The organism is Veillonella parvula (genome assembly GCF_048309325.1).
Classification (GTDB): Bacteria; Bacillota; Negativicutes; order Veillonellales; family Veillonellaceae; genus Veillonella; species Veillonella parvula_T.
The window spans coordinates 2,501-233,186 of sequence record NZ_DBFBTX010000005.1; the positions used below are offsets into that span (position 1 = coordinate 2,501).

The following is a 230,686-nucleotide window of genomic DNA, read 5'->3' on the forward strand; positions in this document are numbered from 1 at the left end:
TGGTAAGCAGGGCAGTAAAAGTAGGGCAGTAGAAGATGGAGGAGCAACGCGACGACAGATTCACTGCATCACTTTCTTCCGAACGTAAGATTTACCGAACTGCGAAGCAGTGAAGGGAAATCCACAGTAAGGAAGCAAGTAGGGCAAGTTAAAGGTAATAAGAATTAAACGACGACAGATTCACTGCATCGCTTAGTTCATTATTTTTTAATTATATTATCAATTAATTGATAATATAATTAATGAAGGTCTAATTATAAATTTTAATAATTACTATTTATTACATATTCTATTCATGCATAGAATTATCACTTTTTTATATAGGTCCCTATCTAGCCTAGTAAATACGTGCTTTATAGCTATCTTTCTGATATTTAATAATATACCAAAATGTACCAAAAATTACTCGTTTTAATTATATTTCATATCACTTTCACTATGTTTTCACGAACTATCTATATACTAGCTATAGTTGATTGAGATCAACTAAGGAAATGGAGGTCTACTACTAATAACTTTTACCTGTCCCTTTTACAAATAATACAAACAACACAAAACAATACAACACATAAAACAACACTTAAATACACAACAATACTCTCCCTGTGTATAAACAAAACAATACATATACAAAACTCTCTAATTATATATACCATCTCCCGTATATATAAAGGTAAAAGTTAGGTAGACATAAGAGCCCTTGAAAGAGGGCTCTTTTCCTTTAATATTTCTTATTATTTATTGATTAATAAGCCTATATTTCTTGACATAGTATGTAATATTTGTTAAACTAATCAAGTATCAAGCAAAGCTTGATGAATATAGGGGTATAGCTCAATTGGTAGAGTAGCGGTCTCCAAAACCGTTGGTTGTGGGTTCAAGTCCTACTGCCCCTGCCAAAATTTGGATGGCGGTCTTCGGGCCGCATGTCCATAAAATTACTCAAAAAATATTAAAAAATGCTTGCGTAGCCGCAATCATTATGTTAATATAAGTGAGTACCTTGTACATGACTCAGTAGCTCAGCTGGATAGAGCGTTTGACTACGAATCAAAAGGCCAGGGGTTCGAATCCCTTCTGGGTCACCAAATTAAAGCATCACAGTAATGTGGTGCTTTTTTATTTTGCTTTTTATATGTATATAAAGGACCCTACATATTTATGTAGGGTCCTTTTATGAGCTAATGATCTTTATTTAATTAACTAAGTTTTATTATTTCGCATGTGGCTGATCTGATTCAGCTACTACGTTAACGACAATTTCTTGATCTGCAGAAATAAGATTCATAATGATGGGGATTGGCTGTTCGATGGCTTCAGCTATACTTTTAATTTGTCGCATTGCAACAGGATAAGGTGTTGTTCCATCGCTTTGAAATAATTCTTCCAATTGGGTGATTTCTGCTTGACTTAGATTCGATTTATTTGCGAATTCTTCAACTGTCATATTATGTTGTTCGCGATAGCTTTTAATGATTTCACCGATATACATAATCGCCTCCACTTGAATTATATTAATACATTTTTATTTTATGTGAAAGTTCGATAAAACTCAAGTTAGATTGAAATGATACTTCATATTATTGATACATAATGGTTTTATATTATAAGATGAACATATAATGATACTGATATATATGGAAATGAAAAGAGGTTTGCTATGAAGACGAATAGAAAACAACTTTTAATTGTTTATATATGTTTAGCATTAGGGGCTTGGAGTGCTAGCGCTGGCATCAGCTTTAGTCAATCAAATAGAGATACGAATCAAACGCGTCGAGATAATACGATAATACAGCATAAGTCTGAAAAAACTGTTGACGATTCTGACCAAGGCAGTCCTGTTATTGCATCGTATTACAAAGATGGCAAAAAAAAGAAGAAAAAGAGTACTGCTGCTGATGAGACTAAGCTTTCAGAGAAACAAAAAGCAACTAAAGAATTGAATGAACATTCTTGGGTAGAAGAAGCGGGAAAACATCCCTTACCGTATGCGGTTGTGGAAGGGAACGCGGTCAGTGAAGAAGAGTTAGCCCACTGGTGGAAGGTTTTTAATGATCCCGTATTGGATCAATTAATTGATTTGACCCTCAAAAATAATCGGCAGTTAGAGGTAGCTCGTTCTCGAGTTAGACAAGGACGGTTACAGTTGGGTATTGCTGAAGCACAGCGATTACCTTGGCTAGATGCTTCCGGTTCATGGTCGGCTAATAGAGGTCAGGGTGAATGGGATTCAGACCGAGAAGCGATAAAGAATTTACCTATATCTGATAAGATGACGAGAAATGTAGAAACCGGTAAATTGGGAATTGATGCGCGATGGGAAATTGATATATTCGGAAGACAAAAAGCAAAATCACGTGCTGCATCGAATTCGTTACAAGCATCACAGGCGGATTTATATTCCACCTGGGTATCTTTGAGCGCGGAAACCGCATTACAGTATATGTCGTTAAGAACTTTACAGGAGCAATTGCGCATAACAGAAGATGATGTGAAGCGTCAACAGGAAGCGTTGGAACTGATTAAGATAAATAATCAGTCTGGTATTATTAATGAATTACCTGTGCAACAGGCTACATATGCATTATCTCAGACTCAAGCGGAGATTCCTTCATTAAAGAAAAATATAGCTTCCACAATGGCTGCTCTTTCTATATTGACAGGAACAGTTCCAGGCGAGATTGACGGGTTATTGATGGAAAATACTTCATTACCTACGGTGAATCCACACATATTTATCGGCATACCGGCGGAAGCTTTACGACAACGGCCTGATATTCAGGCGGCGGAACGACGTATTGCGGCGCAACAACAGAAAACCAAGGCTGCAAAGGCTGACCTTAAGCCTAGGTTTTCACTAAATGGCAGTATAGGCTTGGAGTCGTTTTCATCGGGAGGTCTTATTTCGGCTATCGGTAAAATGATAGGAATAGGACCATCTATCACTATGCCTATTTTCAATGCCGGTGCTATTCGTAAGAATATAAAAGTACAAACGGAAAAGGAACAGGAATACTTGGCACTTTACGAAGAGACTGTTTTGAAAGCTGTAGGAGAGGTCCGAAATGCGGTAACGGATGCATCTCAGGATCATATTAAGTCTGAGGAATTGAAATCTGCTGTAGAATCTGCACAGCAAGCGGAATCTTTGGCGCAAACCAATTTTGACTCTGGTCTTAGCGATTACTTAAGTGTTCTTGATGCACGAAGAAATGTATTGTCTGCAAGGCGGCAATATATCATGAGTCGGGGGCAAGAGTTTGCTGATACCGTTCGTTTATTCAAATCCTTAGGCGGTGGTTGGGAAGCCATGGACATGGATCAGGAGGCAGAGGCGGACTCGCATGCTAAGAAATAGTGTGAGAAACGGGGAATGATTATGAAAGAGAAACTTGATGTCCTTAAAGGGTGGATGGCGAATAATAGAAAAAAGTGCGCAGGTATAATGATTGCCTTTCTAATAATTTTGGGTGGAGTAAGTTATTATGCTTATAATCAATACGAAGCGTACATTGCCTCTCATCATATTGTGTTGCAAGGCAATGTGAATCTGCGTGAAGTTAATGTTGCATTTCGAGGAAGTGACCGGATTGCCAGCCTTTTGGTGGATGAAGGTGCGGTGGTGAGCCAAGGGCAGATTTTGGGGTATTTACATTCTGATGAATTGAATCTTGCTGTACAGCAGGCTAAGGCTACCATTGCAGCACAGGACGCTATAGTGGCCAAGTTGCAGGCCGGCAGTAGACCAGAAGAAATCGCTCAAGCATCGGCACGAGTTACATCTGCAGAAGCTGCGTTAGCTCAATCGAAACAGGAAGCAGAGAAGTTACAAAAATCCTATAATGCTTCAAATGGTAAGGCCGTTAGTCGACAGTCTGTAGATGATATACAGGCGAAGGTGAAAGTATCGGAAGCCAAATTAAACGAGGCTCAGCAAGCATACAATTTAGCTGTCGCAGGGCCAAGACAGGAAGATATAGCACAGGCCCAAGCCCAATTGGATGCGATGAAAAGCGAACTGGCCCGTCAGGAGTTTTTGTTAAACCAAACCGTATTAACAGCTCCTATAGACGGTGTTATAACGGCCCGATTATTACAGGTCGGTGATATGGCTTCACCGAATACACCTGTATTTAAATTGGCTGAGAATACTAAGAAATGGGTACGTGTATATGTGAACGAACGGGATTTAGGAAAAATTTATAACGGTATGGATGCAAATGTAACAACGGATACATATAAGAACGAACCGATTCACGGTACAATCGGATATATATCCTCCGTAGCGGAATTTACACCTAAATCGGTAGAAACGAAGGATGTGCGTACTACACTTGTATATGAAGTGCGGGTATATGTAGATGATCCTGATAATCGTCTCCGTTTAGGAATGCCTGCCACTGTTTCCATTGATATATAGAGGTGTGCGGTGAATGATGTATATGCAATCGAAGGGTCACAATTATATAAAGAATTTCCCCTTGTCGGAGATGATCCTATAATAGCATTGGACCATTTGGATTTTAAAATTCGAAAAGGCTGTTTAACTGCGTTGGTCGGGCCAGATGGGGCGGGGAAAACGACTTTGATTCGTTTGATAGCCGGTTTATTGGATGCCACGTCTGGTTCTTTAGATGTCCTCGGAATGGATGTGAAAGCACATTCACAGGCAGTTCAAGATAGACTCAGTTATATGCCTCAGAAATTTGGGCTTTATGAGGAATTATCCGTCAGCGAAAACATGAATCTCTATGCAGATTTACACGGTATTCCTTTGCATGTGAGAACGAAGCGGTTTGAAAAATTACTGCATATGACAGGGCTAGCCAAATTTACTAAGCGTCAAGCCGGTAAATTGTCAGGCGGTATGAAGCAAAAGCTTAGCCTAGCTTGTACATTGGTTCGTTCTCCGGAGCTATTACTGCTCGATGAGCCTACCGTAGGGGTCGATCCATTTTCAAGGCGGGAGTTATGGGAAATCTTAGAGTCGTTAGTACGTACAGATGGAATCAGCGTACTTGTTAGCACTGCATACTTAGATGAGGCGGAGCGTTGTAAAGATGTTTTCGTCCTCAATAAGGGGCGCTTTTTAGCAACCGGGACACCGCATGAGTTGACTCAAATGTCTGAGGAACGATGCTTTCAGGTAAAGATTCCGAAGTCATTGAGCATGCGAAATGTACAGGCCGCATTGATGGATGACAGGAAATGCGTGGCGGATGCAGTTCCGGAGGCCGGTGCTGTGAGGTACATAAAAACAAAAGAAATGCTTTCGATTCCATGGCTTAATGAGTACGGTATGGAGGAAGAACCAGTTCAGAGCCGTTTGGAAGATACCTTTATGATGCTGTTAAAAGAGGATGAAATTGCCTCAAAACAAGGGGCTAAGCCTTTAGATAGTATCGATATGGATTTGGATGAAAGTGCGATAGAGAAAGAACGAAAGCATTTGTTGGCCCCCAATGAAATGGTTGAGCGTCCAGTAGAAATTTCCGTATCTCATTTGGTGAGGACATTCGGTGATTTTACGGCGGTGGCTAATACATCATTTACGGTGCAGCGCGGAGAAGTATTCGGGTTACTCGGACCAAACGGAGCAGGGAAGACGACGACATTTCGTATGTTGTGTGGATTATTGCCTGTAACGAGCGGGGATTTGCGCGTGGCCGGCATTGATGTCGTTAAATCCCGTACGGCGGCAAGAAGCAATTTCGGATATGTAGCGCAAAAGTTTTCTTTGTACGGTAATCTGTCTGTTATGGAAAACTTGAATTTTTTTGCCGGTGTGTACGGCCTTCACGGACAGAAGAAGCCTGATCGTATAGAAGCCGTTATCAGTGAGTTTCGTCTGAATGACGTGAGAGATATGATAGCCGGTGATTTGCCTGGTGGTTATAAACAGCGCTTGTCCATGGCGGCTGCCTTAATGCATGAGCCTAAAATTCTTTTTTTGGATGAGCCCACAAGTGGTATTGATCCTCTTACACGGCGTAATTTCTGGCGACAGATTACTTCTTTATCAAAGCGAGGAACAACGATTATTATTACGACTCATTTTATGGATGAATCGGAATATTGTGACCGTATTATGATTCAGGATGCAGGAAAACTCGTTGTACTGGGAACACCTGATGAAGTTAGACGGATTGCCGGCGATGAGAATTGTACTATGGATGAAGCGTTTATCTCCGTCATACTAAAAAAACGGGAACAGGAGGATGACGTATGAACGGATTTATAAGACGGTTTTCCTCATTGGTATACAAGGAGACCTTACAAGTATTGCGCGACCCTAGCACTATTTTGTTGGGTGTTGTGCTACCTATACTACTTATTATCCTCATCGGCTCAGGGGTTACTTTGGATGTTAAACACGTGCCGATAGCAGTGGTTATGGAACGGCAAGATTCTATGACCCAGAGTGTGTATGACTCCTTATACGGCTCTGAGTACTTTCAACCTATAGCGGTTCGCGATAGAAAAACGGCGGAACTATTGATGGAAAAACGAAAGGTAGATGCCATATTGGTGATTCCACAGGACTTTTCTGCTCAAGTTATGCGTGGACAAGGGAAAGTGCAGGGGATTTACTATGGTGTCGATACTTCGGTAGCGATGAGCATAGAAAGTTATGTAAACTCAGATATTAACTTATGGGCCGTTAAGAACATTCCGTTTATGCTACGTGGTGGATATATAACAATGAACCCTCGCATGTGGTTTAATGAGGCAAATACAAGTACCTGGTTTTTGATTCCTGGGCTCATCATGATTATCATGACGATTGTATCCGTTTTTCTTACGGCTGTCGTTATGGCTAGAGAATGGGAACGTGGTACTTTTGAGTCTTTATTCGTTACACCAGTTAAGCCTATTGAAATTATTTTGGCTAAGGTAGTGCCTTATTATGTATTGGCCATGTTGGGGCTGTTGTTTTGCCTCGGTGTTTCGTATTTCTTTTATGAAGTACCTATGCGTGGTTCCTTATGGATCATCTGCATCGTGTCCACATTGTATTTGATTGTTTCCTTAAATATGGGACTACTTATATCTGCGTTTACGAAGAAACAGTTCTTAGCTTGTCAAATGGCGTTACTTACCAGTTTTTTACCGGCGTTGATATTGACGGGGTTTTTATTTGATCCACATTCACAACCTGTGGTGATTCAATATATTTCACGGCTTTTACCTCCTACATATTTTTTAGAATTACTGAAATCATTGTTCCTAGGTGGAAATAACTGGTATTTGATTATTAAAAATAGTGCCGTATTATCGGGGTTTGCTATTTGCTTTACAATATTGACAATTTATATTACGCGGAAGAAGGTGGAATAATGAATTGGCGACTGTATTGGAATCAAATTGTCTCCATCATATGGAAAGAGCTATTAGCCACCTTTAAAGATCCGAAAACTCGTATAATCTTACTGTTACCAGTTATTATTCAAGGGTTCCTCTTCGGTTACGCCGCAACCTATAATCTCAACAAGGTTCCCTATGTATTGATTGATGAAAGTCATACGCAGACCGCAGCTGCATTAGAATCGACTATTAATTCATCCGGTGTTTTTGAACTGTATCAATCTGCAAACTCTCCGGATATAATCGCACCACTAATAGACTCCAACAAGGTTATTATGGCGGTTATCATACCTCAGGATTTTGAAGAAAACTTAAAGCATAAACAACCTACATCTATTACTGTTATTGTAAATGGAACGAATACAATGACTTCAGGTCTTGCCACAGCCTATATGGGGCAAATCATTTCTCAATTCAATCAGACTTGGTTAGGTGTTGAGCATAAGGGAATCACGATTGAATCTCGTACCTGGTACAATGAAAATCAGCAGTCTTCCTGGACTTTCTTGACAGGTCTCGTTATATTGATCAGTATGACACAAGTTATCATGTTGGGGGGCTTATCTGTGGCGAGAGAACGAGAGCAGGGGACCTTTGATCAATTATTGGTGACGCCCGTATCATCTATGCAAATTTTGATTGCAAAGTCTATACCACCCATGATAATAGGACTGTTTCAAAGTACTGTATTGTTATTAATAGCCATGTTTTGGTTTAAAGTTCCATTTCGGGGCAACATATTTCTTGTGTATGCGGTGTTGTTTACATTTATAAGTAGTAGTATTGGATTGGGGTTATCTATTTCGGCTATTGCAAAAAATATGCAGCAAGTTCTCGTATATGTTTTTGTCTTTCTTTTTCCACTAGCATTATTGTCCGGATTAATCACACCTGTACATAACATGCCGAAAATATTGCAATATCTTACATATGGAAATCCTATGCGGTTTTCTGTTGATGCAATGCGCAGGATTTATTTAGAAGGTGCAGGATTGACGGATATTTGGTTTAATTTTATTCCTATGATTATCCTAATCATTATAAGCATGTCCATAGCAGGATGGCTATTTAGAAATCGCGTTGGATAAAGCTAATGATTAGATTGTTAAACTTTTTATATTTTGTTATAACAATACGGCAGACCTATATAGCATTTTTTTATTAATAAATATGCTACTGCCGTATTGACTAAATGAATGTAGACTGTTAGAATAAAGGCATAGAAAATATCATATTTGGGAATAGGTGCTGAAAAGCATAATAGAGAAGCCGGTTAAAGGCCGGCACGGTCCCGCCACTGTATGGTCGAGCGAGTCTAAATTAAGTCACTGGGAAACTGGGAAGGCTAGATGAGCGATGACGCCGAGTCAGGAGAACTGCCTATTCAACATTCACCATTTGACCTACGAGAGATAGGGAGGAGAAGTTAATAGCTCCTTTTTACGTATTCGTAAAAAGGATTTTTTAGTTCTATTGGATCTAAATTGCATTATATTTGATTTAGATTTTAGTTCTATACGACCTAAATGTCGTGCTATGGTCATGGTGGATTACCTTTTTGGTATTACCAGCATGACATATGTTATGACTGTTAATATATTTTATGGTAAATGTAGGGCATGCATTTATTCATCATCATCCTAAAAAAGAGGCTGACCCAGGGTTCTAGTAGTTCGGATTCTGGGTCAGTCTCTTTTTATTTTGCAAATATTAATTATCGGTAAGATCTTTTAGATAGAGGTCTGTAGCGTTAAGCTTTAGATGAAGTGTAAATAGATATAGAATCGTAGAATAATTAAGAGCTTTTAGATTTAGAATTTGCTTTGGGTTTACATAAATAGTAAGGTGTAATTAGATAGTTGTTTTTCTTGGAATTTATTTTTAGATATATGGATTTTAAGTCATTTATAAAAAAATGATTGACGATGAATTCCATACATGATATTATTATTTCAGTTGAGACGCGGGAGTGGCGGAATTGGCAGACGCACCAGACTTAGGATCTGGCGCCTTAGGGCGTGGGGGTTCAAGTCCCTTCTCCCGCACCAACTTTATTGCACCTTTAGAGGTGTATTTTTTTTGCCTAAAATTAAGTAGTTAATGTGGATATTTATATCGATAAACACTTGTAATTTAATAGTAGGGTAGGTACAGAATTAACTACTACATTATATGTTATAATAAATGAGTTAGAACTATTTAATTAATACAATCATAGTAATACTATATGGTGCAGTATGAATAATACATTAACAAAACTGCTTTCACAGAACCCATCCTTTGTGGATGGGCTAAACGCATTTCAGCGTAAGGGAAAGTCAGTCATATATGGTCTTAGTGGATCTCAAAAAAGTTTCCTCTTAAGCCAAGCTTTTTCTGCAGGTCTTAAAAAGCCTGTAGTCATCGTAGTCCATGATAAGGATCATAAGGAGATGTGGGAGCGAGATTTAGCTTTCTTTTGGCCTAATGTGCCAGTCCAATCATTTCCTATAACAGATCATGTAGACTTTACAACTGTAGCACGTAGTCTTGAAAATCAAGGTGCACAAATGCGAGCATTAGCATTATTAGCATGGCAAGAGCCGGCAGTAGTCATTGCCAATGCTGAAGAGGTTACACAATATGTTGTATCCCCTCATTATTTAAAGGGGCAATCGTTGCATTTTGCTTTGAATGATGCAATTGAACGTGATGTAGCCCTTGAACAGCTCGTAACAATTGGATATGAACGCGTAGACCAGGTGGAACAACGTGGTCATTTTGCCGTGCGTGGAGATATTTTGGATATTTATCCTGTAAATAGTGATCATCCGATTCGCATTGAGTTTTTTGGTGATGAAATCGATACATTGCGTTTCTTCTCTGTTGAGAATCAACGTTCTATTGAACAAATCGAATCCTATACGGTGACGCCTTTCTTTCTTGGTAAAAGTGATGCAGATAGTACTTTACTATCATATGTGAAAGAGGGCACTCTGATTTATGACGAGCCAGGTCGTATTCAAGAGGCGTTAAAGAAATTCTTAAAAGAAGATCCTACACATCGGAAAAATCATTGTGATTGGAATGAACTACAACGCACTGTAGATGCTACGAATCAAGTGGCTTTCACATTTATGCAACAACGTTCTATTGGACTTGCAGGATTTAATCCTATTGGCATTCAAGGGAAGACAATGACGAGCTTTGAGCGTCAAATTCCCCTATTAACAGATGAAATTAAACAATGGCATCGTTTAAATCATCAAGTGGTACTAGTACTAAATAATCAGCAACGACGAGAAGGTATTGAGCGCGCCCTTGAAGGAGAGAATATTGCATTTATTCATAGTGATACATGGATAGCAAAGCCGAACACTGTCGTTATTTTAAAGGGGTTATTAACAGATGGGTTTGAATTGCCCAATAGCCATCTCGTGGTTGTTGTAGAAGGTAATATTTACGGACAGCAAAAGCGCAAGCTTCGTAATAAGCCTAAAAAGGGCCAAGAAATCAATTATTTTACAGATTTAACGCCTGGTGACTATGTAGTACATAATATGCATGGTATCGGCAAGTATATTGGTCTTAAAACAATTGAGACGGAAGGCATTCACCGCGATTATATTGAGATTGCTTATGCTGGAACGGACAAACTGTTCTTACCAGCTAATAATTTAGATCAACTGCAAAAATATATTGGTAACGAAGGTGATGTGCCACGTATTAATAAGATGGGTGGTCGTGACTGGAGCAAGGTTGTTACAAAGGCAAAAAAATCTATTGATGATTTAGCAGATAAACTCGTTGAGATATATGCACAACGAGAAATCACAGAAGGTTTTGCATTCTTGCCAGACCAACCATGGCAGCAAGAGTTTGAAGATGCATTCCCCTATGAGGAAACGGAAGACCAATTACAGGCTACCGCAGAGATTAAAGAATCCATGGAAAGACCTGTTCCTATGGATCGCCTACTCGCTGGTGATGTAGGATTTGGTAAAACGGAAGTGGCTATGCGCGCCATTTTCAAGGCCGTTATGAGCGGAAAACAAGTGGCAGTACTTGTACCAACTACGGTTTTAGCACAGCAACATTTCCAAACTTTTTTGAATCGCTTTGCTCCATTTGGGGTGAAAGTAGATGTGCTTAATCGATTCCGAACTACATCAGAGAAAAAACAAATTCTTAAAGGCGTAGAGGATGGATCTATTGATGTTCTTATTGGAACTCATTCATTACTTAACAAAAAGGTAGTATTCAAAGACTTAGGAATGCTTGTTGTAGATGAGGAGCAACGTTTTGGGGTAGCACAAAAAGAAAAATGGAAAGAGTGGGCTAGCAATATTGATGTACTCACTTTGAGTGCTACACCGATTCCGCGGACTTTACATATGTCCCTTGTTGGCGTTCGAGAAATGTCTGTTATCAATACTCCGCCAGAGGAGCGATTGCCTGTTCAAACCTATGTGGTGGAATACGATATGAATCTCATAGCAGATGCTATCAAACGAGAACTTGCAAGAGGTGGACAGGTCTATTTCGTATATAACCGTGTCGCGTCCATTAATCACATGGGAGAACTATTAGAATCCGCATTGCCTGGCTTGCGTTATGCTGTTGCTCATGGACAGATGACAGGCCGTCAAATTGAGGAGATTATGACCGATTTCTATGAAGGTCATTATGATGTACTCTTGTCCACGAGTATCATTGAAACTGGCTTAGATATTCCTAATGCCAATACTATCATTATTTATGATGCAGACCGTTTAGGGTTATCTCAGCTATACCAAATGCGAGGCCGTGTAGGACGTTCTCGTAGACGTGCTTATGCATACTTTATGTATCGGCCAGATAAAATACTTTCAGAGGCGGCTGAAAAGCGTTTAAAAGCTATTGAAGAGTTCACAGAGCTCGGTGCAGGATTTAAGTTAGCCATGCGAGATTTAGAGATTCGCGGTGCTGGTAATCTCTTAGGTTCACAGCAACATGGTAATATCGCATCTGTCGGCTTTGGTATGTACGTGAGCATGTTAGAAGAAGCGATTGCAAAGGCTCAAAATAAAGAAGTTGAGCGAGATGTATCCATTGATCCGGCCATCGATTTAGAGGTAGATGCGTTTATTGACGATGCATATATCAAAGATAGTGCTCGTAAGATTTCTGTATACCAACGATTGTTACATATTAAATCTAAAGAGCAACTCGATGATATGACGGATGAGCTCATTGATCGCTTCGGTACACCAACCGATCCAGTAGATCGTTTGTTGCGCATTGCTCAAATTAAAGAGCAAGCGCGCATACTGGGCATTAAAAGTATCGTCCGTAGAGATAAGAAGCTCACCATCCATTGGTATGACGATTCTAAAATGGCCGATTGGGACATGGGGGCTGTACGAGAAGATTTATGGAAAAAAATGAAGTTTATGGACACCAAGCCAGCCACATTATATGTGAATCTTAATGGCATGAAAGGTTCTGTTTTGACCATTACGGAAGCGGTGATAAAGGCTCTTAGCCACAAGTCACCGACTAAGGAGGGCCTATGAATCGATTTTTAAAAGGAGCCATGATTTTAACCTTAGCCGGTATTATCGTGAAGGTCATCGGTGCGTTTAGTAAGGTTCTTATCGCACGGATCTTAGGTGGTGAAGGAATTGGCTTATATATGATGGCCTATCCAATCTATCAAATTATCGTTAGTATTTCTGCGGCAGGTATTCCTGTAGCCATATCTATTATGATTGCAGAGAAACTTGCTAATGATGATATGCGAGGTGTACAACAAGTATTTTCCGTATCTTTAAGGGTACTCGCTATATTAGGGCTGGTATTTAGTTTGGCCTTATATGGTAGTGCGCAATGGCTCGTAGACAATCAAATCATCACCGATCCACGTGCTTTAATTGCTATTCAGTTATTATCTCCAGCCATTTTTGTAGTGACCATCCTGAGTTGTTTTAGAGGGTATTTCCAAGGTTTCCAGTATATGGTGCCTACTGGTACGAGTCAAGTATTTGAACAAATCTTTCGCGTGTCTTCTATGGTAGGTTTGGCATACTACTTCATTGATCGTGGACTCCATTTGGCGGCAGGTGGTGCGACCTTTGCTACATTCCCAGGCGTATTGGCAGGGTTACTGGTATTAATTTATTTTTACTACCGACAACGCAATGTTCGAGAGAAGATGCTTTCACAACAGAATCCTAATGCTATTTGTGAAAGTAATGGCACCGTAGTTAAACGATTGTTTAGCCTTGCTATACCTGTTTCTATGGCGAATATTATGCTTCCTATGGTATCACTCATTGATACATTTATCGTTCCAAAACGATTGATGGATATTGGATACTATCTCAATGAAGCAACCACACAATTTGGCTATTTAACGGGTATGGCAACATCTCTGATTGGGTTGCCAATTATTCTAACTACGTCCTTAGCCGCTAGTCTTGTACCAGCTGTATCTGAGGCCCATACTCAAGGTGATGTACATCGCATCGTGAAACGAGCGGAAACGGCGATTAAAATTGCTAATATGTTTACGATTCCAGCCTGTATTGGTCTCTGTGTACTAGCTACGCCAATATCGCAATTAATATATGCAACACCCCACGCAGGGCCTGTTATTGCTGTTATTAGCTTGAGTATTGTGTTCCTCGGTTGGCAGCAGGTTACTGCAGGTGTTTTACAAGGGTTAGGAAGGACAGTAATTCCTATGGTGTCGATTTTTATCGGCTTATTAGTGAAGACATTCTTAGATTATGAATTGACAGGCAGTGTTGAGTTGGGCATTAATGGTGCGGCTTGGGCGACGAATTTAAACTTTGCTATTGCAGCGCTTATTAATTATATTTTTGTAAAAAGATATGTAGGTTCGGTACTGAATACATTAGAGTTATTAAAAATAATAGTATCTGCCATGGCCATGGGCGGTGCTACACAAGTCATCTATGTGAGCACTGTTGATTTATTAGGCAATGGTGGCGCTGTGGCTGCAGCAATTGTAGTGGCTATTTTTGTATATGGTTTATCGTTATGGCTTACTAAAGCTGTCGTAAAAGATGATATATACCATTTCCCAATCATAGGCAAGCGCTTACAAGCTCGACGCAATAGGGAGGAAGCAAAGCTATATGAAGAACAATATTGATATTCAACCTTTAGTCGATGTAGTGAAAACTTTGCGTGCACCAAATGGCTGTCCTTGGGATCAAAAGCAAACGCATGAATCTTTACGTCGCTATTTTATAGAGGAAACTTACGAAGTGGTAGATGCCATTGATAATAAAGATATGCCGAATCTTCGTGAAGAGTTAGGTGATGTATTATTGCAAGTTGTCTTTCACAGTCAATTGGCAGAGGAGGCTGGTCATTTTACACTTCAAGACGTAATTAATGATGTCGCTGAAAAAATGATTCGTCGTCATCCTCGTGTTTTTAGCCCAGAAAATGATGAAAAATCATACACTTGGGATGAATTAAAGGCACAAGAAAAGAAAAATATTCAAAATTCTGTATTGGATGGTGTATCGAAAAGTTTACCTGCTTTAATGGCGGCTTATAAGCTCCAAGAAAAGGCTGCAAAGCTAGGATTTGACTGGGATGAGCTTGATCCTGTTTGGGCTAAAGTTTCCGAAGAAATGGGGGAATTTAAGGAGGCTATTGACCAAAATGATAGAGAAAATATGGAAAAAGAAGCAGGAGATGTGCTTTTTTCCTTGATTAATCTATTCAGATGGTATAAAATAAGCGGTGAAAATGCACTAAATCGCACAAACACAAAGTTCCGACAGCGTTTTTTACATGTAGAAGCTTGTGTTAACCAAAGCGATCGCTCATGGGAAGACTTTTCATTAGCTGAGCTCGATGCTTTTTGGGAGGAGGCTAAAGTGCAGGAAAAGTAACCTAGAGGTTTATACACTTCTAAGGTATTGTAATTTTAAGGAGGTTCTGTCATGAACAAAACAGAATTAATCGCAAGTGTTGCACAAAAAACTGAATTAACTAAAAAAGATGCTGAAAAAGCAGTAAAAGCTGTATTTGACACAGTAGCTCAAGAATTAGCAGCTGGTGGCAAAGTACAAGTTATCGGCTTCGGTACTTTCGAAGTTCGTGAACGCGCAGCTCGTGAAGGCCGTAACCCACAAAACGGTAAAACTATCACAATTGCAGCTTCCAAATCCCCTGCATTCAAAGCTGGTAAAGGTTTGAAAGAACAAGTTAACGCTGCAAAAGCTAAAAAACGCAAAAAATAATCCATATTGGATGTGAAAGAGACCTTTCGAGGTCTCTTTTTTTTATCTATTTATGGTATAATGCACAGAGAAAGGGTGCATTATGAATAACGAAACATCAAGGAAGGTTCTCATCGTGTCTGCCTCAATCGGCACTGGACATATGCAAGCCGCAAGAGCCATAGAAGAATATTGGAAAGAAAAAGAGCCACAAGCATCAATTACCCATGTTGATTTTCTTGATACAGAAACTATGTCTGTAGAGCATTTAATTAAGGGTACCTATATCAAGATGATTGACGTATTCCCCATGCTCTATGATATGATTTATCGCGTATCGAAAGGGGAAAAACGAGGTACCATTATGCAAACCGCATTGTCGTACCTACTTAAAAGCCGCATGCTTAAACTAGTACAACAAGAAGAGCCAGATGTAATGGTCTTTACACATCCATTTCCTTGTGGGGCGGCATCGATTTTAAAGCGTCAAGGTCATATAGATGTACCACTAGTGGCTATTATGACAGACTTTAGTAGTCATCAGTTTTGGCTTTATCCACAGATTGATGTTTACTATGTTGCAACAGAATCTATGGTACCTGAAATGGTAGCTTCAGGTATCGATGAATCTCGTATTCATGTATCTGGCATTCCAGTGCGGCGATCTTTTTTCCGTGATGCTATTGAAGAGTATAGCTTAGAGGAACCTGTGAAAGTTCTTGTTATGGGTGGTGGCCTGGGTTTAGGCTCTCTTGAGACGGCTTTAAAACATCTAGATGAAGTAAATGGTATTGGTGAAATTACCGTTGTAGCGGGACAAAATACGTCTCTTTACGAATCGTTAGTTGTCCTTAGTGAATCTATGAAGACGAAGACCACCGTATATGGTTATACTACCAATATTTCTGAGCTCATGAAATCATCGTCTTTGCTCGTTACAAAACCTGGTGCATTGACCTGTATGGAGGCTGTTACAATCGGATTGCCAATGGTATTCTTTAATGCTATCCCAGGGCAGGAAGAGGCAAATGCAGAACTGTTAGAGCAACGGGGCTGTGCTCGTTGGGCTCGCGACATTCACAACTTAGAAGATGTGGTAACTGCACTGTTAATTAATTCTCCGCGACTTCAACAAATGTCTGAACGTGCTCGCGAATGGCATGTGGATGGGGCTGCTGATATCGTAAATAGTCTCATTGAAATTTTAGATGCTAGTGCACAAGATGAGCTTGTGAAAGCTCAAGAGGCAATTAGCTAACCAATATAGAAAAAGCGATGACCTAAAGGGCCATCGCTTTTTTCTATTGATACTGTTCAATATGTTCTTTTCGAAGTTTTTGTAATGTGACTAAGAAAGCATCCGTACTTTCTGCACCATCCAATAAATCTTTTAATTGGTAAGAGTCATCAAGGGTAACACTCCATTGGAAGGAGTCGTTATCGTCGTACACATTGAATACGACTGGTGTCTCTAAGTCCTCTGGCATATAGCCGTCATCATCGGACACAGTTGCATACGTGCCATCCTCTAAGAGCTCGGTAAATAATGTGTCATACCCATCAATGTCGATAAGTTCAAAGTTGATACTTTCATAAAAGTCTAAAACCATATCCGTCGCCATGTGGACCTCCTCATGAATATATATGTTACGTTTATTCTACTGAGGGCGCCTGTTACTGTCAATGGTAATGTGTAGTATAATAAATAACAGAATCACAAAATAGGAGCGGAATATGAACGTTATTAGTTTACAAAATATAGAGAAATCATATGGTACAAGGCTGCTGTTTAAAGAAGTGAGTATGATTTTTACCACGGAAAAACGATTAGGTCTTGTGGGCATCAATGGAACGGGTAAGTCTACATTTCTAAAAATATTAGCAGGACAAATGGAAGCTGATAAAGGCACCATTGAGCGTAATGGTAAGGCTAGCATTTATTACTTAGCGCAGACACCTGATTTTGATGCGGAAGCTACTTTGCTTGAGGCCGTTCTTGATGGAAATCATCCTCGGTTGCAAATGGTAAAAGCTTTTGAACGTATTAGTCGTGAGTATCGCCAAATGCAAGAGTCTGGTAAAGACGATGCTAAAATATCTCGCAACTATATGAATGCATTGGAGCAAATGGATCAACAAGACGGGTGGCAGGTAGAGCAAGAGGCGCGCATTATTTTATCTAAATTGGGCTTTCCTGATGTGGAGCAAAAGGTAGCTATGTTATCAGGAGGGCAAAAGCGTCGTCTTGCATTGGGGCAAGCATTGCTATATCCATGTGATCTTTTATTACTAGATGAGCCGACTAACCATTTGGATGAAGATAGTATTGATTGGCTAGAGTCGTATTTGAGTGTACGTCAAGGAGGATTATTAATCAGTACCCATGATAGATATTTCCTCGATTCCGTATGTAATGGTATTTTAGAGCTATCAAATCGTCATATGTATCAATACGATGGCAATTATGAAGAATTTATTGCCTTGAAAGCTGATCGAGAGGCTCGTGAAGCTGCTACGGAAGAAAAACGACGTCAATTTTTAAAACGAGAAATCGAATGGGTACGTCGTGGTGCTCTGGCTAGAACTACAAAACAAAAGGCTCGTCTTGACCGTTACGAAAAATTAAAGAATATGGAGAAAACCCGTCGTCCGGATCAAATGGATCCTATTGCGCTGAAGACACGTTTAGGAAAAACCATCTTTGATATTGAGCATTTAGAGTTTTATTTTGATGAACGTCCTATGATTAAAGATTTTACCTATCACGTGGTACGCCATGATCGTATCGGTATAGTAGGACCCAATGGTGTTGGTAAGTCTACCTTTATGAATATCCTTGATGGCACCTACGAAGCGACGAGAGGCACTATTGGTAAAGGAGAGACCGTTCGCATCGCTCACTTTAAACAAGAGCTACCTGAATTTGATGAAGATATGCGCGTTCTCGATTATATTCGTGAGGGCCACTCTTATATGGTACTCGGTGATGGATCTACATTGAGCGCAGGACAAATCCTTGAGCGATTCCTTTTTACCCCAGAATTACACGGTGTACCGATTCGAAAACTCTCTGGCGGGGAACGTCGTCGTTTATACCTCTTAAAATTGTTGATGAGCGCCCCTAACGTATTATTGCTGGACGAACCGACGAATGATCTTGATATTCCAACATTGGAGGTATTAGAGGATTTCCTTGACTCCTTTAGTGGCGTCATCATCACCGTTTGCCACGATCGGTACTTCCTAGACCGCGTAGTGGATAAACTGTTTGTCTTTACCGGCGATGGGCATATTGAAATCGTTCATGGCTCGTATTCTGACTACAAAGATGCTCTTGATGAAAGTAGTGGCAGCAAGCGCCCATTCTATATGCCAAATGATAATATACCGGCTAATTCCAAAGCGGTACGAGTTGTAGAAGGTGGAGAGGCTGATAGCGATGACTCTGTTGATAATCAATCTAATAGGGTAGATACCCTTGGAAATGATAATGTTGTAGCTGGTGATGAAACAGATACTTTCAAAGAAATACCAAAGAAGGGTCTCAATAAAGCAGAAGAAGCGGAGTATGCCAAAATTATGGATGAATTGCCTAAGCTAGAACATTTAGTGAAGGGCCTCGATGTTATGATAAGCCAAGTGGCTACTGATTATGAAAAAATGCAGTCACTGATGGAGGAACGAGAAGAAACACAGACTCAAATAGATGCGCTCACTGAACGGTGGATGGAATTAGAGGAACGCCTATAACTCCTTTTATCATGCTATTTTTTAATATCTGCTATGCAAAGGAATTACGTGTAAGTTTATTGATAAAACTCACAATGTATAGTATAATTTCTACGATTAACGATAACAACGTTACCTAAGTAGGAGGAACTCATGAGTAAGTACCAATTTTTAGACCGTCGTGTGCCAATTGAAGACGGAAATATTGCATTAGTACAAGATTTAACTAAATGTAAAAACTGCTCCTTATGTCGTAAAGCTTGTGCTGTAGACATGGGTGTATTTGATTATTATGATTTAACAACAAATGGGGATCATCCAATTTGTATTCATTGTGGTCAATGTGCATCTATTTGCCCATTCGATTCCATTAATGAACGTTCTGAAATTGATGAAGTAAAAGCAGCTATTGCTGATCCTAATAAAATCGTCATTTTCCAAACTGCGCCTGCCGTACGTGTTGGTTTAGGCGAGGAATTTGGCCTTGAGGCTGGTACGTTTGTAGAAGGTAAAATGGTGGCTGCTCTTCGTAAATTGGGTGGCGACTATATTCTCGATACAAACTTTGGTGCGGACATGACTATCATGGAAGAAGCATCTGAGTTATTAGAACGCGTTATTAATAGTGATGCAGTATTGCCTCAATTCACATCTTGTTGTCCTGCTTGGGTTAAGTTTGCGGAAACATTCTATCCAGAATTCTTGCCAAACCTATCTACGGCTAAGAGCCCGATTGCTATGCAAGCGCCTACACAAAAAACATATTTTGCTGAAAAAATGGGCCTTGATGCAAAACAAATTGTTGCTGTTGCAGTAACACCATGTACAGCTAAGAAGTTTGAAATTCGTCGCGATGAAATGAATTCCTCTGCGGAATACTGGGATACACCAGAAATGCGCGATACAGACTACTGTATTACTACACGGGAACTTGCAAAATGGTTGCGCGCAGAAGAAATCAACTTTGATGATCTTGAAGATTCTGCTTTTGACCCATTGATGGGTGAAGCTTCTGGTGGTGGTATCATTTTCGGTAACACTGGTGGTGTTATGGAAGCGGCTATGCGTGCGGCTTACAAGATGGCGACAGGTGAAGATGCACCTCAAACATTGATTCCATTTGAAGCTATTCGTGGCATGGATGGTGCTCGCGAAGCAGACGTAGTGATTGGAGATAAAACATTACACGTAGCGGCAGTTCATGGTACAGGTAATTTGCGTAAGTTCATCGAACGCATGCGTGCAGAAAATATCCATTATGACTTTATCGAAGTAATGGCTTGTCGTGGTGGCTGTATCGGTGGTGGTGGACAACCACGCGTTAAATTGCCGATGGCTGACAAAGCTCGTGAAGCTCGCATTGCTTCCTTGTATACTCGCGATGCAGAAGTAACTGTAAAAGCTGCTTGTGATAATCCAGATATCCAAAAATTGTATGCTGAGTTTTTTGATGGCAAACCTATGAGCCACAAAGCACATCATATGTTACATACTACCTTTGTAAATCGTTCTGAAGATTTAGGCCCTAATGGCGCTTGTACGCCTGCTACATGCCCTACATCCGTACCTAATTTAAAAAAGGCGGCAGAGGCGGCTAAAGCGGCGGCGGAAGCTAATAGCTAAGAGTTGATGGTTATTAGTTAATAAAAAACACAAAGATAGCTAAGAAATATATAGCAGATAGTTGATATGTTAGTCAGCTATCTGCTTTTTATCTATTTTATATAGTGGAAATATGGTCAATAAAAGCTTTCACAGATGTAGATTCTATATATGCCATATACGCATAGGGGTTAAAATATAGAGATTGGTAAATTGGTTTAGGAATTACCTGTAGTATGCTATAATTAAATTGTTATTATAGAAGCAATCAATACTGGTTCGGGAGGATCTTCATGGCTTTTAAATTAAAAGGAAAAGAAGAAAAATTTTTCAGTATTTTGGAAAAGCATGCTGCACTAACTTATGAAAGTGCGGAAATGATGGAACGCGTGTTTAAGGGGGATATCTCTAAGGAAGAGGCATTTCTTGAAATTGATACAAAGGAAAAAGCTGCCGATGAATTAGTAAATGAAACTGTAGAGCGTTTGCGCAAAACATTTATCACTCCAATGGATCGTGAGGATATTCAGCTTTTGATTGACCAACTGGATACTACATTGGATAATATCAAAGAAATCATGGATAAAATGGTTATGTATCACGTTGGCAAACCAAGTGATGGTGCTATTCGCATGAGTGAAATTGTTGTTAAATGCGTTAAGCATATCAACAAATCCATTGGTTATATGGGTAGTCTTAAAAAGGATCATGTGAAGGTAGAGGGGCGTGTTCACCAAGTATTGAAACTTGAGTCTGAAGCGGATAATATTTATCATGAAGAAATGGCTAAGCTCTTTACAGAGTGTACAGATCCAATTGAAATTATCAAATGGAAGGAAATCCTTAGCGCTATGGAAGATGTAATCGATGGCTGCGAAGATTTGGTTGGTACATTCCGCCGGGTAGTATTGAAGTATGCTTGATGCCCATTATTTAGTATGGCTAGTTGTATTTTTAGCATTAGCCTTTGACTATATCAATGGCTTTCATGATACGGCGAATGCCATTGCCACATCCGTTTCTACACGAGCTATTGAGCCTAAAAAGGCAATTATGATGACCGCTGCTCTAAATTTTTTGGGTGCAATGGTTAGTACAGGTGTTGCAAAGACTATCGGTGGTGATATAGTAATGTCGCCATCTCTTATCGATAGTGGTATTATTTCTGCAGCCCTTATCGGTGCCATTACATGGAATCTTTTAACCTGGTATTGGGGAATCCCAAGTTCCTCATCCCATGCTTTGATTGGTGGTATCATCGGTGCTGTGGGCTGGTCTGTAGGATTTGACGCGTTGAATGAGGCGGGGATTTTAAAAATCTTTTTGTCTCTTATTTTATCTCCGATTGTAGCCATGATTGGTGGCTATATTGTGATGAAAGTATTGTTGCTTATTTTCGGTAGATTTTCTCCGATTGCTTTAAATGATCGATTTAGATCCATGCAAATTGTATCAGCAATTATGATGGCATTTTCTCATGGCTCTAATGATGCACAAAAAGCGATGGGGATAATCACATTAACCTTACTTAGCGGTGGTTTCATCGATACATTAGATGTACCGATTTGGGTAAAACTTTGTTGTGCTACTGCAATGGCTATGGGTACTGCTGTAGGCGGTTGGAAAATTATCTCTACAATGGGTACCAAGATTTTCAAACTAGAAACTATTAATGGGTTCGCTGCTGATTTAAACTCGGCGATTACTATTTTTACAGCTACATTCTTACATTTGCCTGTAAGTACTACACATGTAGTAAGTGGTTCTTTACTAGGTGTAGGCTCTTCTAAACGTATTAAAGCCGTTAACTGGGGGGTAGCAAGATCTATGGTTATGGCTTGGTTTGTAACGATTCCATTATCTGGCATCGTTGCCGCTATTGCTTATGAAGTAGGTCACTTACTATTTGGCTAATTCATATACTTTTTATTATAGTAAAAAAGACTGCAAACGCAGTCTTTTTTGTTTATCAAAATATTCTTCCTATATTGTCATATTTATAAATAATTTGCTTTTCTATTTTAAAATTCTATTTACTATATGTGTACGTGATAGTATCTAAATAGTCTAAAAATATAGAAATAAACTGGTTTGTAAATACTATATTCTATAAAAGAGATTTATCTATATTTGGCAACATTAATGTTACAATTCAAGTTGAATAGGGGAAAATACTTATAAATATGTGTTTTGTTGATTATGCATTTTACTAATAAATGAAGTTTATTACTAATTTATAAGCTGTTAAGAGGTTGTTTAAAGTGAATGGCTATTGCATACTTATGTATCCGAGGTTATACTATCGGTAGAAGGAGTATTTCAAGTGAAAAGTGAGGTATGTATATGGCATGGGGTGGATCTAGACGCGGTGCCGGGCGCCCACGTAATCCTATTAAACGTATTGGTAGAACCTTTCGACTCAGTGATGAAGAGTTTCTTTCGCTAAAGCCATTGATCATGGCTATTAAGGCAAATAATGATAAACGATATAGGCAACAATATAGTCGAGAAGTATAAATAATCAGGCATTGTCACAGCATATACAATTTAATACATTTTAAATCTATTTTACAATAATTCATTATTTCTAAATCTTTCAACTACAACACATCTTTACTCTCTAAACAATATGCTGTGTGCAATACAAGTAGTACGAAAAGGTCCCAATTCATTTGAATTGGGACCTTCTTCGTTATATATAATATACAAAACATATTACATATATTACTCTATATCTTGTTATATTAAATTAGTCTACTTTGATGCCGTGAATTTCTTCGGCTAAACGTTTTAAAGCATCGACGGTACGTACACCAGGTGTGATTTCAGAAAGTTTTACACGAATGAAGTGACCTTCTTTAACGGCTGTGATGTCTTGAAGTTGAGGGTTAGCCTTGATTTTTTCAATTTTTTGTTGGAAATCATCGTCGTTGCGGATAGAATTGCCATAGTCAGCGATAATAATATAATCAGGGTTTTGTGCAATTACTGTTTCCCAAGAACCTTTAGCCCATGTTTTATCAACGCCTAAGCCGCTCATTACATTATCAGCACCGATAAGTTTTAAGATGTTAGTAGTATAACCTTCGAATGCTGTGAATGGTTGACCGTCTTCAGAGTCATAAATGAAAATGCGTTTACGAGGTAAGTCTTTTAGTTTATCCTGGATAGCTGCCAATGTTTTACGTTGACCTGAAACCCATTCTTCAGCTTTAGGTTTTACGCCGAAAATCTCACCCAATTTAATCATGTCGCTGAAGTTGGTTTCTAGGTCAGCCTTAGTAGATAACATGGATTCAGGGATCCAAATATTAACCTTTTGGGAAATCATTTTATCTGCAGGAATGGCTCGTTTGCTGAAAGAATCAGGCCATCCCGTAGCAAAGTCAGGCTTTACGGACATGAATACTTCATAGGAAGGCCATTTATCAGATAATACTTTTACTTTGTCGTAAGCCGCTTGTAAAGGTGGGTAGATTTCTTCTTCTTTGAAAGCCGTCCCAGCCATTTTGTCTTCAAGGCCTAATTGTAACATCATTTCCGTTGTTGCTTGGGACATGGACACTGCATGAGTTGGGGCAGATTTTACGGCAAAGTCTGTTTTTGTACCGTCAAATGTTTCACTCCATGTTACAGAGGTCCCGTTATCACCTGTAGTTTTTGTAGTATCAGAACCACAACCAGCAATAGCGAATGTAGCACATGTCATTGCGATTAATAATAATTTTTTTGACTTTCTTAAATTCTGAAACATAGTAAGTCCTTTCTTTACTAATTAATAATATAAATGATAGCGCCCTTCATCCCAAGAGGTTTTGAAAGGAACTTCAAAAATTGGTTCAAGAATTTCAGGTGTGAGCACTTCGGTAGGGGAACCTTCTTTTAGGATAGTTCCGTTATTCATGATGACTATATGATCGCAATATTGAGCCGCTAGATTCAAGTCGTGAAGGACTACAATCGTAGTGCCTTTAAAAGCCCGTAATTGTTCCATTAGCGCCACTTTGTACTTCATATCTAAATGATTAGTAGGTTCATCTAAAAGAAGTATTTGAGGTTTCTGGGTTAAGGCTTTAGCAATGAATACGCGTTGCTTCTCACCACCTGATAAATGATGAATTTCTTCATTTGATAAATGGGTGATGCCTACTTCATTCATATAATGCTCTGCAATTTTAACATCCTCAGAACTATAGGTGCCAAAGTGTTGTTTGTACGGATACCGGCCCATGAGAACGATATCTTTTACGAGAAAATCATCGATCATAGCGTCTCTAGATTGTGTTAAGACTGCTACCAATTGAGCAAACTCGCGACCTTTATAAGACTCTAAAGGTTTTTCGTTTAATGTGATTTTGTTTTTTGATGGATGAAGTCGATATAGATGGCTAAGTAGCGTAGACTTACCACATCCATTTGGTCCAATTATGGCTGTTATTTTATTGGTAGGAAATGTTACAGAAATATTCTTTAACACTTCTTTGGTTTCATAAGAAAAAGACAGCTGATTAATTTGATACATAGTATCTCCTATAGATATGATATACACTAACCATTGTGTTTATAACGATTCATGATAATCCAAATGAAGAGTGGAGCCCCCAATAAAGATGTAAGCACACCAATAGGGATTTCTTCTGGACTGTAGAGTGCTCTCGATAATACGTCTGACCAGATCATAACGATGCTACCTATGAGTGCACTAAATAGTAATGTATGTTTATGTTTAGGTCCGCCTATAATCCGAGCAAGGTGAGGGATGATAAGGCCGATAAAGCCAACTACACCAACCTTTGATACTAGTGTGGCAATCACAATAGAGGATATGATAACGATGCTTAATTGTAACTGCTTAACGGAAAGCCCCATTTGTGCTGCTTCATGATTACCGAGTAGCAACACATCAAGGTCTTGATTGAACATATAGATATATAGCATAAATAAGATTACGATGATTGCTGTTAATGGTAAATCACCCCATTGTATGCCCGCAAAGCTGCCAAGTAGCCAAAACATGGCACTTCGCACTTGAGCTTCGTGTTTGGCTCCGTAAATAATCATCATCGTTAAGGCTGAGAATACACCAGTCATACCCATACCTATGAGGATAAGTTTTACGGGGCTGTTGCTTTTACCAACACATAAGAGGACTAATATAATTGAAAGTGCTGCGCCTAGGGCCGCAAAAATAGGCGTATTGTACTGACCTAAGAATGGTAGCCCACCCATGATAATAGCGAAAACGGCACCTGTGCTTGCGCCAGAAGAAACACCTAATACATAGGGATCTGCGAGGGCATTGCGTGTGACAGTTTGCATTAATAGACCTACAAGTGATAGACCTATACCTGTTAGAACAGAGTAAATAAGTCGTGGTAAGCGGATATCTGTAATAATCGTATCAGTCATAGATGCTGTAGTATTTGCATCAATCATAGACATAAGTGCTGAAATAATTTGGTCTAGAGAAATGAATTTAGCGCCAAACTGTAAAGCTGTTACTAATGAAATACAGAGGATTAGACATAGTACAAATACTTTTACCGAAGTCTGCATAAAATCTCCTTATTCTATTTTTTATTTAGGTAGTCTAATTCTTATCTAAGTATAGAGAATTTTCAATATATATACAATATTAATACCTGTATAGGTATTATAAGTATTATAAGTATTATAAGTATGAGGATTCATTAAATTATAAATAGCAAAATCTTATGTTAGTTTTATTCATTTTTATAAGTTCATTGTTATTTTGATATATGAAAAATTTATTATAATAGCTATAATAGAACTATATGTACAGAAGTACGTTTAGGAGGTGTTAGTTTGATACAAGATTTATTATCTGAGGATAATGTATCCTTTCATTATCCCGCTGAGACGTGGGAGGATGTTATTCGTCATGGTGGTCAACTGATGGTTGATGCGGGTTTTACGGATCCATCTTATACAGAGGCTATGGTTGAAGTAGTTCGCGAAATGGGCCCATATATCGTATTGGCTCCAGGTCTTGCTATGCCACATGCTCGCCCAGAACATGGTGCAAAGCGTGTAGGAACGGCTTTGGTGACATTGGAAAAACCATTGAATTTTGGCAGTCCTGATAATGACCCTGTATCTGTCGCATTATTCTTATGTGCTCCCAATAAAGATGAGCATATTCAATTGTTAACAGATATTGCTACTTTATTTGAGGATGAAGAATTCTTAGATGCGGCTGTTGACTTTGAAAGTATCGATGATGTTCAAGCATTCCTGGCAGAGCATTTAGACGAGCAATAAACATTTAGAAGGAGGCAAGTATGATTTCTGTATTAACTGTATGTGGTAATGGTATTGGTTCTAGCTTGATGTTAAAAATGAAAATTGAAGAAATTTGTGCTGAAAATGGTATCGATGCACAAGTTGAATCTATCGATTTTAACGCGGCTCAAGGTCGTAAGGCAGATCTCATCGTAACTGTAAAAGAGTTGGCTGAACAATTTGACGATAAAAATGTTGCTATTGTTCGTAGCTATATTAATAAAAAGAAGATTACAGAAGATGTCCTTGAAGCATTAAAACAAGCTGCTCAATAATATGTAACAATTATATATAGGAGGTAGTGCCATGGAAATGGTATTAGAGTTCTTGCGTGATGTGCTGTCTCAACCGGCACTTTTGATTGGTATTATGTCATGTATAGGCTTGATCGCCTTGAAACGTCCGTTTCATAAAATAATGACAGGCACATTAAAGCCTATTCTTGGGTATTTAATGTTAGCTGCAGGTGCAGGTGTTATCGTTAGCAATCTTGACCCATTGGGGAAGATGATTGAACACGGATTCCATATTACTGGTGTAGTGCCAAATAATGAAGCTATCGTAGCTGTTGCGCAAAAGGTACTTGGTGTTGAAACAATGTCTATTCTTGTTGTAGGCTTATTGATGAACTTATGTATTGCACGTTTCACCAAGTTTAAATATGTCTTTTTAACAGGTCATCACAGCTTATTTATGGCATGCCTTATGTCTGCCGTACTTGGTACAGCAGGTTTATCTGGTATGGAACTCATACTTGTAGGTGGTTTCTTAATGGGGGCATGGTCTGCTATTTCTCCGGCTATTGGTCAAAGTTATACATCCAAAGTGACAGATGGTGATGAAATTGCCATTGGTCATTTTGGTAGTTTAGGCTACTATTTATCGGCTTGGGTTGCTAAATATGTTGGAAAAGCTGAAGATAGTACAGAAGATATTGAAATACCTGAAAAATGGGGTTTTTTACGTGACTCAACATTATCTACCGCATTGACTATGATTGTATTCTACTTAATTGCAGCTTTTGCGGCTGGTTCCGAGTTTGTAGCCACTTTATCTGGAGATATGAGCCCATATTTATACGCTGTTATGAGTGCTATGAACTTTGCTGTTGGTGTAACAATCGTATACTCTGGTGTGCGTATGATCCTAGGTGATTTAATCCCTGCATTCCAAGGCATTGCTACAAAAATTATCCCTAATGCAATTCCAGCTGTAGATTGTGCCGTATTCTTCACCTATGCTCCAACTGCAGTGGTATTAGGCTTCCTTAGCTCCTTTATTGGTGGTATTATCGGTATGCTTATCCTTGGTGCTGTAGGTGGCGTATTAATCATTCCTGGTCTTGTGCCACACTTCTTCTGTGGTGCTACAGCAGGTATTTATGGCAATGCTACTGGTGGCCGTCGTGGTGCAGCAGTAGGCGCTTTCCTAAATGGTTTGGCTATTACATTCTTGCCAGCTTTGGCGTTGCCAGTTCTTGGTCAATTAGGCTTCCAAAATACAACCTTTGGTGATGCGGACTTTGCCGTAATGGGTCTAGTATTAGGTAATGCTTATGAATGGGTAGGTATGGCAGGTATTTATGGCATTGTAGCTATTGCCGCTTTAGTACTCATTGTTCCTAACTTTATTAAAACAAAGGGTAAAGTTATTAACTACGTAGAAGAGGATTAATGAAAACAACTGAGCAACATCGTAATCTAGTTGTTCGATATGTATTCCTGACTATTGGGGCCATAAGTTTTGCCCTTGGTACAGCAGGTATCGTACTACCACTATTGCCAACGGTTCCTTTTTATATGCTAACGTTGTTTTGTTTGGCTCGTGGATCTGAACGACTCCATAAAATGTTTTTGGCGTCTAGTTTATATCAAAAGACTGTTGCTGCTTATGAGCGCGATAAAGCGTTAACGTTGCGGACAAAGTTGTCCATTCTCGTATCTGTTAGTGCCATAATGGCCATTGGTGCCTATTTCAGTCAAGATATGCCTATTGCCCTTGTGGTTATGGGCATTGTATGGGTCGCTCATGTCATAGCATTAGCTTTTATTATAGAAACAAAAAAATAGTAATTTATATCCGTAGTTCTGAATATAGCCTCATGAATTAAATTCTTCTAGTTTAATTCATGAGGCTTATTTTATAGTAACTTAGCATAATTCCTAGCGATGATGGTAATTGCTTTATATTACTAAAATGAGCTAACTCATATTTTTGAATCTAAAATGAATTATTACTATTTTAAATTTGACAATGACTATCAATAAGTATACTATAATATAATATTATTAAAATTTATGTTTATAGTATTTGTGTATATGGTGATAGTATGAATCCACATAATCATGCGGTTTCACATGCTGGAACATCTATGTCAAGGCATACGGTATTTGACGGTATCGAGCTAATGTTCCTAGATGTGAAACAAGAGACGATTCAATTTTATGCCAAATCACATACCAAGACGTTTGCTATAAATCACTGTGAAGAGGGGCGCATAGAGTGCAAGTTTTCATCTGGTGAGTATTTATATATGGGGCCAGGGGATATGTCGTTAGGTTGGCATATACGATCTGATTATCAACACGAAAATTACTTTCCTACAAAATTATTTAAAGGAATTGTATTATTAGTGGATGTTGAGAAAGCTCAACCCGTATTAGATGCACTTGTTAGTGATTCTCGAATTGATTTGACTGAGCTGGCCAATCGGTTTTGTGAGCATTCTGATTTTGGTATGATGATGGAAGAAACGGAAACTGTTCGTCATATTTTTTCCAGTTTATATAATGTGCCAGATCAAATAAAAGAGCACTATTTTAAATTAAAAGTGATTGAAATCTTTTTATTATTATCTGTTATCTCTACAGCCAATCCTGAAAAGAGAAGTACCTATAGAAAGCAACAGGTAGATATTGTAAAAGCTGTAAGTGAATATGTATCGACACAGTTTATGAAGCGTATTACTATTGACTCCTTGTCTGAACAGTTTGATATTCCTACATCTACCCTGAAACGTTGCTTTAAAGGTGTATTTGGTACAACTATACATCAGTATTTAAAAGAATGTCGTATTAATGCGGCAAAGCGATTGCTTCAAGACTCAGATCAGTCTATTTTAGAAATCGCTAATGCGGTAGGGTATGAGAATGGTAGTAAGTTTACTAGTGCATTCAAAGAGGCTACTGGTGTAACGCCAAGTGCCTATCGTAAGGTCTAAATAATTTGGACCTTATATTATCCTAGCTAAAAATTTTTGTGCTTTAGGCTAGGTTTGATAGTCTATGAAAATTAAATATTGTCCTAAACGTATATTTTTGGTCTATTCGGAGTAGATATGTATAATACACTTTGCTACTATTAAACCTGTAAATGATTTTCAATGTCATTTGGTTGTAGTGGTAAAGTGTATTTTTATATGCATAGTTAAATATATGTGTGGAGGAAATTTAATGAATAGGAGTTGGGTGCGGGCAAGGAGATATGTCATACTATCCTGTGCAGTAGCGTGCTGGTTGCAAATGCCGGTGGTTATGGCGGACAATGCGACTGTAACAACCGATGTGGTTCATGTTCGCGGTACATGGGCTGAAGAGCAGGCAAAACAAGAGTCTCAGCAGACGACGATTATCACGAAGAAGGATATTGTCAAAAAGCAGGCAAAATCCGTAGAAGATATTGTGTTTTCCGAAACTGGCGTATCTAGAACCGTCGATTCGATGGGGCGCGTCGGCGTATCTATCCGTGGAGCGGATCCTCGTCATACCTTGATTCTTGTGGATGGACAGCCTGTGATGGGCGACCTTGCCAAATATCAAGGTGCTGGTGATGAATTACAACGTCTCGGTACAGAAAATGTGGAACGCATAGAAATTATCCAAGGTGCGGCTAGTGCTAAATACGGATCCGATGCCATCGGTGGTGTTATTAATGTTATTACCAATAAACCGCGTAAGACCGCTGGCCTTCAGTTTAATGCGGAAGGTCGTAGAACTAAAGGCGACGGTGATATCGTACCGTTTTCCAATTTCTTTATGCGCGCTGATTCTGGCTCATTAGGTAAGTTAAAAGTTAATATTCACGGTAGTAAACGTGACATTATGCCTATTTATGCCAGCGAGCAGCGTCGTATCAGCGCTATGACCAATGATGAAGACCACGGTTTTTTAAAGAATTCCCTACGGTATTACGGTACAAATTCTAATATAGGTTTGGCCGCTACGTATGATATTAATGATAAGCAGTCTTTGGGAATTCGCATCGATCGGTATAATGAGGACTTAGAACGGTATGTAAAGCGCAGTACTTCTTATTTGGAACCTCAGGTTCATTACAAACGGGATTTAGACAGGAATAATCTTAATTTGACATATACTGGTCAGGACAATAAGAGTTCTTGGAAAGCGGAACTGAATTATACGCGGACCAAAGAAGATGATGTAACATTAACCAGTGACTATGGGAACAGTACCTATGAAGGGAAAAATACATTAAACTATGTGGATAATGTAGATCATCGTCAATGGAGCGTAACACTCGGGGCAGACACACAAGTCAATAAGAAACATCTCTTGTCTTATGGTATTGGGTTTATACGGGAGACAGGCGAAGGTAGCAGACTTAAAAATGCGCCTCATACCTATAAACGGCATATCGATCCCTGGGATTACGATAAAAGTCTAGCTGTAAAAAACGGTGTTCCTTCATCCACAATTTATGACCATTCTTTCAGAAAAAACGACGCTGGTGTAGAGCAGTGGAATAAGGAGAAAGAATGGTATAACGGGGATAAAAGTAAGCCAAATACATTGCCGGAATTTACTTACGAAGAATATCTTCAATATTTGGATCCCCAGGCGGGAATTGATTCGGCGGCCGTAATGGGGCTTGTGGATGGCCCCGTGACGGAGAGTACGCTGAAAAAACGGAATCCTGAAGCTTATGCGCGATATCAGCAGTTTGCTAAACGTTTATTAGCGGAGAATAAAGAATTTATTGAAGACTATCATTTTAATAAGGAGGGCCGAAAAGATGAAAATGGTAAGTATTATCCAGCACTTTATGATGCCTATTTACCGAGCTTTTACTATGGCGCCGTACCGGATTTTGATTCTACGAAGTTGAAATTAAACGGAGCTTATTTTAAAGAAGAATATTTAAAACGCGTTAATCAACAGACCGCAGGACGTGCGGAGATCAAGAAACAGAATTTCTTTATTCAGGATACGTGGCAGGTTAATAAAAATACTACTTTATCACCAATTATAAGACTGGATCATAGTGATTTATTCGGCTCTAACTGGTCTTTTAATTTCGGCATGACTCACAATGTACATGGAAATGTACACCGCAGATTAAAGGCTAATGTGGGTACCAGCTATACGGAACCCGGTATGGGCGAGCTGTATTATAACTGGGAAATGTATGGCCCGAATATTACAAATGCCACAATCGGTGGCGGTGAAGCCCGATTAGGTTGGTATTGGGTTGGAAATCCGAACCTTAAACCAGAGAAATCCATGAATTTCGATCTTTCTTTGGAAGGGGAAAATAAAAATACCTATGGTAAAGTAACCGTATTCCACAATAATATTCGGAATTATATGTCGATTTACAATACGGGATATTTGATGGATTTTTATCCTCAATATGATGAATCTACCACATATGGAGCGGCGAAATTTGCGCATGCGCCGGATATGATTTACAGTTTCCGTAATATCGGCAAGGCCCAAATCACAGGTCTTCAATTTGAAGTGAAACAGACTTTGAATAAGCACTGGAAAGCCCGTTTGGGATATACGTATTTACGAGCGCTTAATAAGAGCGATAAAGATATGCCTCGTGAATTACTGGATAAACCTCGTCATAAAGTGGATATCGGTGTAGATTTTGAGGATAAGGCTAGCGGATGGAGCGGTAGCCTGTGGGGCGATTATTATATTCATATGCTGGATAGTAACTCCTTGTCTGGTGGCGGTAATTATATGGTATCTTATATTGATCCTAATAATTCCGATCGTTCCGTTATCAGATATAATTTGAATAATAGAAGAACCGCCGATATGTATGAACATAAAACTTACGGCATATGGAATTTGATGATTCAAAAGAAGATTGATAAGGATTCACGAATCTATTTCGGTATTGATAATCTCTTTAACCATCGTGATGATGATCGGGCTCTATCGGCTCGAGTATATCGTATTGGATTAAATATGAAATTCGGTTTCGGTTCAGGTGAAAGTAAAACGAAACTTACGAAGGAGCAGTTTGAATCGTTACCTCCGGTTATGCTGCAAGATTTTATTACGCGTCCTTTCGATACAGACAGAAAACGAGGTACGGAACTGGTAGGTGACTATCGTGTACGTAATGACAGTCATCTTGGATCCGATCGTCCTGCTACGCGGGTGACGACTACTAGTTACGTATCCGACAAGGCGGCAAAGAATCTGGCGGATCGGAAGGAACACGGCTTGAATCAACGTATACGTGTCGGTGTCGATGCTCGCATTAACGATAATACGAATATACGTGTTGTAGGCAGTGCTTCTGGCCAAGCTGGTGTAGATAGCAGTCATGAAACAGAGGGGGCTAAAGGGTTTAATCATCAGAGACTCGATGAATTGGATGTAACTCATCATGAATCTAAGTGGGATTATAGTATTGGACGTATCACGGAATCCATGGGGATTACTGGGTACTGGTTTAATAAGGAATATGACGGTCTTCGTAGTGTTTGGACGAATAAGAATACTCAAGTCCGTATCGGTGTGGGGACCTTTAAACATAGTACGGGAATTAGCGACAGTGCTTATACTCATGCTATTTATACGCATTTTAAACGGGTTCCAACGGTAGAGGAATTCTTAGGTGTTACTATGGATTCGGACGGTGCTAATAAGGAACTCATCGTACCAAATGCAGGGAATACTATTAATTTCTACCAGCAATTAAAAGCCTTGCGCGATAAGGAAGGCGCTTTAGATGCGGAGGTAGGTACATTAAAGAAGAAAATCGATGATATGACTTCCGATATCTGGTCTAAAGAATTTATTGACGGCATGTCTGCGGATCAACTGGCTCCATTAAAAGCGGAGCTGGCAAAGTTGGAAGCATCATTGCCGGATGTGGAAGCTCGTGTGGCGAAAGAACGGGAACCGTTGCGAGCTGCGCAGTTTGATGTGTTGCGCCGGATGCAGGAAATCGCGGTGAAAGCTTATGGTGCAGATGCGGCTAAACAGACTGTATCGATTAAGATGCCGGATGTGTCGGTAACGTATTCTTATAAATCACGATACTATGATGAAGATGATGAACAATGGTATGAAGATGAACGTACTTTCACTCAGAAAATCGCACCGGGAACTATTGGGCTTGATAAGAAAAACCCATTGTTTGAAATGAAGTTGAGTGATACCTCTGTTCTTGCTAATGGCGGAAAACCGTTTATTTCAAATTGGTACAATCAGAATAAGGCGGCTATCCTAGAGGCGTATCGTGCCAAGGCGAAAGATATAGCAACCTATAGTTTCGGTAATAATCCATATACGATGAAATTTGAAGATAATGCCTTTGACGGGCTGGACGAGTCTATTTATAAGGCAAATGTCGTTGATATTAACGACTCCGGCACGTCCGGTCTTATTAACGTAAAAGGAAGTGCCTATTATCCTTCTATGATAGCTTCGTATTTTAATAGCTTGGCTCGAATGCTTGAAAAAGCGGACGGCAACAGTCGTTTGCCGAGAGAGGCGCTAGGCAAATATACAGGTGCTGTTATTCCTTCAATAGGTGTCGTATTGGAGCGGGATACAATTCCACCAATTGAAAAGGCTGCCTATGTTCAAGTTAAACATATGGTAACACCTCGACTTGGCTTAGCTGCGTGGTACTTGCGCTCCTTTGGCGGTAGTGACTATCGCTTCTACACGGCGAATGGTAATGCTACAGAAGCGCATGAATTCAACAATATGGCTAATATTTTCGGCGTTGGAGCTAAGTATCAATTAAATCATAATGTAAGTATTTCCTTCGACTATGGACAAAACCGTAGTGACTTTGGCCGCTTCATGAATGGCAATACTCATTATGACCATAAGGCTGGATCTGCTCAATTCGATATCAAGGGTCGTGATATAGGTGGTGTACCTCATTTCTGGGCATTGCGCTTTGATGTTGGCCATGCCGATATGAATAAACCTGGCTCTTGGAATGCCTATGTGGACTATAAATACTTTGCTCATGGCTCCTTCTTCGGCGGCAATGGCACAGAGGCTGTACCTGACCGTTACTTGGATGGTATTAAGAGCTTTACCTTTGGTGGTGGCTATGTGCCAACTAAAGATCTTCTTTTACAAGCATTCTATACATTTGATGCTAAAGGGATTAATAAACGAGATACCTTATATGGATCTGAAAACTTTAAACTTGGGAATTATACTCGTTTCCAAATGACGTATAAATTCTAAAAATTATGTCCGATTTGTCCGAAACGTATATTTTTGGTCTATTCGGAGTAGATATGCAAGATACACTTTGCTAACATTAAAATGTGAATGATATTCAATGTCATTATATGTTAGTGAAGTGTATCTTTTTATGTTTGTGTGTAAGATACAAGATATATGTTTAGTTATAAGTTTAGGAGGGCACAATGAACCGGTGGGGACATACAAAGCGTACCATAATCCTGTCTAGTGCAGTTGCCTTGTGGCTTAGCGCGCCTCTAGTGGTTTGGGCAGATAATGCGACTGTCACTACAGATGTTGTTCATGTGAAAGGCACATGGGCAGAAGAAGAAGCAAAATTGAACTCACAGCAAGTGCAAATCATTACCAAGAAAGAGATTGAAAAGAAACAGGCGAAGTCCGTCGAAGATATTATTTTTACACAAACAGGTGTATCTAGAACAGTTGATGCTATGGGACGTGTTGGCGTGTCCATTCGCGGTGCAGAAGCGCGTCACACTCTCATCCTCGTAGATGGTCAACCAGTGCTAGGTGATTTTGATAAGTACTCTGGTGCGGCAGATGAAGTACAACGTTTGGGTACAGAGAACGTAGAGAGAATTGAAGTTATTCAAGGTGCGGCTAGTGCTAAATACGGATCTGATGCAGTAGGTGGTGTAGTTAATATCATCACTAAAAAAGCACAAAAGAAACCATCCGTACAATTTAATGCTGAAGGCTTGCGTCGCAAGAGCGATGGCGATGTATTTCCGTTCCAAAACTTCTTCATTCGTGCCGATTCTGGTCAAATGGGCAAGTTAAAGGTTGGTTTATCAGGTAGTAAACGAGATCTTATGCCTGTTCTAGCATCTGTTAAACGTCGTGCCTCTGGGATGGCCTTTGATTATGCAAAACATAACTTCAAGCCAAATGTACTTCGTTACTATGGTGATGCGGCAGATATCGGTCTTGTAGCGACCTACGAGGCAAATGATAAAAATAAGGTGGAATTGCGACTTAATCGTTACACGGAAGATCTTGTGCGCGATGTTAAGCACTCCGACTCCGATTTAGAGCCACAGCAACACTTCAAACGTACGGCAGATCGTAATACAGCTAATCTGCAATGGTCCTCTAGAGCTGGAAAGAGTGACTGGACTGTAGAAACTAATTACTCTCGTATTAAAGAAAATGACGTAGCGCTCATTAACTATACAGGTCGTTCCGCTTATGAAGGCTCTAATGAGTTGCGTTATATTGATAACATCGATCATCGTCAATTAGATATTCGAGTAAATGCTAATACGCAAGTCAATAAAAATCATTTGCTAAGCTATGGTGTTAGCTATGCTCGTGAAGAAGGTTCTGGTAGTCGCTTAAAGAGTTCTCCTAATACAAGTACGATGTACATTGATCCATGGGATTACGATAAAAGCTTGTTAGTAGACCGCCTCGATCGTCTCGTGCGACGTAAAGGCGATAATAGTGTTAAAGTTTACTCTCACATCCATGACTATAAATTCATTAATTCCGGTGGCGGCATGCCGCAATGGGATATGGATTATGAATACTATGGGGCTGAAACAAAGGCACAAAAGCCGGGCATTACGTACGATGATTATGTGAATTATGGTTTATCGGAAAGCAGACTCAGTGAATGGTCAAGCACATCACCGAATAATCAGCCCGTAACGGATGAATTTAAGAAGCGATATTATGCTTTAGAAAATCGGTTGAAATCGGAAAATCCTGAAATGGCGGCGCATCGTGCAAATATCGTAGGCGACTATTTTAAATATGGTGAGTCTAACGATCCAGAAATGCGTAAGAAAGCGCCTAAGCTAAATGGTAAGGCTTTCTTGGAAGAGTACCGTAATCGCGACCAACGCTTGACTACTGGTAGTGGTACGATTCGTAAAATAAACGCTTACATTTCTGATACATGGCAAGTCAATAAGAATTTAACATTGTCTCCAATTGTGCGTTTTGATAATAGTAGCTTGTTTGGTTCTAACGTATCTGCATCCTTGGGTATGACATATAACGTTAACGGTAATACACATCGCAGATTTAAAGCCAATGTAGGTACTGGTTATACAGAACCTGGTATGGGCGAATTGTGGTATAACTGGGAAATGTATGCTTCTAACCCTGTAGGGATTGGGGTAGCAAAACTCGGTTGGTATTGGGCTGGCAATCCTAATTTGAAACCAGAAAAATCAGTCAATTTCGACATGAGCTTGGAAGGTGAAAATAAAAATACATATGCACGCGTAGGTGTATTCCATAACCGTATTAAGAACTATATGTCTGTATACTTCACTGGTGATTTTATGGACTTCGCACCATATCTCAAAGGTGATGCGAAATACCAACGTGCACCGGATATGATTTACAGCTTTAAAAATATTGGTAAAGCTGAAATTACAGGGTTGCAAGCGGAAGTACAACAAAAATTCGGCAAATATTGGTCTGGTAAATTAGGTTATACATATTTACACGCCATCAACAAAAGCGATCCATCCATGCCACGTCAATTATTGGATAAACCAATGCACAAAGTTGATATTGGCATTACTTATGATAACCCTAAATCCGGTTGGAATGGCTCCATCTGGGGTGATTACTATATCAATATGCTTGATAGTAATACTCTTAATAACGGTGGTAACTACTGGCCAGATATCTTGTCTGGTGATGCAGGCGTTTATAAGAAACAAATGTATGAAAAGAAAACATTTGGCATTTGGAATGTAATGATTCAAAAACGTTTCAATAAAAATGCCATGATGTATTTCGGTATCAACAATATCTTTAACCATCGCGATGATGATCGTGCTACACAAGAACGCGTATACCGCATGGGTGTTAACCTTAAATTTGGTGGTGGCGATAGTAGTAAAACTACGGCCATCGGCAAAACTAAGGATGGTTCAAAAGTTAATGCTACAGGGGTTAATGTAGCTAATGGTGAAGTGGTAAATTCTGAATCTGGTGTACAAAATGTAGCTGATGTAGTTCGTTTAACTGACTTTATTCGTTCTGATTTTGATACTACTAAAGAACGTGGTATTACAATGGTTGGCGACTATAGAGCGCGTTGGATGGCACATGATGGTTCTAATAGACCGCAATCTCCATTTAGAGCAAACTCTGCTATCGGTTCTGCAAAAGCCAATATGTACGATGCTAATCGTCATAGTTTTGAACAACGCTTACGTCTTGGCTTTGATGCTCGACTCAATGAGTTCACAAACCTCAAGGTTATTGGTAGCATGAGTGGTATGAGTGGAGTAGATACAAGCTGGACAAAATCTGATTCCAAAGGTCTCAACCATCAACGACTCGATACAGTTGATCTTACAAGACGCGTTAAGAAATGGGACGTATCCGTAGGGCGTTTAACTGAGCCTATGGGCGCTAGTGGCTACTGGTTTGGTCAATCTTATGATGGCGTTCGTGCTGTTTGGAATGGTCATGATTCTCAAGTTCGTATTGGTGTTGGTACTTTCAAACATAGTACAGGTATCACTGATTCTGCATATACACATGCAGTGCATAAAGTTATCTTTAGACCACCAACAGCAGCTGAATTGATTGGTATTAATCGTGATGATTATCCATATGATATTGAGAGTGCTACTAAAACTGGTTCTGATGGTGAGAAGAAGACCACAACAGATCCGGCAGCTCCAGATAGTCCAACTGGTATTTATAATTCCACCTATAAAGGTAAAACAGATAGCCTCTATTTCTATCAACAGCTCAAAGACTTGCAAGCTGAATACGAAGCTTATAAAGAAAGCTTAGACTTAAGATGGAGTAATCCGAACCGTGATCAAGAAATTGAAAAGGCTAATGCTAAATTAGCTGAAACTCAGAAAAAACAAGCTCAAATTATGGGTCGATTACAAGATATTCTTACAAAAGCATATCCTACAGATATGGCAGGGACTAAATTCTCCCTTGATATCCCATCTGGTGGGTATGCAATGTATGAAATCACCAATAAGAAAACAGGGGAAAAACTGTATAAAACAGGCGACATTATGTATAACGTAAATTCCCCATTGTACCCTGAATCTATGAAAGAAAAGGCAAAAGGTCTTATCGTATCCTCTGATAATAAAGAAGCCTTGCTAAATCCTAAAGAGTATGTTGATAAACATGCAGCTGAGATTAATCAATCGATTACAGAAATTGCCAAATATAATGCAAAAGATAACTGGAGTAATTATAACAATAGTGGGCTTGACGAAGTTTGGGTGAAACAAGCTGATGGTACATTTAAGAAATCTTATGATTACTATGGTCAACCGTCAAGTGATTATGAATTCACTGGCTTCTTAGGTGCAAAGACTTACAAATACGATAGTGGTAAATACGTATTTAGTGATTATGATGCTAAAGATGCCATTTACAAAAAGAACTTCACCATGTCCTCTGGTGATTATGGCGAAGGTGGTTCTTACTATGGTTGGGGTATGCCTAATGCATTGTTTAACTATATGTATAATCTTGAAAAAGTTGTACATGACGCAGAGTCTGAAAATAAATTACCACGCGAAGCAATCGGTAAGGTCATTGGTAACTTGATCAGAACAGAAGGTGTAGTTCTTGAAAAAGATACTGTACCAGCCATCGATAAGGCCGCATTTATTCAATACAAGAAACAAATTGGTGCTCGTCTTGGTTTACAAGCTTGGTACTTACGTTCCTTTGGTGGTAAAACACATACATATTTAAATGCTAATGGAAACAGTAATGATGAATACAGCTTCTCCAATGTAGCTCATGTATTTGGTATTGGTGCTAAGTATCAACTTGGTGCTAATGCAGCTGTTACGGTTGATTACGGTCAAAATCGTTCTAACTTAGGACGTTACCTCAATGGTAATACCGTATATCAACATGAACGTGGCACAGCAGACTTTACTCTAAAAGGTCATCAAATGGGCGGCACACCACACTTCTGGATGGCTCGTCTAGATATTGGGCGTGCTGATTTAGATGTTCCGAAATCTTGGAATGCGTTCATCGATTACAAATACTTTGAACATGGCTCCTTCTTCGGTGGTAATGGTACGGGTGCAGTACCTGATCGTTACTTAGATGGTGTTCGTAGCTTTACATTTGGTGCCGGCTATGTACCGCGCAAGGACTTGCTCCTTGAAGCATTCTATACTTTCGATGCGAAGGGCACTAATAAACGAGACACTTTATATGGTAGTGAAAGCTTTAAGTTAGGCGATTATACACGAATTCAAGGAACCTATAGGTTCTAATGCTCAGTCTGTAAACAGGCAGAAAGGTTACTAATATGGAAAATTTAAATTATGTCATTCACTTATTTCATAGTGGCGGGTATGTAATGTATCCATTGTTACTCTTGTCTTTCATGGTTATCGCTATAGCTGCAGAACGTGCTTTCTTCTATCGTAAGTATGCAGGTAAAACATTTGTTGTAACTCATGCCGTAAATGAATTCGCAAAATTACAATGTTGGGATGAAATTGATAAAGTAATTAAAGAGAACCCTTCTATTGCAAGTCGTATTGCGGAAGCAGGTTTAAATAATGATTCTAGCGAAGAAGCAATGAAGACCGCTTTTGCTGATCAAATGGGGGTTGATGCAGTTGGTTTCCGAAAATATATGGACTACTTAAGTGCAACAGTTACAATTTCTCCATTATTGGGCTTGCTTGGTACAGTAACAGGTATGATTGGCTCTTTCAGTATCCTTGACTCCGGTGCGGGTGCATCTGCCATTACTGGTGGTGTAGGTGAGGCGCTTATCGCGACAGCATCTGGCTTATGTGTGGCCATAATGGCATTTATCGTTTACACAATTTTTAGTCATCGTTTGGACTCCATTATTAACCAAATTGAAAATATGTGTGTAAATATAGTTACAGCTAAACGAGAAGGGTGGAAATAGTTATGAACTTGCAAAGCTTTCGTATGAAAACTAAGCCGGAATTCATGATCATTCCAATGATTGATATCATTTTCTTCTTGTTGGTATTCTTCATGATGAACAGCTTGCAAACAGTGGCTCAAAAAGCCTTGTCTGTACAATTACCACAGGCTACTAGTGCTTCTGCACCAGCTCAATTACCAGTGGTTTTAACATTAGATGCGGAGGGTCATATTACGATTGATAACAAGCCAATGAGCATTGACGATGCTGAGGCAATGGTAAAACAACGTATCCAAGAAAACCCTAATGCTAGTGTTATCTTACAAGCCGATAAACGAGCGGCTCATGGTCAAGTAGTAGCGATTATGGACATGTTAAAACAATCTGGCGTTAAACGCTTAGCTATTGCAGCTGAACAGAAAGGATAACTATGGGACTAGGCATATCATGGAAAAAAGCAGCCATTATATCCGCCGTAGTTCATCTTATTGCTCTCTTTATTGCTGTAATCTTTTTTGTAGTGGTTCCAGCCATTCAAGAAATGGATACCTATGAAATCGACCTCACACAAAGTGTGCTCGATGATGGTGGCAGTGGACATGCTGGTGGTGGCGGAGGTAACAGAGCCGATCTGTTCCCAAAACCATTGTCAGCAGATGAAGTAGCGGCAAGAACAAAGGCTGTTGTAGCAAATGTTGAACCATCTACAGCAACAGATATCCCTGATGCAGTAGATGTGGCAGCTAAAGCAAGCGAAAATAAAGGCAATACATCCGGTGATAATTCCGCTGTTGGTGGCACCGGCCCTGGATCTGGTGGCGGATCTGGCGGTGGTCATGGTACCGGTGAAGGCACTGGAGTTGGTGATGGTAGAGGCCATGGTACTGGTACAGGTGATGGTACTGGTGAAGGTGATGGTCATGGTACAGGTAAAGCAGCGTTCAATGTAGAGGGGTTTTATGCAGCTGTAGATAGCCAAAAACAAATTCCTTATGCGGCTATTAAACGTAAAATGAACGTAGATGTTACAATTAATGTAATGGCTAAATTAGATACTAATGGTAATTTAATAGATGTATATCCAACTAGTGGTGGGGATGAGATATTTGTAGAAGCGGCTCTTGATGCAGTGCGACGAGCGACTCCGTATCCAAATGAAACAGGGGATATACAACCAGTAGAAGTTCCTGTACACTTTGTAGTACAGGCCGATGGCGAAGATGAAGAAGAATAAATATATCTAAGTAATAAAGGAGATAATTATGAAATCTATTATTTTATATTCTTCCCTTACGGGAAATACTAAAAGTGTAGCGGAAGCAATGGCTTCCGTTATGCCTGAAGGTACACCTTGCGTCCCTGTAAAAGATGCACCTGAAAATTTAGCTGATTATGATACTGTGTTCGTAGGTTTCTGGGTAGACCGCGGTACAGCTAACAAAGAAGCGGCTCAGTTGATTGAAACTTTGACAAATCCTAACATCGTATTCTTTGCTACGTTGGGTATGTATGCTGATTCTGATCACGCTCGTGAAAGTATCGATAAAGCATCTACATTGTTGCAAAACAAAGAATCCCTTGTAGATGGGTTTGTATGCCAAGGTAAAATCGATCCTAAAGTAATCGAAATGATGTACAAAATGTTCCCACCTGGATCTGCACATGGTCAAAGCCCAGAACGCGATGCGTTACATAAAGCTGCAGAAACTCATCCAGACGAACAAGACTTTGCAAATGCAAAAGAATTCACAAAATCTGTACTTGCAAAGTTGCAAGCCTAATTTCTGAAAGGGGATTGGAGTATGAGTTTAGCAAGTTTCTTTGAGTCCATTCCGGAGAAGCAGCGAAACCTACAACTAGGTTTAGAATGCGATAATCCGATGAGTGGTGCATTTCCTCATAAACGTGTTGTTCATGCAGGTCTCAATGGTACGCTCGTTTCTCCAAAAGAAACGCAAGCCGTTTGGGATGCATTAATGAATGGGGCTCCTAAAAAGGGCGAAATGCAATGCGCTTACATTCATATTCCGTTTTGTAAGACAAAATGCACATATTGTGGATTCTTCCAAAACGGTACGAGTCAAAGTGTTGAAGACCAATATATTGATGGTCTTATCAGTGAATTAAAGCTCGCTAGTGAGCGTCCGAGATTAAAAGATGGCTTAATCCATGCCTTGTTTATCGGAGGTGGCACACCAACATCTTTATCTCCTACAAACTCTGAAAGACTGCTCAAAGCAATTAAAGCGTACTTGCCATTGGCAAATGATTACGAACTTACCTTAGAAGGTCGTATTCACGATTTAATTCCTGAAAATCTTGAAGTTTGGATGGCAAACGGTGTTAACCGTATGTCCATCGGTGTACAATCTTTCAATACAGAAGTACGTCAAATGGTAGGACGTTTAGATACGAAAGAAACCGTATTAGAACGTTTATCTGCCTTGAAAGCTTATGGTCAATGCTCTGTTGTTATTGACTTGATCTATGGTTTGCCTGGTCAAACTATGGAGGTTTGGGAACAAGACTTAGCAGATTTGGTAAGCTCTGGCGTAGATGGTGCGGATCTATATCAATTAAATGTATTTGATGGTAGTGATCTCAATAAAGACATTGCAAACGGCAAAGTTCCAGCTGCAGCCACAACTGCGATGCAAGGTGAGATGTTTGAATTCGGTCGTAAATACCTTGATGAACGCTCCTATCGTCGATTGAGTGCCGCTCACTGGAGTGCTAATAATCGTGAACGTAGCTTGTATAACACTTTAGCTAAATCGGGCGTTTCAATGTTCCCATTTGGCAGTGGTGCAGGTGGTAACGTCGACGGTTATGGTATGATGTTACATCGTGCATTAAAACCATACGAAGATATGGTTACCCGCGGTGAAAAACCATTTATGGCCCTTATGAAACAAAGTGATTTACAACCTATCGTAAACCAAGTAGTAAGTCAATTAGAACAAGGGTTCCTCAATATTATGAGTTTAGTAAAACTGGATTCAAGACTAGATGAATTGAACTGGCTCTATAAATTATGGGAAAAACGCGGTCTTGTTGCCTATAATGGTTTACTTTATAAATTGACTGCAGCAGGTGAATTCTGGACTGTAAATCTTACACAAAGTACATTAGAAGCAGTTGAATATATCCTGACTGGTAAGAATTCCTTTGCTGTAGAAGCAGTAGCTGCACAAGATACAAAAACAACTTCTAAAGACAATCCTAATCAAGAGGTACGTGGCATTGGTCAAGGTAAAGCTAATATTTCTGTGCCAACTGATGAAGATTCTGAAGCCCAACGTAAAGAAGCTCTCATTGCTAAGGCGAAAGCTGAAATTGCAAAGAGTGGTGCTTCTGGGGAAGCAGCAGAACGAATGGTACTAGCTATGTACAATTTGAGTGCTGATGAGATTGAATATATGATGGAGCGTATGATGTCCTAAACTATTATGTTACACCTCAATTCTAACAACCTTTTCCAATAATCAACATATAATATACAAGACATATTACGTGACATATACGTGCTCTCTGTAGTACAAAGTAGCCCCAGACTTCGGTCTGGGGTTTACTTTTTATAGAGCGAAAGGTATTCTGTAGGTATAAGACTTACATGACTTTAAAAAGTATAACAATAGATGTATAAGTCTATAAGGACAATAAAAAACAAATTGTTGTTAAAGTCATAAACCCATAAGTAAGATAGTGAATCTATAAGACGTGAAGTGATATGGCTTGTATAGCTAATAAAAGGTTTAGGAGGTTAGTATGAGTATATTTCCTCAAAAAAATATAGATATCGTAGGCATCGGTGCTAGTACATTAGACCGTTTTATAGTGGTGGATCATTATCCAACGGGTCGTGAGGTACAGCAAGTCGTATCGTCTACTACCGATGGTGGTGGGCCAGTGGCTACAGCACTAGCGGTGGCCGGAAAATATGGTGTTCGTACGGCTATGATTGATAGCATTGGCGATGATATGGTAGGCCGTCACATACTAGCTGACTTTGAAAAATATAATGTTAATACAGATGCAATTCAAGTTGAAAGAGGTGCTAAGAGTGGTGTTGCCACAATTCTTGTAAAACAAAGCACTGGTGAGCGCGCTGTATTCTTTGAACGATCTACAGCAACTGATCCCCATTTTTTAGAGGTTCATAAGCAATTGATAGAGGATGCTTATATTTTGCATATTAATGGTCGACATCGCCAACTCATGCGTTCTGCTATTGCTGTAGCGAAAGAAGCAGGGACTATCATTTCTTTAGATGGTGGTGCTCAGCGTTACGATGAAGATATGAAGGCTATTACAGAAGATAGTCATATTGTTATCGTAGCTCGCGACTATGCTGAAAAATATACGGGCGCAACTAATTTAGAAGATGCTTGTCGTATCATTCATGACCGTGGTGCTTTAATTGCAGGTGTTACGGATGGGGCTAATGGTAGCTATTTTGTATGGCCTGATGGTACAGCGTATCGTTGTGAGCCATTCCCGCAGAAAAGTATAGTAGATACTACGGGGGCAGGGGATAGCTTTCATGGTGCTTTTTTAGCTAATTTAGCACATATAATTAATCATATGAAGGGGCAAGAAACGATTTCAACGAGTAAGTCTCACGGTGCATCTATACGTGCTGTAGAGTTGATCAAACATTGTGCGCACTCCGATTTAGAGAAGGCCGCTATTTTTGCATCTGCGGTAGCTTCTTTAAATACACAAGGCATAGGCGGGCGAAGTCCACTACCAACGTTACAGTCAGTGCAGGAACTTATAGGATAGGACTACGGTTATGTGGCAAAATATTTCAAAAAATCAAGTTCAGCAATATATGCAACAAAATCCTTATCGTCTATTAGCCCTTAGCTTTTTGGCTGCCATGACTATAGGGACGATATTACTTATGTTGCCCATATCAAATGCTCAAAGCAATAGTACAACGCTTGTGGATGCAGCTTTTACCGCAGTATCTTGTGTTTCTGTAACAGGCTTGACGACAGTAGATACCTATTATCATTGGTCCTTGTTTGGCAAAATCGTCATGGTAATCCTTATCCAATTAGGTGGATTGGGGATTGTTTCGTTTACCACTATTATTGCTCTAGTATTAGGGCGACGGGTAGGTCTAAAAAATCGCGTGCTTTTGTCAGAGGATGTAGGGCAAGATGGCATGAAAGGGCTTCTACATATTACGAAGAAACTAACTATTTATACCTTCTGTGTTGAAATTATTGGTGGTATTATCTATACTATTCAGCTATATCCCTATATTGGTGATGCTGCTTTATATACGGGGATTATGCAATCTATTTCCAGCTTTTGTAACGCAGGATTTATATTCTTTGATAATGATCTACCTTATGCCATGGTGGGCGATGTATTATTTAATATAAATACAATGGCCCTTATTGTAATAGGTGGTTTCGGATATCTCGCAACCTTTGATATTTGGTCGCATCGCAAGCTACGACGTTTTGTAGATTTAAAACTACACACAAAAATAATGTTAGTTGGCACAACGGCGCTCATCCTTTTAGGGACTATTATTTTCTTGGGAGTTGAGTGGGCGAATCCCAAAACTTTTGGTCCTTTACCTATATGGAATAAGGTCATGGCTGCTCTATTTCAATCGATTACCCCTCGTACGGCAGGTCTTGCAACTGTAGATTATAATGATTTGCATCCAATTACTCTGTTTATTACCATCATTTTTATGTTTATTGGGGCAGGCCCTAACTCCACAGGAGGCGGTGTTAAAATTAGTACTATTGCTGTCGCTTTTCTAGCATCGCGTACATTATTTAATAACCGTCCTGATACAGAGATTTTTGAACGTCGTATTTCGTTGCTTACTGTCCTTAAGGCAAATGGGATAATCTTTTTATCTATCCTTCTTGTTTTGCTTGCTACTTGTTATTTGGCTTGGGATGAGCCGTATAACTTTATTCGACTACTTTTTGAGGTAACCTCTGCCTTTGGGACCGTAGGTCTTACAACGGGTATTACACCTGATTTATCTGAAAGTAGTAAATGGGTGTTGATGCTTGTCATGTTTACGGGTCGTGTAGGGGTTATGACTGTTATTGGTACTTGGGCGTTAAGAACGGCACCGACTAAACCAATTAGCTATGCAGAAGAGCGTGTATTGTTATAAAAACAGATTAGATTGAATATAAAAGGGGGCATATATGAAACATAAAACGATAGCAGTAATAGGTCTTGGTCAATTTGGTGGCACTGTTGCCAAGATGTTAGCTTCCATGGATCATGAGGTATTAGGTGTAGATATTGATCCAGAAGTTGTACAGAAAATTTCACCATTTATAACACATGCTATAGTTGCAGATACAACCGATGAAGAGGCAATCAAAGCATTGGCGCTAAGCCAGTTTGATATGGTTGTTGTGGCTATAGGTGGCAATCTTCAAGCTAATTTAATGACAGCTATGCTTCTTAAAGAGTTAGATGCACCTAAAATTGTGGCCAAGGCTGAAAATAATATACAAGGTAAAATGCTTCATAAAATAGGTGTAGATCAAGTGATTTACCCTGAATATGATATGGCATTACGCCTTGTACAATTTTTAACTAGAGATCATGTAATGGATTATTTGCAACTATCTAAAAATATTAGTCTCATAGAAGTTAAAGTACCGTCATTCTTGGTGGGGGCTAATTTAAAGGACTCCAATCTGCGTGAGAAATATAATCTTAATGCAGTAGGCATAAGACGCGGTGAGGATTTAGAAGTTCCACCAAACCCGATTACCATTCTCGGTGAAGATGATAAATTATTAGTCATTGGGAATAATTCTGATTTAGATGCATTAACGGAGTAGTATGTATACGAAAGATATATAACTACATCGAAAAAATATGATATAATAAGAATAGAATTCAGTATAGGCCATACGTATTCGTATGGCCTTTTTATATAGAAATGAAGGTTATTATGACAGAGGAACAATATATAGCGGCGCTGATCAATAACCCACATGGGATTCGAAATATTCCAAATCCTACAGAAGCTATGCAACTTACATGTGTGGGACAAAACGGCATGCTGTTACAATATATTAAAGAACCTACTCAAAAGGTTATTGAAACGGCGCTTTCACAAGCACCACGAGCTATACAATTCGTTGAAAATCCTACAGAAGAATTGTTAAAAGCCTTAGTGGAAAAAGATTGGGCGGTTTTAGAATATATCGACAATCCGTCTGATACATTAATAAAAAGTGCGTTAGCTCAATCAGGTTGGGCTATTCGCTATATTGCAAACCCATCTGAAGAATTGCAATTAGAAGCGGTGAAGGCGAATTATGATGCCTTACAATATATCAATGCTCCAAGCGAAGCTGTGCAGTTACAAGCCGTGCAAGAGAGTTACTTAGCCTTGCGCTACATTGATGAGCCTAGCGTAGCTGTACTAGAAGCAGCAGTAAAGCAAGATCCACAGGCAATGCGTCAGATTACAAATCTCACTAAGGACTTGGCTTTGCATTTATTTAAGGTAAGTGCGGCTATCGTCGGTTATATACCTAATACATTGGGCGTTACGGTAGACGAAATCAAAGATATAATTCTAGATGCCATTTCTAGCGATACCGTTGATGAAGACTATGTACGCGAGTTAATCAACAATAAAGCTATCGGTGGACGTCAATCCAAATGGCCTATTGATATATTGTCACTTATTGATAGGTATGGTACTAGAACTGTTAAGAAAATTGCAGTAGGCGAATATTTGAGATATTAGAACGGAGATACAATGAACTTTATAGATACAATGGCAAGCGTTGAGTTAGTGCTTGCTGCTAATCAAGTACCCTTGCTCGTCGGTGAGACGGGTATAGGTAAAACCTCTCTCGCAGCGCGCGTTGCAGAGGTACATAATTGGGAATTAGTAACTATTGACGGAAACCTTTTAAAAGAAGGTGAAATTGGTGGCTTGCCTACAGTAGAAACGGTGACTCATACGGATGGTCATGGCAATACACGGGATGTGAAAACTACAGTATACGCTGTGCATCATACATTGGAACATGTGGCACAAGCCGTAGATAAAGGGCGCCAAGTATTATTGTTTATCGACGAAATTAACCGCGCAGAACATGCAGTTCAACAAGAATTGATGAACCTTATTCTAAACCGTGAAATTAATGGCTTTTCTTTAAGTGATCAAGTGCGCATCATCGCCGCTATGAACCCTGAGGATTCCTTTGATTACCAAACGATTGACATGGACCCGGCACAGCAAAACCGTTTTGTATGGCTTTATATGAATGCTGATTATATGCAATGGATTGACTGGGCTATTGGTGCTGGTATTGAAGAAAAGGTTATTGAATTTATTTCTTCCTATCCAGAATATTTAAATCAACGTCACGAAGACGATATCGATGCCACACCTCGTTCCTTTGAACGCGTGTCCGGTCTATATAGAATTTATAAGAATCAAGAGGGCACAAGTTATAGTCGCGACGTATTTATGAATGTTATTCGTGGTAACGTAGGTAAACTCATTGCGGAGGCTTTTGTAAACTTTATCGAGTCCGATCAAGAACCTCTTATTACCTTTGATGATGTATTGGCAGCGGTTCAAAAACCAGGTGCTATTATGTCTATGGCTGAGCAGGTTAAAGGTGAAAGCCCAACTCGCCTTTATGTAGCAGCAAAAAATATGTTGCATCGTTTAAATCGCAATAGCAATGCGCAGGAAGTACATCATTTTGTGGAGTTTTTAACCTTGTATCCAGGCGATTTGCGCGTAGCGGTTATGAAAGATCTTCGTAACACGTATGAGCGCGTTTACGCTTATGCTATTGAAAATGACCTTTTTGTAGATACTTTCTTTGACGCGCAAAAATAATTTTATGTGCGTAGTTAACCAAATCGAAGCTATCTATATAGATAATCAACTGTAGTAAATTATTAGTTATGAGGTTAATTGATATATAGCATGTGACATATATTAAATTTGTTTTCTAAAGAAACGGGGGTGTAAATATGCAACGAAACTTAGATAAGGATGATATACGTGATGCTTCGGATTTGCTGACTCATATCGATGGTTGGGAAAAGACGGGTTCTTATGATGCGGAAGCTATCGAGGCTCTTGATCGATGGCATGCGAAACGAGAGCGCATACATCGCGAAGCAGAGGCTTTGTATACGCAAATATACGCATCCTATGAGGCCTATGTAGATAGCTATGAAGAACAACATCATAGCATGGCGCCTGAACGTATAGCGGCTGATCTTATGAACCATAATATGTCGGATAGCCATATAGGTACTATCGGTCGTGCTCTTGAAGACGTACAAGTGGAGGGGACAGACCTTTCCGTTATGCAGCAAGCGATAATGACACCTGCCTATGAGCAACGGTTGTGGAACATATTGCATGATGTAAACAGTTTGCTCCTTGAAGAGGACCAATTCTTTGGTTACTTTTACTTACAAATGACTCATCGCATTCGCTTTGATATGGCCAGTGCTTTTGGTATTAATCTTAAACAGGGCGGATATGTATTATATGTAAATCCCTTTATCTTGTTACGCCAATCACCTGATGTGATGAAGGATGGTATTAAGCGTGAAGTTCTTCATATCATTTCTGCTCATTTGATGCGGGTAAAAGCACTGAGCCAAGGCTTTCACAAAACAGCAGTCCATATGGCTATGGACATGGTCGTAAATGATTACCTTGAACATGTAGACCGTGATGCAGTAACGGTAGCCAATGTAAATGCGCGCTTTGGTTTGTTATTAAAGCGTTTTCGTACCATTGAATACTATGCGAAGGCTATTGATAAGGTCATGAAAGAAAAACCAGATCTCTTTGTGCCCATCGATAATGCAGATACAGCGGTTGCTATGGAGTTTGACCCTCAAACTAGCCATGATATTTGGGATGAATCTGATTCTATTGATATAGATACGATGGACCAAATCACGGAGCGCTATATCAATGAAGCATCAAAGGGGGATATGGAAGGCTATGTGAAAAGTCTTATCGATACATTCCAAAAAACGCGACGCGCGTTGCCGTGGTATTTTTATCTCAAAAAGCTGATGGGCAAGATAGCGAGTGGATACAAAAAAACGACGATGCGTCGTAATCGTCGTCAGCCTGAGCGTTTGGAATTGTCTGGTACATTGCGCCAACATAAGGCAAATGTATGGCTAGCTCTTGACATGAGTGGTAGTATAACTGATGTAGAGTTTACGAATGCCTTAGAGCAAGTGTTACAAATCGTGCATGCCTACAACCATCGTATTACAGTTGTAGAATGTGATAATGAGGTGCGCCGCACCTATACGATGGAATCTGTAAAAGATGTAAAACCTCGCCTCGATGTGCGTGGTGCAACAGCCTTTACCCCTGTATTCTCTCTGGCTAATCAAAACCGTGTAGATTTACTTGTATATTTTACGGATGGCAAAGGGGAAGAGCGACTTCGAGAGGCGCCAAGGGGCTATAAGGTGCTGTGGGTGTTGACCGGTGAGAACCCTCAATTATCTTTGCATACCCCATACGGCCTAGTTCGTGAACTCGGCTATGTTGGTGTTGATGAAACTCAAGATATTGATGAGTTTGTACGCATGGCTAACCGTGGGGGCTTTTCTATGGCTAATCAAGAGATTTAGTATATTAGGTTTACGATGTCATTTAATAGTTTTGATTTTGAACTATGATGGGATATAAAAATGACGCAATCCAACGGATTGCGTCATTTTTAGGTCTGTGGATTTTTATTAGCTGTTAAGCTCAATAGAAGAACCTGGATCGATAATGAGTGCTGTTTGGTTATACTTACCTTCTACAAGACTTGTAAATACACCTGGTTCACGGTCGATAACGGGCCATGTTTTGTAGTGAATTGGAATGGAAATACGCGCTTTTACATAAGAAGCAGCAAGAGCTGCATCTTCAACCCCCATTGTGTAATTATCACCGATAGGAAGAAGGGCGTAATCAATTTCACCAAAACGATTTAATAATTTCATATCGCTAAAGAGTGCTGTATCACCAGCGAAGTATAGGATATCTCCGTAGAAATCTACGATACAACCTGCAGCGTGACCGCCAGGGATGCCAGAGCCGTGGAAGGCAGGAACCATTCGAACAGAACCGAATTCAAAGTCGAACTTGCCACCTAAATGCATGGCGTGTGTACGACAACCGGCAGCTGCTGCTTTACCCGCTACTTCAGCAGTAGAGATAACGAGTGCATCATTTGCTTTGGCAATAAAATCTGTGTCGCCATAGTGATCATCATGACCATGACTGACAAAGATATATTGGCATTTGATGTCTTCTTTTTTAGCGATATCCCATGTATTACCAGTCAAGAATGGGTCGAAAATCATGGATACATCGCCACGTGTGAGCATAAAGCAAGCGTGACCAAAATAAGTTAGTTTTGTTTTCATAGGAACACTTCCTTCCTTGTACATACAATTCTTAATTCTATTGTATAATATAATAAATGAAAATAAAACTATTGGTGATAATTTATACATAATTAGTAAGGATGTATTATGGATTTAACACATTTTGATCAAGATGGAAATGCTTGGATGGTAGATGTATCAGATAAGGATATTACAACTCGTACTGCCGTGGCAGAAGGTTTTATTGCTATTAATGATGCTATTTATGAGCGCATCGGGGCGGGAACAATAAAAAAAGGGGATGTTCTTAGTGTGGCCCAATTAGCAGCTATTATGGGGGCGAAACAGACGAGTAACCTTATTCCCCTTTGTCATCCGTTAGCATTAACGAAGGTTGAGGTGCATTGTACTCTTGTTGATGGTGAAAGTCCTGCCTGTACAGATGCTACACATAATCGTGCTGTTAAGGTTCGGGCTACCGTAAAAACGACAGGAAAGACAGGCGTTGAAATGGAAGCACTTACAGCGGTTCAAGTAGGACTTTTAACAGTCTACGATATGTGTAAAGCTATTGATAAAGGGATGATTATAGGCCCTACATATCTTGTAGAAAAAGAAGGCGGGAAAAGTGGACATTTTGTCCGTTCCTTTGTAGAATAATATAGATATAAAGAATAGGGGATTGAAAATGGAAATAGTACTTTATGAGCCTGAAATTCCAGGTAATACAGGAAATATAGCGCGTTTATGCGCCGCCAATCATATGACCTTACATCTGATCAAACCCCTTGGCTTTTCTATTGATGACAAGCATGTAAAACGTGCTGGCCTTGATTACTGGCACTTGGTAGATGTACAGGTACATGAAAATATTCAAGAATTATATGAGAAATATCCTAATCGTAGATATTTCTATGCCACTACCAAAGCAAAGCATACTCATTCCGAGGTGAAATATGAAATTGGTGATATGCTCGTTTTTGGCCCTGAAACAAGAGGATTGCCTGAAAGTTTATTAGATGGTAAAGAGGATACATGCATTCGTATACCCATGGTAGATGAAGCACGCTCTCTGAACCTATCTAATGCGGTGGCAATCATAGCTTATGAAGGTATGCGCCAACTTGATTATCCAGACCTTAAGGCTGAAGGCAATTGGATTCAATCAAAATAAATAGACTTTTACAATTGAGGAATATATTATACTTATGTGTTAGGAGACCTACCAAATCTATATGACCGGTAGCGATTTTAACGGTGTTGTTTGGAGGAGGATATTATGAACTACGATAAAGCTCATGATTTAGCTCACGCAATGCGTGAATCCGAAGAGTACAAAGAATTAATGGCTGCTCAGGAAGCAGTGAAAGCAGATGCAGTAGCAACGGATTTGGTTCGCACATTTATGGCACAACAAATGCAGTGGGAATATGCTAAGTTGTCTGGTGCTCCAGAAGCAGATGAGTTGCAGAAGAAACAAGAGGAATTGATGCCTCAAATTCAAGAAAATGCTGCAGCGACTGCTTATTTGCAAGCGCAAATGCGTTGGAGCCAGATTTCTAATGATATTTACAAAATCATTAGCGAACCAATCACTGAGGGGATGAAAGTGTTAGATCATGGCGAACAACAACCACAACATTAAGGTATTACAAACCGCTTTATTAGAAAAATTACCAAGTACACGTGTACGAGAGCAGGAGCTTCTTTGTCATCATACGACATTCAAAATTGGAGGACCTGCGGACTTATTTATTGAGCCTACTACGATGGCAGAACTTAGTTTTACACTTCGTACCATTCACGAATTAGATGTGCCTGTAACTATTATTGGTTGTGGCTCTAATATTTTGGTGAAAGACGGGGGTATTCGTGGTGCTGTCGTATCAGTTCGACATATGACCCAAATCATGGATTGTAACGAAAACACATTGTGCATTGGTTCTGGGTATATGTTAAAAGATGCTTCTGAATTTGCTTGGGAGAATAGTTTATCTGGACTTGAATTTGCCATTGGTATTCCAGGCACACTTGGTGGTGCCGTATTTATGAATGCAGGTGCTTATGACGGTGAAATGAGCCACGTAGTTACTGCAGTGAGAGCTGTAGATTTCCAAGGTAATATCAAAGAATATGATGCATCTCACTTGGACTTTGCTTATCGTCATAGTGTATTCCACGATAATCATGAGGTTATTGGGGAAGTTATTATGACACTCAAACCAGGCGACAAGGATGCCATCAAGGCGCGTATGGATGAGTTAACAGAAAAACGTGAATCCAAGCAACCTTTGGAATATGCCAGTGCAGGTTCAACCTTTAAACGTCCACCAGGGTACTTTGCAGGTACATTGATTGAACAAACAGGCCTAAAGGGGTTGTCTGTAGGTGATGCGCAAGTGTCCCACAAACATGCAGGCTTTGTCATCAATACAGGTAGTGCTAGTGCAAAGGACGTACTTGATTTGATTGCAGAAGTACAGCGTCGTGTGTACGATAGACATGGCGTACACCTTGAGCCCGAAGTACGTATGATTGGTGAAGACTAATATCAACTAAATACTAATATAAGATTTCTTATGTAACGTTACTCTTTTTAGGGATGATGGATTCATAAGAAATCTTTTTTTATGTCCATTATAAGCGTATGATATTTATATAGTTAGTCTATATTTGGGAGGCGATGATATGAATACTTTGTTGGCCCAAGAGATTCATGATAAAGCACTAGCATGTGGGTATGACGATTGTGGTATAGTACCTCTTGATGCACTTGATTTTTATAAAGAACGAATGATAAAGCGTTTAGAAGATGTACCTCAAAGTAAAAAGGTATATGCACATAGTAATGCCTTTTTAACATTGAAAGAAAACTATCCTTGGGCACAATCTATAGTGGTTTGTACTGAATATTTTGGAGCGTATAAGTTTCCTGCTTCGCTTCAAAAGCGATATGCAAAAGGCTTACTACTATCGTTAGCTAATATCCCTGATGGGGTCGAAGTCAAACAAAGGCGATCTTTTGAAACATGGTTCAATGATAAGAACATCCAATTTATTGGTGGTGAAACAGCAAAGCCTACTGGTGTTGTTCCTTTGCGCCCTGCTTCTGTAGCGGCAGGACTTGGAATTTATAGAAAAAACAATTTCTTTTATGGACCTAAAGGCTCTAATTATGAATTGGTAGCCTATTTAATTGATCAGCCTTGTGAGTATATTCGTCATCTAGAGATACCACCATGTCCAGAGACTTGCGATTTATGTCAGCAAAAGTGTAAAACGAAGTCTCTATCTGCACCTTTTACAATGAATCCATTAACCTGTGTATCTTATATCAATACCTTTGGTGATGGTAAATTGCCAGAAGGTGTGACAGAGGATATGTTGGAAGAGTGGATATTAGGTTGTGATAATTGCCAAGACTGCTGTCCGTTTAATAAAAATCATGATTGGAGTATAGGTAAAGATTATCCTGGGCTTGATGCATTAGAACTTATACTACAGCCAGAATATATTTTGAAAGCCTCTGATAAGGAGATTATAGAAAAGTTGATTCCTAAATTCTGTTTCCATTTAACAGATAAACAAATTCCGTTGTTGCGTAAATCTGCTAAGCGGGCGATAGAGCATAAATAGGTTGTGTCCTAAGATGAGTCAAAAGTATAATCGAATGTTGAAATTGCCATGATTAGAATAGGTGTACTGTTTTGACTTTTTTCTATAGACTGCGTTATAATTAACTGTTGCCAATTTTGGGGAATATACCTGCATAGCCCGTTTTATCGAGGCTATGTGATATAGAATATACTGAAAGAATTAAAGGGAGGATCTTATGATTCGCGAAAATCTTCGTAATGTAGCGATTATCGCCCACGTTGACCATGGTAAAACTACTTTGGTGGACGCGTTATTAAAACAAAGCCATGTGTTCCGTGAAAATGAAAAGGTAGCAGAACGCGTAATGGACTCCAACGACTTGGAACGTGAACGCGGTATTACTATTTTGTCTAAAAACACTGCTGTAATGCATGATGGTATTAAAATCAACATCGTTGATACTCCAGGCCATGCTGACTTCGGCGGCGAAGTGGAACGCGTACTTAACATGGTTGACGGCGTATTGCTTCTCGTAGATGCTTACGAAGGTCCAATGCCTCAAACTAAATACGTTTTGCGTAAAGCCTTAGAACAAAAATTGAAACCAATCGTAGTTATCAATAAAATCGACCGTCCTGACCAACGCGTTAAAGAGGTTGAAGATGAAGTTCTTGAATTATTCATGGAACTTGAAGCTGATGATGATCAACTCGACTTCCCTGTAGTATACGCATCTGCTCGTTCAGGTGTGTCCAAAACTAATTGGGATGATGAAGCTGTAAACATGGAGCCGTTATTCAAAACATTGATCGATGAAATTCCTGCACCACAAGGTGATATGGAAGGTCCTCTTCAATTTATGGTAACTACACTTGATTACGATAACTTCATCGGTAAAATCGCCGTAGGTCGTATCGTTCGCGGTAAAATGAAAACCAACCAACAAGTGGCTATCATGAATGGTGAAAGTACTCGTAAAGCGAAAATCGGTCGTGTGTACACATACAATGGCTTAAACCGTGTTGAAACTGATGAAGCTGAAATGGGTGATATCATTGCATTTGCTGGTATTGACGATATCAACATCGGCGAAACAGTAGCAGATGCTGAAAATCCTGAAGCATTACCATCCATCTCCATCGACGAACCAACATTGTCCATGGTATTCTCCGTAAATAACTCTCCATTCGCAGGCCGTGAAGGTGAATTTGTTACATCCCGTCACTTGCGTGATCGTTTGTTCCGCGAAGTAGAAACTAACGTATCCATGAAAGTAGAAGAAACTGATTCTGCAGATGCGTTCAAAGTATCTGGTCGTGGCGAATTGCATTTGGCAGTATTGATTGAAACTATGCGTCGTGAAGGCTACGAATTACAAGTAGGTAAACCTCGCGTAATCTTCAAAACTATTAACGACCAATTGTGTGAACCACTTGAAGCATTGACTATCGACGTGCCTCAAGAATTCATGGGAACCGTAATGGAAAACCTTGGTCAACGTAAAGCTGAGTTGACTAATATGGTTGAATTAGCCGGTTACCTTCGCATGGAATTCGTAGTTCCGGCTCGTGGCTTGATCGGTTTCCGTGCCCAATTCTTAACAGCTACAAAAGGTAATGGTATTATGAACCATGTATTCCATGGTTATGCACCATATAAAGGTGAAATTCCTTCCCGTACACGTGGTGCTTTGGTAGCATTCGAAAATGGCGAAACTACTCCATATGGTTTGAACTCTGTTCAAGACCGTGGTACATTGTTCGTTGGCCCTAACCAAGACGTGTATGCAGGCCAAGTTATCGGTGAAAATACACGTGAACTTGATATGGATGTTAACCCATGTAAGAAAAAACATGTTACCAACATGCGTTCCAGCTCCTCTGATGAAGCGGTACGCTTGACTCCACCTCGTATCTTCTCCTTGGAACAAGCTCTTGAGTGGATCAACGATGACGAACTTGTTGAAGTAACACCTGAAAGCATTCGTATGCGTAAAACAATCCTTGATCGCAACGCACGTGCGAAAGCAGCAAAGAATAAAAAATAATATATCATGCAGATATATAAAGGCGCTCCTTAGGGGGCGCCTTTTTTATCTAATCTATAAGTTGTTATCTAACATATTCCTGTGGATTATATCTCCATGAAAATAGATGATAATTTTATCATTTATGATTAATGGGTATAAAAATGCGTTAATATACTAAATACGCATAATAACTTGCTGATAGGGGTATTGGTATATACGAAATATTTGTAACGCTGTATAATAATATCAAGTTTGTTGAAATAAGTTATTGATTATGGAGGTTCTTATGAATAAGAAAATCTTAGCTTCTTTATTTGCAGTAGGTTTGGCTGCAGGTTGTGTGTGCTCTTCCGTTGATGCGCATGGCGTATTCTTTGCTAACCGCTTAGATGAAAAAGCGCTAGTACTTGGCGAAGGCCCTGTTGATGATGCATATAGCCCAGAAATGGTAAAAAGTATCATTGGTTTAGATAACAATGGCATGGTAATTCCTGTACAAGTTATTAAACATGAAAAAAATGTAGTAGTTGTACCAAATGATAAATTGGGTATTACAGTAACTGACTTTGACTATGGCTACTGGACAAAAGACAAAGATGGTAAAACTGTTCATAAACCAATCTCTGAAGTACCAGGTGCTCAAAAAAGTACACATGCCATTAAATATGACGTTCACTACTGGAATGCAGAAGCAAAACCTTTCAATAATAAAGATGCTTTCATTCAAATCATTCCATCTGTTAACCCATTAACTCTTAGAAAAGGTGATACATATGAAATCCAAGTTTTGAAAGACGGTAAACCATATGCAAATGCACCTCTTATTAAAGACGTAATTAATGATCTTACTAACGAAAGCAAAGCTGATGAAAACGGTAAAGCAACTGTTGCAGTAAGTGCTAACGGCCTTAACGTAGTAGGCGTTGAAGTGGGCTTCCCAACTCAAACTAAAGGTGAGCAAAATAAATACTTCAGTGCATTGTCCTTCATCATCAATCCTGAATAATATAGGATATACTATTTACTAAGTGTGTGAAATAAACAAGACCTCCTAAGTTGGATTTAGGGGGTCTTTTTATAATTTTAGGGTGTACGTATAAATGCGTTCTGTGAGAGCCTCGTATTAAGCGAGGTAAGAAAGAGAGATTTTTATGAAATTACAACGAAATGTATCAGCTGTGATGGCTGCATTGGTATTAACTGGAATGACCTGCTCTGCATTTGCTACAGAAATTAATGCCACAAGCGATAAAGCGGAGGAATTGCTTGGCTTAACAATGGGGTCACCGGTACAAACACAACCAGAAGTTAAGCATATAGAAGATACCTTGACGGTTAATGTGCATGGTAAAAGCTTAACAGATACAGGTAAAACTAAAAATGTATCAGGTATTTATAATGGATTTGGATCACAATTGACGGTGGATAAAGATTTGATTGTACGCCTTAAAAATGATGCACCAGCCTCAAAAAGGGAACTCGGTCATTACTATATGAGCGCTGTGTATGCTGGTTACGGTGGTAAAGTGCCAAGACTCAGCAAGGACAATCCTGATAGAGATTATGGAGATACTAATATTTACGTCAAAGGCAATGTAGATATCGATGCTATCGGTGTCGGTTTACAAGCTAATCAACGTGGTCATATTATTGTTGATGGTGGTGGACGTATCATCACGCATCCTTTAGAAACTTCTGATACTTACTCTGTGGTGGCAGAAGAGGGAGATGTATACGTTAATACTGGTTCTGACGGAAAACATCCGGGTTCTAAGGAATTGGTCGCTGTTGGCAATGTAGGGTTAATTAATAAGGATTATGGACGTGATCCAAATCATAACGAAATGCCAACGAATATAGCATTAGCTTTTATAACACCTAATTCTAAACTTACGGGTGCTGTATTAAATGAATATGCTGAAAGCAATAAGAACCCTCATAATTCTGGTGCTGATATTTACTTACAAAATGGAGGGACTTGGAATAATGAATGGATTGGTATGGAGCGGCCTACCCCTAAAAGAGAACGTCCATCTGGGGATAATGCAGCATATCTATACAAGGGCAGTAAGGTTCGTAATCTCGTAGGTGGATCAAATCCAACGGCAGCTGGTAATATTCATCCTATTGATGCACGTCCTATTACGATTCAGAACTATAGCGGCTATGTGAATGCTATTTATAAATCTGGCGTACCTGCTAGTGAAGCTGGAAAAGGGCAAATTGTAGTTGAACATGCAGCAGACAATAGCCATATTACCGTTCAAGGTGAACATTCCGGTAATACCATTGATGAGGCAAGTTATAAAAAGGAAATACAAGCCTTAGCTGATAAATTACAATATACTGGCAATGATAAGAAACTGAGTACAACAGTTCAAATTAATGAAGGTATTACTAGTCCTGGTGCTGTTGCAGAACTAGGTGCAGATCATTTTGACTCACAGGGGCGTCTTGTTGTAAATGATACAACAAAGATTAATCGTGCTAGTGAATCATCCTTAGTGAGTGGTTCAAAATCTGCTCTTACATCGACCGCTATGGCATGGAAGAGTAATACCAATGATTTACAACGCCGTTTAGGAGATCTTCGTTTAGCTAATACAAATCAAGGTGTATGGGCGAAATATATAGGCGGTAAATCTAAAATCACAGACGGTGCTAATGCACATATGACGTATAATGGCGTACAAGTTGGCTACGATCATAAGGCTTCTAATGGTTGGATTTTTGGCGGCGCTATTGATTACAGTACATCTAGTAATTCATATGCCAACGGTAGTGGTGATGGCAAACTTGGCGGCATCGCCTTGTATGGCACAAAACAACATGATGATGGTCGTTATTTAGATATCATTGCACGTGGTAATAGATTATCCAATGATTATAAGCTCTACTCCGTAGGTGGACAACGTATGAACGGTGATTACCATACATATGGCACATCCTTAAGCGCTGAATATGGTAAACGTATTAAGAAGGAAAATGGCTTCTACATCGAGCCTAGTGTAGAATTTATTGTAGGTCGTTTGAATGGTGTATCCTATGATGCTTCTGTTGTCGGTGGTGGTTCTATGCATGTGAAAGCTGATGCTGTGAACTCTGCTGTAGGCAGACTTGGTATTGGCATTGGGAAAGAAACAGAAAAATCCAATATCTTCGCTAAATTAGCATTAGCGCATGAATTCTCTGGTAAGGTAAATACAACATATTCCGCACCAGGCAATTCAACAGTACAAACAACAGTAGATTTGAAGGATACATGGCTCGATGCTGAAATTGGTGGGTCTTGGAGCGTCCGTCCTAGTACATATCTATATGGTACATTCACTAAAAACTTTGGTGCTACTGTAGAAAATACATGGCGCATTGACGCTGGGATACGGCATAATTTTTAATTGAATATTGCATTAATGGTCCTTATAGCGTATGCTGTAAGGACCATTAGTATATAAGGAGTTTTTTATGATTAAGTTTCTATTCATTAGGAGTTATAATGGTTAATATTTTATTCATCTGTCATGGCAATATTTGCCGTTCTACGATGGCAGAGTTTTATATGAAGCATATCGTTGAGCAGACTGGACTAAGTGATTCTATTTATATTGAGTCTGCAGCTACATCTCGTGAGGAGATAGGGAACGACACTCATTATGGGACTAAAGAGAAATTAGATGAAATGGGTATTCCCTATACTCGTCGCAAGGCACGACAAGTGACGATGGAAGATTATTACAACTTTGATTATCTCATCATTATGGATGAAAATAATGCGCGTAATTTAAAGCGTATTATTGGGGATGACGTAGATGCTAAGGTTTACAAGGCAATGTCTTTTGTTGGTGAAAGCCGTGATGTGAAGGATCCTTGGTATACGGGAAACTTTGATGAAACCTATGATGATGTCAGTCGTAGCTGTGATGCTCTACTAGCAGTGCTTAAAGAGAAATTTTAAGCGAAATATATAGACTGATGGGTCCTCAATGGTAGCTGAAATTTTAATCTACATTGAGGGCTTTTCTATAAGCCTATCTGCCTCATATACTTTATACTATCGAACCATAGCGTAATATGGTATAATTTTTAGGTATTCATGCGCCTATAGCTCAGGGGATAGAGCGCCGGTCTCCGGAACCGGGTGCGCAGGTTCGAATCCTGCTAGGCGCACCAAATAAAAGGCTTCTCGAAATTTCGAGAGGCCTTTTTTGTATGTATTAATGGGAGAGAAATACATGGCGATATATGCATGAATTAGTTAGAGATAGATAAATACATGAGCTGAGGTGCTGATAAGATTTCGATATAGAGTTTTATATTTAATAATATCGAAATAACATAATAAATGTGATTTGGGTAACACATTTTGTTTTGAGAATGATGTACAATAAGGATAGCTATATGAAAATCTGAACATCCTAGCCGGAACACTAGGACATATAGGGGAGCGTTAAATTACGTAGTGAATTTAACTAAGTGAATATTACTTATATATGTATCAATAGCCCATCCATTTAGGTATGGGGCTATTTAGAGGGGATAATATGACAAATAAAATACAAGAGCTTACCGTCAACGAAGTTTGGCGTGATGAGCAAGACGCATGGGACCATCGTTCTGAGTACTTTGTAGAAATGCACAATCGCGAGGATCGCAAGGCACAGGTCACTGATTTTTTAGCCTTCTTAAAGGATGAGAATTTATTACCTGCAGCGAATGGTCGTACGCTTGATGTAGGCTGTGGTGTTTGTGATTATGCATTGGGCTTAGCTCGTGAAGGATATAAAGCGACTGGTATTGATTTATCTGATGGTATGATTCGTGGTGCTAAACAATTGGCAGAGTCAGAAGGTTTAGACCTTAGCTTATATATCGGCCCTTGGTCTGATGAAACTCGTCGAGAACTCGGTTGGGATAAAAGCTTTGACTTAGCATATAGTATCTTCTGCCCAATTATGTTTGATGTAGAAAATATTCGCGCTATGAATGATGCAAGTAAGGATAAATGCTTGTGGATTGCTTTCAGCGAACGCAGTGACGAAATGGTAGATATGCTATCTGAACATTTCTTTGGTCGTGATTCTTTCCCATGGGATGGCAAGATGAAAGAGTGTTTAGATGCAATCCATGAGATGGGGCATAATGTGAAAGTAATTTATAAAACAGTTCCTGAAACAGAGATTATGTCTCTTGAAAAGGCAGTTAATTATTTTACCATGCGACTTCATAATAATGGATGGGGAGACATGGAAGACATGAAAGAAGAGATTAGAAATCTCATTGAACCACTAGCTATTGATGGAGAAATCCATAATAAGACCGTTGATAAGGTGGCATGGGTTTCTTGGTCTGTGAAATAGGAGATTAGCATGACAGTTGATGAGAAACGTAAGTTAGAACTAAAAACTATGTACCAAATTATTGGCATCTATTGTCATAATAAGCACCACACTCCTAAAGGGCAACTTTGTGAGGAGTGTCAGAAAGTTTGGCAATATGCAGAACATCGTATAGATGTATGTCCTCATATGGAAAGCAAAACCTTCTGTAGCGTATGTAAAACGCATTGCTATGCTCCTACGTATCGTGAGAAAATACGTGAAATCATGCGCTATGGTGGACCTAGAATGTTATTTGTATCACCCATTCAAGTTGTTCGTCATATGTATTTAGAGTGGAAGGATAGAAAAAGGAACCGTACATCTTATGAAAACTGATATGATTGTAAAGACAGGCGTATTTGTAGCCTTGACGGTCTTACTATCTTATATATTTGCTATTCATACTACATTTATACATATTACCTTTGGATTTTTATCAACCGCTATATTTGGCATTCTTTATGGGCCTATGGCAGCAGGTATAATGGCTGCTATTGCCTGTTTTATAGGTATGTCCCTATTTGGGCAAGGGGTATTCTTTCCCGGCTTTATCGTATCTGAATTTCTTGTAGGCTATGTGTATGGATATTTTTTACACGGTCGTAATGTTACATTTAAACAATTACTTTTACCGGAAACGATTGTTACTGTATGCATACATCTGATATTGAATACAATGTGGCTTACAATATTTTATAACAAAGCAGTATCTGCTATATTTATTGGACGTCTTATTAAAAATATCATTTGTTTCCCTTTAGAAATTGCACTGATTTTAATTGTGTATAAAGCAGTCAGCAAGTTTATGGTACAAAAAAAGCTATAATCTTACAGTATACTAAAATGCACCCCTAACATTAGATTATATGTTAGGGGTGCATTTTTATTTGTAAATATAGCCTTTTACGCGAGTGCTTTGTCCAATACAGCTTTGATTAAAGATTTTGTTTGGTCATAGCTTTCACCAGGTTGCGCCTCGTATTGTTTGTCGAGGTCGAACCACAAGTTTGGATAGTATTCATATGGGTGAGTTTTGAAGAGCTCATGAGCATCTTGATCTTCAACCCAGTTGATGTGAATATCTGCGTATGCAGGATTTTCTGCAACGAGTTCATCGATAGCACGGAATGCATTGGCGCAATAAGGGCAACCGTTTAAATGGAAACCTAAGATTTCTTTCATGATATTCAGTCCTTTCAAAATAGAATCTACATATATTTCTATAATTTGAGATTTTATACATATTCATGTACCACAACATATGGTACACTACTGAGTATAACATATCTAGATAAGATATTCAATTTTTTAGATATATCTGATGTCAATATTGAGAATTCGATATGCATGCATTATATAAATAAGGAGATACCTATGATTTCAGGCGCACAGTATTTGGTAAAAGCCCTTCAAGAGGAGCAGGTAGAGTTTTTATTTAACTATCTTGGGGCCGCAACCATCGATATCATGGATGAATTATATAAACAAGATCAAGTAAAGGTTATTTTGCCTCGTCATGAACAAGCCTTAGCTCATGCTGCAGATGGCTATGCTCGGAGTACTGGTAAAGTAGGGGTGTGTATGGTAACCTCCGGTCCAGGTGCTACAAATCTTGTGACTGGTATTGCCACAGCGTATGCAGATAGTGTGCCCCTCGTTTGTATTACTGGACAAGTTGATTTAGGCCTCATGGGCAATGATGCTTTTCAAGAGGTAGATACTGTTGGCATCGTCCGCAATATTTGTAAATATGCCGTTACTGTTCGTGACCGTAAAGATTTAGGTCGTATTTTGAAAGAGGCCTTTTACATTGCTCGCACAGGTCGTCCAGGCCCTGTTGTAGTAGATATTCCTAAGAATATTCAGAAGGCTATGGGGTCAGATGAATATCCAACAGAGATTAATATTCGCGGTTACAAACCAAATACCACTGTTCACGTAGGTCAAGTTAAAAAGGCCTGTTCTATTATTAGTAAAGCTAAAAGGCCTCTATTCCTATTAGGCGGTGGGGTAAGTATTAGTGGGGCCAATGACCTTATGATGGAGTTGGTTGAAAAAACAGGGATTCCTGTTGTAACAACCTTGATGGGAAAAGGTGCTATTGATAGCCGTCATCCATTGTATCTTGGTAATGTAGGGATTCATGGTGGCTATGCCCCTAATGTGGCTATAACTGACTGTGACGTGATGATTTCTATTGGTACGCGCTTTAATGATCGTATTACCGGTAAACTAAGTACCTTTGCACAAAATTGTAAGATTATCCATATTGATGTAGATGCGGCATCTATTTCTAAAAATATTAAGGTTGATATTCCAATCGTAGCAGATGCTAAATTGGCTATTGAAAAAATCTTAGAATATATTGAACCTCACGACCTTGGCGAATGGCCAAAACAATTACAGCAACTTAAGGCAGAGCGTCCTGTCACTCAAGCTGACGAAGAGGGGTTAACACCTCAAACTGTTATCGAGTACATCAATCATCACTATGAACATCCTATCGTTACAACCGATGTGGGTCAAAATCAATTGTGGACTACCCAGTTCCTTGATGTGAAAGGTCAATATCAAATGTTGACATCCGGTGGTCTAGGTACGATGGGTTATGGGTTCCCTGCTGCATTAGGTGCTCAAATCGGCAACCCTGATAAACGTGTATTTGCCATCTGCGGCGATGGTGGTGTGCAAATGAATATTCAAGAATTTGCTACTGCTATGCATTATCGCTTGCCTATAACGCTTATTGTATTAAACAATGGATTCCTTGGTAATGTACGTCAATGGCAACAATTATTCTACGATAAACGTTACGCTTGTACGAACTTGATGATGGATGAAAGTGCTATTGTTACGCGAGACATAATCGACAATGATGAGTTTGAATATGTACCGGATTTTGTGAAATTGGCAGAAGCTTATGGTGCTAAGGCTATGCGCATTACTAAAGTAGAGGACATAGAAAAAGGGTTCCAATTGGCAGATACTTTCAAAAATGGTCCAACCCTACTCGAGTTCATCATTCCAACGGAACTCAATGTGTTGCCAATGGTACCAGCAGGTAAGTCTTTAAGTGATATGTTGTTGAAGGATAAAAAATAGGAGGGGTTATGGAAGTACAAATGAAAAAACGCTGTATTTCAGCGTATGTAGAAAACCAAATCGGTGTACTAGCTAAGATTTCAGGCCTCTTCGCAGGCAAAAATTATAATCTTGATACATTGACGGTAGGGGAAACTGAAGACCCTACCATGTCTCGCATGACTATTGATCTTACTTGTGATGATTTGACGTATGAACAAATTATTAAGCAACTAAATCGCAGTGTGGAGGTTATTAAAGTTATCGACTTTACTGACATGCGAATTACGAAAAAAGAGTTACTATTTATCAAGGTCAATAGCTGTAAAGAAGCGGATAAACAAGAAATTTTCCGCATTGCCAAAACCTTTGATTTGTTAGTTGTGGATTATAATCGTAAATCTGTACTTGTTCAATGTGTAAAAACTGTATCTAAAAATAATGATATGATTGCCTTGTTTAAAGATATGTTCGTGAACCGCATTGAAGTCGTGCGCGGTGGTAGCGTTGCTATCGAAGCCTTATCCACACCTGATAGATAAGGTGTGTACTCTAAATGTACTTTATAGGCGTTTTAGGTCTATTCAAATATATAATACATGTATTTGAATAGACCTATTTTTTGTGGCTTAAAGCGTGTACAACTCGATATGATATAATATGTATATCGACCATTATTGATATAGAGAGCTTGGTTGTATGCCGAGACCTTTAACTATAGGAGGTATTATGAGTTTATTAGATGATATTTTAGCCCATAATAGAGAATACGTAGAAGATCAAAATACAGGTTATGTAGATACAGATACAAAGTGTAGTAAAATGCCTAGCCGTGAAATGGCTATTGTTACATGCATGGATACGCGCCTCGTAAATTTTTTAGAGGATTCAATGGATATTGGGCGAGGTGAGGCAAAGATTGTTAAAACGGCAGGCAATTGTATTACAGGCCCTTTTGATGGTATTGTACGGAGCTTGCTCGTATGTATTTATGAGTTAGGTGTTAACGAAATCTTTATCATTGGTCATCACGAATGTGGCATGGCTAAAACTACAGCAAAAGATTTAACAGAAAAAATGTTAGCTCGTGGCATTTCTCCAGAAGCGATTCACATGGTGCGAAAAGAAATGGAGCGTTGGGCTGATGGTTTTACCCATCCTGCAGAGAATGTAGAAGAAACAGTAGACGAATTGCGTATGAACCCTTTGATTTCTAAAGATGTGCCTATTCACGGTCTTATCTTCCATCCTAGAACGGGTGAAATCGAAGTCATCGTTAATGGCTATACACAAATGAAACAATATTACGAAAAGAATTAGAATTATATGAACAAAAAAAGATTAATTATATCCGTGCTAGCCATTATTTCCTTGGTCTGTGTTACTATAGGTGGATATGTCCATAAGGATGCTATACAGAGTTGTATAGCTAGAACAGCGGCTGTGGTGAGTGGCCAAGAGATAAAACCACTCCTCGATTCTGAAAGTCGTTATATTCGGCAAATTGTAGCTCAAGATAACAGCACGAGTCGTACTATTATGTGGCAATCAGATAGCAGCGAAGCTGATGCGGTAATAGAGTATCGTCTTGTTGGATCCGATACGACTCAAACGATAAGAGCTACAGACAAAGCTTTTACCGATGATGGCAGTACCACCTATATCCATGAGGGTACAGTAACTGGTTTGACGCCTAATACTAAATACGAATATCGCGTTGGTTATGGCGATGATTGTCGCAGTGATTGGTATTCGTTGGAAACTGCTGGTTCCAGTGTGTATGATGTTCTTATCTATCCAGATTCTCAATCTGGCGATTATTCCGGATGGGAGCAGCTTGTTAAGGATTCCGCACATCGCAATTCAAGGACAGCCCTGTATATTAGCATGGGGGACCTTGTAGATAATGGGGAACAAGACTATCAATGGCGCACTTGGTTGAATTCCATCAGACCCTTGAGTGCTAATGTGCCGTTAGCAACGACCTTAGGCAACCATGAGATGTATACATTAGATTGGAAAATGCGCGAGCCTTATGCGTATTTGAATTACTTTGCATTACCACCTAATGGGAATGAAACATTTAATCGCCGTTATTATTCCTATGATTTTGGCGATGTGCATTACGTTGTATTAGATACGATGTTGTATGAAAGTAATCATGAGGATAATCATGATACTCATCATCCTGATTTGTACGATGTAGAGGTTCAGTGGCTACGTCAAGATTTAGCAGCTAATACTAAAAAGTGGACTGTAGTCCTCATGCATCGTGATCCATTCCAATATGCCTTTGATCGACCAGGCGCAAGTCGCGATGTAGGTTTCGATGATGAGGGCGTATTATTTATGCCTATTTTCGATGAGTTTAATGTAGACTTAGTTTTATCTGCTCATTTACATACATATCGCAATCGTGGCCATGTACGAAACTTTGATCGAGATCCATCTGGTCCACTATATATCCTTACAGGGATAGCTGGTGATGCACGACGTCCTAAGTGGAAGCAACATCCTCTAGATGTATATGTAGCACCTCAGCCTGAAACGAATAATTATATGTCTATGACAGTGACACCGAATAAGCTGATTGTAAAATCATTTTTACCTGATGGTACTCAGCTTGACGAATCAGTCATTGAAAAATAAGAAAAAGACACCTCCTTTGGGAGGTGTCTTTTTTTGTCTATTTTTCTCTAATCAAAGGTTGCAAGAATCTATGAGTAAAATTGATTTACAATATAACAAATAAAAATACAGTGGATTTGTATAAATACTTGCTAATTATGGTGTGTAGTATTATAATACGTGTATGGGTTATAAAAATACACAAAATATGTATAAAATATACATACAGTGTATAAAGGAGATAGAGTAATGAACACATTACAAGATTTAATTAAGAAATATGCCTCCCAATATAAAGAACAAGTTGTGGAATGGCGTCGACATATTCATAGCCATCCAGAGTTATCTGGTGAAGAAAAAGATACATCTTTATTTATTCAAAAGGTGCTTGGTGAACTAGGAATTCCCTTTGTAAATGATGTGTCTGATTATGCTGTTATCGGTAAGATAGAAGGTGCTCATACAGGCCCTATTATTGCATTGCGTGCCGATATGGATGCATTACCCATACATGAAATAACAGGAGTGCCCTTTGCTTCACAAAATGAAGGCGTTATGCATGCCTGTGGTCATGATAGCCACATAGCAATTTTGCTTGGTGCAGCGGCGATTCTACAATCCATTAAAGATCAATTACATGGGACCGTGAAACTTGTATTCCAACCTTCCGAAGAAGAAGCTTTATTCCCAGGGGCCCAAGGCATTGTCGATAGTGGTATCCTCGATGATGTAGACGAGATATATGGTCTCCATGTATGGCCTCAACTTCCAGTTGGTGCGGTAGGCCTAAAAAAAGGTAATTTGATGGCTGCATCAGACCACTTCCTTGTACATATTAAGGGCAAATCAACCCATGGTGCGGAGCCTCACAATGGGGTTGATGCTATTGTGGCCGCAGCGAACTGGATTGTAAATGTGGAGTCCATGGTCGCTCGTGAAACTAACCCGATGGAAAATCTTGTATGCACAATTGGAGTGATTAATGGTGGTGACCGATACAATGTGGGCTGTGGCGATGTGTATCTTGAAGGTACTTGTCGTACCTATGAACCAGAGAAACGTGATTATATTGAACGACGATTAGGTGAAAGTTTACAGGCCCTCGATGTGTTGTTTAAAACGGAAAGTACTTTGGATTATAAAAGGGGACATGGTGCAACTATCAATAATCCAGAGGCCATTGATTATGCCACATCCATTGTAGAGAAATATCTTGGTAAAGACGCAGTGGTACATCCTGAGTTCCCATCTATGGCAGCAGAAGACTTCTCCGCCTATCTTCATAAAATCAAAGGTGCGTTCCTTTGGTTAGGCACTGGCTTTGAAGGCAATCCGGCTTTGCATAATGCAGCTTTCACCATCGATGAAAGTATCCTTGAACCTGGTATCACAATGATGGCAGCGTTGGCCGCCGAATATTTACAAGAAAAGTAGTTAAACACATAGTTTGAAATAAGAGGTTATCATGAAAAGTTTACAACATACATCATTTAAAACAATGCTTCAATATACACCAGAGGAAATTAAATACTTCTTGGAGTTAGCAAAAAAATTAAAAGCTGATAAAAAAGCAGGTAAAGAAATCAAAACATTGGTGGGTAAAAACTTTGCATTAATTTTTGAAAAGGATTCCACACGGACACGTTGTGCCTTTGAAGTCGGGGCTGCTGATCAAGGGGCTTTTACAACATATCTTGGTCCTACAGGTTCTCAAATGAATAAGAAAGAATCCTTAAAGGATACGGCTCGTGTTCTTGGCTCCATGTACGATGCCATCGAGTTTAGAGGCTTTGACCAAGAGGATGTAGATACATTGGCGGAATACTCTGGTGTACCAGTTTGGAATGGACTTACCGATATGGATCATCCGACACAAACATTAGCTAATTTCTTAACACTTCAAGAAAATATCGACAAACCGTTGAATGAAATTTCCTTTGCCTATGTTGGACATGGTCAATCAAATATGTGCAATGCTTTGATGAGTGGTGCCGTTAAAATGGGCATGGATTTCAGACTCATTGGTCCTAAACAATACTGGCCAGCTGGTCCGTTCTACGAAGAGTGCTTAAAAGTGGCCAAAGAAACGGGTGCTACTATTACTTGCACAGATGATGTAGCTGAAGGCGTTAAAGGCTTAGATGTTATTTACACTGGTGTGTGGGTAACGATGGGCGATACATATGATATGTGGGAGGAACGTATCAATACCTTTAAACCATTCCAAGTAAATGCAGAAATGATGGCATTAACTGGCAATCCAAATACTAAGTTCTGCCATTGTTTACCTGCGTTCCACAACACAGAAACACAAGTAGGTAAAGATATTTATGAACGGTTTGGCATGAATGGCATTGAGGTAACCGAAGAGGTATTCGAAGGGTCAAACTCTTTAGCGTTCCAAGAAGCAGAAAATCGTCTTCATACTATTAAGGCGGTTATGGTTGCCACATTTAGTGACTATCCATTGAAGTAAGTTCATCTCCCTAGAAGGTGATGTATGGTATAGTTGGTTTTCTATTTATACTGGTTCAAGGGATGTATAAATAGGTGTGAGTCACCAATAGGTGAGAATTGAGGTTTATTATGACACCCCACAGAGTATTTATTGTTGGTCATGAAGGCACAACGGGTCTTAGAATTCATGAACGATTATCCGATCGAAAAGATATAGAACTCTTAGCGACTGCTGATGAGGATCGCAAAAATGTAGAGGCCATTAAAGTGGTTGCAAAAAAGGCAGACATCGTATTTCTTTGTTTACCTGATGCGGTATCTAAAGATATTATGGCGGTTATCGGTGACTTGCCGTGCAAGGTAATTGATACATCTACCGCTTTTAGAACTGATTCTGATTGGGCCTATGGTTTTCCAGAACTTGGTATTAATTATAAGACAGCTATTGCTACTAAAAAACATATTGCAAATCCTGGCTGTCATGCGAGTGGTATGATAGCTTGTATAGCGCCTCTTGTAAAAGCAGGGCTCGTGCCAGTGGATTATCCTTTCACTATTACATCCTTAACAGGCTATAGCGGTGGTGGTAAGAAGATGATTGGTCAATATGAAAGTAGTCCTAAGGACTATTTCCTTTATGCTCCACGTCAATATGGGCTTGGTCAAGAACATAAACATTTACCCGAAGTACAACATGTATGCGGCCTTAGTGAAGCACCAATTTTTATGCCAATCGTTGATGATTACTATTCTGGGATGGAGGTTACAGTAGGTATTCATAGTCGTTTATGTCATAAACCTGTTTGTATTGATAAGGTACAACAAACGTTAGAATACTTTTACAAAGATAGTACAATCGTTACGGTTGCACCATTTACTGAAAATAGCAATAGCGGTATGTTAAACGCTAATCAATTGAGCAATACGGACAGTATGAAAATCTATGTCACTGGTAACGATGAACGCATCATGGTTCACGCCATTTTCGATAATTTAGGTAAAGGTGCATCGGGTGCCGCCGTTCAATGTATGAATATTGCATTGGGTTTACCAGAGAATACTGGTTTAGTATTAGGTTAGAGAGGAATCTATGAAGAATGTAACAAATGCAATGCGGGCGCAGATACTAACGGCGGCCGTTCCATATATAAAACAATATACCGATCAGTATGTTGTCGTTAAATACGGTGGCAATGCTATGACCGATGAAAAATTAAAAAAATCTGTTATGAAGGACTTACTGCTACTCCAATTGGTAGGTGTAAAAGTTGTGCTCGTTCATGGTGGAGGACCAGCTATCAATAGTACCTTAGAGGCGATGCAAATTGAATCACATTTTGCTAATGGATTACGTGTTACCGATGAAGCAACGATGGATGTTGTACAAATGGTGCTAACCGGCAAGGTGAATAAAGGGCTCGTGGCGGATTTAACGGATCTTGGTGGCAAAGCTGTTGGCCTTTGTGGCGTAGATGGCAACATGATTCAAGTTCATAAACAAAACGAAGAACTTGGTTACGTAGGTTATATTGATACCATTGATACGAGTATTATCCATGACGTAATTAGCCATGGCTATATTCCGGTTATTTCTTCTATTGGCATGGGAGCCGATGGCAAGACATATAATATTAATGCGGATACGGTAGCCGCGAAAATTGCAGGTGCCCTCAAGGCGGAAACCATGGTGACTATGACCAATATTGATGGTGTACTGCGAGATGTGCATGATCCAGATTCTTTAATTTCTAAAATTACGATGGCCGAGGCCGCTCAGTTAAAAGCGGATGGTGTCATTGCAGGCGGTATGATTCCAAAGGTAGATTGCTGCTTAGAGGCCATAGAAGCTGGGGCACAAAAGGTATTTATCATCAATGGTGAAATTCCACATGCCATTCTTATCGAGTTATTAACCGATGAAGGCCTTGGCACCATGTTTGTTGCTTAATATAGTAAACATAATACTGGTAATCATCTATTGGGTATCTTTTACATAGATAGACGACGGCATGACCGTACATTTGGAGGATATAATGAGTAATGCAATCGATTTTGAACAACAAGATAAAGAATATATAGCCAATACGTATGGTCGGTTCAACGTATGCTTTGAAAAAGGAAAAGGTTCTCTCTTGTGGGATGTAGATGGTAAAGAGTACATCGACCTTGGTTCTGGTATTGGCGTAACCGCTTTTGGCGTTGATGATGATGAGTGGACTGATGCTGTTACTAAGCAGTCTCATGCGTTGAATCATATTTCTAATTTATACTATTCCTTGCCACAAATTGAGCTAGCGAAACAGCTCTGTGCGAAAACGGGGATGAAAAAGGTATTTTTTTCTAACTCTGGTGCGGAGTCTAACGAATGTGCGATTAAGGCAGCGCGTAAATATAGCCATGACAAATATGGCGAAGGGCGTCATATAATTGTTACCTTAGTTAATAGTTTCCACGGTCGTACTATTACCACCTTGTCTGCGACAGGACAAGATGTATTCCATCAACATTTCTTCCCATTTACGGAAGGCTTTATTCATACCCCAGCCAATGATATTGATGCGGCTTTGAAAGTCCTTGCAAATCCAGCTGTTTGTGCCATCATGATGGAACCTATCCAAGGTGAAGGTGGTGTTATGCCATTAGATAAGGAGTTTGTCCAAGCGGTAGCAAAATATGCGCATGAACACGATCAACTGGTACTCATCGATGAGGTACAAACTGGTAATGGTCGTACCGGTAGTTTATATGCATACCAACAATTTGGCATTGAACCAGATGTGGTATCTACTGCAAAAGGCTTGGCCGGAGGGCTACCAATGGGTGCAACCTTATTCAATGAAAAAATGCAATATGTATTAAATGCTGGCGCCCACGCTACTACTTTTGGAGGTAATCCAGTCTGCGCGGCTGCAGGTAATACCATCATTAGTCGTTTAACTCCTGAATTTCTTGATTCTGTAAAAGCAAAAGGGGAATATGTAAAGGCCATCTTAACTGGTAAACCTGGTGTCATTGGTGTTAGCGGTATGGGCCTCATGCTCGGCATTGAAACTACAGTTGATGCTAAAGCCGTTATAGCTAAATGTCTTGAAAAAGGCGTAGTATGCTTATCTGCTAAAAATAAGGTGCGTCTTTTACCAGCTCTTAATATTCGACAAGAACAATTAGAAAAAGCTATTGCTATTTTGGCTGATGTGATTGAAGAATTAGCGGCACAGTAAGAAGTAAGATTTTGTTTAACTTTCATAAATATTGTTTACTATAGTTATGTAACATTGAACTATGGAAATAAACCGATGATTGTATAGACTTTACTCCGTATTCGTGTTACCCTAAAAGAAACAGTCTATATTGGAGGAGTAAATATGAATACAGAATCCTTACGTAATGAAGTATTGGTTCCAGCGGTAGCAAAAACGTTGGACATTGCTGCTAAAGCAAAACCTACAAAAGAAGAAATTATCACAACGGCGAAAATCACCGCTGCTGTGACAGTTGCAACAGCTGTTGTATCCTTAGCGGTACAAGCAGTATTACGCAACCGATAAGAAACTGAGAAAACGACATGGCGTTGCCTGTCGTTTTCTTTTACATTTACCCTGTTATTCCCCTAAACAAAGGGTTTTTCTTGGCACAGTAGGTTTTGTAATTATAAATTGGTAAACTGTTTAATCAATATATATTAGAGATGCATATTGATATGCGATTGATATACTGAAATTAGAGAATATTAGAGGAGGCGATATGATGCATAGTCGCGATTTAATAAAGCGATATAAAGGCTACGTTCAAGATTGGCGTAGATATTTTCATAAACATCCTGAGCTCAGCAATGAAGAGTTTGAGACGACAAAGATTTTGGCTAAAGAATTAGAATCAATGGGCGTAGAGGTTCATGTAGACACAGAGCGTGGTATCGGTTTAATCGGCATTATCCATGGTGCTAAGCCTGGAAAGGCTATCGCATTGCGCGCCGACATCGATGCACTGCCAGTTCATGAACATAATACAGTGGATTATAAATCTGAAGTAGAAGGTAAAATGCATGCTTGTGGTCATGATGGACATATGGCTATTTTGCTTGGTGCGGCTAAGATGCTAATGTCTATGAAAGACCGTATTGAAGGCGATGTGTATTTAGCATTCCAACCTGCGGAAGAAACTGGAGCAGGGGCTCCGGATTTTATTAAGTTTGGTGATTGGTATGATAAGGTAGATGCTATCTTTGGTGGGCATGTGTGGATCGATTTGCCAGCAGGTCTCATATCTGTTGAGGAAGGCCCTCGTATGGCTGCGAGTAGCCAGATTACTATTAATGTAAAGGGTAAACAAGGTCATGGTGCACAGCCTCATCAAGCGATTGATGCAATCGTGGTGGCTAGTGCCATCGTTATGAACTTACAAACTGTAGTTTCTCGCAATGTGAGTGCCCTTGATTCCGTCGTTGTTACGATTGGTAATATTCATTCTGGCTCAGAATGGAATGTCATCCCTGGGGAAGCTTCCCTGGGCGGTACAGTTCGCTTCTTTGATCCAAATCAAGAACAATATATTGTCGATACTATTCGCCGCATTGTAGAACACACTGCAGAAGCCTATGGAGCGACTGCTACATTAGAATATATAAAAAAAGTGCCCCCTACTATTAATGATCCTAAAGCCAGTGAACTGGCAGAACGTGTCGTTATTGATACATTAGGTAAGGACAAGCTTTCTAAGATGCGTAAAGTCATGCCTGGAGAAGATTTTGCTTGGTATTTACAAGATAAACCAGGATGCTTTGCCTTTATTGGTATTCAAAACCCTGAAGTAGAAGCTACATACGATCATCATAATAATAGATTTAATATGGATGATACTGTATTATCTGCAGCATCTGCGGTATATGCTGAATATGCAATTCAGTGGTTAAAAGAACATAACTAAAATTCTATGTAAGAGGTACTTATGAATATAGTTATATGTCTCATTATTATTGCTATAACAGGTATATTATTGATGAAGCGCTATCAACCACAGCCTATTTTGATTGGTATGGGAATCCTCATGATGTTCATCGCTTATGAGGGAAAATGGATTGATGCCATATTAGTTGATGGTCAATCTACAGGGGTTCTTATATTTGATGCCATGGATATCGTAAGGATAACGACATCTAATAATATAGTTAATCTGGGCCTTATGATTATGACTTGTGCAGGCTATGCAAAATATATGGAATATATTGGGGCAGGAACGCGACTCGCAGATACTTTTATCCGCCCTTTATATCGCCTTAATCGACCATATATTGTGTTAGCCCTTATGTTTTTACTCAATATGGGATTAGCTATTTGTGTTCCCAATCCGTTGAGTCTTGCTCTCCTCATGATGGTCACAATGTATCCTGTTTTAATTCGATTAGGTGTAAGTCCTATAGGGGCGGCTGCAGTTATTGCTACGGGACACCTTGTGGATGTAGGACCTGGGGCGGTGTCTACTTTATTGATTGCAAAGGTATTAAATATTCCTGTGCCAAACTATTTTGTAGGTTATCAGTTGAGGATTTATTTCTTAGTTGCTATTGTGACTGCAATAGCGCACTTCTGGTGGCAGAGATATCGAGATCGAATTGATGGTCCTATGGATGTAAATGATCTTGAAAGTATTCCTAAAGCGCCTATTGGTCCCAAGCTATATATGATATTTCCATTATTACCATTGTGTTTTATCTTAGGCTTTAGCCAGTATGGTTTTTCTGGTGTAAAGATGAATGTTACTCTTGCCATGATGCTTGCCTTTGGCATTGCTCTAATGGCAGAATTAATTCGTCATCGAAATCTGAGAACTGTACTTAAGAGTACCACAGTTTTCTTTGAAGGTATGGGGAATCAGTTCTCTTATGCAGTGACTCTTATTATAGGGGGGCAAATCTTTGCGCAAGGTTTGGTTAGCCTAGGCCTTATTGATTCGTTAGTTAGTGCACTTCAAACACTATCTTTAAACTCTATTGGACTTACCTCTGTTCTTGGAGGGGGTATGCTAGGACTTAGTATGGTTACAGGTAGTAACGTAGCACCATTATTTACGTTAGTTCCACTAGTACCTAATATTGTATCTAATCTTAGCCTAGATCCAATTACAACCATGTCAGGGATGCAAAATGGTGCAAGCTTAGGTTTGTTTCTTAGCCCTATTAGTCCAGTAATGGTTGGCGTAGCTGGTGTAGCTCATATTAAATCAGTAGACCTACTTAAACGAACTGCAGTACCTGTTCTTGTGGCATTACTTACAAGCTGTGTGGGAATATGGGTACTTTTTTAATTTTAATTTAAATTTACAAAACCCTCTTTACATGTTTTGTAAAGAGGGTTATTATATTTCAAGATTAATACATATGTAATTAAAATGGTTTCCTGTAATAGCGCATATTTTAGCGCTTTGCGGATAAAAAGGACCTTTCTTTGCCGGACGGTTCTAGAAGCCAGAAAGGATGTAATGAACGATCAAGTTTCTATTTCAACAGCAAATATTCGTGGTGCTTTTGGGGCATTTTTTATCCCCGGTATGTACACAGCTTTATGGGCTGGTTTCGTGCCATATTTAAAAGCAAAGCTTAGTATTGGTGAAGATGTATTAGGTTCCATGATTTTGTTGCTCGGTGTAGGTTCTTGTTTATCCATGGCTATAGCAGGTAAGCTTGTAGAAAGCTTTGGGTGTAAGAGAGTCGTTTTGTTAGCTAGCTTTATTGGTATGGTATCTCTTGCCATCGTTACTATGTGTCCTACTATTGCTACAACAACAGTAGCCCTATTCTTTTTTGGTATTGGTGTAGGCCTTAGTGGTGCTTCTGCTAATTTACAAGCTATCCTAACGGAAAAGGTGAGCAAAAAACATTTGATGGGTGCCTATCACGGAGGCTGGAGCTTAGGTGGTTTTGCTGGTGCCGGTGTTTTACTTGTGTTTTTAAAAATCTTATCTTTTTCTGTTAATGAAAGTATTTGGGGGCTACTCATCGTATTATTTATTGCGATGGTCATAGTTAGCCAATTTATGTTGACCTTTGGTAGTGATCCAAATGCAAAGATTACTAAAAAGTCTAAAAGCCCATTGTCCTTCCATCCAATCGCTCTTATTTTTGGTTTATTGTCCTTTGTGTCTTACTTGGTAGAAGGTGCTGTAGGGGACTGGAGTGCATTATATTTATTTGAAGATAAAGGGATTGTTATCGAAGAGGCTGTTATGGGTGTAATGCTCTTTAATGGTACTATGTGTATAGGCCGGTTGCTTGGCAATAGATTAGGTAAACACTTAACATCTAAGCAAGTTGTTGTTGGTGGCTACTTACTTGGCTCTATTGCGATGGGGCTGATCGTATTCTTACCAGGACATGCCTCCATGTATACTTACTTATTATTGGGTATTTCATTAGCTATGATAGTACCAAACTTATTCTCTGCGATGGGGGAACAAAATGTCATTCCTATGACACAAGCGGTCGCTACATCCACAATGCTCGGTTATATGGGGATTCTGATGGGGCCTGCCTTGATTGGCTTCATTGCGCACGGTACAAGTCTTACAGTAGCATTTATTGTATTGACTACATTGCTTGTTGTAAGTGCAGGTATTGGTAAATACGCATACCATTTAATGAGTAAAGACTGTGGTCTTAGTGAAGAACAGATTTAATAGTCTATAATTAAGGAGCTACGATTTTCGTATCGTAGCTCCTTTTTCATATTTTTATATTTTATGTATTTCTCGCATTAAAAAGACACAGGTTTTGAACCTGTGTCTTTTAGCGTTATTATATATTGATTAGATTAGCGATCGCCATTGAAGATAGAGTTTTTAACAAGTACATAGTCTACTTTGCGAATGGCTTGTAGAGTTGTACCGCCAGCGTAAGAGATAGCGGATTGTAAATCTTGCTCCATTTCAGTTAATGTATCAAAGATAGAACCTTTGGAGTCGATGAAGATTTTTTTGCCTTCTACGTTTTTGCGCTCACCTTTTTGGAACTCAGAAGCGGAACCAAAGTATTCTTTTACAGCTTTGCCGTCAACGATTTTTTCTTCCCCTGGGGATTCTTCATGACCAGCAAATAGGGAGCCAATCATAACCATAGTAGCGCCAAAGCGAATAGATTTGGCGATGTCACCATGGTCACGGATACCACCGTCAGCTATGATAGGCTTAGTAGCTGCTTTTGCACACCAACGAACTGCAGCCAATTGCCAACCGCCAGTACCGAAGCCAGTTTTTAATTTAGTGATACATACTTTACCAGGACCGATACCTACTTTCGTAGCATCAGCACCAGCATTTTCAAGTTCACGAACTGCTTCTGGAGTACCAACATTACCAGCGATAATGAAAGTTTCAGGCAAGTTCTTTTTAATGTATTGAATCATTTCGATGACTGCATTGGAATGACCATGTGCAATATCAATAGTGATATATTCTGGGGTTAAGTTTGCTTTCTTGAATTCATCAACTAAGGCAAATTCTTCAGCTTTTACGCCGATAGAAATAGAAGAATATAAGTTAAGGTCGTGCATGCGTTTTACAAAGTCCATACGACGTTCTGGTTGGAAACGATGCATGATATAGAAATACCCTTCACGAGCTAATTTTTCAGCCAACTCTTCGTCGATGATAGTTTGCATATTAGCAGGTACTACTGGCAAGCGGAATGTGCGTTTACCTAATTTTACATGTGTATCACATTCGCTACGACTGGAGACAATACATTTATTAGGAATTAATTGCACGTCTTCATAATCAAAGATGTTAGTTGTATTAATCATAGTTTCTATATCTCCTTCGAGTATTACATATTGAACCTGTACCATTATACAAGAGACTCATAAAATTTTCAATACGTTCCGAATATTTTGTTTGGTGTAAGGGATAAACTGTAGTACAATACAAGTAGATTGTGTAAATAATATATTCATTTATAGATATATGGTAAAAGGAGGTTGATTAATGTGGAACAGTCTAAAATCCGTATGCTTGCTGAAGCTGGCGTAGCAATTGCCATTGCTCAAGTGTTGTCATTTATTACGATTTTCCATATGCCACAGGGGGGCTCTATTAAGGCGGCAGCATTGGTACCACTCATGATTTACGCGTATCGTTGGGGCGGAACACGAGGTATCTTCGCAGGTGTTGTATATGGTATATTACACTTTATTTTAGGCTTTAAATCATCTGTTCATTATTTAAGTATTATATTAGACTACCTGGTTGCTTACGGTGCTATTGGCGTTTGTGGTTATTTTAAAGATTCTCTTTCTGGTCTTATCACTGGATCCATCGTAGGTATTGTATTGCGTTGGGGAGCATCTGTTACGAGCGGTGCTGTAGTCTTTGCTAGCTATGCTCCACAAGGGCAGAATCCTTGGGTTTATTCCATGATTTATAATGCATCCTATATGGTGCCAGATGGTCTTTTAAATATTGCAGTTTTACTATTCATCTACCAAGGTGTTAAACGAGGTTTACAACGTCGTGGATAAATTAGGTTTAATTATTTTGGCTGGAGGACTCAGTACTAGAATGGGGCAACCTAAAGCTTTGTTGCCTTGGATTAATGGTGAAAGTCTTATATCTCATGCACTTCGTAAGGGATTAGATGCAGATGTTCAAGATATTCTTATCTCTATCGGTGATGACGAGCAATTAGGACTTGCTATCCAAACTCATATTATAGATACATTATCGAACGATGAGAAAAATAAGGTTTCTATTGTTCGGGATTCTGTTGGGCGATGCGGACCTTTAGGGGGGCTGTATAGTACTCTAGCTGTTGGTACTAGCTCTGCTTATGCAGTAATGGCAGTAGATATGCCATTCATGGAAATGGATTTGTATTATGATTGGCTCTATCAAGTAGAGCATAATGATTGGAATGCCATCGTCCCATATAGTGAAAGTGGTAAATCTGAGCCAATGGCCGGTATTTATAGACCACATATTGCATCCTTAATTCAATCTATTCTTGTTAGTGAAAATGTATCGTTGCATCATGCCCTCGATGTTATTGGTCATGTAGAATCTATTGATGCTACTGATTTTAGTTGGGAGCTAAGCAATATTAATCGATTTGAAGACTATCAATGGGCGCGAGCTTTAGCGGAAAATGAATTCTGCCGTGTACCTTTAATTAGTGTGGTCGCATCGAAACGTAAAACAGGTAAGACTACTGTTGTAACGCGCCTTGTGTATGAGTTACAAAAAATCGGTTTATCCGTTGGTGTTGTCAAAAGCGATAAGCATGGCTTTCAGATGGATCATGAAGGAACAGATACAGACCTTGTCTATAAAGCTGGAGCTGATGCGGTTGCAATTGCAGGGCCTACTGAAACAGCGATTCGCATACGCACGAAAGAACAATCCAACTTGTATGAAATATCACAGTTTATGCCTGTAGATATAGTTATACTAGAAACGAGAGCCCAAGGGATTGCCCCAATTATAGAGGTTACTCAAGAGGGATATACGGAAGAGCTAATCTCGGATCCGATGGACCGAGTGGCGACGATAGAAATTGGCAAATTGGATCAAGACGTACCTGAATTGGTACGCCACATACAGGAAATGATGAGGAGTTTAAATGGCCGTCGTTACTGTTGAGAAGGCACTCCAATTGTGGGATGAAGCCTTACAAACGCAAGTTCATAAAGTTGAAACGATTGCAGTTAAGACTGCGAAGGGATATGTACTAGCAGAGGATATTATTGCGCCAACGGATGTACCTGCTTTTTCAAAATCTGCAATGGATGGATATGCCATCGCCTATGAAGAAGGCCGTAATGAATATATCGTTGACGGTATCATTGGTGCTGGTGTTATATGGGAACATCCCGTAGAAGTTGGTCATGCGGTGCGTATTATGACTGGTGCACCGGTACCAGACACATGTGATACTGTCATCATGCAAGAACAAGTGGTTGGCACTGGTGAACCACAAACTACAATTACGATTCAAGGCAAATATCGTTGTGGTGATCATATTATTCCACAAGGTGAGGAGTGTGTTGCCGGCACCATTGTGATCCCACGTGGTACAGAGGTAACATCTACAGTACAAACCATTTTGACGGGGCTAGGTATGACGGAAATATCTGTTAATGCCATGCCTCGTGTATTAGTTCTTACCTCTGGCCATGAGGTTATTGAACCTGGTGAAAGTTTAACACCTGGTAAAATCTACAACTCTAATCGAGCTATGATCTGTGGGCTCTTGGAGGATTTAGGTTTTCATAAGATAACACATTATCATGTAAGTGATGCTCCGGAGGAGTTAGACTCTGAAATCAACCATGTGTTGAAGCTTAGTGAAGAAGCAGATGTTATTATCAGTTCTGGTGGTGTGTCGGTAGGCCTTTTCGATACGATGCCTCTTATTTATGAAAAACTAGGAGCAAAATCTATCTATGCCCGTATTCAAATGCGACCTGGTGCAGCATCTTATGGTGCGGTTACCCCAAAAGGTCAGATTATCTTTGGTTTGTCCGGTAATCCAGGGGCTGCCTTTAATGGGTGGCATTTAATCGTAGCACCTACCTTGAAGCGTTATAAAGGGTTGGCTAATTGGACGACTCCAGTGGTGGCTTGTGTAATGGATACAGAAATCTTCAAACGTAATGCTTTTGATCGTTATGTACAAGGGAAAGTCATATTTTGCGGTGGAGCGCCACGTTTTGTGGCTAATCGTCACTTTAATAGTAGTAGTATGTTAGGGCTATATACTGTGAATGCATTGGCATGTATTCCACGAGGAACTCATGAAGTACATCCTGGTGATACATTTAATGTGTATCTATTAGGCTTGCTGCCTGCAGTTTAGACCCTTTTGATTTTTAGACTCTTACTCTAAGGCATTAGATTTTTTAGAGTTATAGCGTTTTAGAGTTTTAGATACAAATATACTAGTTAAAAAACTATAATATTTATAGCTAACCATAATGTAAAAAAGACGAGGTTTCTTAGGAGGCCTCGTCTTTGCGTTTATTCAAAACATTTCGTTTATTGAAAAATAATTTTAATTTTGTTACCAAAGATACTGAAATTAAATCTCAATTAAATTATAATAAAATTAAGGGAAGGATATTTTTTAGTTATATCAATTGGTTTTGATAAAATTGTTGTAATCTACTTTTTATTTACTTTTACTATTATATAGCTATATAAGGAGTGATTTCTATGAGTAAGACTTTCACAAAAAATATCCCGGTAAACGAAATTTTACATCTAGGCGAACACCTAGAGTATAAAGAGGGGCAAGTGATTAGTATTACAATTGCTCAAAATGAGCGACTCAGCATTACACTATTTGCGCTGCCTAAGGGGGAAGAAATCTCTACGCATGTAACAGTAGGCGATGCGATTGTTCAAATTCTCGATGGAGAAGCGCACATCGTTGTCGGTGATACGGAGCACAATGTGAAGACTGGTGAAACCTTGATTATGCCATCTGAAGTGCCTCATAGCCTCGACGCACGAGAAAGCTTTAAGATGCTGTTGACCGTAGTTAAATAAATATATCATAATAAATGCATCCCTTGGATTAGGAAGGGATGCATTTTTATATGCTTTGAAAAATGAAATCGTTAAGATGTGCCTCATAATTAGTTGTACTCGGGAGAATGCTAGATGGATTACTTTCATTATACATATAAACACAATCATATAGATTTCAATAGTGATATATATAAGGTTAGTACATATCATTACAACTGGCACAGTGGCGTTGAAGTCTTGATCTTGTTAAAGGGCAGAATCGACATGAGTTGTAATAGTGAGGTTTTTACAATGGAACCTCTTGATACCATTATTATTTCCCCTCAAGTGGGTCATGCTACGTTGGCGTTGGAAGAAGATACGACAGCTCTTGTTATTCATGTCGGAAAGGATTTCTTTCAGCAGTTTGATCCAAACTTTGGAATGTATCAATTTGTATTACGTTCTGATGAAAGTAATCGGTACGACTCTTTCTTTACCACATTGCGTCATCATGCGGCTATGATGATGTTATTGATGGTGAATGGTGAAAGTCCTACTAATCGATTAGATGTGGAGTATCATTATTTATCTTTAGTTAGCGATATATATAAAGAAATTAATAAGGTTAAATCTATTCATGTACATACAAAGCCTGTCGATATAACAGTAGCCACCTTCGATAAAATGATTGCTTATATAGATGAGAATTATCAGCAAAAAATTGAATTAGAAAATCTTGCAAAAATAGGTGGCTATAATGTGAACTATACATCACAATTTTTTAAACGCCAATTAGGGGTTTCCTTTTTAGAGTATTTGTTGCGGTTGAGATTACGAGAGGCTACAGTTCGTTTAGTTAATTCTAATGATGCAGTTGCACATATTGCAAGTAGCTGTGGTTTTGCGGATATTAAAGCTTTTAATGTAGCTTTTAAAAAACATTTCCATACCACGCCATCTGAATATCGTAAGCAAGCAAACGAAATAGGACGTAAAACAAAATTACATGATTGGAAGGAAATTATATCAACACAAGAACAGGATATTATAGAGATACTACAATCTTGTTTACCATATCAAGATGATTCTACTAATAAGATTAGATTAGAAGTGGCTAATCAAAAGTTAAATGACGTTAGAGAACAACTTGAGATGGTTGTAAAAAAATTACAAGATTAACTGGTATTGTTATATACCATTGTAACTGATTATAGTTGCATATTTTTGAGATTAAATTTGAGCGGATATACAATCATTAGGTTTAGGTGATTTTGTATATTTGTTAATCCTATTAAAATATATGGTGAAAGAGCACTACGTTCTGATGGTAGTGCTCTTTTTTTTATAATCATATAGGTGAAATTGTATATTTTTAATGGGTTAAAAGAAAATAATTAAGGAAATTTTGTATGTGTTTGACAGACTTTCACCAATAAAAATCAACTTGTAAATTGGATAGTTATATACTGAAAAAAGAGTAGAATAGAATCATCGAAAGGAGCTAAGGTTCCGAAACAGAAATAATCACGTCTTAAATATTGAAGTCTTTTTGGAGGTTTGCGATGAGTACGAAGGAACAACAAGTACAAGAAATGACAAATAAGATAGCTAATTTCATTTCTTATATGGCAAAGGTATTGCCTGATGATGTACAAGAAAAAATTCATGAATTGGCACAGGATGAAAAAAATCCTATGGCCAAATCTATTTATGAAACAATGCAACATAATATGGATTTAGCAGCTCAGCTTAATCGTCCTTCTTGTCAAGATACTGGTGTATTACAATTTTGGGTAAAGGTTGGATCTAATTATCCCTTACTAGGAGAATTAGAAGATATTCTAAGAGAAGCAACTTATAAGGCTACACAAGAGGCTCCATTACGATTGAACTGTGTAGAAACTTTTGATGAGTTTAATACTGGTAAAAATATTGGCCTCACTGCACCTTATATTCACTGGGATATCATTCCTGGTTGCGATGATGTAGAAATCTTCCCTTATATGGCTGGTGGCGGGTGTTCCTTGCCAGGGTCAGGTAAAACATTGATGCCAGGCGAAGGCTATGAAGGTGTTGCTAAGTTTGTTCTTGATTTGATGACAAGTTATGGATTGAATGCGTGTCCTCCACTATTGGTAGGTGTAGGGATTGCTACAACTATTGATACCGCTGCTGGATTATCTAAAAAAGCATTAATGCGCCCTGTATCTTCAAAAGCACCTAATGAAAAAGCGGCTTATATGGAACAATTGTTAGAAGATGGAATTAATAAGATTGGTATTGGACCTCAAGGTATGGGTGGGGATAAAACTGTTTTAGGTGTGAATATTGAACATGGTACACGTCATCCATCTGTTATTTCTTGTGCTGTTAGTGTAGGTTGTTGGAATCATCGTCGCGGCGATCTCGTATTTGACAAGGATGGTAATTGCACAGTTAAATCTCATAAAGGAGTGACATTATAATGGCTAAGAAAATATTAACTACACCTATTCAACAATCTGATTTAGCAGGCATTAAGCCAGGCGATATGATTTATTTGACTGGGCATATTACAACCTGTCGTGATATGGGGCATCGTCGTGTGGTAGAAGAAGGTAAAACGTTACCGGTTGATGTTAAAGATGGGGCTATACTTCATGCAGGTCCAATTATTCGTACTATAAGCGATAATGAATTTGAAGTTGTATCTGTAGGACCTACTACATCTATGAGGATGGAAAAATTCGAATATGAATTTGTTAAAAAGACAGGTGTACGTCTCATTGTAGGTAAAGGTGGCATGGGGCCTGAAACAGCACGTGCCTGCAAAGACTTTGGTGCACTACACTGTGTATTCCCTGCAGGTAATGCCGTACTTGCTGCTACAGAAGTCGAAAAAGTAGAATCTGCTAATTGGCGTGAATTAGGTATGTGTGAGACTTTGTGGACTTTTAAGGTTAAAGAATTTGGTCCGCTCATCGTATCTATTGATGCAGACGGTAATAACTACTTTGAAAATAAAAAAGTAGAATACAATGCGAAGAAAGAAGAAGTGTTAGAAGCGATTTATAAACACGTAAACTTCATTAAATAATCTCATTGTGAGCTTAACTTAATAGGGGGATTATACGGATTTTGTACAATCCTCCTTTTTTGTACCCTTTTTTAGGTATATTACACGTATTGGGAGGTATATATGGATACGAGTGTAATGATAACTCTTGGCTTCTTGATATTTGCCATCGTCATGTTTGCGTGGGAGAAAATCCCTTTGTCTATTACCGCTATGGTTGTAGCGGTAGGCCTACACTTAAGTGGGGTATTATCCGCTAGAGAAGCATTCGTAGGTTTTGTGGATCCAAACGTCTTACTATTTATGGGCATGTTTGTTATTGGTGAAGCTTTTTTTTGCAACAGGTGTCGCAGTAGGTGTAGGTAATGTAGTTCATAAGTTTGCTAAAACTGAAACATCTTTGCTCGTTGCTGTTATGATGATTACAGATATTTTATCTGGTTTCTTATCTAATACTGGTACAGCTGCTGTACTGATTCCTGTAATTATCGGTATTTGTAAAAAGAGTGGTTTTAAACAAACTAAGTTATTGATGCCTCTCGTATTTGCGGCAGCCATGGGTGGTAATCTCTCACTTATCGGTGCTCCTGGTAACATGATTGCTCAAGCAGGATTACAACAAGCAGGCTTAGGTTCTTTTAATTTCTTTGATTATGGTTTAGTAGGCTTACCAATCCTTATCGTAGGTACTATATTCTATGCTACAATTGGTAAACGTTTCTTACCAGATGCTCCAAGTCATCAACCAGATGGTGCTTTTGAAGGTAATGATGATTATAGTCATGTGCCATCTTGGAAGAAATGGACTGCTGCGATTGTATTGATTCTGACAGTCGTTGCTATGATTTTTGAAAAACAATTAGGTGTAAAACTTTATGTAAGTGCTTGGATAGGTGCGCTTGTTTTAGTAGCTACTAATGTTATTAGCGAAACGGCAGCTGTTAAATCGATCGACATGAAAACAATTATGCTATTTGCTGGTTCTATGGCTCTCGGTGATGCAATGGTAAAAACTGGTACTGGTAGTGTAATTGCTGACATTATTGTTAATAGTCTTGGAGCAAGCCCATCTCCAATCGTTGTGTTAGTAGTAATCTTTGTGCTTGGTGTGTTTATGACAAACTTTATGTCTAATACAGCTACTTGTGCTTTACTAGTTCCTATCGGTCTTAGCCTAGCATCTCAACTTGGCTTCGATCCTAAAGCAGTTCTTGCAGCTATCGTAATTGCAAGCTCCTTGGCATATGCAACACCAATTGGTATGCCTGCCAACACTATGGTATACAATATAGCTGGCTATAGCTTCATGGATTATGTGAAAGCTGGTTTACCACTTATCGTTGTATCTAGTATCGTAGCACTTATTTTACTTCCAATCCTATTCCCATTCTAATAAGATAAGTATTTGGTATATATTGAAAGCTCTGATGTATATTTACGTCAGGGCCTTTTCTTGCTTACCTGCATATATTGTGCTTGTTTTATTATATATTAGATAGATTACTAAATTTGTTAGACATAAGTATTAGACATTAGAGAAACTTTCACATATAATAGAGTAATGTAAGTGTACAAATATACATTCACAGTAGACATATATTACAAAACGTATACGTCTATCTAATAGTTGTTATATAGGTTTATGTGGCCATGGTGCCGAGGAGGCTTTATGTTAAGCGATATTGAGATTGCCCAACAGAATACAATGGAGAAGATTCAGGTTATTGCTGATAAATGTGGGTTAACACCTGATGATATTGAACAATATGGTCATTATAAAGCGAAAATTTCCTTTGATGCCATTCGCCGATTTGAATCTAAACCAGATGGTAAGTTGGTGCTAGTCACAGCGATTACGCCAACACCAGCCGGGGAAGGTAAGTCTACAACGAGCATTGGTCTCGTACAAGGCTTACAAAAAATTGGTAAAAATGCTATCGCTACATTACGTGAGCCATCCTTAGGACCTGTTTTTGGGATTAAGGGTGGTGCAGCAGGTGGTGGTTATGCTCAAGTTGTACCTATGGATGACATCAATCTTCACTTTACAGGTGATATGCATGCTATTACAGCGGCTAATAATTTATTATCCGCTATGATCGATAATCACATCCATCAAGGCAATGAATTGCAAATCGATTTGCGTCAACTTTCTTGGACACGTGTTTTAGATATGAATGATCGTGCTCTTCGCAATGTGACAGTTGCACTCGGTGGTAAAGTATGTGGGTTCCCTAGAGAAGATCACTTCATGATTACTGTAGCTTCTGAAATCATGGCTATTCTTTGCTTAGCTAAGGACTTAGAAGATTTGAAAGAACGTTTTGGTCGCATCGTTATCGGTTGTAACTTAGCAGGTAATCCTGTTTATGTTCATCAACTTGGTTGCCAAGGTGCGATGGCTCTCCTTATGAAAGATGCTATCAAGCCGAATCTTGTACAGACATTGGAACATACACCAGCTATTGTTCATGGTGGTCCATTCGCCAATATTGCTCATGGTTGTAACTCCATTGTAGCTACAAAACTAGGGCTTAAACTTGGTGATATCGTAGTTACTGAAGCCGGCTTTGGCGCTGACTTGGGTGCTGAAAAGTTCCTTGATATTAAATGCCGATACGGCGATATTTTCCCTGATGCAATCGTTATCGTAGCTACATTACGAGCTCTTAAAATGCATGGTGGTGTACCAAAACAAGAGTTGAATACAGAAAATGTTGAAGCCGTAACTAAAGGTTTCAGCAACTTACAAAAAGCAATTGAAAACATGCGTTATTTCAATGTGCCTGTATTAGTGGCAATCAATAAATTTGCTAGCGATACAGATGCAGAAATTGCTGAGTTGACTCGCCTATGTGATGAGTTTGGCGTGCCTGTAGAGCTTAATGAATGTTGGGAAAAGGGCGGCGAAGGCGGCACTGATATGGCGAAAAAAGTTGTAGAGTTACTTGAAGGCCCTAAGCCAACACCTAAATTCGTATATGATTTGGAAGATAGTTTAGAGGATAAAGTTAATAAAATCGTTAAAACTATTTATGGTGGCGATGGAGTTATCTTTACGGACAAAGCCAAAAAGCAAATTAAACAATTAGCAGATTGGGGACTGGATCGTTTGCCTGTATGTATGGCGAAAACGCAATATTCCTTATCTGATAATCCAGCATTATTAGGGGCTCCAACAGGATTCACTATTACTGTATCCGATATTCGTGTTGCCAATGGGGCAGGCTTTATTGTATGTCGTACAGGTGATGTAATGGTAATGCCAGGCCTTCCTAAACGTCCTGCTGCTCTTAATATGGATATTGAAGCAGACGGCACAATTAAAGGCTTATTTTAATAGATATTGTTTATAGTAGAACGTTTCTTAACTGGAGATTTATAGTGTCTGCTATAATTAGTTATATTTTTTATTGTGTTCAATATTTGTAGATTTTATAGTAATTACAAAGCGATAACAAGACATATCTTGTTATCGCTTTTACATGAGGTCTTGTTATGAAATTAGTAGAACAACGAGTAATAGATTTTGTGGCTGTTACTGCATCGAAAGAGCCAACACCAGGTGGTGGTGCTATTGCAGCACTAACTGCCGCAACAGGTGCGGCTTTAGCAGAAATGGTGGCAAACCTTACATTTGGTAAAAAAGGCTATGAAGCGGTTCAGACTGAAATGGAAGTGCTCCAAGCTAAAGCAGAAGAGATTCGCAATCGTATGCTCGAATTATCTCAAGCTGATGCGGATGTATTTAACATCTTTATGAAGGCATTAGGTTTGCCAAAGAACACAAATGAGGAAAAAGCTATACGTACAGCGGCTATTCAGCAAGCTTACAAAGATGCGGCTATGGTACCTTTTGAGATTGGAGAATTAGCGAATCAAATATTTGATTTAGCAGAATTAGCCTCTCGTAAGGGGAATCAAAACCTTATTACAGATGGTATTATTGCGGCTATTAATGCGCGTGCTGCGGTGAAATCGGCTTTTTTGAATGTGCGTATTAATTTATCTGGTATTAAAGATGAAAGTTTTGTAGAAGAACTAACATCTAAGATGTATGCCATTGAAAAAGATCTTGATGTTAAAGAGTCGGCTATCATAGGGTTATATAAATAATAAAAAATTATAATATAAATCGAATAATATAACCGAGCAAGCTATAAAAGTTCGGGAAATAATATAAAGAGAGCCTATTAATACATATAAAATAATAGACTCTCTTTTTTCTATTGTTATAATCCGAACGATAGTGTAAAATAAATGGGTGATATTTCGAGGTTTTATGTAGGAGACATTATGACAGATCAGAACCAAATAAATACAGTCGATAGTATGTTGCCCATACCACAGCTCTTTGCCTTTGGTTTACAGCATGTACTTGCCATGTATGCTGGAGCTGTTGCGGTACCGATTATCGTGGCACAGGCGATGAATTTACCTGTGGAGGACTTGATTCGTCTTATTACTGCAGACTTGTTTACTTGTGGCATTGCGACCTTAATTCAAACATTAGGCTTCGGTAATATAGGTGGGCGTATCCCTATGATCCAAGGTGTTACCTTTGCATCTGTCGGACCTATGACTATGATTGGGGCACAGCATGGTATGACTGCCATTTACGGCGCCATTATTGTAGCAGGTTTATTTACCTTTCTAGTAGCTCCATTCTTTAGTCGTCTAATTCGACTGTTCCCCCCTGTTGTAACGGGAACCATAATTACTCTTATTGGGATTAACTTAATGCCAGTTGCCATTAATTGGATGGGGGGCGGCGTAGGAAATCCAGAATTTGGAAGCTATACAAACATAGGCCTTGGGTTTCTTACGTTCTTAATTGTTGTATTTGTATATAAGTTTGCTAAAGGTTTTTTAAGTAATCTTTCTGTATTAATCGGTTTGATCGCAGGCACAGCAATTGCCTTTGCAATGGGCGTTGCTAATTTTGACGAAGTTGGTCGTTCGCAATGGGTTGCTTTCATTGAACCATTTTATTTTGGTTTGCCAACCTTTGACTGGGCTTCTGTACTATCTATGATTATCGTCATGCTCGTTGTTATGGTAGAGACTACAGGTGATAGTATTGCTATTGGTGAAATTGTGGATAAGCCAATAGGTCGAAAAGAATTGGCTTCTGTTATTCGTGCCGATGGTATTTCCACTTTAATAGGGGGAATCCTCAATAGCTTTCCATATACAGCCTTTGCTCAAAATGTAGGACTTATAGCCGTTACAGGTGTTAAAAGTCGCTTTGTGGTAGCTGCATCTGGAGTAATCTTAATTTTGTTAGGTTTATTTCCTAAACTAGCTGCTATAGTTGCTAGTATTCCAAATGCAGTACTTGGTGGTGCTGGTATTGCTATGTTTGGTATGATTGTTGCCAGTGGTATCCGCGCTCTTGGCAAGGTTAGTTTTGATGGTAATCATAACTTGATGCTTGTGGCGATTAGTATTGGAGTGGCTATGATCCCTATTGCGGCGCCGAACTTTTATGCTAATTTCCCTGATTGGGCACAAATTATATTAAAATCTGGCATTACCTTTGGTAGTATTATGGCAATCTTGCTTAATTTATTACTAAATGGTGTTAATAAAGGTGACGAAATTAAAGAAATGGGTCGCCGATAATAATAACTATATGAGAACTCTACCTCTTTCGGTAGAGTTTTTTTAGTGAATAAAATCACAGGAAAAACATTAGAATATTATGCTATAATATATAGATAATTGTAGAACTATTTTGTGATGCTTTCATAAAATAGAAATATTAATTTGTATTTACAATTAAGTGTTTATAAAAGTTATGTATATGGAATGTTCCCATAAGAAGGGAAGGACTACGTGGCAGACGGAAAAATTATTGCTATCTCCATAAGTGAGAGAAAAGGGCAAAAAAAACATAATATTGAATCCGCCAATCTCATTGTTGATCATGGGATGGAGGGAGATGCTCATGCAGGAAATTGGCATCGCCAAATCAGCTTGCTTGGTATTGCGAGTATTGATCACATGAGGGCACAAGGTGCAGATGTCAAACCTGGTGATTTCGCTGAAAACATTACAGTAGAAGGCATGGTTCTTTATGAATTAGCTGTAGGGACTCACTTACAAGTAGGTGATGATGTGATTCTTGAAATTACTCAAATTGGCAAAGAATGTCATCAAGGTTGTGAAATTATGAAACAAGTTGGTTCCTGCATTATGCCTACACAAGGTATCTTTGGTAAGGTTCTTAAAACTGGTACGATTCATGTAGGTGATGAAGTATCTATTATTAAGTAATTTTGTATTAGTAAATGAGGTGTGTTATGAAAGACGCATGGGGTCGTACAATTGAATATGTACGTCTGTCGTTGACAGATGCGTGTAATTTTTGTTGTCCCTACTGCCGACCTGCAGAAATTACTCCTCAAAGTCAAACACAACTATTATCTGTTGATGAATGGATGAATATATTAGGGGCCTTCCATCATATTGGTGTGAAGGCAGTACGCCTCACAGGCGGTGAGCCTTTGCTCTATCCACATATCGAAGAGTTACTAGGTCGCATTAAAGAAACAGGTTGGTTTGAAGATATTTCTATGACTACCAATGGTAGTTTATTAGCCTCACGAGCGCAACGGTTAAAAAAACTTGGCTTGAATCGTGTGAATATTAGTTTGGACTCTCTTGAAACTGAAGCTTTTGCCACCTGTGTTGGTAAAGAGGGGCAGTTGGAGTCTGTTCTCGACGGTATACGTAGCGCTATTAATGCTAACTTTAAATCCGTTAAGATTAATACGGTTTTATCTCGTTATTGGTCCGATGATGAAGTTAAATCTTTATTACAATATGTTGAAAAATGGCCTGTTGTTTGGCGGTTTATTGAATACATGCCGTTCCAAGGTGATGCCTTTCATGGACCTACCTTTGATGAATGGAAGGAACAATTAGAACGCGTTAGTGGCGGATCTCTCACAGAGGTTCATTCTGTTTATGGCTTTGGTCCTGCTACATATTTGGCACTACCTAGTGGTAAGGCTGTAGGCTTTATATTCTCTATGTCTCATAGCTATTGTGACACTTGCAATCGTGTACGTCTTACATCTGACGGTCAAATGCGATTGTGCTTGTTGCGAGATGATGAGGCTGATCTCGTATCACTCGTACGCAAAGGTGTATCTATAAAGGACTTAGCTAATCATATTGAACGTGCTTTGCAACGAAAACAAGAACGACATGATGGTATAGGTATGGATCAACCTGAGCGTCCAATGTGGCGAATCGGAGGGTAGTATGGGATTTTTTGATTTTTTAAAGCCTAGATCAAAGGAGAATGTTGAATCCTGCTGGCCTGGAGGCAAGATGCTTCAAGTCCATATAGAATACAATACACAAGAAACCGTATTTACTTATTTTGGTCGTTATGGGTTACAGTTTAGCGTTCCTAAGTCTAATTTGACGAATGTTATTGTAAAAGAAGTAAGTCGCACTCATAGTGTGCTTCAACTATATAGTGGTGAAAACTGCGTAGGGACTAGTGATCTACTCCCTACTGAGGCCTGTAATATTATGAAGGATTGGGTATTACAATATTAATAATATGAATGTTGATATTTTATAGGAGTGTAATAAATTTTCTTTACATTCCTATAAAATAAGCATATAATTATTCATGTCATGGACCACTAGCTCAGCTGGCAGAGCACCTGACTCTTAATCAGGGTGTCCAGGGTTCGAACCCCTGGTGGTCCACCAGAGTAAAGAACTCACATTTTGTGTGAGTTCTTTTTTTGTGTAAATATTTTTCTTTTAGCTTTTTACATATCTTTTTAGCCTTTATATAGTTATTTACATGGTTAAAATACGTTGTGGTTTAATCCTATTTTTCTCAAACGAGTAGTCATTGATTTAATTAAGTTTATAAACTTTGATATTAATTGAATATAGTATTGATACAATATAATATATTTTATAGACAGTAAAACTATAATAGCTTATGATGGTTTTATAATAGTTTTCTCACTAGGAGGTACCAAATGGCAGTAGATGTTTCTAGAACACAAGATGTGTATAAAGATGCTGGCCAAAGTGTCAACTTCACCACTTTGTTATTAAACCGTAAAGATCATGAGGCAGAGCTTGAAGTGATTCAAGATATGGCAGATCGTATTCAAGCCATTAAACGTTCTGTTAGTATTCGCGCTAATGGGGAAGGTTTGGGCATTGCCTTTGGCTTTAGCCGTAAGGCATGGGATTATTTGTTCCCTAATGCACCGGTACCAAAAGAGTTAGAAGACTTCGAAGGCATAAAAGGTGATAAACAAGATGTACCCGCTGTAGCAGCTGACTTATTTTTGCATGTCCGCTCTAATGATGAATCTGTTACGTATACTGTAGTAGATCAAATTATGGAGTTCTTACGCCCTATTACATCTGTTGTAGATGAAACCCATGGCTTCCACTACGAACAAGGTCGTGCGATTATTGATTTCGTTGATGGTACGGAAAACCCTGTTGGCCAAGAGGCTGTAGAGTGGGGCGTTATTGGAGATGAAGATCCTGAATTTACTAATGGCTCTTATGCATTTGCACAGAAATATGAACATGATCTTGATGCATGGCGTGCACTTCCTACAGAAATGCAAGAAAAATTCATTGGTCGTCGCAAATTTAGTGATATCGAATTGGAGGATGATGAAAAAGATCCGGCAGCTCACAATGTAGTGGCTCAAGATAATCGTGATGATGAAGAACACAAAATCGTTCGTATGAATGTTCCATTTGCCCAACCAGGACATGGCGTACGTGGTACATATTTCATCGGTTATGCTCGTTACTGGGATGTAACTAAAACAATGCTTACCAATATGTTTACGCAAAACGATAAATTGCTTGATTACTCCAAACCTATTACTGGCATGTTATTCTTCATCCCATCTCTTGATACATTGGATGCTATTGCGGAAGGTGAACTATAACCGAATTCTGATTAATATTGGAAAGCTGTATATTCACTTAATTAGTTAGTAATATTTGGTTTTATTTACTAGATTAAAAATTTATTATATAATTCTATAGAAAGCGCCCCAAGTGGGCGCTTTTATGCTATAATAAATCTATTAAACTCGTAAAAATCCATTGTAGTTATGAATGAGGTATTCCATGAATTATACTAGCACCCGAGGTACCGTTGCGGTAAATGAAACATATGCATTGTTGCACGGCTTAGCAGAGGATGGTGGCCTATATGTACCATCTTTATTTCCTACAAACTGCTTAACTTACAATGATGTGAAAGATAAAAACTACCAAGAAGTAGCAGCCGTTGTTTTAGCAAAGTTGTTTCCATGCTTTTCCGAAGCTCATTTAAATGAAATGATTAATTCTGCTTACTGCGATGCTAATTTCAGCACCCGCGATATTGCACCATTACACTCTTTATTGGAAAAGGTTTCCGTATTAGAACTATTCCATGGCCGCACACAAGCTTTCAAAGATATGGCATTATCCTTATTTCCATACCTTTTAGTAGCTGCTAAGGAGGCTGAGGGTGAGAAAAAAGAGGTTCTTATCTTAACGGCTACTTCTGGTGATACTGGTAAAGCAGCTCTTGAGGGCTTCAAGGATGTACCGGGAACTCATATTCAAGTATTCTACCCGACTGATGGCGTTAGTCCTATGCAAGCGGAACAAATGCAAAAACAAGAAGGGGAGAATGTTAATGTTACGGCTATTCATGGCAATTTTGACGATGCTCAACAATTCTTGAAACGCCTCTTTGTTGATAAAGCGACTGCTGAAGAGGTTGCTGAAAAAGGAGTTATGTTCTCCAGTGCGAACTCTATCAATATTGGTCGTTTAGCTCCACAAGTAGTTTACTATGTAAATGCCTATGCTGAACTGGTTGCACAAGGTGCAATCCATGAAGACGAAGCTTTCAACGTTGTAGTTCCAACAGGTAACTTCGGTAATATCTTGGCTGCTTACTATGCTAAAAAAATGGGGATTCCTATCGGCAAATTGATTTGTGCATCTAATCAAAATAACGTACTTACTGACTTCTTTGAAAACGGTACCTACGATATGAACCGCCCATTCTATACGACGATTTCTCCATCTATGGATATTCTTGAATCCTCTAACTTTGAACGATTCTTATATTATATTTCTGGTGAAGATAGCGAACGTACAGTAGGATGGATGAAAGATCTTAAAACAACAGGCAAATTAACTGTTAATGAAGAAGAGTTCAAACGTGTTAAGACTGATTTTGCTGGTGCCTATGTAGATGATGAAGAAACGAAAGCAATCATTGAACAAGTATACAATTCTTACGGTTATGTAATGGATCCTCACACGGCAGTTGCTATGGGGGCGTATATGAAGGAGTTGGAGAAGCATCCTGAAGATGGCGCTCGTCATACAGTGATTGCATCTACAGCACATCCATTTAAATTTCCTACACCAATCTGTGAGGCATTGGATATCAAGGTGGGCGAGACTCCTTATGAAAGCTTAGATAATATCTCTGCTGTAACAGGTGTTGCCTTCCCTAAACAATTGGAAGCCTTACAATCCAAACCATTGCGCTTTACAAAAGCAATCGACAAAGAGAATATGAAACAAGAAATCTTAGATTTTGTAGATACGTTCTCTAAATAATACAATGCCGCCTTTCCTTAGAAGGGCGGCATATCTATATGTTTTTTATTGAGTAATCATTTTTTATTGATTAACCAATTAAATTCATTTTCTCATTAAATTAACATTCATCATATATGATATGGAATTTTGTTAGTATGTATTGATGTATTCATTATTTATAGAAATATGGGTTTATAATTATATAGAGAAATATAATTATAGGAGGGGCTATGGCTAAAAAGGGCCTTATATATGCATTGTTATCCGCACTTTTATTTAGTACGATGAATGTATTTGTAAAACTGTTAGGGACAAATATTCCACCTGGGGAGATCGCTTTTGCCCGTGGGTTCTTTGGGACTGTTGCGGTGCTCATTATCATGTATGTGAAGGGCATCCGTTTTTCAAAAGAGAATCGGGGGCTCCTCGTCATGCGTGGCTTATACGGCGGTTTTGGTATGGTATGTAATTTCATAGCATTGGTACACATAAAATTATCTGATGCAACAATTCTATTTCAGACGACAGGAATATTTGTTTTTATCTTTAGTGCTCTGTTTCTGAAGGAATCGATACCTAAAGGGGCTGGCAAATGGCTTGGAGTCATTTTGATTGCTGTCTTAGTAATGGTGAATCCTTTTAGTTATGAATCATTTTCTTGGTATGCATTGGTAGCAATTTTAGGTGCTGCTTTAGCTGCGGCGGCCTATACGACGATACGAACTATTAGTAAACGCGGACAACATAGTAATTTTGAAATCATGGCCTATTTCATGATTACTGGCATGATTGCGGGCCTCGTCACTACTGATAAGCTCGTTATGCCTCAAGGTACAGATTGGCTCATTATCTTCGCTATCGGTGGTATTAGTGTAGTGGCTCAGTTTTTCTTGACTGGCGCCTTTGTTACGACCAATGCTGTAGTGGCTCAATTCTTGCAATACGTTGGCGTATTTATTAGTTCCTTCTATGGGTTCTTGATCTTTGGTGAAAGCTTATCCATAGCAACAGTAGGAGCTGGTATTGCTATGTTTATATCCTCTGTCATGTTGGCGCGTCTTAAAGAACAGAGTGGTCCATTAAGAGAGGGCAAGGTTATAGAGGATAAAATTAAATAAATGTCGAATATATACAGTATCAGACTGTATATGACAGTGGGGGTGCTGATTACATTCGTGATTGGCACCTTTTTACATAAAAGATAAAATACAGGGGTATTAGTTAGTGATTTATTGTAATGAAATATACTAGAGCTTTTTCATTTTGAAAGTAGCTACAGACGGAGGAGCTATGTATATAAAATGGATGCATATTGAAAACTATAGGAACCTAGCCGATGTAACGCTAAGCTTTCACAATGATATTAATTACTTTGTCGGTGAAAATGCGGTAGGTAAGTCTAATTTTTTAGATCTCTTAGAAATTATCATGGAGTGCCATGGGTTCATTGAAAGTGATTTCACGGATGTAAACAAGCCTATCCGCATTGATTTTGAAATATCTTTGGGTGAGTTAAATTATAAAAGCATGTATACTGCTGATGAAGGCCCCACCTACCGTTTACGACTTGAACAAGTTGTACAAGAGGTATATCCACGATTATACAGAGTCACTGATGCAGGGATTGAACCTATGGCGTTATCTATGATTCGTCATGCCTTATATGTGTGTCATCGCGACACCTCAGAGCAGGAACTGTTTTCTATACCGTCCTCTATATATGTAGAATTAGGACAGCTATTACAAGCTTATGTGTCTCGATTAGAAATGCCTACTGATGATTTTCAGCGTGAAATTGTTAGTTTACGTAAGGATTTAGATCCTTACTGTATGCTCAATATTCAACATCTTGTAGAGGTATTGTCTACATCCTCCGCTATGGAACGTAAGTATTCTGCTGATAATGTACGATTGATTATGGCTGTGGCTCTCAAGATTTTGGCTCAAATTTATATGAAAGTGAGTAGTGCAACTACAAATTTAGAATCTTTACTTGTGTATGATGCAAAGGGACACAAGTTTTTACCAATCTTTATAAGTGTAGATGAGCCTGAGCTACATTTAAGTCCGTATTTGCAACGGGCTGTGCTCAATTATTACCGTCAAATTGCAACTAATGAAAATGAAGAGTTTTTAGCATTGCTGCGAGATATTTTTAAAATAGATGGATTATTAGGACAGCTCTTTGTGGTTACTCACAGTACGGATGCACTAGTTGACGATTATCGTCATATTATTCGGCTTTATCGGGATGAAAATAATATGGTCTGTGCAGCGTGTGGAGTTACTTTCAATTTCCCTAAAGAGGTAGAGAAACACTTGATTATGCATTTTCCTGAGGCAAAAGAGGCTCTATACGCTCGGTGTATTATCATCGTAGAAGGGGAGACGGAGTATGGTAGCTTTACAGGCTTTGGTAAAAAATTAGGCGTGGACTTTGATTATTTTGGCATCTGTCTTATCAACGCTCGGGGCGAATCCTCTATCAGTAAATTGCAAAAATTGTTTAATAGATTCTCTATTCCTACAGTAGCTCTCTATGATCGCGATGTAGAGGGAAAATATGCAAAAGCACATAGCAATATATTCTATACGGAGGAAATTTGTTTTGAAATGGATTTTGTATCGTATCTACTTGCGATGCACAAGCGTTCCATAATGGATGCCATCATCAAGGACATTATTGATGACGCTCGTCCAATGGTAACAAAGGATATGGCGCGGCGTGGTTATGCTAAATTAGGTATTACTAAAAGCCAAATTGTACAACGTTGTTTACCGAATATTTCGGATCGTAAGTTGGATGATTTACATATCTATTACTTCTCTTGGTTCTATGCCAATAAAGGGGTAATTGTAGGGCGACGTATTAGTCAATTTTTAGATACTTCTATGATACCACCTGCATTTATTGCAGTAATAGAGCGTGCTAAACTTCTTTCGCTAGGTTTAGGTTAATGGAGTAATACATTACTACTTCTAATTAATAGAGTCTGACCAAAGTTTGGTTAGACTCTATTTTTTCGAAGGTAACATAGCGTTTTAGAGTGTAGGCATAGGAAATATGGTGTAAAAAATACGCATAATAAGCGATTTATTACAATAATAGATAGAATTATGAAAAAATATATTAACTAAATTTTAAAAACTACATCGAAATTTCTTGACATCTTTTTATCTTTATTTTATGATTAGTACTGTTATTAATGCATTCTCAATTAAACGTATCTAGGAGTATGAAAATGAAAGACTTTTTAAATGACTTTAAAGCATTTGCTTTCAAAGGCAATATGATGGACCTAGCTATTGGTATGATTATTGGTGCTGCTTTCACAGCATTGGTTAATTCTGTTGTAAACAACCTATTCATGCCTGTTCTCAGTGTATTCACAGGTGGTATTGATTTTAGTAATTTGTACTTGCCATTGAGCACAGGTTCTAAAGATGCATTCATGGCTGGTGCTGATATTGCTACAGCTCGTGCAGCTGGATCTGTATTGCCATATGGTACATTTATTACTGATTTGATTCAATTCTTGATTTTGGCATTTGTTGTATTCTTGATGGTTCGTGGTTTGGCTAAAATGATGAAATCTGCGAAAGAAGAGGAAGTTGCAGAAGCACCTGCAACGAAAGAATGTCAATTCTGTAAATCTGAAATCAATATCAATGCAGTTAAATGCCCTAACTGTACTGCAGATTTGAACTAGTTCAAATTTAAATTATACATAAAAGGAGTGAGGTTTTGACCTTACTCCTTTTTGTTGTATTACGTTAGCTTTCTAGTATAAAATATAATTATAATATATAGAATTTTTTAGGGAGGGATATACATGGAAAAGAAACCTCTAGTAGTAGTAAATGGACTGGTTCGCAAAGATGCGATTGCATATTTAAAAGAGCATGTAGATGTGCGCCAATGGACTGAAAAAACAGTGATGCCTCGTGAGGTACTGAAGGAATGGCTCATTGATGCGGATGGTTTGTGGTGTGTACGACCTTTAGATGTAGATGGTGATCTTGTAAAGAATGCGCCAAATTTAAAGGTTATAGCACAAGCGGCCGTAGGTTATGATAATGTAAATATTGATGAACTAACAGCGGCAGGTATTCCTTATGGCAATACGCCAGGTGTTCTCAATGAAACGGTAGCAGAACTTGCATTTACGTTGATTGCTACGGCTAGTCGTCGTATTATAGAAAATGCTAACTTTGTAAAAGACGGTCGTTGGGCTCAAAGACCTTCTAACATTAAAGGTTTTGATTTAAGTCGTCGCACTCTTGGTATCATTGGCATGGGAGCTATCGGCGTATCCATTTCTCGTCGTGCCCGTGCGTTTGGTATGACTGTTGTGTATCATAATCGTAATCAACGTTTGGATGATAAGATTCATAAGACTACTTATATGGAGTTAGATGATTTATTAGCCATTAGTGATGTAGTATGCGTTATGGCTCCATTGACAGATGAAACATATCATATGTGTGATGAAGCGTTTTTCAAGAAGATGAAGAATACAGCTTTATTTGTTAATGTTGGTCGTGGACCTATCGTAGATACTGATGCACTTATCAATGCTCTTAAAACGGGTGAAATCGATTATGCTGCCCTCGATGTAACGGATCCAGAACCATTACCAGCGGATCATCCATTGTTAGATGTAGAAAACTGCCTTATTGTACCACATATTGGCTCTTACACAGATAGAACTCGTTATGACATGTCTATTTTGACAGCGGATAATATTATTGCCGGCGTTCATAAGAAACCTTTAAAAACATGTGTAAATGAAGAAGTAAATTATAAGAAACCTCAAATGGATGTAGAGTCTGCGCTAGAAGAGCTTAAAAAGGCTGGCGTTGATTTAACTGATTTCGACTAAAAGTGGAAGACATTAAAAGATATGCGGTTTTATACAAAATATGGTAAAATAAAAGAATATTTTTCCTATGGAGGTAAGAACGTTGGAACATAAAGACATTGAAAAAGATGTAGCTCCTGAAGAAGTTGTATCTGTTAACTTTATTGAAGCTATTATCAACAAAGATAACGAAACTGGCAAATACGGTGGCCGTGTATTGACTCGCTTTCCACCAGAACCAAATGGTTACTTGCATATTGGACATGCTAAATCTATTTGCCTCAACTTTGGTATTGGTAAACAATACAATGGCTTAACAAATCTTCGCTTTGATGATACAAATCCTGTAAAAGAAGATGTCGAATATGTAAACTCCATCATGGAAGACGTTAAATGGCTTGGATTTGATTGGAATGAACAACCACGCTATGCATCTGATTATTTTGACCAAATGTATGAGTATGCTAAGAAATTAATCACCCTTGGCAAGGCTTATGTAGATGATCAAAGTGCAGATGAAATTAAACAAAATCGCGGCGATTTCTCTACTCCTGGTGTCAATAGTCCATACCGTGAGCGTAGTGTAGAAGAAAACTTGGCACTCTTCGAAGAAATGAAGGCTGGCAAGTATAAAGATGGGGAAAAGGTATTGCGTGCAAAAATCGATATGGCGCATCCTAATATCGTAATGCGTGATCCTGTTATTTATCGTATTGTAAATACAGAGCATCATAATACGGGTAATGAGTGGAAAATTTACCCTATGTATGATTTTGCCCATCCTATTGAAGATGCTATTGAACGCATTACGCATTCTATTTGTACATTGGAATTTGAAGTTCACCGGCCATTATATGATTGGGTGTTAGAGGAATGGGATGATACTGAAATTCCTCAACAAATTGAGTTTGCTCGCTTGAATGTAACTAAAATGGTTATGTCCAAACGTAAATTGCGTGCTCTTGTTGAGGCAGGCCTTGTAGCTGGTTGGGATGATCCCCGTATGCCGACAATTTCAGGTTTGCGCCGCCGTGGTTATACACCGGAATCTATTCGTGATTTCTGTGATCGCATTGGTGTAGCGAAGGCGGATAGCGTTGTTGATATTGCTTTGCTTGAGTTCTGTATCCGTGAAGATTTGAAACTCAAAGCTACACGCCCTATGGTAGTTATTGATCCTGTGAAAGTTGTTATTACGAACTATCCAGAAGGTCAAACTGAACTTTGCACAGTTGAAAACAATCCAGAAAATGAAGAGTTGGGTAACCGTGAAGTTGTATTCGGTCGTGAAATCTACATTGAACGCAATGACTTTATGGAAGAACCAGTTAAGAAATTTTTCCGCTTGGCACCAGGTAAAGAAGTACGCTTAAAAGGTGCATACTTCATTACATGTACTGATGTTATTAAAGATGAAAATGGCAATATTACAGAAATACACTGTACATATGATCCAGAAACTAAGAGTGGTAGCGGTTGCACTCGTAAGGTAAAAGGGACATTGCACTGGGTTGAAGCATCTACTGCAGTAGATATTGAATCTCGCTTATATGATTATTTACTTAAAGAAGATTCGGATGGTAAAGACTTCTTGGGCGATTTCAACCATGACTCCTTACAAGTATTCCATAGTAAAGGGGAAGCATGTCTTGCTAATACTGTACCAGGTGATCATTTCCAATTCTTGCGTCAAGGTTACTTTGTAACTGATAAAGACAGTACTTCAGACCATATTGTGATGAACCGTATTGTTGGTTTACGCGATAGTTGGGCTAAGGCACAAAAGAAATAATATAACGCTTATTTTATATTACTATAATGTTAAAGAACCGCTCCTTGGTGGGCGGTTCTTTAACACTGGGTTATTACTATAAATACTTTAATGACAATAGATATTTAGAATAGCCTAAGCCATTGTTTGGCTTTAATCTCTAGATGTTGTATTGCTAGCTTATTATATTAAAGCTTTGATGAGGAAAAACATGAAGAAATTAGTATTACTTGCTACGGCAGCGGCTGTGTTGGCATCTGTGCCAGCTACTGGTTCTGCAGCAAATATCAAGTCCATTTTAAATAGAAGTCAAACTGTAACATATCAAGGTGTTAAATTGCCTGAAGGTGTTACTATGTATCAAAATAATCCTAAAGCGTTGTTTGCTGGGGAGGGTAAAAAAGATATTAAGTCTGTACTTCTTGAGTCGGGCGCGTCTTCTGCAGACGTATATACATTAAACATTAAAAACGCGAATGAAATGCAATATGCTGTTTATGCGAATGTTGTGTTAGGTAAACAATTATTTGGTCGCATGAGTGAAACAAAACATTTGAATACAGATTCTTCATCTCTTGGAGTATTAGCTGCGGCTATTAACAATGGCGATAGTCCTGTACTTGGTACTTTCACGGTAATAAACCCATTAGTAAAACAAGGCAATGCCTATGAAGGCACATTGAAATATAAAAGTGTAGCTAATAATAATTCTTATAATGAGATATTACATATTAGTATTTCTAAAGATAAATATACAGGACCAAATGCTCATTTAATCGCTGTTGATGAAGCTAATGATAGTGTTGTATTCCCTAAAGTTAAAGGTTTATTACATACCAAATAATAAATAATTATTGAAAATATATATCAATTATTCTTGACAATTTTTCTCATCAAGAGTACTATGAGCCTATAGGAATTATTCTCATTAGAGGTAATTCTAACGATGTGCAACAGGCAGGTACTATTATGATGAATTCAATTGACCATATCATTGGATATCATTGTGCACCGGCAATTCGAGGTATTAAGCTATCGAACTTGGTTTCTATTCCACGGGACATGAATGAACAAATCCAATTTGTATTGACAGAATATAATAAAGCGTTCAATGAAAAAGGATTGTTCTTCTTTGAATTATGTCGTTGTAAAGCGCGAAGACTATTATTGGTATTCCGTGAGAAGCAATTAAGAGACTATGTACGCCAACCTGCGGTGATGTTATTTTTGAAAGCCTACGGTTATCATGATCGAATGAGCATTATGGAGATGCTTGAACATCTTAGATATCGTATGGAAGTAAGCATTGAGTTTCCACATGAAATCGGCATTTTTTTAGGTTACCCATTAAAGGATGTGAAATGTTTTATTTCTTATCGTGGTGGAGGATACCGAATGTGCGGAGAGTGGAAGGTTTACCATGATGTGGTAAATGCGCAACGCTCTTTCTTGTGTTACAAAGCATGTCGTGAATTTTGTCAAACTCAATTGATGTTGGGAAAAACATTTAGTTCATTGGTCGCAAGAACGGCCTAGGAGGTACAAGATGATTGGTGTAATTTTTTGGTCCGGTACAGGCAATACAGAACGCATGGCTTATGAAGTAGCTGAAGGTATTAAAGCTGCAGGTCAAGAAGTTGAAGTAAAATCCGTTTCTGAAGTATCTGTTGATGAAGCAGCAGCTTATGAAAAATTAGCTCTTGGCTGTGCTGATATGGGTGCAGAACAATTAGAAGAAGGCGAATTTGAACCATTCTACACTGAACTAGAAGGCAAGTTGAGTGGTAAAAAAATAGCGATCTTTGGCTCCTATGGTTGGGGTGGCACTTGGTTGGAAGATTGGGGCACTCGAATTAAAGATGCTGGTGGCGAATTAGTGGCTGATGGCGTAGCAATCTTGGGCGAACCTGATGATGATGGTAATGCACAATGCCAAGAATTAGGTAAAACATTAGCAAATGCTTAATTTGATTTCAACTACTAAATAAATACTAATAGTTAATAATAAAAAGGCTGTAATGACGATAATTCGTTATTACAGCCTTTTTTTCATGTACTTATGATTGATATGATAAAGCAAAGGTCATTAAAAATTTTAATATCGTTAAGTAAATGTGATGAAAATCATAATATTTATTTATCTTTATCTCTATTTGTGTATATAAGCGTATAATTATAAATAACTTTAATGCATAATTATATTGCATTTTTGTACACATAGCCCTATAATTTAGTTAAAGAACCTAACAAAAATTTAGGTTGATACAAAAATAGTTAGGGTTAATTTTATATTAACTATTAACTGGGCTGGCGTTATTTAAACTGGAAAGGTTAACCAATGACATTGGAAGAGGGGTTATTTCAATGAGTACATTAGAGCGAATAAAAGTCATAGCCCATGGATTAGCGGCGCAATTTGGCCCATCCTGTGAAGTATTGATTCATGATTTACAAGGGGATATCAATTCGTCTCTTGTATATATTGAGAATGGAACTATAACTAATCGACATGTTGGTGATGGTCCATCGCATGTGGTTTTAGATGTGCTGAGTCATGACGATGGTAGCGAGGGTAGATTTGGTTATCTCACAAAAACTAAAGATGGCCGAATATTAAAATCTTCTACCATGTATATTCGTGATGATACAGGTCGTATAGCATACTTGTTGGGGATTAACCAAGATATAACAGAGTTTGTTTTGATGCATCGGCTTTTGGATAGTCTGGTCAATACAGGTCAGGAAGATGCAGGATCTGTTGAAAAAATTACGACGAGTGTATCGGAACTATTAGATGATTTATTACTAGATGTAGAACGTATAGTTGGTAAACCAGGACCATTGATGAATAAGGTGGAACGCTTAAAAGCTATTACCTATTTAAACGAAAAAGGGGCTTTTCTTATCTCGAAGTCTTCTGAGAAGATAGCAGAGTATTTTAATATTTCTAAGTTTACTCTTTATAGTGATTTAAATACTGTAAAGGAAGAATCCTAGGAGGCAAATATGGAACGAATTCAGTGGAAACGTAATACGATGGCACCATCTAGCGACAAGTTTTTGTCCGTTATGGATGTTAGAGAGGTTAAGAAAGCTAAAGCGTTTCATGAAAGTTTTCCACAATATAGCATTACCCCACTTGTATCGCTTAAGAATTTAGCATCTCATATCGGTGTTGATGCACTCTTTGTAAAAGATGAATCTTACCGATTTGGCCTTAATGCATTTAAGGTATTAGGCGGTTCCTATGCGATGGCAAAATATGTGGCGCAACAAACTGGTAAAGCTGTTGAGGATGTACCATATGATGTATTAACATCTGCAAAATTAAAAGAAGAGTTTGGTCAAGCTACATTCTTTACTGCAACTGATGGTAACCACGGTCGTGGTGTAGCATGGGCAGCCAATAAATTAGGTCAAAAATCTGTAGTATTTATGCCAAAGGGCTCTACAGAATATCGTAGAAAACAAATCGAAAACGAAGGCGCTACCGTAACAATCGAAGACTTCAACTACGATGAGTGTGTACGCTTAGCAACTAAAAAGTCTAAAGAAGTTCCTAACGGTGTTGTAGTTCAAGATACTGCATGGGAGGGTTATGAAGAAATTCCAAACTGGATTATGCAAGGCTATGGCACAATGGCTATGGAAACAGCAAATCAATTAGAAGCTGATAATTGTAAAGTTCCTACACATGTATTTGTACAAGCTGGTGTAGGATCCCTTGCCGGTTCTGTAGTGGGTTACTTCACTAATCTATACAGCAATGTGGCTAAAAAACCTAAATTAGTTGTTGTAGAAGCGGCAGCAGCAGCTTGTTTATACAAAGGCGCTGTAGCTGATGATGGTAAACCTCGTATCGTAGAAGGTGATTTAGAAACAATTATGGCAGGTTTAGCTTGTGGTGAACCGAACACGGTTTCTTGGGATATTTTAAGAAATCATGCAGATGTATTCGTTTCTGCGCCTGACTGGGTGGCACGTTTAGGCATGCGCGTTGGTGGTGCACCAATTAAAGGCGATACTCCAATTACTACTGGTGAGTCTGGTGCAGTTCCATTAGGTCTTGTAATGGCAATTATGACGATGCCGGAATATGAAGACTTACGGAAAGAATTAGAATTAGATGCGTCTTCAAAGGTACTCTGTTTCTCCACTGAAGGTGATACGGATCCTGAAAGATATAAAAATATTATGTGGTATGGTGAAGATCGTTAGGAGGCATTAATTATGGATTTACAAGCAATTAAACAAGCAGCGGCAACTTATGGCCCAGCGATGACAAAGTTTTTACGTGAGATCGTAGCATTTCCAGGAGAAAGTGCTGAAGAAAAAGATCATGTAAAACGTATAGAACAAGAAATGAAAGATCTAGGATTTGATGAAGTTGAAGTAGATCCTATGGGGAATATTCTCGGATATATGGGCACAGGGAAAACTCTCATTGCCTTTGATGGACATATTGATACAGTTGGTATTGGCAATCGTGACAATTGGGATTTTGATCCATATGATGGTTTCGAAGACGAAACTAAAATTGGTGGCCGTGGCGTATCTGACCAATTGGGTGGTATTGTATCCGCTGTATACGGCGCTAAGATCATGAAAGATTTAGGCCTTCTTAACGACAAATATCGAGTACTTGTTGTAGGTACAGTTCAAGAGGAAGATTGCGATGGTCTTTGCTGGGAATACATGATTAAAGAACGCAATATACGTCCTGAATTCGTAGTATCCACTGAGCCAACTGATGGCGGTATCTACCGCGGTCAACGTGGTCGTATGGAAATCCGCGTAGACGTACAAGGCGTATCTTGCCATGGTTCTGCGCCGGAACGCGGTGACAACGCTATCTATAAAATGGCAGATATTCTTCAAGACATTCGTGATTTGAATGCTAATTCTGCCGATGAAAGCACAGCAATTAAAGGTCTTGTTAAAATGCTTGACCCTAAATTCAACCCTGACCATTACGAAGAAGCTCGCTTCTTAGGTCGCGGTACAGTAACTACTTCCCAAATTTTCTATACTTCTCCAAGCCGTTGTGCAGTAGCTGACTCCTGTGCTATTTCCTTGGATCGTCGTATGACTGCTGGTGAAACTTGGCAAAGTTGTTTGGCAGAAATCGAAGCGTTGCCACATGTTAAAGAATATGGTGCGAAAGTATCCATGTACGAATATGCTCGTCCATCTTGGACTGGTTTAACCTATCCAATCGAATGCTACTTCCCAACATGGGTAATTCCTAAAGATCATAAAGTAACAGAAGCTTTGGAAGAAGCATACACTAGCTTATATGGCAATGAACGTATTGGTGCAGAAGATACAGTTGAAATGCGTAAAGCTCGCCCATTAACTGATAAATGGACATTCTCCACAAATGGTGTATCTATCATGGGTCGTAATGGCATTCCTTGTATTGGCTTCGGTCCTGGTGCAGAAGCACAAGCACATGCTCCTAACGAAGTTACATGGAAACAAGATCTTGTAACATGTGCTGCTGTATATGCATTATTACCATCTGTATACTGCAAAGACTAATATCATGTTCTGTGAATTAGATCTATTTAATACGGGAATAATTATAACATAGTTGATAACTACAAATTTAATATGGTACCTCCCCATTTGATGAGATACCATATTAAGTTAGATCCTAAGTAGCCCTTTAGGGAATTGAAAGAGAGGACTTACAGATGACAGACTTCAATAAAAGTATTGAAACTTTACAAAAACTAGACGTTAGTAAAATGTACGGCGAAGATTTTTTCTTAACTTGGGAGAAATCTGATGATGAATTGCAAGGTGTTTGGGCAGTAGCTGATGCATTACGTGCTCTTAGAGAACGCAATATTTCTACTAAAGTATTTGACAGCGGTCTTGGTATTTCTTTATTCCGTGATAACTCTACAAGAACACGCTTCTCCTTTGCTTCCGCTTGTAATTTGCTAGGTCTTGAAGTTCAAGATTTAGACGAAGGCAAATCTCAAATCGCTCACGGTGAAACAGTTCGTGAAACAGCTAATATGATTTCCTTTATGGCAGATGTTATCGGTATTCGTGATGATATGTATATCGGTAAAGGTAATGCTTATATGCATCAAGTTTCCGATGCAGTTAAAGAAGGTCATGAGGATGGTGTACTAGAGCAACGCCCAACGCTTGTAAACCTACAATGTGATATCGATCATCCTACACAAATCATGGCTGATACAGCTCATATCATCAAAGAATTCGGTGGTGTAGAAAACCTTAAAGGTAAAAAGATTGCTATGACGTGGGCGTACTCTCCATCCTATGGTAAACCTTTATCCGTACCTCAAGGTGCTATCGGCTTATTCACTCGTCTAGGTATGGAGGTCGTTTTAGCTCATCCAGAAGGGTATGAAGTAATGCCGGAAGTTGAAGAAATCGCTAAGAAACAAGCTGAAGCTAGTGGTGGTTCATTCCGTAGAACTAACGACATGAAGGACGCTTTCAAAGATGCAGACATCGTATATCCTAAGAGTTGGGCTCCATTCGGTGCAATGGAAAAACGTACTAAATTGTATGGTGAAAACGATCATGAAGGTATTAAAGCATTAGAAAAAGTTCTTCTTGAAGAAAATGGTAAACATAAAGATTGGGCATGTACGGAAGAGATGATGAGTATCACAAAGGACGGTAAAGCTCTTTACTTACATTGCTTACCGGCAGATATTACAGGTGTAAGTTGTGATGAAGGTGAAGTGGACGCAACAGTGTTCGACCGCTATCGTATACCTCTTTACAAGGAAGCAAGCTACAAACCATATGTTATTGCAGCTATGATTTTCCTTAGCAAATTTAAAAATCCTGTAGAAACCTTAAAAGAATTAGAACGGAAGGGAACCGAACGAGTTCAACCGTAAAGTAAAGTTTAGGGGCCATCCGTATTGATGGCTCCTTTTATTCTTAATAGTTTGTTATGAGGCATAACATGAAAAAGAGAGTTGTAGTAGCATTAGGGGGAAATGCATTAGGCAATTCCTTACCAGAACAGAAAATTGCAGTAAAAAGTACAGCTAAAACAATCATTGATTTAGTAGAAGCTGATTGTGATGTAGTGGTAACACATGGTAATGGACCTCAAATTGGTATGATCAACAATGCGATGGCTGCGTTGACTCGTGAAGTAGAGGGTCAACCAAATACTCCATTATCTGTATGCGTAGCAATGAGTCAAGCCTATATTGGTTATGACTTACAAAATGCTCTTCACGAAGAGCTCTTAAATCGTGGTATTAAAGATTTGCCAACAATGACTATGGTTACACAAGTACTTGTTGATCAAAATGACTCAGCTTTTCAAAATCCTACAAAACCAATTGGTCACTTTATGACTCAGGAAGAAGCTGAATATGCAGAAAAGAATTACGATTATGTGGTAAAAGAAGATGCGGGTCGTGGTTATCGTCGTGTGGTGGCATCTCCAGCACCAAAAGAAATCATTGAACTAGAAGCAATTAAAGGTTTAGTAGGTAAACAATTAATTGTTGCTTGTGGTGGGGGAGGTATCCCAGTAACTAAAGAAGGTAATGAACTTCATGGTGCAGCTGCTGTTATCGATAAAGACTGGACTAGTAGTTTATTGGCCCAAGAAATTGATGCTGATGTTCTCGTTATTTTAACAGCTGTTGAAAAAGTTGCCATTAACTTTGGTAAAGAAAATGAAAAATGGCTTGATGAAATAACCGTTACACAAGCTAAAGAATATGTATCAGCTGGTGAGTTTGCAGAAGGCTCGATGAAACCAAAGGTAGAAGCCGCTATAGCATTTGCAGAATCCAAAAAAGGCCGTGTTTCTATTATTACATTATTAGAGAAATCTAAAGATGGTATAGCAGGAAAAACAGGCACGCGTATCGTATTATAATAATATATAAGTTTATAAGTATGCATTTCAACGAATCGTTGAGGAGGTGCCCAAATGATTATATTAGGAAAAGGTACTGTTATTACTCGCGACGCTGATAGACCTATCATTTATGATGGTGCTGTTGCTATCGACGGGACTCAAATTGTTGATATTGGTAAATATAATGAATTATGCGAAGCTTATGCAAACGCAGAAATTATTGATGCTCATGGTGGCTTGATTATGCCAGGTTTCATTAATGCACATCATCATATTTACTCCGCTCTTGCACGAGGCTTATCGTTGCCAGGTCCAGCACCGACTAACTTCGGTGAAATCTTGGAAGGCCTTTGGTTCTACTTAGATAATAAATTGACCGCTCCTGATGTAAAAGCAAGTGCATTACTTACATATTTAGGCTGTATCGAAAATGGCGTAACTACTATTTTTGATCATCATGCAAGTTATGGTGAAGTGCCTAACAGCTTATCCATCATTGCAGATGTAGCTAAACAATTCGGCGTTCGTTCTTGTTTGTGCTATGAAGTGTCAGATCGCAATGGTCCGGATCAAATGAAAGCGGCTGTGGCAGAAAATGTCCGTTTTGGTAAAGAGGCGAAACAAGATTCATCCAGACTGGCGGCGATGATGGGCTTGCATGCATCTTTCACATTGAGCGCGGAAACATTAGATTATGTGAAAGCTCATAATGAGGATCAGTTGGGATATCATGTTCACGTTGCAGAAGGGCCAGAAGATTTGGCAGATAGTAAAGAAAAATATGGCATGACACCTGTTAAACGACTTGTTGAAGCTGGCATTTTAGGTCCTAAGAGCATCGCTGGTCACTGCGTACACGTAACTGATGAAGATGTAGCATTGTTGAAGGAATCTCAAGCTAAGGTTGTACATAACCCAGAAAGTAACATGGGTAATGCAGTAGGCACAACAGATATCTTGAAACTATTAGATGCAGGTATTACTGTTGGTCTTGGTACAGATGGTTATACAAATGATATGCTCGAATCTTATAAAGTAGCGAACTGTCTCGTGAAACATGAGCAACATAAACCATATGTAGGCTGGGGAGAAGTACCTCATATGCTATTTGAAAACAACCGTAACATGGCTAATGAATTCTTCGACACTACGGTAGGTATCCTTAAAAAAGGTGCCGCAGCTGATGTAATTGTTCTTGATTACGCAGCACCAACACCACTTGATGAAAATAACATCAATGGTCACTTGTTATTCGGTGCTAATGGTATGTATGTGGTAACAACTATTAGTGATGGTGTACCACGCATGATTGATCGTAAATTACAAGGCATTGATAAAGCTGAAGTAATGGACGAAGTTTTAGCAACATCTAAAGGTTTATGGAAACGACTAAACCCATAACGCAAGCGCTTTAAAGGAGTGTGACATTATGAGTGACATTATGTATCCGGTAAGTTTCGGAAATTTGATGAACCACATTATGACTGAGTACAAGATGTACAATCGTATTTACAATGTAAATAAAATTCATCGTACGAATCATGATCAACGCTTATCTATCTTTGGTAAATCCATTGAAAATCCTGTAGGTCCAGCAGCTGGCCCTAATACACAGTTGGCACAAAATATTGTGGCATCTTATGTAGCTGGTGCTCGTTGTATTGAATTAAAAACCGTACAAATCATGTACGGTGAAGAACTAGGTATTCCTAGACCTTGTATCTACTCTGTAGATGAAGCATATAATGTAGAATGGTCTTCTGAATATAGCTGTGATGAAGCTGCTGATGAATACATTAAAGCTTGGTTCGCATTAAAATTAATCTCTAAAGAATTAGGATTAGGCGATCCAGATGGATTCTTATTCATCATGAGTGTTGGCTACAACTTAGCTGGTATCAAGAGCCCTATGGTTGATAAATTCATCAACACAATGCGCAGTGCATCTCAATCTCCAATGTGGGATACTTGTAAACAATGGTGCCTTGACCACGTAGATGAATTTGAACATATTGATGCTGATTTCATCAACTCTATTGGTGATGAACTTTGTCAAGCAATCACATTGTCCACAATGCACGGTTGCCCAGCAGAAGAAATCGAATCCATTTGTTCGTACCTTATCAGTGAAAAAGGTCTTCACCTATACTTAAAATGCAACCCTACATTGTTAGGTCCAAAACGCATTAGAGAATTATTGGATAAAGCTGGCTTTGAATACATTGACTTTGAAGACCATCAATTTGAAGTTGACCTTCAATTCGATAAAGCTGTTCCAATGTTAGAACGTCTTATCGCTCTTGGTGAAAAACACAACAAGATCTTTGGCGTTAAATTGACAAATACATTCCCTGTACAAATTCACAACAATGAATTGCCAGGCGAGCAAATGTACATGTCTGGTAAATCCTTGTTACCCGTAACAATTGGTGTAGCTGAGCTTTTAAGTGCTCAATTCGGCGAACGTTTACCAATGTCTTATAGCGGCGGTGCTGTAAAACAAAACATTAAAGCTATCTTTGATTGTGGTATCTGGCCTGTAACAGTATGTACAATTCTTCTGCAAGGCGAAGGTTACAATACTTTCAAAGGTTTAGCAGACGAAGTAGAATCTACTGATTACAAAGCTGCTTTAAAAGTTCATAAAGAACTTATCGCTGAACTTGCTAAAGACATCGCTGAGAACAAAATTTTCAAGAAGAGCGATGCTATGAAGAAGAAACGTGAAGCAATGCCATCCTTCCCTAGTACACGTAGCTCTGACTATCACTGCCGCGTAGTTTGTGGTGCTTGTGTTCGCGTATGTCCTAATAGATGTAATGAAGTCGTTACTGTAAATGATGCTAAATTGATCGTCCATGTTGATCAAAGCTGTAATGAGTGTGGTAACTGTGCATGTCATTGCGTAGAACCTTGTCAACCATACAAGGATCGCATTACATTCTTCCACAATGCTGAAGCTTTAGCAGATAGTACAAATGATGGTTTCTACATCACAGGCACTAGCTGTGGTTATCGCTTCAAAGGTGAAGAAGCCGTATGTGACATTGATGCATTACCTGAAGAATTGAAAGGAGTTGTACATGCATTCTGTAAAGAGCATGTGTACTATGTATCATGATTATCATACAACAAGGGGAATTGGTCTTAACTGATCGAATCCTTACCGGAGATTTATTAATTGATGGTGATAAAATTGTCGCCATCGATGAACACGTTCCTGTTCCAGAAGGGGCTAAAGTAATTGATGCAAAAGGTTGCTACGTATTCCCAGGATTTATAGATCCTCATACACACTTTCAAATGACCAATGCTTTAGCCTCGACTGCGGATGATTTTGATAGTGGTACGAAGGCTGCTATCCTTGGTGGGACTACTTCAATTATCAATTTTGCTTCTCCTGAGGATGGCTCCCTTTGTAAAGGCTTAGAGGTTCATAAGGAGCGTGCTGCAGGGCATTGCTCCTGTGACTACAAATTCCATATGGAGCTTGTAGAAATGAATGATACGGTGGCCAGTGAAATACCGAAAGTGGTTAAAGCTGGTGTATCATCCTTTAAGGTATATTTAGCTTATGGGTTCCGTTTAACGGACCGAGAAATTTATGACGCTATTGAAGCTATAAAACCAACAGGCGCAATTGTAGGGGCTCACTGTGAAAATGGGGACCTCATCGATGCACTCGTAGCTGATAAGCGTAAGTGCGGTGACTTAGATATAAGTAACCACCCACTTACAAGACCTGCTATGATTGAATCGGAATCGATTAAACGATTTAGTACAATCGGCGCTTCTCTAAATTATCCAGTACATGTTGTGCATGTAAGCTCTAAGGAAGGGGTAGAAGAAATCCTTCGAGAACGTGCACTAGGGCATGCAGTGACTTGTGAAACATGTCCACAGTATTTGGTACTTGATGAATCACGATATAGTTTACCTGATTATGAAGGGGCTAAATACGTGATGAGTCCACCTCTTAGAACTGAAGTAGATCAAATGACATTGAAGGACGCTTTAGTAAATGGTACTTTCCAAACTATTGGCTCCGACCATTGTAGCTTCAATTTTGAAGGGCAAAAATTAAAAAGTCGTCATGACTTTACTCGTATTCCTGGTGGCATTCCAGGTGCTGAGGAACGGGGCATCGTTGCTTATGATGTATTGGTAAACCAATGCAATATGAGTGCCGTAGATTTTATGAAATTAGTTAGTGAAAACCCAGCAAAGCTATATGGCATGTATCCCAAGAAGGGTACATTAGCTGTAGGTAGTGATGGGGATATAACAATTGTAGATAAGCATATAGAACATATGCTTTCAAAAGAGTCCGCCCATACAAAGGCTGACTATATACCTTACGAAGGAATATCTGTAACTGGCAAGGTTCGAGATGTTATCCTTAGAGGTCACCATGTGGTACAAGATGGATCCTTAACAGAATCGTATCTTGGTGAATGTATTCCTTAATGAGAGGAGGGCTATATATGTACCGCTTTCAAGTGAATGGCACCCAATATGAGGTTCAAGAGGATCAACGTTTAATTGATTTCTTGCGAGCTGATTTAAAGTTGACGGGCACTAAAGAAGGTTGTAGTGCTGGTGCATGTGGTACGTGTACAGTAATTATAGACGGAAAAAAAGCAAAGGCTTGTGTAAGCAAACTATCTCAATTAGACGGTAAATCAATTGTCACGATTGAAGGTTTATCTGAACGAGAAAAAGCAGTATACACCTATGCTTTTGGTGAATGCGGAGCGGTGCAGTGTGGTTTCTGTATACCAGGTATGATTATTAGTGCAAAAGTATTGATTGACGAAAATAATGACCCTACACCTGACGATGTTAAAAAGGCGATATTAGGTAATATTTGCCGTTGTACAGGCTATGTAAAAATTGAAGAGGGCATTATGCTAGCTGCAAAAATGTTCCGTGAGAACTTACCAGTTCCAGAAAAGGATACAAATGGTAATGTAGGCGCTCGTTTACACCGTGTAGATGCGGAGGAAAAAGCATTAGGTACTGGACAATACTCTGATGATATCTATATGGATGGCATGATTTATGCCAAAGCATTGCGTTCTAAATACCCACGAGCTAGAGTTGATCGTGTTGATGTGTCTAAAGCTCTTGAACATCCAGCATGTGTAACGGCATTGACTGCTAAGGATGTACCATTCAATAAGACTGGTCATTTAGTACCGGATTGGGATGTACTTATCGCCGAAGGTGATATTACACGTTATGTAGGCGATGCAATTGCACTTGTTGCAACTACAGAAAAGAAATACTTAGACGAAGTATTGGCTCTAGTTGAAGTTGATTATACTGAATTAGAACCCGTACTAGATCCATTGGAAGCACTAAAACCAGATGCTCCTCAGTTACATCCAGAGGGAAATGTATTATCTCGTCAAACATTATCTCGTGGCGATGTAGATAAGGCTATTGCAGAGGCTGCTTTTGTAGTAACAAATCATTATTCCACACCTCAAACCGACCATGCATTTATGGAACCAGAATGTGCCGTTGCATATCGTGAGGGTGATGAAATTCATCTGCATTCAGGTAGCCAAAATGTTTATGATGATCGTCGTGAAGTTGCTCGTATGCTTGGTATTCCGAATGAGGCTGTAAAGGTTCACAGTATGCTCGTAGGTGGTGGCTTTGGTGGTAAAGAAGATATGACCGTACAACATCATGCATCACTCGTAGCTTGGCTTACAGGAAAACCAACTAAGGTACTTTTCTCCCGTCAAGAAAGTCTCAATATTCATACTAAACGTCATGCGATGGAAATGGATATTACAACAGCTTGTGATGCGGAAGGTAATTTGGTAGCAAGTAAGGTAAATATCGTTTCTAATTGTGGCGCGTATGCATCTTTAGGTGGTCCTGTACTTCAACGTGCTGGTACTCATTCTTGTGGCCCTTATCACTTTGATAATTTTGCCTTTGATGGTGTATGTGTTTATACAAATACTGTTCCTGGTGGTGCATTCCGTGGGTTTGGCGTAACACAAACTATCTTTGGTCAAGAGCAAAATATTGATGAATTAGCTGCGTTGGTAGGCATGGATCCTTGGGAATTCCGCTACAAAAATGTTGTACGCCCTGGTGACTCATTACCAAACGGCCAAATTTGTTCCAAAGAAACCGCTTTAGTAGAATGTTTGGAAGCTGTAAAAGATGCATATTATGCCTCTGATCGTACTGGCCTTGCGGTATGTTTGAAAAATAGTGGTATTGGTGTAGGACTACCTGATACGGGTCGCGTTATTTTAGAAGTACGTGATGGTAAAGTTCGTATTCGTACGGGTGCCGCTTGTATTGGTCAAGGCATGGCTACTATGGCAACACAAGTACTTTGTGAAACGACAGGCTTAACGGCGGATAAAGTATTTGTAGAACGACCTGATACAGTACGTACACCAGATTCTGGTACAACTACTGCATCTCGCCAAACGCTCTTTACCGGTGAAGCAACGCGTAAAGCAAGTCTTCGCTTAAAAGAAATGTTAGATACTAAAACATTAGAAGAACTGAATGGCGTAGAGATTTATGAAGAGTTTCTCGGTGAAACAGATCCATTTAATTCTGATAAATCGCATCCAAAAAATCACGTTGCCTATGGTTATGGTGCATGTGTAGCAACAATTGGTGAAGACAATAAGGTTGCTAATTTACATGTAGCATACGATGTAGGTCGTGTAGTGAACCCTCAATCCTGTACAGGTCAGGCCGAAGGTGGTGCCATTATGGGAATGGGGTATGCCGTTACAGAAGACTTCCCTTATAAAGAAGGGTATGTAACATCTAAATACGGTACGCTAGGACTTCTTAGAGCTACCCAATGTCCTCCAATTCATGTAAGTCTTATCGAAAAAGGGACACCAGAACAATATGCATACGGTGCTAAAGGTATTGGCGAAATCTCTAGCATTCCGATTGCACCGGCTATTGCAAATGCGTATCGTCGTATCGACGGAGAACCACGTAGGTCCTTGCCGATTAAACATACAGGTTATAAAAAATAGAATATTTGCTTAATGGTAGGGGCTTTTGCCCCTAGCCATCAAGGTTCCCACGTGAAGTCGATGAGATTTCTAAACTCTATCATGTACGATAGTATGACTATATTGTTTAACTAGTAACTAAAACGTAAGATATGAGGTGATTCTTATGAGTAAAGGTGCATCTGGTGTCGACCATGTAGATGGTATGCTGCCAATCCCGCAGTTATTCGCTTATGGTTTACAGCACGTTCTGGCTATGTATGCTGGGGCAGTAGCTGTACCAATTATTATTGCACAAGCTATGCATTTGCCAATTGAAGATTTAATTCGTTTGATTACAGCTGACTTATTTACATGTGGTGTAGCTACATTGATTCAAACATTAGGGTTCGGACCTGTCGGTGGTCGCATTCCTCTTATTCAAGGTGTAACATTTGCTTCTGTAGGTCCAATGATTCTGATTGGTCAGCAGCATGATATTACTACCATTTACGGTGCGATTATCGTAGCTGGTCTCTTTACATTCCTTGTGGCACCATTTTTCAGTCGTTTGATTCGGCTATTCCCACCTGTAGTAACAGGTACTATCATTACTATTATTGGTATCAACTTGATGCCAGTAGCTGTTAACTGGATGGGGGGGGGCGTAGGCAATAAAAACTTTGGCGATCCACTATACATAGCTCTTGGTGTAGCTACATTTGTTCTCGTTGTATTAACTTATCGATTTGGTAAAGGTTTCCTTGGTAATTTGGCAATCTTAGTTGGGCTTATTCTCGGTACAGCCTTAGCTATGATTGTTGGTATTACAGATTTTTCAGAAGTAGGGCGTTCTCAATGGATTTCTGTTGTGACACCATTCTATTTTGGCCTTCCAACCTTTGACTTTGCTTCTATTGTATCTATGATTATTGTAATGCTCGTAGTTATGGTAGAAACAACTGGTGATAGTATTGCAGTTGGAGAAATCGTAGATAAACCTATTGGTCAAAAAGAGTTGGCTGCGGTACTTCGTGCGGATGGCTTATCCACTATTATTGGTGGTATCCTTAATAGTTTTCCGTATACAGCATTTGCTCAAAACGTAGGTCTTATTGCTGTAACACGTGTTAAGAGTCGTTTCGTTGTAGCAGCATCTGGTGTAATTTTAATTTTATTAGGCCTTTTCCCTAAATTAGCCGCTATCGTAGCTTGTATTCCAAATGCTGTACTAGGGGGCGCAGGAATTGCTATGTTCGGCATGATTATCGCCAGTGGGATTCGTTCTCTTGGTAAAGTTAGTTTCGATGGTAACTATAACCTGATGCTAGTTGCCATTAGTATTGGGGTATCCATGATTCCTCTTGCAGCACCTCAATTCTATACACACTTTCCAGCATGGGCTCAAATTCTTTTGAAATCTGGTATCACAGCTGGTAGTATAGTAGCTGTTATTTTAAATGTAATGTTTAATGGTTTTGGTTATAAAACTGTTAATGAACCTAATCGTGCGACTCGTAAATATCGTCACTTCACACGATTCAAAGGTTATCCTAAACATTTCTACCAATAAGATATAGTTAGACGAGTTTACTCTCATGCGATTATATGTATTGTCTCTCACAGTAGAAACCTTGTTAGTATAGGTAAAACATCAATATATATGTTTTCGTTTGTTAAAAAGATCTCACTCTGATTTGGAGTGAGGTCTTTTTTTATGGAATCGTATACTACTTTGGTATATAATTAAATAATATTATTGTAAAGGAGACGCATTATGAAAGACGAGCGATTTATAGTTATATATAGAATAGAAGCGAGTACATATGAAGAAGCAAAATCAATTGCTTGGGCTGTTCAAGTGGAGCAAACCATAGAATTTCCTTATGAGTTTGTAACGGATCCATACATTAAAGAAACTATTACTGGTCGACTAGAATCTCTTGAACCTATAGTAGAAGACTCTCCTTATATCAATGTAGGTGTGATGCCAAATGCTGTAATTGACACCTCTCGTTACTATTTGGCTCGTATTTCATATCACGTAGATACCACGGCCTTAGAGGCTACACAATTTTTAAATGTTGTCTTTGGTAATTCTTCGTTACAGCCACATATTTGGGTAGTAGATATTGAACTATGTCCAACACTTTACGATGTGTTTAAGGGACCACGATTTGGCTTGCAAGGAATTCGTTGTTTAGTGGAAACCCCGACGCGTCCAATGATTCAAGCCGTTGTAAAGCCGATGGGAACACCAAACGGGGAATTGGCTCGCATGTGTGGAGCCTATACACGTGGTGGGGCAGATGTCATAAAGGATGATCATGGTATTTCTAATCAGTCCTTCTCTCAATATAAAGATCGTGTAAAACGATGTGCTTCTATGGTACAGGAAATGAACACTACACATGGGACACATACATTATATGCAGCAAATGTATCTGGTGATGGCACAGACGTATTGGAACGCGCTTATTTTGCCAAAGAGGCTGGTGCTACAGCTCTCATGGTGGCTTCAGGTCTCGTTGGTTTCGGTTGGTTACACAAATTAGCTACTGATGAAAAATTACGATTGCCTATTATTCATCATCCCGCTTATTCTGGTGGATTTGTGAGCCCTGGTGTATCTGGTGTAGCCGATTACTTACAACTAGGTTTATTACCTCGTATTTTTGGGGCTGATATGCCAATCTTCGTATCTTATGGTGGACGCTTTACTTTTACAGAGGAACAATGCAAGAGGATTTCCTCTTACATTAAACGACCAATGGGCTTGATGAAGGCGGCTTGCCCTGCACCAGGTGGTGGCGTTACAGATACTCGTCTTAATGAACTTGTTGAGCTGTACGGAAATGATACGATGTTCCTTGTTGGAGGCGATATGTTCCGCAGAGGGCCAGATATTGAGGCTAATATGTCGTATTTTGTAGAGCGTCTGACTAAATTATCTGAAAGAACGTAATAATAGCTTGAATTTAAATGAGTTAATACAATATTTAACTAAATAACTAAGCTATTGACTTTTACAGAAATAATAGATTTATGATTAAGTATATGGAGTGTTTTGATGAGTGAATCCTCACCGTTGGAGGTCCATGTCCTTGCCAGTGGTAGTAAGGGCAATTGTACAGTGATAAAAAAAGGGAACTCCGTCATATTGCATGATGTAGGCATCAGTTGTCGACGCATTGTCAATGGGTTAAAAGAATTACAAATTGATATGGCACAGGTAGAGGGTATATTTGTCAGTCATGAACATAGTGATCACATTGCGGGATTACAACAATTACTAAAACGATTTGATATTCCTGTGTATACGAAGCAAGGCACCTGGCGTGAAATCCAAGATAAGTTAATCGTGCCAAAGAATCGATTAATCGAGCTTACAAAGGGCAGTTTGACGTTGGGGAGTCTAATTGTGGAACCTTTTTCGGTAAGTCATGATGCGGCTGATCCAATTGGTATAAATGTGTTTGCTGGGAACGATAAGGCAACTATTGTCACTGATACAGGCGTGATTTCAGATGATATTTTACGTAGAATTGATGATACGACTCTGTTAGTGCTAGAGGCGAATTATGATCCTCATATGTTGCGATTCGGACCATATCAGCCGTTTTTGAAACAAAGGGTGGCTAGTGATGAAGGTCATTTGAGTAATGAAATGGCTGCGCAAGCACTACTCATGATGAAACGTCCTGATTTTATGCAAGTTATATTGGCCCATCGTTCTGAAAATAATAATAACTCTGTCCTTGTTACCCAAACTATTGGCAAAATGCTTGTGGATGGTGGTGTTCGTATTGGACCTGAAATGAAGTTACAACATGGTCAGCCTAATGAAATTGTGTCCATCCAATCTGTGAAGAGGTAAAAATGAGATTTTATGTAGTCTGTATCGGCAAATTGAAGGATGCTTATTTACGTGAGGGCGTAGCAGAGTTTGTGAAACGCATGCGCCCCTATGGTGGCATTACAATTACAGAGCTGAATGAAAGTAAAATTGGAGATAAGCCGAGTAATGCGGATCGCAAACAAGTCGTTGCAGAAGAAGGAGACCGTTTATTAAAAGCGGTCCCTAAAAATGCGTATACCGTATTACTTGACGTGTATGGCAAACCAATGTCCTCTGAAGAACTCGCTAAGACGGTATCTAAGCTTGAGGTGGATGGTGTTAGCGATATGGCTTTCATTATTGGTGGTGCCTTTGGGGTGAGTGATACATTACGTCAGGCTGTAAATTATAATTTATCTTTTAGCCCTATGACTTTTACTCATCAAATGGTTCGATTGCTACTTGTAGAACAAATTTATCGAGCATCAAAAATCAATCGTAATGAACCTTATCATTGGTAGAAGACGTAGACTTAAAAATTATTTGTATAATACTTTCAGAAAAAAGGAGTTTTATTATACTGTGGCGAATAGTATAATAAAGCAAGATGTATTTGTAAGGAGGAATTCACTATGAAAATCCAAGAAGTAATGAATAAATACCCTGTTACTGTTGGCAAAGATGCGCCAATTTCTGATGTAGCTGATTTATTGGTTAAATATAATTTAACAGCTGTGTCCGTAGTGGATGATGATAATAAGTTGTTAGGTATTATCTCTGAAGGTGATTTACTTTATAAAAAAGTACGTCCTCATGTGCCTCATTATGTTAATGTATTAGGCGCTAGCATCTATTACAATGGCATCGGTGAATACAATGCTCAATTTAAAAAATTATTGGCATCTCACGTTCATGAGTTGATGACTGATGAAGTAATTACAACCACACCGGATAAAGATGTAGAAGAAATTGTATCTGTTATGCTTGATCAACATTTGAAAAATGTGCCAGTTGTAGATAAAGAGTACCGTTTGATTGGAATTTTGTCTCGTCGGGACATTATCAAATTGATTGCTAAAGATAACTAATTGGCATAATTATGTAAAATATGTAAAGACCACCCGTTTTGGGGTGGTCTTTTAGTGTATATTGAGAAGAATTGCATTGACCTTGCATTTATGTTATTATTAGGAGTGCATAATATACTACAGAAATTTGGGCATATTGCCCTTCGAGGAGGACATATTTTAAATGAAAGCAACTGTAAATCCTGTTGATCAACACGTAGTAACGTTAACTATTGAAGTACCTGCAGCAGAAGTAGATAAGGGCATTAAACAAGCTGTAAAACGCATTGCAGGTCAAGTGAACATCCCTGGCTTCCGCAAAGGACATGCGCCTCGCCGTATTTTGGAAATGAACTTCGGTAAAGAAGCTATCTTGGAAGAAGCGTTTGAAGTATTGGCTAGCCAAAACTATAGTGCTGCACTTCGTGAAAATGATATCGTGCCTGTATCTGAACCTGAAATCGAACGGGAACAATTCGAAGAAGGCAAAGATTTGATTTTTAAAGCTACTGTAACTAAACGCCCTGAAGTTAAACTTGGCGATTACAAAGGCTTAGAAGCAGATAAACAAGATGCTACAGTATCTGATGAACAAATCGAAGAACAGTTGAACAATATTCGTGAACAACAAGCAAAAATGGTTGTTGCTGAAGAAGGCGCTACAATTCAAAAAGACGACTTTGCAGTAATCGACTTTGCTGGTTCCGTTGATGGTAAACCATTTGATGGTGGTGAAGGTAAATCCTACCCATTACAAATCGGTTCTGGTAGCTTCATTCCTGGCTTCGAAGATCAATTGATTGGCGCTAAAGCTGGTGATGATGTAACTGTAAAAGTAACATTCCCTGAAGACTACTTTGTAGCAGAACTTGCTGGTAAAGAAGCAGAATTCAAAACTCATATCCATGATATTAAACGTAAAGAATTGCCTGAGTTGAATGACGAATTCGCCAAAGAAGCAAGCTCTTACGAAACTATTGAAGAATTGAAAAAAGATCTTCGCACTAAAATGGAAGAAGAAGCTTCCCGTCGTGCAATCGATACTTACAATGCGGACTTGATTCAAACAGCTGTTAAAAATGCAACTGTAGAAATCCCAGAAGTAATGATTGAAGATCGCGTAGAACAAATGATTCAAGAGTTGGCTATGAATATGGAAGGCCGTGGCTTGAAACTTGATGACTACTTGAAATTCTCCAACAAAACTATCGAAGATTTACGCTCTGAATATAAAGATTCCGCAGCTGAAAACGTACGTGCTGATTTAGTATTGGACGCTATCGCGACTGCTGAAGGTATCGAAGTAACTCCAGATGATATGAACCGTGAAATCTTCATTATGGCTCAAAACTTTGGAGCAGATCCTAAAGAAGTTTGGGATATTATTGCAAAAGAAGGTCGTGTAGCTATGTTGGCAGGCTCTGTAGCTCGCAAAAAAGCAGCTCGATTCATTATTGATAATGCAAAAGGCGCTGAAGCGGCAGAATAATAGCTTGCTTAACTAGGTACATGAAAAGGTGATTACATGTATGTACCAATCGTAGTTGAACAAGGTGAACGCGGAGAGCGTTCCTATGATATTTACTCTCGCTTGTTAAAGGATCGCATTATTTTTCTTGGTGGGCCCATCGATGATAATGTGGCAAATGCGGTTATTGCGCAAATGTTATTCTTGGAAGCAGAGGATCCTGATAAGGATATCCATTTGTACATCAATAGCCCTGGCGGTGTTGTAACCGCCGGCATGGCTATTTATGATACGATGCAATATATCAAACCAGATGTGTCTACTATTTGTGTAGGCTCTGCGGCGAGCATGGGTGCTGTGCTTTTAACAGCTGGCACTAAAGGTAAACGATATGCGTTGCCTCATGCGCGCATCATGATTCACCAACCATTAGGTGGTGTACAAGGACAAGCATCTGAAATTGAAATCCATGCCCGTGAGATTCTTCGCATGCGTGAAGAGTTAAATGGTATCTTAGCTTCTCGCAGTGGACAAGATATTGAAGTAGTAGCTCGCGATACAGATCGCGATAACTTCATGAGTGCTCAGGATGCCGTTGAATACGGCTTAATCGATGAGGTACTCACAAGAGAACCTGTAGAAAGCAAGTAATGGAGGCGCCCCTTGGCAAAAGATAAAGATACTATGCGCTGCAGTTTTTGTGGACGCACAAGCGAAGAAGTCCGCAAATTAGTGGCGGGTCCTAACGTGTATATTTGTGACGAATGTGTTGAAGTTTGTGAACGCATCATTGCAGATGAGTTGGGTGCGGTTGAGACGGACGACTTCAATTTAAAAGAATTGCCAACGCCTAGAGATATTAAAGCTCATCTTGACGAATATGTTATTGGTCAAGATGATGCTAAAATCTCTTTAGCTGTGGCCGTATATAATCACTACAAACGCTTACAAACAGATAATGTAGTAGATGATGTAGAATTACAAAAGGCTAATGTATTGTTCATTGGTCCTACTGGTAGTGGTAAAACACTATTGGCTCAAACCTTAGCGAAAATGCTAGAAGTACCATTTGCTATTGCAGATGCTACAAGCTTAACTGAAGCTGGGTATGTGGGGGAAGATGTAGAAAACATCCTGCTCAAAATTATTCAAGCTGCAGATTATGATATAGCTCGGGCTGAACGGGGCATTATCTATATCGATGAAATCGATAAAATTGCTCGTAAGTCTGAAAACCCTTCCATTACACGTGATGTGTCTGGTGAAGGTGTACAACAAGCATTGCTTAAAATCTTAGAAGGTACCGTTGCTTCTGTTCCTCCTCAAGGTGGTAGAAAACATCCTAATCAAGAAATGCTTCAAATCGACACTACAAATATTCTCTTTATTTGTGGTGGTGCATTTGATGGTATGGACAAAGTTATTACTAAACGTACCGCTAAGAAAACACTTGGTTTTGGTGCAGATGTACAACGTAAAGAAGAACGTAATGTATCGGCTATCTTAAAAGATGTTGTACCTGAAGATTTATTAAAATTTGGTTTGATCCCTGAATTTATTGGTCGTTTACCTGTAATGGTAACATTAGATCAGTTAGACAGAGATGCGTTAATTCAAATTTTGACAAAGCCTAAAAATGCATTAACAAAACAATATGAAAAAATTCTATCCCTTGATGGTGTAGAATTAACTTTCACTGAAGATGCATTAGAAGAAATCGCTGATGAAGCTTTACAGCGAAAAACAGGTGCTCGTGGTTTGCGTGCTATCATTGAAAAGGTGATGAAACGCGTTATGTTCGAAGTTCCTTCCATGCCGGAAGTAACTAAGTGCATTGTGAATCGTGAATCCGTATTAAGCACAGGTGAACCTATACTCAAAAATGAGGCAGACCAAGACATCCAGTTGAAATCGTAATTCGAAGAAACTCATTTCTGTGTAGGAATGAGTTTCTTTTCATAATATATATATACCTGGAGGAAGTATGAATTTACTCGAAATTGGGATTCCTACCGTACCTCTTAGAGGCATGGTCGTATACCCGAATATCGTGATTCACCTCGATATCGGTCGAGACAAATCCATTAAGGCGGTGGAAGCCGCAATGAATGAGGATCGCATTTTAGCCGTCGTAACTCAAAAAGATGATGCTGTAGATGCACCAACAGTTCATGATTTAGCCCAAATGGGTACATTAGTAAAAATTAAACAAATGTTGCGCTTACCAGGTGGTATAGTACGTGTTCTTGTAGAGGGCATCACTCGTATTCATCTTATGAATATTACTAGCATGGACCCTTATTATATAGGAGACTATGAACGAGTGGCGTCTGAATTTGAAGACGATGTAGAGCTTGAAGCTTATCGTCGTTTGGTTCAAGCTAAATTTGGCGAATGGGCAGAAGAAGCTAAATCAGTTACTGATGAAGGTGTAACGCGCGTTATGGAATTACGCAATCCTTGTGAATTAGCTGATCAAGTTGCATTTCTATTGCCTATTAATAATTTGAAACGTCAAGAGTTACTTGAAGAATTATCTGTGGCTCGTCGTCTTAACATGATTGTAGGCATTTTAAATATGGAATTACAAATCTCTGATTTGGAAAATTCCATCAATAATCAAGTGCGTCAATCTATGGAAAAAGCGCAGAAGGAATATTTCTTGCGCGAAAAAATCCGCGTTATCCACGATGAGTTGGGTGATAAAGGGGATCCCGAGGAGGAGGCAGAAGAACTACGAGTTAAATTAAAAGCACTTAATCTAAGTGAAGACGTACATACGCGTATTGATAAAGAAATTTCTCGTTACAGCCGCATGCCTCAATTGATGCCGGAAGCAACAATTTTGCGCAATTACCTAGATTGGGTATTGGCATTACCGTGGAACGAATTAACGGAAGACCGTTTAGATATTAAGGGCGCTCATGCTATGCTCGAGGCCGATCATTATGGCCTTGAAAAGGTTAAGAAACGCATTTTAGAATTTTTAGCGGTTCGTAAATTAACTGGTAAAAATAGTGGCTCTATTCTTTGTTTAGTAGGCCCACCAGGCGTTGGTAAAACCTCTTTGGCTACCTCTATTGCTAAAGCAATGAATCGTAAGTTTATCCGTGCATCCTTAGGTGGTGTTCGTGATGAAGCTGAAATTCGTGGACATCGACGTACTTATATTGGTGCTTTACCTGGTCGTATGATTCAGGGGTTAAAAAATGTAGGTACTAAGAATCCTGTATTTTTATTGGATGAAATTGATAAATTAGCATCTGATTATAAAGGCGATCCATCTTCAGCGTTATTAGAGGTATTGGATCCAGAACAAAATAGCACATTTAGTGATCACTTTATTGAAGTACCGTTCGACTTCTCTGAAGTTTTCTGGATTACTACGGCTAACGTAGCATCTAATATTCCTGGTCCGTTGTTAGATCGTATGGAAATTATTGAATTGTCCAGTTATATGGAAGAAGAGAAACTAGAGATTGCTAAGCGTTACTTAACACCTAAGCAAATTAAGAAAAATGGCCTTGAAGATTACAAGGTTAAATTATCTGATGCTGTGTTAAAAAAGGTAATTTCCGAATATACTCGCGAAGCTGGTGTTCGTACTTTAGAGAAAACAATTGCTAAGATTTGCCGTAAGATTGCTTTCAAAGTAGTTGAAGAAGGCGGAGATGCGCCAAAAGTCACTACTAAAAATCTTCACGAATTCTTAGGCGCACCGATCTTTGTTGACCAAGAGCGAGAAAAGAAAGCACAAGTTGGCTATGTAAATGGATTAGCTTGGACATCTGTTGGTGGTGTAGTATTACCATGTGAAGCTACAACTATGAATGGTACCGGTAAATTGGCTTTAACTGGTAGTCTCGGCAAGGTTATGCAAGAATCTGGTCAAGCGGCTATGAGTTATATTCGCCATAATGCAAAAGCCTTAAAAATCGAAGAAGACTTTTATAAAAAACTTGATATTCACGTTCACTTGCCAGAAGGGGCAACACCTAAAGATGGTCCTTCTGCAGGTATTACAATGACATTAGCTATGGTGTCTATTTTGACTAACCGCAAGGTTCGTTCTGATATTGCCATGACTGGTGAAATCACATTGCGTGGCCGCGTATTACCAATAGGCGGCTTAAAAGAAAAATTATTAGCAGCCTTGTCTCATGGCGTTAAAGAGGTGTTGATTCCAAAAGGTAATGAAAAGGATATTGCAGAATTACCTGACATTGTGAAAGAAGGCCTCATTATTACGCCAGTTAAGACAATGGATGAAGTATTAGCAAAGGCACTTGTGTAATGCAAAAGAAGAAAAAATCCACTAAACCAATGGGCCCAAAACCACAATATACACGAAAAGAACCGAAGGGGCCTCGTATTATAGCTGCAAAATATAATACTTCCTGTGTGAAGGCAGATCAATATCCTGAAGGGGATACAGTAGAAATCGCTTTCCTTGGACGTTCTAATGTGGGCAAGTCTTCGTTGATTAATTCTTTATGTAACTATCGTGGGTTAGCCCTCGTTAGTGGTCAGCCAGGTAAGACTAAGACGATAAACTACTTTGATATTGAATCAAAAGAGGATATTTCTGAAACCGAGGAACGCAGATATAACTGGTTTCTCGTTGACCTTCCTGGTTATGGTTTTGCAAAGACAAATAAAGGAAACCGCAATCTGTGGTCTTCCTTTATTGCCGATTATATTTTACATTCTGAACGATTGATGTTGTTGTGTTTACTTATCGATGGTCGCCATCCTGAAATGGCCATTGATAAGGTGGCCTTTGATTGGCTCGTCGAAGCCGGTGTGCCGTTACAAATTGTAGTGACCAAGGCCGATAAATTGACGGCTAAAGAAAAGTCTGCAAACTTGTCTATTATTAAAGAACTATATCCAACGGCTACATTGCCGATTCTGTATAGCTCTTTAAAGCATACTGGACGTGAGCTTTTACAACAACGAATCAATAAAATTTTGGTAGGAGATGAAGCATGAGTCAAACCAACGAATTAGAGATTATGGAACGCATTGCTTTAGATTTAGAGCGTGTCGAAGAGTCTCTTGCATCATCTTTTAATACCGGTGTAGAGGACTTCAATGCACTGATTCGACCGTTATCAGCAGCAGGTGGTAAGCGTTTGCGCGCTCAATTGTGCCTATTGATTGCTAATGCAGGGACATCTATAGAGCGTCAACGCGTCAAAATTGCTGAGGCTGTTGAAATGCTTCACTTAGCAACACTTATCCATGACGATGTATTAGATCAAGCTGAAATTCGCCGAGGTGAAGATACCATTCACATGCATAAAGGCAATAAGGTAGCTATCCTTAGTGGTGATTATTTATTTGCTAAAGCATTTAAAATCGTATCTGAAATGACGAATATGAAGTATCTTCAAGTCTTCTCTCATATTATTACATGCCTTGTAGAAGGTGAGTTCATGCAAATGGAAGATGTATATCGCATTGATCAAGGTATAGAGCGTTATATGACAAAAACGCAAAAGAAAACAGCAGACTTCATGGAAGGCTGTATGGAGCTTGGTGGTCTCTTAGGAGATTGGCAAGAATCTGAAATCATAGAATTAAAAAAATATGGTCATGCATTAGGTATGGCATTTCAAATTACAGATGATATTATGGATTATCGTGAAACAACGGAAACGACAGGAAAGCCTGTAGGGAACGATCTTCGAGAAGGACTATTGACGTATCCGTTATTAAGTATCGTTAACGATGGTAATAAAGATAAATTGCTTGAAGATATTAAAGGCTTAAACAATGGTGGTAATGAGCAAGACATTATCGATTATGTTGTTGCTCAAGGTGGTATCGATAATACATTAGCTGTAGCTGATAAATATTGTAAAGATGCTTTAGCGGCACTCGCTGCAGTGCGTGATTTTCCAGGGAAGGAATTCCTTGTGATGGCTGTAGAAAATCTGGCTGATAGAAAGGTATAATATGGAACCGTTCGAACCAAAACCGGATTTCGAATATCCCATGCAAAAACCTTCTTTTGATAGTGTAGTTCGTCAAAAACGGCGTGAAGCAGAGCAAAAGGCTGAGCAAGAACGGTATAAAGTGGCGAATTTACGCGTTCCTGAGGAACAGGAAAATGAGCCGATTTATACTGAAATGGAACAGAAGATGATGGATGAGGCGAGGGAATTATCTCTTGTAGGACATCTTTCAGAACTGCGAAAACGGTTGATTATAATGGTTGTAGCGGTTATTGTGGGAACTTGTATTTCTTATTATTATGTAGACTTATTATTGGAAATACTTCTAAAACCAGCTGGCAAGCTCTATTATATGAGACCTACTGAGGCGTTCTTTACGTATATGAAAGTATCTGTAGTAGGAGGCCTCGTCATAGCGGCTCCCATTATATTGCATCAGATTTGGCTATTTGTTAAGCCTGCACTAACTGTGCGAGAAAAGCAGTTATCTAACTGGATTTTACCAGTTGCGATTAGTCTATTTGGAATAGGTATTGTATTTTCTTATTTTCTCGTATTGCCTGCAGCAGTGAAGTTCTTTATGGGCTTTGCCACAGATGAATTACAACCGATGTTTTCCATTGGTCAGTATATGGACTTTGTATTGTCCTTTGTACTGCCCTTTGGATTTATCTTTGAACTGCCGTTGATCTTAATTATTTTGGGATATTTCAACTTAATTACATCACGCTTTTTAAAAACGAAGCGAAAAATATTTATTCTTATATCCTTTATCATAGGTGCTGTCATTTCACCTACACCGGATATGTTTTCTCAAACGATGATTGCATTACCTATGATATTGCTATATGAAACAAGTCTATTTGTATTGGCTAAGATTATGAAGCGCTAAGGAGTATTTTAGGAGGAACGATGAAAACCTACGAAAATTTAACCACATATAATCCTGGTGAAATAGAAGGCAAATGGTATTCTTATTGGGAAAATCAAGGATACTTTCACGAAGAAGTAGACACGAATAAAGAGCCATTTAGTATCGTATTACCACCTCCTAATGTAACTGGTATGTTGCATATGGGGCATGCCCTTGATAACACATTACAAGACATCCTCATCCGTTTCAAACGCATGCAAGGCTACAATGTATTGTGGATGCCAGGTACAGACCACGCTGGTATTGCTACACAAATCAAAGTAGAAGAGATGCTTGCTAAAGAAGAAGGAAAATCTCGCTATGATTTGGGCCGTGAAAAATTCGTAGAGCGCGTGTGGGAATGGAAAAAAGAATATGGTGATACTATTGTAAAACAAATCCGTAGCCTTGGCGCATCCTGTGATTGGACCCGTGAGCGATTTACTTTGGATGAAGGGTATTACCATGCAGTGCGCGAAGTATTTGTAAGCCTTTATGAAAAAGGGTTGATCTATCGCGGTGAACGCATCATCAACTGGTGTCCTCGTTGTGCCACTGCGTTATCTGATGTTGAAGTTGAGCATGAAGACGAACATGGCCATTTATGGCATATTAAATATCCTGTAAAAGGTGAAGATAATCGTTTTGTTGTTGTTGCTACAACTCGTCCAGAAACAATGTTTGGTGACATAGCAGTAGCAGTAAATCCTGATGATGATCGTTATAAAGATCTCATTGGTAAAACATTGATCTTGCCATTTGTTAATCGAGAAATTCCTGTAATTGCCGATGACTATGTAGATGCTAGCTTCGGCACAGGCTGTGTAAAAATTACACCTGCTCATGACCCTAATGACTTTGAAATGGGCCAACGTCATAATTTGGAATCCATCGTTGTTATGAACAATGATGCAACAATGAATGAAGGTGCTGGCAAATTTAATGGCTTACCTCGTGAAGAAGCACGTAAACAAGTAGTAGCAGAACTCAAAGAATTAGGCCTACTTGAAAAAATTGATGATCATGACCATGCAGTAGGTCATTGCTCCCGTTGTAATACAATCATCGAACCAATGGTATCTAAGCAATGGTTCGTAGATATGAAACCATTGGCAGAGCCAGCTCTTAAGGTTGTTAAAGACCACGGAGTAGAGTTCGTTCCTGAACGTTTTACAAAAACATATGTGAACTGGCTTGAAAATATCCGCGATTGGACTATTTCTCGTCAATTGTGGTGGGGCCATCGCATTCCTGCATGGTATTGTGATGACTGTGGTGAAACGATTGTTAGTCGTGAAGATATTACAGAATGTCCTCATTGCCACGGTCATGTTACACAAGATCCGGATGTTCTTGATACATGGTTTAGCTCTGGTTTATGGCCATTTGCTACAATGGGGTGGCCTAAGCAAACTCCAGAACTTAAGCAATGGTATCCAACAAGTGTGCTTGTAACTGGTTACGATATCATCTTCTTCTGGGTTGCTCGTATGATCTTTATGGCTCTTGAGTTTGAACATGAAATCCCATTTAAACATGTATTTATTCATGGCCTTGTTCGCGACAGCCAGGGCCGTAAAATGAGTAAATCTTTGGGTAATGGTATTAATCCACTTGAAGTTATCGACCAATATGGTGCTGATGCATTGCGCTTTACTCTTGTAACTGGCAATACACCTGGTAATGATATGCGCTTCTATATGGAACGTGTTGAGGCTAACCGTAACTTTGCCAATAAGATTTGGAATGCATCCAAGTTTGTATTGATGAACCTTACAAATTATGATGAAAGTTTCGTTCCAACAGCAGATGATTTGACATTAGCAGACCAATGGATTATTCAAAAATACAATGAAACAGTACAAAGCGTAACATCTAATCTCGATAAATTCGAACTTGGTGAAGCTGCGAGTTCCGTATATGACTTCATTTGGAATACGTACTGCGATTGGTACATTGAATTATCGAAACCTCGTTTGTATAGTGAAAGCAACGAACGTGATCGTCGTACAGTTCAATATTTACTTGTAACAATCTTACGTCACATGCTCGAATTATTGCATCCATTCATGCCGTTTGTAACTGAACATATTTGGCAACATTTGCCACATGAAGGGGACAGCATCGTTGTTACTAAATGGCCTGAAGCATTGAAATTCGATAATCTTGAAGGTGCAGCACGTCAAATGGAAGTTATGATGGATGCTATCAAAGGTATTCGTAACATGCGTGCTGAAATGAATGTGCCTCTAGGTAAAAAAGCTGAGGTTATCGTAGCGCCAACAGATGAAGCATTAGCTAAAACTGTAGCAGAACATAGTGACTACTTTGTAACATTGGCTTGGGCTGAGAAAGTAACAATTCTTGGTACCGACGATCCAAAGCCAGAAAATGCGACTGTAACCGTTGTCAATGGTATGGAAGTATATCTCTTACTTAAAGACTTGATCGACGGTGAAAAAGAAAGAGAGCGTATTGCGAAGGAAAAAATCCAAATGGAAAAAGAAATTTCTCGTTTGGAAGGTAAATTGTCTAACCAAGGCTTCTTAGCAAAAGCTCCTGAAGCTGTAGTAGCAAAAGAAAAAGAAAAGTTAGAAGAATATAAACAAAAACAACAAGCGTTATTGGAACGTGAAGCGTTCCTCGAAACCTTATAATAGGAGGTTTATATGACATATCAAGAGGCCTTAGCCTATTTAGAGCAGGCATCTTCATTCGGTATTAAACCTGGCCTTGAACGAATTACAGCTCTTATGGATGTATTGGGAAATCCACAAGAAGATTATAAAATTGTTCATGTGACAGGCACGAATGGTAAGGGCTCGGTTACCTCATACATTTCCTACGCACTGTTTACAAGTGGATTACGGGTGGGGCGATTTACATCGCCTCACCTTCAATCCTATACGGAGCGAATTCAAATTAATGATGGGAATATTACTGAGGAAGCCTTTGGGGAATTAATCAGTCGTGTTAAAGGTGCAGTAGACACTATTGTTAGTAATGGAGTAGAAGCGCCAACACAATTTGAAATGCTGACGGCTGCTGCATTCTTGTTTTTTAAAGAACAAGGTGTAGATTATGCTGTGGTAGAAGTCGGATTAGGTGGCTTATTAGACTCTACGAACATCGTTACTCCTAAAGTATCTGTTATCACTAATGTATCTATAGATCATCAAGCGTACTGTGGTGATACTTTAGAGGAGATTGCACGTCATAAATCGGGTATTATCAAATCTAAGGTGCCTGTAGTAACAGCGGCACAAGGTACTCCTCTTAGTATCATTGAGGACGTAGCTAAAGAAAAACATGCTAAGCTTTATGCTTTCAATAAAGATTTCGGTATCGATAGTCGCAGCGCTGTAACTGGTGGTCAAATGATTACGGTTAGTACTAACGATGCAGCACCTGCCATGTTGTTTACGACGATGGCGGGCATTCACCAATCTGTAAACCTCGCTTGTGCATTGCTGGCGGTACGCCTGTTGATGAAAGAGGATACGAATATCAGCGAAGAAACGATGCGTGAAGGCTTCGCTCGTACTACTTGGGCAGGACGTTTTGAAGTTAAAAGAGGTTTAGATCGTACTTTTATTTTTGATGGTGCTCATAATGCGTCAGGGGCTGAGTCTTTTGCCATGACGTATGACGAGTTGTTTAAGGATAGCCCAAAAACGATTGTAATGGCTATTCTTAAAGATAAGGACCAAGCGGCTATTATCCGTGAAGTGGTTAAAGTGGGTGACACAGTGCTCGTTGTGCCCGCACCAACCGATAGAACGGAAGTACCGGAAACCTTGGTTAAAATGATTCGCCGTACTGTACCAAAGGCGACGGCTCAAACTGCAGACTCTATTGAGGCTGCATTAGCATTGGCATATAAGCATACAAAGACTGGTGATATCATTGCCGTATGTGGTTCTTTATATATTCTAGGGGATGCTCGTCAGTGGTTTTTCCATGAGATGAGTCATTAAGGTGAGAATATGGAACTCTCACTCATTCCTAATCAGAAACGAATTACCTTTTATATTGAACGATTAATCTATGGTGTCGTTATTGCGATGCCACTTCAACCAATGGTAGGCGATGTACTTCTCTGGTTGGCTATAGGTCTGGCATTATATGATTTAATTTCTAGTAAATCATTGAGTTTGCCGACAGGCTATCTATCTTGGACTGTTATGATCTTTGTTATCTGGACAGGTGTATCGTCGTTAATGTCCCCAAACTGGGATTGGTCTATTCAGAGCTGGTTCTACCAAATTGTAGCAGGTGGGGGCATGTATTATTTAGTTCGTACCTATATTCGAACACCTAAACAGTGGAACTATTTTCTTCGTGCCTTTTTAGGTACAGCAGTTCTTGTATGCATTATAGGGGCCTATCAGTATATATTTGTTCCCAATATACATATAAAAGAATGGGTAGATGCAGCACAATTCCCTAAATTGATGCGTCGAATGGCGTCTACATTGCAAAATCCTAACTTGTTAGGTGCCTATCTATTGATGGTGCTAAGTGTATGTATTAGCTATATTCTTGTTTATATGAAGGAGAATCGTACTCGTGAAATTGTTACAATGCTGATTGTTGGTATTGTATTATTTTTAACGATGCTATTAACCTATTCTCGTGGTATTTGGATTAGTTTTGCGGCCATGATTCTGTATTGGGCTATTTTCGTAGAACGAAGATTATTCTTATCCTTGTTAGTGGTACCTCTAATTCTATATTTCTATGAAGGTGAGGTTGCCTCACGACTTTGGTCTATATTCCAAGGACATGATACGTCGTCAGATCTTCGTTGGGCTTTATGGGATAGCACAATGTATATCGTACGAGAAAACCCTATCTTTGGTATTGGGTGGAATACATTCTACTTAGTTTATCCAGATTATAACTATTACATTCAAGGCCCTAATGTATTGATGTATCATGCCCATAATTTATATTTAAATATATTGGCTGAAACAGGTATTCCTGGCTTGCTATCATTCCTAGCAGTTATCGTCGGTCATGTTATCACATCTGTTCGATTGAAAGGGGATATGTTCCGACAAGCTGCACAGATAGGAATAGGTGCTTTAGCTATCGGTGTTCTTTTTAGTGGATTGTCTGATTTTGAGCTCTATAGCCATCAAGTTACTATTGTTTTTTGGCAGCTCCTTGGTTGGGTTGGGGCCTTTGTGAAAGTACAACTCTCCACGAAGAATCATATGTAAAAAGTATATTTTGTATAATCAGTAAGTTTTATGGTAGCGATACAATTTCATAGTATGGTATAATTTATACATACCTTAGCAGGGTAAGCTTAAGTATATTTAACCGGTTTTCTAATGTTAGAATAATTGAACATTATTGCTTGCATTTGAAAACCGGTTTTTTGTATATCTATATCTTTATAGGAGGTGTAGCGGTCAGTTTTTGTATATATTATTTTTTTTGTATTGATAAGACTCTATATGTTGTATTGAGATAGTTCGATATACATAAAAACAACAATATATACTATTAGATTGATAATTCCTGTGAGTTATATCGGTGTGAATAAAACTTATGTGAAAATGTAAAAACCTATGCGTTTTAGTCATAATGCACGGTCGGGGTGTGATAAAAAATACATTTTAGTCATATAAGTTGACAATACATTGGATGTGGACTACGATGAAGTCGGTTTAAGGAACGTATTAGACCAAAGAGATTCAATTGTCGTTTAACAATGTTACTCTTAAAGGAGATGGTTATGGTGATAGACATCAAAGACCGCGTAAAAAATGTGGACCTGCAAGGTAAAATTGTCACTGCTTATGATGCAGCTCAGTTGATTAACCCTAATGATAAAGTTGGTATTTCCGGCTTTACACCATCAGGTTATGCAAAAGTTGTGCCATTGGCATTGGCAGAAAGAATGGAAAAAGAACCATTCAAAATTGATTTGTGGACAGGTGCTTCCGTAGGTGATGAAGCCGATGGTGCGTTAACTCGTGCTAATGGTATTAATCGCCGCTTTCCATATCAAACCAATAAAGATATGAGAAAGGCTTTAAATGGTGGAGATGTTAAATACATCGATATGCATTTAAGCACAATGGCACAAAATATTCGTTATGGATTTTTCGGAGATTTAGATGTAGCAATTATTGAAGTATGTCAAATCAACGAAGATGGTTCTTTAGTACCGACTACTTCTGTTGGTAATTCTCCAACATTCGTTAGTCAAGCTAAAAAGGTTATCGTAGAGGTAAATGTATCTCAACCATTATCTTTAGTTGGTATGCATGATATCTATGAACCGTTGGATCCACCACATCGTAAACCAATTCCGTTGGAACAGGCCGGCGATCGTATCGGTACAGAAGCAATACCTTGTGATCCTAGCAAAATCATTGCTGTGGTTCCAAGTGATGTACCTGATACAACAAGACCTTTAGCTGCTATTGATGATGATGCAAAGGCAATGAGTCAACATCTTATCAAATTCTTTGAACAAGAAATTGCAGAAGGTCGTTTGCCTAAAAACTTGCTTCCATTGCAATCCGGCGTAGGCTCTGTAGCAAATGCGGTAATCAGTGGCTTGGCTCAAGGGCCTTTCACAGATTTATCTATTTATACAGAAGTAATTCAAGACGGTATGTTTGACTTAATCGATGCTGGTAAAGTAACTGTATGTTCCGGTACTGCATTGAGTCCTTCTCCAGATGGATTGAAACGTTTCTATGCGAATATTGATGAATATCGTAAAAAAATAATTCTTCGTCCGCAAGAAATTTCCAATAACCCTGGTATTGCTCGTCGTATTGGTGTCATTGCCATGAATACCGCTATCGAATTTGATATTTTTGGCAATGTAAACTCTACTCATATTATGGGTAGCAAAATGATGAATGGTGTTGGTGGTTCTGGTGATTTTGCACGTAGTGCATATCTCACTATCTTCTGTACCAACTCCGTTGCTAAAAATGGCGACATCAGTTCTATCGTTCCATATGTATCCCATGTGGATCATCCAGAACATGACACTATGATTTTCTGTACAGAACAAGGTGTTGCTGACTGTCGTGGTTTAAGTCCAGTGGAAAGAGCTCGTTTGATTATTGAAAAATGTGCTCACCCAGATTACAAACCTATGTTAACTGAATACCTAGAAAAAGCATTAGCTGCAACAAAGAATGCCCATACACCAATGTTGCTTGATGAAGCTCTTTCTTGGCATAAACGCTTCACAGAAACTGGAAGCATGAAAAAATAACCTGTTTTTTTAGGAGGATGATGAAAACATGGCTTACGAAAACTTAAAAGCCCAAATTGCTGAGTACAACAAACTTTGTGACGAAAAATGCGCAAAAACTCCAGAACGTCAAAACTTAAAATACAACCGTGTGTATACACCAGTTGATATCGAAGGCTTTGACTATGAACGCGATTTGGGAATGCCTGGCGAATTCCCTTATACTCGTGGCGTACAACCTACTATGTACCGTGGTCGTTTCTGGACAATGCGTATGTATGCAGGCTTCGCTACAGCTGAAGAATCTAACAAACGTTACCGCTACCTAATCGAATCTGGTGCAACAGGCTTGTCCTGTGCATTCGATTTGCCAACTCAAATCGGTTATGACTCTGATGATGTTATGGCTGAAGGCGAAGTTGGTAAAGTAGGTGTAGCGATTGACTCTTTGGCAGATATGGAAATCTTGTTCGATGGCATCGACCTTGGCAAAGTATCCACTTCCATGACAATCAACGCTCCAGCATCCGTTTTGTTGGCAATGTATATCGCAGTAGCTGAAAAACAAGGTGTACCTTCCACAGAATTGAAAGGTACTATTCAAAATGATATTTTGAAAGAATATGCAGCTCGTGGTACTTATATTTTCCCTCCAAAACCATCTATGCGTTTGATCACTAATATCTTCGAATATTGTTCTCAATACGTTCCAAAATGGAATACAATTTCTATCTCCGGTTACCACATCCGTGAAGCAGGTTCCACAGCAGCACAAGAAATCGCATTCACAATTGCTGATGGTATCGCATACGTAGAAGCAGCTTTAAAAGCTGGTCTTGATGTTGATACATTTGCTGGTCGTCTTTCCTTCTTCTGGAATGCTCATAATAATGTACTTGAAGAAGTTGCTAAATTCCGCGCATCTCGTCGCTTATGGGCAACAATCATGAAAGAACGTTTTGGTGCAAAAAAACCAAAATCCATGATGCTCCGTGTACATACTCAAACAGCTGGCTCTATGTTGACTGCACAACAAGTTGATAACAATATCGTTCGTGTTGCTCTTCAAACTGCAGCTGCTGTAATGGGCGGTACTCAATCCTTACATACAAACTCTCGTGACGAAGCTTTGGCTCTTCCTACAGAAGCATCTGTACAAGTAGCTCTTCGTACTCAACAAATCGTGGCTTATGAATCTGGCTTAGCTGACGTAGTTGACCCATTGGGCGGCTCCTACTATGTTGAAGCTATGACTAACGCTATCTATGACGAAGCTATGGCATACATCAAGAAAATTGATGAAATGGGCGGCGCTGTAGTAGCAATCGAAAAAGGCTACATCCAAAAAGAAATTCAAGAATCCGCTTACAAATGGCAAATGGAAGTTGAATCTGGCTTGCGCACAATCGTTGGCGTAAACAAATTCCAAGTTGAAGAAGAAGCTCCAAAAGACTTGCTTCGCGTAGACGCTTCCGTAGGTGCTAACCAATCTAAGAAAACTCAAGCAGTTCGTGCTAACCGCGATCAAGCCGCAGTTGATAAAGCCTTAGCTGATTTGAAAGCTGGCGCAGCTGACGAATCTGTTAACTTGATGCCATTAATTCTTGCAGCAGTTAAAACATATGCTACTTTGGGTGAAATTTGTAATGTATTGCGCGAAGTATTCGGTGAATACGAAGCTCATTCTACATTATAATATCGGCTGATTTCGGAGGTAATATATCATGGCAGAAAAACGTATTAGAGTAATTGTAGCAAAACCAGGTCTTGATGGTCATGACCGTGGTGCAAAAGTAGTAGCACGCGCACTTCGCGATGCTGGTTTCGAAGTAATCTACACTGGTCTTCGTCAAACACCAGAACAAATCGTTGAAGCAGCGCTTTCTGAAGACGTTAATGTAGTTGCATTATCTCTTCTTTCCGGTGCTCACAATACATTGTTCCCTAAAATTGTTGAACTTTTGAAAGAAAAAGGCATGGGGGATGTTCTTGTAATCGGTGGTGGCGTTATTCCTGACGCTGATATCCCTGGCTTGAAAAAAGCAGGCGTAGCTGCTGTATTCACTCCTGGTACACCAACCGGCGATATCGTTAAATTCATTAAAGAACACGTGAAATAATTAATTTAATGGGTGAGAGGGACTCAACTGTGCGGCTGAATCCCTCTATTCCCATATTTTAAGATAGGTGGTGAGGCGAATGGATTTAGTTAAAGAACTATTTGAGGGTTCTCGACTAGCCTTAGCACGGTCCATTACTGCTGTAGAGAATGAGTATGATAATGCTATCGATATTATGAAGGCCATTTATCCTGAAACAGGACGTGCTCGTATTCTCGGTATTACAGGGGCCCCTGGTGCCGGTAAAAGTACCTTGACCGATAAAGTTGTTAAACATTATTTGGATCAGGGTAAAAAAATCGGCATCGTTGCCATCGACCCGACTAGCCCATTCTCGGGTGGTGCTATTTTGGGGGACCGTATTCGAATGAATGATTTGACGTTAAATGAAAATGTATTTATTCGAAGCATGGGGACACGCGGTAGTTTAGGCGGTTTGTCTAAAAAAACTGCGGACGTTGTCAAGCTGATGGATGCCTTTGGTATGGATCTCGTTATCATTGAAACCGTAGGTGTAGGACAATCGGAAGTGGATATCGTAAAAAATGCGGATACCACATTAGTTGTTCTTGTGCCTGGCCTTGGTGATGATATTCAAGCAATTAAGGCAGGGATTCTTGAAATTGGCGATGTATTTGCTATCAACAAAGCGGATAGGGACGGTTGCGATCGTTTGAATGTTGAAATCGAGATGATGCTTGATCTCGATTCTCGCGAAGTCAAATGGAGACCTCCGATTAAGCGTACTGTTGCCAGCAAAGATCAAGGTGTAGATGAACTCATCGAAGCCTTGGATGAACATTTTGAGTATCTTGAAGACTCTGGTGAGTTGGATGCTCGCCGGGCAGAACGTACGCGTGATGAAATTATCGCGATGATTAATGAGCAAATTGGTCGTTATGTGGCGGAAAAAATAGTCACTAGCGATGAATTTAATAGCCAAGTGGCAGCTGTAAATGAACGCACGAGCGATCCATATACAGTTGTTAACGGCGTTATGTCAAATGTGCTAAAGTAGACGGCGACTACATAGCATGAGAGATTTAGCCTTATAAAAGGAGATAATCAAAATGGCTTTTAAAGTATTACAAGTGGACCACATCGGTATTGGTGTTAATGATTTAGCAGCAACAAAAGAATTTTATAAAAATGCATTGGGTATTCAACATCTTCCTGAAGATGAAGTTGTTGAAGAACAAAAGGTAAAAGTATCCTTCTTCCCTTGTGGTGATGCAGAACTCGAATTTTTGGAAACTACAACTCCAGATGGCCCTATCGGTAAATTTATCGAAAAAAATGGCGGTCGTGACGGCATTCAACACGTTGCTTTGCGCGTAGATAATATTGAAAACGCTATTGCTGATTTGATGGCTAAAGGTATTCGTATGATTGACGAAAAACCTCGTTACGGTGCAGGCGGTTCCTCCATTGCTTTCGTTCATCCTAAAGCAACAGGTGGCGTATTGCTTGAATTATGTCAACGTATGAAATAATACAGTATCCAATTCACATCATTATATATGAGTTGTAGATATACATATACATATAATCCTACGTTATATATTAAATATGTATGCTTCTTGAACTTTATTCATTTATGAAATAAAATGATACTGTAACAAGTTTTATTTGGAGGTGCTATAATGGCAACAGTGCAGGAAAAAATCGAGTTATTGCACGAAAAACTAGCTAAAGTTAAAGCTGGTGGCGGCGAAAAACGCGTTGAGAAACAACATGCTCAAGGCAAAATGACTGCTCGCGAACGCTTGGCTAAATTGTTCGATGATAATTCCTTCGTTGAACTTGATCAATTCGTTAAACATCGTTGTGTTAACTTCGGTCAAGAAAAGAAAGAATTACCAGGCGAAGGTGTAGTAACAGGTTATGGTACTATCGACGGTCGTTTAGTATATGCATTCGCACAAGATTTCACTGTAGAAGGTGGTTCTCTTGGTGAAATGCATGCTGCTAAAATCGTTAAAGTACAACGTTTAGCAATGAAAATGGGTGCTCCTATTGTTGGTATCAACGATTCCGGCGGTGCTCGTATTCAAGAAGCAGTAGATGCCCTTGCTGGTTACGGTAAAATTTTCTTTGAAAATACAAATGCATCTGGTGTTATTCCACAAATTTCCGTAATCATGGGTCCATGTGCGGGCGGTGCTGTATATTCTCCAGCATTGACTGACTTCATCTACATGGTTAAAAATACTTCTCAAATGTTCATCACTGGTCCTGCAGTAATCAAATCTGTAACTGGTGAAGAAGTAACTGCTGAAGATCTTGGTGGTGCAATGGCTCACAACTCCGTGTCTGGTGTTGCTCACTTTGCAGCTGAAAATGAAGATGATTGTATCGCTCAAATTCGTTACTTATTAGGCTTCTTGCCATCCAACAATATGGAAGATGCTCCATTGGTAGATACTGGTGACGATCCAACTCGTGAGGATGAAAGCTTGAATAGCTTGTTGCCAGATAACAGTAACATGCCTTACGACATGAAAGATGTTATCGCAGCTACTGTAGATAATGGCGAATACTATGAAGTACAACCATTCTATGCTACGAATATCATTACTTGCTTCGCTCGTTTTGATGGTCAATCCGTTGGTATCATTGCTAACCAACCAAAAGTAATGGCTGGTTGCTTGGACATTAACGCTTCTGACAAATCTTCCCGTTTCATCCGTTTCTGTGATGCTTTCAATATTCCAATCGTTAACTTTGTTGACGTTCCTGGTTTCTTGCCTGGCACAAATCAAGAATGGGGCGGTATCATTCGTCATGGTGCTAAGATGTTGTATGCTTACTCTGAAGCAACAGTTCCAAAAATTACTGTTATCACTCGTAAAGCATACGGCGGTTCTTACCTCGCTATGTGTTCTCAAGATTTGGGCGCTGACCAAGTATACGCTTGGCCTACATCCGAAATCGCTGTAATGGGTCCTGCTGGTGCGGCTAATATTATCTTCAAGAAAGACGAAGATAAAGATGCTAAAACAGCTAAATACGTAGAAGAGTTCGCAACTCCATACAAAGCTGCAGAACGTGGTTTCGTAGATGTAGTTATCGAACCAAAACAAACTCGTCCAGCAGTTATCAACGCTTTGGCAATGCTTGCAAGCAAACGTGAAAACCGTGCTCCAAAGAAACATGGTAATATTCCATTATAATTCGATTCGGTAAACATATCATCGAATTTGGGAGATACCTTTCTTTACTAATTTTTTAGAAAGGGGAATGATTATGGAAGGACAAGCAGTTACTACCAATCCGTTACTCATAATGGCAATCAATATGTCTATTGTGTTCTTTGTTTTGATTGCTTTAGGTATTCTTATGAAGATTGTTTATTTAATCGATCCTACTAAGAAGAAAAAAGAAGCTCCTAAAACTGACACAACTGTTGCAGCTCCAGCAGCTCCTGCAGTGGCTGCACCAAGTGCATCTGCTCAAAATGAGGATGAAGTAGTAGCAGCTATCGTAGGTGCCATTGTGGCGATGGGGTACTCATCTGAACAAATTGCATCTATCCGACCTACAGCAACAAGTGCTAAATGGCGCTTGGAAGGTCGCTTAAGCGGTAGAGGTTAAAATAATTTTAGGAGGCATTTGTAATGAGCAATGCTACAACAACTAACGGTAAAGCTCCATCTCAAGATGTAGTAGCAGTAATCGTTGGTGCATTAGCGGCAATGGGTTATTCCGCTGATCAAATCGCGCATATCCGTCCAATCGTAAGCTACAATTGGAAAATGGAAGGCCGTTTGCGTGGTAATCGATAAGATAATTGGCTAATTTGATAATCCATGGGATTATTCAATTTATATGTGTAAAAATATTTATAAGTTTTGTGTAGAAATTACACATTTTGGAGGAATTTAAGATGAAAAAATTCAACGTTACAGTAAATGGTACAGCATATGATGTAGAAGTTAATGAAGTGAAAGCAGCGGCTCCTGCAGCAGCTCCTAAAGCGGCTCCAGCAGCAGCTCCAGCTCCTAAAGCAGCTCCTGCACCAGCACCAGCTCCAGCTGCAGCAGCTGCTCCAGTTCCAGCAGGTGCTGAAACTGTAAAAGCTCCAATGCCTGGTAAAATCTTATCTGTAGCAGTATCCGCTGGTCAAGCAGTTAAAAAAGGCGAAACTTTATTGATTCTTGAAGCTATGAAAATGCAAAATGAAATCGCAGCTCCTCATGATGCTGTAGTTGCAGAAGTTCGCGTAGCTGCTAACCAAACTGTATCCACTGGCGACGACATGGTTGTTCTTGGTTAATACCAAGTTTTGTATGGCGCGGCGGTGCCGCGTCATATAACAATTTTATATTTGTGAAAGGGGAACGCATATGGAGGCTTTTGCTGTTGCGATACAATCCGTTCTTAACGATAGCGGGTTCCTCGCATTTGAACCAGGTAATGCTATTATGATTCTTGTAGGTTTGATCCTATTATACTTAGCATTTGCCAAAGAGTTTGAACCATTATTGTTGGGTCCGATTGCGTTTGGTTGTTTACTTGCTAATATTCCTCGTAACGGTTTTGAAGAAGGCGTTATGGCTCTTATTAGTGCAGGTATTTCCCAAGAAATCTTCCCACCTTTAATTTTCCTTGGTGTAGGTGCGATGACTGACTTCGGTCCACTCATTGCCAATCCTAAAACATTGCTTTTAGGTGCTGCTGCTCAGATCGGCGTATTCGTTGCACTTGGTGGTGCAATGACTTTGGGCTTTACAGTTCAAGAAGCGGCTGCTATTGGTATCATCGGTGGTGCTGATGGTCCTACATCTATCTACTTAGCTGCTAAGCTAGCTCCTCATCTATTAGGTGCTATCGCGGTTGCCGCATATTCCTATATGTCCTTGGTACCGTTGATTCAACCACCTGTAATGAAATTATTTACTACTCAAAAAGAACGTGAAATCGTAATGGAGCAATTGCGCGAAGTTACACGTTTTGAAAAAATCGTGTTCCCAATCGTTGCAACGATCTTCATTTCCTTATTGCTTCCTTCCATTACATCCTTGTTAGGTATGTTGATGTTAGGTAACTTATTCCGTGAATCTGGCGTAACTGATCGTTTGTCCGATACTTCTCAAAATGCGTTGATCAATACTGTTACTATTTTCTTAGCAACTGGTACTGGTTTGACAATGAGTGCGGAACACTTCTTAAGCTATCAAACAATCCTAATTATTGGTTTAGGTTTGGTTGCGTTTATCGGTGGTACTGCTGGTGGCGTATTATTCGGTAAATTGATGAGCTTATTTGATGGTGGTAAAACAAACCCACTTATTGGTTCTGCTGGTGTATCCGCGGTTCCAATGGCAGCTCGCGTATCTCAAGTAGTAGGTGCGAAAGCTAACCCAGCTAACTTCTTGCTCATGCATGCTATGGGTCCTAACGTAGCTGGCGTTATTGGTACAGCAGTAGCAGCAGGTACAATGCTTGCTATGTTGTCCAGTCACTAATAATTAAATAATTATTCACCCAGGTGTACCTAAATAGGTACACCTATTGGTGAATCAAAAAGCCCTTGGTAATTATGTAATCATACATAAAAAGGGAATATTTGCAATAAATGCTTTTCAGATCGGTCATTAGGTGATTAGCAAGATTTCACAGAATAACCTTCTAGTGCTTTTAATATAGTAGAGGTGGTCACTTGTTATCAATTGAATTAAAAATACTGATTTGTTTTGTTTGGGCATTTATTGTTTTTTTTATTACTGCACTGATTATCGGTGCTGAAGGCAAAGCTAAATGGTTTCAGCAGAGAACTAAATATTCTTGGTTTAACCGCCGTGGTTTTCTTGGTGAAACTTTATTATTTGGGTATCCTAAAACAAGAGAGGGATATGGGATTACTTTTATAATGGCTTCTGCCATTGGTATCGTAGGTTATATTTTATATCTTTTATAATTATGTCAGTGCATTTCTCTGAAGGGAGATGATGATGTATGGGTACTGCAGAACAAACCTTAATCGTCCTTGCAGTCATGGCTGTTTTATTCGTTACGGAAATTATTCCTCTAGCTATTACTTCTTTAGGCGGCGCAATTACATTAGGCCTTATGGGTATTATTACTCCTAAGGTTGTATTCTCTGGTTTATCTGATAGTACAGTTGTGTTGTTTGCTGGCATGTTCGTTGTTGGCGCTGCATTATTCTACACTGGTTTGGCTCAAAAAATTGGGGAAACCGTAGTATCTCATGCAGGGACTAGCGAAAATGGATTAATGCTTGCGATTATGCTTGTAACAGCTATCATGTCCGCATTCTTATCTAATACTGGTACAACAGCTGCTTTACTTCCTGTAGTTGTTGGTATCTGTGCTGTTGCTAAGATTCCTGCATCTCGCCAGTTGATGCCGTTAGCATTCGCTGCAGGCATTGGTGGTATCATTACAATGGTTGGTACACCACCTAATATCATTGTAAGTGGTACATTATCTAAATTTGGTATTGAACCATTTGGTTTCTTCGAGTTTGCTTGGATTGGCATTCCTTTGACTATCGCTACTATCGTATTTATGATGCTCATTGGTAAACATTTATTACCTAAACATGAAATTACTGATGCCGGTGATGTAGAACAAGAAGTAGCTGCTGAAGATATTTCTAACGATCCTAAGAAACAATTGTTCTCCGGACTTATTCTTTTAGGTGTAATCCTTGCCATGATTTTAGGCGAACCATTGAAAGAACACTTTGGTATTAACTTGCCATTGAGCATGGTTGCAGTTATCGGCGCAATGCTTTGCGTATTAACTGGTTGCTTGAACGAAAAACAAGCTTATACATCCATTGACTGGGTAACAATCTTCTTATTCGCTGGTATGATGCCAGTAGCAACTGCACTTGATCAATCTGGTGCTGGTAAAATGATTGCCGATGCAGTAATCGGCGTTATGGGCGCTGATCCTAGCCCTTACTTTGCTACAGCCGTATTGTTTATTTTATCTTGTGTTATGACACAATTTATGTCTAATACTGCATCTTGTGCATTATTGGCTCCTATTGGTATCTCCATTGCTCAAGGTATGGGCGCTGACCCTCATGCTGTATTGATGGCTATCGGCGTTGCTGCATCTTGTGCATTCGGTACACCTGTAGGTACTCCTCCAAATACATTAGTACTTGGTCCTGGTCAATACAAATTTACTGACTATGTAAAAGCTGGTGTTCCATTGATTTTAGTTTGCTTCGTAGTAAGCTTAATTATTATTCCAATGGTATGGCCATTCTTCCCTGGTAAATAATAGGGAATAGGTTACTCTACTATACAAGCACACACGAGGTCGAATCGTAAGATTCGGCCTCGTTTTTTATGATTTTAGTCTATATGATTTTAATATAGATTACATATAAGTGTAATCAAAAGCAATATGAATTAAACTAATTTGCATGATTAATTTTACACAATTGACTACATCGAAAAAAATATGATATAGTATATTGTGTAAGATATAATAATGTAATGTTGAATAAGGAGGTCATCTATGACAAAAGAAAGATTTAACATGTTAGTTGGTTCTATTGGTGCATTTATTGGTGTATTTGTATTTTTAGCCTATATCCCACAAATAATTGCTAATCTTCATGGTCAACCTAGTCAACCATGGCAACCATTATTTGCAGCAGTATCCTGTTTGATCTGGGTATTATATGGTTGGACAAAATCACCTAAACGTGATTATATTTTAATCGTACCAAACCTTGCAGGCGTTATTTTAGGTACACTAACATTCTTAACATCTTTCTAAGTGCTATAAGAAAAAAATAGTATTATTGTTATATAGTGAATAATAGTAAAGATATTACTTTACTTTATAAATATAAATGAGGTCGAATCGTATGATTCGGCCTTTTTTAGAGTGAAGTTTATATGTTAGATTAAAATATAGATAAGCGTTAAATCTGTTGTAATAAAAAAATAGTTTTTATGATAATAAATATTGATAATTGAATTCCTAGTATAATAGTACGTATTTTAATTGAAATGATAATTAGTGCATTCTCAATTATTGATTATTAAACTCAATTACATAAATGAAAAGAAATATCAAAATGCATATGAATATAGGCTTTTTATGATAAAAAGGAACAATTATTATGCAAAATATTCTATAATTTTTTATCATTTTCATTTGACTTTCAATTTGAACTGTGTGATAATGAGAACATAAGTTGAGGCAAGTGCCTTTCTAAATGATAATAAAAAGTTCTGATCTATATTTTGATGGAGGTCCTAATTATGAGAGTTATTGCTGATGGTTGCATTAAATGTGGTTCTTGCGCATCTGTTTGCCCAGTTTCCTGCATTACTGAAGGCGAAACTAAATACGAAATTGGCGATGCTTGCATCGATTGCGGTTCTTGCGAATCCGTTTGCCCAGTTTCTGTAATTTCCGCTGAGTAATCACAAATAAAACACGCCCCTCATTGAGGGGCTTTTTATTTTGCCTAAATTTGCGTAACTTAGTATAATAGGACTATTAAGAATTATATTATAGTAAGGGAGTTAATCTTGTTTTATACAGTACTTATCATTTGGTTATTATTGGACCAATTAACTAAATATTATGTAATGAATCATTTTTTGTTAGGTGAATCTTTACCTGTTATTCCTAATGTATTTCATCTTACCTATATTATTAATCGCGGTGCAGCCTTTGGCATGTTAGCGAATCAACGATGGTTTTTCTTACTAGTGGCTTTTGTTCTATTAGCTGTTTGTGCTTTTTATTGGAAGCGATTAGCTAAGGGCCATTGGACTTTGCAAATCGGATCCGCCTTATTAGTCGCAGGTGCAATTGGTAATGGCATTGACCGATACATGATTCATGGGGTAGTGGACTTTTTTGATTTTCGTGTATGGCCTATTTTTAATGTGGCAGATATTGGTATTTGCATAGGTGTAGCTTTTGTTGTATTTTATTTGTTTTCATTGAAAGAGGACCATGAATAGCTTTCATTATTAGGGTCCTTTATAGATCATTGACTTGATTCGTCAATAAATATATATCTTATACTTGACTCAAAGAGGAATAGAGGATGAATGAATATATTGTAAGTGCTGAGCAAGAAGGCATGAGACTAGATGTATTTTTAACTGAACAGATGGAAGGATCTCGTAGCTATATTCAAAGTTTAATTAAAGGTGGTCATGTTACAGTAGGTGATAAAGTAGGAAAGGCTAATCTTCGGCTTACACCTGATACTGTCATTCATGTAGAAATCCCAGAGCCCGAATCGATTGAGGTTAAACCTGAGGATATCCCTATAGATTATTTATACGAAGATCACGATATTGTTATTGTTAATAAACCTCGTGGCATGGTGGTACATCCTGCAGTAGGGAATTATTCTGGAACCCTTGTAAATGCTCTATTATTCCATTGTAAGGACCTATCAGGTATTAATGGTGAAATTAGGCCAGGTATTGTGCATCGCTTAGATAAAGATACGTCTGGTGTTATGATGGTGGCAAAAAATGATGCAGCACACATTGGTCTAGCAGAGCAAGTAAAAGTACATTCTGCAAGACGTACGTACTGGGCGCTAGTACAAGGCAATATTGTAGAAGAAAAGGGGACTATAAAGGCGCCTATTGGACGCCATCCTAAGGACCGTATGAAAATGGCTGTTGTCTTTGAAAACAGTAAAGATGCAGTAACACATTTTAAAGTATTGGAGCGTTATGGTCATCAAACATTGGTTGAATGTAATTTGGAGACTGGCAGAACCCATCAAATTCGTGTTCACTTTGCTCATATTGGACATCCTGTTGTTAATGACCCATTTTATGGATATAGACGTATGGATTTTCCTATAGAAGGGCAAGCATTACATTCTAAATCGTTAGATGTTAAACACCCTATTACAGGTGAAGAAATGCACTTTGAAGCACCGGTACCAGCTGACTTTGAGGCGTGCTTAGAATTTGCTAAGACCTACCGTGAAGATAAACGAAAATAGTCTAAATGTTTACATTGATTGTCTAAGTACTTATTTTTACTACTTATTTGGATATAGGGGCATAGAACAATCCTATGCTGTAAGGGCGTATATATGGAAAAGAAACGCTTACTAATGGATCAAGACGCTATAATGCGTGCGATTCGTCGTATTAGTCATGAAATTTTAGAACGCAATAAAGGTTTATCTAATGCGTTAATTGTAGGTATTGAACGGCGTGGTGTCATTTTGGCAAAACGTTTACAAGCGGAAATTGAGCGTATAGAAGGTATTCATATTGATTGTGAGTCTTTGAATGTTGCAGTGTATCGTGATGATCGTGATGCTCGTCCTAAAGAGGGGGAACCGTGTACGATTGATACAACGGAAAAGACAATTATCCTTGTAGATGATGTTTTGTATACGGGCCGTACTATTCGTGCTGCTTTAAATGCATTAATGACGGCTGGCAGACCAAGATCTATTCAATTGGCCGTCCTCGTCGATCGTGGTCATCGTGAATTGCCTATACGAGCGGACTATGTAGGTAAAAATATTCCTACATCACATCTTGAAAGTGTACGCGTTGCCGTCGCTGATCTGGATGGTGAAGAAGGGGTTACAATACAGGAATAATCTGTATTGTAACCCCTTATTTTTTGAGTATTATCATATAATAAGATGATTATCTTAATAAAATTAAATTATTTGACTCTTATATTTATGTGCAGAATGTTTCTACCAGATTGTAGTTCTGCTTATTTTATGTATTGTGGCGTATAGGTGTAGTCCATATGACCTATTCGTTTAACTTCATTATGTAAGCATAAGGCCTGTATATCTGTAGCTAATGTATCGATTTGATGCATCGTTTGTCCCAACGTATTTAATTCATTAGGTGCTTTGGCCCATTTTTGAATAAGTGGTATTTCAAAATCATTTCGAAGCCATTGACGACCTCTATCGTTGAAGGCCAGTAAACGAGCATATTGTGGCGCTTCCTGTATAGCACTTTGTAGTAAATCTTTTTGTATTCCTAAGGTGAGATAGGCTCCCATTCGTTGTAAACGGGCATAGGTATAGCGCTTTGATTTTATTTGCTTCATAACCAGGTCCCACGTAGGTTGTTGGGCCGCTTTGGACCATAAGTGTTCAATGCCTTCACTGAACTCTCCAAAGCTTTCTAGCTCCTTAGTTGAAGTACGACGACTTAAGGTATGGACCATATCATAGTAGCGGTTATAGTTTACATAAGCACCATTAGAAATTATATTAGTCATATCGTCTGCAATAGTCTTAGGAATGATTGACTGAAGTTGTAACTCTATTTTACTATTTAGTGTATTTAATTTTGTTAATGTAGTTGCAGTTGAATTTGAATTTGAAGTTGTATTTGTATTTGTATTTGTACTTGCACTGGTCGTTGTATCTATATCTGTAGAAGTGTAGATACTATTTTTATTACAATTGTTACTACCTGTAGCCATATTTGTTATAAGTTTACGCAATGCTGTACCAGAAGGAAAATCTTTTGTAATATTCGCGTCGTGATGATCTGATGTGCGTAAGATTGGTATATATTTTAAGGAAGGATAATAGGTAAGTCCTGCCCGAATATATTCAAGTCCTAACAGTGCATTAGGGGTGTTGAGCATCTCTGTATTAAGGGCTTTACGGAAGGCAGAGCCATAGGACATACCTTCGTTAATATAGGTCCGTAATACTGTTTGAGTACTTTCACAATCCATACGTTTAGTTATATCAACGAGTGTATCTAGATCAGCCGTTTCAGAACCAAAGGAGAGTGCATCGATATGTAAAGCTTTTACCATGCGAATAGCACCTGTTCCAAACAGTTGTGCACTACCCAAAGAATAGAGTGTAGGTAGCTCGATAACGATGTCTGCACCACCGAGAATAGCCCAACGAGCACGGTCAAATTTAGAAAAAATAGCAGGTTCTCCTCGTTGTACAAAGGAACCACTCATGATACAAATGCGCAGCGCTTCAGGATGCTCTTGTGCTAAGGTATGTAATTGATGCGCATGTCCATTGTGAAATGGATTATATTCACAGATGATACCGATTGTTTTCATAGTGACTCCTTTCATTATTGTTAGTGTAACAAAGCGAAGAAATGCTGTAAATAACATTTCATGATATCCATATAAAAGGTCTGGTTATAGAAATGATGTTATGTGCAAATATTAAGTTTAGTATAGATTTTCTTGACACTATAGGCTATAATTAACTGTAAATGCTGAATTGATGTGAGGTATATGATGAAACAAAATTGGAAACGTACATTACAAGGGGCTCTGCTCGGTGCTGTGCTGCTAGCAATGGCGGGATGTGGCTCTACAAATGTAATGGATACATATAGTTTTGGCCATCAAGTTATCCGTGCTGGTCAATCTGAAATTACCATTGCTTTGCCTTATGAAATGGGTAAAAGTACAAAAAATATGTCTGATAAGGGGTATCCAATCGATATTTATGGATCTGTTACAGAACATATGGTAATTGAGGTTGAGGCTTTACGGCCTGGTGAAAATAAACCGTTACCTACGGTAGATGAGTATATTAATCACAGTAAGTCTGAATTTGCTAAAGTAGGCGCGACCATCAAAGAAGAGTCCGTAGCATTAGAAGGTGCATCTGCTAAAAAGCTTGATGTTACTGTTACATCGCAAGGACAAATATTTAGAATTTCTCAATACGTATTCTTAGATCATGGCGTATTGTGGAATATAATCTACCAATATCCTGAAAAGGATCAGGTAGGTGCTGATATCAGCAAAGAAATTCAAAACAAGATTCAAGTTACACAACAGAAAGAGGGTTAATCGATGAACGTATTAGTAGTTAACTGCGGTAGTTCTTCTTTGAAATATCAATTACTTGATATGACAACTGAAACAGAATTGGCAAAAGGTCTTTTTGAAAAGATTGGTGATCAAGATGCTATCTTCACTCACAAACGTCCTAATGCAGATAAATTAGAACGCATTGAACCAATTTTGAACCATAAAGAAGCGCTTCGCATTTTGCTAGATATTTTAGTTGATGCTGAATTTGGTGTTATTTCTTCCATGGATGAAATCGATGCTGTAGGTCACCGTGTAGTACACGGCGGTGAAAAATTTGCTGATTCCGTATTGATTACTCCAGCAGTTATGGAAGCATTGGAAGAATGTGCTTCTCTTGCACCATTGCATAACCCACCAAACATTCAAGGTATTGAAGCTTGTGAAGCTATTATGCCAAATGTACCTCAAGTTGCTGTATTTGATACTGCATTCCATCAAACTATGCCAAAAGAAGCATATATGTATGCGCTTCCTTACTCTTATTATGAAGATTATGGTATTCGTCGTTACGGCTTCCATGGTACATCCCATAAATATGTAGCGCAACGTTGTGCAGAATTAATGGGTAAACATATGACTGATCTTCGTATTATCACATGCCACTTGGGTAATGGTTCCTCTGTGGCTGCTATTAAAGGTGGTCGCTCCATCGATACTACAATGGGCTTCACTCCATTGTCCGGCTTGATTATGGGTACTCGTACAGGTGATATTGACCCTGCTATCGTTCCATTCTTGATGGAAAAAACAGGTATGACCTATGAAGAAATTGATAGAGTTATGAATAAAGAATCCGGTGTTTTAGGGATTTCTGGTGTATCCAATGACTTCCGTGTGATTGAAGAAGCTGCTGCTAATGGCAATAAACGCGCACAATTGGCATTGAATATGTTCCATTACAAAGTTCGCCGTGTAATAGGTGCCTTTGCTGCTGTTATGGGCGGTGTAGATGCTATCATCTTTACTGCTGGTATTGGTGAAAACGGTATTGGTAACCGTGATGCAATCTGTAACGGTTTGGAATATTTAGGTACTCGTATTGATTCTGAACGCAATAATGTTCGTGGTAAAGAACAAGAAATTAGTGTTGAAGGCTCTAAGGTTAAAATCTTCGTAATTCCTACAAACGAAGAAATCATGATTGCTCGTGATACTCAACGTATTACAGCAGCGTTGAAAAAATAATATAGTTCGCATCTGAACTGAGTGACTAATAGAGTCATAAAACCCCGTCTATATCTTGGATATAGACGGGGTTTTTGTAGTTTTTATGCATAGAATATCTTATAATAGGATGTATAGTTATTAATTAGTGATTTCTTTAAAAGGGGTAAAGCATGACAGTATTATATGAAGAAAAATCTCAGCGCACCAGAAGTGCAGAGTTATTGGTAGTATTTTTTGTGATTTTATTGTTGTGTGCAGCAGCTTATACAACGTATCGCAGTATTCAATTACATACGGTTTTATTAGCTGAGTATTTTATTGAAATCATGGCCATCATTGTTATGGTTAAACAGGCTGTTAGTAGATATACATATATTTTGACAGATACAAAGCTTGTGATTGAAGAGAACTCTATCTTTAGAAATCGTCATTTTGAAGTAGATTATAACATGATTGATGGGGTGTTCAAGTTTGAACGTGAGTTGTTGACAAATATTAAATACCGCTATAAATATAGAAAATGTTCTACCTCTGACCCGCGCCCGATTTGGTCTCTTGTGTATTCTATTGTAGATGGAAATAAAGTTAAAAATGGTCGTTTGCTGTTGAAAGCCGACGATAGATTCTTTGAAATATTAGAAGAGCATGTGCCTGACCGTATTCGTGTGCCTCAAGCGGATATTGTATTTTATGCAGCGGTGCGAGCTGATGCGGTAAAACATGGGGAAGATGTACAAGAATATTATGAAAGATTAATTTCTTCAAAAGAAGATAAAGGAACAACTATGTAAGGGATGGTAAGTTCTGGGGGATAGGCAGGATAGTTTAGTTATACCAAGAATTTTATGTACAAGTTTTTTAATACGAAGGAGCGTATATGGCTGGATTATATTTGGCGAGTCAATCACCACGTAGAACTGAATTATTAACACAGGTTGGGATTGATCATACTGTTGTATCCAGTACTTATGAGGAATCTAATGAGGGTTACGACAACCCTATTGAAATGGTGAAAGCCCAAGCATTAGGTAAGGCTCGTTGTGCTGTAGGTGTTCCAGACGGAAGTATTGTGTTAGGCGCAGATACTATTGTTGTCCTTGATAATAAAGTATTAGGAAAGCCACATGATGAATCCGATGCACGCCATATGTTGGAGCATTTATCGGGTAGAGCACATTCTGTAATCACTGGAGTCGCGTTACTCATCAAAGGGGAGGAGATAGTTTTTCACAATGAAACAAAAGTATATTTTAAACAATTAGCACCCTTTGAAATTGAGTCTTATATTGCTAGTGGGGAACCGATGGATAAGGCTGGAGCTTATGGCATCCAAGGAAAAGGTGCATTATGGGTAGATAAAATAGAGGGCTCTTATACTAATGTGGTAGGGTTACCAGTTGAACATGTATACGAGGAACTGTGCAAGGCGTTAGGGGCAAAATAGTACTAGCGTATTAGACAGATAGTGATATAATTGGCTGTGCTGTGCTGTGCTGTGCTGTGCTGAATAATTTTTAAGAGAGTAGATGTGTTTATTGTTTGATTTACAAATGGTGTTATCTATTTGAATGGAGAGATTCTATGGAAGTACCAACAGTAAGTGTAAAAGATATGCTACCATTCCAGCGCCCGCGAGAAAAATTTCTCGCCTTAGGCCCTTCACATATGGCAATGGAGGAGTTGTTGGCTATTTTATTGCGTACAGGGGTAAAGGGGCAATCTGCGATTTCTTTGGCAAGTGATATCGTACAATCCTTTGATGATGGCGTATATGGTCTTAACCGAATGACCGTAGATAATTTAATCAAAATCAAGGGTATTGGTAGAGATAAAGCAGTGACGCTATGCGCAGCACTTGAAATGGGTAGGCGTCTAGGGGAGCTTAAGATTAAAGAGACTTATGAAGATTTTTCGCAACCTTTTGTAATAGCTCAATATGTGATGGAACGACTGCGGCACGAAGATGTGGAACATGTGTGGGCTGCCATGCTAACATCTCGAAATAAGCTTATTCAGTTGGAACATATCTCTAATGGTGGATTGGTATCAAGCCTTGTAGAGCAAAGAGCAGTATTTAAAAAAGCTATAGCATGCAATGCGGCGGCTATTATTCTAATCCATAACCACCCGTCAGGTGATAGTAGACCAAGTGATGAAGATATACGGCTAACGAAAATGTTTGTTAGTGCTGGTCAATTTATGGGGATTCCTGTACTTGATCATATTGTTATAGGGGATAATGAATTTACGAGCCTCAGCGAAATTGGTAAATTGAGCTGAGCCTAAATAAACTGAACAAAGCCAAGTAAGATTATTAAAAGCACTCATTTTGAACTATACCTAATTTTGACGCATGGGTAAGTTCCTATAAATGAGTGCTTTTCCTTATTGTGTATGAGATTATATGTATGAAGTTATGTAATTTTTATGTATGACTTATGAGTACAGGGATTATGCGTTATCTGTGCTTTTAACAAAAGAAAAGGTACTGATATCAATGGAAAAAGTCGCGTTATATATGGTAAAATGGAATGATGATGTAATGAAGGAGAAATTACTATGAGTTCCATTTTACCTACTCTAGGAAAAGATGTAAGTATAGATATTGGTTCCATACAAACGCGCCTCATGGGGGGGACGCGAGGGACTGTTATAAGCGAACCATCGATTATAGCAACTGATACAAAACAAGAAAAAGTAGTAGCCGTTGGTGATGAAGCGGCGCGCCTCGTATTGCGCATGCCCGATATGTGGCGTCCGTTAACGCCTTTAAAGGATGGATTTATCGTTGACTATCGCGTTATGCATACTATGCTTAGCTACTTTCTTAATAAGGTGTCTAATGCGTTGCGTCGAGCCCGCGTTGTCGTAGGGGTTCCTTGTGGCATGACCGATGTTGAGCAACGAGCTATGATGGATGCTGTTATTCAAGCTGGTGCTCGAGAGGTATTCCTCATTGAACGACCTGTGGCGGCTGCTATTGGTTGTGGTGTGCCTATCTTTGAAGCGCAAGGATCTATGGTCATTGACATCGGTGGTGGCACTATTGATATGGGGATTGTTTCTTTAGGTGGTATCGTAGATAGCAAAACAATTCGTTTTGGTGGTTCTGATATTAATAATGCCTTATTGCGCTATATTCGTGAGTGTTTTGGCGTTATCGTATCTGATGAGACCATATTAGATATTAAGCATACATTAGGTACAGCTATCGCTCCTTTAGAGGATGCAGAGTATGCCTTTCAGGGGCGCGATATGATGAACGGCTTAGGTAGACGTTGCGTGATTCATCAATCTGAAGTGTACCAAGTTGTAAATGAATGTTTGATAGGACTCTTGGATGAGGTTAAGCAAATGATTCGTGCTACGGCACCAGAAATCGTGGCTGATATTATGCAACATGGCATATGGCTTACTGGCGGTACGGCAAGACTATCTGGATTAGCGGATCGGATTGGTACTGAAGTAGGTGTACCTGTTCACGTTCCTGAAGCACCTGAAACAAAAGTTGTGGTAGGCCTTAATGGGGCCTCATCTGATTTGGTGAGCTTATCGCGTTTTATTGTAAATTCTAAGAATAGAAAGGGCCGAGACTAGCATGATACAGTCAGATAAAAAGTTAATTATCATCGTTGTCATTGGTTGTATCCTAATGGCATTGCTCGGCTTTGCGTGGAAGCAACGGACTAGTATTCCCTTTGTTACGGTTACCCTTGAAGGAATTACAACGCCTTTCTCTTATGGGTCAGCTCGTTTATTAGAGGGCGTCCAAACTAGCTTTACAGTACTTAATAATGCTATTTTCTCTACTATCGAACGTGAAGAGGAAGCATCTCGTAAAGCTACATTGGAACAAAAGGTAGTTAACTACGATGAAGTAGTAGCAGAGAATATTCGCCTTCGTCAGCTTTTAAACTATAAGAGTAGCCATCCAGAATTCTCCATGACCCTAGCAGGTATCATTACAAAGGATTACGGTACTTGGACAAATACTTTCACCATTGATAAAGGGAGTGAAGAAGGTATGGCAGTTAATATGGCTGTTGTTGTACCTAGTGGTGTCGTTGGTTTTATTACAGATGTATATCCGCATTCTGCTCGCGTTCAAACCATTCTTGATCCGCGTAGCGCAATAGGTATCCTTGTACAACGACCTGAATCTCGTTTGTCTGGCGTTGTAAAAGGTAATGGCAATACACCTCGTACACCATCTATGGTAAATATTGCTCGCGATGGTGATGTATTGGTAGGTGATAAGTTGATTACCTCTGGATATGGAGGCATTTATCCGAAAGGTCTACCTGTTGGCAACGTGCAATCTATCGAAAATGATTCGGAAGGATTTGTTAAAAATGCGGTAGTCACACCGAGTGTAGATTTTCATCGTTTAGAAGAAGTTTTTGTGCTTACCTCGTCTTCTCTAAGTGCACCACAAAAACCAGAACTTGAACCTAAACTTGTGCCTCAAACACAACGAGATCAAGTAGAGGGTGCAAAGGGGGCCGTTAAACAATGATGCGTCTAGCTTTAGTTCTCTCTGGATTTTTAATATATTTTATACAAGCGCAATTATTGCCTACTATTTTTCATACAAATTGGTTACCAAACTTAATTTTGACGATAATTGTTATGATTACTTTATTTAAAGGTCGTCGTATGGGGCTGATATCCGCTGTTGTTGGGGGTATCGTACATGATGTATTGATATCTAACTTTTTTGGGCTCCATCTATTCCCTTACGTAATTGTGGTATACCTACTATCTGCCGTAAAGCATCGTATCTATGAAGAACGCTGGTATTGGTCTAGCGGTATAGTAGCTATTTGTACGCTACTAGATGGCGTTATTCGTAGCTTTATGATATTAGCTAGTGGTGGCGATTTGCACTTTGGACTATACTTGTGGCATATGGTATTACCCGTGATGTTCTGGAATGGCTTGTTAGGCGCTATTGTGCATGGTTTGTTATGGCGTAAAGATGATGAACAACAAGGTTATATTTGGTAAGGATTAAGGGGGTGAAAGAGTGCTTGAAGGCCTCTATAAACGAAGAAAAACGAATCGCTTTGATGTACTCTTTTACATTGTAGCCGGCATATTTATAGTCTTGGCATTACGCCTGATGTCGTTGCAAATCTTGTCTGGTGGTTATTACCAAGCTAAGGCAGAAGGCAACCGTTTGCGCATGGTATCCATGACAGCTGCTCGTGGTATTATGTACGATCGAAATGGTCAGATCTTAGTAGGTTCTAGACCGGCATACACTATCTCCATTTTGCCTACGGGGAAGGCTCTAGACGAAGGTGAAGTTGCTAAGTTGGCAACTTTGCTGAAAATTAAACCAGAAGATATTACAAAAAAGGTAAATGATCATAAATATGGTTATGAGCCAATTCGTATTGCTAATGATATTTCTATGGATGTAGTTACAAGCATCGAAGAGCATCGTCATGAATTACCAGGTGTTACCATAGATGTAGAACCACTTCGCTATTATCCATATGAAACGATGGCTTCTCAGCTCTTTGGTTATGTGGGTGAAGTGAGCGAAGAAGAATTAGAAGAGCTAAAACAGCAAGATCCAAATACCCTTATTAGTGGTGGTACTATTTTAGGCCGTTCTGGTCTTGAAAAACTATATGATTCCATCTTGCGTGGTACTGATGGTGGTAAACAGGTAGAGGTTGATGCTACAGGCCGACCGGTTGCGGAGGTAGATAGAAAGCATACAGTGCCTGGATCTAATATCCATTTGACAATAGATGCAAATCTACAAAAGGCTGCTGAAGAAGCTGTTAAGAACCAATTAGAACAGTTGCGTGCCCAAGGCATTCCAGCTCAAGGAGCTGCTGTAGTAGCAATGGATCCAAATACGGGTGCCATTTTGGCCATGGTCAGCGCCCCTGAGTTTAATCCTAACTGGTTTGCGAAAGGGATTACAACGGCACAGTGGAATCAATTGAATAACGATAAGAATCATCCATTTGATAATAAGGTTATTTCTGGTGAATATCCACCAGGTTCTCCGTTCAAGATTATTACAGGTACGGCGGCTTTAGACCTGAAAAAGGTTACCCCTGAAGAAATGATTTTTGATAGTGGTAAACATTGGCTTATCGATAAACGAAATGCAGAAGGTGAAGCATTAGGGTGGCTTAACTTTAATAAAGCTCTTGCAAAATCAGATAATGTTTACTTCTATGAAATGGGCAATCGCGTTGGCATAGAAGGACTTGTAAAATATGCTGGCTACTTTGGTATTGGCGAAAAGACAGGCATCAATCTTGTTGGTGAGGCCTCTGGTAATATGGCAAGTCCTGCTTATAAACGCAAAGTGTATGATGAAGATTGGTATTTAGGTGAAACCTTTGATGCGGCCATAGGTCAGTCTTTTACTTTGGTGACACCATTACAAATGGCTGTTATGCTCAGTGAAGTAGCAAATGGTGGCATTAAATACCGCCCATATGTAGTGAGCCGTATTGATAATAAGGATGGCACGCCAAAAGAAATCTTTGGCCCAGACAAGCTCGGTATCTTACCTGTACCAAAAAATATTATGGATCTTGTTCGCGAAGGCTTGCGTGATGTTACTAATGAAGGTGGTACAGCAGGGGAGTTGTTTAAAGGATTCCCTATTGATGTAGCTGGTAAAACAGGTACTTCAGAGAATGCACATGGCAGAGATCACGGCTGGTTTGTAGCCTATGCACCATATGATAAGCCACAAATTGTAGTGGTTGCACTTGTTGAGCAAGGTAGCTTTGGTGCGGGCTCTGCAGGGCCTATCGTAAGAGATATATTGGCTGCGTACTTCAATGTACCAGTGAATAAGAAATCTAATGATACAAATAGTAAGGGCAATAAGGAAACTGCTACGGGGACAAGTATTAATAAAGGGCAAAAACCTCAGAATGCGGTAACTAGTGGACAACCAAGAAAGGATTAGTATGGGCGAGATAATCGGCGTTGTATCCGGTAAGGGGGGCGTAGGTAAGACTACGATTACCGCTTGCTTGGGTTCAGCCTTAAGCAATGCAGGGCATCGCGTATTGCTCTGTGATGGAGATTTTGGATTGCGCGATTTAGACCTTGTGTTAGGAGTGGCAAATGAAATTATTTACGACGCATTAGATGCGAGCGAAGATAAAGACTATATGGATGATGCCATTGTATCAATTGCTGAAAACTTAGATTTCCTACCAGCTAGCCAAAGTGCTCGTTGGGAAGATATAGGTCGTAAAAAATATAAAAAATTAGTCCGTCGCCTCTCTGAGACATATGACTATATTTTAATTGATGCTCCTGCTGGTATCGGTAAGGGCATAGAGTCTATTTTAGAATTAGTAAATCGTTGCATCGTGGTGACGCATCCTTTATGGGTGTCCTTGCGTAATGGGGCACGCATGATTCAAGTATGTCAAGAACATAATATTCGTGATTATGCTATTGCTTTTAATGCAGTACCTATCGATGGAGAGGATATCCATTTATATGATATGTTAGAAGTCCTTCGTGCTGAATATGTAGGGGCTATAATTCCTTATGATGAGGATATTTTGACCTATACACAAGATGGTCGTTTGTTAGAATTTGTTTCTAGTGAACTAAAAGCTATGTTAGCACCTCTTGTTGATTATGTAACTACCGGTGAGTGTTGGGAAGACTACGATGTACAAAAGCACTTCGATGCTTATGTAACTAAGAAAAAAACATCGAAGGAGCAAGATAGTACACCAAGTCTTGCAACAGTAGGTGAGTCTATTTTTGAGGATTCTAACAATGTTCATTACATTAATCGTGGCGGTTGGACCACGCAACGCTTATTGGTGCAAGGGAAACAAAGCTTGTGGCGCCGTAGCAAGTTGAAATAGGTGATATGATGTGGCGTAAAATATGGACAGATAGCGATTGGACTATCATCATATGTACTATATTACTTGTCGGAATTGGTCTTACAGCTATTGGTAGTGCTACCCATGTGAATCATGAAGCTATCGGTTTTGGTAGTTTAGTGGTAAAACAACTCGTATTCTTTTTAGCAAATATAGCTGTCGTTATAGGCATGCAATTTCTAGATTACCATCGCCTTAAAGGGTGGGGGAATATGATTTATGTGATTACCATGCTTATGTTAATTGCAGTTATGGTAGTTGGTACCTCCGCACTAGGTGCACAGCGTTGGATTCAACTGGGGCCAATTACTATCCAGCCTTCAGAGTTTTCTAAACTATTGATGATTATCTGTATGGCTAAAATGTTAGAACCGCGCATTGGCAAGTTAGATACTTTTAAATCCCTATTGATGCCAGTGTTATATGTAGGGATTCCTATCCTTCTCGTATTTTTACAACCTGACTTGGGGACATCCCTCGTATATATTGCTATATTTGTAGGGATGCTCTTTATATCTGGTATCAAAACTAAGCTTATAAAAATCATTGCGAGCGTGGCTTTACTCTTGATGCCTTTGGGCTGGTTTGTACTGAAAGAATACCAAAAGCAACGTATTCTAGTATTTTTAAATCCAGATATTGATCCCTTCGGTTCTGGCTATCATATTATTCAATCTAAGATTGCCATCGGGTCGGGTATGATTTTTGGTAAAGGTATCTTTAATGGTACTCAAAGTCAGTTGAACTTTTTACCAGAAAATCATACGGACTTTATCTTTTCTGTAATCGGCGAAGAATTTGGCTTTGTAGGATGCATTGTAGTATTGCTATTATTGTTTATGCTTATTTATCGCAGCATTCAAGTAGCATATACCTGCAATGATAATTTCGGTATGTTATTAGCAACGGGTATTGGTACGATGTTTGCCTTTGAAGTGCTCGTAAACGTAGGCATGACGATTGGTATCATGCCTGTAACGGGGATTCCGTTGCCATTCCTTAGCTATGGTGTTAGTGCGCTAACAACTAATATGCTGAGCATTGGCATTTTATTAAATATTGCTAGACAGCGGACAAAATATATATTTTAATATCCTTTCATAGGATTGATTGTGAAAGAAGTCTTTCATTAAAGACGGAGGATGTATGATTCAATTAGATACGTCATGGTTACAACATGTCCAAAAGCCCGCTCGCTACACGGGCGGCGAATACAATAGTATCGTGAAAGATCACAGTACTGTTGATGTAACTATGGCTTTAGGTTTTCCCGATGTGTACGAAGTGGCCATGAGTCATTTGGGCATCAAGATTTTGTATGGTCTCGTAAACCGTCGTGAAGATGCGGTAGCCGAGCGCGTATTTGCACCGTGGCACGATATGGAAGAGGAAATGCGCAAGCGTAATATTCCATTATTTTCCTTAGAAACACGTACGCCTATTAAAGACTTTGATGTGTTAGCATTTACGCTTCAATATGAAATGAGTTTTACTAACATTTTAAATATGCTCGATTTAGCAGGCATTCCTATGTATGCTAAGGAGCGTGATTTAGATTTTCCACTGCTTGTATGCGGTGGCCCTTGTGCGTATAATGTAGAGCCTATTGCTGATTTCTTTGATATCGTATCCCTCGGTGAATCCGAAGAGTGGGGCGATGAATTCATCGACTTATTTAAAGCAGAAAAAGCCAAAGGCTTCCCAGGTGGCAAAGAAGGCTTTTTGCGTAAAGTAGCCCAAATTCCTGGCACATATTGCCCGGCTTTATACGATGTAGAATACACCGAACAAGGCGATTTTAAATCGATTACGCCGCGTTTCGAAGACGTACCTGCAACCGTTGAGAAACGTATTATAGAGGATGTAGAGAATGTATTCTATCCAACAAAGCCTGTTGTACCGTTCCTTGATATAGTGCATGACCGTGCTGTATTGGAGTTATTCCGTGGCTGTACGCGTGGTTGTCGTTTCTGTCAGGCTGGTATGCTCTATCGTCCGGTTCGTGAAAAGACGCCAGAACGTTTGTTACAGATTGCTAAAGATATAATTGCCAATACGGGGTACAATGAAATATCCTTGATGAGTTTGAGCTCTGCGGACTATTCTAAATTGCCTGAACTCGTAGATATGCTCATGGAAGAGTTTAAAGATAAACAAGTTAGCGTTAGCTTACCGTCATTGCGTATTGATAGCTTCTCTATCGATATTGCGAAAAAGGTACAGCAAGTGCGCAAGAGTGGTCTTACCTTTGCTCCTGAAGCAGGTACGCAACGGATGCGTGACGTTATCAATAAGGGCGTTAGTGAAGAAGATTTGTTGGCCGCATGTACTAATGCCTTCAAATCAGGATGGAACACGGTTAAATTGTATTTTATGATGGGGCTTCCTACAGAAACAGACGAAGATTTGGCTGGTATTGCAGATCTTGCGTACAAGGTGCTTGACTTGCACCGTGATATTACAGGCAAACGTAATGGCTCTGTAACGGTGAGCGTATCCTTCTTCGTACCAAAAACACATTCTCCATATCAATGGTATGGCCAACAAGATGTGGAGGAGATTCATCGTAAACAACGTTACTTGAAGTCTCTCATCAATAATCGTAACATTTCTTATCACTATCATGATGGTTATACTGGCTACATGGAAGCCGCTTTTGCTCGTGGAGATCGTAGACTATCTAAAGTTCTCGTAGAGGCTTGGAAGGCTGGTTGTAAATTTGATGGTTGGACTGAGTTCTTTAACTATGAAGCTTGGTTGAAAGCATTCGCTGACTGCGGATTGGATCCTGCGTATTTTGCACGTCGTACACGAGATTTCGATGAGCCATTGCCTTGGGATCATTTAGATTGCACTGTAAGTAAAGCTTTCTTAAAACGCGAGTGGGAACAAGCGGTGGCAGCTAATCTTACAGGCGATTGTCGTCGAGCTCCATGCAAGGGCTGTAATGTATGTCCAGAGCTCAATACAGCTATTATTGACTATAAGGAGGGTGGCAGAGTTGAAAAAGTTACGTTTGGCCTTAAATAAGGGCGAAGAATTACGATTCCTGTCACACCTTGATTATGCTCAAGCTGTAGAGCGGATGATACGTCGAGCAGAAATTAAAATGGCATATTCTGAAGGCTTTAACCCTCATATGAAAATTAGCTTTTCCTCTGCTCTTGCTTTAGGCGTAACGGCAGCGGCTGAATATATCGATATGGATGTGCTCGAAGATGATAGTTTAGAGTCTATTATGGACCGCTTAAACCGCGTAGCGCCTCCTGGTCTTGAGGTCCTAAATGGTAAAGAAATGCCTGAAAAGGTGAAAAAGATGATGGCCATTTGTAACTTTGCTATCTATGAGGTAACAGGTCCTGTGACAGATAAAAATGCAGATTGGGATGCGTTACTTAAACCTTTTAATAAAGCAACGGAAATTTCTTATGAAAAGGTGACACCTAAGAAAACTCGTACCATTGATGTAAAAGAGTTTGTAAAAGAACCGGTCGTAGCCTCTATTAAGGATGACATGGTGACTCTTACAATGGGCATCGGTATTTATCCGCAAGGGACTATTAAACCTAGCGAAGTATGGAATCTTGGTAAAGAACAGTATAATTGGCCTATTACTTCAGATTACGAAATTCACCGTAAAGCCATTATGGTAGAAAACGAAGAAGGTCGCTATACGCCATTAGAGATTAATTACTAATTATAATTTAGCTGATAAAGAAGGGAGGGATAGGATGCATAAAATTTTGGTCAATGTTATGCGCGAAGAAATTCGCATGGCTGTTATCGATGAAGAAGGTCAGCTAGTGGACTTTGTCTTGGAGCGTACCGATGAGTCTCATATGGCAAATCATATGTACAAAGGCACAGTAAAGAATGTATTGAATGGTATGCAAGCGGCCTTTGTTGATATTGGGGGCTCTCAAAATGCGTACTTGAACTTACAACAAGGGAAGGAACAGAAAATTTTGCCACGCTTATCTGTGGGGCAACAAATTCTCGTTCAAGTAGTGAAAGAAGAAATGCTTGGTAAAGGTGCCCGCGTGACTGCAGACGTCAGTTTGGCCGGTCGTTTTATGGTACTATTACCATATTCTGAAGGCATGCATATTTCCAAGAAAATTACAGACGAAACCATGCGCAGTAAACTACAAGAATTGGCAGCCCCTTATGTACAAGAAGGTTGCGGTTTTATCATTCGCACTGCAGCAGCTAAGGCCAGTGCCGATGAAATCGGTCGCGATATGGAGTATCTGTGGCGGACCTGGCAACATGTGTTGAAGCGCTTTAAGGTGGCTAAGAGCGGTACTGATTTATATAGTGACGCGGATTTCTGGTTCCGCCTTGTACGGGACTATGCGCATCGCAATGTAGAGGAAATCATCGTCGATTCCGATATGGGAGAACCCCGATTGCTGGACCTCTTAGGGCATGGACCTACGTCACAACAAATTAAAGTAACACGTCATCGTGATAGCACACCGATTTTTAAAGCAAATCACATTGAACCTCAATTGGAAGATCTTATCTCTCGCGATATTAATCTTCCTTCTGGTGGTTCAATCCGTATTGACCATACGGAGGCCCTCACAGTATTTGATGTAAACTCTGCTCATTACACTGGTAAATCTAATAAGCTGGAAGATTTAGCTTTCACAGTCAATAAAGAAGCGGCAAAAGAAATCTGTCGTCAATTGCGCTTGCGCGATATTGGCGGTATCATTGTGGTTGATTTCATCGATATGAAAGATAAAGAGCATCAACAAGAATTGTTAAAATTGTTGGGGGTACAAGCTAAGTTAGATAAAATGAAAACTGTTGTATGCGGCATTAGTTCGCTTGGCCTCGTAGAGATGACCCGAAAGCGAGCTCGCCAAGGCTTGCAAACCTTGATGTTTGATACATGCCCTCAATGCGGTGGTACGGGCTATATGTTGTCAGGGCGTACTGTATATATGCAGATTGTGCGTCGTATCCGCGAGTTATTTAAATCGGGACGTATTAAAACAGATTTAGAACTCGAAGTTCATCCGGAGGTAGCTCAGTATTTAACAAAGGCTGTTCTCGTGGATTTGGGTGAGTCTATAGGGCGCAAGATTTCTATTGTGGTAAATCCACAAATTAGCCGTGAAGGGTATTCCCTGATGGCTGTCACTGAATAATATGTAGTTTGTTTATAGAGGAGTACCGTGTCTGTATTTGAAATTATATTAATTAGTATAGGCCTAGCGATGGATGCCTTTGGTGTATCTATTGGTAAGGGGCTGACAATGCCTGTAGGTGAGAATGGTCGCAAGGTAACCTTGGCATTTCTTTTTGGTTTGTTCCAGTTTCTTATGCCTCTTATTGGTTGGCTCATCGGTCGTCAATTTATCGATGTGATTGCTGATTGGGACCACTGGATTATCTTTGGCCTTCTTGGTTATTTAGGTATCGCTATGATCAGAGAGGGACTTAGCGATGATGATGAAGAGGACGATGATAAGCAATTCTTGGGTGTCTGGGAAATGATGATGCTCTCCGTAGCGACTAGCCTTGATGCAATGGCTGTAGGACTGACCTTTGCATTCTTACCTATTAATGTATGGAAAGCATCTACGATGATTGGTGTTATTACCTTTGGTATATCTTTAGTGGGTGTTTACTTAGGTAAATTTATGGGCCGATTTGTTGGAAAATATGCAGATATAGTAGGTGGAGGTGTATTGATCCTCATCGGTACAAAGATACTTTTACAACATCTTGGGATTATTGGAGAATTTTAAGGTATATATATGTGAAAGTGTTAGAAACTGAGCGGATTCTGTTGATTTTTGTTTGACATGACTGTGTAAATAGGATATACTATATCAGTATTAGTTCGGTTTACTGAACTTTGCAATCCGCGTGAAGCAGGTTTAAACGCCCGACCGAAGTTCGGGTCGGGATACCGAATTCAGCGAGTTCGATAACAAGGAGGTGTTCTCATGTACGCAATTATTAAAACTGGTGGTAAACAATATCGCGTTGCTGAAGGCGATGTAATTACTATCGAAAAATTGGAAGCAGCTGCTGACGAGTCCGTTACATTCGAAGAAGTTTTGACTGTAGTGAATGACGGCGACGTTAAAGTTGGCGCTCCTCTTGTAAACGGTGCAAAAGTTACAGGTACAGTTCTTGAGCATGGTAAAGGTAAAAAAATCTTAGTATTCAAATACAAAGCTAAATCCAACTACCGTCGTCGTCAAGGCCATCGTCAACCGTTCACAAAAGTTCGTATTGAATCTATCCAAGCTTAATTATGGTTTCCATTGGAATCCAGCGGAATAGTGATGGTCAAGTAGTTGGTTGTCATATGTCCGGTCATGCAGGATATGATGAACATGGCTTCGATATCGTATGTGCCGCAGTGTCCGCCTTGTCGGCAACGGCAATGTTAGGACTCACCCAAATTGCTCGACAAGAAGGGGAGTATACGAATAGCGAAGGTCAATGTGATATAGTTCTCTCTGGTACGATTAATCAGAGTGGACAGGATATTCTGGGGACTATGCTTCTCGGTTTGGAGGAAATTAGCCGTCAATATCCAGAGTTTGTCCAAATTCACGAAATATAGGAGGTGAACTTAATGTTTACTTTTGATTTGCAATTGTTCGCACATAAAAAAGGTGTGTCCAGTACTCGTAACGGTCGTGACAGTGAATCTAAACGTCTTGGTGTTAAATGCCATGATGGTTCCATCGTAAAGAGCGGTAACATCATCGTTCGTCAACGTGGTACTCACTTCCACCCTGGTACTAACGTAGGTATTGGTAAAGATGACACTTTATTTGCACTTGTGCCTGGTAAAGTAGCATTTGAACGTGCTGGTCGTTATAACCGTAAAGTTAGCGTATACCCTGTAGAAGCTTAATTTTATAAGACTATTAATCCCTAGTGGTTTCCACTAGGGATTTTTTGTTGTTTACAGGTGATCGTAATTGAATGAATAAACCATATACATTTTAGTCATATTCGATATAGATAATCGATATAGATTAGAAACTCCCATGATATAAAGGTTGCTTCCTCTTATGAGGTGGCAACCTTTTTGCATGTATCAAATTCCTGTGCTTTTTAGTAGGAATAGTGGTATACTATGTACAGTATCAGTGAAATACCAGAAGACTGGTTGTCATATACTTTCATAAACCTAAAGAGGGGTGGCATTGCCACTAGAAAGATTTGAGGTAAGTACTATGTATGATGTAAAATCTCCAAAGGCGGAGGAATTTATTTCCCATCAGGAAATCCTTGACACACTTGCCTATGCAGAGGAAAACAAGGAAAATCGGGAGTTGTTAGATGCTATTTTAGCGAAAGCTGCTACTTTTAAGGGATTAAACCACCGAGAAGCAGCAGTTCTCTTAGAATGTCCGTTACCTGAATATAAGGAAAAGCTTTTTGCTTTAGCAAAGGAAATCAAGAAGGCTATCTACGGCGATCGTATTGTTCTATTTGCACCGTTATACTTGTCTAACTATTGTATCAATGGATGTGTGTATTGTCCGTACCACTCCAAAAACCGCGATATTAAACGTAAAAAATTAACGCAAGACCAAATCAGAGAAGAGGTTATTGCGTTAGAAGCGATGGGCCATAAGCGTATTGTAATTGAGTCTGGTGAGGATCCATTAAATAATCCACTAGAATATATTTTGGAATCCATCAAGACGATTTACGGTATCAAAAATAAAAATGGTGAAATCCGCCGTGTAAACGTAAATATTGCAGCTTGTTCCGTTGAGGACTACAAAAAATTACATGAAGCTGGTATTGGCACATATACATTATTCCAAGAAACATATAATAAAGAAAACTATGAAGCCTTACATCCTACAGGCCCTAAGAGCGACTACGCCTACCATACAGAGGCGATGGACCGCGCTATGCAAGGTGGTATTGATGATGTAGGCATCGGTGTTCTTTATGGTTTGGAGCATTATAAATACGATTTCGTTGGTTTGTTGATGCACGCAGAACATTTAGAGGCTGTGTATGGGGTAGGTCCACATACTATTTCTGTACCTCGTATTTGTCCAGCGGATGATATCGATGTAGATGATTTCAGTAATGCTGTACCTGATGATGTATTTGAAAAAATTGTTGCTCTTATCCGCGTCTCCACACCGTATACAGGTATGATTATGTCCACTCGTGAAAGTCAATCCATGCGTGAACGTGGCTTGGCATTAGGTATCTCCCAAATTAGTGGTGGATCTCGTACTAGTGTAGGTGGTTACAAAGAAGAAGAAAAGCCAGAAGATAATACGGCACAATTCGATCGTAGTGATACGCGTACATTAGATGAAATCGTTAACTGGTTGCTAGACCTTGGGTATGTTCCAAGCTTCTGTACTGCTTGTTATCGTGCAGGTAGAACTGGGGATCGATTCATGGCTCTTGCAAAATCCGGTCAAATTCACAACTGTTGTCAACCAAATGCGTTGATGACATTGAACGAATATATCATGGATTACGGCAATGATGAAACTAAGGCTCATGGTTCTAAGGTTATTGAACAACAGTTAGAAAATATCAAAAATGATTTAGTTAAAGATAAAGCTAAAGCTTATATTGCACAGATGAAAGACGGCGAACGGGACTTCCGGTTCTAAGGAATTCACTGATATGGAGCCTCCTATTGATAATGGGAGGCTCTTTCTTGTTGAGAAAATAGCAAGATTTAAATGAGAATAAAATATATAAAATAGTTTATTTTATTTGCATTTTAAGGTATAATAAATAAAAATGATAATGATAATACGTTGAATTCAAGAATAATATTGATTATAAACTACTGAGGGATATGATGATTAAGAAAAAACGTTGGCGCCTTTGTAAAGGTGATCAAGAGAAAGAGAATATCTTAATCCGTGAACTTGGTGTAAACCCTATTGTGGCTAAATTAATGGTGAATCGTCACATTGATGTAGACGAAGGTCGTCAGTTTTTACAAGGTACTTTGTCAGATTTGTTAGATCCATTTACATTAAAAGATATGGATGTGGCTGTTTCACTAGTTCTGGAAACAATTGAAAGTCACAAACCAATCGTCATTTATGGTGATTATGATGTAGATGGTATTACTGCAACATCAGTACTTTATCGATTTTTAAAGAAATTAGGTGCCGATGTTACCTATTACATACCAGAACGTCAAAGTGAAGGGTATGGCCTCAATTTAGAGGCTTTAGAGCACCTTATTGAACGGGGAACGGCTTTAGTCATTACTGTAGACTGCGGCATTAGTTCTTACGATATTGTAGAGGCTGTACGAGACCGTATCGATATGATTATTACGGATCATCATACGGCGCCTGATATGATTCCACGAGCCAAGGCCGTTATAAATCATAAGCAAAAGGACTGTCCGTATAAGGATAAAAACTTATCTGGAGTAGGTGTTGCTTTTAAGTTATGCCAAGCCTTGTGGCTTACAAAGCGCGGAGAATGGTACTTAGATGATTTAGATATCGTTGCACTTGGCACTGTGGCCGATGTAGTGCCTTTGGTCGGTGAGAACCGTATCATTGTAAAATCAGGCCTTGAGAAGATGAATAGGGAACCTAACTTGGGGATCAAAAAGCTTATTGATGTAGCTGGGCTCCATGAACGAACTATTACATCTGGACATATTGGTTTTACCTTAGGACCTCGTCTTAATGCAGCGGGTCGCGTAACGCATGCAACGCGTGCGGTCGAACTACTTGTGACCGATGACGAGGATATAGTAGAGGCAATTGCGGCGGAACTAAATGAAACGAATCGTGAACGACAAGAGTTAGAACGAAATATTCATGAGTTGGCTCGTGTTGATGTAGCTAATCAAGGACATAAAGCTGATTATGTAACTATTGTGGCCGGCGAAGAGTGGCATCCAGGAGTTATTGGTATTGTTGCCTCTCGTCTAGTAGAGGAGTTTTACAAACCAACCTTAGTCATCAGTATTCATGATGGCATTGGTAAAGGCTCGTGCCGTAGTATAGATGGCTTTAACATATATGATGCATTAAAATCTTGTGAGAATATCTTGCTACAGTTTGGCGGGCATGCTGCGGCAGCAGGCTTTAGCATCGATGCAAATCGTATTGATGAGTTACGAGAACGGTTAACCAAGTATTGCAAAGCAGTTATTACAGAAGAGGAATATATTCCTGTGGTTGCTATTGATGCGGAACTACCTGTTGATGATATCGATGTCGATATCATTGACCGCGTATCAGACCTTGAACCTTATGGGATGGCCAATAGCACGCCAGTCTTTGCTATTATGGAAGCTACCGTGCAAGATATTATGCTCATGGGCCAATTAAAAAATCATTGTAAGATAATATTTGAAACTTCGAGTGGTACATTAGATGCTATAGCTTGGAATCGTCCAGACTTATTTAAATCTATCTTTGTGGGAACTGTGGTAAAAGTGGCATTTTCCTTGCAAAAGAATGAATGGCAAGGTATGGTTTCTCCGCAACTCATGATTCAAGCTATTGAACCATTGACTGAAGAGCCGATTAAGCTTTCTACAGAAGGGCTTAGACAAATGTATGTCATAATAAAACAGTCCATGCGAGGTCGCAGTCAGTCGGTTTATAATGTTGAACAAGATATATTGCGCCGCAAGCCGGCAGATCAAAATAATCGCAGTGCTTTAACATCTATCGATGTATTTAAAGAATTGGGCATTGTTGAAGAATATACAAGTGATGATGGTCAATTAATGCTTAGATGGAACGCCATTGAAGGAAAATTAGATCTTGTCACATCCGTAACATTCCTTACTTATAGTGTATAGGAGGTGACATCATGACAACTGTAAATGAAGAAGGCAAAGCTTTGGTGGAACAAAGTACGTTTGATAAAAGTAAAGCCTTAGCTGACTTTATGGAGTATATCCATACCTATTTAACAGATGATGAGTGTGACCAAGTATTGAAAGCTTTTGAGCTTGCTGATAAGGCTCATGAAGGTCAGTTTAGAGCTTCCGGTGAACCATATATTATGCATCCTCTAGCTGTAGCTGATATTTTGGCACATTTACAAATCGACCATATTACACTCATGGCAGCTCTTATGCATGATGTGGTCGAAGATACATCTTACTCGAAGGAAGACCTAGAGGAGATGTTTGGCTCTGAAGTAGCATTCCTTGTTGATGGGGTAACAAAATTAAACCAATTCCAGTATGAAACAAAAGAAGATCGCCAAATGGAAAACTATCGAAAGATGATTTTAGCCATGGCGAAGGACGTACGTGTCGTAGTTATTAAATTGGGGGACCGCTTACATAATATGCGTACCTTAAAGCATATGCGTAGTGATAAGCAAAAGCGTATTGCGAAGGAAACCCTAGAAATCTTTGCACCTTTGGCACATCGTCTCGGTATCTTCAATGTGAAATGGGAGTTGGAAGATTTATCCTTCCGTTATTTAGAGCCGGAAAAATACTATGATCTAGTTGATCAAATGAAACAAAAACGCCAAGTCCGTGAAGACATCGTTAATGATACGATGAGTCAACTTACAAAGGCTTTAAGCGAAGCTCATATCAAGGCGGATATCAAAGGTCGTCCAAAACACTTCTACAGTATTTATAAGAAGATGAAAAAGGACAATCGTGATTTATCCCAAATTTATGATTTGCTTGCCGTTCGTGTAATTGTTGATAGCATTCCTGATTGTTATGCAGTACTTGGCATTGCTCATAGCTTGTGGAAACCATTACCATATCGCTTTAAGGATTATATTTCCATGCCGAAGTCTAATATGTATCAATCTTTGCATACTACCGTTATCGGCACGATGGGGCAGCCTGTAGAGATTCAAATTCGTACATGGGAAATGCATCGTGTATCTGAATACGGTGTGGCTGCTCATTGGCGATATAAAGAAGGAAATAAAAACGGCGATAAAGAATTCGACCAAAAGGTTGCATGGCTGCGCCAGGTTCTTGAATGGCAAGATACGAGTAATCCAACGGAACTCGTTAATGCTCTGAAATTAGACGTTTTCTCTGGCGAGGTATTTGTATTTACGCCAAAGGGCGACGTTGTTAAGTTGCCAATAGGCTCTGTACCGCTCGACTTTGCCTATCGAGTTCATACCGATGTAGGTCATCATTGTGTAGGCGCTAAGGTAAACGGCAAAATTGTACCGCTGGATTATACCTTGCAAAATGGTGATATTGTTGATATTATCACATCCAAAACAGGTCGTCCTAGCCTCGACTGGTTGAATATCGTAGGTTCTTCTGAAAGCAAGAGCAAAATTCGCAATTGGTTCAAGCGCGAAAATAAAGCTGAAAATATTGAAAAAGGTTTAGACTCTCTTGAAAAAGAAGCGAAACGACTGAATCATAATTGGAAAGAATTATGTGCAGACAACCGTTTACAACATGTAACGAAACAACTTAAAGCCGGTACAGAAGAGGAAATGTTTGCAGCCTGTGGCTATGGCGGCATTCCTGTAAGCACTGTTCTTTTGCGTTTAATTGAACTTTATAAAAAGTCTAAAGAGGTAGAGGAATCTAAGCGCAGCACAGAGCAAATTATCGAGAAATTAAAATCTCAAGGACAAAAGAAAACTAAAAATGGCACTGGTGTTCTCGTAAAAGGTGAAGCTGGTGTGATGGTGCGTATGGCAAAATGCTGTAATCCTGTACCTGGTGATGATATTATAGGTTACATAACCCGTGGTCGTGGCGTTTCTATTCATCGCTGTGATTGCCCTAGCATGGGCCATTCTGCTGAAGACTTAGAGCGGATGATAGAAGTCTCTTGGGACGGTTCTTCTGGCGAATCTTTCCACGTAGGCATTGATATTCAAGCTTATGATCGAGCTGGTATTCTCATGGAAGTTATGGCGGTGCTTTCAGAATTGAAAATCACCATTACTAACATCAATGCTAAGGTTCAAGAAGATACAAAAAATGTAAGCATCAATTTGGTGGTTGATATCCGGGATATTTCGCAACTAGATTTCGTAATGACTAAATTGCGTCGTATTCGTGAAGTGTATACTGTTCAACGTAGTAAAGGAGGGGCTTAATGAGCGAACAACAATTAGTGCTTATGCGCATGCCTTTAGGTCCACTAGGAACAAATTGCTATGTTATCGGTGATAAAGCGATAGGTGAAGCTTTCATTATCGATCCTGCAACAGCTGAAGTACTAGATGCGCTAAAAAAACATGACTTAAAGCCGAAGGCGATTGTACTGACACATGGTCATGGAGATCATATTGGTGGCATTCAAGAGATTGTAAACATCTATCATGTGCCTGTATATATTCATAAGGGCGATGTACCGTATTTATCTGATCCTGAACTTAATCTTAGTGCTTATAGCAATCCAACGCCAATTAAGGTAAAAGCGGAAATCATCGAGGTTAAACAAGGTGATCATATTACATGTGGTGATATCGATCTTGAGGTGCTTGAAACACCAGGTCATACGCCAGGAGGGGTGTGTTATTACATGGAAGGTCTTGTATTTGTAGGGGATACTCTATTCAGAGATTCCGTAGGCCGTACAGATTTTCCAAATGGTTCTTATGAGATCCTGATATCATCGATTAAGACTCAGCTATATAGATTGCCTGATAATACAATGGTTTATCCTGGTCATGGACCGGAAACAAATATAGGGTATGAAAAACAATACAACCCATTCGTTGGTCAGTAGGTTTAAACGAATTATTTTTTACAGTCGAGGGGAAATTTATTATGAACACAACATTAGAAAAATTAAAAGAACGCATTAAAGACAAAAAGTACAAATTGACAACTCAACGTCAAACAATCTTACAAGCATTCATTGATGCTGATGAAAATCACTTGAGTGCTGAAGATGTATATGTTCTTGTAAAAGAAGTAGCACCTGATATCGGGTTAGCAACAATTTACAGAACTCTTGATCTCTTCACAGAACTTGATTTGTTAAAACGTCTTGATTTTGGTGATGGCCGTAATCGCTATGAATTAAATGACGAAGAGTTCGCTCATTTCCATCATCATTTGATTTGCGTAAAATGTGGTAAAGTATCCGAGTTTGAAGACGACATGCTTGAAACATTGGAGTCTATTATCGCTAAGAAATTAAACTTCCGTACCATTGATCATCAATTGAAAGTATATGGTTACTGTAGTGATTGCCAAAATCATATGACTGAAGCAGAATTAGAAAAGCTTGAGCGTATGTCCCATCATGGTTAATGGATATCTATATACGGGTCCATTACCACTTGGCTCCGTAGTAGCTCATAACTGTGGCGCGGCGGGACTCTTTTCTGATAAGATAAATCCAGAGGTTATCCTTGAAGCACATGAAGTGGAAGGGCTCTACACATTAACTGTTACCATTGGTGATTCGGTTCAGATTTTTGAAGGCCCTGTTTCCTCTATGGGGCGTCGCCAAATTGGACAAGCCTTGTTGCGCTATTTGCGTGAATATCAAGGCTTACCTGCTGAGGCTCCGTGGGGAACTATGGTAGGTGTGCGCCCTACAAAGCTACTACATAAATATATAGATACATATGGCTCTGTCCACGCAGCAACTCGTCACATTCGGGACGAGTTTTCTGTGTCTATGGAAAAGCTTGCTACTTTGGGGGACATTGGCGAGTATCAACGTCCATTTCTATCTGATACAGATGATAAAAAGGTGAGTCTCTATTGTGGTATTCCTTTCTGTGACACGCGTTGTGTATATTGCTCGTTTCCATATGGTCTCTATCAGGATTATGCTGGTAAAAGTCAATTCCTAAAGGCTTTAACCCGTGATATAGAAGATATGAAAGCTATTGTCCAATCTTATAATTTAACCGTAAATACCCTCTATATGGGCGGTGGTACTCCGACAGTGCTAAAGGATGAAGACTTTCACCAGGTTCTAAAACAGTTGTCTCTACTCGTACCAGAAGGTCATGAATTTACTGTAGAGGCAGGACGACCTGATTCTGTTAATCCTACAAAGCTACGTTCCATGCTTGCGCTAGGTGTGAATCGTATTAGCATTAACCCGCAAACAATGCAAGATGATATTTTGCGTCGTATTGGACGCGGCCATAGTGTACGGGATATTGATGAACTTTTACAATATGTAAAAAACAATACATCATTAGCCGTAAATATGGATTTTATTGCAGGCTTGCCTAATCAAACGATGTTAAACATGATAGAGAATATGGATTATGTATGTCAAAATCTGCCGGAAAATGTTACAATTCATACGTTAGCATTAAAACGTGGTAGCCCGTTGTACGATTTACATATGGAAGATGATATTCCTGAAGAACATCTTGTGGCGGAAATGGTACAATATGGTAAAGAGCGTCTTGAAGCAGCTGGTTATGTGCCATATTATTTATATCGCCAACAATATATGAGAGGGCAGTTAGAGAATATTGGCTATACCTTGCCTGGCAAAGCGTGTGAATATAATATTCAGATCATGGAAGAACGGCAGAGTATTCTATCTATGGGGCCTGGCAGCTCGTCTAAGTGGATGCGAGCCCCTGAATACCGTCAACTTAAACAGCATATGCCAAAAGACGTAGATGTTTATCACGAAACGATAGATGCACTTTTAGAGAAACGACATAGAATTTGTGAAAGATTTTGGGAGGTTGTGTAATGGCTATAAGAAAACCAAGAGGTACACAAGACTTTTTGCCAGAACAGATGATACATTGGCATTATATTGAACAACGTATGCGCGAAATTTGTAAAGTATATGGGTTCAATGAAATTCGCACACCTGCCTTTGAAGAAACTAAATTATTCTTACGCGGTATCGGTGAGACTACAGATGTAGTACAAAAAGAGATGTACACCTTTACCACCGGTGATGACGGTGGTTCTAGCTTTACCTTACGCCCTGAAAATACGGCGTCTGCTGTGCGCGCATACTTAGAAAATAAAGTATATGGTAAAGAAGGTCTCACAAAATGGTATTACATGGGCCCTATGTTCCGTCATGATAAACCGCAAGCGGGTCGTTATCGTCAATTCCACCAATTTGGTGCAGAGGTACTAGGTTCGCAATCTCCAGTGGTAGATAGTGAAGTTATCTGCATGGTTGTACAATTGTTAAAAGATTTTGGTCTTAAAGATCTCAATGTAGAGGTGAACTCCGTAGGTTGTCCAACATGTCGCCCTGTATACCGCGAAAAATTAATCGCCTTCTTTGAACCAAAAAAGGAACAATTATGTAGCGATTGTCAAGAACGGTTGTACAAAAATCCTTTGCGTATACTGGATTGTAAAAATGAAACATGTAAATCCTTGTCCGTAGGTGCTCCTGAAATTCACGAACATTTATGTGAAGAGTGTCATGATCATTTTGAAGAATTGAAAACCTATTTAACTGCAGCTAATGTGCAATATACTTTAAATCCTCGTCTCGTACGTGGCCTTGATTACTATACAAAGACAGCCTTTGAGGTACAATATACTCCTTTAGGTGCTCAAAGTGCTGTAGCCGGTGGTGGCCGTTACGATGGTCTCGTAGAAGAACTCGATGGACCTCATACTCCAGCTATCGGTTTTGCTATGGGCATGGAGCGTTTACTATTAGCTCTTGAAAAACAAAACTTATTGCCTGAGCCAACTGTAGAACCATCTGTATTCGTAGTCGCTCTTGGTGATGGGGCTAAGGTAGAGGCTTTCAAAATTTGCCAAGCCTTACATGATGAATATATTACCGTTGAAATGGACGGGCAGGGCAAGAGTATGAAGGCACAATTAAAATACGCTAACAAAATTAATGCGAAATATGTTATTATATTGGGTGATGATGAATTGGCTCGTAAAGAAGCCATAATTCGATTCATGGATACTAGTGAACAAGAGACTGTATCTCTTGATACAGTGGCTGAACGTATAACTTCTTTGGTGAAAGGATGACAATTAGAATGGAAACAATGCAAGGCTTACACCGTACGCACGGTTGTGGCACCATCTCTGAACAAGAGGTAGGTAAAGAGGTCGTATTATGTGGTTGGGTTGAACGCCGTCGTGACCATGGTGGTTTGATTTTCTTGGATTTACGCGATCGTTCTGGTGTAGTACAAGTAGTGGCATCCCCGGATCATAACGTAGAATCTTTCCACAAAGCGGAGGATGTTCGTAATGAATATGTTCTTTGCGTACGTGGTAAGATTACAAAACGTGATGAGGCTGCTATTAATCCAAACCTTCCTACAGGTGCATACGAAATGTTCTGTGAAGAGTTGCGCGTATTGAATTCCGCTAAAACTCCTCCTTTCTATATTCAAGATGATATCGATGTAGATGAAAATATTCGTTTGAAATATCGTTACCTTGACTTGCGCCGCCCTGAAATGCAACGCAACTTGATTTTGCGTCACAAGGTAACAAAAGCAATGCGCGACTTCTTCGATAGCCGCGATTTCTTGGAAATTGAAACTCCAATGCTTACTAAATCTACACCAGAAGGTGCTCGTGACTATCTAGTGCCTTCCCGTGTAAATGCTGGTACATTCTATGCGTTGCCACAATCTCCACAAATTTTCAAACAAATCTTGATGGTTGCTGGTTATGAAAAATATTTCCAAATCGTTCGTTGCTTCCGCGATGAAGATTTGCGCGCAGACCGTCAACCTGAGTTCACTCAACTTGACTTAGAAATGTCCTTCGTAGATGAAGAAGATATTTATGCATTGCTTGAAGAGATGATCGCTCATGTATTTAAAACTGCATTAGGTAAAGAAATTTCTTTGCCTATGCCTCGTATTACATGGGACGAAGCAATGGATAAATACGGCTCTGATAAACCAGATCTTCGTTTTGATATGGCCTTTACTGATGTAACTGATCTTGTAAAAGATACAGAATTCAAAGTATTCCGTTCTGTTATCGACAATGGTGGTGTAGTTAAAGGTATCGTTGTACCTGGTGATGCTGGCATTCCTCGCCGTGAACTTGACGACCTTGTTGAATATGTAAATCGTTACGGCGCTAAAGGCCTTGCATGGGCTTGCTTCAACGAGGATGGTTCCATCAAGTCTCAAATCATGAAGTTCTTAGGTGAAGACACAATTCGCAATATCGGTGAAAAAATGGGCGCTAAAGGTGGCGACCTCGTATTGATGATTGCTGATAAACCTGCAACTGTGGCACGTGCATTAGGCGAATTGCGCCTTGAAATGGCACGCCGCATGAACATGATTGATCCAGATAAATTGGCATTCACATGGGTAACTGATTTCCCTATGTTCGAATATAATGAAGACGAAAAACGTTATGTGGCAATGCACCATCCGTTCACAATGCCACGCCATGCGGATCTTGATAAATTGGAATCCGATCCTGGCAGCGTAAAAGCGATTGCTTACGACATGGTATTGAATGGCGTAGAAATCGGTGGCGGTTCCTTGCGTATCTACCAAGCTGACGTACAAGAAAAAGTATTCAAAGCAATTGGTTTGTCCATTGAAGAAGCACGATCTAAATTCGGCTTTATGCTTGATGCATTCCAATATGGTGCACCTCCTCATGCAGGCTGTGCATTTGGTTTAGATCGTCTTGTTATGTTGATGGCAAAACGTCAATCTATCCGCGACGTAATCGCATTCCCTAAAACTCAATCTGCTTCTGATATCATGAGCCAAGCTCCATCTGAAGTAGAACCAAAGCAATTAAAAGAGTTGCATATTAAACCAGATGTAGAAGAAGAACAAGAGCAATCTTTAGTGTAAAAACATAGGCAAGAATTGATTAAAATCGAAATGTCAAGACTTGTTAATTGCTAATCTTTCTGATACTATTTAAGTATAAGATATCCCTGCCATGTGCGTGTGATATCGCAGTTTTGAGCCAACACATTTACTTTGGGAGTCTGAACTCTCGTCTGAACGTTACGCCCTTACGGGACAACTGCAGGATGAGGAGGACACCCACCTGCCCTTGCAGGATCAAAACGCGGTACATTACGGCATGGTGGGGCTTTTTTGCGTGTAAAAATAGACTGAAATATCATATACTATAAATATATCTTTGGTAAGAATTTAAACTTTTTAAAATCTTAAGAGTCTTAAATGTCATAAACGTTATAAATGTCTTGCCAATATTATCAGTGTTACCGAGTTACTGATGTTATTAGGCTTTTATGACGGGGAAGTAATTGTTTTTTTGATTGAATAGTTATAGATATTAAAATACGATAGTTAAACTGGGTGCGAATTGAGGTGATAGAATGGATAGTTTATTTGATATGACACCTACAAATACATACGAGCCACTTCCTGTACGAATGCGTCCTACTAAACTGGATCATTTATATGGTCAAGAGAAGGCCATAGGGAAGGGGACTTTCTTGCGTGCTATGGTAGAGAAGGATACAATACCATCTATGCTTTTTTATGGTCCTTGTGGAACGGGTAAGACTACATTAGCCGGAATCATAGCTAAGGTGAGTAATAGTCATTTTGTAAACCTGAATGCTACTAACGCCGGTATTGGTGAGTTGCGGACCATCATTGAAGATGCGCGTAAACGAGTTCGCTCTTTACAACAACGCACAATTCTATTCCTTGATGAAATTCATCGTTTTAATAAAAGCCAACAAGATGTGTTGTTACCCTGTGTAGAGGATGGCACTATTATCCTTATTGGTGCTACTACAGAGAATCCATTCTTTGAGGTTAATAGACCGTTATTATCTCGTTTGCGTCTTATTACATTAGAAGCACTTACACCAAAGGCTATTGGTCAAATTTTACGTCGCGCCATTACCGATGAAGAAGTGGGATTAGGCAAACGCCATCTACAGGTAACGGATGAAGTTCTGGAAGATGTGGGGATTTTCGTCAATGGTGATGGATGTATGGCCCTTAATATTCTTGAACAAGCAGCAGCTATGGTTCCCGATGAGGGGACGATTACTATTGAGGTTCTTGAAAAGGTCGTAGGTCGTCGCATATATACATATGATAAAAAAGGCGATAGTCATTACGATACAATTTCAGCTTTTATTAAAAGTATGCGTGGATCCGATGTGCAAGCAACGGTACATTATTTAGCGCGTATGATTGAAGCTGGAGAGGATCCTAATTTCATTGCTCGTCGTATTGTTATTTGTGCAGCAGAGGATGTTGGTCTTGCGGATCCACAAGCTCTTATACTTGCCAATGCAGCGGCTCAAGCGGCTCATATGGTAGGTTTTCCAGAGGCGCGTATTATATTATCTGAGGCTGCGTGTTATGTTGCTCTCGCACCTAAAAGTAATTCTGCTTATGTAGCTATTGATGCCGCGATATCTGATGTGCGACATAAGGATTGTGGACAAGTACCTGATCATTTGAAAGACAGTCATTATAGCGGAGCTAGTAAACTAGGCCATGGAAAAGCTTATAAGTATGCACATAACTATCCTAATGGGTATGTAAAACAGCAGTATTTACCAACGCCTCTAGTCGATGCAACCTACTATAAGGGCATAAAGAGAGGGAATGAGGAACAGTTACTTCACGACTGGGAGAAACGTCGTAAAAATTAACTTAATATTACGATATATGCTATAATATAATGATAAGTTAATTTACTGTAATGTTATATAAGTAAGGGGTTTGTATAGATTTATGGCAGAAGAAAATACTTCCACCAAAAAACGCAACACACGCCGTAAGCGAACAAGTACAAAACAGCAATCAAAGTCTCAAAGTTTTTCTTTGCGCAGCGAAGTTAAAGGTCTTATTGTCATTGCCTTTGCTGTGATTTCCTTTCTGGGCTTTTTTGGCTTTGAACTCGGCCTTGTAGGACAGATTTTAACAGGTATATTCCGTTATGGCTTTGGCCTAGGGGGTATTATTCCTTGTTTATGCGTTTTCTGGTTAGGTTGGAGATTATTATATAAGGATACATTTATTTCCATTACAAAACGAGGCGTTGTAATGACCTTGTTTTTCCTATTTTTGTTAGCTCTTGTTCCCTTGTGGCGCGTTCCTGAGGGGCAGGAACTCATCACTACACAACTAGCTAATCAAGGTGGTTTCGTAGGTGGCGCAATTGCTACATTCCTTCGCACACTATTAGGCAACCTAGGGGCTATTATTCTTGATGTATTCTTACTCATAGCTTTTGGATTACTTGTGACACGTTTGTCTTTGCGTAGTGGATTACAGAAGGCTGCGGACAAAACACAGGTTGGCCTTGATGTTGCAAAAGAGGTAGCTGCTGAAAAGGTCGCTGTTGCAAAAGAAGTCTTTGAAGATTGGAATGAACAGCGTAAAGAAGCGGCAGAACAGCGTAAAGCTTATAACAGGGAAAAAGACACACGCTTTGCTGATGCAGCAGATCAAGCATTAGATGCATTGGAAAAACAAGGTATTGCTAATGGAAGAGATCTGTTTGACTCTTCTACAGATGTAGAAGTTGAAAATCTTGAAGATACAGTTACTACTGTGGAGGCGCCAAAACCTCCTACATCTTGGAAGGAATTAGCTGAGATAGAAGCACGTAATCGTGCGGCTGAGCAATTGGCTAATATTTCTGAAGCATTTGGTGATGTGAAGTCTTATGAAGCTGATGATTTTGAACAATTCTCTGATACGCATAGAGCTACGAGTGATGATTATGTATATGTTCCAGATGAGGACTATGCATATACCCCAGATGAAGAGTATTCAGATGAGTTTGGAACTGCAGCAAACTCTGATGACGAAGAAACAGAATTCTCGTATCAAAATACAACGATGGGGCCATTAGAAACTAATCACGGTGCTATCGCTTCTACTGTGCCAGGAACGGGTGCGGCTGCAAGCTCCGTAAGTGCTGGGGCCGGCATGGCAGGTATGGGTTTACACGTACCGTCTATTATTAGTACTACTGAAGATACGGCGCAAGTAGCTGTATCTAAAGATGGCCAAATTCATCGTTCCTATGATAGACCTTACCACTTCCCAAGCCTAGATATTTTAGCGAAAGGGAAGGGGAGTCAAAACAATGGTGAAGAAGTAGCGCAAAATGCGATGATGCTTGAACATGTATTGAGTGACTTTGGTATTACTGCTAAGGTTGTTAATGCTACACAAGGTCCAACTGTTACACGTTATGAAATTGAACCTGCACCAGGCGTAAAAGTGAGTCGTATCGTTAACTTAACAGACGATATTGCCCTCAATTTAGCAGCACAACATATTCGTATGGAGGCTCCAATTCCAGGTAAATCTGCCATCGGTATTGAGGTGCCTAATAAAACGACAGAAGCCGTTCATTTACGTGATGTACTTGATTGTAGTGACTTTAAAGATGCTCGTGGTGGTATTCCTGTCGGTCTTGGTAAGGATATTGCAGGTAAACCTGTTATTACGGATCTTGCTAAGATGCCTCACTTGCTCGTAGCTGGTACGACTGGATCTGGTAAATCCGTATGTGTAAATACATTGATTTCTAGTATTCTCTTTAGTCGTAAACCGGAAGAGGTTAAGTTATTATTAATCGACCCTAAAATGGTTGAATTGTCTATTTACAATGGGATCCCGCACTTGATGGCTCCAGTTGTAACGGATATGAAAAAAGCAGCAGCTGTATTGCGTTGGGCCGTTCGTGAAATGGAGGCTCGTTATAAGGCGTTTGCTGCATCTGGTAAACGTGATATCAAGAGCTACAATGAGGCTCATCCTAAGGCTGCAATGCCGCTAATAGTGTTGATTATCGATGAGTTAGCTGATCTTATGATGACAGCTCCTGATGATATTGAAGAATCTATTAGTCGTTTAGCACAAATGGCTCGTGCCGCAGGTATTCACATGGTTCTTGCTACACAGCGGCCATCTGTTAACGTTATTACCGGTTCTATTAAGGCCAATGTACCAAGCCGTATTTCCTTTGCTGTAGGCTCTCAAATTGACTCCCGTACCATTCTTGATATGGCAGGAGCAGAGAAATTATTGGGTAAAGGGGATATGTTATTTGCTCCGATTGGTGCTAATAAACCTATTCGTGTACAAGGGGCCTTCATTTCTGATGATGAGGTAGAAAAACTTGTAGAGTTTGTGAAAGCTCAACGAGAACCAGAATATGATAATACGGTAACTCAAGAAGTGGAAAAGGAAGCTGAAAAAGAATCTTCTGATGCTAATGATGTTTACCGCGATGAATTATTAGAGCGAGCTGTCAATCTCGTTATGGAATCTGGTCAAGCTTCCGTATCGATGTTGCAACGTCGTTTCCGTATAGGTTACACCCGTGCGGCACGTCTTGTAGATACAATGGAAGACCTCAAAATCGTTGGCCCTAGCATGGGCAGTAAGGCTCGAGAAATTTTAATGAGCCCTGAACAAGCTAAGGCTAGATATTTCTCCGATTCCAATGATGAGCAATAATTAGCTAATTACTATATGAATATTACGTAGATTTAGAAAGGAACGAAAATGGCTGAATTAGGCGAAGAATTACGACGTGAACGGGTAAGACGTAATCTAACCTTTAAAGATGTGGAGCAAGTGCTGCACATTAAAACAACCTATTTAGAGGCTATCGAAGATGGCAACTATGATATCATTCCTGGTCAAGTCTACGTAAAAGGTTTTATTCGAAACTATGGTAACTACTTAGATCTTGATGGAGATCGCTTGGTGAAAGTATATCAGGGCCAAGTAGGAGACATAGATACCTTTTCTTTACGTTCTGTTACAAGACGGAAGGCTCAAGCAACTCCTAATTTGGTACAAAGTGAGTTTGTTGAATACCAAACATCTAAAAAGCGTATGTCCTTAGAAACGCGTCAACGAAAACGTCAACGCTCTATTGTACAAGAACGCATTATTTTAGGGATTATTTTAGTTTGCATGGCATTATTTTTACTATGGTTATTCCTGTTCTAGTATCTGATTAGGCATGATAGAAAGGCATTTACACAATCAATGGATAGATTTTTAGTAACAGAACCTTCGGATATGAAGGAACGTGGTTGGGCTGAATTAGATTTCGTTCTCATCAGTGGGGACGCTTATGTGGACCATCCATCCTTTGCGCCTGCAGTTATCGGTAGATACTTGGAATCCAAAGGTTATCGTGTAGGCATTATAGATCAACCAGATTGGAATGATGTAGAGGCTTTCAAAAAACTAGGTAAACCACGTCTAGCATCCCTTGTTACGGCAGGGAATTTAGATTCAATGCTTAATAAATTTACGGCAGCAAAGAAAGTTCGCCGTCAAGATGATTATTCTCCAGGTGGTGAGTCAGGTCATCGTCCAGATCGTGCTACCTTGGTATATGCTAACCGTATGAAGGAGGCTTACAGTGATGTACCTCTTATCATTGGTGGTATAGAAGCGTCTTTGCGTCGCTTTGGTCATTATGACTATTGGTCAGATACGGTGCGTCGATCCATCTTAGTAGATTCTAAGGCCGATGTACTCGTCTATGGCATGGGAGAACTTCAAATCGTTGAACTAGCTGATGCCTTAGATCAAGGTCGATTTAAAGAGTCTTTGCCATCTATACGTGGCATTTGCTACATGGCAAAGGAAATTCCAACCATTGACTATGTAGAGTGCCCATCGTATGAAGCTATTAAGGCGGATAAGATGGATTTTGCCGATGCATTCCGCATTCAATACGATGAACAAGATCCGTTCTATGGACGTATTGTAGTCCAAAAGCATGGTGATAGATATCTCATTCAGAACACGCCTGCGTTGCCATTGACACAGGAGGAAATGGACGGTGTCTATAACTTGCCATATACTCGAAAGTGGCATCCTAAATACGATGATAAGGGTGGTGTGCCAGCATTAAGCGAAGTTCAATTTAGCCTTGTGAGCCAACGAGGTTGCTTTGGCAGTTGTTCTTTCTGTGCTATTACTAATCACCAAGGGCGTATCATTCAGAATCGTAGTCATGAGTCTTTGATTGAAGAAGCTCACATGATGATCAAGATGGACAACTTTAAAGGGTATATTCATGATGTAGGGGGCCCTACGGCAAACTTCCGCCATCTAGCTTGCGATAAACAAGCTGTCTATGGTGCGTGTAAAGGTCGTACTTGTGCGGCTCCAGAGCCTTGTGAAAACTTGAATACAAATCATGATGACTATATTGCTTTACTGCGTAAATTACGTAAACTAAAAGGTGTAAAAAAGGTATTTGTTCGTTCTGGTTTGCGTTATGACTATGTACTAGCCGATAACAATAAAGATTTTGTGCGGGAACTTTGCGAATTTCACGTAAGTGGGCAGCTAAAGGTAGCTCCAGAACATGTATCTAAACGGGTTACCAATATGATGGGAAAAGCTGGTAAAGAAGAATTCCTAACCTTTAAGTCTTGGTTTGAAGAGGCAAATAAAAAGCTTGGTAAGAAACAATACTTAGTTCCGTACTTTATGAGCTCTCATCCCGGTTGTGCCTTAGAGGATGCTATTGAATTAGCGGAATTTTTACGAGATCACCATATGTACCCAGAGCAAGTACAGGATTTTATTCCTACGCCGGGTAGCCTTTCTACTTGTATGTATTATACGGGCATTAATCCACTAGATGGAAAACCTGTATATGTTGCTAAAAAGGGTCGAGATAAAGCAAAACAGCGCGCATTGATGCAGTTTAAAAATATTGAAAACTATGACCTTGTTAAAGAGGCTCTCATAGAAGCTAATCGACGTGATTTAATTGGCTTTGGCCCAGAATGTTTAATTCCACCCCGACCAATTGGTGGAAATTCTAAGCGTATTAGCCAATCTAGTAAATCTCGTAATGGCAAACGAGGTTGCGAATCTAGGAATCGATGCCAGACTGGAAAAAGGCGTAGTAGAGATGTGACTAAAGTTCGTACATCTAATAAAAGTTTTGGTGGTCGTTACATGTAGGGAGTAGCTTTAGCTACTCTCATTTTAAGATACTTTATGTCTTATGGGAGGCATATATGAAACGATGGATTGCTCCGAGCATCTTAGCATTATTTGTGGTAGGAATGTTGATCTATGGCATAAACTTTTACCAACAAGAACAAATAGAACAGGCCAAAGAGCCTATTCGTGGTGAAATTATAGTCTATACGGACTTACCTAATACTTTGACAGCTATGCTTGCTGAGCGTTATGAAGAGGAACAAAAGGTAAAAGTCACTGTAATGCCTCTTACAGAGGAACAAATGTCGCAACGGTCGGCTTCTACAGTGGCTGATACTTCTGGTGATTTGGTGCTAACTTCTGAAGATAATCTCGTAATTGGCGCCAATGCAGGTAAATATATGCCCATCGTCAATGAACGTATTGACGAGGTACGTGATAATCTAAAGGATCCAAATGGCTATTGGGTTGGTATTTGGTACGATCCCATCGTATTTGTTCAGAATGATACCTTCCATAATGGCATTGGTAAATATATTACTACATGGGATACATTGGGAAAACAAGGTGATTGGTCTATCGTTATGACCGATTTTGTAGCATCTCAGAATGCGGCCAATTTGCTATATAATATGGTAGAGTATAAAGGGGAACCAGAGGCTCTTGAATACTTATATAGTTTGAAGCCCCATGTGGTTCAACATGCTAAATTTTTGTCTACTCCAATACGACTAACTGCGCTAGGGGAGACAAATATTGGTATTGGTAACTTGTCTGATGCGGCACAATATAGTCATCATGGGTATCCCATTAAGGTCATTTATCCTAAAGATGGTACGTCTTATTATGTGACTGGTGCTGCCGTTTTAAAAAATTCAAAACATAAAGCAGATAGTGTAGAGTTTATTAATTGGTTACTATCTTCTAAAACGGCAAAATATATGGTAGAAAAGAATTTTACCTATATATTTACTAATCCTGAGATGGATGAGCCAAAAGATTCTATGGGGCATGATTTAGTGTTATGGCCTGTGAATGGTGGTTATACCCTAGAGGGTAAAAAGTTATTGTTAAATCATTGGGTTAGCCAGGTACGATTCCGTAAGGACTAAGTCAGTTGTATAAATCCAAGAAATAAATAAAAAGAATCTAGTGACGAAAGGATATGTAATGGGGAAAAAATTAGGATATGTTAGCCTAGGTTGTGCTAAAAATTTAGTAGATACAGAGGTAATGTTAGGCTTATTGAGAGATAATGGCTATTCGATTACAGAAGACTTAAGCGAAGCAGATCTTATCGTTGTAAATACCTGTACTTTTATTGAAAAAGCTAAGGCTGAGTCTATAAATACCATCCTTGAGGTTGCCCAATATAAGGAGGATGGTGCTTGTAAGGGCCTTATCGTAGCAGGTTGTCTTAGTCAACAATATCAGGATGAATTATTCCAAGAAATTCCTGAAATTGATGCATTAATCGGTACCGGTGCATGGGATCAAGTTATGGTAGCCGTTGATGCTATTGAGCACGGCAATCGCAGTTGTATCATGGAAAATATTACGAATATCTACGATGAGCGCATGCCTCGTATTCAAACAACACCTCGTTATAGTGCATATGTAAAAATTGCAGAAGGCTGTAATAACGGGTGTACATTCTGTATTATCCCAAAGGTACGCGGTGCATTCCGTAGTCGTACTATCGAGTCTATCAAGGCTGAAGTGGAACGATTGGCTGCGACCGGGGTTAAGGAAGTTGTCCTTATCGCTCAAGATACAACGAGTTATGGTATCGACCTTAATGATGGTAAACCATTGTTGACGACATTGTTAAAAGAATTAACAACTGTAGAAGGCATAGAATGGATTCGCATGCTATACCTATATCCGACATTTTTCTCTGATGAATTGTTAGATATTATCGTTAATGAGCCAAAGCTTTGTAAATATGTAGATATTCCATTGCAACATGTTAATAACGATATTTTGAAACAAATGAATCGCCGAGACGATCGCAATGATATTGAGCGCTTGCTTAAGAAGATTAGAAATGCACCGACTCATATTACATTGCGCACTTCTATCATCGTTGGATTTCCTGGTGAAACAGATGAACAATTTGAGGAACTTTGTGACTTTGTAAAAGAAATCAAATTCGATAATATGGGCGTATTTACGTATTCTCAAGAAGATGGTACACCAGCTGGTGCTCGTGAAGACCAAATACCAGAAGAGGTCAAAGAAGAGCGTTATCACGTTCTTATGTCCATCCAAGCTGCTATCTCTGAAGAGAACAATCGCAATTTAGAAGGTACCATTGATTATGCTATGGTAGAGGAAATCGAAGAAGGCGAGAATAACACCTTGCTTGCAAAAGGTCGATTGAAATCTCAAGCACCTGATGTAGATGGTAATATGTACATTGAAGACTGCGGTGAAGACATTCAACCTAGTGATATTCTTAAGGTACAAGTAGAGCAAGGCTTTGCTTATGATGTAGTAGCTACAGTTGTAGAATAATGCACAGTTCGATACATTCGATTGTGGAGGTGATCTGATGATTGTAGAACTTATTTCTACAGGTTCAGAATTATTGCTAGGTGATACAGTAAATACGAATGTATCATGGCTAGCACAAGAGTTGAATAAACTAGGATATACCATTGCCCATCAATCGGTGGTAGGTGATAATCCGAAACGAATGGCTGAAGTTTTTCAGCTCGCTAGTACGAGGGCTGATATCGTTATTAGTACTGGTGGGCTAGGACCAACGCAGGGCGACATTACACGTAATGTACTTGCCGATTCAATTGGCAGACCTATTGTGTTTAATCAAGAGGCCATGAACGAGCTTGAAAGGTTTTTTAAAAGTGTAAACCGTACTATACCCGATGCGAGTCGGCGAGAAGCACAATTACCAGAAGGGGCAAAGGTATTATATAACCCTGTTGGAGTTGCTCCAGGTGTAGTCGTTGAAGATGGCGACACTACGTACATACTTTTACCTGGACCTCCTGGAGAAATGAAGGGCATGTTCCAAGAGAGCGTAGTTCCTTATTTAAATGGCCGATTTGGTTCTCAAGGTGTTGTTACATCCTATCGTTATGGCGTATATGATATTCGTGAAATTGATTTAGAAAGCACCTTGATGGATCTAATTAAGAAGCAATCTAATCCGACCATAGCTTTGCTCATTAAAAAGGGCTACATTGAGGTTCGCATCACTGCTAAGGCTGAAACATTAGAAGCGGCACAAGACCTGCTTAATCCTTGGGATGCAATCATACGAGAACGCTTAGGCTCTCGCATAGGGCGCAACTTAACAATTTCTATGGAGGAAACATTAGGTCGAACCTTGTTAGAGGAACATAGTACTATTAGTACTGCTGAATCATGTACATCAGGATTGGTTGGTAAATTACTGACTAATGTCAGTGGCAGTAGTGAGTACTATATGGGTGGTGTCATTTCGTATAGTAATGATGTGAAACATCGTGTTTTAGGTGTACCACAAGATATGTTAGATACATATGGCGCTGTTAGTGAACAAGTGGCTAAGGCTATGGCAGAGGGGGCACGAACTGTTGGCCAAACAACATATGCTGTTTCTACAACGGGGATAGCCGGTCCTGGTGGAGGAACTCAAGAAAAGCCCGTTGGACTAGTGTGGTTTGGTGTTACTGGTCCACATGGCACAGTGGCCCATAAAGCTAATTTAATTGGCAATCGAGAAGATATTAGACAAAGTGCGGCAGAGCTAGCACTATACTATGTTTATACTTATATAACAGAAAAGGAGAAATAAAATAATGGCTGTAGATGGCAGACAAGCAGCGTTGGATAACGCGTTAAAACAAATTGAAAAAGATTTTGGTAAAGGTGCTATTATGCGTCTTGGTGAAGCGGCAGATCGCATGAATGTAGAGGTGATTTCCTCTGGTTCTCTTGCTATCGATATTGCTGTTGGTGTAGGTGGTTTCCCTCGTGGCCGTGTAATTGAAATCTACGGTCCAGAATCTTCTGGTAAAACAACAGTGGCTCTTCACGCTGTAGCAGAAGCTCAAAAACAAGGTGGTATTGCAGCATTTATTGATGCGGAACATGCGATGGATCCTGTATATGCTCGCAACTTGGGGGTAGACATCAATAATTTGTTGATTTCTCAACCAGATAATGGAGAACAAGCTCTAGAAATTACAGAAGCTCTTGTTCGCAGTGGTGCAGTAGATATTGTTGTAGTTGACTCCGTAGCGGCGTTGGTTCCTAAAGCGGAAATCGATGGCGAAATGGGTGACGCTCACGTAGGCTTACAAGCTCGTTTGATGAGTAAAGCTTTGCGCAAATTGACTGGTATCATCAGTAAATCCAAAACTGTTGTCATCTTTATCAACCAATTGCGTGAAAAAGTAGGTGTTATGTTTGGTAACCCTGAAACAACAACTGGTGGTCGTGCATTGAAATTCTATTCCTCTGTACGCCTCGATGTTCGTAAGGGTGAATTGATTAAGGCTAACAACGAAAACGTAGGTGCCCGTACTAAAGTTAAGGTTGTTAAAAATAAAGTAGCACCTCCATTTAAAACAGCTGAGTTCGATTTGATGTACGGTGAAGGTATCTCTAAAACTGGCACACTTATTGATATTGGTACAAATATGGAAATTATTAATAAATCTGGTGCTTGGTACTCCTATAATGGGGAACGTATGGGGCAAGGTAAGGAAGCGGCTAAACAATACTTGTTAGAGAATCCACAAATAGCTGATGAAATCGATCGCATTATTCGTGATACATTGGCTGTTGGCACTGAAGAAATCGATGTAATTGGTGAAGAAGTAACTGAAGAAGTATAATCATGAGTGACGAAACGATGCAAGCTGCTATGGATCAAGCGTATCGCTTCCTAGCTCAGCGCTTCCTTAGTTCTTATGAGCTGACGCAAAAAATGAGACGTAAACAATTCGAGGACCCTATCATTGAGAGGGTCCTTGAGCGCCTTAGAGATTATGATTACATTAATGATGAACGTTTATCTGAGCAGGTATTAGCCTATTTGATGAAAGAACAGAAATACGGTGCTTATATGATTAAGCAAAAAATGAAACTTCGAGGACTTGCGATTCCTCAAGAAATTTCTGCTTATGATGAGGTAAAAGCTGCTTATCGGGTGGTAGAGAAAAAATTTGGTTCTATTCTTAATGAAGAACGGACTCCTCGGGTAAAGGTATTTAATTTTCTCAAATACAGAGGTTTCTCAACAAGCACAATTCAAATTGTATGCAATGATTTTTATGACTAAATTATGCTTTTTAAGAGGCCTTGATAGGCTTGTAAAATCTTGACAGAAAGGGCTTTCAAGTCTAAAATTAATAATAGCCTTATTTATTTATATGATGATATGGCTAATTGATAATTTAATGCATAAAGGGCATAAAAAGGAGCATGAAAGCTCAATTTTGAGAACTTAAAAGGAGGTGAAAGAAATTTTAGAGTATAGTCTAATTGCAGTGGTAATGGTACTGATTGGACTAGGGGTAGGCTATTTTTTAAGAAAAAATATTGCTGAAGGAAAACTGAATCAAGCTGAGCAAGAGGCTGCACGCATCATTGCAAATGGTGAACGCACAGCTGAGTCTAAAAAGAAAGAAGCTTTATTAGAAGCGAAAGAAGAAATTCATAAGCTCCGTTCTGATGTGGAACGAGAAAATAAAGATCGTCGTTCTGAACTTCAACGTATGGAACGTCGTATTCTTCAAAAAGAAGAATCTTTGGATAAAAAATTAGACAATATTGAGCACAAAGAGGAAGCTTTACATCGCAAAGAAGCTGACTTAGCCCAAAGCCGTGAAAAGGTAGAAGCTTTGTATGAAAAACAAATGGCAGAATTGGAACGTATTTCTGGCATGACGTTCGAAGAAGCAAAAAATATCTTGTTAACGAATGTGGAACAAGAAATTCGCCATGAAACGGCGATTATGGTTAAGGAAATGGAGCAGCAAGCTAAGGATGAAGCGGAGAAAAAAGCGAAAGAAATTATCTCCTCTGCCATCCAACGTTGTGCAGCTGACCATGTAGCGGAAACTACCGTATCCGTAGTGGCATTGCCTAATGATGAAATGAAGGGGCGCATTATTGGTCGCGAAGGCCGTAACATTCGTGCACTCGAAACATTAACAGGTATTGATTTGATTATCGATGACACGCCAGAAGCAGTTATTCTTTCCGGCTTCGATCCAATTCGTCGTGAAGTGGCTCGTATTGCACTGGAAAAATTGATTGTAGATGGTCGTATCCATCCGGCTCGTATTGAAGAAATGGTTGGTAAAGCTCGTAAAGAGGTGGACCAAACTATTAAAGAGGCTGGTGAACAAGCGACATTTGAAGCTGATGTTCACGGCTTACATCCTGAAATTGTTAAGATTTTAGGCCGTTTGAAATATCGTACTAGTTATGGTCAAAACGTATTGAAACATTCCATTGAAGTATCTCATTTAGCAGGTTTAATGGCAGCTGAACTAGGCTGTGATGTAACTTTGGCTAAACGAGGTGGTTTGATTCATGATATTGGTAAAGCATTAGACCGTGAACTTGAAGGTTCTCATGTTCAAATCGGTGTTGATGTGGCTCGTAAATATCGTGAAAGTGCAGCAGTAATTAACTGTATTGGTGCTCATCATGGTGATGAAGAGTTCCAAACTGTAGAAGCTGTATTAGTAGCTGCCGCTGATGCTATCTCCGCTGCCCGTCCAGGAGCACGTCGAGAAACATTAGAAAACTACTTAAAACGTTTATCTAAATTGGAAGAAATCGCTGAATCCTTCGAAGGCGTTGAAAAATGTTTTGCTATTCAAGCCGGTCGTGAGATTCGCGTTGTAGTAAAACCGGATAAGATTGATGAAGCTGAGTCTACATTACTTGTTCGGAATATCGTAAAACGCATCGAGTCAGAACTTGAATATCCAGGCCAAATTAAGGTCGTAATTATTCGTGAAACTCGCGTTGTGGATTACGCAAAATAATATGCTATAAGCGATAAGTATAGGCTGCAATGTTTTCATTGCAGCCTATTGTTATCAAAGTTTCGGTAATTACATATTGCTATATACGGCGTATAGGAATCATCATGTACATTGCGTTGTAGATGATGATTCCTATGATTCGTATCAAGTTTTTATGCTTTTTTAATAATTTAATTGATTAAAATGCTTTACAAATAGAGGATTTTTTATTTGTATATAGAATTAATATATATATGGGGAAGGAGGCGTTGGCTATGAGCCGATATTTTGAAAATGAGTTGATTGAACAAATCAAAGATGCTAATGATATCGTGTCAGTTGTATCCGAGCATGTAGCCTTAAAGAAACGCGGCAAGAACTATTGGGGTTGTTGTCCATTTCATAATGAAAAAACGCCATCCTTTAGCGTAGCCCCTGAAAAGGGTTTTTATTATTGTTTTGGTTGCCATGCATCAGGAAATGCTATTAAATTTCTTATGGAGTTAGAGCATTTAACCTTTGTAGAAGCTTTAGAGCGGCTAGCTAATCGGGCTAATATTCCATTGCCAGAGGCGAAACTTTCACCTGAGCAAAGAGCTAGAGATGAAAGACGCAAAAAACTGTATGAAGCTTCTGATTTAGCGGCTACTTTTTTCCATAACTGTCTTACTCAAACTTCTATTGGTAAAGTGGGATTAGATTATTTGAAAAAGCGAGGACTCACACAAGCGACCATAGAAACATTTAAGCTTGGTTTTGCTCCTAATGGTTGGGATAAGTTATATCGTGCCTTTCATGACCGTGGCATTGATGATTCCATTCTTTTAGAGTTGAATCTTGTTCGAAAGAATCAAAAGGGTCAATTTTATGACTTCTTCAGAAATAGAATTATGTTCCCCATTATGGATGGTAAAGGGCGAGTAGTTGCTTTTGGTGGACGTGTTATGGATGACAGTACACCAAAATATTTAAACTCTCCAGAGTCATCAATCTTTGAAAAAGGTAAACTTCTATTTGCTTTTGATAAGGCTTATAAATCTATTCGTGAGGAAAAACAAGCCATCCTTGTAGAAGGCTATATGGATGTTATATCTGCTCATAACCATGGTGTTACTAATGTAGTAGCATCATTGGGGACTGCTTATACAAGGGATCATGGACATATCTTGATGAGGCAGGCTGAAGAAATCGTGTTAGCTTATGATATGGATGGTGCTGGTCGTCAGGCGGCTGCTAGAGCTATTGAATTATTGCAAAATACGGATTTTAAGGTGCGTGTCCTTGCCATGCCAGACGGCAAAGATCCAGATGATTATGTGCGTAATCATGGGGGACAGGCATTTAAGGAGTTAGTTGCTAAAGCTGTTAAGCCTCTTGATTATCTATTAAGTGAGTCTTTAATTAAACACGATACAAATGATACAGAGGGTAAGCAGGCTGTTATGGCAGATGTTTTCCCATATATTGCAAATATAGATAGTCAAACACAGAGAGATGATGCTTTAAAAACATTGGCATTGCCATTATGGCTTGATAATAGTACTATTTTTAGATACTTTAGAGATTATGTGAAAAAAGGACAAATTGAATTAGTGGATACGGCATCGACACCTTTACCAACACAGGATTTACCAAGAGGAGATGCGGAAAAATTATTGCCCTTAGCTTTCACAGATGGCGAAGTATTACAACATATGATGAGCTATTTGCCATTAGAGGACTTTGAAAAAATTGAATATCGAGGTATAATAGAAAAGCTATTCAACTTGTATAAGTCCGAAGGTCGTCTAGATGAAACTGCAATTCAATCTGTTTTATCTTCTCAAGAATACGATATTTACTCTAGGTTGGTCGTCATGAGTGACGATGAATATAAGGTACAAGTGCCTGCATTAATCCGCAAGATAAGGCTCCATTCATTGCGTGAACAGTATAAAGCGCATTCGATTATGGCGGATCAATTAAAACGAGCAGGAGATTCGACGTTTATTAGCGAATTACATAAGTGTCAAGAAATACAGAATTTAATTAGAGAATGGTCTAAGTAAATCATTAATGGTTAAAAAGGAGAGCGCTGTGGCTAAGAAAGTACAAAAAAGTCAAATAGAGGAGATTGTTGAGCAACTTCTTGAAAAAGGCCGTAAGAGCGGTGTGTTGACACAATCCGAGATTTCAGATGCTCTTCATGAGCAGACGGAAATTACTGCGGAACAATTAGATGATATTTATACGACTTTGGGTAAACTGAATGTTGAGATTGTGGCAGATATTGATGCAGATGATACAGATAGTCATACAATTGAAACAGATGAAGATGAAGACGAAGTTTCTAGTGAGAAGAAAATTTCTATCGATTTAAGTGTTGATTCTGGTGTTAATATCGATGACCCTGTACGAATGTACCTAAAAGAAATTGGTCGCGTACCATTGCTTTCAGCTGACGAAGAAATCGTATTAGCTAAGCAAATCGAAGCTGGTGCACAAGAGGATGCTACATATAAGGATATTCAGCTTAGCAAAAAGGCTAAGAAAAAATTGGTAGATGCTAACTTGCGACTAGTTGTAAGTATTGCGAAACGTTATGTAGGTCGCGGTATGTTGTTCTTGGATTTAATCCAAGAAGGTAACTTAGGTCTAATCAAAGCGGTAGATAAATTTGACTATACTAAGGGTTATAAATTTTCTACATATGCTACTTGGTGGATTCGTCAAGCGATTACGCGTGCTATTGCAGACCAAGCTCGTACGATTCGTATTCCTGTACATATGGTAGAAACAATTAATAAATTGATTCGTATTTCCAGACAATTGTTGCAAGACAAAGGTCGTGAGCCATTGCCAGAAGAAATTGCTGAAGGTATGGGAATTACTGTAGAGCGGGTGCGTGAAATTCAGAAAATTGCCCAAGAGCCAGTATCCTTGGAAACTCCGATTGGTGAAGAGGAAGATTCCCATTTAGGGGACTTCATCGAGGACCAAGATGCTATTGCTCCAGACGATGCAGCTAGCTACATCTTACTGCAAGAGCAGATTGAAGATGTATTTACATGTTTAACTGATCGTGAGCAACAAGTATTGATTTTACGTTTTGGTTTGAAGGATGGTAAGCCTCGTACATTGGAAGAAGTTGGTCAACATTTCAATGTTACACGTGAACGTATTCGTCAGATTGAAGGTAAAGCGCTTACTAAATTGCGCAATCGCGGTAAACGTGATAAAATCAAAGACTTCTTATAATATTTTGAAACTCTTAAGGGTTGTAATGCAGTGTTGTATAGCACTGTATTACAACCCTTTTGTGTTATAATAAAAAATGGTAATATCTTACAATAAAAAGCGTTTTATGATAAGACTTATGTAGTAGAGAAGTGTCTCATGTAATAGCGATAAGTCTTATGTAATAGATATAAGTTGAAAGCTTATGTAATAGATAGGAGATATAATGTTTACAGTTACTAAACGGTTAGAGGTGAGTGCATCTCATCAATTACAACTAGATTATCCGAGTAAATGTCAAAATCTTCATGGGCATAACTGGATTATTACAGTTCATGCTCGTTCTGAAGAGTTAGATCATAACGGGATGGTCATCGACTTTACGATTATTAAAGAAAAAATTCATGGTCGCTTGGATCATCGCCATATCAACGATGTACTAGGCGACATTAATCCCACTGCGGAGAATATGGCAAAATGGATTGCTGATGAATTGGGCCCAAAATGCTTTAAAGTAGAGGTTCAAGAATCTGAAGGGAACACAGCTATTTATGAACGTGATTGAGATTTTTTCCTCCATTGATGGGGAAGGTAGTCGGCAAGGCTTGCTGACTACATTTTTACGCCTCCATGATTGCAATATTCGTTGTTCCTATTGCGATACGACTTATAGTTATGGCATTGATAGTGTCTTTACAGAGATGACTGCAGCTGAGGTGGCGAATGTTATTGAAAGCTTAGGTAATCATCGAATCACTATTACTGGTGGGGAGCCCTTATTGCAAGAAGCAGCTGTAGTAGAGCTAATCGATGAGCTAAATCGCCGAAATCTTCAAATAATGCAAGATAATACATCAGGTCAAACTGGTTTAACTTGTATCAATGGTGCAGATAAATTTGATAAACGAGAGATGCTTAATAATAGCCCTTATGATTTCAATATTGAAACAAATGGCACGATTGTACCGAGCTTTCAGAGAGAGAATGTGTGGTTTACCTATGATTATAAAACACCGTCCTCTTTAGCCGAAGAGTCTATGAATGTAGGTATATTCAAGGCGGCTACAGAACGAGATCTCATCAAGTTTGTCGTTGGCTCCCCAGAAGATTTAGATTGTATGCGTCGTATAATTGACCAATATCCTACAGCGGCTCAAATATATGTATCGCCTGTATGGGGACAGATTGAGGCGGCATCGATTATCGATTATATGAAAGCATATAATTTACAGAATGTACGATTTCAACTGCAAATCCATAAATTTGTCTGGGATCCAGATGCAAAGGGTGTATAGTATTGTTAGGATGTGTAGTGTCAGTATCTTTTCTAATGCATAGTATGATATGAGGTCTGATGGAATCTTGATATAAAGGGGTAAATATGGATACAAAAAAAATAGAATCGCTTATATATCAGTTGTTAGAAGCATTAGGTGAGGATCCTAATCGGGACGGTTTGTTAGAAACACCGAAACGGGTGGCTCAAATGATGGAAGAGGTATATGAAGGCATTCAGTATACAAATGCTGAAATTGCAGAAATGTATGGTAAAACCTTCGCTGTAGATACAAATCAAATGGTAGTAGTAAAGGATATTACTTGCTTCTCTCATTGTGAACATCATATGGCATTGATGTATGATATGAGTATCAGTATTGGGTATATACCAAAAGGTCGTGTCATAGGTTTATCTAAGATTCCTCGCATAGCTGAAATGTGTTGCAAGCGTTTACAACTACAAGAAAAAATTGGTGAAGATATTGCGGAAGTAATTTCTTTAGCGACAGGGTCTGATGATGTTATTGTGCACATTATATCATCTCACAGCTGCATGAGTGCAAGAGGCATTAAATCTACAGATAGCCAAACGACTACACTAACTACTAAAGGCGTATTTAACGAAGATCATATGATTCACCGTTTTATGCTAATGAAACAGTCTTAAGATTTGAGTTGCCTTGACTAAATGATAGTCTATTCGGTATAATTAATAGGCTAGAAACTAACTGAGGGCCTATAGCTCAGGGGTAGAGCAACCGGCTCATAACCGGTCGGTCCCTGGTTCGATCCCAGGTGGGCCCACCAATATGTTGAAATGCGAACCAGCGGCGCACTGAGTGCTAAATGCTGGCAACTCATTTTTGTAATTAAATACGATTTCGACCCTATCACTATAGATAGTAACGCTCTTAATGAAAGTATCAAGAATACGAGAGCGGCCTGCTTTGGTGGTAGGGTTTTCTTTTGCCATTCTCTCGAGAAAGTACTCGATATGATCCGCTGTAAATTTAATAGGTATAAGAGCGCTCTCATGGTTCGCTTTTTGCTCTAATAGGTTATTGCGTTCGCTCTCGAGGTTTTCTATTTCGCCTTTTAGGCGTTCCGTGATAAAACCTTGCTTAATTGCTGTCATGCAGTTATCTAATTCTGTATCTATAGCCTTAATTTTATTATTTATGCCCTGTATGGCCGTTTTAGCCTCTTGGGTAGTGTTATTATACCCAGACATAACTAAATCGACTATACGAGCGATATTTGAGGGCTGATTTAGAATTTCGAGCGTTCTGTTAATAACTAAGTCCTCGAGTTCATCACGGCGAATATTTGGCGCTGCGCAAGTATGGTGTTTTCGGCGATTAGTACATACGTAATAATGGTGCTTTTCTTTATTTCTTGATGTGGCTGTAGAGCCCATATAATGGCCGCCACATTCGCCACAAATGAGCTTGCCACATAGATTATACATTTCAGAGCGTCGGCCCTTATTTCTAATTCGTGTAGGCATAATAGTTTGTACCTCGTCAAACACCTTTCGAGATATGATAGGCGGCACAGCGTTTTCAATGCGAACATCTCCCCAGCTATACACGCCTATATATTTCTCATTAGACAGGATATTCTTAATTACACTCGGCGAAATCTTGCGGCCTTTCTTAGTGAGATAGCCCTTACTGTGCAAAATATCGCTAATTTTGGCTATAGAGTGCTGTTTGAGATATAAGTCATATATTAACCTTACCGCCTTAGCCTCGTGAGCATTCACGGCTAAATGGTGGCTTTCTGTTAAGTCATAGCCAAGAGGAATAGCCGCACCGTTCATCTTTCCCTTTAGGGCGTTTTCAGTCATTCCACGGAGCACCTTTTGCGATAGCTCAACGCTGTAATATTCAGCCATACCCTCGAGCATGCTTTCTAAGATGATACCTGCAGGCTCATTGGTAATATGTTCCTTTGCGCTTAATACTCTAACGCCATTACGGCGCAATATGCCCTTATATTTGGCGCTATCCTCACGGCTACGGCTGAACCTATCTAGCTGATACACAATCACATAATTAAATGATTGATGAGCGCTATCACGGATCATTTGCAAGAACTCTGGGCGGTTATCCGTGCGAGCAGAGAGAGCTCTATCTGTATATATCTTAGTAATTAATATACCCTCATGTTGAGCGTACTCGGTGCACTCTCGTATTTGGCCCTCGATTGACTCGTCTCTTTGTTTATCAGATGAATAACGAGCGTATATAACGCCAGTTTGTAAATCTTTTGTATTTGTCATTGTGTGATATTCCTTTCAATAGTATAATCTCATTAGAGAAGATAAGACATGTGTTGTCCGATAACCGCCGATGTATACGTTCGGCGGTTATTTTATTTTAGGTAGAAATAAAGCCCCTTGATAGGGGCTCTTTTTTATTGGGCTGCTGGCGGTGTAAATTTGCCTATGCGTTGGGCATTGCCTAGCGCTATCATAGCCTCTAAATAACCATATGTATTTGGTTGCAATTCAATTCGCTTAGGTGGCTTATGGTTAGACTGTTCTAGTACTTTACCATTTCGGCCGTCTATGAGGTTTGTTTGTGTTAATTCCAACACTATGCTGCGATTATTGAAGTCATAATAATAGTGTTTTACAAACTCCGTGATGATGAAATTTTTATAACTTGGCATATAGCTATATATTGGTGTAATGATTTCTAGCGTATTGTTACCTGTATTTATAACTTGTACATCAATAGGCATAAACTGCTTTTCATTCATCGCATTAGGTAACTCTATATAGCTATTATAATTGGACAATTCTGGCAAAGTGATAGCTTGCGCTGGCATAATAGATAAAATCAATAATGCTGTAATGATAAGTTTCTTCATGATTTTACCCCTTTTAATTAATATAACACCCTGTACTCTCAAATATTTTCAACAGATCCACCGTGTCGGTAAAAGTAAGCTCCCGTTCATTCTTGATTGAGTCAATCATCATTGGTGAGTTTCGCAAGCAGGTATGCGCTACTAATAAAAAAGCGAATTTATTTGCTTGATATTCTTTTTCTTTTTTATCCCTATCTGTCAATAGGTCAATATCAAATAAGTTATATCCGCCTTTATGCAATATAACATGACCTAATTCATGCGCTAACGCCACCTTTTTTTGGTTCGCGTCTAGCCGTGAGTTAATAATGACATCCCTGCTGAACGGCGTTCGAAGTAACATCCCCTTAACCTTTAGCGGCATTGCTCTGTAATGGACATCAATATGCAATTTGTACGCAATGACATCTGGATCGTTCGACTTCATCTCTTTAATAACCTCTAACACTTTTGGCAACATTCGTCGCATAATACTACCCCCCTAATTTAATTTCACCCATGATAATACTTTTATTTCTTTTTACGCGATAACACCCCTTGAATTACACCCTCAATAATATTCTTTTCTTCGTCATTCAACTCATAATCACCGTAGAACATCACGCTATGGCTACCTAATAATTTTTTTAAATCCATATTTTGAGCGTTCTCTTTTACGTCAATGCGAGAGGATGCTTTTTTATTTTGCGCCGCCGCACCTCTTAATTGCATGGCGACGTATATATCGTCAATACTTTCATCGTCGTAGTGCGAGAAATCTGTATCAACACCGCAGCTTTTTATAAAGCCTATCTTTTGTTGACGAGCAGAGTCGAAGTCGTCAACTTCGCCAGTTAAATAGTATACAGACACACCGAAATAGTCCGCTATCCTTTTTAGTTTGTCAAATTTTGGCGATGAGCGGCCTTTCTTCCAGTCTGTAAGCGAGGCCGTAGATATTCCTGTATCTTTACCTAGCTTATAAGCACTGATGTTCTCTCTCTTGATTAATGTTTCTATGCGTTCCCAAACTATATTTTTATTCATTTTTAAGCCTCTGTTTAAAATTTTTATGAAAGCTTAATTGGACTATCTCGCAAATGTGAGTTATTATGTAATCACAAGATAGCTAACAAATGCGAGATAATCACAAAAACACTCAAATTCGTAAATATTAGCTAACAAATATTAACTAATTCAAATATATCAGAAAAGAGGTGAATTTACAATATGTATGAAAAAATTGACAAGCTGTTAAAAGATAACAATATTACGCCTTATAGAATGTGCAAGGCATTGGATATTAAAACATCATCCATGACGGCTTGGAAACAAGGCCGATACAAGCCGAGCTTAGATAATCTTAAAAAGATTGCCGACTTCTTTGGTACTACGATTGATTACTTTTTATAAAAGGGGGTGAAAAAATGAACGAATTACAAGTATTTAATAATGCAATGTTTGGGAATGTGCGAATTATCCTACAAGATAATGAGCCGTGGTTTGTAGCAAAAGATGTATGCGATTGTTTGGAAATCAAAAATACAACAGATACGCTAAAGCGATTAGATGAAGATGAACGGGCTAGATTAAATCTAGGGCGTCAAGGTGAGGCGAACGTTGTTAATGAATATGGCTTATATAGCTTGGTAATGTCAAGCCGCAAACCAGAGGCAAAAGAATTTAAACGCTGGATAACACACGAGGTGCTCCCTGCATTACGCAGAACAGGCAGCTACGCTTTAAATATTCCTAGAACCTTGCCAGAGGCTTTGCGAGCTTATGCAGATGAGGTAGAGCAGCACAATAAAACTAAAGCCTTAGTTGAGGCGCAGCGGCCGAAAGTGCTTTTTGCCGACGCTGTAAGTTCTAGCGTTACCGATATTTTAATCGGTGATCTAGCAAAACTCTTAAATCAGAACGGCCATAATATTGGACAAAATAGACTGTTTGAGCGGTTGAGAAACGAGGGCTTTTTAATCTCAAGAAAAGGCGGCTCTTACAATATGCCAACTCAAAGAGCTATGGAAATGGGGCTTTTCAGAATTAAAGAAACCGCTATCACTCATTCAGACGGCAGAACCAGCATAAACAAAACGCCTAAAGTAACAGGCAAAGGGCAGCAGTATTTTATTAATCGGTTTATAGGTAAATGATATGCAGCTACTTATAGACTCAATATATGAGTTTTACAATAACCCTCAAAATATAAAAGATTTTGAGGCATGGAAAAAAGAAAGGGATAAAAACCATGAAAAAGAGAGTACAGCAGTTAAAGCGAGCTCATAAATTAATGGGCTGGGTGTACGGCGACATTCTAAGCCAACTGGTATATCACTTTAAAGAAAGGAAATAGTAACGATGATGACTCAACAATTAAAAGCAAGACACAGAAAACCGATGAAAGCTAGACGGCTAGGCAAAAGTGATGAGCCTACATCGTTACAAATGGCTTTATTCACTTTTTTAACATTGGTTTTTTTCTTTGCCACTGCTTACTGGTGGTGTACAGGTGAGGCTCTTATTAAATGGTAGATCTAAGTATAAAAAAAGAGCCATTCACCAAAGGCGAACGGCCCTATATTCCAATCAATTAAGAAAGGAACATCACACACTCTAATTTTATATTAATTATCGTTAAAAGTCAAAGAAAGGACATTACACAATGAAAAAGATTTTTGACAGTAAAAGTGCTACTCGTGAAGAGTGGCTAAAGGTTCGCAAGCTAGGACTTGGCGGCTCTGATATGAGCGCCGTGCTAGGCGTTAATCAATGGCGCAGCCCTCTCGATGTATGGCTTGATAAGACGAGCGATACAGTCGAAGAAAAGGAAAGCGAGCCAATGTACTGGGGCACTATCCTCGAGGACATTGTAGCGCAGGAATTTTCAAAGCGTACAGGCTACAAGGTACGTAATAACAATTTCACATTACAGAGCGAGGAATATCCATATTTACTCGCCAATATCGACCGAGAAATCGTCGGACTAGACGCTGGCCTTGAATGCAAGACGGCGAACGCATTCAAAGCCGATGAGTGGAAAGACGACAGCGTGCCAGACGCTTATTATGTGCAATGTCAGCACTATATGGCTGTTACTGGTAAATCTAGCTGGTGGATAGCTGCTCTTATTGGTGGTAACACCTTTGTTTATAAAGAGGTGCCACGAAATGAGGAGATTATCCAAGCAATTATTGATACTGGCCGAGAGTTTTGGCGGTTAGTGGAAACTAAAACCATGCCAGCGCCAGACGATAGCAAGGCTTGCAGCGAGGCACTCAAAAAACTTTATAAAAACAGTAACGGTAATGTTATTGAGCTACCTGCTGAATACGGCAACGCTGTAATCGATTATCTAAAAATCAAAGACCAGCTCACAGAGTTGGAGGCTCAAAAGCGAGGTATTGAAAATCTTTTAAAGGACTATATGAAAGATAACGAAAAGGCTACAGCTGGCGAGCATGTTGTATCTTGGAAAACTAGCAAGCCTCGTGAAACATTCGACAGCAAAAAATTCAAGAGCGATCACCCAGAAATGTATACAAATTACATCAAGCAGGGTGAGCCTAGTCGTAGATTTGAGGTGAAGTGATAAATGATTGAGGTATATAACCTAAGAAAATTACTCGAGGCTATTCCTGATGAGTTTGATGTAATTATCAGAACGCCCTTTGATACATCTAAGCATACAGCTGAAATAAAAGGGATATATATCGATTTTGAAAATGAAGTGTTAATTATTGGGGAGATGAAAAAATAATGGAAAACACAGAAAAAACAACAATTGAAACAACGGAAAATAAACCTAAGCGGAAAGTTCTTTTAAAAAGAATAGAAGAGCTAGAACTTGAACTCAAAAAGGCGAATGATACAATTTCTAGCCGAGATTGGTCTATTCGATGTAGAGAAAGAGATCTAGATAACGCAAAAGGTGAAGTGGCGCAATTAAAGGCTTATATTGCAGGTATTAAAGGCGACGCATTCCCAGAAAGCGAGGATAAATAATAATGGCAACAACAACAGGAATTGAATTAAAGAAAAACACTATCACAGCCGCAAAAGAGGCTAAAACATTAAAAGGTATGCTCGAAAGCCCAGCATACAAGAAAAAATTTGAGGAAATGCTAGGCAAGAAAGCAGCTGGCTTTATGAGCAGTATTATTGCAGTTACAAATAACAATAATTACTTGATGAAAGCAGACCCTGCCACAGTCATTGGGGCAGCGGCACAGGCGGCTATGCTAGACTTGCCGATTAATCAAAGCTTGGGCTTTGCGTATATTGTGCCTTATAAAGGTGCTGCACAGTTCCAACTTGGCTATAAAGGTTATATCCAACTAGCTCAACGCAGCGGCCAATATGTAGACATTGGAGCTAAAACAGTATACGAGGGCGAGCTTGAATACGAGAACCGCTTGCTCGATAAATTTAAGTTCGGTAATCGTACAGGTGATAAAGTTATCGGTTATCTTGCCTATTTCAGACTCACAAACGGCTTTGAAAAAATGCTATTCATGACGCTTGACGAAATGCAAGCGCATGCCAAAAAATACAGCCAAAACTATAAGGGCGGCACCGATAAATGGGGCCTTGCTGATTTCAATGTTATGGCTGAAAAAACCGTTCTCAAACGCTTACTTTCCAAGTTCGGCCCTCTAAGCATTGAAAGCGTTCAAATGAGCCAAGCATTAAGTAATGACGGTGGCGTAATCAGCATGAATAAAGACGGCGAGTTTGACGTCGATTTCAGCGGTGAAACTATCGACGCAGAATATGACGAACCAGCAACAGAGACGAGCGGCGACACCTACAACGTAGCAGGCGAGATTATCGACGCCAACACAGGCGAGGTAGTCGGCCGTGAATAATAATGACAAAATGCTCGCTCAATTCGGCGCTGACTGGGTGAAAGTAAGGGATCATATCGCAGCGTTAAAGCTGTTCTATATTCCTTATACACCTACCTTTATGGTACGTACCGAAAAGGAAACAGGTGTTTCAGCTAATACAGTAAAAAGCATTTTAGACTATGGTCTACAGATTGGGCTATATGGAAAGACGAGCGATAGAGATTATATTACGTTATCACCTATTAGATAAGGAGTTTTAATAATGGCTAGACCTAAAGCGAAAGGGGTTGAGTACTTCCCTCTTGATGTAGGGTTTTTAAGTGATTTGAAAATAAGAAAAATCATGCTTTCGTGTGGGGCCAGCTCTATTGCTGTGCTGATATACATATTCGCAGCGATCTATAGAGATGAGGGCTATTTCATGAATGTTAAAGATGATGATATAGCACTCATCGCTCTTGATACAAACCTCGATACAGACTATGTCAAAAATGTCATAAATCGAGCGTGTGAGGTAGGGTTATTCTCATTTAGAATTTACGACAATTTTCGAGTCCTAACGTCTGAGGGGATACAAAATAGATACCTTAAAATCACGGAGCGCAGAAAATCGGTAAAAATTAATGCTGACATTAACCTAGTTAATGTTGACATGATGTATACAAAAACTAGGGTTAATGTTGCAGAAACTATAGTTAATGTTGCAGAAACCCCAGTTAATGTATACAAAAGTACACAAAGTAAAGTAAAGGAAAGTAAAGTAAAAGTAAAGGAAAGTAAAGTAAAGAAAAGTAAAGAGAAAAATACAGTAATTCAAAACGATGTATTCTCAACTTGGTTTAATACTTTCGGAGACATCTCTTCTTTTATAAAAGAACTTTTAGAAACCCTTACCGATGAATATGGAGCAGAGAAAGTGATCGAGGCGATTAACATTACACATGATAGGGGGAAAACATCAATTAAATATGTTGAGGGGGTATTGAAGAATAAGAGGCTAAGCGATGAAACAACTAGACGTAACAGCAGCAATCGAAAAGCTAAAGATGAGGCAGTCGACTGGAAAGCAGAGTACGAAAGGGCACACGGACAAAGCTGATTATGAATTTATTCAGCCTGTCTATAACGAGCCGATTGTCATTTCAAAGGATAAAGGGAAAGAATATGCAACGGCGGGCATACCTCGCCGCTATTACGATATGAGCTTTGAGTGGCTAAAGCAAAATGGGAAATTTCCAAAGGAAAACGCCGAGGCATATCGAATAGTGATCGATTATAGGCAGAACCTAAAAGAAAATCTAAGCACAGGTAAGGGCCTTATATTGAGGGGCCCAGCTGGCACAGGAAAAACCTCTCTCGGTGTATGCCTGTTAAAAGAGGCCCTAGTGATTGGCAAAGGGGTATTGATGATCTCAATGCCAAATCTCTTAGACAATATGCTCACCTTATCCAAGGGCGATAGCGTGGCATTCATGAGCTACGAGCAAAAGCTGCGGAATGTACCGCTCTTACTCCTCGATGATTTTGGGGCTGAATACTCAAAATCTGAATGGGTGAGCGCAAAGGTCGAGAGTATCATCATCGACCGCTACAACCGAATGCGGCCGATTATCCTCACCACTAACTATAGCGATAGCTGGACAAAGGATAACTACAGCCAGCGTATATATGATCGCTTACGAGGTGAATATCAAGAGGCTGTTTTTATGGGTGCCTCTCATAGATGATAAAAATTCATTTAAACGCCCTATAAGACGAGTTTGAAATTCTCACGATAGGAATTATCGAGCGAATGGCTAAAGGCGGCAAAATAACGAAATTTTCCGCATAGAATTAGAAAATAATTTAAAAGATATAGAGGTGTAAAGTTGGAAATTGTAATATTGGGCCAACCAAGAACGAAAAAGAACAGCAGCCGAATAGCACTCATCAACAATAAACGAGTACTCTTACCGTCAAAAGCGTTTAAACAGTATGAGCAAGTTGCTCTCATGCAGCTGGGGCGAGTGCAGGCTATTCATGGGCCAGTATCGGTGCTGTGCCGCTATTATTTACAAAACCGAGCGCATTGGCCAGATTTGGTAGGCCTATTACAAGCAACTAGCGACATACTGCAAGCGGCTGGCGTGATTGATAATGATAAGTACATCGTCAATTATGACGGCTCGAAAATTGCAGGCATTGACAAAGACAGACCAAGGGCCGAGATCACTATTCAGCCAGTAAATGATGATACTGTCTTACTCGATGAATACGCGCAGCAAAAAGCTAGAGAGTGCGACACCACTCAAAAGCTTAAACGCCGAAAGGTTGCGCCAACTAGGAGCTATGGAAAGCTCAAAGCCCCTACCTCTATCTCTTATAAAGAATTTAGAAAGCTATTTCAGAAAGGACATCACACACCATGAATGAGAATGAAAAAGAGTACAGGTTGCAACTGATAGGTACTATTGGCCTTGATGTTTGGCTCAATGCTAATAGCGAGACTCACGCCGAAAAATTAAAAGAACAAGTGCTAAAAACTATCAATGATCAAATCACGATTGACTGCGGCAAGGTAGACAATACGCTCGATGTATACGTTGATTGTGTAGAGCTTGAAATTGACAAATTAGTAATTCAAGACTAGCGAGGTGCTTATGAACAGAAACATAAAAGCTGAATATGACGGTAAGCACTTTACACTTACAGCAGAGAATTGTAACACAGTAGAGCTGTTATCCTTTGTGTGCGATGTAGCGGAGCAAGCCTTATGCATTATTGCTGGCAACGATACAGAGCTATTTGATGAGGCAAAAGCGGCGCTTATTGACGAAATAAAAGGAATGGGAGTGCTAGATAGTGAGCGAGTTTTACAGTAATGGGAAATAAAGATATGAAAATATTAGATGCTTGCTGTGGCTCTCGTATGTTTTGGTTTAACAAGGAACATGAAAGCGCTTTATATATGGATAACAGAACTTTAGACACCACGCTATGCGACGGCAGAAAGTTAGTAGTAAGCCCAGATATAGTAGCAGATTTTACAAGCATTCCTTTTGATAATGAAACATTTTATCTAGTTATCTTTGATCCGCCGCATTTAAAACATGTAGGTGAAACATCATATTTAAAAGCTAAATATGGAACACTAGGGCCAAACTGGAAAGACGATATTAAACAAGGACTTTCAGAGTGCTGGCGAGTGTTAAAAGAAAATGGAACATTAATTTTTAAGTGGAACGAGGAACAAGTACTATTTTCAGATGTAAAAGCGTTATTACCTAGCGAGCCTGTAATTGGCCAACGTAGGGGTAAAACAATCTGGCTTGTATTTTTTAAGGGATAAAAGGAGTTAACAATGGAAGAATACAAAGATTTTCAAGCACACAATGGGCTGGTAAGCAATACGCCACGTATGGACGGCGAACAATGGAAATTTGAATTTGATAACGGATATGGCGCCTCTGTAATTACTGGCGGTATTGCTTATTGTAATGAGGCGCAGCCTTATGAGTTGGCTGTATTAAAACATGGCGAGCTTTGCTATGATACGCCAATCACAGATGATGTAATCGGATATTTAACAAGCGACGAGGTATTCGATTTGTTAGATAGAATTGAGCAGTTATAGTGAAATAGAGTGGAATATATGAAATTTATAGATTTTTTCAGCGGTATAGGTGGCTTTCATAGCGGCTTAGAGCGAGCAGGCATGGAGTGCGTAGGCTGGTGTGAATTTGATAAATTTGCACAGGCCTCATATAGAGCAATGTACGATACAACGAATTTATGGTTCGGAAACGATGTAACAAAAGTTAGAGGCTGGGAATTGCCAAAGGCTGATTTATGGACTTTCGGCTTTCCTTGTCAAGATGTGAGTATCGCAGGGAAACAAAAAGGGATAAAACAGGGTACTCGTAGCGGTTTGTTTTATGAAATTATGAGGTTATTAGATGAGTGCAAAGAAAATAAACCCAAATGGCTTGTGTGTGAAAACGTTAAAAACTTGCTATCAATCGACAATGGAACAGGGTTCCTCAACGTTATCAGTGAAATGGCCGAAAGAGGGTACAATATCGAATGGAAAGTGTATAATTCCAAAGATTATGGAGTGCCACAAAACAGAGAACGAGTGTATATTGTTGGATATTCTGGAAGAGAATGTCCCGAAAAGTTATTACCTAAACCAAGAGAAAACTCAACAACTCTTAAACAAATCTTTGGCGGTTCCCAAGGCATGAGGGTATACGATCCAGAGGGAACAAGCTGCACTTTATCAGCACAAGGTGGCGGAATGGGTGCAAAAACTGGTTTATATACCATTACAGAAATTGGTGTGCATAATTTAGGAAATGTTACCGCATATAAAAATGATTACACAGTACACGCAAGCGGTATAGCACGTACATTAATGGCGTCTGCGTATAAAAATGTTCCGAAAGTTGTCTTGCCTAATATTGATAGGCGAGTACATCGTATAGGAAATGGAGCACGTTGTGAAAGCGATAATTTAGGCGTGCTTGTAAATGGGAATGGGGAACCGATAAGAATTAGAAAACTCACACCTAAAGAATGCTGGCGTTTACAAGGCTTTACAGATGAACAATTCGAGAAAGCAGCGACTGTAAATAGTAATAGCCAACTATATAAGCAAGCTGGTAATGCTGTTACTGTAAACGTGGTAGAGGAAATAGGAAAACATATTATGAGTATCGAGAAAGAGGGAAAAATATGAAAGCATTATTATACACAGTATCCATAGTACTTATTCTAGCATTGAAAGTTGAGCTTATTGCGCTCGCTATTGCGGCGGTACTTTGGTTAATTGGACTATTCGGCGTAACTGGCGGCGATGTATTGCGATTGATTGGCTTAACTCTTGGTACATTCGCAGTGTCATTAGCGGCGTATGTGAGCGCCGACCTTAGGAAGTAGGCAAGTATGAATAGATTTGAAAGTATCGAAAATTTAGAGCGGTTAAGAATGGCTTTAACTATTGTTATAGATAACGATATAATCATTCCCAGCGTTGAGCAAAGAGAAAGTGTTTTGACGATTGGCTTTATATATGGGTATATCTGGCGTTATAAAAATTGCTGTGTAAAAGTCGATTTAAGCAGCATAGTCAGAGCTGAAATTTTAGAGAATAACGAACTAGATAGCTATATCGAGGCTACGAGGTCATATGTAAAAGGCGAACTGTATCGATTAATGGGCAGAGAGGTGAAAAATAATGCTATGTAACATGGAAGAGTTAGCGAAACATGGCTTTGATGAGTTCGAGATACATCAATATTCAAAAGGTGCTAGTTTAATCTTGAAATGCGCAGATTATATCACGAACAAAGAGCTTGATAAGGCTCTAAATTACGCTCGAAAGATTGCTAAAGATAGGCCTTATAGAGTGTTCATCAAAGTTAAAGATAGCTTAGGCTATAATGTGATAGAGGTTATGGACATAATCGACCTCAGATTATTGGACAGCAAGATTAAACTTACCGACAATAGCTATACAATGGGTAAGCGGTTAAAGGTAGTAATGAGATAAAAGGGGGAATATAAATGCCAAATTGGTGCGAGGGCTGGGTTAAGTTTAGAGGAACACCGGAAGAGATATGTAACTTTATCAAAGGTGAGTTCAATGAAGCTCTTCCGAAGATTGATGGCGATATACTAGAACCGAATATACCGCCCTATGTCGCATGGTTTAAATCCGTTCATAGGTCATATATAGCTCGTTGTGATATACCAGAGGCAACGAGTGATATAGAAATTGATAGTGATTTTGTTATCTTTACAGCTAAGGTCAGACATGCATGGCAAGTAGATATGAATGGGTACTCTGCGATTGCTAAGAAGTACAACATAGATATCAGAGGAAAATGCTATGAAAAAGGAATGCTGTTCACAGAGGGATTTGAGTTCAGTCGCAATGGTGAGCAGCTGAGTTATGAGATTAAGAAATTCAAGAAACAAGAGTTATGGGATTGGGAATGCGAATGCCCAACATTAGGCGGTTAAAGGTTGATTATATGCAAATAAAAAGCAGCGATGATCTCGCTATTAATGGGAAAGCTGGAACACTTAAGCCAGCCCTTGTAGAGCGTGGAAAAGAAATATTTATTATTTGGTATGACGGCGACTTTGATTTAAGGCTCAAGTTTAAAAAGGAATTTCTTAACAATATACCAGAGGAAGTTTTAGAAAGCCTAATAGGATATGTACAAATGCGATTTGATAAATTTATCGGAAGGGAGTACTTAAATGAACGATAAAGAGGGCTGTAAATGGCTGTTACAAAAGCTATACAATAAAGGAGTTAGATACATCGTATTCGATAGCGTGCTTGGCATATATTTTGGCGTCGATAAACCGCTTATAAAATATGGCGATAGGTACGATTATGGCGGCGTAAATAGATATGGGGTAGGGCTTATTGCTGATTTACTGCCAGATTTTAACGAGCCGAATTATCTCGATATTGGCAAGTATCTCGGTATTGTTGACTGGAGCAAGGTGGCTGTAGATACGCCTATCAAAGTTAGATATAATAACGGCGTAGTTGTAAATAGACATTTTTCAAAGTTTGCATACGGAGAGGTGTATTACTTTAGCGACGGCCGAACAAGTTGGAGTGAGCTTGGAGAAAATAGAACTGTGCCTAAAAATGTAAGGTTAGCAGGTGGCGACGATGAAAACTGATACTTATATCGTAACTCTTGAGAGTGGCTGCTATGAATGGACTCGAAAAAACGAAATACACGGCTTAAAAGAGGCAAAAGAGGAAGGTTTAAAAGAGGCTCAAAGGTGCGGAAAGGATATATTTTATCTGGTTCGCTGCTCTCAATGGTGGCCTAATACTGCTGGAATGGCTGATTACTTAATCAGTTGGGTAGATGGGCTACTAAGAGATGAAATTTTCGACTATAGAACGCTTGACGATGTGCAAGCAGGGGAAATAGAGGAATTAGACACAGCGCTCGATAAACTAATTCGTCAATGGCTCATAAGGAATAATCGCATACCGAATGGCGTGTATTTTGAGGAAGAAATTATTTACAAAGTCAAGAACGGAAAGGCGGTTAGAATTGGAAAATCAGAATAACAATGATCGCCTACATTTTAAAGGCTATACAGATTATGGACGAATGCAAAAATTAGAAAAAGCACGATTGGCGGCACACTTTGCTGTTGAGGAAAAATTCAATAGGCGCATAAACCTTATGTTCGTAACCTCTATTGTGTTCAGCGTTCTGGTGGCAATCGGAATGATACTATTATTGGCTGCTGGTTTTCGCTATATATGGGGGTGATTGAATGGAATGTAAGGGGCGTACTTTTACCGAGTCAGAGGTAGAGGCTATCGTTAAGATTGCAGCAGAAACAGCAGCACAAACGGCCTTAACAGAATTTAATAGGCGCAATGAGGATATGCTCGCCAAGAAAAACGAAAGAGCCTATAAGAATACTACAACGCTACTCGAGGGCTATACGGCCATGAAAGCACATTGTAAGAGCGCTATTGCAAAGGCAGAGGATACTCTCACGCCTAGTGATTTACAAACTGTGTTGTATGAGGTATTCAATCGCAGAGGGTTACTACAGATTGAAACCATTCTCGCAAGTAAGCGGCGTACCGAGCTAATCATCGAGCATATAGACAAAATGCTCGAGGTGTACCGCATAACCTGCATTAACAATAATAAGCACTATTGCGACTGTGTAATTGATAGGTATATCAACGACTTAACGATTGCAGAAATCGCAGAAAAGAATAACACGGTAGAGCGAAACGTATATAGGTGGTTAGATAAAGGGATAGATGATTTGAGCATATATTTATTTGGTGCATACGCTCTATAAATTGTCATAAAGCTGTCATATTCAGTACTAAATATATGTGGTACTATGTTAGTGGTGAATGGTGATTATACGTTTCATTCTATCCTTCTTTCAACTATAAATATACTAACAACGCAAAAACACCTCGGCAGAGATTATGGTACTCTGTTCGAGGTGTTTTTGTATTTACACATATAAAAGAGGTGAGATCGTGGCGACAAAGAAAAAGAGTAATGCAGGCCGAAAAGGCTTATATAAAGAATGGCTAGAGGCCGACAGTTTAATCAAGCTCGAGGGCTGGGCTCGCAACGGCCTCACAGATGAGCAGATAGCGCATAATATCGGCATTACTACTACAACTCTTTATGATTGGAAAAAGAAATATCCTCAATTTGCGGAGGCCATAAAAAGAGGTAAGGAAGTAGTAGACATTATGGTTGAAAACGCCTTGCTTAAAAGTGCTATGGGGTATTCTTATGATGAAGTTACACAAATTGGAATGGAAGATAGAGAAACAGGAGAGAAAATATTAGTTCCTGTTAAGGTTGTTACTAAACACGTGCAGCCTAACTCTACCTCTCTTATTTTCTGGCTTAAAAATAGAAACCCAGAGGCATGGCGAGATACTAAAGTTGTAGACGCAGCCGTGCAGGTGAAAAACCCATTTGAGGGTATTGATACGGCTGATATTAAAAAGCTCATAGGCGACGAATAGCAGCAATCTGTATATAGTCATGCAAAGGGGGTGATGGGGTGCAGGTTCGAGATCACAAAGAAAAAATCATACAGCTAGCAAAACGAGAACTCGCAAGACGTGAGTTCTTTTATTATTGCCAGTTAAAGACAGGCAGTTTTTACAAAAAAAGCCGTAAGTACTTAGTTAAGCTGTGCAACGAGCTAGAGGACTTTATTAAAAATGATGAGTATAACGTGCTTATATTGAACCTGCCCCCATAGCCTCGGCATGGCAAGAGTTTGACCGCACAGCACCTTACGCAATGGTGCATGGGCAATAACCCAGCTATTAAAGTAATGACAGGCTCTTACAATGAAACGCTCTCTAAAATGTTTAGTAAGTCAGTTAGAAATGCGGTTCAAGAGAATAAGGCCGATGAGGATATTATTGTATTCTCTGATGTGTTCCCCAATGTAAGAGTAGCTGTAGGCGACGCACAGGCGCACCTATGGAGTTTAGAGGGTTATACTAACTCATACCTTGCGACCTCGCCAACTGGTACAGCTACAGGCTTTGGCGCTACACTCTTAATCATCGACGATATCATTAAAAATAGCGAAGAGGCCTACAATGCCAGTGTGAAAGAGAAACATTGGGAATGGTTTACTAATACCATGCTTTCACGGCTCGAAGAGGGCGGCAAGATTATCATTATCATGACACGCTGGGCAAGCGATGACTTAGCAGGCCGAGCGATAGAACACTTTAAGGACGATCCGTTATTTAAAGCCAAAGTCATTACGATGAAAGCTTTACAAGATGACGGCTCTATGCTTTGCGAAGAGGTGCTATCCAAAGCCTCTTACACATCAAAAGTAAGAGCTATGGGCGAGGATATTGCCAGCGCCAACTATCAGCAAATACCGATAGACCTTAAAGGGTGCTTATATAGTCAAATACTCACATATGACACGTTGCCAAGAGATGATAAGGGTAACGTGTTATTTTCATGTATCAAGAATTATACAGACACAGCTGATACAGGCAGCGACTACTTGGCAAGTATTGTATATGGCATATATGACGGCGAGGCTTATATCCTCGATGTGATATACACCAAAGACGCTATGGAAACCACAGAGCCAGCGGTAGCGGATATGCTACATCGTAACGGCGTAAATGTGGCTGACATAGAAAGCAATAACGGCGGCCGAGGGTTTAGCCGTAATGTTCAAAGTATCCTCAAAAACAAATACAACTCGAATAAATGCACTATCAATGCTTTTCATCAAAGCGGCAATAAGATAGCTCGCATTCAGTCTAATGCTACATGGGTTATGAACCATGTATATATGCCTAAGAATTGGCGTGATAGGTGGCCGCAGTTCGCTGCTGATATTACGAAGTACCAGCGAGAGGGCAAGAATGCGCACGACGACGGCCCAGACGCACTCACAGGCATAGCAGAGAAAATCAATGCGCCGCAGGTTCGTAGCGGCAGAATTAACATCAATTAGAAAGGGGCAACATGGCAATAATTAACAATAACCCTCGATTAGAGGAGTATGAGCTGTTACATGACGCCTATTATGGTAGCGGTATGTTCGCTACTGGAACGGCGATTACGGAACACGCTCGAGAGAGTACGCAGTCAATCGCTTTTAGACGTAAGATAGCTTACTACTTAAATTACACAGGGCCTATTTTGAATGCCTCTGTAGATCCAATCTTCAAAGACGAAATCAAGCGAGAATACGGGAAATCTGTATTATTTGATGAGTTTATCAACGATGTAGACCGCCAAGGCACATCGTTACAGGAATTTATAGAGCAGAATGCTATAGCTGCTAAGCTGTATGGCGTTATGTATATCGTAGTGGATAACGTGAGCGAGTTCGGCAGCTCTTTGGCTGAAACTTTGGCTAATAGGTCTATGCCTTACCTCACGGCTGTTGAGCCTAAGAATGTAGTGAATTATGAGTTTGACGACAACGGCAAGCTCAAATTATTTACTTATGCAACCTATTTGAAGAATGCGGACGGTACAATCAAAGCACGTTGCCATACATGGACGCCTACCGAATGGAAAATCACAGATGATGAGAATAAACTCATCGACAAAGGTGAGCATAATATCGGACGTATTCCAATCGTTCAATGGTTCGGCAGGGCGGCACGTAAACGTGATATTCTTCCGCCGCCAGAGTATTTGAGTATCGCTAAAACGAATGCTCATGTATATAACCTATGCTCTTTACTCTCTCAAATTCTATACAATCAAACATTTAGCATATTAACTATGCCAGTCGATAATAACGGCTTGCAAGATGTAACAATCGGTACAGACAACTTGCTCGCATATCCATTTGAGTCAAGCAAAGCGCCGAACTTTATCGCACCAGATAAAGGGCCAGCCGAGGTGCTTATGGCTCAAATTGATAAGCTCATCAATGAGATGTATCGAATGAGTGGTATTGATAGCGTTATCGGCGTACAGCAAGCCAAGAGCGGCGTCGCTAAACAATGGGATTTCGAGCGTACTAATCAAAATCTTGCAGCCTTTGCAGTGCGTTGCGAGAATGCAGAGTACGACATTATCGAGCTATATAAGCTATGGAGCGGCGATAACCTAGAGTATTTTTGCGAATATCCAAAAGATTTCAAGGTAAATGATGTTACTGAAAGCCTTACACAGGCACAACAGGCTAAAGACTTAGAATTTGAGTCCGACACATTCGACAATGAAATCTTAAAGAAAGTAATTGACGCTTACATGCCTAATTTGGAAAAGGAAACTAAAGACGCAATCGTTAAAGAGGCACAGACAGCGGCCGACACTAAAGCCCAAGACCAAACTTATGACGATGATGATCTAAACGGTGGCAATAATGACACAGACGAGCCAAACGCTTGATAATATACTCGAGCAATTCGAGAGCATGGTGCGTGAATTAGTAGTGCTTGGATATTCAGCCGATAAGGCCGTTCAAATCGCTTATAAGTCTTATCCTATTATGGAAATGCTAGAGAGCCCTCTGACGGCTGATATGGTGGAAAATTTCAATAATGCCTATCATAGTGTACTTACACCGCTATCGGTGGCAGGTCATAGACCTTTTAATTACACAACTCAATCAATCAGCGAGGCAATGCGAGCAGCTTGGGCAAGCGACGGCTTAAAGTTATCTAAGCGGCTACATAGAAACGCTCATAAAGTACAACGTGAAACAGCCGAGGTTATTAAGCAATCACTGAAACGAGGGAAAAGCATTCGTGAGATAGCTCGCTCGATATTCGAGGGCTATGGCAATGGTGGCATTATCGCTACTGACAAACTACCAAAGCATATTGAACGGCTTAGAGCCTTAAAGCCGCCTCAATCGCTTAATGATGAAGAGTTAGCTCGATTTAAGCGTGTAATTAGGCGAGCAGAGCGCAAGGTGCAACAGAATACTACGCCAAGCCTACGAGCTGCCTATTCTGAATTGATACAAGCGATAGATGAGGGCAATGCTATAGACCTTTCGAGGACTGTTACTGTGGCGGTGCAAGAGAAAGCACGATACAACGCCGAACGAATAGCTCGCACAGAAATGGCTAGAGCATATGCTGACGGCCAAATGAACAGATATATCAACGATGATGATGTAGTAGCTTTGAAATGGACATTATCCAGTAGACACCCTCGCTATGATATATGCGACTTTTACGCTAATGCCGATTTATATGGACTAGGTAAGGGTGTGTATCCTAAGAATAAATTTCCTATGCTGCCTGCTCACCCTCACTGTATGTGTAGAATATCGCCTGTCTATGATTTTGAAGTAGATATTACTAAGGCGAAAGACAATACAGACGAGGGCGGCAAGCAGTATATAGAGTCTATTTCTCGAGATCATAGAGAGAAATTACTAGGCATAAGCGGCAGTAAAGAGGTTAAAAGTGGTAAAGCGAACTGGAAAGACCACATAAGAGGCTGGAATGGGGAAACATTCGAGCCTAGAACACCAAAAGAAAATACATAATTTAGACTTACTGGCCTATGCAAGTGAATGCATGGGCCTTTTATATTGCCACAAACTAGCAAGCGGCGAAATGTGGCGTAATTCATGACGAAAAGGAGAAAGACTCATGACTTTAGCAGAATTGTACGCAGCACTTGAAAAACTCGAGGGGGGTAAAGACCTCGTGGCAGGCTTTAAAGGCGAAATCTCTCGTATTAACGAGGTAGCCAAAGCCGACCGACTCAAATTCGAGAAACAGATTACCGATTTAACGACAGCTCGAGATGAGTTAAAAGGTAAGGTTGACGAATTTGAGGCTCACAAAGGCGAAAAAAGCCCAGAAATCATGGCTTTGGAGAAACAACTCAAAGGCCTTACAGATAAGTACGAGCAAGCAGAGGCGGCTCGCCAAGCAGAGATTGAAAAGCGTACCAATTCCGAAATCAGCGCTCAAACAATCGCAGCGCTAACAAAAGCTAATTGTACAGACGCCGAAACATTCAGCAAGCTCATAGCTGGACAGATTACAGTACAACAAGACGGCACATATGGCTGGACTAAAGAGGACGGCACAATCGGCACTATCGAGGAATGTGCAACAGCATTTTTAGCTGACAAGCCTTATGCAGTTAAGACTACGCAAAGTGGCGGCAGCGGTGCTGGTTCTGGTAATGCGAATGACGGCAATAGTCAATTAGCAGAAATGTTCAAAATCGCAGGTGTGAAACCACCTAGCGAGGGCTAATTATTTGATTAGAAATGAGGTAATAATCAATGGCAATTAACACTTTAACTATGGCTCAAAATTTCCAAACAGTACTAGACCAACAAATGTTGGTTGCTGCTACATCTGGCTTTATGGAGGCCAACGCTGGCGAGGTTAAATACAACGGCGGCGATACTGTTAAAATTCCTACTCTTTCCGTTGACGGCTTGGCTAACTACGATCGTGATAACGGCTACAACCTAGGTTCTGTATCTTTGAAATTCAACGATTTCAAACTCACCCAAGACCGTGGCCGTAAATTCTCTCTTGATTCTATGGACGTAGACGAAACAAACTTCTTAGCTACAGCTACAAATGTAATGACTACATTCCAAAAAGAGCAGGTTATCCCAGAAGTAGACGCATACCGCTACTCTAAAATCGCTGCATACGCTAAACAAGAAAGCCGCAAAACAGACGCTTTCACTCCAGATGATACTAATATTATCAAGCAGCTCAACAAAGAAATCATGGAAATTGAGGACTTAATCGGTGAAACTGGCGATTTAGTAATCGTAATGAGCGCACGAGTTCAAGGTATTTTGAATGAGGCTGTAGGCGTTAAGGGCATGCTCAATGTAGCTAACTTTACACAAGGCCAATACAATACTCGTGTTCGCACTTATAACGAAATTCCTATCATCGGAGTATCTAGCGCACGCTTAAAATCTCAATACGTATTCAATGACGGCAAAACTACAGGCCAAGAAAAAGGCGGCTTTAAAGCTGATACAGGCGCAAAAGCTATCAACTGGCTTATTATGAGCCGTAAAGCTCCTATTGCAGTATCTAAAACAGACAAAATGCGTATCTTTGATCCAACTATTAACCAACAAGCCGACGCATGGGCTATTGATTATAGAAAATTCCACGACGTATGGGTTCCTAAGAACCGCCTAGCGTCTTTGTGGGTAAACTTTGGCGCATAATTAGGGGGTAACTATGGGTAAATACAGAGTAATTCGTATGAATGAGGTTCGATACACGGACGATGAAAGCACTCTCGAGCTGTGGCTTGATGAGGGTTTTGTATTAGAGCCAGAATTTGAACCAGACACAGAACCGACAGACGGCGAGGGCGGCGTAGGCGATGAAAACCCAGACACAGAACCGACAGACGGCGAGGGCGGCGTAGGCGATGAAAACCCAGACACAGAACCGACAGACGGCGAGGGCAAAAAGGCTACAAAGTCCAGTAAGAAATAATCATGAACGCTAGAGAGGTGTTTGAAAAACGCCTACGGCAAGCAATCAAAGCCAGCGCTCGAGAGGTACAGGAAGAGGCCCAACGCACTCACCGCTTTACCTCTCGTAGCGGCCAGCTCGAAAGGGCTATAGACGTGCGAATGATTGGCGATAAAACGGCAGAGGTATATATCGACAGTAACATCGCACCTTATGGGCCTTTCGTGCATGAGGGAACACGAGCGCATTATATTTTTCCAAAAGAAAAGCAGTCTTTGCGATGGGTTCCTGTTGGTGGCAATGGGTTTGTCTTTGCTAAACGTGTATTTCATCGAGGTACACAGCCAGACCAATTCTTATATGAGGCTCTCGACAATAGCCGTGAGGCTGTTCATGATATATTCTCGAAAGCTGTTAATGTATCGCTTGGCGAAATAGCTCGTAATGTAGAGCTAGGGGCTAAGCGAACAGAGCTGCACATTAAACTGTAAGGGGTTTGATATATGCTATACGAATTTCAAAGCATGATATTCGATGATGAGCTACTAGGGCCTAATGTGCTAGAAAGCACGTTGAAGAAAGCTGAAAATTGGCTGTATGTATTAGCTAAAAGGTTAGGCGTACAAGAGAGCGAGGTTATCCGTTCTTTTGTTGTAGATGAACTCGTAACATTGTATTGCTATCGAGAAACCTGCATGAATAAGAGCGCCTCTTTAACAGGCCAATATAGCCGTAATGGCAACGATGATGATTATTATTCTAAGAAGTTGAAGTATATCAACAATAGAATAGCGGTTTTAGAAAGCCAAATCACAGCGGAACAGCTCACAGGACAGCCGTCCAAGTATGCAGGGTATAGAAGTATTCCTCTATATCGAGGTGGCTAATATGTGGCTCGAATTATTGAATAAAATTAAATACGCAATCGAGAAAGCTGGGTTTGACGGACAAGTCAAGCTCGGCTTTTTAAATCCTCAAAATGCTGGCGTTGATACGCTCGGAATGGTAATGCTAGGCCGAGGTGAGGCAACGCCTGCCGATGATAACGTGCACAATATGCTCAAACAAGAGTTTTACATCGAGGTATGGACTAAATCAGATAGTCATGAGTTCGATGTAGCTTATGAGCAGATTGCAGCTCTTGAAAGCAAGATAGAGGAAATCTTAATTGCTTTTAGAGAGCAATGCGGCGCACTTAATGGGGAATATTGCGTATTACAAGAAAGCGGCTATCAGATCATTGATATTCGCTGCACAAATAAAACAGACGATCACGACAGCATGAGGCCTTTTATTGGTACACAATACCGATTTGAGGCTAAAATGTACGATTTAAAAGAAAATCTAAATACTAAAGGGGGTATTTATTAATGGCAGAAACATTATATAAACCAGCGGCCGTGGATATGCCTACAGCAGGCAAAAACTACCTATTATATCTGAATGTAGGTACAAACGAAAAAGCAGGCGCTAAATGGCTATTGTTAGGCGGTCAACGTAGTGGCGATTTATCTCGTAAAGCTGACTCTATCGACGCCTCTCATAAGGGCTCTGGTGGCTGGAAATCTACGATTGCAGGCCTTAAAGAGTGGAGCTTTGCTATTGAAACGCTCTTAATGCCTAAAGAGGAAAGCTTGAAATTGTTAGAAAAAGCATTCTTGGACGGCGACAATGTACACATCAAATTTGAGTATCCAGACAAAACATTCTTCACTGGTATTGCCAGCGTAACAGAGCTTTCTATTTCCACACCGCATGACGGCGTAGCTACTTATAAAGGCTCTCTTAATGGCGTAGGCCCATTATCTGAGTTGCAACCAGCACCAACATTATAAGGCTGATAGGTAGCCTTATATACATGTACCATTACTAAATTAGCGCTAAAATAGGGAGTTTTAATTATGAAAAAAGTGAATTGTGATTTTTTTAAAAATGGCGAATATCTAATGTTCAATATGCAGCGCCTCATGGAGTTTGAGGCTGCTGTAGGGCAACCGATTGGGGAGCTATTACAAATGAGCATTTGGCCAATCAATAGCATTATCACTGGTTATGCAATCGGTATGAAACAGCACAAGAGAAACGCTCAACAATATTATGAATTGTTTGACGAATTGCTCGCCGATGAAACTAAAGATATGAGCCTATTATCGTTACAAGCGCCGCTTATGCAAGCGATCATTGCAAGTGGTGCTTTGGGTTCTAAAATGTACTATCAAATGTACCCAAACGAGCTCACGCCAGATGATAAGTTAGCTATCGAAAATGAGGCCGAACAATCAAAAAACTAGAGGGGGGCCAAGTTGCCCCCTCTTTTTCTTTATGGTTACGAAACGCCGAAGATATAGCATATAGCGTGTTAGAGCTGAAACCATGGGAATTTATGCGATTGCAGCCTATGGAGTATAGAAAGTTAGTCAGAGGGTATGAACGTAGGCAAAAACTACAGGATACAAACCGAGCTTTCTGGGTGGCTAATATCATGAACACGCAGCTAGCAGAGACAATCGAACCGAAGAAGTTTATTGATGTTCTATATCCGCCTACAGAGGCCGAGAAACGGCAAGCAGAGGCGGACTTTATCCGTGAATTTAGAGAGGCAGGGGGTGAGATATAGAAAATGGCAGATAGTAATATTAATGTTCGCATAAGCGCTGATAGTTCAGAGGCTACGGCAGCCGTCAATAAGGTGGCTAATACGATAAGCTCTGAGCTACCTAAAAGCGTAGCAGAGGCGAGCAATAAAGTAGCTAAAGAGGCGGCTGGTATTCGTGCAGAGATAAAATCTATCGTATCTCAAATGAATAAGGGTTTGCAATTCGCTGGCGCTGTTACTGGCATAGGGTTAGTGGCTAATAAGGTTAAAGATGTGGCTGTAGCAGCAGCACAGACAGCCGACGAATTAACAAGCATTCGATCTCGTATTAATTTGATCAATGACGGCTCACAAACGACAGCCGAGATCATGGATAAAATATATGGTGCAGCCAATCGCTCGAGAGGTAGCTATATAGACATGGCCGATAGCGTGGCAAAGCTCAATATGCTGGCAAAAGACGCTTTCAGCTCGAATGATGAGGCAATCGCCTTTGTGGAACAGCTGAATAAGCAATTTAAAATCTCTGGCGCTAGTGTGCAAGAGGCAAGTGCTGCTATGTACCAACTTACCCAAGCAATGGCGGCAGGTAAGCTACAAGGCGACGAATTCCGTTCTATTATGGAGAATGCTCCGCTCTTAGCTCAATCTATTGCCAATGAAATGGGGTTATCCGTTGGACAATTAAAAGAAATGAGTTCGCAAGGCCTCATTACAGCCGACATAATCAAGAATGCACTGCTCGGCAGCGCAGAGGAAACAAACGAGAAATTCGCCGAAATTCCTATGACATTCGCCGAGGTAGGTCAATCTATTCAAAATCAATTAATACAAGCCTTTCAGCCTGTACTTGAACAGATTTCATCTATTCCACAAAGCGGCGAGTTCCAAGCGTTAAGCGAGGGCGTAGGCGTGGCAATCAGAGGTATGGCAGTAGCGGCGCAAGGCTCTATAGGGCTAATTAGTGCAGCGTTTGCAGGATTACGGATAGCAATATCCACTATTTCGCAGACAGTAAGGAGCTTTGGCTCGTTATTTATTACGACTATGCCGAGAGTGTCGGCAGCCATATTGGCCGTGGTGGTAGCATTTACTACTTATAGGGCAGCTGTTGCCTTATGCAATGCTCAAACGGCTGCTTTGACTGTCAAAGTGGTAGCGTATCGAGTGGCAGAGGTAGCCTCGGCTACAGCTACGAAAGTACATGCGGCGGCTATGGTGGTATTAAGAGCTGCAATGGCAGGAACAGCGACAGTATCGGCGCTATTAACGGCTGTACTTGCTGGCGTAAGAGGCGCTTATATTGCTGTTCGTAGCGGTGCATTAGCAGCAGCGGCGGCGCAGAGGGTTGTTAATCTCGTAATGAAAGCCAACCCTGTAGGGTTATTAATCTCTGTACTTGTAACATTGGTTACAGTATTTGCTACAGCGGCTGCCGCTGGCAATGGGTTTGGTAGCACACTAAGCTCAGTATTCTCGACAATTGTCCATACTGCAGTTTGGGGCATTAATAAGATTATCGAGGCTTTGAACTGGCTTATTGCTAAACTCAACAGCGTAGGCGATAAAGTGGCCAAATTCTTTGGCGGTACGTTCACCGCTATTGCACAGGTAGACACTATCAGCGCTGATACAGCGCAGGACATTGTAAATACTGCTGGCGATATGGCCTCGCAAGTATTTAACGGCTTATCTGGCGGCGGTGGCGGTGATCTAGACGTAGGCGGTGGCGGCGGCGGAGATGTTGACACTGGCGGCGGCAAAGGTAAAAAAGGCAAAGGTGGCAGCGGAAAAGGCAGCAAAGGTAAAGACCTCGAAAAAGAGGCTAAGCAGATACATGAAAAGATCTTGCAATCATACCTTGAAATGCTCGGCAACAAGCAAGAGCTACTCGAATTAGAGTACAAGAAAGAGCTTGATGAGCTTGAAAAATCAAAGGCAGCTAATGCTAACTATCAAAAAGACCTCGAGTTATTGAACGCCGTATATGCTGAGAAACGCATTAAAGCTAAACAAGAGGAAATGACAAAGCTGCGAGAAATCGAGAATAACATTCGTGATATGCGAAAAGATCTCGAGTTAAATCTAGCAGTCAAAGATAGTACAGGCCAAGCCTCACCTATGGTGCAATTTACCAAAGAGTACACCGACGCAATCGACGCTATTGGTGATAAATGGGATAAATACGCCGATGATTTTGTACAAATGGACAAAATGCAGCAACAGCATTTCATTGATACCTTGAAAGAGCGAGGTATTAAATTTGAAGAAGTCGAGGACGGACGTATCACATTTGAGCGCCAAAAGACTGAGGAATTGCTCGCAGTTCATCGAGATTATAGCGATAAATACCTAGAATTACAGCGCACAATGGCCGAGGAGAAATGGAACATTGACGAGGCTATGCGCACACAGGACTTTGAGGCGTTGCAATCAGCTCTTGACGCTGAATATGTGGCTACACAACAAAGCTATGAACTCAGAAAAGAGCTACTCAATGAATACCAACAAGCCGTAATGGATAGTCATTGGAGTGGCCAAAGTGCTATATGGGAAAGTGCGAGCGCTAGCATTGATAAATTGCAAGAGGGCATTTCTGGACTTTTGCAAGGAACAATGAGTATAACGCAGGCTTTCCAAAATATGGGGAAAGCTATTCTTAAAACAATTAGCGATAGCGTGGCTCAATGGATCGCAGCGCAGGTAAAGCAAGCTGTACTCGGTAAAATGCTACAATCGCAACAAACAGCGGCAAGCGTAGCAGCGGCACAGGCCCAACTACCTGCATGGAGCTCTCTCGCTCAACAAGTATCTATGGCGACATTCGGAGCTAGTGCAGCGGCAGGCTTAGCAGCATGGAGTAGCAGCACAGCGGCAGGCGTAGCGCAAGCTACAGCACTCGGCGCAGCTGGTAACTTTGGCGGCAGCTTTGGGGCTGCGTTCAACGCTAATAGTATGCCAAAACTCGCAGAGGGTGGCCTTGCTTATGGTGCTACATTCGCCCAAATTGGCGAGGGTAAATATGATGAGGCTGTATTGCCTTTATCTGATACAGTATTCGACCGATTAGGCGAGGGCATTAATCGCTCTAATGGTGGTATGGGTGCAGGTGGCGGCATTACACTCAATGTAAGCGCTATAGACGCCGAAAGCTTTGGCTCATTCCTCGAAACTAGAGGCGGCCAAGCATTAAGACAGTTCTTAGTTAATCAAGACCGTGAATTTGTTGGCACGGCTGGGACGTGGTAGTTATGGCTGAATACTTAAAATTTCCTAGTATCATCTCGCTTGCGTGGAAATCACAAAAGGCGCAGAAATGGGATACAAAAACCAAGACCTCTGGCTCTGGTAAGGTTCGCACCATGACAAACTGGAAATATCCACAATACACCATTTCCACAGAGTTTGAGGTGCTGACACCAGCACAGTATAAAGAGTTAATGGGTTTTTACTCTAAAACTCGAGGGGGTACAATTCCTTTCTTGTGGCTAGATCCAGAGGATAACGCCGAGAAAGGCATTCAACTCGGTACTGGTGCTATGGGTTCATGGCAAGCCGTGCGAAAGTTCGGCGATTTCCTAGAGCCTGTATATCATATCGAAAATCTTACATTATACGCTGACGGCTCACCTATTCGAGCTGTTAGCGATAAAGGCGTGATTAAGCTCGCAGCAGGTCAAACAGTAGCACCTAATGCGGTTATCACGGCTGATTATACCTATTATTGGTTGGTAAGGTTCAGCGGTGATATGACAGCCGAGTATATTTTCACAAACATATATAAAACAAAATCATTCAAGTTAGTTACTACTCGATAGGGGGCGCAGTTATGAAAGAGGTAAACGAGGTACTACGACAGCACCTAAACAATGATAAACATTTCATGAGCTGCGACCTTTACGAGTTGCGCTTGCGTAGTGGTGTATCGTATTACTGGGCTGACGCAGATGCCGACGTATCCTACAACGGCCAAATCTATAAGTCAGACGGCCCTATTATAGTAAGGGATAAAATCGCCACTAATAGCACTGTTAGCGTTGATAAAATGACGATTAGCATATCCACGAATGAGCAAGATAAAATAGGCGGCGTACCTATTATGGCCGTAGCTCATAATGGCGGCTTTGACGGCGCTCAAATGACGCTCAAAAGAGCCTTTTTTGATGATAACTATACTATTATTGACGCTGTAGGGTTATTTACTGGCTTATGTGAGGTTAGTCAAGGCGGTGGCCTTACCTTAAAGCTCAATGTTAAATCAATCGTGCAAAAGCTCAATATTGAA

216 protein-coding genes, 6 tRNA genes, 1 other RNA gene, 2 pseudogenes and 1 riboswitch (1 of these 226 only partly in view) are annotated in these 230,686 nt (G+C 39.5%); of the genes and pseudogenes, 212 read left to right on the forward strand and 13 right to left on the reverse strand.

Features of this window, described 5'->3' with window-relative positions; translation table 11 throughout:
• Positions 1-823: 823 nt before the first annotated feature.
• Together ACMKPP_RS04660 and ACMKPP_RS04665 are read left to right on the forward strand one after the other, a co-directional pair.
• Positions 824-899: transfer RNA gene (locus ACMKPP_RS04660), tRNA-Trp, on the forward strand.
• Between the two features lie 112 nt (positions 900-1,011).
• A tRNA-Arg gene (locus ACMKPP_RS04665) sits at positions 1,012-1,088 on the forward strand.
• Between the two features lie 125 nt (positions 1,089-1,213).
• Here the strand turns inward: ACMKPP_RS04665 and ACMKPP_RS04670 are convergent.
• Entirely contained in the window at positions 1,214-1,492 is a 279-nt protein-coding gene (locus ACMKPP_RS04670) for a helix-turn-helix domain-containing protein (RefSeq protein WP_004696724.1), read from the reverse strand.
• Positions 1,493-1,660: 168 nt separating this feature from the next.
• Between ACMKPP_RS04670 and ACMKPP_RS04675 the strand changes: the two genes are divergently transcribed.
• From ACMKPP_RS04675 to ACMKPP_RS04730, 12 genes and pseudogenes are all read left to right on the forward strand, one after another.
• Complete coding sequence (locus ACMKPP_RS04675; RefSeq protein ID WP_024061123.1) at positions 1,661-3,361, forward strand: efflux transporter outer membrane subunit; 1,701 nt, start codon at positions 1,661-1,663, stop codon at positions 3,359-3,361.
• Between the two features lie 21 nt (positions 3,362-3,382).
• Positions 3,383-4,423, forward strand: a complete 1,041-nt coding sequence (locus ACMKPP_RS04680; RefSeq protein WP_039965135.1) for an HlyD family secretion protein — start codon at positions 3,383-3,385, stop codon at positions 4,421-4,423.
• Positions 4,424-4,432: 9 nt separating this feature from the next.
• Positions 4,433-5,020: pseudogene (locus ACMKPP_RS04685) on the forward strand (ABC transporter ATP-binding protein); the annotation flags it as partial.
• Between the two features lie 450 nt (positions 5,021-5,470).
• Entirely contained in the window at positions 5,471-6,232 is a 762-nt protein-coding gene (locus ACMKPP_RS04690; protein WP_418369619.1) for an ABC transporter ATP-binding protein, read from the forward strand.
• Entirely contained in the window at positions 6,229-7,341 is a 1,113-nt protein-coding gene (locus ACMKPP_RS04695; protein ID WP_008601630.1) for an ABC transporter permease, read from the forward strand. The genes ACMKPP_RS04690 and ACMKPP_RS04695 overlap by 4 nt, the downstream gene beginning before the upstream one ends.
• On the forward strand, positions 7,341-8,456 hold the full coding sequence (locus tag ACMKPP_RS04700; RefSeq protein WP_008601623.1) for an ABC transporter permease: 1,116 nt from the start codon (positions 7,341-7,343) through the stop codon (positions 8,454-8,456). The genes ACMKPP_RS04695 and ACMKPP_RS04700 overlap by 1 nt, the downstream gene beginning before the upstream one ends.
• A gap of 138 nt (positions 8,457-8,594) precedes the next feature.
• A riboswitch (cobalamin riboswitch) is annotated at positions 8,595-8,766 on the forward strand.
• A 565-nt stretch (positions 8,767-9,331) separates the two neighbouring features.
• Positions 9,332-9,416: transfer RNA gene (locus ACMKPP_RS04705), tRNA-Leu, on the forward strand.
• Positions 9,417-9,605: 189 nt separating this feature from the next.
• Complete coding sequence (gene mfd, locus ACMKPP_RS04710; protein ID WP_008601621.1) at positions 9,606-12,902, forward strand: transcription-repair coupling factor; 3,297 nt, start codon at positions 9,606-9,608, stop codon at positions 12,900-12,902.
• The gene (locus ACMKPP_RS04715; RefSeq protein ID WP_008601619.1) at positions 12,899-14,506 is read left to right on the forward strand and encodes a putative polysaccharide biosynthesis protein; all 1,608 of its coding nucleotides are present in this window, start codon (positions 12,899-12,901) and stop codon (positions 14,504-14,506) included. Before mfd ends, ACMKPP_RS04715 begins: the two co-directional genes overlap by 4 nt.
• Positions 14,490-15,260, forward strand: coding sequence for a nucleoside triphosphate pyrophosphohydrolase (gene mazG, locus ACMKPP_RS04720; protein WP_008601616.1), 771 nt, complete (start codon positions 14,490-14,492; stop codon positions 15,258-15,260). The genes ACMKPP_RS04715 and mazG overlap by 17 nt, the downstream gene beginning before the upstream one ends.
• A gap of 51 nt (positions 15,261-15,311) precedes the next feature.
• Positions 15,312-15,611: an HU family DNA-binding protein gene (locus tag ACMKPP_RS04725; RefSeq protein WP_004696710.1), complete on the forward strand. Its 300-nt coding sequence runs from the start codon at positions 15,312-15,314 to the stop codon at positions 15,609-15,611.
• A gap of 82 nt (positions 15,612-15,693) precedes the next feature.
• The gene (locus ACMKPP_RS04730; protein WP_008714438.1) at positions 15,694-16,848 is read left to right on the forward strand and encodes an MGDG synthase family glycosyltransferase; all 1,155 of its coding nucleotides are present in this window, start codon (positions 15,694-15,696) and stop codon (positions 16,846-16,848) included.
• A 43-nt stretch (positions 16,849-16,891) separates the two neighbouring features.
• Here the strand turns inward: ACMKPP_RS04730 and ACMKPP_RS04735 are convergent, their stop codons facing one another.
• Entirely contained in the window at positions 16,892-17,212 is a 321-nt protein-coding gene (locus tag ACMKPP_RS04735; protein WP_008714437.1) for a hypothetical protein, read from the reverse strand.
• Positions 17,213-17,324: 112 nt separating this feature from the next.
• On the opposite strand from ACMKPP_RS04735, the gene ACMKPP_RS04740 reads away from it, so the two are divergent.
• The 5 genes from ACMKPP_RS04740 (at position 17,325) to ACMKPP_RS04760 (ending at position 23,438) form a co-directional block, all read left to right on the forward strand.
• Complete coding sequence (locus tag ACMKPP_RS04740) at positions 17,325-19,340, forward strand: ABC-F family ATP-binding cassette domain-containing protein (RefSeq protein WP_418369352.1); 2,016 nt, start codon at positions 17,325-17,327, stop codon at positions 19,338-19,340.
• Positions 19,341-19,472: 132 nt separating this feature from the next.
• On the forward strand, positions 19,473-20,942 hold the full coding sequence (locus ACMKPP_RS04745) for a [FeFe] hydrogenase, group A (protein ID WP_008601602.1): 1,470 nt from the start codon (positions 19,473-19,475) through the stop codon (positions 20,940-20,942).
• Positions 20,943-21,214: 272 nt separating this feature from the next.
• On the forward strand, positions 21,215-21,844 hold the full coding sequence (locus tag ACMKPP_RS04750; protein WP_004697557.1) for a DUF47 domain-containing protein: 630 nt from the start codon (positions 21,215-21,217) through the stop codon (positions 21,842-21,844).
• Positions 21,837-22,835: an inorganic phosphate transporter gene (locus tag ACMKPP_RS04755; RefSeq protein ID WP_008601598.1), complete on the forward strand. Its 999-nt coding sequence runs from the start codon at positions 21,837-21,839 to the stop codon at positions 22,833-22,835. Before ACMKPP_RS04750 ends, ACMKPP_RS04755 begins: the two co-directional genes overlap by 8 nt.
• 429 nt (positions 22,836-23,264) lie before the next feature.
• A complete protein-coding gene (locus ACMKPP_RS04760) occupies positions 23,265-23,438 on the forward strand; it encodes a hypothetical protein (protein WP_004697552.1) in 174 nt (57 codons plus the stop codon).
• 232 nt (positions 23,439-23,670) lie between these two features.
• On the opposite strand, the gene ACMKPP_RS04765 is transcribed toward ACMKPP_RS04760, so the two are convergent.
• The 3 genes from ACMKPP_RS04765 to ACMKPP_RS04775 are packed head-to-tail and all read right to left on the reverse strand — an operon-like array spanning position 23,671 to position 26,477.
• Positions 23,671-24,675, reverse strand: coding sequence for an ABC transporter substrate-binding protein (locus ACMKPP_RS04765; RefSeq protein WP_101928799.1), 1,005 nt, complete (start codon positions 24,673-24,675; stop codon positions 23,671-23,673).
• Positions 24,676-24,696: 21 nt separating this feature from the next.
• Entirely contained in the window at positions 24,697-25,443 is a 747-nt protein-coding gene (locus tag ACMKPP_RS04770; RefSeq protein ID WP_021148436.1) for an ABC transporter ATP-binding protein, read from the reverse strand.
• 26 nt (positions 25,444-25,469) lie between these two features.
• On the reverse strand, positions 25,470-26,477 hold the full coding sequence (locus tag ACMKPP_RS04775) for a FecCD family ABC transporter permease (protein ID WP_418369353.1): 1,008 nt from the start codon (positions 26,475-26,477) through the stop codon (positions 25,470-25,472).
• A gap of 270 nt (positions 26,478-26,747) precedes the next feature.
• Between ACMKPP_RS04775 and ACMKPP_RS04780 the strand changes: the two genes are divergently transcribed.
• The 18 genes from ACMKPP_RS04780 to ACMKPP_RS04865 all read left to right on the forward strand — a co-directional run bounded on the left by ACMKPP_RS04780 (position 26,748) and on the right by ACMKPP_RS04865 (position 52,253).
• Positions 26,748-27,203: a PTS sugar transporter subunit IIA gene (locus tag ACMKPP_RS04780; RefSeq protein ID WP_004696688.1), complete on the forward strand. Its 456-nt coding sequence runs from the start codon at positions 26,748-26,750 to the stop codon at positions 27,201-27,203.
• Between the two features lie 20 nt (positions 27,204-27,223).
• On the forward strand, positions 27,224-27,499 hold the full coding sequence (locus ACMKPP_RS04785) for a PTS sugar transporter subunit IIB (RefSeq protein ID WP_004696686.1): 276 nt from the start codon (positions 27,224-27,226) through the stop codon (positions 27,497-27,499).
• Between the two features lie 31 nt (positions 27,500-27,530).
• Positions 27,531-28,898: a PTS ascorbate transporter subunit IIC gene (locus ACMKPP_RS04790; RefSeq protein WP_004696684.1), complete on the forward strand. Its 1,368-nt coding sequence runs from the start codon at positions 27,531-27,533 to the stop codon at positions 28,896-28,898.
• Positions 28,898-29,293, forward strand: coding sequence for a YbaN family protein (locus ACMKPP_RS04795; protein ID WP_418369354.1), 396 nt, complete (start codon positions 28,898-28,900; stop codon positions 29,291-29,293). Before ACMKPP_RS04790 ends, ACMKPP_RS04795 begins: the two co-directional genes overlap by 1 nt.
• Positions 29,294-29,553: 260 nt before the next feature.
• Positions 29,554-30,444 carry a helix-turn-helix transcriptional regulator gene (locus ACMKPP_RS04800; RefSeq protein ID WP_278468312.1) on the forward strand — a complete coding sequence of 297 codons (891 nt, stop codon included), beginning with the start codon at positions 29,554-29,556 and terminating at the stop codon, positions 30,442-30,444.
• 232 nt (positions 30,445-30,676) lie between these two features.
• Positions 30,677-35,698 carry a TonB-dependent receptor plug domain-containing protein gene (locus ACMKPP_RS04805; protein ID WP_418369355.1) on the forward strand — a complete coding sequence of 1,674 codons (5,022 nt, stop codon included), beginning with the start codon at positions 30,677-30,679 and terminating at the stop codon, positions 35,696-35,698.
• A 185-nt stretch (positions 35,699-35,883) separates the two neighbouring features.
• The gene (locus ACMKPP_RS04810) at positions 35,884-40,962 is read left to right on the forward strand and encodes a TonB-dependent receptor plug domain-containing protein (RefSeq protein ID WP_418369356.1); all 5,079 of its coding nucleotides are present in this window, start codon (positions 35,884-35,886) and stop codon (positions 40,960-40,962) included.
• A gap of 35 nt (positions 40,963-40,997) precedes the next feature.
• Positions 40,998-41,615 (forward strand): MotA/TolQ/ExbB proton channel family protein, encoded by a 618-nt coding sequence (locus tag ACMKPP_RS04815; RefSeq protein ID WP_418369357.1) that lies wholly within the window; start codon positions 40,998-41,000, stop codon positions 41,613-41,615.
• A 2-nt stretch (positions 41,616-41,617) separates the two neighbouring features.
• The gene (locus ACMKPP_RS04820) at positions 41,618-42,025 is read left to right on the forward strand and encodes an ExbD/TolR family protein (protein ID WP_004698605.1); all 408 of its coding nucleotides are present in this window, start codon (positions 41,618-41,620) and stop codon (positions 42,023-42,025) included.
• Between the two features lie 2 nt (positions 42,026-42,027).
• Positions 42,028-42,831, forward strand: coding sequence for an energy transducer TonB (locus tag ACMKPP_RS04825; RefSeq protein ID WP_004696671.1), 804 nt, complete (start codon positions 42,028-42,030; stop codon positions 42,829-42,831).
• Positions 42,832-42,859: 28 nt separating this feature from the next.
• Positions 42,860-43,378: a flavodoxin family protein gene (locus ACMKPP_RS04830; RefSeq protein ID WP_123137759.1), complete on the forward strand. Its 519-nt coding sequence runs from the start codon at positions 42,860-42,862 to the stop codon at positions 43,376-43,378.
• Between the two features lie 21 nt (positions 43,379-43,399).
• Positions 43,400-45,040: a heme anaerobic degradation radical SAM methyltransferase ChuW/HutW gene (gene hutW / locus ACMKPP_RS04835; protein ID WP_227037139.1), complete on the forward strand. Its 1,641-nt coding sequence runs from the start codon at positions 43,400-43,402 to the stop codon at positions 45,038-45,040.
• 325 nt (positions 45,041-45,365) lie between these two features.
• Entirely contained in the window at positions 45,366-46,382 is a 1,017-nt protein-coding gene (locus ACMKPP_RS04840) for a carbohydrate kinase family protein (protein WP_227037138.1), read from the forward strand.
• Between the two features lie 10 nt (positions 46,383-46,392).
• Positions 46,393-47,754: a TrkH family potassium uptake protein gene (locus ACMKPP_RS04845; protein ID WP_227037137.1), complete on the forward strand. Its 1,362-nt coding sequence runs from the start codon at positions 46,393-46,395 to the stop codon at positions 47,752-47,754.
• 34 nt (positions 47,755-47,788) lie between these two features.
• Complete coding sequence (locus ACMKPP_RS04850; protein ID WP_227037136.1) at positions 47,789-48,439, forward strand: potassium channel family protein; 651 nt, start codon at positions 47,789-47,791, stop codon at positions 48,437-48,439.
• A 113-nt stretch (positions 48,440-48,552) separates the two neighbouring features.
• Entirely contained in the window at positions 48,553-49,359 is an 807-nt protein-coding gene (locus ACMKPP_RS04855) for a hypothetical protein (protein WP_418369358.1), read from the forward strand.
• A 12-nt stretch (positions 49,360-49,371) separates the two neighbouring features.
• Positions 49,372-50,472, forward strand: a complete 1,101-nt coding sequence (locus ACMKPP_RS04860; protein WP_008601565.1) for an AAA family ATPase — start codon at positions 49,372-49,374, stop codon at positions 50,470-50,472.
• Positions 50,473-50,609: 137 nt separating this feature from the next.
• Positions 50,610-52,253, forward strand: a complete 1,644-nt coding sequence (locus ACMKPP_RS04865) for a vWA domain-containing protein (protein WP_418369359.1) — start codon at positions 50,610-50,612, stop codon at positions 52,251-52,253.
• Between the two features lie 108 nt (positions 52,254-52,361).
• Here ACMKPP_RS04865 and ACMKPP_RS04870 read toward each other — a convergent pair whose 3' ends face one another.
• Positions 52,362-53,039, reverse strand: a complete 678-nt coding sequence (locus tag ACMKPP_RS04870) for a metal-dependent hydrolase (protein ID WP_004696654.1) — start codon at positions 53,037-53,039, stop codon at positions 52,362-52,364.
• Between the two features lie 108 nt (positions 53,040-53,147).
• Between ACMKPP_RS04870 and moaC the strand changes: the two genes are divergently transcribed.
• The 13 genes from moaC (at position 53,148) to ACMKPP_RS04935 (ending at position 64,830) form a co-directional block, all read left to right on the forward strand.
• On the forward strand, positions 53,148-53,660 hold the full coding sequence (moaC, locus tag ACMKPP_RS04875) for a cyclic pyranopterin monophosphate synthase MoaC (protein WP_370774045.1): 513 nt from the start codon (positions 53,148-53,150) through the stop codon (positions 53,658-53,660).
• Between the two features lie 28 nt (positions 53,661-53,688).
• The gene (gene trmL, locus ACMKPP_RS04880; protein WP_155086004.1) at positions 53,689-54,174 is read left to right on the forward strand and encodes a tRNA (uridine(34)/cytosine(34)/5-carboxymethylaminomethyluridine(34)-2'-O)-methyltransferase TrmL; all 486 of its coding nucleotides are present in this window, start codon (positions 53,689-53,691) and stop codon (positions 54,172-54,174) included.
• Between the two features lie 105 nt (positions 54,175-54,279).
• Positions 54,280-54,645, forward strand: coding sequence for a YlbF/YmcA family competence regulator (locus ACMKPP_RS04885; protein ID WP_418369360.1), 366 nt, complete (start codon positions 54,280-54,282; stop codon positions 54,643-54,645).
• Positions 54,620-55,549 carry a UDP-N-acetylmuramate dehydrogenase gene (murB, locus tag ACMKPP_RS04890; RefSeq protein WP_155086008.1) on the forward strand — a complete coding sequence of 310 codons (930 nt, stop codon included), beginning with the start codon at positions 54,620-54,622 and terminating at the stop codon, positions 55,547-55,549. Before ACMKPP_RS04885 ends, murB begins: the two co-directional genes overlap by 26 nt.
• Positions 55,550-55,688: 139 nt before the next feature.
• A complete protein-coding gene (locus ACMKPP_RS04895) occupies positions 55,689-56,636 on the forward strand; it encodes an epoxyqueuosine reductase (RefSeq protein ID WP_316691732.1) in 948 nt (315 codons plus the stop codon).
• A gap of 196 nt (positions 56,637-56,832) precedes the next feature.
• Complete coding sequence (gene typA, locus ACMKPP_RS04900; RefSeq protein WP_004696644.1) at positions 56,833-58,644, forward strand: translational GTPase TypA; 1,812 nt, start codon at positions 56,833-56,835, stop codon at positions 58,642-58,644.
• Positions 58,645-58,912: 268 nt separating this feature from the next.
• A complete protein-coding gene (locus tag ACMKPP_RS04905) occupies positions 58,913-59,632 on the forward strand; it encodes a DUF4198 domain-containing protein (RefSeq protein WP_205112544.1) in 720 nt (239 codons plus the stop codon).
• 145 nt (positions 59,633-59,777) lie between these two features.
• Entirely contained in the window at positions 59,778-62,024 is a 2,247-nt protein-coding gene (locus ACMKPP_RS04910) for an autotransporter family protein (RefSeq protein WP_418369361.1), read from the forward strand.
• Between the two features lie 98 nt (positions 62,025-62,122).
• A complete protein-coding gene (locus ACMKPP_RS04915; RefSeq protein ID WP_370801198.1) occupies positions 62,123-62,581 on the forward strand; it encodes a low molecular weight protein-tyrosine-phosphatase in 459 nt (152 codons plus the stop codon).
• A gap of 140 nt (positions 62,582-62,721) precedes the next feature.
• Positions 62,722-62,796: transfer RNA gene (locus tag ACMKPP_RS04920), tRNA-Arg, on the forward strand.
• 371 nt (positions 62,797-63,167) lie between these two features.
• On the forward strand, positions 63,168-63,983 hold the full coding sequence (locus tag ACMKPP_RS04925) for a class I SAM-dependent methyltransferase (RefSeq protein ID WP_418369362.1): 816 nt from the start codon (positions 63,168-63,170) through the stop codon (positions 63,981-63,983).
• Positions 63,984-63,992: 9 nt separating this feature from the next.
• Complete coding sequence (locus ACMKPP_RS04930) at positions 63,993-64,340, forward strand: nitrous oxide-stimulated promoter family protein (protein WP_008601536.1); 348 nt, start codon at positions 63,993-63,995, stop codon at positions 64,338-64,340.
• Positions 64,330-64,830, forward strand: coding sequence for a folate family ECF transporter S component (locus ACMKPP_RS04935; RefSeq protein WP_155086015.1), 501 nt, complete (start codon positions 64,330-64,332; stop codon positions 64,828-64,830). Before ACMKPP_RS04930 ends, ACMKPP_RS04935 begins: the two co-directional genes overlap by 11 nt.
• Before the next feature lie 77 nt (positions 64,831-64,907).
• Here ACMKPP_RS04935 and ACMKPP_RS04940 read toward each other — a convergent pair whose 3' ends face one another.
• Complete coding sequence (locus ACMKPP_RS04940) at positions 64,908-65,186, reverse strand: hypothetical protein (RefSeq protein WP_008601532.1); 279 nt, start codon at positions 65,184-65,186, stop codon at positions 64,908-64,910.
• Positions 65,187-65,378: 192 nt separating this feature from the next.
• Here ACMKPP_RS04940 and ilvB point away from each other — a divergent pair, with 192 nt between their 5' ends.
• The 13 genes from ilvB (at position 65,379) to ACMKPP_RS05005 (ending at position 79,841) form a co-directional block, all read left to right on the forward strand.
• Complete coding sequence (ilvB, locus tag ACMKPP_RS04945; protein WP_418369363.1) at positions 65,379-67,106, forward strand: biosynthetic-type acetolactate synthase large subunit; 1,728 nt, start codon at positions 65,379-65,381, stop codon at positions 67,104-67,106.
• 8 nt (positions 67,107-67,114) lie between these two features.
• A complete protein-coding gene (gene ilvN, locus ACMKPP_RS04950) occupies positions 67,115-67,627 on the forward strand; it encodes an acetolactate synthase small subunit (RefSeq protein ID WP_278457703.1) in 513 nt (170 codons plus the stop codon).
• Between the two features lie 187 nt (positions 67,628-67,814).
• Positions 67,815-68,405 carry a beta-class carbonic anhydrase gene (locus ACMKPP_RS04955; RefSeq protein WP_418369364.1) on the forward strand — a complete coding sequence of 197 codons (591 nt, stop codon included), beginning with the start codon at positions 67,815-67,817 and terminating at the stop codon, positions 68,403-68,405.
• Positions 68,406-68,411: 6 nt separating this feature from the next.
• Entirely contained in the window at positions 68,412-69,734 is a 1,323-nt protein-coding gene (locus tag ACMKPP_RS04960; RefSeq protein WP_278457706.1) for a purple acid phosphatase family protein, read from the forward strand.
• Positions 69,735-69,962: 228 nt separating this feature from the next.
• Positions 69,963-71,147 carry a M20 metallopeptidase family protein gene (locus ACMKPP_RS04965; RefSeq protein ID WP_278457708.1) on the forward strand — a complete coding sequence of 395 codons (1,185 nt, stop codon included), beginning with the start codon at positions 69,963-69,965 and terminating at the stop codon, positions 71,145-71,147.
• A gap of 31 nt (positions 71,148-71,178) precedes the next feature.
• Positions 71,179-72,189, forward strand: coding sequence for an ornithine carbamoyltransferase (gene argF / locus ACMKPP_RS04970; protein WP_278457709.1), 1,011 nt, complete (start codon positions 71,179-71,181; stop codon positions 72,187-72,189).
• Between the two features lie 110 nt (positions 72,190-72,299).
• Positions 72,300-73,250, forward strand: coding sequence for an N-acetyl-gamma-glutamyl-phosphate reductase (gene argC / locus ACMKPP_RS04975; RefSeq protein ID WP_418369365.1), 951 nt, complete (start codon positions 72,300-72,302; stop codon positions 73,248-73,250).
• 10 nt (positions 73,251-73,260) lie between these two features.
• A complete protein-coding gene (gene argB / locus ACMKPP_RS04980; protein ID WP_418369366.1) occupies positions 73,261-74,118 on the forward strand; it encodes an acetylglutamate kinase in 858 nt (285 codons plus the stop codon).
• Positions 74,119-74,203: 85 nt separating this feature from the next.
• Entirely contained in the window at positions 74,204-75,391 is a 1,188-nt protein-coding gene (locus ACMKPP_RS04985; RefSeq protein WP_418369367.1) for an aspartate aminotransferase family protein, read from the forward strand.
• A 144-nt stretch (positions 75,392-75,535) separates the two neighbouring features.
• Entirely contained in the window at positions 75,536-75,718 is a 183-nt protein-coding gene (locus tag ACMKPP_RS04990; protein ID WP_004696604.1) for a hypothetical protein, read from the forward strand.
• A gap of 199 nt (positions 75,719-75,917) precedes the next feature.
• Positions 75,918-77,096: a M20 metallopeptidase family protein gene (locus ACMKPP_RS04995; RefSeq protein WP_418369620.1), complete on the forward strand. Its 1,179-nt coding sequence runs from the start codon at positions 75,918-75,920 to the stop codon at positions 77,094-77,096.
• 21 nt (positions 77,097-77,117) lie between these two features.
• A complete protein-coding gene (gene dcuC, locus ACMKPP_RS05000) occupies positions 77,118-78,473 on the forward strand; it encodes a C4-dicarboxylate transporter DcuC (protein WP_418369368.1) in 1,356 nt (451 codons plus the stop codon).
• 174 nt (positions 78,474-78,647) lie between these two features.
• Complete coding sequence (locus ACMKPP_RS05005; protein WP_316060028.1) at positions 78,648-79,841, forward strand: MFS transporter; 1,194 nt, start codon at positions 78,648-78,650, stop codon at positions 79,839-79,841.
• Positions 79,842-79,975: 134 nt separating this feature from the next.
• On the opposite strand, the gene ACMKPP_RS05010 is transcribed toward ACMKPP_RS05005, so the two are convergent.
• A complete protein-coding gene (locus ACMKPP_RS05010; protein ID WP_004696596.1) occupies positions 79,976-80,962 on the reverse strand; it encodes a GMP reductase in 987 nt (328 codons plus the stop codon).
• 183 nt (positions 80,963-81,145) lie between these two features.
• Here ACMKPP_RS05010 and thiT point away from each other — a divergent pair, with 183 nt between their 5' ends.
• From thiT to pyrR, 66 genes and pseudogenes are all read left to right on the forward strand, one after another.
• Positions 81,146-81,676: an energy-coupled thiamine transporter ThiT gene (thiT, locus tag ACMKPP_RS05015; protein WP_039965064.1), complete on the forward strand. Its 531-nt coding sequence runs from the start codon at positions 81,146-81,148 to the stop codon at positions 81,674-81,676.
• Positions 81,669-82,793 (forward strand): molybdopterin-guanine dinucleotide biosynthesis protein MobB, encoded by a 1,125-nt coding sequence (locus ACMKPP_RS05020; protein ID WP_418369369.1) that lies wholly within the window; start codon positions 81,669-81,671, stop codon positions 82,791-82,793. The genes thiT and ACMKPP_RS05020 overlap by 8 nt, the downstream gene beginning before the upstream one ends.
• Complete coding sequence (locus ACMKPP_RS05025) at positions 82,774-84,009, forward strand: molybdopterin molybdotransferase MoeA (protein WP_418369370.1); 1,236 nt, start codon at positions 82,774-82,776, stop codon at positions 84,007-84,009. The genes ACMKPP_RS05020 and ACMKPP_RS05025 overlap by 20 nt, the downstream gene beginning before the upstream one ends.
• A 356-nt stretch (positions 84,010-84,365) precedes the next feature.
• On the forward strand, positions 84,366-84,701 hold the full coding sequence (locus tag ACMKPP_RS05030) for a cupin domain-containing protein (RefSeq protein WP_128113931.1): 336 nt from the start codon (positions 84,366-84,368) through the stop codon (positions 84,699-84,701).
• 114 nt (positions 84,702-84,815) lie between these two features.
• Positions 84,816-85,844: a helix-turn-helix domain-containing protein gene (locus ACMKPP_RS05035; protein ID WP_418369371.1), complete on the forward strand. Its 1,029-nt coding sequence runs from the start codon at positions 84,816-84,818 to the stop codon at positions 85,842-85,844.
• A gap of 383 nt (positions 85,845-86,227) precedes the next feature.
• A complete protein-coding gene (gene ttdA, locus ACMKPP_RS05040; RefSeq protein WP_012864637.1) occupies positions 86,228-87,130 on the forward strand; it encodes a L(+)-tartrate dehydratase subunit alpha in 903 nt (300 codons plus the stop codon).
• A complete protein-coding gene (gene ttdB, locus ACMKPP_RS05045) occupies positions 87,130-87,741 on the forward strand; it encodes a L(+)-tartrate dehydratase subunit beta (RefSeq protein WP_418369372.1) in 612 nt (203 codons plus the stop codon). The genes ttdA and ttdB overlap by 1 nt, the downstream gene beginning before the upstream one ends.
• Positions 87,742-87,843: 102 nt before the next feature.
• Positions 87,844-89,113: pseudogene (locus ACMKPP_RS05050) on the forward strand (SLC13 family permease).
• A gap of 276 nt (positions 89,114-89,389) precedes the next feature.
• Positions 89,390-91,060 (forward strand): formate--tetrahydrofolate ligase, encoded by a 1,671-nt coding sequence (locus tag ACMKPP_RS05055; protein WP_418369373.1) that lies wholly within the window; start codon positions 89,390-89,392, stop codon positions 91,058-91,060.
• Positions 91,061-91,218: 158 nt separating this feature from the next.
• Entirely contained in the window at positions 91,219-91,836 is a 618-nt protein-coding gene (locus tag ACMKPP_RS05060; protein WP_316105202.1) for a cyclodeaminase/cyclohydrolase family protein, read from the forward strand.
• 180 nt (positions 91,837-92,016) lie between these two features.
• Complete coding sequence (locus ACMKPP_RS05065; RefSeq protein ID WP_038125499.1) at positions 92,017-93,345, forward strand: nucleobase:cation symporter-2 family protein; 1,329 nt, start codon at positions 92,017-92,019, stop codon at positions 93,343-93,345.
• A 213-nt stretch (positions 93,346-93,558) separates the two neighbouring features.
• A complete protein-coding gene (locus ACMKPP_RS05070; protein ID WP_004696570.1) occupies positions 93,559-93,999 on the forward strand; it encodes an MOSC domain-containing protein in 441 nt (146 codons plus the stop codon).
• 26 nt (positions 94,000-94,025) lie between these two features.
• Positions 94,026-94,991, forward strand: a complete 966-nt coding sequence (moaA, locus tag ACMKPP_RS05075) for a GTP 3',8-cyclase MoaA (RefSeq protein WP_038125498.1) — start codon at positions 94,026-94,028, stop codon at positions 94,989-94,991.
• A gap of 1 nt (position 94,992) precedes the next feature.
• Complete coding sequence (locus ACMKPP_RS05080) at positions 94,993-95,295, forward strand: hypothetical protein (RefSeq protein ID WP_008714343.1); 303 nt, start codon at positions 94,993-94,995, stop codon at positions 95,293-95,295.
• A gap of 83 nt (positions 95,296-95,378) precedes the next feature.
• Positions 95,379-95,454, forward strand: a tRNA-Lys gene (locus tag ACMKPP_RS05085).
• A 281-nt stretch (positions 95,455-95,735) separates the two neighbouring features.
• Entirely contained in the window at positions 95,736-96,677 is a 942-nt protein-coding gene (locus ACMKPP_RS05090; protein WP_316105205.1) for a Dyp-type peroxidase, read from the forward strand.
• A 184-nt stretch (positions 96,678-96,861) separates the two neighbouring features.
• Positions 96,862-98,361, forward strand: a complete 1,500-nt coding sequence (thrC, locus tag ACMKPP_RS05095; protein ID WP_012864628.1) for a threonine synthase — start codon at positions 96,862-96,864, stop codon at positions 98,359-98,361.
• Positions 98,362-98,573: 212 nt separating this feature from the next.
• Positions 98,574-99,461 carry a DMT family transporter gene (locus ACMKPP_RS05100; protein WP_195394633.1) on the forward strand — a complete coding sequence of 296 codons (888 nt, stop codon included), beginning with the start codon at positions 98,574-98,576 and terminating at the stop codon, positions 99,459-99,461.
• A gap of 172 nt (positions 99,462-99,633) precedes the next feature.
• On the forward strand, positions 99,634-101,301 hold the full coding sequence (locus tag ACMKPP_RS05105) for an ATP-dependent nuclease (RefSeq protein ID WP_123137795.1): 1,668 nt from the start codon (positions 99,634-99,636) through the stop codon (positions 101,299-101,301).
• Between the two features lie 284 nt (positions 101,302-101,585).
• A complete protein-coding gene (mscL, locus tag ACMKPP_RS05110) occupies positions 101,586-102,053 on the forward strand; it encodes a large conductance mechanosensitive channel protein MscL (RefSeq protein ID WP_012864626.1) in 468 nt (155 codons plus the stop codon).
• Between the two features lie 123 nt (positions 102,054-102,176).
• Positions 102,177-103,226: a 2-hydroxyacid dehydrogenase gene (locus ACMKPP_RS05115; RefSeq protein WP_077708594.1), complete on the forward strand. Its 1,050-nt coding sequence runs from the start codon at positions 102,177-102,179 to the stop codon at positions 103,224-103,226.
• Positions 103,227-103,308: 82 nt separating this feature from the next.
• Positions 103,309-104,997 carry a glutamine--tRNA ligase/YqeY domain fusion protein gene (locus ACMKPP_RS05120; protein WP_105086679.1) on the forward strand — a complete coding sequence of 563 codons (1,689 nt, stop codon included), beginning with the start codon at positions 103,309-103,311 and terminating at the stop codon, positions 104,995-104,997.
• Positions 104,998-105,187: 190 nt separating this feature from the next.
• A complete protein-coding gene (locus tag ACMKPP_RS05125; protein WP_418369374.1) occupies positions 105,188-105,820 on the forward strand; it encodes a hypothetical protein in 633 nt (210 codons plus the stop codon).
• 104 nt (positions 105,821-105,924) lie between these two features.
• Positions 105,925-106,512 carry a DUF3793 family protein gene (locus tag ACMKPP_RS05130; RefSeq protein WP_308521437.1) on the forward strand — a complete coding sequence of 196 codons (588 nt, stop codon included), beginning with the start codon at positions 105,925-105,927 and terminating at the stop codon, positions 106,510-106,512.
• 10 nt (positions 106,513-106,522) lie between these two features.
• Positions 106,523-106,942 carry a flavodoxin gene (locus tag ACMKPP_RS05135; RefSeq protein ID WP_004696544.1) on the forward strand — a complete coding sequence of 140 codons (420 nt, stop codon included), beginning with the start codon at positions 106,523-106,525 and terminating at the stop codon, positions 106,940-106,942.
• Between the two features lie 398 nt (positions 106,943-107,340).
• Positions 107,341-107,973 (forward strand): helix-turn-helix transcriptional regulator, encoded by a 633-nt coding sequence (locus ACMKPP_RS05140; RefSeq protein ID WP_227037105.1) that lies wholly within the window; start codon positions 107,341-107,343, stop codon positions 107,971-107,973.
• 9 nt (positions 107,974-107,982) lie between these two features.
• Positions 107,983-109,194: a diaminopropionate ammonia-lyase gene (gene dpaL / locus ACMKPP_RS05145; protein WP_195213099.1), complete on the forward strand. Its 1,212-nt coding sequence runs from the start codon at positions 107,983-107,985 to the stop codon at positions 109,192-109,194.
• 12 nt (positions 109,195-109,206) lie between these two features.
• Positions 109,207-110,517 (forward strand): YgeY family selenium metabolism-linked hydrolase, encoded by a 1,311-nt coding sequence (locus ACMKPP_RS05150; RefSeq protein ID WP_418369375.1) that lies wholly within the window; start codon positions 109,207-109,209, stop codon positions 110,515-110,517.
• A gap of 155 nt (positions 110,518-110,672) precedes the next feature.
• The gene (gene ygeW / locus ACMKPP_RS05155; RefSeq protein ID WP_418369376.1) at positions 110,673-111,866 is read left to right on the forward strand and encodes a knotted carbamoyltransferase YgeW; all 1,194 of its coding nucleotides are present in this window, start codon (positions 110,673-110,675) and stop codon (positions 111,864-111,866) included.
• A gap of 68 nt (positions 111,867-111,934) precedes the next feature.
• Positions 111,935-112,870 (forward strand): carbamate kinase, encoded by a 936-nt coding sequence (gene arcC / locus ACMKPP_RS05160; protein WP_308521435.1) that lies wholly within the window; start codon positions 111,935-111,937, stop codon positions 112,868-112,870.
• Positions 112,871-112,924: 54 nt separating this feature from the next.
• A complete protein-coding gene (ssnA, locus tag ACMKPP_RS05165) occupies positions 112,925-114,253 on the forward strand; it encodes a putative aminohydrolase SsnA (RefSeq protein WP_418369377.1) in 1,329 nt (442 codons plus the stop codon).
• A gap of 28 nt (positions 114,254-114,281) precedes the next feature.
• Positions 114,282-115,973, forward strand: coding sequence for a selenate reductase (locus ACMKPP_RS05170; RefSeq protein ID WP_418369378.1), 1,692 nt, complete (start codon positions 114,282-114,284; stop codon positions 115,971-115,973).
• Positions 115,970-117,319, forward strand: coding sequence for a dihydropyrimidinase (gene hydA / locus ACMKPP_RS05175; protein ID WP_418369379.1), 1,350 nt, complete (start codon positions 115,970-115,972; stop codon positions 117,317-117,319). The genes ACMKPP_RS05170 and hydA overlap by 4 nt, the downstream gene beginning before the upstream one ends.
• 17 nt (positions 117,320-117,336) lie before the next feature.
• Positions 117,337-119,886, forward strand: a complete 2,550-nt coding sequence (gene xdh, locus ACMKPP_RS05180; protein WP_004696528.1) for a selenium-dependent xanthine dehydrogenase — start codon at positions 117,337-117,339, stop codon at positions 119,884-119,886.
• A 145-nt stretch (positions 119,887-120,031) separates the two neighbouring features.
• A complete protein-coding gene (locus ACMKPP_RS05185; protein WP_004696527.1) occupies positions 120,032-121,417 on the forward strand; it encodes a nucleobase:cation symporter-2 family protein in 1,386 nt (461 codons plus the stop codon).
• A 204-nt stretch (positions 121,418-121,621) separates the two neighbouring features.
• Complete coding sequence (locus tag ACMKPP_RS05190; RefSeq protein ID WP_205112520.1) at positions 121,622-122,809, forward strand: RuBisCO large subunit C-terminal-like domain-containing protein; 1,188 nt, start codon at positions 121,622-121,624, stop codon at positions 122,807-122,809.
• 105 nt (positions 122,810-122,914) lie between these two features.
• Entirely contained in the window at positions 122,915-123,721 is an 807-nt protein-coding gene (locus ACMKPP_RS05195; RefSeq protein ID WP_008714316.1) for an MBL fold metallo-hydrolase, read from the forward strand.
• A 2-nt stretch (positions 123,722-123,723) separates the two neighbouring features.
• Positions 123,724-124,203, forward strand: a complete 480-nt coding sequence (rlmH, locus tag ACMKPP_RS05200) for a 23S rRNA (pseudouridine(1915)-N(3))-methyltransferase RlmH (RefSeq protein WP_418369380.1) — start codon at positions 123,724-123,726, stop codon at positions 124,201-124,203.
• A 111-nt stretch (positions 124,204-124,314) separates the two neighbouring features.
• Complete coding sequence (locus tag ACMKPP_RS05205) at positions 124,315-124,770, forward strand: CBS domain-containing protein (protein ID WP_004696521.1); 456 nt, start codon at positions 124,315-124,317, stop codon at positions 124,768-124,770.
• A gap of 163 nt (positions 124,771-124,933) precedes the next feature.
• Entirely contained in the window at positions 124,934-126,238 is a 1,305-nt protein-coding gene (tig, locus tag ACMKPP_RS05210) for a trigger factor (RefSeq protein WP_295814413.1), read from the forward strand.
• A 36-nt stretch (positions 126,239-126,274) separates the two neighbouring features.
• Positions 126,275-126,868: an ATP-dependent Clp endopeptidase proteolytic subunit ClpP gene (clpP, locus tag ACMKPP_RS05215; protein WP_004696517.1), complete on the forward strand. Its 594-nt coding sequence runs from the start codon at positions 126,275-126,277 to the stop codon at positions 126,866-126,868.
• A gap of 12 nt (positions 126,869-126,880) precedes the next feature.
• Complete coding sequence (clpX, locus tag ACMKPP_RS05220; protein ID WP_295814422.1) at positions 126,881-128,134, forward strand: ATP-dependent protease ATP-binding subunit ClpX; 1,254 nt, start codon at positions 126,881-126,883, stop codon at positions 128,132-128,134.
• A 67-nt stretch (positions 128,135-128,201) separates the two neighbouring features.
• Positions 128,202-130,511 (forward strand): endopeptidase La, encoded by a 2,310-nt coding sequence (gene lon / locus ACMKPP_RS05225; RefSeq protein WP_418369381.1) that lies wholly within the window; start codon positions 128,202-128,204, stop codon positions 130,509-130,511.
• Positions 130,511-131,209: a ribosome biogenesis GTP-binding protein YihA/YsxC gene (yihA, locus tag ACMKPP_RS05230; RefSeq protein WP_418369382.1), complete on the forward strand. Its 699-nt coding sequence runs from the start codon at positions 130,511-130,513 to the stop codon at positions 131,207-131,209. The genes lon and yihA overlap by 1 nt, the downstream gene beginning before the upstream one ends.
• Positions 131,206-132,177 carry a polyprenyl synthetase family protein gene (locus tag ACMKPP_RS05235; RefSeq protein ID WP_287507262.1) on the forward strand — a complete coding sequence of 324 codons (972 nt, stop codon included), beginning with the start codon at positions 131,206-131,208 and terminating at the stop codon, positions 132,175-132,177. The genes yihA and ACMKPP_RS05235 overlap by 4 nt, the downstream gene beginning before the upstream one ends.
• Before the next feature lies 1 nt (position 132,178).
• On the forward strand, positions 132,179-133,069 hold the full coding sequence (gene tatC / locus ACMKPP_RS05240; protein ID WP_418369383.1) for a twin-arginine translocase subunit TatC: 891 nt from the start codon (positions 132,179-132,181) through the stop codon (positions 133,067-133,069).
• Between the two features lie 20 nt (positions 133,070-133,089).
• On the forward strand, positions 133,090-135,747 hold the full coding sequence (locus ACMKPP_RS05245; protein WP_418369384.1) for a valine--tRNA ligase: 2,658 nt from the start codon (positions 133,090-133,092) through the stop codon (positions 135,745-135,747).
• Between the two features lie 12 nt (positions 135,748-135,759).
• Positions 135,760-137,067, forward strand: coding sequence for a bifunctional folylpolyglutamate synthase/dihydrofolate synthase (locus tag ACMKPP_RS05250; RefSeq protein WP_418369385.1), 1,308 nt, complete (start codon positions 135,760-135,762; stop codon positions 137,065-137,067).
• A gap of 9 nt (positions 137,068-137,076) precedes the next feature.
• The gene (locus ACMKPP_RS05255; protein WP_295814437.1) at positions 137,077-138,315 is read left to right on the forward strand and encodes an O-antigen ligase family protein; all 1,239 of its coding nucleotides are present in this window, start codon (positions 137,077-137,079) and stop codon (positions 138,313-138,315) included.
• Between the two features lie 521 nt (positions 138,316-138,836).
• Positions 138,837-140,342, forward strand: coding sequence for an acetyl-CoA hydrolase/transferase family protein (locus ACMKPP_RS05260; RefSeq protein WP_012864603.1), 1,506 nt, complete (start codon positions 138,837-138,839; stop codon positions 140,340-140,342).
• 28 nt (positions 140,343-140,370) lie between these two features.
• A complete protein-coding gene (locus tag ACMKPP_RS05265) occupies positions 140,371-142,017 on the forward strand; it encodes an acyl-CoA mutase large subunit family protein (protein ID WP_004696495.1) in 1,647 nt (548 codons plus the stop codon).
• A 28-nt stretch (positions 142,018-142,045) separates the two neighbouring features.
• Positions 142,046-142,441 (forward strand): cobalamin B12-binding domain-containing protein, encoded by a 396-nt coding sequence (locus ACMKPP_RS05270; RefSeq protein WP_054673772.1) that lies wholly within the window; start codon positions 142,046-142,048, stop codon positions 142,439-142,441.
• Between the two features lie 79 nt (positions 142,442-142,520).
• A complete protein-coding gene (meaB, locus tag ACMKPP_RS05275; RefSeq protein WP_038115729.1) occupies positions 142,521-143,459 on the forward strand; it encodes a methylmalonyl Co-A mutase-associated GTPase MeaB in 939 nt (312 codons plus the stop codon).
• A gap of 52 nt (positions 143,460-143,511) precedes the next feature.
• Complete coding sequence (gene mce, locus ACMKPP_RS05280) at positions 143,512-143,934, forward strand: methylmalonyl-CoA epimerase (protein WP_005377395.1); 423 nt, start codon at positions 143,512-143,514, stop codon at positions 143,932-143,934.
• Between the two features lie 150 nt (positions 143,935-144,084).
• A complete protein-coding gene (gene mmdA / locus ACMKPP_RS05285) occupies positions 144,085-145,614 on the forward strand; it encodes a methylmalonyl-CoA decarboxylase subunit alpha (RefSeq protein ID WP_004696486.1) in 1,530 nt (509 codons plus the stop codon).
• Positions 145,615-145,687: 73 nt separating this feature from the next.
• Positions 145,688-146,035, forward strand: a complete 348-nt coding sequence (mmdD, locus tag ACMKPP_RS05290; RefSeq protein WP_418369386.1) for a methylmalonyl-CoA decarboxylase subunit delta — start codon at positions 145,688-145,690, stop codon at positions 146,033-146,035.
• 23 nt (positions 146,036-146,058) lie between these two features.
• On the forward strand, positions 146,059-146,226 hold the full coding sequence (mmdE, locus tag ACMKPP_RS05295) for a methylmalonyl-CoA decarboxylase subunit epsilon (protein WP_004696483.1): 168 nt from the start codon (positions 146,059-146,061) through the stop codon (positions 146,224-146,226).
• 101 nt (positions 146,227-146,327) lie between these two features.
• Positions 146,328-146,717 (forward strand): methylmalonyl-CoA decarboxylase subunit gamma, encoded by a 390-nt coding sequence (gene mmdC, locus ACMKPP_RS05300; RefSeq protein WP_221740913.1) that lies wholly within the window; start codon positions 146,328-146,330, stop codon positions 146,715-146,717.
• 70 nt (positions 146,718-146,787) lie between these two features.
• Positions 146,788-147,909: a methylmalonyl-CoA decarboxylase subunit beta gene (gene mmdB / locus ACMKPP_RS05305; RefSeq protein ID WP_195213104.1), complete on the forward strand. Its 1,122-nt coding sequence runs from the start codon at positions 146,788-146,790 to the stop codon at positions 147,907-147,909.
• Positions 147,910-148,103: 194 nt separating this feature from the next.
• Positions 148,104-148,361 (forward strand): hypothetical protein, encoded by a 258-nt coding sequence (locus ACMKPP_RS05310; RefSeq protein WP_004696478.1) that lies wholly within the window; start codon positions 148,104-148,106, stop codon positions 148,359-148,361.
• 38 nt (positions 148,362-148,399) lie between these two features.
• Entirely contained in the window at positions 148,400-149,701 is a 1,302-nt protein-coding gene (locus ACMKPP_RS05315) for an SLC13 family permease (protein WP_195213105.1), read from the forward strand.
• Positions 149,702-149,941: 240 nt separating this feature from the next.
• Positions 149,942-150,205 carry a SemiSWEET family transporter gene (locus ACMKPP_RS05320; RefSeq protein WP_004696474.1) on the forward strand — a complete coding sequence of 88 codons (264 nt, stop codon included), beginning with the start codon at positions 149,942-149,944 and terminating at the stop codon, positions 150,203-150,205.
• A gap of 491 nt (positions 150,206-150,696) precedes the next feature.
• Positions 150,697-150,861 carry a DUF362 domain-containing protein gene (locus tag ACMKPP_RS05325; RefSeq protein ID WP_004696472.1) on the forward strand — a complete coding sequence of 55 codons (165 nt, stop codon included), beginning with the start codon at positions 150,697-150,699 and terminating at the stop codon, positions 150,859-150,861.
• Positions 150,862-150,966: 105 nt separating this feature from the next.
• A complete protein-coding gene (gene lspA / locus ACMKPP_RS05330) occupies positions 150,967-151,410 on the forward strand; it encodes a signal peptidase II (RefSeq protein ID WP_287507655.1) in 444 nt (147 codons plus the stop codon).
• An 86-nt stretch (positions 151,411-151,496) separates the two neighbouring features.
• Positions 151,497-152,420 carry an RluA family pseudouridine synthase gene (locus ACMKPP_RS05335; RefSeq protein WP_038125489.1) on the forward strand — a complete coding sequence of 308 codons (924 nt, stop codon included), beginning with the start codon at positions 151,497-151,499 and terminating at the stop codon, positions 152,418-152,420.
• A 93-nt stretch (positions 152,421-152,513) separates the two neighbouring features.
• Positions 152,514-153,035 (forward strand): bifunctional pyr operon transcriptional regulator/uracil phosphoribosyltransferase PyrR, encoded by a 522-nt coding sequence (gene pyrR / locus ACMKPP_RS05340; protein ID WP_004696466.1) that lies wholly within the window; start codon positions 152,514-152,516, stop codon positions 153,033-153,035.
• A gap of 122 nt (positions 153,036-153,157) precedes the next feature.
• On the opposite strand, the gene ACMKPP_RS05345 is transcribed toward pyrR, so the two are convergent.
• Positions 153,158-154,495 (reverse strand): tRNA(Met) cytidine acetate ligase, encoded by a 1,338-nt coding sequence (locus tag ACMKPP_RS05345; protein WP_418369387.1) that lies wholly within the window; start codon positions 154,493-154,495, stop codon positions 153,158-153,160.
• A gap of 186 nt (positions 154,496-154,681) precedes the next feature.
• On the opposite strand from ACMKPP_RS05345, the gene ACMKPP_RS05350 reads away from it, so the two are divergent.
• The 43 genes from ACMKPP_RS05350 to ACMKPP_RS05560 all read left to right on the forward strand — a co-directional run bounded on the left by ACMKPP_RS05350 (position 154,682) and on the right by ACMKPP_RS05560 (position 202,451).
• On the forward strand, positions 154,682-155,245 hold the full coding sequence (locus ACMKPP_RS05350) for a hypothetical protein (protein ID WP_156697637.1): 564 nt from the start codon (positions 154,682-154,684) through the stop codon (positions 155,243-155,245).
• A 3-nt stretch (positions 155,246-155,248) separates the two neighbouring features.
• The gene (locus ACMKPP_RS05355) at positions 155,249-156,454 is read left to right on the forward strand and encodes an acetate/propionate family kinase (protein WP_004698711.1); all 1,206 of its coding nucleotides are present in this window, start codon (positions 155,249-155,251) and stop codon (positions 156,452-156,454) included.
• A gap of 152 nt (positions 156,455-156,606) precedes the next feature.
• Positions 156,607-157,227, forward strand: a complete 621-nt coding sequence (locus ACMKPP_RS05360; protein WP_195213107.1) for a hypothetical protein — start codon at positions 156,607-156,609, stop codon at positions 157,225-157,227.
• A gap of 86 nt (positions 157,228-157,313) precedes the next feature.
• The gene (locus ACMKPP_RS05365) at positions 157,314-157,880 is read left to right on the forward strand and encodes a Maf family protein (RefSeq protein WP_004698546.1); all 567 of its coding nucleotides are present in this window, start codon (positions 157,314-157,316) and stop codon (positions 157,878-157,880) included.
• Between the two features lie 137 nt (positions 157,881-158,017).
• The gene (gene radC / locus ACMKPP_RS05370; RefSeq protein ID WP_008714282.1) at positions 158,018-158,716 is read left to right on the forward strand and encodes a RadC family protein; all 699 of its coding nucleotides are present in this window, start codon (positions 158,018-158,020) and stop codon (positions 158,714-158,716) included.
• A 279-nt stretch (positions 158,717-158,995) separates the two neighbouring features.
• Entirely contained in the window at positions 158,996-160,033 is a 1,038-nt protein-coding gene (gene mreB, locus ACMKPP_RS05375) for a rod shape-determining protein (RefSeq protein ID WP_302010416.1), read from the forward strand.
• 1 nt (position 160,034) lies between these two features.
• Positions 160,035-160,952 carry a rod shape-determining protein MreC gene (gene mreC, locus ACMKPP_RS05380; RefSeq protein WP_004698531.1) on the forward strand — a complete coding sequence of 306 codons (918 nt, stop codon included), beginning with the start codon at positions 160,035-160,037 and terminating at the stop codon, positions 160,950-160,952.
• Positions 160,952-161,443: a rod shape-determining protein MreD gene (gene mreD / locus ACMKPP_RS05385; protein ID WP_229039591.1), complete on the forward strand. Its 492-nt coding sequence runs from the start codon at positions 160,952-160,954 to the stop codon at positions 161,441-161,443. Before mreC ends, mreD begins: the two co-directional genes overlap by 1 nt.
• Positions 161,444-161,462: 19 nt before the next feature.
• Positions 161,463-163,385, forward strand: coding sequence for a penicillin-binding protein 2 (mrdA, locus tag ACMKPP_RS05390; protein ID WP_060919197.1), 1,923 nt, complete (start codon positions 161,463-161,465; stop codon positions 163,383-163,385).
• A 1-nt stretch (position 163,386) separates the two neighbouring features.
• Positions 163,387-164,310 carry a P-loop NTPase gene (locus ACMKPP_RS05395; RefSeq protein WP_278457617.1) on the forward strand — a complete coding sequence of 308 codons (924 nt, stop codon included), beginning with the start codon at positions 163,387-163,389 and terminating at the stop codon, positions 164,308-164,310.
• 8 nt (positions 164,311-164,318) lie between these two features.
• Positions 164,319-165,422, forward strand: a complete 1,104-nt coding sequence (gene rodA, locus ACMKPP_RS05400) for a rod shape-determining protein RodA (RefSeq protein WP_083791376.1) — start codon at positions 164,319-164,321, stop codon at positions 165,420-165,422.
• Between the two features lie 55 nt (positions 165,423-165,477).
• Positions 165,478-167,361, forward strand: a complete 1,884-nt coding sequence (locus tag ACMKPP_RS05405) for a TIGR03960 family B12-binding radical SAM protein (RefSeq protein WP_418369388.1) — start codon at positions 165,478-165,480, stop codon at positions 167,359-167,361.
• Positions 167,333-168,028, forward strand: coding sequence for a TIGR03936 family radical SAM-associated protein (locus tag ACMKPP_RS05410; protein ID WP_128114055.1), 696 nt, complete (start codon positions 167,333-167,335; stop codon positions 168,026-168,028). The genes ACMKPP_RS05405 and ACMKPP_RS05410 overlap by 29 nt, the downstream gene beginning before the upstream one ends.
• Positions 168,029-168,062: 34 nt before the next feature.
• Positions 168,063-169,490, forward strand: a complete 1,428-nt coding sequence (locus ACMKPP_RS05415) for an Rne/Rng family ribonuclease (RefSeq protein ID WP_418369389.1) — start codon at positions 168,063-168,065, stop codon at positions 169,488-169,490.
• Positions 169,491-169,517: 27 nt separating this feature from the next.
• Complete coding sequence (locus tag ACMKPP_RS05420; RefSeq protein ID WP_316708498.1) at positions 169,518-170,093, forward strand: manganese efflux pump MntP; 576 nt, start codon at positions 169,518-169,520, stop codon at positions 170,091-170,093.
• A 201-nt stretch (positions 170,094-170,294) separates the two neighbouring features.
• Entirely contained in the window at positions 170,295-170,606 is a 312-nt protein-coding gene (rplU, locus tag ACMKPP_RS05425) for a 50S ribosomal protein L21 (RefSeq protein ID WP_004696434.1), read from the forward strand.
• A gap of 2 nt (positions 170,607-170,608) precedes the next feature.
• Positions 170,609-170,923, forward strand: a complete 315-nt coding sequence (locus ACMKPP_RS05430) for a ribosomal-processing cysteine protease Prp (RefSeq protein ID WP_008601403.1) — start codon at positions 170,609-170,611, stop codon at positions 170,921-170,923.
• A gap of 12 nt (positions 170,924-170,935) precedes the next feature.
• Positions 170,936-171,220, forward strand: a complete 285-nt coding sequence (rpmA, locus tag ACMKPP_RS05435) for a 50S ribosomal protein L27 (protein ID WP_004696430.1) — start codon at positions 170,936-170,938, stop codon at positions 171,218-171,220.
• A gap of 325 nt (positions 171,221-171,545) precedes the next feature.
• Entirely contained in the window at positions 171,546-172,964 is a 1,419-nt protein-coding gene (gene hydG / locus ACMKPP_RS05440; RefSeq protein ID WP_004696428.1) for a [FeFe] hydrogenase H-cluster radical SAM maturase HydG, read from the forward strand.
• Between the two features lie 194 nt (positions 172,965-173,158).
• Complete coding sequence (gene recJ / locus ACMKPP_RS05445; protein ID WP_418369390.1) at positions 173,159-175,141, forward strand: single-stranded-DNA-specific exonuclease RecJ; 1,983 nt, start codon at positions 173,159-173,161, stop codon at positions 175,139-175,141.
• Positions 175,142-175,152: 11 nt separating this feature from the next.
• Positions 175,153-177,393, forward strand: coding sequence for a RelA/SpoT family protein (locus ACMKPP_RS05450; protein WP_004698558.1), 2,241 nt, complete (start codon positions 175,153-175,155; stop codon positions 177,391-177,393).
• On the forward strand, positions 177,393-178,028 hold the full coding sequence (locus tag ACMKPP_RS05455) for an MBL fold metallo-hydrolase (protein WP_004698527.1): 636 nt from the start codon (positions 177,393-177,395) through the stop codon (positions 178,026-178,028). The genes ACMKPP_RS05450 and ACMKPP_RS05455 overlap by 1 nt, the downstream gene beginning before the upstream one ends.
• A gap of 41 nt (positions 178,029-178,069) precedes the next feature.
• Positions 178,070-178,558, forward strand: a complete 489-nt coding sequence (locus ACMKPP_RS05460; RefSeq protein ID WP_004696420.1) for a Fur family transcriptional regulator — start codon at positions 178,070-178,072, stop codon at positions 178,556-178,558.
• Positions 178,551-179,978 carry a coproporphyrinogen dehydrogenase HemZ gene (hemZ, locus tag ACMKPP_RS05465; RefSeq protein ID WP_004696418.1) on the forward strand — a complete coding sequence of 476 codons (1,428 nt, stop codon included), beginning with the start codon at positions 178,551-178,553 and terminating at the stop codon, positions 179,976-179,978. Before ACMKPP_RS05460 ends, hemZ begins: the two co-directional genes overlap by 8 nt.
• Entirely contained in the window at positions 179,978-181,249 is a 1,272-nt protein-coding gene (gene hisS, locus ACMKPP_RS05470) for a histidine--tRNA ligase (protein ID WP_316063781.1), read from the forward strand. The genes hemZ and hisS overlap by 1 nt, the downstream gene beginning before the upstream one ends.
• A gap of 8 nt (positions 181,250-181,257) precedes the next feature.
• Positions 181,258-183,063: an aspartate--tRNA ligase gene (gene aspS, locus ACMKPP_RS05475; protein ID WP_418369391.1), complete on the forward strand. Its 1,806-nt coding sequence runs from the start codon at positions 181,258-181,260 to the stop codon at positions 183,061-183,063.
• An 80-nt stretch (positions 183,064-183,143) separates the two neighbouring features.
• Positions 183,144-183,315, forward strand: a non-coding RNA gene (ssrS, locus tag ACMKPP_RS05480) — 6S RNA.
• A 245-nt stretch (positions 183,316-183,560) separates the two neighbouring features.
• Complete coding sequence (locus ACMKPP_RS05485; protein WP_418369392.1) at positions 183,561-184,862, forward strand: replication-associated recombination protein A; 1,302 nt, start codon at positions 183,561-183,563, stop codon at positions 184,860-184,862.
• Positions 184,863-184,944: 82 nt separating this feature from the next.
• Positions 184,945-187,689, forward strand: a complete 2,745-nt coding sequence (locus ACMKPP_RS05490; RefSeq protein ID WP_302146528.1) for an FtsK/SpoIIIE family DNA translocase — start codon at positions 184,945-184,947, stop codon at positions 187,687-187,689.
• Positions 187,690-187,737: 48 nt separating this feature from the next.
• A complete protein-coding gene (locus tag ACMKPP_RS05495; protein WP_004698676.1) occupies positions 187,738-188,190 on the forward strand; it encodes a helix-turn-helix domain-containing protein in 453 nt (150 codons plus the stop codon).
• A gap of 39 nt (positions 188,191-188,229) precedes the next feature.
• Positions 188,230-190,176, forward strand: coding sequence for a YgiQ family radical SAM protein (locus tag ACMKPP_RS05500; RefSeq protein WP_004698698.1), 1,947 nt, complete (start codon positions 188,230-188,232; stop codon positions 190,174-190,176).
• A gap of 56 nt (positions 190,177-190,232) precedes the next feature.
• A complete protein-coding gene (locus ACMKPP_RS05505; protein ID WP_101928404.1) occupies positions 190,233-191,270 on the forward strand; it encodes an ABC transporter substrate-binding protein in 1,038 nt (345 codons plus the stop codon).
• Positions 191,271-191,328: 58 nt separating this feature from the next.
• Positions 191,329-192,675 carry a 30S ribosomal protein S12 methylthiotransferase RimO gene (rimO, locus tag ACMKPP_RS05510; RefSeq protein ID WP_418369393.1) on the forward strand — a complete coding sequence of 449 codons (1,347 nt, stop codon included), beginning with the start codon at positions 191,329-191,331 and terminating at the stop codon, positions 192,673-192,675.
• Between the two features lie 37 nt (positions 192,676-192,712).
• Positions 192,713-193,960 (forward strand): competence/damage-inducible protein A, encoded by a 1,248-nt coding sequence (locus ACMKPP_RS05515; RefSeq protein WP_314050843.1) that lies wholly within the window; start codon positions 192,713-192,715, stop codon positions 193,958-193,960.
• Positions 193,961-193,964: 4 nt separating this feature from the next.
• Positions 193,965-195,005 carry a recombinase RecA gene (recA, locus tag ACMKPP_RS05520; RefSeq protein WP_004696404.1) on the forward strand — a complete coding sequence of 347 codons (1,041 nt, stop codon included), beginning with the start codon at positions 193,965-193,967 and terminating at the stop codon, positions 195,003-195,005.
• A 2-nt stretch (positions 195,006-195,007) separates the two neighbouring features.
• Positions 195,008-195,451: a regulatory protein RecX gene (locus ACMKPP_RS05525; protein WP_418369394.1), complete on the forward strand. Its 444-nt coding sequence runs from the start codon at positions 195,008-195,010 to the stop codon at positions 195,449-195,451.
• 175 nt (positions 195,452-195,626) lie between these two features.
• Positions 195,627-197,171: a ribonuclease Y gene (rny, locus tag ACMKPP_RS05530; protein WP_008601359.1), complete on the forward strand. Its 1,545-nt coding sequence runs from the start codon at positions 195,627-195,629 to the stop codon at positions 197,169-197,171.
• Positions 197,172-197,425: 254 nt separating this feature from the next.
• On the forward strand, positions 197,426-199,198 hold the full coding sequence (gene dnaG / locus ACMKPP_RS05535; RefSeq protein WP_418369395.1) for a DNA primase: 1,773 nt from the start codon (positions 197,426-197,428) through the stop codon (positions 199,196-199,198).
• A gap of 28 nt (positions 199,199-199,226) precedes the next feature.
• Positions 199,227-200,387, forward strand: a complete 1,161-nt coding sequence (gene rpoD, locus ACMKPP_RS05540) for an RNA polymerase sigma factor RpoD (protein ID WP_004696398.1) — start codon at positions 199,227-199,229, stop codon at positions 200,385-200,387.
• Positions 200,388-200,592: 205 nt separating this feature from the next.
• Positions 200,593-200,931, forward strand: coding sequence for a 6-carboxytetrahydropterin synthase QueD (gene queD / locus ACMKPP_RS05545; RefSeq protein WP_012864569.1), 339 nt, complete (start codon positions 200,593-200,595; stop codon positions 200,929-200,931).
• Positions 200,918-201,661, forward strand: a complete 744-nt coding sequence (locus ACMKPP_RS05550) for a 4Fe-4S cluster-binding domain-containing protein (RefSeq protein WP_418369396.1) — start codon at positions 200,918-200,920, stop codon at positions 201,659-201,661. The genes queD and ACMKPP_RS05550 overlap by 14 nt, the downstream gene beginning before the upstream one ends.
• 86 nt (positions 201,662-201,747) lie before the next feature.
• Positions 201,748-202,311 (forward strand): GTP cyclohydrolase I, encoded by a 564-nt coding sequence (gene folE / locus ACMKPP_RS05555; RefSeq protein ID WP_287501481.1) that lies wholly within the window; start codon positions 201,748-201,750, stop codon positions 202,309-202,311.
• 65 nt (positions 202,312-202,376) lie between these two features.
• Positions 202,377-202,451, forward strand: a tRNA-Ile gene (locus ACMKPP_RS05560).
• Here the strand turns inward: ACMKPP_RS05560 and ACMKPP_RS05565 are convergent.
• The 4 genes from ACMKPP_RS05565 to ACMKPP_RS05580 form a co-directional block, all read right to left on the reverse strand.
• Positions 202,408-203,928 carry a recombinase family protein gene (locus ACMKPP_RS05565; RefSeq protein WP_418369621.1) on the reverse strand — a complete coding sequence of 507 codons (1,521 nt, stop codon included), beginning with the start codon at positions 203,926-203,928 and terminating at the stop codon, positions 202,408-202,410. The two genes, ACMKPP_RS05560 and ACMKPP_RS05565, sit on opposite strands and share 44 nt — an antisense overlap.
• Positions 203,929-204,062: 134 nt before the next feature.
• Entirely contained in the window at positions 204,063-204,521 is a 459-nt protein-coding gene (locus tag ACMKPP_RS05570; RefSeq protein ID WP_418369397.1) for a hypothetical protein, read from the reverse strand.
• Between the two features lie 13 nt (positions 204,522-204,534).
• Positions 204,535-204,990 carry an ImmA/IrrE family metallo-endopeptidase gene (locus ACMKPP_RS05575; RefSeq protein ID WP_418369398.1) on the reverse strand — a complete coding sequence of 152 codons (456 nt, stop codon included), beginning with the start codon at positions 204,988-204,990 and terminating at the stop codon, positions 204,535-204,537.
• A gap of 41 nt (positions 204,991-205,031) precedes the next feature.
• On the reverse strand, positions 205,032-205,547 hold the full coding sequence (locus ACMKPP_RS05580) for a helix-turn-helix domain-containing protein (protein WP_418369399.1): 516 nt from the start codon (positions 205,545-205,547) through the stop codon (positions 205,032-205,034).
• A 183-nt stretch (positions 205,548-205,730) separates the two neighbouring features.
• Here ACMKPP_RS05580 and ACMKPP_RS05585 point away from each other — a divergent pair, with 183 nt between their 5' ends.
• The 40 genes from ACMKPP_RS05585 to ACMKPP_RS05780 form a co-directional block, all read left to right on the forward strand.
• Positions 205,731-205,913: a helix-turn-helix domain-containing protein gene (locus ACMKPP_RS05585; protein ID WP_302131505.1), complete on the forward strand. Its 183-nt coding sequence runs from the start codon at positions 205,731-205,733 to the stop codon at positions 205,911-205,913.
• Between the two features lie 14 nt (positions 205,914-205,927).
• Positions 205,928-206,656, forward strand: coding sequence for a phage antirepressor (locus tag ACMKPP_RS05590; RefSeq protein WP_418369400.1), 729 nt, complete (start codon positions 205,928-205,930; stop codon positions 206,654-206,656).
• 205 nt (positions 206,657-206,861) lie between these two features.
• A complete protein-coding gene (locus tag ACMKPP_RS05595; RefSeq protein ID WP_418369401.1) occupies positions 206,862-207,035 on the forward strand; it encodes a hypothetical protein in 174 nt (57 codons plus the stop codon).
• 130 nt (positions 207,036-207,165) lie between these two features.
• Positions 207,166-208,092 (forward strand): YqaJ viral recombinase family nuclease, encoded by a 927-nt coding sequence (locus ACMKPP_RS05600; RefSeq protein ID WP_418369402.1) that lies wholly within the window; start codon positions 207,166-207,168, stop codon positions 208,090-208,092.
• 3 nt (positions 208,093-208,095) lie between these two features.
• Positions 208,096-208,260, forward strand: coding sequence for a hypothetical protein (locus ACMKPP_RS05605; protein ID WP_418369403.1), 165 nt, complete (start codon positions 208,096-208,098; stop codon positions 208,258-208,260).
• A complete protein-coding gene (locus ACMKPP_RS05610) occupies positions 208,260-208,505 on the forward strand; it encodes a hypothetical protein (RefSeq protein ID WP_418369404.1) in 246 nt (81 codons plus the stop codon). Before ACMKPP_RS05605 ends, ACMKPP_RS05610 begins: the two co-directional genes overlap by 1 nt.
• 2 nt (positions 208,506-208,507) lie before the next feature.
• Positions 208,508-209,368: a recombinase RecT gene (locus tag ACMKPP_RS05615; RefSeq protein WP_418369405.1), complete on the forward strand. Its 861-nt coding sequence runs from the start codon at positions 208,508-208,510 to the stop codon at positions 209,366-209,368.
• Positions 209,361-209,600 (forward strand): hypothetical protein, encoded by a 240-nt coding sequence (locus ACMKPP_RS05620; RefSeq protein ID WP_418369406.1) that lies wholly within the window; start codon positions 209,361-209,363, stop codon positions 209,598-209,600. The genes ACMKPP_RS05615 and ACMKPP_RS05620 overlap by 8 nt, the downstream gene beginning before the upstream one ends.
• Before the next feature lie 12 nt (positions 209,601-209,612).
• A complete protein-coding gene (locus tag ACMKPP_RS05625) occupies positions 209,613-210,449 on the forward strand; it encodes a Lin1244/Lin1753 domain-containing protein (protein ID WP_418369407.1) in 837 nt (278 codons plus the stop codon).
• Positions 210,355-211,077: an ATP-binding protein gene (locus tag ACMKPP_RS05630; RefSeq protein WP_418369408.1), complete on the forward strand. Its 723-nt coding sequence runs from the start codon at positions 210,355-210,357 to the stop codon at positions 211,075-211,077. The genes ACMKPP_RS05625 and ACMKPP_RS05630 overlap by 95 nt, the downstream gene beginning before the upstream one ends.
• Before the next feature lie 141 nt (positions 211,078-211,218).
• Positions 211,219-211,758, forward strand: a complete 540-nt coding sequence (locus tag ACMKPP_RS05635) for a RusA family crossover junction endodeoxyribonuclease (protein ID WP_418369409.1) — start codon at positions 211,219-211,221, stop codon at positions 211,756-211,758.
• A 23-nt stretch (positions 211,759-211,781) separates the two neighbouring features.
• Positions 211,782-211,979: a hypothetical protein gene (locus ACMKPP_RS05640; protein WP_418369410.1), complete on the forward strand. Its 198-nt coding sequence runs from the start codon at positions 211,782-211,784 to the stop codon at positions 211,977-211,979.
• 10 nt (positions 211,980-211,989) lie between these two features.
• Positions 211,990-212,211, forward strand: coding sequence for a hypothetical protein (locus ACMKPP_RS05645; RefSeq protein WP_418369411.1), 222 nt, complete (start codon positions 211,990-211,992; stop codon positions 212,209-212,211).
• Positions 212,211-212,678: an SAM-dependent methyltransferase gene (locus tag ACMKPP_RS05650; RefSeq protein ID WP_418369412.1), complete on the forward strand. Its 468-nt coding sequence runs from the start codon at positions 212,211-212,213 to the stop codon at positions 212,676-212,678. Before ACMKPP_RS05645 ends, ACMKPP_RS05650 begins: the two co-directional genes overlap by 1 nt.
• Positions 212,679-212,690: 12 nt before the next feature.
• On the forward strand, positions 212,691-212,963 hold the full coding sequence (locus tag ACMKPP_RS05655; RefSeq protein ID WP_418369413.1) for a hypothetical protein: 273 nt from the start codon (positions 212,691-212,693) through the stop codon (positions 212,961-212,963).
• Positions 212,964-212,981: 18 nt separating this feature from the next.
• On the forward strand, positions 212,982-214,067 hold the full coding sequence (locus ACMKPP_RS05660; protein WP_418369414.1) for a DNA cytosine methyltransferase: 1,086 nt from the start codon (positions 212,982-212,984) through the stop codon (positions 214,065-214,067).
• A complete protein-coding gene (locus ACMKPP_RS05665) occupies positions 214,064-214,267 on the forward strand; it encodes a hypothetical protein (protein WP_418369415.1) in 204 nt (67 codons plus the stop codon). The genes ACMKPP_RS05660 and ACMKPP_RS05665 overlap by 4 nt, the downstream gene beginning before the upstream one ends.
• 6 nt (positions 214,268-214,273) lie before the next feature.
• Positions 214,274-214,576, forward strand: a complete 303-nt coding sequence (locus tag ACMKPP_RS05670; RefSeq protein ID WP_418369416.1) for a hypothetical protein — start codon at positions 214,274-214,276, stop codon at positions 214,574-214,576.
• On the forward strand, positions 214,566-214,880 hold the full coding sequence (locus ACMKPP_RS05675; protein WP_418369417.1) for a hypothetical protein: 315 nt from the start codon (positions 214,566-214,568) through the stop codon (positions 214,878-214,880). Before ACMKPP_RS05670 ends, ACMKPP_RS05675 begins: the two co-directional genes overlap by 11 nt.
• 14 nt (positions 214,881-214,894) lie before the next feature.
• Positions 214,895-215,353, forward strand: coding sequence for a hypothetical protein (locus ACMKPP_RS05680; RefSeq protein WP_418369418.1), 459 nt, complete (start codon positions 214,895-214,897; stop codon positions 215,351-215,353).
• 11 nt (positions 215,354-215,364) lie between these two features.
• The gene (locus ACMKPP_RS05685; protein ID WP_418369419.1) at positions 215,365-215,607 is read left to right on the forward strand and encodes a hypothetical protein; all 243 of its coding nucleotides are present in this window, start codon (positions 215,365-215,367) and stop codon (positions 215,605-215,607) included.
• A complete protein-coding gene (locus ACMKPP_RS05690) occupies positions 215,597-216,034 on the forward strand; it encodes a hypothetical protein (RefSeq protein WP_418369420.1) in 438 nt (145 codons plus the stop codon). The genes ACMKPP_RS05685 and ACMKPP_RS05690 overlap by 11 nt, the downstream gene beginning before the upstream one ends.
• On the forward strand, positions 216,024-216,437 hold the full coding sequence (locus tag ACMKPP_RS05695; RefSeq protein WP_418369421.1) for a hypothetical protein: 414 nt from the start codon (positions 216,024-216,026) through the stop codon (positions 216,435-216,437). The genes ACMKPP_RS05690 and ACMKPP_RS05695 overlap by 11 nt, the downstream gene beginning before the upstream one ends.
• 212 nt (positions 216,438-216,649) lie before the next feature.
• Entirely contained in the window at positions 216,650-217,195 is a 546-nt protein-coding gene (locus ACMKPP_RS05700; RefSeq protein ID WP_418369422.1) for a hypothetical protein, read from the forward strand.
• 190 nt (positions 217,196-217,385) lie between these two features.
• Entirely contained in the window at positions 217,386-217,889 is a 504-nt protein-coding gene (locus ACMKPP_RS05705; RefSeq protein ID WP_418369423.1) for a YpbB family protein, read from the forward strand.
• Positions 217,890-218,149: 260 nt separating this feature from the next.
• On the forward strand, positions 218,150-219,367 hold the full coding sequence (terL, locus tag ACMKPP_RS05710; protein WP_418369424.1) for a phage terminase large subunit: 1,218 nt from the start codon (positions 218,150-218,152) through the stop codon (positions 219,365-219,367).
• An 11-nt stretch (positions 219,368-219,378) separates the two neighbouring features.
• Positions 219,379-220,764, forward strand: a complete 1,386-nt coding sequence (locus ACMKPP_RS05715) for a hypothetical protein (RefSeq protein ID WP_418369425.1) — start codon at positions 219,379-219,381, stop codon at positions 220,762-220,764.
• A complete protein-coding gene (locus tag ACMKPP_RS05720; RefSeq protein WP_418369426.1) occupies positions 220,739-221,875 on the forward strand; it encodes a hypothetical protein in 1,137 nt (378 codons plus the stop codon). The genes ACMKPP_RS05715 and ACMKPP_RS05720 overlap by 26 nt, the downstream gene beginning before the upstream one ends.
• A 106-nt stretch (positions 221,876-221,981) precedes the next feature.
• Positions 221,982-222,599 (forward strand): hypothetical protein, encoded by a 618-nt coding sequence (locus ACMKPP_RS05725; protein ID WP_418369427.1) that lies wholly within the window; start codon positions 221,982-221,984, stop codon positions 222,597-222,599.
• Between the two features lie 29 nt (positions 222,600-222,628).
• Positions 222,629-223,549, forward strand: coding sequence for a hypothetical protein (locus ACMKPP_RS05730; protein WP_418369428.1), 921 nt, complete (start codon positions 222,629-222,631; stop codon positions 223,547-223,549).
• Between the two features lie 13 nt (positions 223,550-223,562).
• A complete protein-coding gene (locus ACMKPP_RS05735; RefSeq protein WP_418369429.1) occupies positions 223,563-223,826 on the forward strand; it encodes a hypothetical protein in 264 nt (87 codons plus the stop codon).
• A gap of 2 nt (positions 223,827-223,828) precedes the next feature.
• Positions 223,829-224,296: a hypothetical protein gene (locus ACMKPP_RS05740; RefSeq protein WP_418369430.1), complete on the forward strand. Its 468-nt coding sequence runs from the start codon at positions 223,829-223,831 to the stop codon at positions 224,294-224,296.
• A 12-nt stretch (positions 224,297-224,308) separates the two neighbouring features.
• Positions 224,309-224,692, forward strand: a complete 384-nt coding sequence (locus tag ACMKPP_RS05745) for a hypothetical protein (protein ID WP_418369431.1) — start codon at positions 224,309-224,311, stop codon at positions 224,690-224,692.
• A 1-nt stretch (position 224,693) separates the two neighbouring features.
• Positions 224,694-225,176, forward strand: a complete 483-nt coding sequence (locus tag ACMKPP_RS05750) for a hypothetical protein (RefSeq protein WP_418369432.1) — start codon at positions 224,694-224,696, stop codon at positions 225,174-225,176.
• Complete coding sequence (locus ACMKPP_RS05755; protein WP_418369433.1) at positions 225,176-225,640, forward strand: phage major tail protein, TP901-1 family; 465 nt, start codon at positions 225,176-225,178, stop codon at positions 225,638-225,640. Before ACMKPP_RS05750 ends, ACMKPP_RS05755 begins: the two co-directional genes overlap by 1 nt.
• 66 nt (positions 225,641-225,706) lie before the next feature.
• Positions 225,707-226,096 carry a hypothetical protein gene (locus tag ACMKPP_RS05760; RefSeq protein ID WP_418369434.1) on the forward strand — a complete coding sequence of 130 codons (390 nt, stop codon included), beginning with the start codon at positions 225,707-225,709 and terminating at the stop codon, positions 226,094-226,096.
• A 191-nt stretch (positions 226,097-226,287) separates the two neighbouring features.
• Positions 226,288-226,422, forward strand: coding sequence for a hypothetical protein (locus ACMKPP_RS05765; protein ID WP_418369435.1), 135 nt, complete (start codon positions 226,288-226,290; stop codon positions 226,420-226,422).
• A 3-nt stretch (positions 226,423-226,425) separates the two neighbouring features.
• The gene (locus tag ACMKPP_RS05770) at positions 226,426-229,650 is read left to right on the forward strand and encodes a tape measure protein (RefSeq protein WP_418369436.1); all 3,225 of its coding nucleotides are present in this window, start codon (positions 226,426-226,428) and stop codon (positions 229,648-229,650) included.
• 2 nt (positions 229,651-229,652) lie between these two features.
• Positions 229,653-230,219, forward strand: a complete 567-nt coding sequence (locus tag ACMKPP_RS05775) for a DUF2460 domain-containing protein (protein ID WP_418369437.1) — start codon at positions 229,653-229,655, stop codon at positions 230,217-230,219.
• Positions 230,220-230,230: 11 nt separating this feature from the next.
• Positions 230,231-230,686, forward strand: partial view of a DUF2163 domain-containing protein gene (locus ACMKPP_RS05780; protein ID WP_418369438.1) — the 5' portion only. It continues 399 nt past the right edge of the window; only the first 456 of its 855 coding nucleotides appear in the window; the start codon lies at positions 230,231-230,233; its stop codon lies beyond the right edge, outside the window.

What these genes read in the sequence shown, in the direction of transcription:
- ACMKPP_RS05140 (WP_227037105.1), top strand. Translation starts at nt 107,341, where the DNA reads ATGAGTACATTAGAGCGAATAAAAGTCATAGCCCATGGATTAGCGGCG.
- ACMKPP_RS04715 (WP_008601619.1), top strand. Translation starts at nt 12,899, where the DNA reads ATGAATCGATTTTTAAAAGGAGCCATGATTTTAACCTTAGCCGGTATT.
- ACMKPP_RS04805 (WP_418369355.1), top strand. Translation starts at nt 30,677, where the DNA reads ATGAATAGGAGTTGGGTGCGGGCAAGGAGATATGTCATACTATCCTGT.
- ACMKPP_RS05605 (WP_418369403.1), top strand. Translation starts at nt 208,096, where the DNA reads ATGATTGAGGTATATAACCTAAGAAAATTACTCGAGGCTATTCCTGAT.
- ACMKPP_RS04960 (WP_278457706.1), top strand. Translation starts at nt 68,412, where the DNA reads ATGAACAAAAAAAGATTAATTATATCCGTGCTAGCCATTATTTCCTTG.
- ACMKPP_RS05575 (WP_418369398.1), bottom strand. Translation starts at nt 204,990, where the DNA reads ATGCGACGAATGTTGCCAAAAGTGTTAGAGGTTATTAAAGAGATGAAG.
- ACMKPP_RS05630 (WP_418369408.1), top strand. Translation starts at nt 210,355, where the DNA reads ATGAAACAACTAGACGTAACAGCAGCAATCGAAAAGCTAAAGATGAGG.
- ACMKPP_RS05135 (WP_004696544.1), top strand. Translation starts at nt 106,523, where the DNA reads ATGATTGGTGTAATTTTTTGGTCCGGTACAGGCAATACAGAACGCATG.
- ACMKPP_RS05065 (WP_038125499.1), top strand. Translation starts at nt 92,017, where the DNA reads ATGACAGATCAGAACCAAATAAATACAGTCGATAGTATGTTGCCCATA.
- ACMKPP_RS04755 (WP_008601598.1), top strand. Translation starts at nt 21,837, where the DNA reads ATGCTTGATGCCCATTATTTAGTATGGCTAGTTGTATTTTTAGCATTA.
- ACMKPP_RS04775 (WP_418369353.1), bottom strand. Translation starts at nt 26,477, where the DNA reads ATGCAGACTTCGGTAAAAGTATTTGTACTATGTCTAATCCTCTGTATT.
- dpaL (WP_195213099.1), top strand. Translation starts at nt 107,983, where the DNA reads ATGGAACGAATTCAGTGGAAACGTAATACGATGGCACCATCTAGCGAC.
- ACMKPP_RS04865 (WP_418369359.1), top strand. Translation starts at nt 50,610, where the DNA reads ATGCAACGAAACTTAGATAAGGATGATATACGTGATGCTTCGGATTTG.
- ACMKPP_RS04795 (WP_418369354.1), top strand. Translation starts at nt 28,898, where the DNA reads ATGAAAACAACTGAGCAACATCGTAATCTAGTTGTTCGATATGTATTC.
- mmdD (WP_418369386.1), top strand. Translation starts at nt 145,688, where the DNA reads ATGGAAGGACAAGCAGTTACTACCAATCCGTTACTCATAATGGCAATC.
- ACMKPP_RS04770 (WP_021148436.1), bottom strand. Translation starts at nt 25,443, where the DNA reads ATGTATCAAATTAATCAGCTGTCTTTTTCTTATGAAACCAAAGAAGTG.
- ACMKPP_RS04990 (WP_004696604.1), top strand. Translation starts at nt 75,536, where the DNA reads ATGAATACAGAATCCTTACGTAATGAAGTATTGGTTCCAGCGGTAGCA.
- ACMKPP_RS05550 (WP_418369396.1), top strand. Translation starts at nt 200,918, where the DNA reads ATGAACGTGATTGAGATTTTTTCCTCCATTGATGGGGAAGGTAGTCGG.
- ACMKPP_RS05025 (WP_418369370.1), top strand. Translation starts at nt 82,774, where the DNA reads ATGGCCGTCGTTACTGTTGAGAAGGCACTCCAATTGTGGGATGAAGCC.
- ACMKPP_RS05460 (WP_004696420.1), top strand. Translation starts at nt 178,070, where the DNA reads ATGAACACAACATTAGAAAAATTAAAAGAACGCATTAAAGACAAAAAG.
- ACMKPP_RS05450 (WP_004698558.1), top strand. Translation starts at nt 175,153, where the DNA reads ATGACAACTGTAAATGAAGAAGGCAAAGCTTTGGTGGAACAAAGTACG.
- ACMKPP_RS04995 (WP_418369620.1), top strand. Translation starts at nt 75,918, where the DNA reads ATGCATAGTCGCGATTTAATAAAGCGATATAAAGGCTACGTTCAAGAT.
- ACMKPP_RS05625 (WP_418369407.1), top strand. Translation starts at nt 209,613, where the DNA reads ATGGCTAGACCTAAAGCGAAAGGGGTTGAGTACTTCCCTCTTGATGTA.
- ACMKPP_RS04820 (WP_004698605.1), top strand. Translation starts at nt 41,618, where the DNA reads ATGAACTTGCAAAGCTTTCGTATGAAAACTAAGCCGGAATTCATGATC.
- mmdE (WP_004696483.1), top strand. Translation starts at nt 146,059, where the DNA reads ATGAGCAATGCTACAACAACTAACGGTAAAGCTCCATCTCAAGATGTA.
- ACMKPP_RS04735 (WP_008714437.1), bottom strand. Translation starts at nt 17,212, where the DNA reads ATGGCGACGGATATGGTTTTAGACTTTTATGAAAGTATCAACTTTGAA.
- ACMKPP_RS05765 (WP_418369435.1), top strand. Translation starts at nt 226,288, where the DNA reads ATGAACACGCAGCTAGCAGAGACAATCGAACCGAAGAAGTTTATTGAT.
- mazG (WP_008601616.1), top strand. Translation starts at nt 14,490, where the DNA reads ATGAAGAACAATATTGATATTCAACCTTTAGTCGATGTAGTGAAAACT.
- ACMKPP_RS04790 (WP_004696684.1), top strand. Translation starts at nt 27,531, where the DNA reads ATGGAAATGGTATTAGAGTTCTTGCGTGATGTGCTGTCTCAACCGGCA.
- ACMKPP_RS04905 (WP_205112544.1), top strand. Translation starts at nt 58,913, where the DNA reads ATGAATAAGAAAATCTTAGCTTCTTTATTTGCAGTAGGTTTGGCTGCA.
- ACMKPP_RS05645 (WP_418369411.1), top strand. Translation starts at nt 211,990, where the DNA reads ATGAACAGAAACATAAAAGCTGAATATGACGGTAAGCACTTTACACTT.
- ACMKPP_RS04830 (WP_123137759.1), top strand. Translation starts at nt 42,860, where the DNA reads ATGAAATCTATTATTTTATATTCTTCCCTTACGGGAAATACTAAAAGT.
- dcuC (WP_418369368.1), top strand. Translation starts at nt 77,118, where the DNA reads ATGAATATAGTTATATGTCTCATTATTATTGCTATAACAGGTATATTA.
- ACMKPP_RS05335 (WP_038125489.1), top strand. Translation starts at nt 151,497, where the DNA reads ATGAATGAATATATTGTAAGTGCTGAGCAAGAAGGCATGAGACTAGAT.
- lon (WP_418369381.1), top strand. Translation starts at nt 128,202, where the DNA reads ATGAATTTACTCGAAATTGGGATTCCTACCGTACCTCTTAGAGGCATG.
- mmdB (WP_195213104.1), top strand. Translation starts at nt 146,788, where the DNA reads ATGGAGGCTTTTGCTGTTGCGATACAATCCGTTCTTAACGATAGCGGG.
- typA (WP_004696644.1), top strand. Translation starts at nt 56,833, where the DNA reads ATGATTCGCGAAAATCTTCGTAATGTAGCGATTATCGCCCACGTTGAC.
- ACMKPP_RS05030 (WP_128113931.1), top strand. Translation starts at nt 84,366, where the DNA reads ATGAGTAAGACTTTCACAAAAAATATCCCGGTAAACGAAATTTTACAT.
- tig (WP_295814413.1), top strand. Translation starts at nt 124,934, where the DNA reads ATGAAAGCAACTGTAAATCCTGTTGATCAACACGTAGTAACGTTAACT.
- recA (WP_004696404.1), top strand. Translation starts at nt 193,965, where the DNA reads ATGGCTGTAGATGGCAGACAAGCAGCGTTGGATAACGCGTTAAAACAA.
- ACMKPP_RS05315 (WP_195213105.1), top strand. Translation starts at nt 148,400, where the DNA reads ATGGGTACTGCAGAACAAACCTTAATCGTCCTTGCAGTCATGGCTGTT.
- ACMKPP_RS04690 (WP_418369619.1), top strand. Translation starts at nt 5,471, where the DNA reads ATGGTTGAGCGTCCAGTAGAAATTTCCGTATCTCATTTGGTGAGGACA.
- ACMKPP_RS04850 (WP_227037136.1), top strand. Translation starts at nt 47,789, where the DNA reads ATGAAACATAAAACGATAGCAGTAATAGGTCTTGGTCAATTTGGTGGC.
- ACMKPP_RS04870 (WP_004696654.1), bottom strand. Translation starts at nt 53,039, where the DNA reads ATGAAAACAAAACTAACTTATTTTGGTCACGCTTGCTTTATGCTCACA.
- ACMKPP_RS05320 (WP_004696474.1), top strand. Translation starts at nt 149,942, where the DNA reads ATGACAAAAGAAAGATTTAACATGTTAGTTGGTTCTATTGGTGCATTT.
- ACMKPP_RS05415 (WP_418369389.1), top strand. Translation starts at nt 168,063, where the DNA reads ATGCATAAAATTTTGGTCAATGTTATGCGCGAAGAAATTCGCATGGCT.
- ACMKPP_RS04815 (WP_418369357.1), top strand. Translation starts at nt 40,998, where the DNA reads ATGGAAAATTTAAATTATGTCATTCACTTATTTCATAGTGGCGGGTAT.
- ACMKPP_RS04895 (WP_316691732.1), top strand. Translation starts at nt 55,689, where the DNA reads ATGAATACTTTGTTGGCCCAAGAGATTCATGATAAAGCACTAGCATGT.
- ACMKPP_RS04940 (WP_008601532.1), bottom strand. Translation starts at nt 65,186, where the DNA reads ATGAAAGAAATCTTAGGTTTCCATTTAAACGGTTGCCCTTATTGCGCC.
- ttdB (WP_418369372.1), top strand. Translation starts at nt 87,130, where the DNA reads ATGGCTAAGAAAATATTAACTACACCTATTCAACAATCTGATTTAGCA.
- ACMKPP_RS04930 (WP_008601536.1), top strand. Translation starts at nt 63,993, where the DNA reads ATGACAGTTGATGAGAAACGTAAGTTAGAACTAAAAACTATGTACCAA.
- ACMKPP_RS04750 (WP_004697557.1), top strand. Translation starts at nt 21,215, where the DNA reads ATGGCTTTTAAATTAAAAGGAAAAGAAGAAAAATTTTTCAGTATTTTG.
- ACMKPP_RS05585 (WP_302131505.1), top strand. Translation starts at nt 205,731, where the DNA reads ATGTATGAAAAAATTGACAAGCTGTTAAAAGATAACAATATTACGCCT.
- rodA (WP_083791376.1), top strand. Translation starts at nt 164,319, where the DNA reads ATGTGGCGTAAAATATGGACAGATAGCGATTGGACTATCATCATATGT.
- xdh (WP_004696528.1), top strand. Translation starts at nt 117,337, where the DNA reads ATGTACCGCTTTCAAGTGAATGGCACCCAATATGAGGTTCAAGAGGAT.
- ilvB (WP_418369363.1), top strand. Translation starts at nt 65,379, where the DNA reads ATGATTTCAGGCGCACAGTATTTGGTAAAAGCCCTTCAAGAGGAGCAG.
- ssnA (WP_418369377.1), top strand. Translation starts at nt 112,925, where the DNA reads ATGATTATATTAGGAAAAGGTACTGTTATTACTCGCGACGCTGATAGA.
- mreB (WP_302010416.1), top strand. Translation starts at nt 158,996, where the DNA reads ATGAGTTCCATTTTACCTACTCTAGGAAAAGATGTAAGTATAGATATT.
- ACMKPP_RS05695 (WP_418369421.1), top strand. Translation starts at nt 216,024, where the DNA reads ATGAAAACTGATACTTATATCGTAACTCTTGAGAGTGGCTGCTATGAA.
- ACMKPP_RS05245 (WP_418369384.1), top strand. Translation starts at nt 133,090, where the DNA reads ATGAAAACCTACGAAAATTTAACCACATATAATCCTGGTGAAATAGAA.
- ttdA (WP_012864637.1), top strand. Translation starts at nt 86,228, where the DNA reads ATGAGTACGAAGGAACAACAAGTACAAGAAATGACAAATAAGATAGCT.
- argC (WP_418369365.1), top strand. Translation starts at nt 72,300, where the DNA reads ATGACACCCCACAGAGTATTTATTGTTGGTCATGAAGGCACAACGGGT.
- moaC (WP_370774045.1), top strand. Translation starts at nt 53,148, where the DNA reads ATGGATTTAACACATTTTGATCAAGATGGAAATGCTTGGATGGTAGAT.
- ACMKPP_RS05325 (WP_004696472.1), top strand. Translation starts at nt 150,697, where the DNA reads ATGAGAGTTATTGCTGATGGTTGCATTAAATGTGGTTCTTGCGCATCT.
- ACMKPP_RS04670 (WP_004696724.1), bottom strand. Translation starts at nt 1,492, where the DNA reads ATGTATATCGGTGAAATCATTAAAAGCTATCGCGAACAACATAATATG.
- ACMKPP_RS05720 (WP_418369426.1), top strand. Translation starts at nt 220,739, where the DNA reads ATGACACAGACGAGCCAAACGCTTGATAATATACTCGAGCAATTCGAG.
- ACMKPP_RS05665 (WP_418369415.1), top strand. Translation starts at nt 214,064, where the DNA reads ATGAAAGCATTATTATACACAGTATCCATAGTACTTATTCTAGCATTG.
- ACMKPP_RS05690 (WP_418369420.1), top strand. Translation starts at nt 215,597, where the DNA reads ATGAACGATAAAGAGGGCTGTAAATGGCTGTTACAAAAGCTATACAAT.
- ACMKPP_RS05205 (WP_004696521.1), top strand. Translation starts at nt 124,315, where the DNA reads ATGAAAATCCAAGAAGTAATGAATAAATACCCTGTTACTGTTGGCAAA.
- ACMKPP_RS05570 (WP_418369397.1), bottom strand. Translation starts at nt 204,521, where the DNA reads ATGAAGAAACTTATCATTACAGCATTATTGATTTTATCTATTATGCCA.
- ACMKPP_RS04695 (WP_008601630.1), top strand. Translation starts at nt 6,229, where the DNA reads ATGAACGGATTTATAAGACGGTTTTCCTCATTGGTATACAAGGAGACC.
- ACMKPP_RS05600 (WP_418369402.1), top strand. Translation starts at nt 207,166, where the DNA reads ATGAAAAAGATTTTTGACAGTAAAAGTGCTACTCGTGAAGAGTGGCTA.
- ACMKPP_RS04700 (WP_008601623.1), top strand. Translation starts at nt 7,341, where the DNA reads ATGAATTGGCGACTGTATTGGAATCAAATTGTCTCCATCATATGGAAA.
- ACMKPP_RS04765 (WP_101928799.1), bottom strand. Translation starts at nt 24,675, where the DNA reads ATGTTTCAGAATTTAAGAAAGTCAAAAAAATTATTATTAATCGCAATG.
- ACMKPP_RS05740 (WP_418369430.1), top strand. Translation starts at nt 223,829, where the DNA reads ATGAACGCTAGAGAGGTGTTTGAAAAACGCCTACGGCAAGCAATCAAA.
- ACMKPP_RS05255 (WP_295814437.1), top strand. Translation starts at nt 137,077, where the DNA reads ATGGAACTCTCACTCATTCCTAATCAGAAACGAATTACCTTTTATATT.
- ACMKPP_RS04845 (WP_227037137.1), top strand. Translation starts at nt 46,393, where the DNA reads ATGTGGCAAAATATTTCAAAAAATCAAGTTCAGCAATATATGCAACAA.
- moaA (WP_038125498.1), top strand. Translation starts at nt 94,026, where the DNA reads ATGAAAGACGCATGGGGTCGTACAATTGAATATGTACGTCTGTCGTTG.
- ACMKPP_RS04680 (WP_039965135.1), top strand. Translation starts at nt 3,383, where the DNA reads ATGAAAGAGAAACTTGATGTCCTTAAAGGGTGGATGGCGAATAATAGA.
- ACMKPP_RS04935 (WP_155086015.1), top strand. Translation starts at nt 64,330, where the DNA reads ATGAAAACTGATATGATTGTAAAGACAGGCGTATTTGTAGCCTTGACG.
- argF (WP_278457709.1), top strand. Translation starts at nt 71,179, where the DNA reads ATGAAAAGTTTACAACATACATCATTTAAAACAATGCTTCAATATACA.
- ilvN (WP_278457703.1), top strand. Translation starts at nt 67,115, where the DNA reads ATGGAAGTACAAATGAAAAAACGCTGTATTTCAGCGTATGTAGAAAAC.
- ACMKPP_RS05745 (WP_418369431.1), top strand. Translation starts at nt 224,309, where the DNA reads ATGCTATACGAATTTCAAAGCATGATATTCGATGATGAGCTACTAGGG.
- ACMKPP_RS05750 (WP_418369432.1), top strand. Translation starts at nt 224,694, where the DNA reads ATGTGGCTCGAATTATTGAATAAAATTAAATACGCAATCGAGAAAGCT.
- ygeW (WP_418369376.1), top strand. Translation starts at nt 110,673, where the DNA reads ATGACAGACTTCAATAAAAGTATTGAAACTTTACAAAAACTAGACGTT.
- aspS (WP_418369391.1), top strand. Translation starts at nt 181,258, where the DNA reads ATGGAAACAATGCAAGGCTTACACCGTACGCACGGTTGTGGCACCATC.
- ACMKPP_RS04725 (WP_004696710.1), top strand. Translation starts at nt 15,312, where the DNA reads ATGAACAAAACAGAATTAATCGCAAGTGTTGCACAAAAAACTGAATTA.
- ACMKPP_RS05170 (WP_418369378.1), top strand. Translation starts at nt 114,282, where the DNA reads ATGAGTGACATTATGTATCCGGTAAGTTTCGGAAATTTGATGAACCAC.
- ACMKPP_RS05680 (WP_418369418.1), top strand. Translation starts at nt 214,895, where the DNA reads ATGCCAAATTGGTGCGAGGGCTGGGTTAAGTTTAGAGGAACACCGGAA.
- ACMKPP_RS05565 (WP_418369621.1), bottom strand. Translation starts at nt 203,928, where the DNA reads ATGACAAATACAAAAGATTTACAAACTGGCGTTATATACGCTCGTTAT.
- ACMKPP_RS04965 (WP_278457708.1), top strand. Translation starts at nt 69,963, where the DNA reads ATGAACACATTACAAGATTTAATTAAGAAATATGCCTCCCAATATAAA.
- ACMKPP_RS04675 (WP_024061123.1), top strand. Translation starts at nt 1,661, where the DNA reads ATGAAGACGAATAGAAAACAACTTTTAATTGTTTATATATGTTTAGCA.
- ACMKPP_RS05355 (WP_004698711.1), top strand. Translation starts at nt 155,249, where the DNA reads ATGAACGTATTAGTAGTTAACTGCGGTAGTTCTTCTTTGAAATATCAA.
- ACMKPP_RS05610 (WP_418369404.1), top strand. Translation starts at nt 208,260, where the DNA reads ATGGAAAACACAGAAAAAACAACAATTGAAACAACGGAAAATAAACCT.
- rimO (WP_418369393.1), top strand. Translation starts at nt 191,329, where the DNA reads ATGGGGAAAAAATTAGGATATGTTAGCCTAGGTTGTGCTAAAAATTTA.
- hutW (WP_227037139.1), top strand. Translation starts at nt 43,400, where the DNA reads ATGAGTTTAGCAAGTTTCTTTGAGTCCATTCCGGAGAAGCAGCGAAAC.
- ACMKPP_RS05235 (WP_287507262.1), top strand. Translation starts at nt 131,206, where the DNA reads ATGAGTCAAACCAACGAATTAGAGATTATGGAACGCATTGCTTTAGAT.
- ACMKPP_RS05060 (WP_316105202.1), top strand. Translation starts at nt 91,219, where the DNA reads ATGAAATTAGTAGAACAACGAGTAATAGATTTTGTGGCTGTTACTGCA.
- ACMKPP_RS05770 (WP_418369436.1), top strand. Translation starts at nt 226,426, where the DNA reads ATGGCAGATAGTAATATTAATGTTCGCATAAGCGCTGATAGTTCAGAG.
- ACMKPP_RS04730 (WP_008714438.1), top strand. Translation starts at nt 15,694, where the DNA reads ATGAATAACGAAACATCAAGGAAGGTTCTCATCGTGTCTGCCTCAATC.
- ACMKPP_RS05035 (WP_418369371.1), top strand. Translation starts at nt 84,816, where the DNA reads ATGGATTACTTTCATTATACATATAAACACAATCATATAGATTTCAAT.
- mfd (WP_008601621.1), top strand. Translation starts at nt 9,606, where the DNA reads ATGAATAATACATTAACAAAACTGCTTTCACAGAACCCATCCTTTGTG.
- murB (WP_155086008.1), top strand. Translation starts at nt 54,620, where the DNA reads ATGGCGAACAACAACCACAACATTAAGGTATTACAAACCGCTTTATTA.
- ACMKPP_RS05735 (WP_418369429.1), top strand. Translation starts at nt 223,563, where the DNA reads ATGGGTAAATACAGAGTAATTCGTATGAATGAGGTTCGATACACGGAC.
- hisS (WP_316063781.1), top strand. Translation starts at nt 179,978, where the DNA reads ATGGCTATAAGAAAACCAAGAGGTACACAAGACTTTTTGCCAGAACAG.
- ACMKPP_RS05100 (WP_195394633.1), top strand. Translation starts at nt 98,574, where the DNA reads ATGGCTAAAAAGGGCCTTATATATGCATTGTTATCCGCACTTTTATTT.
- ACMKPP_RS05055 (WP_418369373.1), top strand. Translation starts at nt 89,390, where the DNA reads ATGTTAAGCGATATTGAGATTGCCCAACAGAATACAATGGAGAAGATT.
- ACMKPP_RS04825 (WP_004696671.1), top strand. Translation starts at nt 42,028, where the DNA reads ATGGGACTAGGCATATCATGGAAAAAAGCAGCCATTATATCCGCCGTA.
- mscL (WP_012864626.1), top strand. Translation starts at nt 101,586, where the DNA reads ATGAAAGACTTTTTAAATGACTTTAAAGCATTTGCTTTCAAAGGCAAT.
- ACMKPP_RS04840 (WP_227037138.1), top strand. Translation starts at nt 45,366, where the DNA reads ATGAGTATATTTCCTCAAAAAAATATAGATATCGTAGGCATCGGTGCT.
- ACMKPP_RS05715 (WP_418369425.1), top strand. Translation starts at nt 219,379, where the DNA reads ATGGCAATAATTAACAATAACCCTCGATTAGAGGAGTATGAGCTGTTA.
- ACMKPP_RS05350 (WP_156697637.1), top strand. Translation starts at nt 154,682, where the DNA reads ATGAAACAAAATTGGAAACGTACATTACAAGGGGCTCTGCTCGGTGCT.
- ACMKPP_RS04760 (WP_004697552.1), top strand. Translation starts at nt 23,265, where the DNA reads ATGGCATGGGGTGGATCTAGACGCGGTGCCGGGCGCCCACGTAATCCT.
- ACMKPP_RS04745 (WP_008601602.1), top strand. Translation starts at nt 19,473, where the DNA reads ATGAGTAAGTACCAATTTTTAGACCGTCGTGTGCCAATTGAAGACGGA.
- ACMKPP_RS05395 (WP_278457617.1), top strand. Translation starts at nt 163,387, where the DNA reads ATGGGCGAGATAATCGGCGTTGTATCCGGTAAGGGGGGCGTAGGTAAG.
- pyrR (WP_004696466.1), top strand. Translation starts at nt 152,514, where the DNA reads ATGGAAAAGAAACGCTTACTAATGGATCAAGACGCTATAATGCGTGCG.
- rpmA (WP_004696430.1), top strand. Translation starts at nt 170,936, where the DNA reads ATGTTTACTTTTGATTTGCAATTGTTCGCACATAAAAAAGGTGTGTCC.
- ACMKPP_RS05675 (WP_418369417.1), top strand. Translation starts at nt 214,566, where the DNA reads ATGCTATGTAACATGGAAGAGTTAGCGAAACATGGCTTTGATGAGTTC.
- hemZ (WP_004696418.1), top strand. Translation starts at nt 178,551, where the DNA reads ATGGTTAATGGATATCTATATACGGGTCCATTACCACTTGGCTCCGTA.
- ACMKPP_RS05150 (WP_418369375.1), top strand. Translation starts at nt 109,207, where the DNA reads ATGGATTTACAAGCAATTAAACAAGCAGCGGCAACTTATGGCCCAGCG.
- ACMKPP_RS05515 (WP_314050843.1), top strand. Translation starts at nt 192,713, where the DNA reads ATGATTGTAGAACTTATTTCTACAGGTTCAGAATTATTGCTAGGTGAT.
- thrC (WP_012864628.1), top strand. Translation starts at nt 96,862, where the DNA reads ATGAATTATACTAGCACCCGAGGTACCGTTGCGGTAAATGAAACATAT.
- ACMKPP_RS05405 (WP_418369388.1), top strand. Translation starts at nt 165,478, where the DNA reads ATGATTCAATTAGATACGTCATGGTTACAACATGTCCAAAAGCCCGCT.
- ACMKPP_RS04855 (WP_418369358.1), top strand. Translation starts at nt 48,553, where the DNA reads ATGACAGAGGAACAATATATAGCGGCGCTGATCAATAACCCACATGGG.
- radC (WP_008714282.1), top strand. Translation starts at nt 158,018, where the DNA reads ATGGAAGTACCAACAGTAAGTGTAAAAGATATGCTACCATTCCAGCGC.
- ACMKPP_RS05455 (WP_004698527.1), top strand. Translation starts at nt 177,393, where the DNA reads ATGAGCGAACAACAATTAGTGCTTATGCGCATGCCTTTAGGTCCACTA.
- ACMKPP_RS05270 (WP_054673772.1), top strand. Translation starts at nt 142,046, where the DNA reads ATGGCAGAAAAACGTATTAGAGTAATTGTAGCAAAACCAGGTCTTGAT.
- clpP (WP_004696517.1), top strand. Translation starts at nt 126,275, where the DNA reads ATGTATGTACCAATCGTAGTTGAACAAGGTGAACGCGGAGAGCGTTCC.
- argB (WP_418369366.1), top strand. Translation starts at nt 73,261, where the DNA reads ATGAAGAATGTAACAAATGCAATGCGGGCGCAGATACTAACGGCGGCC.
- ACMKPP_RS04885 (WP_418369360.1), top strand. Translation starts at nt 54,280, where the DNA reads ATGAACTACGATAAAGCTCATGATTTAGCTCACGCAATGCGTGAATCC.
- arcC (WP_308521435.1), top strand. Translation starts at nt 111,935, where the DNA reads ATGAAAAAGAGAGTTGTAGTAGCATTAGGGGGAAATGCATTAGGCAAT.
- ACMKPP_RS05430 (WP_008601403.1), top strand. Translation starts at nt 170,609, where the DNA reads ATGGTTTCCATTGGAATCCAGCGGAATAGTGATGGTCAAGTAGTTGGT.
- tatC (WP_418369383.1), top strand. Translation starts at nt 132,179, where the DNA reads ATGGAACCGTTCGAACCAAAACCGGATTTCGAATATCCCATGCAAAAA.
- hydG (WP_004696428.1), top strand. Translation starts at nt 171,546, where the DNA reads ATGTATGATGTAAAATCTCCAAAGGCGGAGGAATTTATTTCCCATCAG.
- ACMKPP_RS04785 (WP_004696686.1), top strand. Translation starts at nt 27,224, where the DNA reads ATGATTTCTGTATTAACTGTATGTGGTAATGGTATTGGTTCTAGCTTG.
- ACMKPP_RS05125 (WP_418369374.1), top strand. Translation starts at nt 105,188, where the DNA reads ATGAAGAAATTAGTATTACTTGCTACGGCAGCGGCTGTGTTGGCATCT.
- rplU (WP_004696434.1), top strand. Translation starts at nt 170,295, where the DNA reads ATGTACGCAATTATTAAAACTGGTGGTAAACAATATCGCGTTGCTGAA.
- ACMKPP_RS04985 (WP_418369367.1), top strand. Translation starts at nt 74,204, where the DNA reads ATGAGTAATGCAATCGATTTTGAACAACAAGATAAAGAATATATAGCC.
- ACMKPP_RS04925 (WP_418369362.1), top strand. Translation starts at nt 63,168, where the DNA reads ATGACAAATAAAATACAAGAGCTTACCGTCAACGAAGTTTGGCGTGAT.
- trmL (WP_155086004.1), top strand. Translation starts at nt 53,689, where the DNA reads ATGGAAATAGTACTTTATGAGCCTGAAATTCCAGGTAATACAGGAAAT.
- ACMKPP_RS05265 (WP_004696495.1), top strand. Translation starts at nt 140,371, where the DNA reads ATGGCTTACGAAAACTTAAAAGCCCAAATTGCTGAGTACAACAAACTT.
- ACMKPP_RS05655 (WP_418369413.1), top strand. Translation starts at nt 212,691, where the DNA reads ATGGAAGAATACAAAGATTTTCAAGCACACAATGGGCTGGTAAGCAAT.
- ACMKPP_RS05525 (WP_418369394.1), top strand. Translation starts at nt 195,008, where the DNA reads ATGAGTGACGAAACGATGCAAGCTGCTATGGATCAAGCGTATCGCTTC.
- ACMKPP_RS04915 (WP_370801198.1), top strand. Translation starts at nt 62,123, where the DNA reads ATGGTTAATATTTTATTCATCTGTCATGGCAATATTTGCCGTTCTACG.
- ACMKPP_RS05115 (WP_077708594.1), top strand. Translation starts at nt 102,177, where the DNA reads ATGGAAAAGAAACCTCTAGTAGTAGTAAATGGACTGGTTCGCAAAGAT.
- ACMKPP_RS04800 (WP_278468312.1), top strand. Translation starts at nt 29,554, where the DNA reads ATGAATCCACATAATCATGCGGTTTCACATGCTGGAACATCTATGTCA.
- ACMKPP_RS05615 (WP_418369405.1), top strand. Translation starts at nt 208,508, where the DNA reads ATGGCAACAACAACAGGAATTGAATTAAAGAAAAACACTATCACAGCC.
- ACMKPP_RS05685 (WP_418369419.1), top strand. Translation starts at nt 215,365, where the DNA reads ATGCAAATAAAAAGCAGCGATGATCTCGCTATTAATGGGAAAGCTGGA.
- ACMKPP_RS05495 (WP_004698676.1), top strand. Translation starts at nt 187,738, where the DNA reads ATGGCTGAATTAGGCGAAGAATTACGACGTGAACGGGTAAGACGTAAT.
- mmdA (WP_004696486.1), top strand. Translation starts at nt 144,085, where the DNA reads ATGGCAACAGTGCAGGAAAAAATCGAGTTATTGCACGAAAAACTAGCT.
- ACMKPP_RS05010 (WP_004696596.1), bottom strand. Translation starts at nt 80,962, where the DNA reads ATGATTAATACAACTAACATCTTTGATTATGAAGACGTGCAATTAATT.
- ACMKPP_RS05580 (WP_418369399.1), bottom strand. Translation starts at nt 205,547, where the DNA reads ATGAATAAAAATATAGTTTGGGAACGCATAGAAACATTAATCAAGAGA.
- ACMKPP_RS05590 (WP_418369400.1), top strand. Translation starts at nt 205,928, where the DNA reads ATGAACGAATTACAAGTATTTAATAATGCAATGTTTGGGAATGTGCGA.
- ACMKPP_RS04810 (WP_418369356.1), top strand. Translation starts at nt 35,884, where the DNA reads ATGAACCGGTGGGGACATACAAAGCGTACCATAATCCTGTCTAGTGCA.
- ACMKPP_RS05505 (WP_101928404.1), top strand. Translation starts at nt 190,233, where the DNA reads ATGAAACGATGGATTGCTCCGAGCATCTTAGCATTATTTGTGGTAGGA.
- ACMKPP_RS05760 (WP_418369434.1), top strand. Translation starts at nt 225,707, where the DNA reads ATGAAAAAAGTGAATTGTGATTTTTTTAAAAATGGCGAATATCTAATG.
- ACMKPP_RS05190 (WP_205112520.1), top strand. Translation starts at nt 121,622, where the DNA reads ATGAAAGACGAGCGATTTATAGTTATATATAGAATAGAAGCGAGTACA.
- ACMKPP_RS05660 (WP_418369414.1), top strand. Translation starts at nt 212,982, where the DNA reads ATGAAATTTATAGATTTTTTCAGCGGTATAGGTGGCTTTCATAGCGGC.
- mreC (WP_004698531.1), top strand. Translation starts at nt 160,035, where the DNA reads ATGATACAGTCAGATAAAAAGTTAATTATCATCGTTGTCATTGGTTGT.
- ACMKPP_RS05080 (WP_008714343.1), top strand. Translation starts at nt 94,993, where the DNA reads ATGGGATTTTTTGATTTTTTAAAGCCTAGATCAAAGGAGAATGTTGAA.
- ACMKPP_RS04955 (WP_418369364.1), top strand. Translation starts at nt 67,815, where the DNA reads ATGAGTTTATTAGATGATATTTTAGCCCATAATAGAGAATACGTAGAA.
- ACMKPP_RS05650 (WP_418369412.1), top strand. Translation starts at nt 212,211, where the DNA reads ATGGGAAATAAAGATATGAAAATATTAGATGCTTGCTGTGGCTCTCGT.
- ACMKPP_RS04910 (WP_418369361.1), top strand. Translation starts at nt 59,778, where the DNA reads ATGAAATTACAACGAAATGTATCAGCTGTGATGGCTGCATTGGTATTA.
- meaB (WP_038115729.1), top strand. Translation starts at nt 142,521, where the DNA reads ATGGATTTAGTTAAAGAACTATTTGAGGGTTCTCGACTAGCCTTAGCA.
- ACMKPP_RS05730 (WP_418369428.1), top strand. Translation starts at nt 222,629, where the DNA reads ATGGCAATTAACACTTTAACTATGGCTCAAAATTTCCAAACAGTACTA.
- ACMKPP_RS04740 (WP_418369352.1), top strand. Translation starts at nt 17,325, where the DNA reads ATGAACGTTATTAGTTTACAAAATATAGAGAAATCATATGGTACAAGG.
- ACMKPP_RS05775 (WP_418369437.1), top strand. Translation starts at nt 229,653, where the DNA reads ATGGCTGAATACTTAAAATTTCCTAGTATCATCTCGCTTGCGTGGAAA.
- ACMKPP_RS05670 (WP_418369416.1), top strand. Translation starts at nt 214,274, where the DNA reads ATGAATAGATTTGAAAGTATCGAAAATTTAGAGCGGTTAAGAATGGCT.
- hydA (WP_418369379.1), top strand. Translation starts at nt 115,970, where the DNA reads ATGATTATCATACAACAAGGGGAATTGGTCTTAACTGATCGAATCCTT.
- ACMKPP_RS05195 (WP_008714316.1), top strand. Translation starts at nt 122,915, where the DNA reads ATGAGTGAATCCTCACCGTTGGAGGTCCATGTCCTTGCCAGTGGTAGT.
- dnaG (WP_418369395.1), top strand. Translation starts at nt 197,426, where the DNA reads ATGAGCCGATATTTTGAAAATGAGTTGATTGAACAAATCAAAGATGCT.
- ACMKPP_RS05755 (WP_418369433.1), top strand. Translation starts at nt 225,176, where the DNA reads ATGGCAGAAACATTATATAAACCAGCGGCCGTGGATATGCCTACAGCA.
- ACMKPP_RS05725 (WP_418369427.1), top strand. Translation starts at nt 221,982, where the DNA reads ATGACTTTAGCAGAATTGTACGCAGCACTTGAAAAACTCGAGGGGGGT.
- folE (WP_287501481.1), top strand. Translation starts at nt 201,748, where the DNA reads ATGGATACAAAAAAAATAGAATCGCTTATATATCAGTTGTTAGAAGCA.
- ACMKPP_RS05500 (WP_004698698.1), top strand. Translation starts at nt 188,230, where the DNA reads ATGGATAGATTTTTAGTAACAGAACCTTCGGATATGAAGGAACGTGGT.
- ACMKPP_RS05360 (WP_195213107.1), top strand. Translation starts at nt 156,607, where the DNA reads ATGACAGTATTATATGAAGAAAAATCTCAGCGCACCAGAAGTGCAGAG.
- ACMKPP_RS05490 (WP_302146528.1), top strand. Translation starts at nt 184,945, where the DNA reads ATGGCAGAAGAAAATACTTCCACCAAAAAACGCAACACACGCCGTAAG.
- ACMKPP_RS05700 (WP_418369422.1), top strand. Translation starts at nt 216,650, where the DNA reads ATGGAATGTAAGGGGCGTACTTTTACCGAGTCAGAGGTAGAGGCTATC.
- ACMKPP_RS05595 (WP_418369401.1), top strand. Translation starts at nt 206,862, where the DNA reads ATGATGACTCAACAATTAAAAGCAAGACACAGAAAACCGATGAAAGCT.
- ACMKPP_RS04860 (WP_008601565.1), top strand. Translation starts at nt 49,372, where the DNA reads ATGAACTTTATAGATACAATGGCAAGCGTTGAGTTAGTGCTTGCTGCT.
- mreD (WP_229039591.1), top strand. Translation starts at nt 160,952, where the DNA reads ATGCGTCTAGCTTTAGTTCTCTCTGGATTTTTAATATATTTTATACAA.
- ACMKPP_RS05105 (WP_123137795.1), top strand. Translation starts at nt 99,634, where the DNA reads ATGTATATAAAATGGATGCATATTGAAAACTATAGGAACCTAGCCGAT.
- rlmH (WP_418369380.1), top strand. Translation starts at nt 123,724, where the DNA reads ATGAGATTTTATGTAGTCTGTATCGGCAAATTGAAGGATGCTTATTTA.
- ACMKPP_RS05005 (WP_316060028.1), top strand. Translation starts at nt 78,648, where the DNA reads ATGAACGATCAAGTTTCTATTTCAACAGCAAATATTCGTGGTGCTTTT.
- recJ (WP_418369390.1), top strand. Translation starts at nt 173,159, where the DNA reads ATGATTAAGAAAAAACGTTGGCGCCTTTGTAAAGGTGATCAAGAGAAA.
- ACMKPP_RS05090 (WP_316105205.1), top strand. Translation starts at nt 95,736, where the DNA reads ATGGCAGTAGATGTTTCTAGAACACAAGATGTGTATAAAGATGCTGGC.
- ACMKPP_RS05345 (WP_418369387.1), bottom strand. Translation starts at nt 154,495, where the DNA reads ATGAAAACAATCGGTATCATCTGTGAATATAATCCATTTCACAATGGA.
- ACMKPP_RS05250 (WP_418369385.1), top strand. Translation starts at nt 135,760, where the DNA reads ATGACATATCAAGAGGCCTTAGCCTATTTAGAGCAGGCATCTTCATTC.
- mmdC (WP_221740913.1), top strand. Translation starts at nt 146,328, where the DNA reads ATGAAAAAATTCAACGTTACAGTAAATGGTACAGCATATGATGTAGAA.
- ACMKPP_RS05260 (WP_012864603.1), top strand. Translation starts at nt 138,837, where the DNA reads ATGGTGATAGACATCAAAGACCGCGTAAAAAATGTGGACCTGCAAGGT.
- ACMKPP_RS05485 (WP_418369392.1), top strand. Translation starts at nt 183,561, where the DNA reads ATGGATAGTTTATTTGATATGACACCTACAAATACATACGAGCCACTT.
- ACMKPP_RS05365 (WP_004698546.1), top strand. Translation starts at nt 157,314, where the DNA reads ATGGCTGGATTATATTTGGCGAGTCAATCACCACGTAGAACTGAATTA.
- mce (WP_005377395.1), top strand. Translation starts at nt 143,512, where the DNA reads ATGGCTTTTAAAGTATTACAAGTGGACCACATCGGTATTGGTGTTAAT.
- yihA (WP_418369382.1), top strand. Translation starts at nt 130,511, where the DNA reads ATGCAAAAGAAGAAAAAATCCACTAAACCAATGGGCCCAAAACCACAA.
- ACMKPP_RS05185 (WP_004696527.1), top strand. Translation starts at nt 120,032, where the DNA reads ATGAGTAAAGGTGCATCTGGTGTCGACCATGTAGATGGTATGCTGCCA.
- queD (WP_012864569.1), top strand. Translation starts at nt 200,593, where the DNA reads ATGTTTACAGTTACTAAACGGTTAGAGGTGAGTGCATCTCATCAATTA.